139 protein-coding genes, 2 tRNA genes and 8 pseudogenes are annotated in these 167,500 nt (G+C 65.8%); 61 read left to right on the forward strand and 88 right to left on the reverse strand.

Features of this window, described 5'->3' with window-relative positions:
- Positions 1–168: 168 nt before the first annotated feature.
- Complete coding sequence (locus HJG44_RS17150; protein ID WP_171219584.1) at positions 169–1,146, reverse strand: Bug family tripartite tricarboxylate transporter substrate binding protein; 978 nt, start codon at positions 1,144–1,146, stop codon at positions 169–171.
- A gap of 241 nt (positions 1,147–1,387) precedes the next feature.
- On the opposite strand from HJG44_RS17150, the gene HJG44_RS17155 reads away from it, so the two are divergent.
- Positions 1,388–2,599 (forward strand): ABC transporter substrate-binding protein, encoded by a 1,212-nt coding sequence (locus HJG44_RS17155; RefSeq protein ID WP_346767192.1) that lies wholly within the window; start codon positions 1,388–1,390, stop codon positions 2,597–2,599.
- A gap of 51 nt (positions 2,600–2,650) precedes the next feature.
- On the opposite strand, the gene HJG44_RS17160 is transcribed toward HJG44_RS17155, so the two are convergent.
- From HJG44_RS17160 to HJG44_RS17210, 11 genes are all read right to left on the reverse strand, one after another.
- Positions 2,651–3,631, reverse strand: a complete 981-nt coding sequence (locus tag HJG44_RS17160; protein ID WP_171219585.1) for a Bug family tripartite tricarboxylate transporter substrate binding protein — start codon at positions 3,629–3,631, stop codon at positions 2,651–2,653.
- A 28-nt stretch (positions 3,632–3,659) separates the two neighbouring features.
- Positions 3,660–5,192 carry a class I adenylate-forming enzyme family protein gene (locus tag HJG44_RS17165; RefSeq protein ID WP_171219586.1) on the reverse strand — a complete coding sequence of 511 codons (1,533 nt, stop codon included), beginning with the start codon at positions 5,190–5,192 and terminating at the stop codon, positions 3,660–3,662.
- Complete coding sequence (locus HJG44_RS17170) at positions 5,192–6,370, reverse strand: thiolase family protein (protein WP_171219587.1); 1,179 nt, start codon at positions 6,368–6,370, stop codon at positions 5,192–5,194. Before HJG44_RS17170 ends, HJG44_RS17165 begins: the two co-directional genes overlap by 1 nt.
- Positions 6,367–6,777, reverse strand: a complete 411-nt coding sequence (locus tag HJG44_RS17175; RefSeq protein ID WP_171219588.1) for a Zn-ribbon domain-containing OB-fold protein — start codon at positions 6,775–6,777, stop codon at positions 6,367–6,369. The genes HJG44_RS17170 and HJG44_RS17175 overlap by 4 nt, the downstream gene beginning before the upstream one ends.
- Positions 6,774–7,952 (reverse strand): thiolase family protein, encoded by a 1,179-nt coding sequence (locus HJG44_RS17180; RefSeq protein WP_171219589.1) that lies wholly within the window; start codon positions 7,950–7,952, stop codon positions 6,774–6,776. The genes HJG44_RS17175 and HJG44_RS17180 overlap by 4 nt, the downstream gene beginning before the upstream one ends.
- A complete protein-coding gene (locus HJG44_RS17185) occupies positions 7,952–8,920 on the reverse strand; it encodes a Bug family tripartite tricarboxylate transporter substrate binding protein (protein ID WP_171219590.1) in 969 nt (322 codons plus the stop codon). The genes HJG44_RS17180 and HJG44_RS17185 overlap by 1 nt, the downstream gene beginning before the upstream one ends.
- A complete protein-coding gene (locus HJG44_RS17190; protein ID WP_210261200.1) occupies positions 8,917–10,188 on the reverse strand; it encodes a CaiB/BaiF CoA transferase family protein in 1,272 nt (423 codons plus the stop codon). Before HJG44_RS17190 ends, HJG44_RS17185 begins: the two co-directional genes overlap by 4 nt.
- Before the next feature lie 812 nt (positions 10,189–11,000).
- Positions 11,001–12,143 (reverse strand): acyl-CoA dehydrogenase family protein, encoded by a 1,143-nt coding sequence (locus HJG44_RS17195; protein ID WP_171219591.1) that lies wholly within the window; start codon positions 12,141–12,143, stop codon positions 11,001–11,003.
- Positions 12,144–12,165: 22 nt separating this feature from the next.
- Entirely contained in the window at positions 12,166–12,924 is a 759-nt protein-coding gene (locus tag HJG44_RS17200; protein WP_171219592.1) for an SDR family NAD(P)-dependent oxidoreductase, read from the reverse strand.
- Positions 12,925–12,936: 12 nt separating this feature from the next.
- On the reverse strand, positions 12,937–13,695 hold the full coding sequence (locus HJG44_RS17205) for an enoyl-CoA hydratase/isomerase family protein (protein ID WP_171219593.1): 759 nt from the start codon (positions 13,693–13,695) through the stop codon (positions 12,937–12,939).
- Positions 13,696–13,723: 28 nt separating this feature from the next.
- Positions 13,724–14,524: an enoyl-CoA hydratase-related protein gene (locus tag HJG44_RS17210; protein WP_171219594.1), complete on the reverse strand. Its 801-nt coding sequence runs from the start codon at positions 14,522–14,524 to the stop codon at positions 13,724–13,726.
- 369 nt (positions 14,525–14,893) lie between these two features.
- On the opposite strand from HJG44_RS17210, the gene HJG44_RS17215 reads away from it, so the two are divergent.
- From HJG44_RS17215 to HJG44_RS17235, 5 genes are read left to right on the forward strand one after another with little or no spacing between them, the layout of a single operon-like run.
- The gene (locus HJG44_RS17215; RefSeq protein WP_281411544.1) at positions 14,894–16,399 is read left to right on the forward strand and encodes a class I adenylate-forming enzyme family protein; all 1,506 of its coding nucleotides are present in this window, start codon (positions 14,894–14,896) and stop codon (positions 16,397–16,399) included.
- A gap of 30 nt (positions 16,400–16,429) precedes the next feature.
- Entirely contained in the window at positions 16,430–17,650 is a 1,221-nt protein-coding gene (locus tag HJG44_RS17220) for an ABC transporter substrate-binding protein (protein ID WP_171219596.1), read from the forward strand.
- 55 nt (positions 17,651–17,705) lie between these two features.
- Positions 17,706–19,289, forward strand: a complete 1,584-nt coding sequence (locus HJG44_RS17225; RefSeq protein ID WP_171219597.1) for a class I adenylate-forming enzyme family protein — start codon at positions 17,706–17,708, stop codon at positions 19,287–19,289.
- Positions 19,290–19,328: 39 nt separating this feature from the next.
- A complete protein-coding gene (locus HJG44_RS17230; protein ID WP_210261201.1) occupies positions 19,329–20,555 on the forward strand; it encodes an ABC transporter substrate-binding protein in 1,227 nt (408 codons plus the stop codon).
- A gap of 23 nt (positions 20,556–20,578) precedes the next feature.
- A complete protein-coding gene (locus tag HJG44_RS17235; protein WP_346767193.1) occupies positions 20,579–21,028 on the forward strand; it encodes a MaoC family dehydratase in 450 nt (149 codons plus the stop codon).
- Between the two features lie 8 nt (positions 21,029–21,036).
- Here HJG44_RS17235 and HJG44_RS17240 read toward each other — a convergent pair whose 3' ends face one another.
- From HJG44_RS17240 to HJG44_RS17250, 3 genes are read right to left on the reverse strand one after another with little or no spacing between them, the layout of a single operon-like run.
- Positions 21,037–22,170, reverse strand: coding sequence for a CaiB/BaiF CoA transferase family protein (locus HJG44_RS17240; RefSeq protein ID WP_171219599.1), 1,134 nt, complete (start codon positions 22,168–22,170; stop codon positions 21,037–21,039).
- The gene (locus tag HJG44_RS17245) at positions 22,167–22,826 is read right to left on the reverse strand and encodes a nitroreductase (RefSeq protein ID WP_346767210.1); all 660 of its coding nucleotides are present in this window, start codon (positions 22,824–22,826) and stop codon (positions 22,167–22,169) included. Before HJG44_RS17245 ends, HJG44_RS17240 begins: the two co-directional genes overlap by 4 nt.
- A gap of 55 nt (positions 22,827–22,881) precedes the next feature.
- On the reverse strand, positions 22,882–23,724 hold the full coding sequence (locus tag HJG44_RS17250; RefSeq protein WP_171219600.1) for a TetR/AcrR family transcriptional regulator: 843 nt from the start codon (positions 23,722–23,724) through the stop codon (positions 22,882–22,884).
- Positions 23,725–23,965: 241 nt separating this feature from the next.
- Here HJG44_RS17250 and HJG44_RS17255 point away from each other — a divergent pair, with 241 nt between their 5' ends.
- The 17 genes and pseudogenes from HJG44_RS17255 (at position 23,966) to HJG44_RS17330 (ending at position 36,034) form a co-directional block, all read left to right on the forward strand.
- A complete protein-coding gene (locus tag HJG44_RS17255) occupies positions 23,966–25,810 on the forward strand; it encodes an AAA family ATPase (protein ID WP_171219601.1) in 1,845 nt (614 codons plus the stop codon).
- 49 nt (positions 25,811–25,859) lie between these two features.
- Positions 25,860–26,159 (forward strand): annotated as a pseudogene (locus tag HJG44_RS17260) (IS481 family transposase); the annotation flags it as partial.
- Positions 26,160–26,595: 436 nt separating this feature from the next.
- Positions 26,596–26,745, forward strand: a complete 150-nt coding sequence (locus HJG44_RS17265) for a hypothetical protein (protein ID WP_171219602.1) — start codon at positions 26,596–26,598, stop codon at positions 26,743–26,745.
- A gap of 28 nt (positions 26,746–26,773) precedes the next feature.
- A pseudogene (locus tag HJG44_RS17270) lies at positions 26,774–26,956 on the forward strand (Bug family tripartite tricarboxylate transporter substrate binding protein); the annotation flags it as partial.
- An 86-nt stretch (positions 26,957–27,042) separates the two neighbouring features.
- Positions 27,043–27,174 carry a hypothetical protein gene (locus tag HJG44_RS24055; RefSeq protein WP_281411538.1) on the forward strand — a complete coding sequence of 44 codons (132 nt, stop codon included), beginning with the start codon at positions 27,043–27,045 and terminating at the stop codon, positions 27,172–27,174.
- A gap of 207 nt (positions 27,175–27,381) precedes the next feature.
- A complete protein-coding gene (locus HJG44_RS17275; RefSeq protein WP_171219603.1) occupies positions 27,382–28,497 on the forward strand; it encodes a thiolase C-terminal domain-containing protein in 1,116 nt (371 codons plus the stop codon).
- A 2-nt stretch (positions 28,498–28,499) separates the two neighbouring features.
- Positions 28,500–29,651: a thiolase C-terminal domain-containing protein gene (locus HJG44_RS17280; protein WP_171219604.1), complete on the forward strand. Its 1,152-nt coding sequence runs from the start codon at positions 28,500–28,502 to the stop codon at positions 29,649–29,651.
- A 17-nt stretch (positions 29,652–29,668) separates the two neighbouring features.
- Positions 29,669–30,619 carry a Zn-ribbon domain-containing OB-fold protein gene (locus HJG44_RS17285; protein ID WP_171219605.1) on the forward strand — a complete coding sequence of 317 codons (951 nt, stop codon included), beginning with the start codon at positions 29,669–29,671 and terminating at the stop codon, positions 30,617–30,619.
- Positions 30,620–30,643: 24 nt separating this feature from the next.
- Complete coding sequence (locus HJG44_RS17290; protein ID WP_210261202.1) at positions 30,644–31,438, forward strand: N-acyl homoserine lactonase family protein; 795 nt, start codon at positions 30,644–30,646, stop codon at positions 31,436–31,438.
- 6 nt (positions 31,439–31,444) lie between these two features.
- Entirely contained in the window at positions 31,445–31,825 is a 381-nt protein-coding gene (locus HJG44_RS24060) for a hypothetical protein (protein ID WP_346767194.1), read from the forward strand.
- Between the two features lie 12 nt (positions 31,826–31,837).
- On the forward strand, positions 31,838–32,629 hold the full coding sequence (locus HJG44_RS17300) for an enoyl-CoA hydratase/isomerase family protein (protein WP_210261203.1): 792 nt from the start codon (positions 31,838–31,840) through the stop codon (positions 32,627–32,629).
- A gap of 9 nt (positions 32,630–32,638) precedes the next feature.
- Positions 32,639–33,832 (forward strand): acyl-CoA dehydrogenase, encoded by a 1,194-nt coding sequence (locus HJG44_RS17305; RefSeq protein WP_171219607.1) that lies wholly within the window; start codon positions 32,639–32,641, stop codon positions 33,830–33,832.
- Positions 33,833–33,836: 4 nt separating this feature from the next.
- Positions 33,837–34,970: an acyl-CoA dehydrogenase family protein gene (locus tag HJG44_RS17310; RefSeq protein WP_171219608.1), complete on the forward strand. Its 1,134-nt coding sequence runs from the start codon at positions 33,837–33,839 to the stop codon at positions 34,968–34,970.
- A gap of 1 nt (position 34,971) precedes the next feature.
- Positions 34,972–35,259, forward strand: coding sequence for an alcohol dehydrogenase catalytic domain-containing protein (locus HJG44_RS24470; RefSeq protein WP_171219609.1), 288 nt, complete (start codon positions 34,972–34,974; stop codon positions 35,257–35,259).
- A 17-nt stretch (positions 35,260–35,276) separates the two neighbouring features.
- Complete coding sequence (locus tag HJG44_RS17320; protein WP_174873195.1) at positions 35,277–35,522, forward strand: CRISPR-associated endonuclease Cas1; 246 nt, start codon at positions 35,277–35,279, stop codon at positions 35,520–35,522.
- Positions 35,523–35,579: 57 nt separating this feature from the next.
- Positions 35,580–35,813: a type I-E CRISPR-associated endoribonuclease Cas2e gene (gene cas2e, locus HJG44_RS17325; RefSeq protein WP_171219610.1), complete on the forward strand. Its 234-nt coding sequence runs from the start codon at positions 35,580–35,582 to the stop codon at positions 35,811–35,813.
- 68 nt (positions 35,814–35,881) lie between these two features.
- Positions 35,882–36,034: a hypothetical protein gene (locus HJG44_RS17330; RefSeq protein WP_171219611.1), complete on the forward strand. Its 153-nt coding sequence runs from the start codon at positions 35,882–35,884 to the stop codon at positions 36,032–36,034.
- A gap of 19 nt (positions 36,035–36,053) precedes the next feature.
- Here HJG44_RS17330 and HJG44_RS17335 read toward each other — a convergent pair whose 3' ends face one another.
- The 9 genes from HJG44_RS17335 to HJG44_RS17375 all read right to left on the reverse strand — a co-directional run bounded on the left by HJG44_RS17335 (position 36,054) and on the right by HJG44_RS17375 (position 48,050).
- Positions 36,054–36,341 (reverse strand): DUF3325 domain-containing protein, encoded by a 288-nt coding sequence (locus tag HJG44_RS17335; RefSeq protein ID WP_171219612.1) that lies wholly within the window; start codon positions 36,339–36,341, stop codon positions 36,054–36,056.
- Positions 36,338–37,975 (reverse strand): PepSY-associated TM helix domain-containing protein, encoded by a 1,638-nt coding sequence (locus HJG44_RS17340; RefSeq protein ID WP_246736336.1) that lies wholly within the window; start codon positions 37,973–37,975, stop codon positions 36,338–36,340. The genes HJG44_RS17335 and HJG44_RS17340 overlap by 4 nt, the downstream gene beginning before the upstream one ends.
- Positions 37,972–38,259 carry a DUF3649 domain-containing protein gene (locus HJG44_RS17345; protein WP_171219613.1) on the reverse strand — a complete coding sequence of 96 codons (288 nt, stop codon included), beginning with the start codon at positions 38,257–38,259 and terminating at the stop codon, positions 37,972–37,974. The genes HJG44_RS17340 and HJG44_RS17345 overlap by 4 nt, the downstream gene beginning before the upstream one ends.
- Complete coding sequence (locus tag HJG44_RS17350) at positions 38,256–38,984, reverse strand: DUF4198 domain-containing protein (RefSeq protein ID WP_171219614.1); 729 nt, start codon at positions 38,982–38,984, stop codon at positions 38,256–38,258. Before HJG44_RS17350 ends, HJG44_RS17345 begins: the two co-directional genes overlap by 4 nt.
- Before the next feature lie 29 nt (positions 38,985–39,013).
- Entirely contained in the window at positions 39,014–41,179 is a 2,166-nt protein-coding gene (locus HJG44_RS17355; RefSeq protein WP_430395075.1) for a TonB-dependent receptor, read from the reverse strand.
- A 790-nt stretch (positions 41,180–41,969) separates the two neighbouring features.
- Positions 41,970–43,397, reverse strand: coding sequence for an NAD-dependent succinate-semialdehyde dehydrogenase (locus HJG44_RS17360; protein ID WP_171219616.1), 1,428 nt, complete (start codon positions 43,395–43,397; stop codon positions 41,970–41,972).
- A gap of 28 nt (positions 43,398–43,425) precedes the next feature.
- On the reverse strand, positions 43,426–44,841 hold the full coding sequence (locus HJG44_RS17365; RefSeq protein ID WP_346767212.1) for an MmgE/PrpD family protein: 1,416 nt from the start codon (positions 44,839–44,841) through the stop codon (positions 43,426–43,428).
- The gene (locus tag HJG44_RS17370; RefSeq protein WP_171219618.1) at positions 44,810–46,900 is read right to left on the reverse strand and encodes an acetate--CoA ligase family protein; all 2,091 of its coding nucleotides are present in this window, start codon (positions 46,898–46,900) and stop codon (positions 44,810–44,812) included. Before HJG44_RS17370 ends, HJG44_RS17365 begins: the two co-directional genes overlap by 32 nt.
- Positions 46,884–48,050, reverse strand: a complete 1,167-nt coding sequence (locus HJG44_RS17375; RefSeq protein ID WP_171219619.1) for an acyl-CoA dehydrogenase family protein — start codon at positions 48,048–48,050, stop codon at positions 46,884–46,886. The genes HJG44_RS17370 and HJG44_RS17375 overlap by 17 nt, the downstream gene beginning before the upstream one ends.
- Before the next feature lie 102 nt (positions 48,051–48,152).
- Between HJG44_RS17375 and HJG44_RS17380 the strand changes: the two genes are divergently transcribed.
- Positions 48,153–49,076: a LysR substrate-binding domain-containing protein gene (locus HJG44_RS17380; RefSeq protein WP_171219620.1), complete on the forward strand. Its 924-nt coding sequence runs from the start codon at positions 48,153–48,155 to the stop codon at positions 49,074–49,076.
- Here HJG44_RS17380 and HJG44_RS17385 read toward each other — a convergent pair.
- Genes HJG44_RS17385 through HJG44_RS17395 form a run of 3 tightly spaced genes read right to left on the reverse strand, consistent with a single transcriptional unit; the run spans position 49,066 to position 54,121 of the window.
- Positions 49,066–50,307 carry an aspartate aminotransferase family protein gene (locus tag HJG44_RS17385; protein WP_171219621.1) on the reverse strand — a complete coding sequence of 414 codons (1,242 nt, stop codon included), beginning with the start codon at positions 50,305–50,307 and terminating at the stop codon, positions 49,066–49,068. The genes HJG44_RS17380 and HJG44_RS17385 overlap by 11 nt on opposite strands.
- A 32-nt stretch (positions 50,308–50,339) precedes the next feature.
- Complete coding sequence (locus HJG44_RS17390) at positions 50,340–52,055, reverse strand: hydantoinase B/oxoprolinase family protein (protein WP_171219622.1); 1,716 nt, start codon at positions 52,053–52,055, stop codon at positions 50,340–50,342.
- The gene (locus HJG44_RS17395) at positions 52,052–54,121 is read right to left on the reverse strand and encodes a hydantoinase/oxoprolinase family protein (RefSeq protein ID WP_171219623.1); all 2,070 of its coding nucleotides are present in this window, start codon (positions 54,119–54,121) and stop codon (positions 52,052–52,054) included. The genes HJG44_RS17390 and HJG44_RS17395 overlap by 4 nt, the downstream gene beginning before the upstream one ends.
- 281 nt (positions 54,122–54,402) lie before the next feature.
- Between HJG44_RS17395 and HJG44_RS17400 the strand changes: the two genes are divergently transcribed.
- The 3 genes from HJG44_RS17400 to HJG44_RS17410 all read left to right on the forward strand — a co-directional run bounded on the left by HJG44_RS17400 (position 54,403) and on the right by HJG44_RS17410 (position 57,361).
- Positions 54,403–55,335: a LysR substrate-binding domain-containing protein gene (locus HJG44_RS17400; protein WP_281411539.1), complete on the forward strand. Its 933-nt coding sequence runs from the start codon at positions 54,403–54,405 to the stop codon at positions 55,333–55,335.
- A gap of 100 nt (positions 55,336–55,435) precedes the next feature.
- Positions 55,436–56,056: a flavin reductase family protein gene (locus tag HJG44_RS17405; protein ID WP_171219625.1), complete on the forward strand. Its 621-nt coding sequence runs from the start codon at positions 55,436–55,438 to the stop codon at positions 56,054–56,056.
- Between the two features lie 126 nt (positions 56,057–56,182).
- Positions 56,183–57,361, forward strand: a complete 1,179-nt coding sequence (locus HJG44_RS17410; RefSeq protein ID WP_246736338.1) for an ABC transporter substrate-binding protein — start codon at positions 56,183–56,185, stop codon at positions 57,359–57,361.
- A gap of 260 nt (positions 57,362–57,621) precedes the next feature.
- Here the strand turns inward: HJG44_RS17410 and HJG44_RS17415 are convergent, their stop codons facing one another.
- From HJG44_RS17415 to HJG44_RS17435, 5 genes are read right to left on the reverse strand one after another with little or no spacing between them, the layout of a single operon-like run.
- Entirely contained in the window at positions 57,622–58,110 is a 489-nt protein-coding gene (locus HJG44_RS17415; protein WP_171219627.1) for a (2Fe-2S)-binding protein, read from the reverse strand.
- A gap of 5 nt (positions 58,111–58,115) precedes the next feature.
- Positions 58,116–60,389 (reverse strand): xanthine dehydrogenase family protein molybdopterin-binding subunit, encoded by a 2,274-nt coding sequence (locus tag HJG44_RS17420; RefSeq protein ID WP_171219628.1) that lies wholly within the window; start codon positions 60,387–60,389, stop codon positions 58,116–58,118.
- Positions 60,386–61,255 (reverse strand): FAD binding domain-containing protein, encoded by an 870-nt coding sequence (locus tag HJG44_RS17425; RefSeq protein ID WP_171219629.1) that lies wholly within the window; start codon positions 61,253–61,255, stop codon positions 60,386–60,388. The genes HJG44_RS17420 and HJG44_RS17425 overlap by 4 nt, the downstream gene beginning before the upstream one ends.
- Complete coding sequence (locus HJG44_RS17430) at positions 61,252–61,719, reverse strand: SRPBCC family protein (protein WP_171219630.1); 468 nt, start codon at positions 61,717–61,719, stop codon at positions 61,252–61,254. The genes HJG44_RS17425 and HJG44_RS17430 overlap by 4 nt, the downstream gene beginning before the upstream one ends.
- Positions 61,716–62,477 (reverse strand): alpha/beta fold hydrolase, encoded by a 762-nt coding sequence (locus HJG44_RS17435; protein WP_246736339.1) that lies wholly within the window; start codon positions 62,475–62,477, stop codon positions 61,716–61,718. Before HJG44_RS17435 ends, HJG44_RS17430 begins: the two co-directional genes overlap by 4 nt.
- 214 nt (positions 62,478–62,691) lie before the next feature.
- Between HJG44_RS17435 and gcvA the strand changes: the two genes are divergently transcribed.
- Together gcvA and HJG44_RS17445 are read left to right on the forward strand one after the other, a co-directional pair.
- Complete coding sequence (gene gcvA, locus HJG44_RS17440) at positions 62,692–63,648, forward strand: transcriptional regulator GcvA (RefSeq protein WP_281411540.1); 957 nt, start codon at positions 62,692–62,694, stop codon at positions 63,646–63,648.
- Positions 63,645–64,013: a RidA family protein gene (locus HJG44_RS17445; RefSeq protein ID WP_171219632.1), complete on the forward strand. Its 369-nt coding sequence runs from the start codon at positions 63,645–63,647 to the stop codon at positions 64,011–64,013. The genes gcvA and HJG44_RS17445 overlap by 4 nt, the downstream gene beginning before the upstream one ends.
- Before the next feature lie 471 nt (positions 64,014–64,484).
- Here the strand turns inward: HJG44_RS17445 and HJG44_RS17455 are convergent.
- Positions 64,485–65,064 (reverse strand): annotated as a pseudogene (locus HJG44_RS17455) (transposase family protein); the annotation flags it as partial.
- A 157-nt stretch (positions 65,065–65,221) separates the two neighbouring features.
- Between HJG44_RS17455 and HJG44_RS17460 the strand changes: the two are divergent.
- Positions 65,222–65,650, forward strand: a complete 429-nt coding sequence (locus tag HJG44_RS17460) for a transposase (RefSeq protein WP_171219633.1) — start codon at positions 65,222–65,224, stop codon at positions 65,648–65,650.
- Between the two features lie 433 nt (positions 65,651–66,083).
- Here HJG44_RS17460 and HJG44_RS24275 read toward each other — a convergent pair whose 3' ends face one another.
- The 10 genes from HJG44_RS24275 to HJG44_RS17510 form a co-directional block, all read right to left on the reverse strand.
- Positions 66,084–66,263 (reverse strand): uroporphyrinogen decarboxylase family protein, encoded by a 180-nt coding sequence (locus HJG44_RS24275; protein WP_346767195.1) that lies wholly within the window; start codon positions 66,261–66,263, stop codon positions 66,084–66,086.
- A gap of 66 nt (positions 66,264–66,329) precedes the next feature.
- A complete protein-coding gene (locus tag HJG44_RS17470; protein ID WP_171219634.1) occupies positions 66,330–67,823 on the reverse strand; it encodes an AMP-binding protein in 1,494 nt (497 codons plus the stop codon).
- 37 nt (positions 67,824–67,860) lie between these two features.
- Positions 67,861–68,634, reverse strand: coding sequence for an enoyl-CoA hydratase/isomerase family protein (locus HJG44_RS17475; protein WP_171219635.1), 774 nt, complete (start codon positions 68,632–68,634; stop codon positions 67,861–67,863).
- A gap of 47 nt (positions 68,635–68,681) precedes the next feature.
- Complete coding sequence (locus HJG44_RS17480) at positions 68,682–69,308, reverse strand: nitrile hydratase subunit alpha (RefSeq protein ID WP_171219636.1); 627 nt, start codon at positions 69,306–69,308, stop codon at positions 68,682–68,684.
- Entirely contained in the window at positions 69,305–69,628 is a 324-nt protein-coding gene (locus HJG44_RS17485; RefSeq protein ID WP_210261204.1) for an SH3-like domain-containing protein, read from the reverse strand. Before HJG44_RS17485 ends, HJG44_RS17480 begins: the two co-directional genes overlap by 4 nt.
- Positions 69,625–69,921 carry an SH3-like domain-containing protein gene (locus tag HJG44_RS17490; protein ID WP_171219637.1) on the reverse strand — a complete coding sequence of 99 codons (297 nt, stop codon included), beginning with the start codon at positions 69,919–69,921 and terminating at the stop codon, positions 69,625–69,627. Before HJG44_RS17490 ends, HJG44_RS17485 begins: the two co-directional genes overlap by 4 nt.
- Before the next feature lie 22 nt (positions 69,922–69,943).
- Complete coding sequence (locus HJG44_RS17495; protein ID WP_171219638.1) at positions 69,944–71,326, reverse strand: amidase; 1,383 nt, start codon at positions 71,324–71,326, stop codon at positions 69,944–69,946.
- Positions 71,327–71,536, reverse strand: coding sequence for a hypothetical protein (locus tag HJG44_RS17500; RefSeq protein ID WP_171219639.1), 210 nt, complete (start codon positions 71,534–71,536; stop codon positions 71,327–71,329).
- A 22-nt stretch (positions 71,537–71,558) separates the two neighbouring features.
- A complete protein-coding gene (locus tag HJG44_RS17505; RefSeq protein WP_171219640.1) occupies positions 71,559–72,797 on the reverse strand; it encodes an ABC transporter substrate-binding protein in 1,239 nt (412 codons plus the stop codon).
- 139 nt (positions 72,798–72,936) lie between these two features.
- The gene (locus HJG44_RS17510; RefSeq protein WP_171219641.1) at positions 72,937–73,596 is read right to left on the reverse strand and encodes a GntR family transcriptional regulator; all 660 of its coding nucleotides are present in this window, start codon (positions 73,594–73,596) and stop codon (positions 72,937–72,939) included.
- A 214-nt stretch (positions 73,597–73,810) separates the two neighbouring features.
- Here HJG44_RS17510 and HJG44_RS17515 point away from each other — a divergent pair, with 214 nt between their 5' ends.
- From HJG44_RS17515 to HJG44_RS17525, 3 genes and pseudogenes are all read left to right on the forward strand, one after another.
- Entirely contained in the window at positions 73,811–73,975 is a 165-nt protein-coding gene (locus HJG44_RS17515) for a hypothetical protein (RefSeq protein ID WP_171219582.1), read from the forward strand.
- Positions 73,942–74,825: pseudogene (locus tag HJG44_RS17520) on the forward strand (IS256 family transposase); the annotation flags it as partial. The gene HJG44_RS17515 and the pseudogene HJG44_RS17520, both read left to right, overlap by 34 nt.
- Before the next feature lie 2 nt (positions 74,826–74,827).
- Positions 74,828–75,198: pseudogene (locus tag HJG44_RS17525) on the forward strand (transposase); the annotation flags it as partial.
- Positions 75,199–75,460: 262 nt separating this feature from the next.
- Here HJG44_RS17525 and HJG44_RS17530 read toward each other — a convergent pair.
- Genes HJG44_RS17530 through HJG44_RS17570 form a run of 9 tightly spaced genes read right to left on the reverse strand, consistent with a single transcriptional unit; the run spans position 75,461 to position 84,249 of the window.
- A complete protein-coding gene (locus tag HJG44_RS17530) occupies positions 75,461–76,237 on the reverse strand; it encodes an SDR family NAD(P)-dependent oxidoreductase (protein WP_210261205.1) in 777 nt (258 codons plus the stop codon).
- Between the two features lie 39 nt (positions 76,238–76,276).
- A complete protein-coding gene (locus HJG44_RS17535) occupies positions 76,277–77,266 on the reverse strand; it encodes an NAD-dependent epimerase/dehydratase family protein (protein WP_171219642.1) in 990 nt (329 codons plus the stop codon).
- On the reverse strand, positions 77,263–78,114 hold the full coding sequence (locus HJG44_RS17540; RefSeq protein ID WP_171219643.1) for a sugar phosphate isomerase/epimerase family protein: 852 nt from the start codon (positions 78,112–78,114) through the stop codon (positions 77,263–77,265). The genes HJG44_RS17535 and HJG44_RS17540 overlap by 4 nt, the downstream gene beginning before the upstream one ends.
- A 25-nt stretch (positions 78,115–78,139) precedes the next feature.
- Complete coding sequence (locus tag HJG44_RS17545; RefSeq protein ID WP_171219644.1) at positions 78,140–79,024, reverse strand: alpha/beta fold hydrolase; 885 nt, start codon at positions 79,022–79,024, stop codon at positions 78,140–78,142.
- Positions 79,025–79,073: 49 nt separating this feature from the next.
- Positions 79,074–80,237, reverse strand: coding sequence for an ABC transporter ATP-binding protein (locus tag HJG44_RS17550; RefSeq protein WP_171219645.1), 1,164 nt, complete (start codon positions 80,235–80,237; stop codon positions 79,074–79,076).
- Positions 80,238–80,244: 7 nt separating this feature from the next.
- On the reverse strand, positions 80,245–81,360 hold the full coding sequence (locus HJG44_RS17555) for an ABC transporter substrate-binding protein (RefSeq protein ID WP_171219646.1): 1,116 nt from the start codon (positions 81,358–81,360) through the stop codon (positions 80,245–80,247).
- Between the two features lie 20 nt (positions 81,361–81,380).
- Positions 81,381–82,217: an ABC transporter permease gene (locus HJG44_RS17560; RefSeq protein WP_171219647.1), complete on the reverse strand. Its 837-nt coding sequence runs from the start codon at positions 82,215–82,217 to the stop codon at positions 81,381–81,383.
- 2 nt (positions 82,218–82,219) lie between these two features.
- Positions 82,220–83,098, reverse strand: coding sequence for an ABC transporter permease (locus HJG44_RS17565; protein WP_171219648.1), 879 nt, complete (start codon positions 83,096–83,098; stop codon positions 82,220–82,222).
- Positions 83,099–83,100: 2 nt separating this feature from the next.
- Positions 83,101–84,249 carry a CaiB/BaiF CoA transferase family protein gene (locus HJG44_RS17570; RefSeq protein ID WP_210261206.1) on the reverse strand — a complete coding sequence of 383 codons (1,149 nt, stop codon included), beginning with the start codon at positions 84,247–84,249 and terminating at the stop codon, positions 83,101–83,103.
- A gap of 358 nt (positions 84,250–84,607) precedes the next feature.
- Between HJG44_RS17570 and HJG44_RS17575 the strand changes: the two genes are divergently transcribed.
- Complete coding sequence (locus HJG44_RS17575) at positions 84,608–85,417, forward strand: FCD domain-containing protein (RefSeq protein WP_171219650.1); 810 nt, start codon at positions 84,608–84,610, stop codon at positions 85,415–85,417.
- A gap of 671 nt (positions 85,418–86,088) precedes the next feature.
- On the opposite strand, the pseudogene HJG44_RS24285 reads toward HJG44_RS17575, so the two are convergent.
- Positions 86,089–86,352: pseudogene (locus HJG44_RS24285) on the reverse strand (helix-turn-helix domain-containing protein); the annotation flags it as partial.
- Between the two features lie 2 nt (positions 86,353–86,354).
- On the opposite strand from HJG44_RS24285, the gene HJG44_RS23430 reads away from it, so the two are divergent.
- Positions 86,355–86,585 (forward strand): hypothetical protein, encoded by a 231-nt coding sequence (locus HJG44_RS23430; protein WP_210261207.1) that lies wholly within the window; start codon positions 86,355–86,357, stop codon positions 86,583–86,585.
- A 161-nt stretch (positions 86,586–86,746) separates the two neighbouring features.
- On the opposite strand, the gene HJG44_RS17590 is transcribed toward HJG44_RS23430, so the two are convergent.
- Positions 86,747–86,821 (reverse strand) — tRNA-Gly (locus HJG44_RS17590).
- Positions 86,822–87,052: 231 nt separating this feature from the next.
- Here HJG44_RS17590 and HJG44_RS17595 point away from each other — a divergent pair.
- Genes HJG44_RS17595 through HJG44_RS17610 form a run of 4 tightly spaced genes read left to right on the forward strand, consistent with a single transcriptional unit; the run spans position 87,053 to position 90,234 of the window.
- The gene (locus HJG44_RS17595; protein WP_171219651.1) at positions 87,053–87,943 is read left to right on the forward strand and encodes a glycine betaine ABC transporter substrate-binding protein; all 891 of its coding nucleotides are present in this window, start codon (positions 87,053–87,055) and stop codon (positions 87,941–87,943) included.
- A 22-nt stretch (positions 87,944–87,965) separates the two neighbouring features.
- On the forward strand, positions 87,966–88,595 hold the full coding sequence (locus HJG44_RS17600) for an ABC transporter permease (protein WP_171219652.1): 630 nt from the start codon (positions 87,966–87,968) through the stop codon (positions 88,593–88,595).
- 2 nt (positions 88,596–88,597) lie between these two features.
- Positions 88,598–89,239 (forward strand): ABC transporter permease subunit, encoded by a 642-nt coding sequence (locus tag HJG44_RS17605; RefSeq protein WP_171219653.1) that lies wholly within the window; start codon positions 88,598–88,600, stop codon positions 89,237–89,239.
- Positions 89,236–90,234, forward strand: a complete 999-nt coding sequence (locus HJG44_RS17610) for an ABC transporter ATP-binding protein (RefSeq protein WP_171219654.1) — start codon at positions 89,236–89,238, stop codon at positions 90,232–90,234. The genes HJG44_RS17605 and HJG44_RS17610 overlap by 4 nt, the downstream gene beginning before the upstream one ends.
- Here the strand turns inward: HJG44_RS17610 and HJG44_RS17615 are convergent.
- Entirely contained in the window at positions 90,186–91,016 is an 831-nt protein-coding gene (locus HJG44_RS17615) for an enoyl-CoA hydratase family protein (RefSeq protein WP_171219655.1), read from the reverse strand. The genes HJG44_RS17610 and HJG44_RS17615 overlap by 49 nt on opposite strands.
- Positions 91,017–91,221: 205 nt before the next feature.
- Here HJG44_RS17615 and HJG44_RS17620 point away from each other — a divergent pair.
- Positions 91,222–91,311 (forward strand) — tRNA-Ser (locus tag HJG44_RS17620).
- Positions 91,312–91,658: 347 nt separating this feature from the next.
- Positions 91,659–91,964: a hypothetical protein gene (locus HJG44_RS17625; protein ID WP_171219656.1), complete on the forward strand. Its 306-nt coding sequence runs from the start codon at positions 91,659–91,661 to the stop codon at positions 91,962–91,964.
- A 368-nt stretch (positions 91,965–92,332) separates the two neighbouring features.
- Here the strand turns inward: HJG44_RS17625 and HJG44_RS17630 are convergent.
- A pseudogene (locus HJG44_RS17630) lies at positions 92,333–93,552 on the reverse strand (IS256 family transposase).
- 523 nt (positions 93,553–94,075) lie between these two features.
- Positions 94,076–94,543, reverse strand: coding sequence for a MerR family transcriptional regulator (locus HJG44_RS17635; protein WP_171219657.1), 468 nt, complete (start codon positions 94,541–94,543; stop codon positions 94,076–94,078).
- A gap of 117 nt (positions 94,544–94,660) precedes the next feature.
- Here HJG44_RS17635 and HJG44_RS17640 point away from each other — a divergent pair, with 117 nt between their 5' ends.
- From HJG44_RS17640 to HJG44_RS17650, 3 genes are all read left to right on the forward strand, one after another.
- Positions 94,661–95,080: a hypothetical protein gene (locus HJG44_RS17640; RefSeq protein ID WP_171219658.1), complete on the forward strand. Its 420-nt coding sequence runs from the start codon at positions 94,661–94,663 to the stop codon at positions 95,078–95,080.
- A 45-nt stretch (positions 95,081–95,125) separates the two neighbouring features.
- Positions 95,126–97,558, forward strand: coding sequence for an HD domain-containing protein (locus tag HJG44_RS17645; protein WP_171219659.1), 2,433 nt, complete (start codon positions 95,126–95,128; stop codon positions 97,556–97,558).
- Positions 97,559–97,721: 163 nt separating this feature from the next.
- Positions 97,722–99,215: a hypothetical protein gene (locus HJG44_RS17650; protein WP_171219660.1), complete on the forward strand. Its 1,494-nt coding sequence runs from the start codon at positions 97,722–97,724 to the stop codon at positions 99,213–99,215.
- A gap of 32 nt (positions 99,216–99,247) precedes the next feature.
- On the opposite strand, the gene HJG44_RS17655 is transcribed toward HJG44_RS17650, so the two are convergent.
- The 12 genes from HJG44_RS17655 to HJG44_RS17710 form a co-directional block, all read right to left on the reverse strand.
- Positions 99,248–100,069, reverse strand: coding sequence for a hypothetical protein (locus HJG44_RS17655; protein WP_171219661.1), 822 nt, complete (start codon positions 100,067–100,069; stop codon positions 99,248–99,250).
- Positions 100,066–103,134, reverse strand: coding sequence for an Eco57I restriction-modification methylase domain-containing protein (locus HJG44_RS17660; RefSeq protein WP_171219662.1), 3,069 nt, complete (start codon positions 103,132–103,134; stop codon positions 100,066–100,068). Before HJG44_RS17660 ends, HJG44_RS17655 begins: the two co-directional genes overlap by 4 nt.
- A gap of 269 nt (positions 103,135–103,403) precedes the next feature.
- On the reverse strand, positions 103,404–105,494 hold the full coding sequence (locus HJG44_RS17665) for a hypothetical protein (protein ID WP_171219663.1): 2,091 nt from the start codon (positions 105,492–105,494) through the stop codon (positions 103,404–103,406).
- On the reverse strand, positions 105,491–106,477 hold the full coding sequence (locus tag HJG44_RS17670; protein WP_171219664.1) for an AAA family ATPase: 987 nt from the start codon (positions 106,475–106,477) through the stop codon (positions 105,491–105,493). The genes HJG44_RS17665 and HJG44_RS17670 overlap by 4 nt, the downstream gene beginning before the upstream one ends.
- Positions 106,474–108,795: a DDE-type integrase/transposase/recombinase gene (locus HJG44_RS17675; RefSeq protein WP_171219665.1), complete on the reverse strand. Its 2,322-nt coding sequence runs from the start codon at positions 108,793–108,795 to the stop codon at positions 106,474–106,476. Before HJG44_RS17675 ends, HJG44_RS17670 begins: the two co-directional genes overlap by 4 nt.
- 2 nt (positions 108,796–108,797) lie before the next feature.
- On the reverse strand, positions 108,798–109,481 hold the full coding sequence (locus tag HJG44_RS17680) for a hypothetical protein (RefSeq protein ID WP_171219666.1): 684 nt from the start codon (positions 109,479–109,481) through the stop codon (positions 108,798–108,800).
- 68 nt (positions 109,482–109,549) lie between these two features.
- Entirely contained in the window at positions 109,550–110,092 is a 543-nt protein-coding gene (locus HJG44_RS17685; protein ID WP_171219667.1) for a hypothetical protein, read from the reverse strand.
- Positions 110,093–110,155: 63 nt separating this feature from the next.
- Positions 110,156–111,013, reverse strand: coding sequence for a hypothetical protein (locus HJG44_RS17690; RefSeq protein WP_171219668.1), 858 nt, complete (start codon positions 111,011–111,013; stop codon positions 110,156–110,158).
- Between the two features lie 178 nt (positions 111,014–111,191).
- The gene (locus HJG44_RS17695; RefSeq protein ID WP_171219669.1) at positions 111,192–111,338 is read right to left on the reverse strand and encodes a hypothetical protein; all 147 of its coding nucleotides are present in this window, start codon (positions 111,336–111,338) and stop codon (positions 111,192–111,194) included.
- Positions 111,339–111,754: 416 nt separating this feature from the next.
- Positions 111,755–112,195 carry a hypothetical protein gene (locus HJG44_RS17700; RefSeq protein WP_171219670.1) on the reverse strand — a complete coding sequence of 147 codons (441 nt, stop codon included), beginning with the start codon at positions 112,193–112,195 and terminating at the stop codon, positions 111,755–111,757.
- A 151-nt stretch (positions 112,196–112,346) separates the two neighbouring features.
- Positions 112,347–113,162, reverse strand: coding sequence for a 3'-5' exonuclease (locus HJG44_RS17705; RefSeq protein WP_171219671.1), 816 nt, complete (start codon positions 113,160–113,162; stop codon positions 112,347–112,349).
- Between the two features lie 2 nt (positions 113,163–113,164).
- A complete protein-coding gene (locus HJG44_RS17710; protein WP_171219672.1) occupies positions 113,165–113,920 on the reverse strand; it encodes a metallophosphoesterase family protein in 756 nt (251 codons plus the stop codon).
- Between the two features lie 40 nt (positions 113,921–113,960).
- Between HJG44_RS17710 and HJG44_RS17715 the strand changes: the two genes are divergently transcribed.
- Positions 113,961–114,191, forward strand: a complete 231-nt coding sequence (locus HJG44_RS17715) for a hypothetical protein (protein WP_171219673.1) — start codon at positions 113,961–113,963, stop codon at positions 114,189–114,191.
- Between the two features lie 179 nt (positions 114,192–114,370).
- Here the strand turns inward: HJG44_RS17715 and HJG44_RS17720 are convergent, their stop codons facing one another.
- The 3 genes from HJG44_RS17720 to HJG44_RS17730 form a co-directional block, all read right to left on the reverse strand.
- Positions 114,371–114,892, reverse strand: a complete 522-nt coding sequence (locus HJG44_RS17720; protein ID WP_171219674.1) for a HEPN domain-containing protein — start codon at positions 114,890–114,892, stop codon at positions 114,371–114,373.
- The gene (locus tag HJG44_RS17725; RefSeq protein WP_210261208.1) at positions 114,867–115,223 is read right to left on the reverse strand and encodes a nucleotidyltransferase domain-containing protein; all 357 of its coding nucleotides are present in this window, start codon (positions 115,221–115,223) and stop codon (positions 114,867–114,869) included. Before HJG44_RS17725 ends, HJG44_RS17720 begins: the two co-directional genes overlap by 26 nt.
- Positions 115,224–115,657: 434 nt before the next feature.
- Positions 115,658–117,169, reverse strand: coding sequence for a T6SS phospholipase effector Tle1-like catalytic domain-containing protein (locus HJG44_RS17730; protein ID WP_171219675.1), 1,512 nt, complete (start codon positions 117,167–117,169; stop codon positions 115,658–115,660).
- A 475-nt stretch (positions 117,170–117,644) separates the two neighbouring features.
- Between HJG44_RS17730 and HJG44_RS17735 the strand changes: the two genes are divergently transcribed.
- The 10 genes and pseudogenes from HJG44_RS17735 (at position 117,645) to HJG44_RS17780 (ending at position 131,652) form a co-directional block, all read left to right on the forward strand.
- Complete coding sequence (locus HJG44_RS17735) at positions 117,645–120,482, forward strand: PAS domain-containing hybrid sensor histidine kinase/response regulator (RefSeq protein ID WP_210261209.1); 2,838 nt, start codon at positions 117,645–117,647, stop codon at positions 120,480–120,482.
- Between the two features lie 182 nt (positions 120,483–120,664).
- Positions 120,665–122,557 carry an HWE histidine kinase domain-containing protein gene (locus HJG44_RS17740; protein WP_171219676.1) on the forward strand — a complete coding sequence of 631 codons (1,893 nt, stop codon included), beginning with the start codon at positions 120,665–120,667 and terminating at the stop codon, positions 122,555–122,557.
- A 14-nt stretch (positions 122,558–122,571) separates the two neighbouring features.
- Positions 122,572–122,937 carry a response regulator gene (locus tag HJG44_RS17745; RefSeq protein ID WP_281411541.1) on the forward strand — a complete coding sequence of 122 codons (366 nt, stop codon included), beginning with the start codon at positions 122,572–122,574 and terminating at the stop codon, positions 122,935–122,937.
- Between the two features lie 335 nt (positions 122,938–123,272).
- Positions 123,273–123,464 carry a hypothetical protein gene (locus HJG44_RS17750; protein WP_210261210.1) on the forward strand — a complete coding sequence of 64 codons (192 nt, stop codon included), beginning with the start codon at positions 123,273–123,275 and terminating at the stop codon, positions 123,462–123,464.
- A gap of 448 nt (positions 123,465–123,912) precedes the next feature.
- Positions 123,913–124,801: pseudogene (locus HJG44_RS17755) on the forward strand (M20/M25/M40 family metallo-hydrolase).
- An 11-nt stretch (positions 124,802–124,812) separates the two neighbouring features.
- Complete coding sequence (locus HJG44_RS17760) at positions 124,813–126,069, forward strand: NAD(P)/FAD-dependent oxidoreductase (RefSeq protein WP_346767196.1); 1,257 nt, start codon at positions 124,813–124,815, stop codon at positions 126,067–126,069.
- Positions 126,070–126,360: 291 nt separating this feature from the next.
- Complete coding sequence (locus HJG44_RS17765) at positions 126,361–126,834, forward strand: Hsp20 family protein (RefSeq protein ID WP_171219678.1); 474 nt, start codon at positions 126,361–126,363, stop codon at positions 126,832–126,834.
- 179 nt (positions 126,835–127,013) lie between these two features.
- Positions 127,014–127,469, forward strand: a complete 456-nt coding sequence (locus tag HJG44_RS17770) for a Ros/MucR family transcriptional regulator (RefSeq protein ID WP_171219679.1) — start codon at positions 127,014–127,016, stop codon at positions 127,467–127,469.
- Positions 127,470–128,955: 1,486 nt separating this feature from the next.
- A complete protein-coding gene (locus HJG44_RS17775; protein WP_171219680.1) occupies positions 128,956–129,600 on the forward strand; it encodes a helix-turn-helix domain-containing protein in 645 nt (214 codons plus the stop codon).
- Positions 129,601–129,963: 363 nt separating this feature from the next.
- Complete coding sequence (locus HJG44_RS17780) at positions 129,964–131,652, forward strand: porin (RefSeq protein WP_171219681.1); 1,689 nt, start codon at positions 129,964–129,966, stop codon at positions 131,650–131,652.
- A gap of 1,614 nt (positions 131,653–133,266) precedes the next feature.
- On the opposite strand, the gene HJG44_RS17790 is transcribed toward HJG44_RS17780, so the two are convergent.
- The 10 genes from HJG44_RS17790 to HJG44_RS17835 all read right to left on the reverse strand — a co-directional run bounded on the left by HJG44_RS17790 (position 133,267) and on the right by HJG44_RS17835 (position 146,158).
- The gene (locus HJG44_RS17790) at positions 133,267–134,178 is read right to left on the reverse strand and encodes a cation diffusion facilitator family transporter (protein ID WP_171219683.1); all 912 of its coding nucleotides are present in this window, start codon (positions 134,176–134,178) and stop codon (positions 133,267–133,269) included.
- On the reverse strand, positions 134,175–135,425 hold the full coding sequence (locus HJG44_RS17795) for an adenylate/guanylate cyclase domain-containing protein (protein ID WP_171219684.1): 1,251 nt from the start codon (positions 135,423–135,425) through the stop codon (positions 134,175–134,177). The genes HJG44_RS17790 and HJG44_RS17795 overlap by 4 nt, the downstream gene beginning before the upstream one ends.
- Positions 135,422–136,798, reverse strand: a complete 1,377-nt coding sequence (locus HJG44_RS17800) for a TolC family outer membrane protein (protein WP_171219685.1) — start codon at positions 136,796–136,798, stop codon at positions 135,422–135,424. Before HJG44_RS17800 ends, HJG44_RS17795 begins: the two co-directional genes overlap by 4 nt.
- A gap of 270 nt (positions 136,799–137,068) precedes the next feature.
- Positions 137,069–140,314 (reverse strand): CusA/CzcA family heavy metal efflux RND transporter, encoded by a 3,246-nt coding sequence (locus HJG44_RS17805; RefSeq protein WP_171219686.1) that lies wholly within the window; start codon positions 140,312–140,314, stop codon positions 137,069–137,071.
- 11 nt (positions 140,315–140,325) lie between these two features.
- Positions 140,326–141,624, reverse strand: coding sequence for an efflux RND transporter periplasmic adaptor subunit (locus tag HJG44_RS17810; RefSeq protein ID WP_171219687.1), 1,299 nt, complete (start codon positions 141,622–141,624; stop codon positions 140,326–140,328).
- Positions 141,625–142,099: 475 nt separating this feature from the next.
- Positions 142,100–142,510, reverse strand: a complete 411-nt coding sequence (locus tag HJG44_RS23435) for a hypothetical protein (protein WP_210261211.1) — start codon at positions 142,508–142,510, stop codon at positions 142,100–142,102.
- A 724-nt stretch (positions 142,511–143,234) separates the two neighbouring features.
- Positions 143,235–143,654 (reverse strand): MerR family transcriptional regulator, encoded by a 420-nt coding sequence (locus HJG44_RS17820; protein WP_171219689.1) that lies wholly within the window; start codon positions 143,652–143,654, stop codon positions 143,235–143,237.
- A 107-nt stretch (positions 143,655–143,761) separates the two neighbouring features.
- A complete protein-coding gene (locus tag HJG44_RS17825) occupies positions 143,762–144,904 on the reverse strand; it encodes a hypothetical protein (RefSeq protein WP_171219690.1) in 1,143 nt (380 codons plus the stop codon).
- A gap of 178 nt (positions 144,905–145,082) precedes the next feature.
- A complete protein-coding gene (locus HJG44_RS17830; protein ID WP_171219691.1) occupies positions 145,083–145,928 on the reverse strand; it encodes a hypothetical protein in 846 nt (281 codons plus the stop codon).
- Between the two features lie 23 nt (positions 145,929–145,951).
- Positions 145,952–146,158 carry a hypothetical protein gene (locus HJG44_RS17835; RefSeq protein ID WP_171219692.1) on the reverse strand — a complete coding sequence of 69 codons (207 nt, stop codon included), beginning with the start codon at positions 146,156–146,158 and terminating at the stop codon, positions 145,952–145,954.
- 272 nt (positions 146,159–146,430) lie between these two features.
- Between HJG44_RS17835 and HJG44_RS17840 the strand changes: the two genes are divergently transcribed.
- Positions 146,431–146,817 carry a hypothetical protein gene (locus HJG44_RS17840; protein WP_171219693.1) on the forward strand — a complete coding sequence of 129 codons (387 nt, stop codon included), beginning with the start codon at positions 146,431–146,433 and terminating at the stop codon, positions 146,815–146,817.
- Between the two features lie 354 nt (positions 146,818–147,171).
- Positions 147,172–148,322 (forward strand): IS3 family transposase gene (locus tag HJG44_RS17845; RefSeq protein WP_171219694.1). Its coding sequence is split into 2 segments (ribosomal slippage): positions 147,172–147,418 and positions 147,418–148,322, totalling 1,152 coding nucleotides; the frame shifts between segments, so codons are not numbered across the junction.
- 254 nt (positions 148,323–148,576) lie between these two features.
- Here HJG44_RS17845 and HJG44_RS17850 read toward each other — a convergent pair.
- The 6 genes from HJG44_RS17850 to HJG44_RS17875 all read right to left on the reverse strand — a co-directional run bounded on the left by HJG44_RS17850 (position 148,577) and on the right by HJG44_RS17875 (position 161,961).
- A complete protein-coding gene (locus HJG44_RS17850; protein ID WP_171219695.1) occupies positions 148,577–149,797 on the reverse strand; it encodes an IS256 family transposase in 1,221 nt (406 codons plus the stop codon).
- A gap of 97 nt (positions 149,798–149,894) precedes the next feature.
- On the reverse strand, positions 149,895–150,917 hold the full coding sequence (locus HJG44_RS17855; RefSeq protein WP_171219696.1) for a hypothetical protein: 1,023 nt from the start codon (positions 150,915–150,917) through the stop codon (positions 149,895–149,897).
- A 242-nt stretch (positions 150,918–151,159) separates the two neighbouring features.
- Entirely contained in the window at positions 151,160–151,753 is a 594-nt protein-coding gene (locus HJG44_RS17860; protein ID WP_246736340.1) for an SCO family protein, read from the reverse strand.
- Positions 151,754–153,566: 1,813 nt separating this feature from the next.
- Positions 153,567–160,781, reverse strand: a complete 7,215-nt coding sequence (locus tag HJG44_RS17865; RefSeq protein WP_171219698.1) for a cupredoxin domain-containing protein — start codon at positions 160,779–160,781, stop codon at positions 153,567–153,569.
- Between the two features lie 387 nt (positions 160,782–161,168).
- Positions 161,169–161,369, reverse strand: coding sequence for a hypothetical protein (locus HJG44_RS17870; RefSeq protein ID WP_171219699.1), 201 nt, complete (start codon positions 161,367–161,369; stop codon positions 161,169–161,171).
- A 127-nt stretch (positions 161,370–161,496) separates the two neighbouring features.
- Positions 161,497–161,961 (reverse strand): hypothetical protein, encoded by a 465-nt coding sequence (locus HJG44_RS17875; protein ID WP_171219700.1) that lies wholly within the window; start codon positions 161,959–161,961, stop codon positions 161,497–161,499.
- A 185-nt stretch (positions 161,962–162,146) separates the two neighbouring features.
- Here HJG44_RS17875 and HJG44_RS17880 point away from each other — a divergent pair, with 185 nt between their 5' ends.
- The 4 genes from HJG44_RS17880 to HJG44_RS17895 all read left to right on the forward strand — a co-directional run bounded on the left by HJG44_RS17880 (position 162,147) and on the right by HJG44_RS17895 (position 167,270).
- On the forward strand, positions 162,147–164,351 hold the full coding sequence (locus tag HJG44_RS17880; protein WP_346767197.1) for a heavy metal translocating P-type ATPase: 2,205 nt from the start codon (positions 162,147–162,149) through the stop codon (positions 164,349–164,351).
- Positions 164,352–164,355: 4 nt separating this feature from the next.
- Positions 164,356–164,709 carry a hypothetical protein gene (locus HJG44_RS17885; protein ID WP_171219701.1) on the forward strand — a complete coding sequence of 118 codons (354 nt, stop codon included), beginning with the start codon at positions 164,356–164,358 and terminating at the stop codon, positions 164,707–164,709.
- A gap of 340 nt (positions 164,710–165,049) precedes the next feature.
- Positions 165,050–166,702, forward strand: a complete 1,653-nt coding sequence (locus HJG44_RS17890; RefSeq protein WP_171219702.1) for an anti-phage dCTP deaminase — start codon at positions 165,050–165,052, stop codon at positions 166,700–166,702.
- The gene (locus HJG44_RS17895) at positions 166,695–167,270 is read left to right on the forward strand and encodes a hypothetical protein (protein ID WP_171219703.1); all 576 of its coding nucleotides are present in this window, start codon (positions 166,695–166,697) and stop codon (positions 167,268–167,270) included. Before HJG44_RS17890 ends, HJG44_RS17895 begins: the two co-directional genes overlap by 8 nt.
- Positions 167,271–167,500 lie beyond the last annotated feature (230 nt).

The following is a 167,500-nucleotide window of genomic DNA, read 5'->3' on the forward strand; positions in this document are numbered from 1 at the left end:
TTCGCGCTCTTCCTGACGCTGCCCTATTCCAAGTTCGTGCACGGCATCTACCGCTACCTCGCGCTCGTCCGCTACGCCCGCGAGCGCTTCCACCATTTCGGCGAGCCGGAAGCGAAGCTCGTCCCCGCCCCGGCCACAACCGGACAGGGCGGGCAGAGAAAGTAGCCGCTACTCCGCGAGCTTGATCCCGGCCTCCCTCAGGACCTTCGACCACTTCGCCAGATCCTGCGCCAGGTCCAACGCGTATTCCTCCGGGCTGCTCGGCAGCGGCTCGGCCCCCTCGAAGGCGAGCCGCTTCTGGACCTCGGGCGTGGAGATCGCGTCGCGCAGGGCCTTGTTGAGCTTCTCGACGATCGGCTTCGGCGTGCCCGCGGGCGCCAGGAGCCCGTAATGGAGCACCGCCTCGTAGCCGGGCAGCCCCGTCTCGGCGACGGTCGGGACCTCCGGCATGAGAGGCGATCGCTTGAGGCTCGTCACCGCGAGGGCCTTGAGGGTGCCGCTCTGCACATGTCCGTGCACCGCCGGAATGGGCGTGAACGACATCGGGATGTGGCCGCCGACGAGATCGTTCAGGACCGGCCCCGAGCCGCGATACGGCACATGGGTGAGCTTGATCCCGGCCATGGAGGTGAAGAGCTCGCCCGCGATATGCGTCGCCGTGCCCACTCCGGCCGACCCGTAATCGATGCTGCCCGGCTTCTCCTTCGCGCGCTGGATCAGCTCCGCGACCGAACCCACCTGGAAGCTCGGATGGACGGCCAGGACCGCGGGGGCCGAGCCGATCAGCCCGATCGGGGCGAAGTCCTTCAGCGGGTCGAAGCCCGCATTCGGGTACAGCGTCGGCCCGATCGCGATCGTGCCCGAATAGCCGAGGAAGAGCGTGTACCCGTCGGGCGCCGCGCGGGTGAAGGCCTTCGCGGCGATCGTACCCCCGGCGCCGGGGCGGTTGTCCACGATCACGTTCTGGCCGAGCAGCTCGCCCATCTTCTCGGCGACGATGCGCGCCATGACGCTCGTCGAGCCGCCGGGCGGGAACGGCACGATCAGCGTCAGCGGCCGGGTCGGGTAGTCCTGCGCGGATGCGGGGCCGAGGAGGGCCGCCGGAAGAAGGCCGAGCAGCAGCGCGGCAAGGTGTCCGAAGGTCATGGCGTGGTTCCTCCCAGCAGCGTCGCGACGTTTCCCTTGCCCGATCTGCGCAGGAACAGAGGCGCGCCGCAAGAGAGCGGCTCGCCCGTTCGGCAAGCTATAGCGCTCGCTTATACCGAGCAGCGAAAAACGGTATTTTGCCCCGTCCCGGCGGCCCCCTAAGCTGGCGGGCAATCGGCCGGAGGCGCGCTCGGTGCGCGACGGCCCAAGCTGGCCGCTCGGCCCGACACGGGAGGATACAGTGAAGCGCAGAACCCTGCTTGCCGCGGCCGTCGCTATGCCGGCGCTCTGGACGAGCCGCGGAGCCGCGGCGCAGGCCGTCTCCGACGGGGTCGTGAAGATCGGGGTGCTCGACGACATGTCGAGCGTCTTCGCCGATCAGCAGGGCATGGGCGACTACGTCGCCGCCCGGATGGCTGCGGAGGATTTCGGCCCCGTGCTCGGCGCCCCCGTCGAGGTGATCCAGGCGGACCTGCAGAACAAGACCGATATTGGCCTCTCCATCGCCCGGCGCTGGATCGATATCGAGAAGGTCGACATGATCCTCGGCCTCGGCAATTCCGCCGTGGCGCTCGCCGTGCAGGACCTCTGCCGCGAGAAGGGGCGAATCGACATGCCAGTCGGGGCCGGCACGACCGACCTCACCGGCAAGGGCTGCTCGCCCTACGGCGTGCACTGGACCTACGATACCTATTCGGGCGCGAAGGGGCCGGTGCAGACGCTGGTCGGCCAGGGCCTGAAGAAGTGGTTCTTCATCACGACCGACTACGCTTTCGGGCACTCGCTCGAGGCGAATGCGAGCGCGATCCTCAAGGCGAGCGGCGGCGAGATCGCCGGGGCAGTCCGGACGCCGCTCGGCGAGCCGGACTACTCGTCCCACCTCCTGCGTGCCTCGACCTCCGGCGCGCAGGTGCTCGGCATCTGCGCGGGCGGGAACGACCTCGTGAACATCGTCAAGCAGATGGGCGAGTTCGGGCTGCTCAAAGGCGGGATGCAGGCGGCGGCGCTGAACTGCTCCATGATGAACATCAAGAGCATCGGACTGGAGAATGCGCAGGGGCTGATCTACACCGAGGCCTATTACTGGGATCAGACGGATGAGACGCGCGCCTTCGCCGAGCGGTTCCGGAAGATCCACGGCCGCCCCCCTTCCGCCTATCAGGCGAGCTGCTGGGGCGCGGTGACCCACTATCTCAAGGCCGTGCAGGCCGCCGGTACGGACGCCGCCGCGCCCGTGATCGCGAAGATGCGCGAGATGCCCATCAACGACTTCATGACCAAGGGCGGCTACATCCGGAAGGACGGCCGAACCATCCGGGACATGTATCTCATGCGGGTCAAGACCCCGTCCGCGAGCAAGGGCGAGTGGGACCTCCTGGAAGTCGCGCAGCACATCAAGGGCGAAGACGCGTTCCGGCCGCTCGGGGAAGGCGGCTGCCCGCTGGCCGGGTAGTCGGGCCGGCTCCCCGCCGGAAAGCACGGCGGGGAACCTCGTTGGCGCCGGTCAGGGCTGGCGCAGACCGGTCTCCGCGACCGTCTCGGCCCAGATCGGAACCTCACGCACCACCCGCTCCCGCAGGGCCTCGGGCCCGGACGCGGTAATCACGACCCCGGTCTTCTCGATCGCGTCCCGCACGCTGGGCTTCTCAAGAGCCGCCAGGACCGCCTTCGACAGGCGCTCGACGATCTTCGTATCCGTCCCGGCAGGCGCGAACATGGCGATGAAGGTCTCGGACACGATATCGTATCCGAGTTCCTTCAAGGTCGGCACGTTCGGCAGGTCGGGTAGCCGAGCAGGGCCAGCGTGGAAGAGCGGCCGGATCAGGCCGGCATCGACCTGCCCTTTGACGGAGCTGTAGCTGCTCGTGCTCATGTCCGTCGTGTTCGCGAGCAGCGCCTGGATGTTGGGTCCCGCTCCCGAATAGGGAACATGGACCATTCTGATGCCGGCCGCCTTCTGGAGCCGCTCGACCATGAGGTGCGGCGAGGCCCCACGGGCGCCGCTGCCATAGGTGAACTTGCCGGGCTTCTCCTTCGATTCGCGAACGACCTGCGCCAGGTCCTTCAGCGGCGAGGCGGCCGGCACGACGATCAGGTCAGGGGTCGTCCCGAGCTCCGTGACGGGCGCGAGGTCCTTGATCGGATCGAACGGAGCCGGGTTGTACAGCGCGGGATTTGTCACGACGGCGTTCGAGGTGACCAGCAGCGTGTAGCCGTCGGGTTCGGACCGGGCGACCGCCGCGATTCCGACGTTTCCGCCGGCGCCGCCCCGGTTCTCGACGATGACGCTCTGGCCAAGCGCCGTCGTGAGCTCCTGGGCGACCGCCCGCGCGAGCGCATCGACGCCTCCGCCCGCCCCGAACGGCACGATGATCCTGACCAGCCTCTCCGGGTATTCGCCCGCTCGTCCTGTGCCGGCCCCGGCCAGAACGGCGGCGGCGGCGAGCAGGGCGACGGTGGTCTTGCGCAGTCCAAACGGTATCATTCTTCCTCCCGGGGATGAGGTCTCCGGCTCAGGTCGCCTGAAGCCGGGCCTCGAGTTCGTGCCTCTTGATCTTGCCTGTCGCGCTTCGCGGAATGTCCTCGGCCGCCACGAAGACGACGTCCTTGGGGACCTTGAAGGATGCGACCCGGCCGCGGCACAGCGAGATGACGTCCGCCGCCTGGAGCCCGGCCCGTCTCGCGACCACGAAGGCGACCGGAACCTCGCCCCAGCGCGCGTCCGGCCGGCGCACGACCACCGCCTCGGCGACGTCGGGAGACGAGGCGAGGAGCCGCTCGATCTCCGCCGGGTAGATGTTCTCCCCGCCCGACTTGATGAGGTACTTGCGGCGATCGACGAAATCGAGCGTTCCGTCGGGGTTGCGGCGGAGCACGTCGCCCATGCGATACCAGCCGCCCGCGAAGATCTCGGAATCGAGCTCCGGCATCCGCCAATAGCCGCTGAACATCGTCGGCGAGCGCACGAGCGCTTCCCCGGGTTCGCCATCCTCGACGTCCGCCCCTTCGGGATCGACGAGACGCAGTGCGCAAAACGAGCTTTGTGTCTTGGCGAAGCTCTCCGGAGCGACGCCGATCGGGATCCTGCCGCGGCTTGCCGGGGCGGGTCCCGTCTCGGTCGAGCCGAAGCTGTTGCGGTAGGGCGCGCCGACGCGCTCCGTGATCTCGGCCAGGAGCGCCGGCGGGACGAGATCGGCCATGCTGCCGACGAGCGACACGCCCTTCGGACGGGACGGTGTGCCCCGGTAGGCGTCGAGAAGCGGCTGCACGGTCGCGGGCATCAAGGACAGGAGCCCGACCGGCTCGCGCTCGAGCCGGTCGATGAGCCGGCCCGCATCGAACCCGTCCATCACGACCACCTTGCCGCCCGTCATCAGGGTCGCGAGCACGTTGTCCGCGCCGGCCATGTGGAAGAAGGGCGCCCAGCCCAGGAAGGTCGAGCCGGGAAACACGGTCGCGTCCACAATGGAGATCAGGCAGCGGGCCACCATCGCGCGATGGCTGATGGCGGCGCCCTTCGCAAAGCCGGTCGTGCCGCTCGTGTAGAGAATGACCAGGATGTCCTCGCTCTCGGCCGATTCCGGCGGAACGCGGTCGGTGGCCGACCGAAGCGCCGCCTCGTACGGCTCGCCGAAGACCACGGTCCGCCCGATCTCGTGCCGGGCCTGCCGAAACGCCTGCTCGAACCGCTCGGAGACGAACGCGACGCTCGCGGCCGAGAGGCGCAGAGCGTGCCCGAGCTCCTCGCTCGAGCCCCGGGTGTTCGGGCAGGCGAGCACCGCGCCGATCCAGGCACAGCCGAGCAGGAGCTCGACATATTCCCGGCGGTTCTCGGACAGGATCGCGACGGCGTCCCCGCGGCGGACACCGTACGTCTCGAGGAGGGAGGCGGCCCGCATCGCCCGCGCGTGCAGCTGCCCGTAGCCCACCGTCCCCCGCTCGTCGTCGAGCGCGATCCGTTCGGGTCCGCGCCGGACCTCTTCGGCGAAGAGGCGGCCGACCGTGCCGCCGGCGGCAAGCATGGGTTCTGGCGCGGTTCCGGGCATCAGGCCCGCTCCAGAACCATGGCGTTGCTGGAGCCCCAGTTGCGCCCGTAGGGAAGGACGCCGATGCCGGTGACGAGCGCGCGTCTCGGGTCTCGGACCTGTCGAGCTCGGGCGTCGCCGAAGAGCTGCTTGAGCGCTTCGACGAGGTTCACGCCGCCGCCGGCGAGCCCTGGCTGCCCCGCGGAGACTTGGCCGCCCCCCGTATTGATCGGCAGATCCCCGGAGAAGCGCAGGTCGCGCTCCTTCACGAAGCTCTGGGCCTGGCCCGGGCCGCAGAAGCCGCACTGCTCCAGTTGCAGCAGTACCGCGATCAGGAAGTCGTCGTAGGGTTGAAGGACGTCGATGTCGTCCGGCCGGAGTTCGGCGTCGCGCAGGGCTTCGGGCCCGACGACCGAGAACCCCGAGACGGTGATGTCGTCCACCGCGTCCTTGGGATCGAAATTGACGATCTCGCGGTAGGAGATCGGATGCACGACGCGGTCGAAGCCGAGAGCGCGCGCACGCGCGGTCGTCGTCACCAGGACGGCATAGCCGCCGTCGCAGCGCATCACGCAGTCCAGCAGCCGCAAAGGGTGCGAGACCATGCGGGAAGACAGGTAGTCCGCCTCGGTCAGCGGCTTGCGCAGGATGTCGCAGGCCACCTCGTTCAGGAGCGCCCCCTCGCGCTGTGCCACGGCGAGCTTCGCGAGCGCCTCGTCGGGCATTCCGTAGCGGGCTGCGTAGGCGGAACTGAGAAGGCCGAAGGCGACCAGCGGCCCGATATAGCCGACCGGCTGGCAGAACTCCGTGCGATGGCCGGTCTGATCGGTCGCGTCATGGGACGAGACGGCGTCCGCGCCTAGGCACAGCACCGTCGTGCAGAGCCCCGCCTCGATCGCCATGGCGGCGCGGGCGATGTTGCCGAGGTTCGAGGATCCCCCGATGTCGGTCGACTGGCACCAGCGGGGGCAAAGGCCGAGATGCTCGGCCAGGAGATTGCTCCAGAAGGGATTGCCCGCCTCCGACATGGCGAGGGTCGTCGCGAAGCCGTCGATCTCGTCGCGCTCGATCCCGGCCGTGTCGAGCAGGGACGCGACGACCTCGCCGGCTATGCCCGCCGCCGTCCGGCCGCTGTTGCGGACGAGCTTCGTGTCCGCGTAGCCGACGATCGCGACCGGCCGGTTCCGGAGAAACCTCATGGGTTCGCCCCGGCCGGCGCAAACAGGTACTCGCGCCCCTCGCCCCGCTCCTCGCCCCAGACGAGGCGCATCTCCTGGCCGACGCGGAGATCCTCGTACGCCGCTCCCGTGACGCGCGCGAAGACCCGCGGCCCCTCCCGCAGGCGCACGATCGACAGGATGTAGGGCGTCTCCGGCCCGAAGCCGGGACCCGGGGTATGACAGAGCGAGACGGCGACGAGCGTGCCGGCCCCGCTCGCCTCCCGCCACTCGAGATCTGTGCGTGGCGTGAACAGGCTGATCGGCCGCGGGTAGAACTGATAGCGGTCGGCAGCCGGGTCGTATTGCAGGAGGAAGCGCCGCTCCAGCGTCGCGTCCCAGAACGGCCGTGTCAGTTCGGTCGCCGTGAAAGGTGGCTTGTCGGTCATCCGCGCTCCAGGACAAGGACGTTGCTGCAACCCCAGTTGCGGGCGTATTGGATGATCCCGATCCCGGTCACGACCGCGTTCCGCGGCTCGGGTATCTGGCGCGGACCGGCCTCGCCGCGCAGCTGCCGGACGGCTTCGATCAGGTTCACGCCGCCATTCGCGAGACCCGGCTGACCGGCCGAGATCTGACCGCCGCTCGTGTTGATCGGCAGGGCGCCGCCCGGCCCGATATCCCGCTCCAGGATATAGCGCTCCGCCTCGCCGGGCTTGCAGAACCCGATCTGCTCGAGCTGCAAGATCACGGCGATGAAGAAGTCGTCGTAGGGATGGAAGCTCTGGACGTCGCCCGGGCTCAGCCCGGCGTCGCGGAGCGCCGCCGGGCCGACATCCGAGAACCCGGTCACGGTGATGTCCCCGACGTCCCCCCGGGGATCGAAGTTCACGCGCTCGCGATAGGCGATCGGGTGGACGATGGTCTCGCAGCCGATCTCCCGCGCCGTCTTCGTGCTCGTGACCAGGAACGCGTTGGCCCCGTCGCAGCGCATGACGCAGTCCAGCAGGCGGAGCGGGTGCGAGATCATGCGGGATGCCAGGTAGTCCTCCTCGGTCAGCGGCTTGCGCAGGACCTCGCAGGCCTGGTCGTTGAGGAGGGCGCCCCGCCTCTGCGCGACGGCGAGCTTGGCCATCCCGCGCTCCGGCAGCCCGTACTTTTCCGCGTAGGCCGAGGAGAGGAGCCCGAACGCGATCGGCAGGACGCTGAAACCGAGCGGGTCCATGAACTCGGTGCGATAGCCGGACTGCCTGGCCAGGAAACGTCCCGTCGGCGCGTCCGCCGCCAGGCAGAGAACGGTCTCGCACAGGCCCGCATGGATGGCTGCCGCCGCCCGGACGATGTTGGCGATGATGGAGCCGCCGCCGAGATCCGAAACCTGGGTCCAGACCGGCGAGAGCCCGAGCGCGTCCGCGAGCATGTTGGTCCAGAACGGGTTGCTCGCCTCCGCATTGGCGGGCGTGGCCGCGAGCCCGTCGATCCGGTCGCGCTCGATTCCCGTCTGCGCGAGCAAGCTTTCCAAAACGTCGCCGGCAAGCTCGAGGGCCGTTCGATCTCCCCCCTTGACGAGCTTGGTATCGGCGCAGCCTGCGATCGCGATGCCGCGTTCTGCAAGGAATCCCATCAGCCCGCCTTGATCCCGGCCGCTTCGATGACGGGCCGCCAGCGCTCGAGCTCCCTTCGGATCAGCGCGTCGAATTCGGCGGGCGGCCCGGCCACGATCCGTATCCCGAGATCGCGGACCTTCGGGCTGTCTCGCAGCTCGGCTCCGGCGGCCGCGATATCCGCGCCGAGCCGCGCCAGGATCTCCGGCCGCAATCCCGACGGCGCCACGACGCCCCACCAGTTCGTGACCTCGAAGCCCGGGACGCCGGCCTCGGCGATCGTGGGCACGTCGGGCAGATTGGGGAGACGCGCCGCCGAGGTCACGGCCAGCGCGCGCAGACCGCCCTGGCCGACCTGAGCGATCGCCGCGGGCGCCGAGTTGAAGCTGAGAGGAATGTGCCCTCCCATCGCGGCCGTCAGGGATTCGGAGTCGCCGCGGAAATGGACCGGCGAGATCCGGATGTCGGCCATCCTGGCCAGAAGCTCGCCCGAGAGATGGACCGACGAGCCGATCCCCGCGGTCCCGTACTGGAACTTGCCGGGATTGGCCTTCGCCTCGGCGAGGAACTGCGCGAAGCTCTTCAGCGGCGAGTTCTGGCCGACCACCACGACATTGCCCGCCTCCGCCAGGAGCGAGACCGGCATGAAGTCGGACAGCGTGTCGTAAGGGAGGCTCGCGTGCAGCAGCGGGTTGATCGCGTGCCCGCCCGCCACGAGCAGGAGCGAATGGCCGTCCGGCGGCGAGGACAGGAGCTCCTTCGACGCGATGATGCCGGCAGCGCCCGGACGGTTCTCGACGATGGCGCGCGGGCCCCATCGCTCCGACAGCTTCTCGCCCAGAAGGCGCGCCAGGATGTCGAGAGTCCCGCCGGCGGCGAAAGGCACGATCAGCCGGACGCGCCGGCTCCTGAACTCGTCGGCGGCCCAGGCACTGCGAGGCAGGCCGAGCGCAGCCGCCGCCCCTGCGAGAAAAGCTCTTCGCGTCATGAACCCACTCCCGATCGGGCGATGATCCCCCGCGCTTCGAGGGCATCGAGCTCGGCGGCCTGCATGCCGAGAAGCCCGGTCAGGACATCGTCGGTGTGCTGGCCGTGAGTCGGAGGCGCCGTGTAGGTGTCGAGCGGCGTCGCGGAGAAGCGCATGGGCGAGCGGACGAGCGGCACGTCGTCCGCCTGGGCGTGCCGGACGCGGACGACGGTGTCGCGCGCGGCCACGTGCGGATCGGCGAAGACGTCGGACAGGTCGTTGATCGGCCCGGCGACCAGGCCCGCCTCCTCCAGCGAAGCCAGCCACTCCGCCTTCGACCTCCCGAGAAAGACCCTCTCGAGCTCCGGGATGAGCGTGGCGCGGTTGCGGACGCGAGCGCCGTTCGTGGCGAAGCGAGCATCCTCTGCGAGATCGGGCCTGCCGAGGAGCTGGCACAGCCGCCGGAACTGGGCGTCGTTGCCGGCCACCAGGATGATGTGTCCGTCGCTGCACGCGAAGCGCTGCGACGGCACCACCGAGGGCGCCGCCGATCCGAATCGCTTCGGATTCTCGCCCGAGAGCAGATAGTGCATCGCCTGATGCGACAGCGCCGCCAGCTGGGCGTCGAACATCGAGATGTCGATGGCCTGGCCGCCGCCCCCCCTCGCATCGCGGCCGTACAGCGCGGCCACGATGGCGAGGGCGGCATACATACCGGACAGGAGGTCGGAGAGGACGAACCCGACCTTGGTGGGACCTCCGCCGGGCTCGCCGTCCGGATTGCCCGTGAGGCTCATCACGCCGCACATGGCCTGCAGCAGCGTGTCGTAGCCGGCCCGATGCCGATACGGGCCGGTCTGCCCGAAGGCCGTGATGGAGCAGTAGACGAGTCGAGGATTGTCCTGCCGGAGCGAGTCCGCGTCGAGCCCGTACTTGGCGAGATTGCCAACCTTGAAGTTCTCGACGCAGACGTCCGAAGCACGTGCGAGTCCCCGGACGATGTCCTGCCCTTCCGGGGTGGAGAGGTCGACCGCGATGGAGCGCTTGTTGCGGTTGGTGCTCAGGAAATACGCGGATTCGGCGGTCTCGCCGCCATCGCGGTCGCGCAGGAACGGAGGCCCGAGCCGACGCAGGTCGTCGCCGCGGCCGGGCTGCTCGACCTTGACGACCTCCGCGCCCAGATCCCCGATCAGCTGCGTCGCCCACGGCCCGGAGAACACGCGGCTAAGGTCGAGGACGCGGACGCCCTTGAGTGGCGCGTCCGAAACGCCGGGCATGCCACCGGACATGCGGGCAACCTCCCTGGTTGATCTCTATCGGTCAGTTGCCCTCACGATTAGCTGGGCCGCAGGCGCGGCCAAAATACGCTTTTGCGCTGTCGGCTATAAGAAGCACTTATGGCGGGTCTCCGGCATCACCGATCCTTTGGCGCCTGAGATGCGGACACGGACCGACGGCAAATCTGCAAGGACGGGGAGCTGAAGCGGCAAACCGCGATGAGGCAACCGACTTATACGAGCAAAGACCGGGAGCCAGCCCGAGCGCAATCTCCGCCCGGCCGCCCGGAAGCGGCCCATCCGCTACCGGCTACGAGATACCGGCTACGAGATACAGCCCATCAAACGTCGTCCGCGTCCAGACGAGAGCCACTCCCACCTCGCCGCGGGCCAGCAAAAGCCAATCACCTCAGGATCGCAACGACATACGCGTTCGAGATCTATTCTGACCGGCGCACCAGCTTTTCAACCAGTTAGTCCCTTTCGGGCTTACCGGCTGAGCACGTTGGTAAGCGCCTGGTAAGGGAAGCTTCGGGGCTGCTCGGGTAGCGGAGTCTCACTCCGTCTGCCGTTGGCCTCTCGTCCCAGTCTCCGCCTGCCGCAAGCGAAGGCGATCTGCTCGTTCGTGCACCGTTTGCGTGGCATGGCACCCACCCTCCTTCAGGGATCAGGATGCCGAAAAACTTGCGCTCGCAACGGACCAGTTTCCTGGGTCAGGACCAGCTGGTCACCGGGTCAGCATCCAGGCTGGCTTACAAGCTTGGGTCTGGCGGCCTCGAAGGCGTTTCGCCCGGCAAGGCCTCGACGCGCTCTCTCAGCGGAGTTCACGCCGAGATGCGCTTGATCGCCTCCCGCGCGATGATCAGCTTCATGATCTGGGCCGTGCCGTCTCCGATCTCGAGTCCCATGACGTCGCGCATGCGTTGCTGGTGCGGCAGGTCCAGCGACCAGCCGTAATGGCCATGCGTCAGGAGGCACTGCCGGATGGCGTCGAAGGCGGATTTTGGCGCGAGCCACTTCACCATGGCGGCTTCGACCGTGTGCGCGCGGTTCTGATCTCGCAGCCACAGCGTGTGATAGCAGAGCTGGCGGGAGGCCGCGATGAGTGCCTCGTGCTCGGCTATCGGGAAGGTCACGCCTTGATGCTGCGCCAGCTTGACGCCGAAGGTTTCGCGCTGCTGCGCGTATCGCCAGGTCTCGTCGATGGAGGCCTGTGCCGCCCCGCAGCACATCAGCCCGATTACGGCGCGGTTGAAGTCGAACCCCGACATGACCTCGTAGAAGCCCTTGCCCTCTCCGCCCACCCGGTGCTCGAGCGGCACCTCGACATCGTCGAAGAAGAGCGACCCACGGCCGACGATCTTGCTGCCGAGGTCGTTGAAGCGCGTGCGGGTCAGCCCCTTCGCATCTCCCGGCACGAAGAAGGCCGTCACTCCGCGCGCACCCTCCTCCACCGTGCCCGATCTTGCGAAGATCACGAAGCCGTCCGCCTGGTCGGCTGAGCTGATGGAGGTCTTCTCACCGGACAGCACATAATGGTCGCCTCGGCGCACGGCCTTCAGCTTGACCCGCGCGGCGTCCGAACCGGCCGAAGGCTCGGTTAACCCCACTCCGAGGATCACCTCCCCGCGCACGATCTTGGGAATCCACTCGGCCGCAAGCGCCTTCTCGGCGCTCCGCGCGAGCACCTGCCCGAGCAGGGAGGCCGAGGATTGTACGTAGGCCACGTTGAAGTCGCCATAGGCGATCGCCTCCGTGACGATTCCGCTCGCGACGTTCGTGAGTCCGAGTCCTCCATATTCCTCCGGCAGCTCGGGACCGATCAGCCCGAGCTCGCCCATCTCGCGCATCAAGGCACGGTCGTACCGTTCCTCGGCTTCGCGCGCCTGGTAGTGCGGGAGGAGCCTGTCCTTCGAGAAGCGTAGCGCCGTCTCGGCCAAGTCTCTGTATTCGTCAGCCACATACATCGGGGAGCCTGTGAAGAGAGGGCTAATCGACCATCGTCAGGCCGCCGCTGACGCTCAGCACCTGACCCGTGATGTAGGCCGCGCGATCCTCGAGAAAGAACATGATCGGGCCGGAGATGTCCTCGGGCTGAGCGAGCCGCCCGAGCGGGATGGCGCGGAGCATGCCTTGCACGATCTTGGCCGCGTTCTCCCCCACCTGAGCGAACATCAGCGGGGTCTCCGTCGGGCCAGGACAGACGCAATTCACCGTGATGTTGTGGCGCGCCATCTCGCGGGCGAGCGCCTTCGTAAACGCGATCTGACCACCCTTCGCCGACGAATAAACCACCTCGCCCATGCTGCCGACTCGCCCAGCGTCGCTGGCGATGTTCACGATCCGACCGCGTCGCGCCTCGATCATCGGATCGAGCACAAGCCGCGACATGCGGATCACACCCTTCAGATTGATGTCGAGGAGCTTGTCCCACAGGTCCGGGGTGTTCTGGAGAAAGGGCTCGACCTGATCCCAGCCCGCGACGTTCACCAGTGCGTCCGCGCGCCCGACCTGCTCGTGCACGCCGCCGACGAACCGCCGCGCGCTTTCCATGTCGGTGATGTCAAGAGCGCCGAACTGAATCGCGAGTCCCTCTGTCCGAGCCTCGGCGAGCAGCTCCGCGCCGGCCTCCTGGTTCCGGTCGCCGACGAAGACGCGGGCGCCGTTGCGCGCGAGGAGGAGCGCGGTCGCCCTCCCGATACCGGAGGCTCCGCCCGTGAGGATGATGTTCCGACCTTCGAGCGCCACGTCTACCCTCCCCTACTTCGCGGCCGAGCGCGCCAGGAACGCGCCGACGAGGTCCTTCGTCGCCTGATTCCCGAGCAGGCGCCGCACCTGCTCGACCTCGGTGTCCTGCCCGGCCTGACTCGGGGCGGCGGCCGCCGCGATGCACGCCTTCGCAGCCGCTGCTGCGTGACGCGGCAGCGCCGAAAAGCGCGCGACGATCTCGCCCGCGCTCATGGCCAGGTCGGCGCGATCCACGCACCATTGCGCGAGCCCGAGCCGCTGAGCTTCTTCTCCATCCACGAGTTCAGCCCCTAGGATTAGCCGCAGCGACTGAGGTCGCCCGCAGAGCAGCGTCAGCCGCTGCGTGCCCCCCGCGCCGGGGATGAGGCCGAGTCCGATCTCCGGCAGGCCCAGCTTCGCTTCGCGCGCGACGATCCGAAGGTCGCAGGCGAGCGCGAGCTCCAATCCGCCGCCCAAGGCGGCGCCGCCAATCTCGGCAATGGTCGTGGCTCCAAGCGACTCGATCCTCGTGAACAGCGCCTGGTAGCGCCGCCCCACCTCGGCCTGGACCTCCGGAGGCTCGCCGAAATTGGCCTCGAGCTGCTTCAGGTCGGCCCCGGCGGAGAAGACCTTCAGGCCCGACCGGATATGGAGGACCGCCCAATCAGAGCTCTCCTCGAGCCGGTCGAGGCATGCGTGAAAGGCCTCCATCCAGGCGTCGTTCATGGCGTTGACCGGCTCGCGCCGAAGCGTGAGCCGGGCGACGCTCCCGGCAATCTCGAGATCGATCATCAGGATCGAAGCGCCGCTGTGCTCGCCGTCACTCGCCGGCCTTCTGACGCCGGCGAGCGGCGCGGAAATCGGGTTTCCGCTTCTCCATGAAGGCTTTCACGCCCTCCTTGGATTCCTCACTTTGGTAGTAAAGCGCGAGGGCCTCGAGGCCGAGATTGCCAATTCCCGCGATACTGTTGGTATCGGCGTTGAAGGACCGCTTCGCGATCGCGATCGCGGTCGGGCTCCGCTCCAAGATCTCGCGGCACCAGCTCTCTATCTCGGTGTCGAGCTCCTCGTGCGGGACGACCTTGTTGACGAGGCCCATCCGCTCGGCCTCCACGGCCGTGTAACGCCGACACATGTACCAGATCTCGCGGGCCTTCTTCTCGCCCACGATGCGGGCCAGATAGGCCGTGCCCCAGCCAGGATCAACGGAGCCCACTTTCGGGCCGACCTGTCCGAAGATCGCCTTTTCGGACGCGATCGTCATGTCGCACATCGTGGCGATCACATTGCCGCCGCCGATCGCGTAGCCCTGCACCCGGGCGATCACCGGGATGCGAACGTCCCGAATGGCAGCATGGAATTCCTCGATCGGGATGCCCACCACACCGCGTCCGGCATAGGTGCCGGAATGGGTGGACTGATCGCCGCCTGTGCAGAACGCGCGGTCGCCGGCGCCAGCCAGCACGATGACCCCGATCGCGTCGTCGGCATCCGCGTCGCGCAGCGCCGCGGTCATCTCCTCAATGGTCTCGCCGCGGAAGGCGTTCATCACCTGAGGGCGGTCGATGGTGATCCGCGCGACGCCGTCCGCCTTCTCGTACTTGATGTCAGCGTAGATCATGCGCCGGCCCCTCCTCGTCCATGCGCTGAGTGGGCACGGACCGTACCGCTCGACCTATCGCGGGTGCCCGTCGCGCTCGGTGAATTCCGTGTGGAGTTTCCATGAAGGCGGGAGATGCCCTCCCGAGCAGGAAGATTGCCTCACGTCGATTTCACCACGCTTTCACGGTCCGATCCGGCGCTCGTGGCAGGAACGCTAGGCAGACTGGGCGACAGGCACCCGATGGCTGCGCACGGATCGAGGTCGGCGCGGATGGGTCCAGGTTCCGATTGGGGCGATGTGGGTCTGGAGCTCAGGCGCGAGGCGCATTTTGGCGATCGCGTGGTCACCTGCTTCGCGGACCGGCCCCGGACCTACCACGACATGTTCATGGAAGCCGTACGCCGCTATCCTGACCGCGAAGCCTTAGTCTGCGGCTCGACCCGGATGACGTGGCGAGATGTCGAGTACCGATCCGCCGCGCTCGCAAGGGGGCTCCTGGCCCGCGGACTTGGACATGGAACGCGCATCGCCCTCCTGCTCGGTAACTGCGTTGAGTTTCCGCTGGCACTGCTCGCCGCTGCCCGCATCGGTGCGATTGTGGTGCCGATCAACATTCGGGAGCAGAGCCCAGGTGTAGCGCGCGCGGTGAGGAGCAGCGGTGCATCTGTCATAGTGCACGAAGCTGGCCTTGCCGATCTGGTCCCAAACGACACGGACGCCCCATCCCTGAAGTGGCGCGTGTCTCGTGAACCGGTCGAAAGCTCAATCGCCTTTGCAGATTTCGTAGACGAGGGCGACGGACCGGACATCGTCGAGGTGAACGAGGAAGATACCCTTCTCATCCTCTACACGTCTGGCACCACGGGCACGCCTAAGGGCGTCGAGTTCCCACATCTGGGTGTCGTTCATTCGGCTATGCATTCCGCCATCTGCGCCGGTCTGACCTGCGAAGATCGAAGCGTGATCGCGATCCCGCTCAGCTTCACGGGCGGCGTGATCTCCGCCTTCTCGCCGCTTGTCCGTTGCGCCGGCACCGCGATCCTTCTCCCGGACTTCAAGGCTGCCGCTTTCCTCGCCACGGCGGCTGAGGAGAGGATGACCCACACCCTCATGGTCCCGACCATGTACGAGCTCTGCCTCAGGCAGCCGGATTCCGAGCGGTTGGACCTGTCGCAATGGCGGATGGGCGTGTTCGGCGCGGCTCCGATGCCACTCGCAACCATCAATCGGCTTGCGGAGAGATGGCCGACACTCCGGCTCGCCAACTCCTATGGTGCGACGGAAGCGGGCGGGCCGGCCGTCTTCATGCGGTCGGAGGAAACGGTCGCTCATTCCGACAGCGTCGGACGGGCTTTCACCTGCGTCTCGATCGCCGTCATGGACGAGAGCGGGCGCGAGCTGCCGCGCGGCGAGACGGGCGAGATCTGGATCGCGGGCCCGACCGTAGCATCGCGCTTCTGGAACGATCCGGAGGGGACGTCGCGCGAGTACAGGGGCGGATGGTGGCGTTCCGGTGACATGGCGACGATGGATCCGGACGGACGCATCAGGCTCGTCGATCGTAAGAAGGACATGATCAACCGGGGCGGATTGAAGATCTCGTCGACCCAGGTCGAGGACGCGATCCACGAGCACCCCGCCGTGATCGAATGCGCCGTAGTGGGCCGGCCGGACGAGGTGCTGGGCGAACGGGCGCACGCCTTTGTCCGCTCGAACGAACCGGGGTTCACGGCCGAGTCACTGAAGGAGTTCCTTCGGCCGAAGCTCGCCGACTACAAGCTGCCGGACGTCATCGAAGTCACGCGAGAGCCTCTGCCGCGCAACGTGAACGGCAAGATCCTGAAGCGGGAGCTTCGGGCGACACTGGCCTACAGCCAAGCAAAGACGATGTGAGATCACGTCGAACAGATGGGAGGAAGATCAATGGCACGACAGGTGAGGACAACCCGCCGAGCAGCCGTCATCGGAGGCGCACTCGCATTGGGGCTCGGCTTCCAGGCGGGCCATGCAGCCGAGAGAGGACCCGTGAAGATCGGGGTGCTGGGCGACCTGTCCTCCGCCTATTCCAACGTCGGCGGCCGGCACCTGGTGGAGGCTGTGAAGATGGCCGTAGAGGATTTCGGCGGCAGCGTGTTGGGCCAGCCGATCGAGATCCTCTCGGCCGATACCCAGCTGAAGCCCGATGTCGCCTCGACGACGGCGCGGCGCTGGTTCGACGAAGGCGTCGATGTGCTGGTGGATATCCCATCCACCAACATGACCTTCGCGGTTACTCCGCTCGCGGAGGATCGGAAACGAGTAGTGCTGGCAACGAGCGCCGCAAGCTCGGACATCACGGGCGCCAAATGCTCTCCCGTCGTCGCGCATTGGACCTACGATACCTACGCCAATGCCCGCTCGGCGGGCGCAGTCCTGCTTGAGCAAGGCGCCAAGAACTGGTTCATTCTCAATCAGGACACGGCGACGGGCGTCGGAGTCGAGCGGGACATCACGGAGCTGGTCACGCAAAAGGGGGGCAAGATCGTCGGGTCGGTTAAGGCACCGCTGGAGACGACCGACTTCTCCTCCTACCTCCTCCGGGCTCAGAGCGCCAAGCCGGACATCATCGCCTTCGCGCCGGCCGGCGCGGCCGGCGTGAACGCCATCAAGCAGGCGAACGAGTTCGGGCTGAAGCAGGGCGGGACGCGGTTCGTGTCCGTCTTCATGATGCCGGACGACGTGAAGTCGCTCGGGCTCGAGGCCGCCCAGGGCCTTATCTACGCGACCGCCTTCGACGCGAGCCTCAACGAACAGACCAAGGCCTTCGCCGAACGCTTCCGGCAGCGGGCCGGCAAGGTCCCGAACATGAACATGGTCGGGTCCTACAGCGCAGTTCTGCACTACCTGAAGGCGGTCCAGGCGGTCGGCACGACGAACAGCGACAAGGTGATGCCGAAGATGCGCGAGATGCCGGTTCGCGACGTTTTCACCCAGGACGGCGAGCTCCGGATCGACGGCCGCATGGCGCATTCCATGTTCGTCATGCAGGTAAAGTCACCGGCCGAGTCGAAGGACGAATGGGACCTGGCCAAGGTGATCGCGACCGTTCCGGCCTCCGTGGCCGTGCGCCCGCTGAATGCCGGCGGCTGCCCGCTGGTGAAGTGAGCGGATAGGCGTGCAAAGCGTGACGCAGTCCCGGTCCCAGCATCCGGGATTCTCCATGCCGAAGTCCGACAGCCTCTCTACGATGCGGCTCGAGAGCCATTACGGCGATCGGGTCGCGCCCTGCCTCGCGGACAGGCCAGCTTCCTTCTTCGCCTTCTTTCAGGACGCGGTGCGCCGTAATCCCGACGGCGAGGCCCTCGTCGCGGGACCCGACAGGCTGACCTGGCGCGATCTCGACCGCTTGTCCGGCCTGATCGCGGCCGGGCTCGCGGCTCGGGGCGTCCGTAAGGGCTGCCGGGTCACGATGCTGCTCAGCAACCGCAAAGAGTTCGTGCTCACCCTCCTCGCCGCGGTCCGGCTCGGCGCGATCACGGTGCCGCTGAACATCCGCGAGCAGAGGCCGGCGATCGCCTACCTGGCCGAGCGGATTGCGCCGACGGTGATCGTGCACGAGGCGTCGCTCGCCCACATCCTGCCCGAGCCCACGGGATCGGCACCGAACTTCGTGCGGGTCGCCGTCGGTCCGTGCGAAGGCTCGTTCCCGTTCGAGGCTCTGCTCGAAGCGGGGCCCGCCCCAGCACCTGCCGACGTCGGCGAGGAGGACACGCTCTTCATCGTCCCGACCTCCGGGACGACGGGCTTGCCAAAGGCCCCGATGCTCTCGCACATGAGCGTCATCCACTCGGGTATCGTGTTCGCGGATGCGCTGGGGCTCCGAGCGGGTGACCGCTCCGTTGTCGCCATCCCGATGAGCCACACGTCCGGGATTATCTCGACCTTCGCCAGCTTCGTGCGCGTGGCCGGGACGATCATTCTCCTGCCAGAGTTCAAGGCACCCTCGTTCCTGGCGACGGCATCTGCCGAGCGCATGACGCACACCCTCATGGTCCCGGCCATGTACGACCTGTGCCTCCGGAATCCGGATCTCGCCTCCTTCGATCTGTCGTCGTGGCGGATCGGCCTTTACGGCGCGGCCCTGATGCCGTCGTCGACGCTGGTCGCCCTTGCCCAGACATTCCCCAGCCTGAGCCTGATGAACGCCTACGGCACCACGGAGGCGGGCGGACCCGCGACGCTGATGCGGCCGGAAGAGACGGCCAGCTACCGGGAGAGCGTGGGGCGTGCCATCGCCGGGGTCGAACTCGCCGTCATGGACGACACGGGCCGCGAACTGCCGCCCGGCGAGACGGGCGAGCTCTGGATCAAAGGTCCGGCGGTAGGTCACGGCTTCTGGCGGGACGCGGAAGCCACGGCGCGGGAATATACTGGTGGCTGGTGCCATACGGGCGACATCGTCCGAATGGACGCAGAGGGGCGCGTATATCTGGTCGATCGCAAGAAGGACATGCTGAACCGGGGCGGGTTCAAAATCGCGTCCCTGGAAGTTGAAAACGCGTTGCACGAGCATTCGGCCGTCATCGAATGCGCGATCGTGGGCCGCCCCGTGGAGGTCCTAGGTGAGCGCGTCCACGCCTTCGTCCGTCTCGCTCAGCCCGTAGCGGAAGACGAGCTGAAGGCGTTCTGCAGAGCGCGACTTGCCGACTACAAGGTGCCGGAGAGTTTCACATTCACGACCGATCCCCTGCCGCGAAACGCCGGGGGCAAAGTGCTGAAGCGGCTTCTTCGGGAACGCATGTAACCAAACACAATTGGGAGGACCCGGGTCGTGACCCCAGACATGATCCTGAGCACCCGCCGCAGTTTCATCCACGGTGGAGCCGCTCTCGCGGGCGCCGCTACTCTCGGGATGCCAAGCATCCTTCGGGCGCAGTCTGGAAAGCCCGTGAAGGTCGGGGTGCTCGGCGATTTTTCGACGGCCTATGCGAGCGTCGGTGGCCCTGCCCTGCTCGAGGCCGTCCGTATGGCCGTAGAGGATGCGGGCGGGTCTGCCTTAGGAAAGCCGGTCGAAGTCGTCTCCGCGGACACTCAGCTGAAGCCCGACCTAGCGAGCACGATCGCGCGCAGCTGGTTCGACGTTGACGGGGTCGACGTCATCACCGACCTGCCGACATCCGCGATGACATTCGCGGTCATGGATCTCGCCAGAGAGCGTAAGAAGATCGTTCTCGCGACGAGTGCCTCAAGCTCCGACATCACTGGCCCGCGCTGCTCTCCCTACGTCGCGCATTGGGTCTACGACACCTATTCGATCGCCCACTCGACAGCATCGGCTCTCGTCAAGCAGGGCGCGAAGACCTGGTTCTTCATCACCCAGGACACGGTGGCCGGCACCATTTCCGAGAAGGATGTTACCGACGTCATCAAGTCCTCCGGCGGGCGAGTTCTCGGCTCTGTTCGTGTGCCGAATAATTCGAATGACTACTCCTCCTTTATTCTCCAGGCACAAGGCTCCAAGGCAGACGTTATCGTTTACAGCGTAGCCGGCGCGGATGCCGTCAGGGCCGTCAAGCAGGCTTCCGAGTTCGGCGTCATGAAGGGCGGCCAGAGAATGATCGGCACCTACACGATGCCGGACGACATCAAGGCCATGGGCCTCGATGTGGCGCAGGGGCTGATCTACGCGACGGCCTTCGACTGGAACCTGAACGATGAGACGCGCGCGTACTCCCACCGCTTCCTAGCCCGAACCGGCAAGATGCCGAACATGAACATGGCCGGCAGCTACAGCGCCGTGCTGAGCTACCTGAAAGCCGTCGAGGCGGCGGGCAATAGGGATGCCGATCAGGTCATGGCGAAGCTCCGCGGCATGACGCTCAACGACGTCTTCGTGAAGAACGGCAAGCTGCGCGAGGATGGCCGGATGGCCCACGGAATGTACGTCATGGAGGCGAAGGCGCCCTCCCAATCGACCGGAGAATGGGATTTGGCGAAGGTACTGGCCGAAGTTTCGACAGAAACGGCGGTGCGTCCCCTCGCTGCGGGCAATTGCCCGCTGGTCAAATGAGCGCGGCACCCGCGGAAGCTGTCGTGGCCCCGACCGACCTCCAGGTCGGCCACGAAGCAAGCTTCTCCCGAACCATCGCGGAATGCGACGTCTACGCCTTTGCCGGTCTGACGGGCGATTTCGCGCCCCAGCACATGGACGAGGCCGCCATGCGGGCTTCGGCCTTCGGTCGACGCATAGCGCATGGGGCCATGATGGTTGGCTTCATGTCCCGGGCATCCACGATGGTGACGGCGGGACTGAGCACCACGAACAAGGAGGAAACGCTCGTCAGCCTCGGCTACGATCGGGTTCGGTTTTTGGCGCCGGTATTTATGGGGGATACGATCACGGTGGCGTACCGGGTGACCGCCGTCGATCCCGTAAAGCGGCGGACGCGGGCCGAGGTGCGCATCACCAACGAGAGCGGCACGTTGGTGGCGGTCGCCGAGAACATCCTTCAGTGGGTGAGGAACGCCGCCCCTGCTTCGTAGTCACGTGCTCAGCCGATCGGCTCGGCTGAGCATGCGATCTCCGCCAAGATCGCCTCCTGGTGCTCGCCCCGGGCCGGGACACGACCGGGCATTCGTCGTGTGTGACCCGACAGCCGCGGGGCCGGGGCGGCCTGAAGCATGCCGTCCATCTCGACGAAGACACTCCTTGCGGCGTTGTGAGGATGGGCAGCCGCCTCATCGAGGTTCAGCACCGGGGCGAAGCAGCTGTCAGTGCCTTCGAGCAGGCGCCGCCACTCCTCGCGCGTCTTCGTTGCGAACGTCGCGGCAAACAGCTCTCGGCCCCGTTCCCACGTATTCTCGTTGTTCTGGTCTTCGGCCCGCAACTCTCCGGTCAAGCCCAGCCTGGACAGGAGCTCTCCGTAGAACTTCGGCTCGATGGACCCAACCGTGATGAACAGCCCGTCGGCGCAGCGATAGCTGCCCCACCAATGCGCGCCGTCGATCGCGCTCTGCCCCCGTTTCGAGGCGAGTTCCCCCATTGACCTCACGGCGAAGAGAAGGTTCAACATGTGGGCCGAACCGTCCACGATGGCGGCATCGACGACCTGTCCGGCCCCGCCGGCGCGCGCATGGAGCAGGCCGGCGAGGATGCCGACGGCTAGGTACAGCGCCCCGCCTCCCACGTCGCCGATCAGTGTCGCGGGCACGACCGGCGGCTCCCCCGGCGGGCTGGCGTACCAGAGTGCCCCGGACAGCCCGATATAGTTGATGTCATGGCCGGCGCTTTGCGCCAGCGGGCCGTCTTGTCCCCATCCCGTCACGCGGCCGTATACTAGAGCCGGGTTACGGGCGAGGCAGATGTCGGGACCGAGACCGAGCCGTTCCATGACGCCGGGTCGCATGCCTTCGATCAGCGCGTCGGACCGGGCGACAAGCCGAAGCGCGGTATGGACGTCCTCCGGTCGCTTCAGGTCTAGGATGATCGACCGCTTCCCGCGATGAAAAATGGCGGAGCGGCCGAACCTCGCGCTTTCCCCTCCGTCGCCCGCCCGCTCGATCAGAGTGACCTCCGCCCCCAGGTCGGCGAGCAGCATCCCGCAGAACGGGCCGGGACCTTGCGCGGCGAACTCGACCACGCGAATCCCGGCCAGAGGGCCCCCTGCTTCGGCGCCAGCCGTCATGCGTCGACGAACGTGACAACCTCGCGCAGATCGGCGCGAGTGGTGCGAAAGTTGTTGGCGGGGTGCTTTCGATCCGGGTAGCCGAAGGACACGCCGCAAACGACGAGCCGGTCGTCGCCGATCCCGAGAAACCGCCTCACGAATTTCGAATGCTCGCCCAGGGCGCCCTGGGGAACGGCCGCGACGCCAAGGCTTTCGGCCGCGAGGAGAAGCATTCCGACGAAAAGGCCGCAATCCACGAGCCCGTATGCCCCGAGCGCCTCGTCGGAGGTGATGATGGCGACGTGCGGGGCGCCGAAGAAGCTGAAGTTCTGCAGCATCTGCCGCGCCGAACCCTCCCGATCTCCGTACTCGACCCCGACGCTTCGGTAGAGGCTCCACGCCGTGTCGCGGCGCCGTTGCTTGTACACGCCCTGGTACTCGCGCGGGAACGGAAGGTCCGGATCAGGTTGCGGGTTAGACGCGGCGTAAGCCGAAAGGGCGGCCCGGAAGCGCTCCGTCCCTTCACCGCTCGTCACCACGACGTTCCAAGGCTGGGCGTTGCAGCCGGAGGGACTCCGTTGCGCGAGGCGGAATAAGGCCTCGATGGTGTCTCGATCAACCGCCTGCGGCAGAAAGGCTCGGCAGGAGGAACGTCGCTGGAGCAACTCCTCCAATGCGTCCCGATATTCGTTCGGCGCCGTCGGGAGTGCAGCACGGGGCCTCGTCATTTCATTTCTCCCGGTCGGAGCCACTCAGTCCTGCAGTTTCTCCTGTCGGGCCGACGGGCTGGTGAAGGCGCCGTGGAGCCCGGGTTGAAGGCAGAACGCTCCCGCGCGGCCGCTTCGCGGTTCCGGAACGGGACGACCCGGGAGGAGGCGTCGTGTCCCCGAGCGGAGGAAGGAGGGACGAAAGAAGGCGATCCACGAGGCTCTCCGCGCCGCGGCTAATGTTCCTGGGACGCCGGTACATGAGCCAGGTGATGATAAGCTGATTGATGCTGCCGACGAGGATGGTGGCGGTCTGGTAGGGGTCGGGTCCGGCTTCCCACTCCCCTGCGCGCTCGCCGGCCCGGATCAGGTCCACGATGAAGTTTGCGTACTCGTCCAAGCCTTTCCTCACCCGGGCCTCAAGAACGAGCACGCTTGGCCAGACCTCAAGATATAGCGTGCGCGCCCAATCCGGATTGCGGCGAGCGAAGTCGGCGGACAGCCACAGGTACAGCCGAAGCCGCTCCCGTTGCGTCGGGACGTCGCGGGCATGCTTGGCATATTCAAGAAAGAACTGGCCGAGTTGCGCCACCGGCACGGCGTAAGCGAGATCTTCCTTGCTCGCGTGGTATTCATAAATGGACGAGACCGGCATACCGGCCTCCGCGGCCACATCGGCGATGCGAGCCCGCGCGATTCCCTGCCGGGCGAAGACACGCAGCGCGGCTTGAAGGATCTCGGCTTCGCGGCGACGGCTCCTGTCCTGCTTGCGCTCGGCGCTTTCGACCTGCCAGCTTGCCGTGAGACCATCGAGGATCTCGTCCCAGGACCGCCTGTCTTCACGGCGGGCAACACGGCTCGGCATACTTGCGCTCGATAGCTGAAGTCCCCGTTTCAATACCAGCGGACGATCCGACCGGCTAGGGCTTGAACCGAACATCGCTCGGCAGCTTGCTTCCCGAGAGGTCACCGTCATATGCTGGCATAAATCCGAACGATAATCGGAAACACGCGTGCTTCGCGGCTCGTGACATGAGGAGGGAGGCAGTCCTATGGTGAATCTCTCGGGTAGATCCCGATCGAGACGGGGGCCCGGTGCATCCTTTGTGACCGACCGGCACAACCGGTGCCTGTGGCGGGGTGGCGAGCGACTCGACGTCACCCCGAAGGCCTTCGAGGTTCTCGACTTCCTGCGCCGTAACCCGGACCGGCTCGTCAGCCAGGACGAGATCCTCGACGCTGTTTGGCCCGACACCTTTGTACAGCCCGAGATCGTCAAGACCTATGTGCGAACGCTGCGCCGCCTCCTGGAGGACGACGTCCAGAAGCCCCGCTTCATCGAGACCCGACCCCGCTGCGGGTACCGGTTCGTCGGCGTGCTGCCGGAGCGGAGCGAGTGCCCCGTGCCGACAGATCGACCGTTTCTCGTGGGCCGGGACAGTGAACTTGTCGTTCTGAGGAGGAGTTACGAGGCAGCCTGCCGGGGCGAACGCAGCTGCGTGATCGTCACGGGCGAGGGCGGCATCGGCAAGAGCGCGCTGTCCTCGGCGTTCGCGCAAGGGCTGGACGGGCCGGCCCGCATTGCGGCGGCTTACGGCTCACCGGGGGCTGGCGAGGAACTTGGGCTCGCGCGCGATCTCATGGCCGATCTCGCGCGCACCTTTGATGCCGAGCCGCTGCACGCAAGCCTATCCCGGCACGGCACGGCCTGGCTGGGCCGCGTGCCGTTCGGGATGGTGGACGCGCCGCCCGTCATCTCAGCCCCGTCCGTTTCCGCAGGGCAACTCGCGCGCGAAGCGTGCGCGGTCTTGGAGGATCTGTCGCAGGTGAAGCCGCTCGTTCTTTTCCTGGAGGATCTGCAATGGGTCGACGAGGCCTCCCTGGACTTCTTGTCCTCCATGCTTCGCCGCCGTTACCCGGCGCAGATCTTTATCCTCGCCACCTTCCGGCGGATCCGGTTCGAGGGCCGTTGCGCCGTTCGGGAACGGCTTGACGACCTGTTGATCCATGAGCTTGCCCGGGAGTTGCCCCTTCCCCCCCTGAACATACCGGACATCGAAGCGCTTCTCCGACGACACGCGCCGGATAAGAACGGCACCACCGACATGCCGGAGGCAGATCCGCGCGCGAGCCACGACCGTCTCACCGAGATCCAGACGGACGGAGGCGGTAACCCGCTGATCCTTCAAGGCCTCGCGCAGGCTCTTCCCGTTCCGACGTCTCGCCGCCTGACCGGCGAGGTCGGCCCGGCGCCTCGACTGCCGGAGATGCTCCGTGCCAGCCTCGACCTGCAACTTAGGGATAGCGGCCCGTTCCTGCGGGGGGCATTGGAGGCGGGCAGCATCGCGGGCGAGCGCTTCTGTGCCTGGGCGGTCGCCGTCATTTTGGACACCGAGCAAGCCGCCATCGAAGACCTGTTCGCGGAATTGGCGGGGGCGCGGCAGTTCCTGGTTCACGAATCCTGGTACGCGCTTCCCGATGGCGTCAGTACTCCGATCTACGCTTTCAAGTATCGCGCCCAACGACGCTTCTTGCTGGAAAGCCAAGCGCCCTCTCGGCGGGCGCAGCGCTACCGCAAGTTCGGCGAAGCGATCGTGAACCTATGGGCCGGCGATGTCCGGGACGTGGCGGGCGACGTATCGGTCTGCTTCAAGGAAGCGGGAGACTGGAAGGAGGCAATCGGTTACGCCCGCCTCGCCGCGACCGCCGCCCTGCAACGCTCCGCCCCAAGTGAAGCGGAGCACTTCCTCAAGAAGGCGCTTGGCTTCGCGTCGAAGCTGCCGACCGGGGAACAGGCTGCCATTCAGCTGCCCCTCCGGCGCGACCTCGAAACGCTGACCCTTTCGAGCGACGCCTCCCGCATCCGGCTCGCCGAACCGGCGCACCGCCTGGGGTCGTGTGCGGGTTCGAAAGGCCGCCCCCGGCGCTCACCGGAGATGGTGAGTGTTTGATCCTGCGGTGTGGTGGTACGTCTGATCGCCATGCTGTGAGGGACGCGCTATGGGTCAGCTTCTTCGAAGCGCCCGCACGACGGAGGCGATCCGTCGAGCGGTACAGCTACGTCAAGAGCGTAAGGGCGCTGGCGAAGCGCTACGACGTCAGCCCGACCACGATCCAGAAGTGGCGTAAGCGGTCCACGGCGACCGACGCCAGAATGGGGCAGAAGGGAGCCGCGGTCGACCCTCCTGGCCTCCGAGGAGGAGGCGGTGATCGTCGCCTTCCGCCGGCACACGCTTCTGCCGCTGGATGACTGCCTTACGGCCTCCGGCCCACCTTCCGCACCTGACCCGATCGTCGCTGCTACCGTTCGAGGCAGCGGTGGCAGCGCGCTTCCGATCCGGCGATGGCTCCCGTGAGCTGGCCGAGTCCTGATAGACGGCAAGGGACGCCGGCGTTGACCGGCGCGCAACCGAACGCGCTGGCGACACCGTCGTCCCGAAGCTCCCAACGAAGAATTGCATGAAGCGCTCTCGCGGCACGAAGAATTGACACTGCCCAACGGCGTGCCGAATTCGAATAAAATTCGGAAGCTTTGGCTGCCCTCGGCCGACCCGGAGCCTGGGGAGGACGACCATCGTCGGCGCCAGGCAGTCGCGGCGGCTCCCAAGGGCGACCATACGCTGCCGATGACGACCACGACCCTGTGCACCAACCTCACCTTACAAGCGCCTCCCCTACAAGGCCGAGGATTTTTGCACCGGCCGGGATAGCCGTCCGGGCTCCCCTGGCGCTCGCCGTGCGCGCGTCCATGCTGGCTGCCGGCGTCTCCGAGTTCCGCCGCTTCGCGAGCGAAAAGAGGGGTAAACTGAAGTACGGATCGGCCAGCGCGGGCGCCAACTCGCCGCTCGTCGACGAGCTGATGAACGCCCGGCTCGAGACCCGATGACGCATGTTCCCTATCGGGCACCGCACCAGCCCTGAAGGATGTCGCCTCCGGTCACGTCAACGCGCTCGTGAACGCCTTGCCCCTTCTCCGGTTGCACCAGTCGGGGCAGATCCGGATCCTCGCCACCTTCGAGGCAGGGCGGACGCCTGTCGCGCCCGAGATCCCGACCTTTGTCGAGGCAGGCTATCCCGACCTCGTCGCAACCACCTGATTTGCCGTAGTGGCGCCCGCCGGAACACTCCAGCCGGTCGTAGCTTGCCTGAACGCGACGCTGTCGAAGGCCGTCCAGACCGAGTCGTGCAGCGCCGTCTCGGCGAGCTCAGCTTCGTTGACCAGACATCGACGCCCGCCGAACTCGCATCCTACGTCAGGTCCGAGAGCGAGCGCTGGGCACCGCTGATCCAGCACCTGGGGATCACGCTGGATTGAGTGAGGTATGAGCAATCAATATCCCGAATATTATTCGACTTTCGCTTGACGAACTGCGGGTGTTGCTCCAAGTTGGCTCGGCAAGGCGGCAGCAGAACCGGGACTTCGAACCCGAACGGCACCGCGATCGGAGGACATGCCTGATGACGGTTCGACGGGTGTTCGCGTCTACTCGCCCGGTATCCCGGCCCGCCGGGAGCTTCTGAGGTGGGCGCCCCTCGAAGCGTCGCGGTGGTCGCCACCGCGCAGACCGAATTGCGGAGCGCGTGGTCCAACGCGCAGCATGTCGACCTGATTTCCTCCACGGTTATGCGGCTCCTCCGCATCGCCGGAATCGGCCTGGCGGACGTCGACTTCGTGATCGATTCCGGCAGCGACGTGCTCGACGGCCGCTCGATCTCGAATTGCGGCTTCCTTGGGGCGATGGGCGCGCATCACAAGGAAGAATCCCGGGTCGAGGAGGACGGCCTCTGGGCGGCCACGTATGGAGCGACCAAGATCGCCGCGGGCGCGGCCGAGATCGGCCTCATCATCGCTTATTCGAAACCGTCCGAGTCGGACGTCTCGCTCTTCTACGCCTCGCAGGTCGAGCCGTTTTACCAGCGTCCCGTCGGGTTCGATCATCTGGCCGCTTCGGGCCTTCAGGCGCAGCAATACATCCGGATGGGCGGGAGCGAAGCAGATTTCGCGAAAGTCACGGCGCGGGCTTGGGAGCAGGCAGCGCAGAACCCCTTCGTGGATATCGAGGCCGCACCCTCCGAGCAGGAGATCGCCTCGGGCGAGATGGTTGCGGCGCCCCTTCGGCGCCACATGATGGCCCGCTCCGTGGACGGATGCGTCGCCGTTCTGCTGGCCGGAGCCGAAGTCGCGCGCGGTATGTCCTCCCAGCCTGTCTGGATCACCGGCATGGGCTCGGCCATGGACAACCACGCGTTTCCGGTGAGGAAGCCTGGTCGCCTGGAGGCCTGCGAAGCAGCCGCGAGGGCGGCGTATAACCGCGCCGGCTTGGATCCGCGGTCCGCCTCGATCGCCGAGGTGAGCGGGTCATCCGCGGCGGGCGAACTGATGGTGCTCGAAGCTCTCGGGCTGTCGAAACCCGGGCAGGGCTTCGACACCTATTCCGGCCCGACTGCCATTAACCTGTCCGGCGGTGCACTCCCGGCTGATCCAATCATGGCGACCGGGCTGCTGCGTTTGGCCGATGCGCATCGGCAACTCACCCAACCGAAGGTGTTCGGGCTCGCCTCGCCCGAAACCGCAATCGTCCACGCCGCTGGCGGGGTTGGCATGCAGACGCATTGCGTCGTTACGCTCGGGGTCTGACTATGGCGCGTCACGTTGGCATCGTCGGCATCGGCCAGACCCACCATTCCCGCCGTCGCACGGATGTGAGCCAGGCGGGACTCGTCCGCGAGGCTGTTGATCGGGCGCTCGCGGACGCGAAGCTCACGATTGAAGAGATCGACTCGGTCGTGGTCGCGACCGGCCCTGTTCTGTTCGGCGCCGTCAACATGCCCGAGAAGTGGGTCGTCGACGCGATAGGTGCTCGGCTGAAGCCGGTTGTCCGTATCACGAGCGGCGGCGGCACGGGGCTCGCCGGCGCACTTGCTGGTTACTACCAGATCGCCGGTGGGCAGCACGAGCGCGTTCTCGTCGTTGCTTACGACAAGCTCTCCGAAGGCGCGCTGCAATATTCCATCTCAACCCTCTACGACCCGTTCTGGGGCCGGGAGTTCGCGGTCGGCATCATGGGGTTCTCCGCAGCTTATTGGCGTGCCCGCATGGACGTTCTCGGCCACACCGAGGAAGCCGCCGCGATGGTCTCGGTGAAGAATCACAAGAACGCGCTGAAGAACCCTTACGCTCACGTGAAGAAAGAGGTCACGGTCGAGGACGTGATGAAGTCGCGCCCGCTGGCTTGGCCGATCAAGCTGCTGGACGTGCCGCCCATCTCCGACGGGGCAGCGGCGATCGTGCTATCGTCGGAGAAGCTGGCCGCCCATTCGACGGACAGGCCGGCCTGGATCCGCGGCATGGGCTATTTCTGCGAGGCGGACAACGCGGCCGCGCGTTCCATGCTTGTCTCGGAGCCGCTGGCGCTTGCCGCGCGCCGCGTCTACCGATCGGCCGGAATCACCAACCCGCGGCGACAATTCGACGTGGTCGAGGTGCAGGAGCCCTACACCTGCTTCGAGCTTTCCTATTATGAGAGCCTCGGTTTATGCGCTCCGGGAGAGGCCGCCGAGCTGATCGCGTCGGGAGCCACCGAGATCGACGGCGACATCCCGGTGAACCCATCGGGCGGCTGCATGGGAGCCAACCCGATCGGGGCAGCCGCGCTGGTCCGCCTCATCGAGGCCGCGGCCCAGGTCATGGGCAAGGCCGGCGACCATCAAGTTCCGAACGCGAAGCTGGCGTTGGCACAGGCGGGCGGCGGCTGGGCGAATCTGCGCGGCGTCGCGGTCGTCAGCGCCTAAGGCCAGGAGGAAACCCGATGCTCCTTGCTCCCGACACTCACCCGATCGACCGCCCGCCGCTGAAGTCGACCTTGTCTATGCCGTACACGTTGACGCCCGGGCGGGCGGCCGGCGTGTTTCTGGCCGAGGCGAAGAATCGCCGATTGGTCGGAGCGCGATGCGTCTCGTCCGGACTGGTATCCGTGCCGGCCCAGGACTTCTGCCCGGCAACGGGCGGCTCCGAGATGGAACTGGTCGAAGCGCCAGAGACCGGAACGATCACGGGCTTCACGCAGACGGCGGCCGGCATCATCGCCACCCTCCGGATCGACGGAGCCGATTTCGACTGTGTTCACCGTATTCTAGAGGCATCGTTCGACGAGCTTGAGATCGGCGCCCGAGTTGAAGCCGTTTGGGCCGAGGAAACGACACAATCCATCCTGGCGGTCGTGGGATTCCGACTCGCACCTGGCGCCCCTGTCGGCGAGGTCCGGCCTCTCCAGCATGCGGCCGAACCGCTGCCGATGGTGCCCTACCATCTCGACTTGCACTACGAGCACGCCTTCGGACCGTTTTACGGCCGCATGTTCGATGAGATTGGCACGAACCGGCGCCTCATCGGCGTGCGTTCGACGGCAATCGACGGAGCCTTGCTGCCGCCACGGGAAGTCGACGACATCTCCTACACTAAGACTGGGACCTGGATGACCGTTCCAGATACCGGAACGGTGCGGGCCATGTCCGTCATTCACCTCGAGTTTAAGGGGCAAAAGGAGAAGCCGCCCTACATCTACGCGGAGATCCAACTCGACGGAGCGGTGACGCGGCTCATCCACTCGGTGAAAGGCATCGACATGAGCCGCGCCTCCGAGCTCGTGAAACCCGGCACGCGAGTGCGGGCCGTCTGGTCCGATGCACGAACGGGCGCACTCTCCGACATCTCACATTTCGAGCCGGTCCCCGACGGGGACGAGGCGGCTTCCCTCTGAGCCCTGTCTCGCGAGAGGACGCCCGTGCCGTTCCGCATCCACACGCTGCACCTCGCCGACCTGATGGTTCCTTGGGCGCATGCCGTGATCAAGGAGCCGGTCCATGCCTGGCTCGTGACAGATGGCGCGACGAAGATCCTCGTCGATTCCGGCGGACCCGGGCCGGCCGAGATGAAGCGGCGGCTGAGCGTCGACGCGGTCGGCGGCGGGACAGAGACGCTCGTCGAGAGGCTCGCGGCCGTCGGGACGCGCCCGGACGAGATCGGGACGGTAATCCTTACCCACCTTCATTTCGACCATGCCTGGAACCTCGAGCTGTTTCCGGGCGCGCAGCTCGTCGTGCAGCGAGACGAGGTCTTTCATGCGGTCGACCCCACCCCGACCCAGCGCATCTACTACCTGCGCGAGACGCTCTCCGCCGTGCTCGGCCGCAAACGTCCGTCGGGGCTACGCCTGGTGGACGGAGATGTGGAGCTGATGCCCGGGATCGAGCTCGTGAAGGCTCCCGGACATACGCCCGGCATGCAGGCGGTCGTGGTCACGACCGAGCGCGGCCGGGTGGCCCTGGTCTCCGATTGCGGGGACAGCTACGCGAACTGGTATCCGGCGAACCCGAACGCGGCCGCTCGTCCCATGCGCTACATGGGGGAGGATTTCCTGCCCGGAACGATCCGCAGCGAGAGCGAGCGCGTCTATGCCGACAGCATGCGGCGCATCCTGCAGCGTGCCGACATCGTCGTCCCGGCGCATGACGAGCGGATCCCGAAGAGCATTCCCGAAGAATGGTTCGCGGTGCCCGCCGCGCCGCCACCCGGTTGAGGCGACGTGCCCAACCTCGCGGGCCATCTCTCGAGCGCCACGATCGGCAAGGCGAAGGGCGTGATGCTGTCCGTCGCCAACCTGCAGGTGAACTACGACGCGACGCCGGCTTCGCTCGGGTTGACGGACTACTACAAGGAACCGGAGCAGACCCGGCAGGTGCTCGTCGAGGGCTGGCTGCGGACGGGCGATCTCGGCACGATGGACGCGGAAGGCCACTTCTACGTCGTCGACCGGAAAAAGGATGTGATCACCCGGGGCGGCCAGAACGTCTACCCGGCTTACATCGAGGAGGTCCTGTACTCCGACCCGGCCGGCGCCGAGGCGGCGGCTATCGCCGAGCCGGAGGTCGAACTCGGCGACCCGCAGCGGCAGACGGCCGCCTGAACGAGCATGCTCATGAACCTCAGCACCCTCCTTTACGAGCTTACGGACGGCGTCGCGACCGTGACGTTCAATCGCCCGGATGTCCTCAACGCCACCAATGACGAGTTCTACCGGGAATTGTCGGGCCTGATCGGCACCATGGCCGACGATCCGGAAGTCCGCTGCGTGATCCTTACCGGCGCCGGGCGTGGCTTCTGCGCCGGCGCCGACGTACGCGGCATGGACCCGAACCGTCCCCCTCTCTCCAAGCGCAAGCGCCACCGCTGGATTCTGTCGACCGTGCTCCGCCCGCTGGTCCGCCTGGAAAAGCCGGTCATCGCGGCGGTCAACGGAGTTGCAGTCGGCGCCGGCATGAACATCGCGCTCGCCTGCGACATCCTCCTCGCCTCGGAGGTGGCGGTGTTCAGCCAGATCTTCGCCCGGATGGGCCTCGTGCCGGACCTCGGCGGGCTGCACCTCCTCACCCGTCTGGTCGGGCTGAACAAGGCAAAAGAGCTCTGCTTCACGGCGCGCAAGATCACGGCCGCGGAGGCGCTTCACCTCGGGATCGCAAACGAGGTCGTGCCGCCCGACCAGCTGATGACCCGCGCCCGCGCGCTCGCGACGGAAATCGCCGCCGGACCGCCCTTCGCGCTCTCCATGATGAAGACCCTCCTCAACATGTCCTCGACCTCGACCCTTGAGGAGATGCTGGAATTCGAGGGCTACGCGCAGAGCCTCGCCTATATCTCCGGGGAGAACGCCGAAGGCGCGCTCGCCTTCAAAGAGAAGCGGCCGCCGCGTTTCGCTGCCCCGCCATCCTAGGACGCGACCATGGATTTCAGCTACTCACCCGCGGAGGAAGCGTTTCGGGCGCAGGTGCGCTCCTGGATCAAGGCGAACCTGCCCGAGGGGTGGGGCAGCACCGTCCACGAGCCCGAGGACGAGCATGCCCGCTACATGTTCCGCCTCGACTGGGAGAAGAAGCTTTTCCAGGGCGGCTGGGCCGGCCTCGCCTGGCCGAAGAAATATGGCGGGCGCGGCGCGACGCTGGTCGAGCAGGCGATCCTCGCGGAGGAGCTGGCACGTGCCGAAGCTCCGGAGGGCCTCAACATCATCGGCAGGAACCTCACCGCGCCGACCCTCATCCACCACGGAACCGAGGAGCAGCGCCGGCGCTACCTTCCGAAGATCCTCTCGGGCGAGGAGGTCTGGTGCCAGGGCTTCTCGGAGCCGAATGCCGGCTCCGATCTCGCGTCCATCCGGACGAGCGCCGTCCGGGACGGAGACCACTTCGTCGTCAACGGCCAGAAGACCTGGACGAGCTTCGCGCAATATTCGCACTGGTGCTTCATGCTGGTGCGCACCGATCCCGAGGCGCCGAAGCACAAGGGCATCTCCTTCCTGCTGGTCGACATGTCGACGCCGGGCATCACTGTCCGGCCGTTGCGCCAGATCTCCGGTGAAAGCGAGTTCAACGAGACGTTCTTCGACGATGCCAGGGTACCGGTCGAGAACCTCGTCGGCGGCCTCAACGAGGGCTGGAAGATCGCCATGACGACGCTCACGTATGAGCGGGGGCCGGAGGACGCCCTTGCACGCCAGATCCGCTTCAAGCGCGATCTGATGCGCCTGATCGTGGCAGCGAAGACGATCCCGCGCGGGCCCAAGGCGACCGCCATCGACGACCCAGTCTTGCGACAGAAGCTCGCGAGGTCCGTCATCGAGGTTGAGCTGATGCGACTGAATTGCCTGCGCAGCTTCTCGAAGCAGCTTCAGGGAAAGCCGCTTGGACCGGAATCGTCGTTCCAGAAGCTCTACTGGAGCCACATGGCGCAAGGCATATACGAGACCGCCATGGAGACGCTCGGGCCGACGGCGCCCCTAGCCGCCGGAGATCCGCTCGCGCCCGGAGACGGCCTGTTTCAAACGGGCTTTCTCCAGTCCCGCGCCTTCACGATCTATTCGGGTACGTCCGAGATCCAGCGTAACATTATCTCCGAGCGGGTCCTCGGCATGCCGAGATAGGGCAATGAACTTCGATTTCAGCGAGGAGCAGTTCGCGTTCCGCGACAGCGTCCGCCAGTACCTTGACGACCGGTGGAGCGTCGCCCAGCTGCGTACGCATCTGACGGGCGACGGCTTCGACCGTGAGCTGTGGGAGGGCGTGTCCGCGCTGGGCATCCTCGCCATGATGGTGCCCGAGGAGCATGGCGGCCTCGGGCTCGGCTATGTCGATCTCGCGCTGATCCTCGAGGAATGCGGGCGCCACCTCGTGCCGGGTCCGGCCGTCGACACGATCATCGCGACGGACATCATCTCTCGCCATGGCACGCCGGAACAGCAGGCGGCACTTCTGCCCGCGATTGCAGAAGGCGGTCTGAAGATCGCCGCCGCGGTCGCGGAGATCGAAGGCGGCTTCCGGCCGGAGGACACGACCACGATCGCCCGCCCGTCCGGCAATGGTTGGGCGCTCAGCGGCCGCAAGATCCTCGTGCCCTACGCCGAGAGCGTCGACCAACTGCTCGTTGTCGCGCGTTTCGGCGATGACGGGCCGCTCGGCCTTGTGCTCGTCGACCCGGACTGGGCCGGCATCACGCGTCGCCACCACCAATTGCTCGATCCCGCGTCACGGGCCCATGAGGTGACCTTCTCCGAGGTGGAACTCGGTGGCGATCATGTGCTCGGCGGCCAGCCGCTCGAAACGGCCGTGGCCCGGCTGGTGGACGCCGGGGCAGCCTCGGCCTCCCTTCAGATGACTGGGGCCGCAGGCAAGGTGCTCGATCTCGCCGTCGAGTACACCGGTAACCGCGTCCAGTTCGGGAAGCCGATCGGCTCCTTCCAGGCCATCAAGCATCGCTGCGCCGACATGCTCGTTCTTCTCGAAACGAGCCGAACCGCCGCATATCACGCGGCCTGGGCCCTCGCGCACGACCCGGCGGCGCGGCGCAAACTCGTCTCTATGGCCAAAGCCTATTGCGGGGACGCGGCGCGTTCGATCTGCAACGAGGGCCTGCAGTTGCACGGTGGCATCGGTTTCACGTGGGAGCTCGACATCCACTTCTACCTGCGCCGGGCGAAGACGCTCGAATATTCCTACGGCGACGCTTCCGCCCACCGCGAATGCGTGATGGCGGCGACTCTCGCAGAGATGGAAGCCGCCTAGGATGCGTGCGACGATCCTCCCGGCATTCGGCGAACCGGAGGTGTTTCGCTGCGAGGATATCGAGCCGCCCCGACCGCGGCCGGACCAGTTGTTGATCCGGGTGGCGGCCTGCGGAGTCTGCGGGCACGATCTCCTGAACCGGTCGGGCGCCTTTCCGGAGACGCGCCTCCCCTGCGTGATGGGTTACGAAATCGCCGGCTCGCCGCCGCGCGCCACGGCATACGCTGGGATGGCCGCCGCTACGACCGCCAGAATCCCGGTGCGGCCGACATCCCCAACCAGGCGCTGAACCACGCCGCCTCGGCCGTGGAGGGCGCCGCCGCGATCGCAGTCGCGGCGACTGCCACCATCCCGCAGCTCGGCTTCGTGCACGAGGATTCGGGCCAGAGCTTCGTGCTCGACATCGCCGATCTCTTCCGCGACACGGTCACGGCCCCGTGCGCCTTCAAGGCCGCGAAGGCGCACGAGAAGCGGCCGTTCGATCCGGTCGAGCGCCTCGCCCGCCGCACCGTCGCCGAAAGGCTGCGCCGGGACGGCGTGATCCCGCCATGATCGACCGGATCAAGACGCTGTTCGACGAGGAGGCGCCGTGAGGAGGGAGGATGCGCGATGCCCATGACCGTGGTCGTGACGCGCGACGTCGCCGACCGGTACCGCGGCTTCCTCTCCTCCATCATGCCGGAAGCGGCGCCCGGGGTCTTCGTCGGCGCCGAGCTCTCCAAGGGCGTCCGCGAACGGCTCTGGACCGTGCTGAGCGATTGGTGGCCGCCTCGGCCTTCGCACCCTGGGCCTGCCGCCCGAACCCTTTCCGATCTTGACGGCGCGCTCCTGCTTCGCCGTTGACGCCGTTCTTTGACATCATGAATGATTCCAGCTACTTAGCTGGTAGAGGCTCCCCCGCCCACGCGGGGATGGACCCCCTGATCGTCCTCATCAACGAGGCTCCCTCGCTCGATCGGCTGCGGGAGCAGCGACCACCGGAGCAGTTCGGCTACGAACCGGTCGTCCGCGACCCGGCGAGGCATGCCGTCGCCGTCGATCTTGAGACCGGGAAGGCGGGCTGACGGCCGGCCTGCGCAAGGCTCATCTGGTACTGGAATGCAGCCTGGAATATCCGATCAGGGTGGCGTGGACGAGCCCGGACGCGAGGCTCGTGTGCCCGCTGAACATCACCAATCCCAAGCCCCAGCCTTGCCGGACGACGAGGCTGCCGAGCGCGAGCAGCAGGGCGGCAGCGCCCGCAATGCGCAGGCCGTATGTGACGCCTTCGGGCAGGGCGCGGCCGAACACTGCATGCTGCTGACGGTCAGTCGCGAGCGCCAGTCCGCCAAAGCCCGCAACGCACAGCACGAGCGCTACGAGATGGCTCATGCGCCCTCCTCGATCAGCTTGCCGCCGGCCACCGGGCCACCCCTGGCCCGTCCCGCTGCCCGGGGGCTCGGCCGATATCGCGCCGTGCGCAGGGCCAGCACCGCGTGCAGCGCCGCCAGCGCCAGGCACAGGAGGTCGGTGCCGGCGAAGATCCAGTCGCCCTGCGCCAGGCTGCGCCAGAGCGGCCGCTGGGTCGTAACGGCGTTCAGGAGCGGCACGAGAGCGAGCAGCGCGGCCGCGGTCCACAGCTGCTCGACCCATGCTCCCTTCGCAGGGCGTAGGATCGCGTGCGCCAGCGCCGATGCCCACACGATGAAGAAGACGTGGATCTCCCAGTCGGCGCGTCGGGGCAGTTCCAGCGGCAGCAGCCGGTTGGCCCAGAGGAACGCGGCCATGGCGATCGAGAGCCCCGCGATAGCCGCAATGTTCAGCCGCTCCACGAGACGGAAGCCGAGATAGGGACGGCTCGGGTCGGGCAGCTTCTGCCGCCGCTTCACCGTCCACATCACGAGGCCCGTTCCCACCATCGCCGTGCCGCCGAAGCTGACCAGGAAATACAGCCACCTCGTCACGGCGTCGCTGAAACGCCCGAGATGCAGCCCGTAGAGCACGCCGCGGACCTCCGCCGCGGGGCCGACACTTTCGCGCACGGCGAGCAGGCGGCCGGTCGTGCCCTCGAATTCCATGATCTGCGGGCTCATGGAAAGGCGGCCGGCCTCTCCGCGCGAGACCGCCACGCGGGCGGCGGCGTCTCCGGGATGGACGGCCGTGACGCGGCCGACATTGTCGCGGCCCCAGCGCGCCTGGGCCTGCCGCACCATGTCCTCGACGGAGGCGAGCGGCGCCGGCTGGCCGCTCGGCCGGCCGGGCTGGATGAAGACGCTCAGTTCCGCCGAGAGCTGCTGTCGTTCGGCGGGCGTCTTGATGGCGGCGCGCTCGCCCCAGGGCACGTACATCGCCATCAGCGTGACGAGGCCCGTATAGGTGATCATGAGGTGGAACGGCAGGCCGAACACCGAGAAGGCGTTGTGCGCATCGAGCCAGGACCGTTGCCCCTTGCCCCACCGGAACGTGAAGAAGTCGGTGAAGATCTTCTTGTGAGTGATCACGCCGCTGACGATGGCAACGAGCATGAACATCGCCGCGACCCCGGCGATCCACCGGCCCCACAGCGCGGACATGTAGTGGAACTGGAAATGGAACCGGAAGAAGAAGTCGCCGCCCAGCGTGTCGCGCGAGGCCACCTTCCTGCCCGTTGCAGGATCGAACTGGCCCTCGCCGAAGCCGCGCCCGTCCGCACTGCGCGCGGGCGAGCGCCAGAAGGCATAGACGCTGTTGTTGCGCGCATCCGGGAGCCGCAAGCTCCATTGCGGGCTTCCGGGTACGAGGGTGCCGAGCTCGTCCGCCACGCGCTGCGCCACCGCGGCCTGATCCGGCACCTGTGCCTGATAGGGCAGTTCCGGCCGCATCCACTGCGAGAGCTCGTCCTTGAAATAGGACACCGTCCCCGTGAGGAACATGGCGTAGAGGATCCAGCCGCAGAGCAGGCCGGCCCAGCTATGCAGGTCCGACATGCTCTGGCGGATGCCGCGGCCGGTCAGCCGCGGTTCTTCGTCCGGCGTCCGGCGGCTCATGCTCGCCAGACGGACCAGGCCGCGACGAGGAGCGGCGTTGCGACGACGGCGAGGCCCAGCCAGGCCCGCGTGGCGCTGCGCACCGAGAAGACCCAGATCACGGCCCCGGCATAGATGGGGAAGCTCGCCAGCATTCCGGTGATGACGGCCTGCGGCTTGCTGATCGGCAGGACGAGCACCGCCACGCTCGCGAGTGCGGCAAGCGCATAGCCGCCAGCCAGCGCCGCGACGATGCGCGACACGAGGGGGCCGACCCGCCAGGCCCGATCCGTGAGGGAGCTCACTTGTTCGGGGTTGCCGGTGGGCCCGCGGGGATCGGCGGAAGGCCGCTTGAGCTCACATAGGTGAGCGTCGTCACATAGCTCGTGCCGTCGAACCTCTCGGGGCCCTGCGGCCCGGTGCGCTCGCCGGGGCTACGGTCGTCGACGCTCACCTCGGCCACGTAGGTGCCCTGCCATGGCATGTCGAAGGAGACGAGGCCGCCGTCATCCGTCTGGGCCTCCTTGGACCAGCCGGACTGCGTGACCAGGGTGACCTTCGTCTTGGCGCGCGGCTGACCCTTGAAGACGAGCTTCAGCCGTCCAGGCTCGCCGGTCGGGACCAGATCCAGGGTCAGCTTCGGCTGCTGCTCGGTGAAGCCCGTGATCAGCCGTGCGGCGGGATAGTAGCGATTGATCGTGTCCTTGCCTTCGCGCTTCCACGTGTAGAGCGGGTACTGGGCCTCCTCGGCGACGATGCTGTCGCCCGGCTCGGCCCGGAACGGCAGGGTGAAGCCGTCGGAGGATTTCGCTGCCTTCGACATCGTCTCGCCCTTCGCGGAGAGGAGCGTTCCGGTCGGGTTCACGAACTTGTCGAGGAGCCCCGGAGACGCCTCGCGCAGGTTCTCGCCGAACTCGCCGAAGCGGATCACGGCGTTTCCGCCGTCCGGCTGTTCGATCCAGATCTGGTGAGCCTGCGCAGGAGCGGCGAGGCACATCAGTGCGGCGAGAGCGATGGATAGCCTGGTCATGCGATGCATCCCGACTGCTTGGATGACCGTCAGAAATCGAAGGCGGCCGACAGCACGAAGGTCCGCGGCGAGGCGACAGTCACGAATGTGCCCGTCGTGAGCCAGTAGCGGCTGTCGGCGACGTTTTCGACGTTGAACCGCAGCGTGACGGGCCGGCTGTCGACGGTCGTCGCGTAACGGACACCGAGATCGACCCGCGTCCAGTCGGGGAAGCGCAGCGTGTTGGCGGTCGTGAGATAGGCGCCCGACGTGTAGATGACGCGTCCGTTCAGGGCCAGCCCAGGCACCCAGGGCGTATCCCAGTCGAGCCCGGCCGAGACGGTCAGATCCGGCACGCCCTGGGCGTCGTTCCCACGCTCGAGCGGATTGGCCGGCCTGGTCAGCTCGGGACGCAGGAAGGTCGCGCTGGCAAGGGCGCGCAGGCCGGGCAGGATCTCTCCGAAGGCCGAGAGCTCTAGGCCCTGGTTGCGCTGCTCGCCGTCATAGGCGAGCGCATTGGCAGCCGTTCGGATCTGGGCGGGCCGCGAGATCTGGAACAGCGCGGCGGTTGTGGTGACCGTTCCCCAGTCGACCTTGATGCCGACTTCCTGCTGATCCGATTTGAACGGGGCGAGCACGGCGCCGGTGTTGCTGTAGCCGGGACCGACGACGGTGCCCTGGCTCAAACCCTCGGCATAGTTCGCGTAGATCGACACGTTCTGCCAGGGTTTGATGACGATGCCGCCGAGCGGCGACAGGGCTTCGCCTTCATAGGTGCCCGTCCTGACGCCCGTGGCGGTGCTGTAGGTCAGCTGCTTGACCCATTGCTGGCGGAATCCACCGGTCAGCAGCAGCCTGTCGTCGAAGAGCGACATCGTATCGGCAAGCGCGACGCTCCTGAACGAGATCTCGGTGGCTCGCCGCGGATCGATACGCGCGCCCGTCACGACCGGAAGAGGGGACGGATTGTAGATGTTCGATGGGACCGACTGCGCCGGCGTGTTCGCGACATAGGCGTTGCCGTTCTCCTGGGAGAAGCCGGTGAAGACGAGGTTCGCCGAATGCTTGATGAAGCCGGTGTCGAACGTGGCGCGCAGGCCGGCATTGCCGCTGACCGTGCTGCTGTAGGAATCGTAATAGGCGTTGATGAGCCTGAAATTGCCGAGCGCGTCGATGCCGCCCGGGAAGCCGGAGACGCGCGAATCCGGGAATGTCTGCTCGTTCATTCCCGCCCGGTAGCCGATGCCGCCATAGGCCGTCAGCCAGTCGGTCAGATCGTATTCGACGAACGAGGCGATCGTGTTGTCCCGCTGCTTGAGCTGAACTCCCGGATACCAGGTGCTCCGCGCATCCGGCGGACGAGGGATGAAGGGCACCGTCGACTGGATGGTCATCTGCGGACGGAAGTTCTTGGTGTCGTCGTTCTGAGAGATGGCGTCGAGGGCCCAGCGCAGGCGCTCCCCGCGGTAATCGATCGACAGCGCCCCCAGCCCGGTCTGCCAATTCCCGCGGTCGATCGTGGCCTCGCCGTTGCGGCCGACGCCGTTGAACCGGACGCCCCATTCGTTGTTCGCGCCGTACCGGCTGCTCGCATCGATATGCACGCCGTAATTGCCGGCGCTGATGAATTGCGGCGTTATCCGCGCGAATGGCACCTCGAGCGCACGCTTGGTGATGATGTTGATGCTTCCGCCGACGGAGCCGCCCGGGGGCATGCCGTACATGAAGGCGGCCGGCCCCTTGAGCAGTTGGATTCGCTCGATGTACTGCGCCGCCACGCGATTGGAGGAGATCAGCCCGTACAGCCCGTTGAAGCCCGTATCTCCGGCATTGACCTGGAAGCCGCGGATCTGGAACGTGTCGTCGAACCCGTTGGCGCCCGTCGTCAGGCGCACCGACGAATCGTTGACGAGCGTATCGGCCGCCGTCCGGGCCTGCTGATCCTCGATCAGCTTCTGCGTGAAGTTCACCGTGCTGAACGGCGTGTCGAGGATGTCCCGGGTTCCCAGCACGCCGAGCGAGCCGCCTCGCGCCACCTGGCCGCCGGCATAGGGTGGCGGCAGGTTGCCCGGGCGTCGCGCTGCCTCGCTGGATACCTCGATGCCGGGAAGGGTCTCGGCGTCCGAGGCCACGCCGGTCCGCGATCCTGCGGCTTGAGCAAACCGCTGGTTCCGCATCAAGGCATGAGCCTCGCCAGAGGCTGCGCCCTGGTGCATCCGAGCCACGCTTGCCGGGCCAACGGGATCCCGCGGCAGCGACCCGGCGGGCCAAACCGCCATATCATCCTGTATGTGCGCTGCCGCTGGCGACATCAGGAGGACACCTGCCAGCACGCCACCGGTCGTCGAGCGTGCAGCGGCCCTGACCTGGCCCAGACCGGAGATGACGGCGTCGAACCTTGCCTGCCATTGGCGCGGCGCACGGGCCCTGAAACGCGGTCCCATCTCGCCGTGAACGCGGTCCATACTCTGGTCTCCTCGAGCCGTTCGAAATGGCCGACCCCGCACGACATCTGCGTGAATTGGTGATCGAGCTGAAAATCGGCCGGAGCTCCCGTAGCATGTATCACCGAGGCTGCAAGTCATCGCGCTCCAATTCAAAATAGAATTGTTCTAATACAATTTAGTATGACGGTAGTCAACTTCAATCTCTGATTGAACAACTAGAAATATTATAATTCTTAGACTGGTATGTTCTATTTGACCGTGGCGGCACTGGCGGGGTTTTTTTTACCCGTCGTGGTTGAAGCAGAGCCGCGCGCCGGCGGCCGGATCGCCTGCTGAACCGGAGCTTCGTCGGCGTCTCGGCAAGGCGGGGCAGCCGACGTTCATGCGCACCTTGTCCGGCGCGAAGGTCTCGGCGAGCGGCCTGGTGAGGCTCACACCGGCGAATGTCGCAGCGGGTGGACCGGGCTCACATCGAGCCGACCGCGCGGGTCGAGATCCCGTGCATGTAGGCCTTCTGGGTCACGGCCGTCAGTGCCTTCTCGGCCGTGCGACGTGTTCCTTACGTTTGACTTACGAACTTCGTCAGCAGGTATCCTTCAACTGCCTCGGCACCGCCTTCGCTTCCGTAGCCGGAATCCTTGATCCCGCCGAAGGGGACCTCCGGCAGGCCCAGCCCATGGTGATTGATCGAGATCATTCCGCTTTCGAGCTCCGCCGAAATTCGAGCCGAGCGGGAGGAGGACGAGGTGTACGCGTAGGCCGCTAAGCCGAAGGGCAGCCGGTTCGCTTCGACAAAGGCCTCCTCGTCCTCTTCGAAAGACTGGATGAGCGCGACGGGTCCGAAGGGCTCTTCGTTCATCAAACGGCTCTGTACAGGCAAGTCGGTCAGCACGGTGGGCTGAAAGAAATAGCCTCGATTGCCGACGCGCCGCCCTCCGGTGCGCAGCTTCGCGCCTGCACCAACCGCCTCGCCCACGAGGTCCTCCATCGCGTGCAGACGCCGCTCATGCGCGAGCGGTCCCATTTCGACGCCCTGCTCGAGACCGTTCCCGACCTTGAGGGTACTGGCGTAGGTCACGAAGCCCTCGACGAAGGGCTCGAACAGCGTCCGATGCACCAGAAAGCGCGTCGGCGAGACGCAGACCTGACCGGCATTGCGGAACTTCTGGGTCGTGAGGACCGAGAGAGCCCTGGCGAGATCGGCATCGTCGAAGACGATCGCCGGAGCATGGCCGCCGAGCTCCAGCGTGGTGCGCTTCATGTGCTGGCCGGCGAGGGCGGCGATCTGTTTTCCGATCGCGGTCGATCCCGTGAAGGAGACTTTCCGAACGACCGGGTGAGGGATGAGATAGCCCGAGATCTCGGCTGGACGCCCGAATACGAGGCCGAGGGCGTTCCCGGGAACGCCCGCGTCGAGGAAAGCCCTGACGAGGGCGCTGCAACTCGCCGGTGTTTCTTCGGGGCCCTTGAGGATGACGGAGCAGCCGGTGCAAAGGGCCGCCGCGATCTTCCGCACGGACTGGCTGACGGGGAAGTTCCAGGGCGTGAACGCGACCACCGGGCCGACGGGCTCGCGCGTAACGAGTTGAGCAACGCCGCTCGCGCGCGCGGGGATCACGCTGCCATAGGTGCGGCGGCCCTCTTCTGCGAACCAATCCGTCAGGTCTGCCGAATTCATCACCTCGGTTCGTGCTTGAGCCAGCGGCTTGCCCTGCTCCCGCGTGAGCAGGACGGCGATCTCCTCCGAACGGGCTCTTAGCAGCGCCGCAGCCTTCCGCAGCACCTTGCCGCGCTCGAAGGCCGAGACGCGGCTCCACTCCTGGAACCCGCTCCGGGCCGCGGCGAGCGCCTCGTCGAGGTCGGCCTCCGTCGCGACCGGGAGACGTCCGAGTTCCGCCTCCGTCGCAGGATCTATGACGGGGAGCGTGTCGCCCGACGAGCTGGCCCGCCACGAGCCTGCGATGCAAAGGAAGAGTTCCGGATACATGCCGTTGTCCACCAGGAATGGGCGCGGCTCAGACGGCGAGGTCGGCGATGAGCCGACCGACCTCCGGTGCCTTGGGAAGCTGCCACAGGGCTTCGAGCACGCCCTCGGCCCTGCCGCGTCCGAGCAGCGGGGAGACGAGCCCGATGAACTTTCCGGCGAGCCGGTCGTCGGAGAGGGGAAGGTCCCGGGAGCCCAGCGCCTCGCCGAAGAAGCGGGTGTGACGTCCCTGGACAGTCTTCACCGTGACGCGCGCGGGCCGCTGTGCCGGATAGAGCGCATCCATCTCCTCGGTCGCGCGAACCCGGACCAGAGGCTTCAATGCGTGGAAGGTGTGATCCGCGAGATGCTCCGGAGCGAAATGCTTCAGCTCCACTGCGCCGAAGCGGAGGCCGAGGAGCAGCACGTAGGGAAAGCTCAGCTGCGCGGACGCGAAATCGTCCCAGCCGGTCTTCGCGTGCTCCGCCGCGATCGAATACGTCTCGACCTGGATCTCCGTCACGTCCTGCGGATCGAGCGCGTGGTCGCGACGGATCGCGAGGACGCCTTCCAGCGCCGGCTGAAGGTGCCGGCAGCATGGATACGGCTTGAAGTAGCAGTCGGATAGCCCGAACGGCTGGCCGGGAGGCTTCGAAAACGGGGCGGATCCGGGAAGACCGGCGAAGGACTGGCCGAAACCGTCGGAGACCTCGAGGACGTTGGGCGGACCGACGACGTCCGCTTGGGCCAGGGTCGCCGCCCAAAATCCCTCGCGCGCGGCATGCCCGGCATGGAGACGCTTCACGTCCGCACCCCCGCCGAGAAATGCGAATGTCCCGGCCGCGCTGCTTGAGGAAAGCCCCAGGGCAGCCTCAGTCCGACCGAGGGAGAAGCCGAGCAGCCGGGCGATCGCCGCCGCCGATCCGAAAGGGCCGACTGCGCTTGTCGGATGAAAGCCCCGTTGCCGCAGCTTCGGATGATAGGCGCGCGCGACGGTGGCGATCGTTTCATACCCGGCCACGAGCGCCGCCATGAACGTCTCGCCATCGACCGGCCGTTCCTGGGCCGCCGAAATCAGGGCAGGTACGACGGCCACACCCGGATGGACCGAACCATCCCGGAAGCCGTCGTCGAGCTCGAGCCCATGGCCGGAGATCCCCCCGAGATAGGCCGCGTCGAGCGCCGAGAACCGCTCCGGTCGGCCCGGCACGCAAACGCCCGATCGCGAAACCGGCAGGAGCGATGCGACGCGCTGCGACAGATCCGTGGATGCCCCGCCGGAGATGACGCCGAGCGTGTCGATGAGGTGGCGAAGTGCGGCCTGCTGCACGTCGTCCGGGAGATTGCTCCATCGGAGACGCGACACGAACGCAGCGAGATTCTTCGTCGGACCCGAATGGCTGCTTGGAGGCGCCTGCGTGCCCATCCCATCCCCCTCAGGGCAGCGATGCCGCAACGGCGAGCGCATCCACGGCGACAACACCGTCCCCCTCGGCCCGGACGATCAGGGGATTCACCTCGCACTCGATGATCTCCGGAGCGAGCACGGCCAGGCGGGACATCGCGACGATCGCTCTCGCGAGACCCTCCAGGTCTCCGCGCGGGCGGCCACGGTAGCCGGCCAACGCGTCGAAGCTCCTCACTTCCGCCACCATGGCGCGTGCCGTCGACAGATCGACCGGAGCGAGCCGGACACTGCGGTCGCGCGCGATCTCGGCGAGGACCCCACCAGCCGCGACCAGGACGATCGGGCCGACTTGCGGGTCGACCCGGTATCCGACCAGAGCTTCGCCCAGACCCTTGATCATCGGCTGCACGAGAATGCGGGGAGGCTCGGCGCCAGGACGGTGCGCCAGGACGTTCCGACGGATCGTCCGTGCCGCCTCTCGGACGGCCTGCTCGTCCTCGAGGTTCAGGACCACTCCGCCGACATCGGTCTTGTGCGGGATGTCGGCGGCAAGAACCTTCGCGACGGCCGGGTACGTCAGGCCTTTCGGTTCCGCATCGTCCTCCAGGACGATGGCGGGAGCGCATGTGAGGCCAGCTCTCGAAAGGACCGCATAGGCCTCGAGCTCGTCGAGATGGTTGCGCGGACCGGATCGAGGCGGAGAAACAGGCGGGCGGTCGGCGACGAAGCGGCGGTTCCAGACGGCGACGATGGCATCGGCGCAGGATTCCGGCGTCCTGAAAGCGGGGACCTGCCGCTCGCTGAGCCGGCCCAGCGCTTCCGGCGCCTCCGGCACGATAAAGGCGACGAGGCGCTTTCCCTCCCCGGCACTGTCGATGATGGGCTGGACTGCCAATTCGGGCTGGAATCGGGCCGACGAGCCGACGACAGCCACGACGAGATCGAATTCGGGAGCGGCCAGCATGACGTCGAGCGCTGCCTTCATGACCTCGTAGCGCGTCCCGGTCAGCGTGAGATCGACGATCCTGGCAGCGCCCGCCGAGACGCCTGCGGCGTTCAGCCGACGCAGCGTCTCGCGGGACGGAACGCAGGCGGAAACGCCGCGCAGCGCGAGCTGCTCGACGACCATGGCGGCGCCGCCGCCCGTCGTGGTCACCACCCCAACCGATATGGACCTACCTCGGGGGGCGGCCGATGGGAGCCGCTGCAGCAGGGGCAGTGCCTCGAGCAGTCCCTCGAAGGTCTCCACGCGAGCGATGCCGTGGGCGGCGAGGAACTCGACCGCGAGGTCGGTGTCTCCCGCGAGAGCCCCCGTATGCGATACGGCCAGCTCGCGCGCCTCGGCGGAGCGGCCGAGAAGATACGCTACGATGGGCTTGCCGCGCTCGGCCGCTCCCCGCGCGAACGCGGAAAGATCATGCCCGTGCCGGATGCCCTCGAGGAACAGGAGGTAGCTCCTCACGTCGGGGTCGTCGAGCGTCAGCGAGCAGATGGCGCCCATGCTCAGGTCGGTTTCGCTTCCGACGGAGACGAGACCGCTGAAGCCGATCCCCTTCGCCTTGCCGCGCGAGACGAGCGCGCCCATCAGGCTGCCGCTGTGGGACGCCGCGAATGTGGTGCCGAGCGGCAAGTCGGATTCCGCGAAGGCGGCATTCGCCGTCAGGGTCATACGGGAACGCCGATCGACGACGCCGAGGCTTCCCGGACCGACGATCCGGATGCCCGTCCGGGCGGCGATCTCCAGAACCCTGGCTTCGCGCGCGGCGCCGGCGGCTCCCGCCTCCGCGAACCCGTCGGCGAGGATGGTCGCCACAGGTATCCCCAGCCGGCCACATTCCTCCAATGATTCGAGGGCCGCCTCCGTGGGTGTAAGGATGAAGGCATGATCGGGACGCCGAGGCAGATCGGAGAGCCGCGCCCAGGCCTTCTCCCCGAGCACGGTCGCCCGGGCCGGATTCACCGGGAACACGGCACCGCCGAAGCCTGCCTGTCGAAGATAGGTGAGCGGGCGAGCTGCGGTCTTGGCCGGATCGTCCGATGCGCCGACGAGGGCGATCGCAGCTGGCCTGAACAGATGATCCGCCAGGCTGGCGGGTGCGGGATCAGGCGCGGACGGCATGTTTGTCCCGCTGGGAAAAGCTGCGCCCGAAGACGTGTTCGGCGATGCGGTTCTTCAGCATCTCGATAGAGCCGCCGGCGATCATCCATCCTCGCGTGCGTCTCAGGCAGTATTCAGCGAGGCTTTCCTGGCTGTATCCGGTCCCGCCCAAAACCTGGACGGCACCGTTCGCCACGTCGAAGCCGGATTGATTGCAGGCAAGCTTCGCGAGGGAGGTATCGGCTACGGAGGGAAGGCCGGAATCGGCCCGGGAGGCAGCCCGGTAGAGCAGAAGCTGAGCCGCTTCGAGCTTCAGGGTCATCTCCGCGAACGACCATTGCAGGCCCTGAAATTCGCAGAGCTCCCGTCCAAACTGCTTGCGCGTGGAGGCGTAGGTGCGGGCAAGCTCGTATGCGTGCCGCCCCAGCGCGAGCGAGCGGGCCGAGTTGCCGATGCGCTCGGCGTTGAAACCGCTCATCTGCCGCTTGAAGCCGCCCGGTCCCAGCAGGACGTTCTCAGCCGGGATCCGGCAATCTTCGAAGTAGAGCTGGCACCACTGCTCGCCGCCCATGAAGGTCGACGGCTGCCCGAAGGCGAGACCGGGAGTACCTCTCTCGACGATGACGGACCCGATCCCGCCGACGCCAGGACCGAAACGTACATAGACCAGGAAGATCGACGCGTCGGGACTATGAGTGGAGAAGATTTTCGTGCCGTTGATGACGTAGCCATCGCCATCAGCACGGGCCGATGTGGTCAGGTCGGTGGCTGCGGAACCTGCTTCGGGCTCGGTCATGGCCAGGCTGATGACGATCTCGCCGGCCAGGAGCCTGCCCAACCACCGTTCCTTCTGGTAAGCGCTCGCATAGGCCGCGAAGGTGCGCAGCGGCCCGAAGTTTCCCGCCTGCACGACATCGGCGCTGCGAGGGCAGACGGCCGCGACCTGCTCGATCGCGATCACGGCGTCCATCAGAGTGCCGCCCTGGCCTCCGTCCTCCACAGGGACCGTGATGCCCAGCAAGCCCTGCTTCGCCATCAAGGCGGCGACATCGAAGGGGAAGTGAGGATCGTGCGCCCGCCGCAGCGGCGCCGTCCCGCCGAGCTTGCTCTCGGCGAAGCGACGGACCGACTCGGCCAGGAGCCGCTGTTCATCGCTCAGATCGAAGTCCATCGGCTACCCGTCGCCTATCCGGAGCCGGTCTTCCGACCTTGCCGCCTCTGTCGCAACTGCCTATAGAGTATGCAGGCATAAACATAAGTAATGACACGTCCCATGTCTCACGACGTGACGCCCTTGAACCCGCTGCGTGTCTTCGAGGTGGCGGCCCGGCTCGGCAGTTTCACGCGCGCCGCCCAGGAGTTGTCGGTCACCCAGCCCGCAATCAGCCGGCAGATTGCCACCCTGGAGAATTACCTGCGCGTGCGCCTGTTCATGCGCGGACGGCAGCAGGTCGCACTCACCCCCGAGGGAGAGCGCTACTACGAACAGGTCGCCCCTGCGCTCGCCGCCATCGCAGCCGCGAGCTCCGACCTGCGCGCCCGGGAGCAGGAGCAACCGCTCCGGGTCCGGGTCTATCCGACATTCGCTGCCAAGTGGCTGATCCCGCGGATGGGCAGCCTCAGCGCCGCCCATCCCCGGCTCAAGATCAAGCTGATCAGCGCGGTGGCGCCCGTGAATTTCGGCCGTGACGACGTCGACGTCGCGATCCAACTAGGTCGTCACGAAGGCCCAGGCATCCGCTGTCAGCACCTGTTCACGGATGTGCTCCAGCCGGTTTGCAGCCCGGAGCTGCTCAAGCGCGGGCCTCCGCTTGATCGGGTGAGCGATCTGGCCGCCCATCGCCTGCTGCACTCCAAGTACCGCATGACCGATTGGGCGTATTGGCTGGAGGCCAACGGCTATTCGGGACCAGCGATGGCGGACGGGATGACCTTTCCGAGTTCGGTCCTGACCTATCAGGCCGCGATGGAAGGCCTTGGCGTCGCGATCGGTCAGGTTGCGCTTCTCGAGGCCGAATGCCGCTCCGGACGCTTGGTGCCGCTGTTCACGCCCGTCAAACGTGACCTGGCCTACCAGGCGCTGTGGCCGTCCAGCGAAGCCTCCAAGCGCGGATTGCGAACCTTCCTCAGTTGGCTCAAGTCGGAAGCCGCGAAGAGCCCTGCTCTCTCCGCTGCGGGCGGGGCAGCTACGCCCTGAGGAAATTCAGGATCACGGGCACCAGAAGATCCACGCCCTGCTCGGCCTCCTCCCGCGTGATCGTCAGCGGCGGTACGAGCCGGATGATGCGCTCAGCCGTCACACTGAGGAGAAGACCCGCGTCGAGACTCAGACGGACGATCTCGCTGCAGGGCCGGTCGAGTTCGATGCCGATCATCAGCCCCCGACCACGGATTTCGACCACTCCCGGCACCGACAGCCGCGACCGGAGAAGGGCCTGGACGTGATTCCCCACGTCCACAGCACGCGACGCGAGATCGTCCTCCTCGACGGCCTGCAGGACGGCGTTTGCCGCCGCGCAGACGAGCGGATTGCCGCCATAGGTCGAGCCGTGCGATCCAACGCCGAAGACATCCACGGCGGGCCCGGATACGAGGCATGCTCCGATCGGCAGACCTCCACCGAGCCCCTTGGCGAGCGTCATCACGTCCGGCACGATCGAACTGTGCTGGAATGCAAAGATCTTGCCCGTGCGCGCGATCCCGGTCTGGACCTCGTCGAGCATCAGGAGGACGTTGCGCGACCGCGCCAGCCGCGCGATCCGGTCGAGCACCGCAGGCTCGAGCGGGTGGAGACCGCCTTCACCTTGGATCGGCTCGAGGAGTATCGCGGCGACCGACGGGTTTGCGTCGAGCGCCTGCTCGATCGCCTCTACGTTCCCGAACGGCACCCGAACGAAGCCGTCGACGGGTGGACCGAAGCCGGCCTGAATCTTTGTGTTTCCGCCGGCCCAGAGCGTTGCCAGCGTGCGGCCGTGAAAGGCCTTTTCCATGACGACGATCTGCGGAACGACCTTTCCGTTCCTGTGGCCGTAGGCACGCGCGAGCTTGATCGCCGCCTCGTTGGCCTCCGCCCCGGAATTGGCGAAGAACGCCTTCTCCATGCCCGAGAGCCGGGCCAGGCGCTCGGCGAGCTGCTCCTGAACGGGAATGTGGAAGTTGTTGGAGACATGGATCACGCGACCCGCCTGCTCCGAAACCGCAGACACGAGTCGCGGATCGGCGTGGCCTAGCGTGTCGACCGCGATCCCGGCGAGCATATCCAGGTAGCGCCGTCCTCCTTCGTCGAACAGCCAAACGCCCTTGCCGTGCGTGAACGCAACCGGAAGCCGCTTGTGGGTAGGGATGAGGTTGGGATGGAAGAACGTCTCACCAGCTGCAATGGCGCGGGCCCGCTCGGCTTGCGTTTGGCTCACAACCTCGCTCGACATGCGGTAATCTCCGGGTGATTAGGGACGGCGTGTCAGGACGGGTTCGACTCGGGCTTGAACTGCGGATAGCAAGCCCTGCTAGCGTCGAGGGTCGTGTAGCCCTCCTCGAGGTCCCGCTCGATCGCGGCCGTCTCCCGCAAGGCTGGATCGCCGAAGCCGCCGCCCCCGGACAGGCGAAAGCTCAAGATGTCTCCGCGCCTGAGCATCACGGTCTCTTTCGATGAAAGGTTCCTGGCTTGCCCGTCCCGAAGCAGGACGGTCTCGCCGAGCTTGCCGGGTTTGCCACCCGCCAATCCGTAGGGGGCATGGACGTGACGGTCGCTCAGGAGCGAGGCCCTGGCGCTTGCGGTCAGGACTTCCACGTCCTTCCGGATGCCGCAGCCGCCACGAAACTGGCCCGCTCCTCCGGAGTCGGGGAGGAAGCCGAAATGCCGAATCCGTATCGGGTTCGCGCGTTCGTGCATCTCGATCGGGATGTTTGCGCAGTTCATCACCGCCGCGAGCGCTTCCGCACCGTCGCGAGACTGCATCGCGCCGTAGCCCCCCATGATCAGATCGTAGAAGATGAAGGGACGGCCCGTTTTCTCGTCCACACCGCCGATATTGGGATTGCTCCAGTGCGAGAACGCCGCGATCGCCTTGTTGGGCACCGCCTCGGCGAGGGCGCCGCTGATCGCCTCGAAGATGCGGACCTGGATTGTCGCGCGCCCACCGCTCGGGGCCGGAAAGGTCGGGTTGAAGAACGATCCTTCGCGCGACGTGACCGTGATCGGCCTGATCGCTCCATCGTTCTGCGGCAGGCGCGGATCGGTGAAGACCTTCACCGCGAAGAAACAATAGGCTCGTGTGTAGTTCAGATAGGAATTGATAGCCGCGCCGACCTGATCGCTGCTGTCCGAGAAGTCGAACGTTATGTTGCCGTCCTGCACCGTCACCTCGACGGAGACGCAGATCGGCTCCGTTCCCGGCCCTGCATCGTCGAAATAGTCGGAGAAGCGATAGCTCCCGGAGGGGATGCGCCGGATTTCTTCCCGGGTGGCGGCCTCCGCGACGTCGAGCAGGTGCTCGATCGCGCGGTCCATCGTGGCGGCCCCGTGCTTGGCGAACAATTCGAGAAAGCGGGCCGCGCCGATGTGGTTCGCGCTCTTCTGCGCCGTCAGATCGCCGCGCACGATGTCCGGCAGCCGCACGTTTCCCAGGAAGATGCGCAGGAATTCCTCATCGAACTCGTCGTTGCGAACAGCCCGCACGGGCAGGATCCGGATGCCCTCCTGGTAAGCCTCGGAGACGCCCTGAACGAGCTGCGAGCCCGGCGCCGCGCCTCCGACGTCGACATGATGCGCGATGCTGGCCACGTAGCCGACAACCCGATCCTGCAAGTGGATCGGAGAAACCAGATAGCAATCCGGAAAATGTCCCGAACCTAGCGCGGCATCGTTGAGGAAGATGCCGTCTCCCGGCCTAAGCGAACTCTCCGGATAGTATCGCAGTACGTGCTGCAGCACGAATGGCATTGAGCCGAGATGCCCTGGTGTGAAGTTCCCCTGGGCGACGAGCCGGCCATACCTGTCGAAGAGTGCCGTCGAGAAATCGTCTCCTTCCCGAACCGCCGCCGAGTAAGCGGAATTTCGGAGCGCCGTGCCCATCTCCTCCGCGATCGCGATCAGCGTGCTCGAGATCACGGATGCCGTAACGGCGTCGACCCGATCGGGGAGTCCGGCGTGGTTTGCGGCCGAGCACGACATCATGCAGCTCCGATCGTGATGAGGAGATTGCCTTGCCGGGTGACCTCGAGCCGATCTCCCGGCAGCACGACCGTCGTGGTCTCGGGTTCCGTCACGATGACGGGCCCGTCGAACACCGCTCCGGGAGCCAGCGCCGAGCGTGAGAAGATCCGACAGCTCACGAATCCGTCCGTTTCCGGGAAGTACACCTCGCGGGTGGTCGGATCGGCCGCGTCCATGGGATGTGTGGCGACGGATGCGCGCCTGCCCGGCGCGTCGGCCTGCCAGACGAGAAGCCAATCGATGGCCTCGATCTCGGAACCCGGAACCGCGGTCCCGTAGATCCGGCGATAGGCGGCCTGAAAAGCGTCCCGCGCGGCTGCGACGAAGGAGTGGTCGATCGGTCCGTCGGGAACCGAGACCTTCAACTCGAAGCCCTGCCCCTTGTAGCGCATGTAGATGGCGCGCTGGAAACTTCCCTGTGCGGTCAGATGGGCCTGCCGCAGGTCCGAACGCAGCTTCGCCTCCAGATCAGCGAATACCTCGCTCATTGAGACGGCGCTTTCCGGCACCAGAGGGAGAATCCGTGTGGTGAGCGCATCGAGCTTCGGCGCGGCGCGCAGAAGACCGAGAGCGGAGCCGACACCGGCCCCGAGAGGGACCAAGACCCTGCCGACGGACGCCTGCCGGGCAAGCCGGGCGGCGTGGAGTGGCCCGGCTCCGCCGAAGGCGATCAGCGTATAGTCGCGCGGATCGCGTCCTCTCTCTATGGAGATGATCCGGAGAGCGCGCTCCATGTTGTTGGTAGCCAGCGCGTGGATGCCCCAGGCCGCTTCGGTGACGGAGAGGCCAAGCGGCGAAGCCACATGGAGCTGCACCGCATTCCGAGACGCTTCTGCATCGAGCGTCATGGCGCCGTTGTTGAACCCGTCCGCCGCCAAGTATCCGAGCAGCAGGTTCGCATCGGTCACCGTTGGACGGACGCCGCCACGCCCGTAGCATGCAGGGCCCGGCCACGAAGACGCGCTTTGCGGACCGACCTGGAGCAGACCCATCAGCGGTTCGGCGATGCTGCCGCCCCCTGCCCCGATCTCCACCAGTTCGATGCTGGATATGTTCAGCGGCAGACCGCTGCCCTTCTTGTAATCGGCCGCGTCCACCTCGAATCCGGACACGATAGCGGGCTCACCATCGTCCACGGCCCCGAGTTTCGCAGTCGTGCCGCCCATGTCGAAGGTGAGGAGGTTCTTGAGCCCCTCATCCCTTCCGACTGCGGCGCAGAGCAGCACTCCGGCTGCCGGTCCGGACTCGACGATCCTGATCGGCATCCGGCACGCGAGTTCTGTCGAGATGAGCCCGCCGTTAGACTGCATGATGCTCAGGCTCGGGGTGATCCCGAGGTCGGCCAGCGACGCCTTGAGGGACGCGACATAGCGCTCCACGGCAGGCCCGACATAGGCGTCAGCGACCGTCGTGCTGGTCCGCTCGTATTCCCGGATTTTCGGGCTGACCACATGCGACAGCGAGATCCGAAGGTAGGGCGCGTGGCGCAAGAGCGCGTCCCGAACGCTCAATTCGTGGGTCGGATTGGCATAGGCGTGGAGCAAGCATACGGCCACCGCGTCGTAACCGCCTTCGGCAAGACGCCGTGCGAGCGCATCGAGCGCGGCCTCGTCCAGGGGCTCCACGATCTCCCCGTCGGCCCCGACGCGCTCCCTGATCTCGAAGATGTCCGACCGCGCCAGAAGCGGCTTTGTCCTGTTGACCGCGACCTCGTAGGTCCGATGCCGCTTCTGGCGCCCGATGATCAGGACGTCGCGGAATCCCATCGACGTGATGAGCGCCGTCCGCGCCCCCTTCCGTTCGAGAATGGCGTTCGTTGCGATCGTCGTTGCGTGCAGCACGAGATCGCATTCGTCCGGATCGAGCCAGCCCGCGTCGATGAGCTGGTGAAGGCCAGCGATCACCCCCTTGGCGGGATCGGGATAGGTCGTCGGGACCTTGAGGAAGGTTTGCTGAACGGCCCCAGCCTCGCTGAGCGCGAAATCGGTGAAGGTTCCTCCAACGTCGAAGGCGACTTGTCTGCTCATCTCGCCTCCATGATCATGCCGGATGCGCCGCCAGCCGACTGTGCCGGTCTGCCGTGATCTCGGCGACGCTCGACGCGCGGCCTCGACAGCAACGGGAAGCCGGCTGGCCCAGCGGACTTAGTCCCGCCCGGGGCGCCTCGGGCAACTGAGCAAAGATCATTGACGTATGCATTCCTGTTATGGGCGGCCGGTTTCGGCTGACTGGCCGTTCGTGTAGGAGAAGGAACTCGGAGCGCCGTGATGGGGCCAAGTGTTCGTCGAATCGTGAGTTAAGGGTCCGAATGCGCAAGAGGTTGCCGCCGCTTAACCCGTTGAAGGCGTTCGAGTCGGTTGCAAGATTGCGCAGCGTCACCCGGGCGAGCGAGGAACTCTCGGTCACGCAGGCCGCGGTCAGCCGCCAGGTCGTCGCGCTCGAGGAATATCTCGGCCTCGATCTGCTCACGCACCGGCGCGGACGCGTCGAGCTGACGCCCGCCGGGTTGAGATACTACAAGGAAATTCAACCGGCCGTGTCGCAGATCAGGGACGCGACAGACCGCGTCGCTTCCGGCAACGCCGAAAGCGTCGTGCGGATACTCACCTATCCGACTCTTGCGCAACATTGGCTCGTGCCGCGGCTTCCAACCTTCCTGGCGGCATTTCCGTCGCTTGACGTCCAGGTCATCACTCGGGTTCGGCCGGCCCACATGATCGAGGACGATTTCGATGTGGCAATTCTGTACGGGGCGGGCGTATGGGAAGGCTTGCGGAGCTTCAAGCTTATCGAGGATGAGATCAGCCCGGTCTGCTCGCCCGAGTTCGCCGAGCGGTTCGATCTCGTGGGCAATCCGGCCCGAGTGGCAGCCGCTGCCCGGATCGACGCGAACTACCGCCGCACGGATTGGACGGACTGGCTTCGGGGAATGCCCGAACGGGAGCTCGCCCCGTCGAGACGTCTGCGGGTGACCAGCTCGGAACTTGCGTATCAGGCGGCACGTACGGGGCTCGGCGTCGCGATGGGGCAGACTCGCCTGCTCGGGCGCGATTTCGAGCTCGGTCACCTGATGAGGCCGATCGAGCGGGTGGTCGTGCGCGAGGATGCCTACCATCTCGCGTATAGGTGTGGCGCTCAGCTGAGCGGGCCTGTCCTTGAATGCCTTGCATGGCTGAGGGCCGTCGCGCAGCCCGCGCGGGACTCGGCGGGCCCTACGCAACGCGACGCCTCGCCTGCCTGACGCGCCGAACCATACGCCAGGTCATTTGCGGAAGCAGGAATGTAATTTCCCCACTCCGCGACTCGGTTGCTACTCCTAGCGGGTCCTTCCGAGTGCCCCAATGTTCTACCGCCCCGGCTCCGACGACCACGGTCTCGCCCGCGACCCGTTCAAGGCTTGCATCACTCCGCGCCCCATCGGCTGGATCAGCACCGTATCTGCCGAAGGCGTCTGCAACCTGAGCCCCTACAGCTTCTTCAACGCCGTCTCCGAGGACCCCGCCATGGTGATGGTGTGCGTCAACGGATTCGAGCCGGGGCGCACGGACAAAGATACGGGCAGAAACATCGTCGAGACGGGAGAGTTCGTCGTCAACGTCTGCACCTGGGCTCTGCGGGAGGCCATGAACGCGACCTGCGCGCCGTTCGGGGACGGCGTGGACGAGTTCGCCGCGGTGGGTATCGAGACTGCGCCGTCCCGCCTTGTCGCGCCTCCCAGGGTCCGCATGTCCCCGATCGCTCTGGAATGCGTGCTCGACCAGACGGTGAAACTGCCGGACACGCGGAACGGGGGAACCAACACGATCTTCGTCGGCCGGGTGGTCGGGATCGAGATTGCGGACGATGTGATCTCGGACGGTCGTGTCGACATCGAGAGGGTGCAGCCGATCGGCCGGCTCGGCTACTCGCTCTACACCGTCGCTCGGGGCAGCGGCGTCTTCGAGATGCGCAGACCCAACTGATCCTTCGCGGAAGCCGGTGAGGGTTCTTCCTGCCAAGCCGTCATGCCCGCTCGAACCGTTCAAGACAGGAGCATCGTAATGAGAGCATGGAAATGCGGGGCGGCCGTTCTGGGAGCCTTCGCTGCGATGACGGTCGGAGCGGCCAGCGCAGCGTCGATCTCGGACGACGTCGTCAAGATCGGCGTGCTGACCGATGTCACCGGCCCGTACGGAGACGTGGTCGGCGAGGGAGCTGCCGCGGCGGCCCGTATCGCGGTCGATGATTGCCTGGCCAAGGAATGCGCGGGCATGAAGATCGAGGTCATGCTGGCCGACCATCAGAACAAGCCCGACCTCGGCCTGACGATCGCCCGTCGTTGGATCGACGTCGACAAGGTGGACGCCTTTCTCGACGTGACGAATTCCGCGATCGCGATCGGCGTCGCCAACCTGCTCAAGGGCAGCCCGCATGTCGCGGGATTGTTCTCCGGACCGGGCACGCCAAAACTGACGAACGAAGCGTGCGTGCCGAACGGGATCCATTGGATGTACGATACGTATTCGCTGGCCGCCTCATCGATTCGGGCTCTAGGGGCGACCGGCGCGAAATCCGTCTATTTCCTCGCAGCCGACTACGAATTCGGTCAGCAGCTGCAGAGGGACGCAGCGGACGCGGCGCAGACGAACGGCATCCGGGTCCTAGGCTCGTCGAGGCATCCCCTCAATACGCCCGACTTCAGCTCGTTCCTGCTCACGGCGCAGACCTCCGGGGCAGATGCCGTCGCATTCGCCAATGCCGGAAATGACACGATCAACGCCGTCAAGCAGGCGGCCGAGTTCGGTTTGACTCAGAACCAGAGGCTCGTCGCGCTGTTGATGATGCTGACCGACGTGCACTCCATTGGGCTGAGTCAGGCTCAAGGGCTGATGTATGTCACGGGCTTCTACTCTGACTTGAACGATCGTACCCGAAGCTTCACTCAGAAGTTCACGAAGGCTTTCGGTCGAGCGCCGACGATGACGCAGGCTGCAGCGTATTCCGCCGCCTATAGCTACTTGAAATCCGTGGCAGCTCTGAAGTCCGACGACGCCTCAAAGGTCATTCCCGACCTGCGCGCCAAGGGGATCGATGACGACGTCATACAGAGCGGGCGCATTCGCGCCGATGGGCGCCTCGTGCACGACATGTATCTCGTGCAGGTCAAGACGCCTACCGAGTCGAAAGCCGCCTGGGATTACGAGAAGCTGGTTCGTACGGTGCCCGGCGACGACGCCTTCGCGCCGCTCGAGAAGTCCACATGCCCGCTCGTAAAAGCAGGAAGGTAATTCACTCAGCTGGCAGGTGTGCTTCTTGATAGGCGTCAGCCGACGTCGTCGCTCATAACTGCGTCGAGCATCTACAAAGGTGGTCGACCTTGATCGCGAGAAGCTGACGTGAGCCCCTGTTCTCGTCCGCGAATGACTAGGATCCGGCGCACCATTGGGTCTGCCCCTGTGTGTGGTCCAGGGTCTATGCAAGTCGTTGGGCTTCGACAGCTTGGTTGGCGAAGGCGCTCGGGGTCGAGCCGCCGAGGGCCGGGTCCGGGTCAGGCCGCCTGGGCGGTCTTCATCCGGGTGGCGGCCGTCTGCACGGCCCGGATGATCTCGGGATAGGCGGCGCAGCGGCACAGATTGCCGGCGAGATAGTCGCGGATCGCCGCCTCGTCGGGGTCCGGGTTCTCCTTCAGCAATTCGTGCGTCATCATCACGAAGCCGGGCGTGCAGAAGCCGCACTGGAACGCGCCCTCGTCGATGAAGGCCTGCTGCACGGGGCTCAGCGCGCCGCCCTCGTCCAGGCTCTCGACCGTCGTGACCGACCTGCCGTCGACGAGCTGGGCGAGGGTCAGGCAGCCGGACACGGCGACGCCGTCGACCAGCACCGTGCAGCAGCCGCACAGTCCCTGCCCGCAGCTTTCGCGGGCCCCGAAGAGGTCGAACCGGCGCAGGAGATCCACGAGGTCCAGATGGCTCTCGACCCGAGCCGTGACGGGCCGGCCGTTGAGCGTGAAACGGATCTGGCGGGAGGTGTCGTCCATCTCGTTCAGCCCTTCTGCGCTCGGATGGCCCGGAACACGGCTTCCGGTGTGAGCGGCATCTCGGTCAGGCGGACGCCGACCGCGTCGTGGATGGCGTTGGCGATCGCCGGCGACACGCCGAAGGTCGCGCTCTCGCCGACGCCCTTGGCGCCGTAGGGGCCCGACTTCTGCTCCGCCTCGACGATGTCGTTCTCGATGCGAGCGGGCAGGTCGTGAATGCCCGGGATCTTGTAGTCCGCGAAGGACGCGTTCGTGACCTGGCCGTTGTCGTATTCCATGTTCTCGAACAGCGTGAAGCCGAGCTGCATGAGCGCCGCGCCCGATAGCTGGGTCTCGACGATCTTCGGGTTCAGAGGCCGGCCGCAATCCACGGCATTCACCATGCGCAGGATCCTCACGTGGCCGGTCTCTGTATCGACCTCGATCTCGACGCCCGTGCCGCCGATCATCCAGAACGGCGTGACGTTGTCCGACAGGCCTGTCGCCGGATCCGGGGACTTGTAGTCCGGGATGTAGCTCCCGACCCCCACGATATTGCCGGCCTGCATGCCGTATTTCTTCTTGAACAGGTCCTTCGGGCCGTAATTGGTGCCGGGCGGCAGGCCGAGGCTCCGGGCGAGAGCGTCAAGCTGGTCCCGCGCATGCTGGGCGGCGAGCTTCACCGCATTGCCCATGTGGAAGGTCGAGCGCGAGCCGAGCGTCGCCATGTCGTACGGCGTCACGTCGGTGTCGGGGTGGATGACCTTGACGTTCTCGGTCTCGATCCCGAGCGTCTCCCCGACGATCTGGGCCATCGCCGTGTCGGAACCCTGGCCCATGTCGACGGTCGACAGATAGAGGCTCGACGAGCCGTCGCCGTACACGTTCACAATCGCGACCGAGGTCGTGGGCGAGATCGACGCCTTGAACCCGATCGCGATGCCGCGCCCGCGCCTGAGCGGGCCGGTGCCGCGATCGAACGGCTTCGACCAGTCCATCCTGGCGACGATGTCCTCGAGCACGGCCTCGATCGCCGCGTCCTTCATGGCGGTGCCGGTCGCCTGCTCGCGGCCCTCGCGCAGGATGTTGTTGCGGCGGAACTCGACCGGATCGATCTCCAGCTCGCGCGCGATCAGGTCCGTGTGGCTCTCGTAGGCCCAGACGAGCTGCGGGATGCCGAAGCCGCGCAGCGCGCCTGCCGGCGGCCGGTTCGTATAGAGCGCGTAGGAATCGATCGAGACGTTGTCGATGTCGTAGGGGCCGGGTGCCGTGAAGCCCGACTTCTGCGTCACGCGCGGGCCGATATCGGCATAGGCGCCCCCGTTCCAGAACACCTCGCAGCGCCGGCCCGTGATCTTGCCGTCCTTGACCGAGCTCCTGATGCGGAACGTGCTTGCGTGCTTGGAGATCGTGTAGAACTGCTCCTCCATGGTGAGGGACAGCTTCACGGGCCGCCGCACCAGCAGCGCCAGGCACGCGACCAGCGCTTCCAGCTTGATGTAGAGCTTCGCGCCGAAGCCGCCGCCGAGATGTGGCACCACGACCCGTACGCGGTTCTCCGGCCAGCCGAGAAGGCGGGCGATCTCGATGCGCACGAAGGACGGGCTCTGCGAGGCCGTGTGGATCGTCAGCGATTCATGACCCGGGATCGCAAGCGACACCATGGGCTCCAGCGGCGTGTGCATCGTCTGCTGCGTGCGGAACTCGTGCTCGAACACGCGATCGGCGGCCGCGAATGCCGCGTCGACGTCGCCGCGGCGGAGCTGGTAGTCGAGGGCCACGTTAGTGTCGCGGCGCCCGACCAGGTGCTTCAGGTCCGGGAAGGTTCCGGCCGGCTTCAGGACCTCGTGCACGACCGCCCTGGAGGTGACCGCCTCCACCTCGTCGAAGACCGGCTCCAGCTCCTCGTACTCGGCGGTGATGAGCTGGACGGCCTCGGCCGCGACATACGGGTCCTCGGCCAGGACCACGGCCACCGGCTCGCCGACATGGCGCACCTTATCGAGCGCGAGAACCGGCTGATCGTGGAAGGCGGGCCCGTAATAGGGCTCCGGGACGACCTTCCTGATGTCCTCCCCGGTGACCACCCGGTAGACGCCCTCGACGGCCTCGGCCGCCGAGGTGTCGATCGACACGATCCGGCCGTGCGGGACGGTCGAGCGGAACACCTTGGTGTAGAGCATCCCGGGCACGACGAGATTGTGCACGTAGTCTGCCCGGCCCGTGACCTTCTCGCGCGCCTCCAGCCGCGGCACGGATCGGCCGACCTGGCCGGCCGGCATGGGTCGCATCACGTTCATTGGACTGCCCCGTTCCGGACGGCTTCCGCGAGGGCGCGCTTCACGTATACGCGCAGGAGCTCGGTCTTGTACTCGGCCGAGCCCCGGGCATCGTCGATCGTCTCGGCTTCCGTCGCGGCCGCGTCGGCGGCCCGTGCGAAAGCCGCCTCGCCTGGCTGCGCGCCCTCGAGGGCCGCCTCGGCGGCGGCGAGCCGCGTCAGCTTCTCGGTCGCGGCCGAGACCATGATGCGCGAATCCTGCACCGCGCCGTCGGTCAGCTTCAGCGAGACGGCGACGCCGAGGGCCGGCCAGTCGTCCGCCGAACGCGTCGTGCATTTCATGTAGGCGGAGGCCCAGCCGCGTTGCGGGGGAAGGATCACCTGCCTGATCAGCTCTCCTTGCGAGAGCACGGTCTCGTAATAGCCCGAGAACAGGCTCTCGATCGCGATGCGCCGCTCGCCGGCCGGTCCCGTGACCGCGACCTCGCCGCCCAGGGACGACAGGACCGGCGGCAGGTCCATGTGGGGATCGCCATGGGCGAGATTGCCGCCGATGCGTGCCACGTTGCGCACGCGGACATTGGCGAGCCGCTTCATCGCGCGCGGGATGACGGGCGCGACCCGCATCACGTCCGCCGAGCGCTCGACCTGGGCGAGCGTCGCCATCGCGCCCAGCTTCAGGCCGCCATCGCCCGTGGCTTCCACCGCCGCGTGCTCGGGCTCGATCCCGCCGAGATCGACCAGCCGGCTCGGCTGGAAGACGCCGGCCTTCATCATCAGCATCAGCGCCGTGCCGCCGGAGAACGGGCGGACGGTCGGGTCGTCCGTATCAAGAAGTTTTATGGCCTCGCCGAGCGAGGCCGGATGGACCAGCTCGAATCCCCTCACGCGTTCGCCTCCGAAGCGGCGCCCTGGGCGAACGCCGCATTGAGATTCTTCACGAAAGAGCGCTCCATCTCCTTCGCCTTGGACTTGAGGACGGGCTGGCCGATGCTGCCGAGCTTGCCCGCAAGCGCGACGTTCATCTCGTAGGAGACGACCGTCTGCGCGCCATCCTCTCGGAGCATCGCCGACGCGGTCGAGGTCAGGCGCCCGACTACCCCGAGAGGCGTGCCCTCGGCCTTGGCCACGATCTTCTCGGGCGCGACCTTCTCGACGAACTCGACCGCGACCGCGAACTTGAACTTGATGTAGGCGATGCGCGTCTCGAGCGTAGCGGTGTAGCGCGTCTCGTCGATCTGCGTGAGATCGCCCACCCCTTCGATGCAGGACGCGAAGAACGGCGCATCGTTCAGCCGCGCATAGACGATATCGCGGGGAGCCGGGACGGTGAATTCGCCGACGAACTTCATCGTGCAGCCTCGATGAGCTGGCGCAGCTCCGCTGCGATCACGTCGGGCACCTCCAGGGGCGTCAGATGCCGCCCGCCCTTCACGACGTTGAGGGTCGAACCCGCAATGGCGGCATGAATCGCCTCCGCCATCGCGGGCGGCGTCGCGTAATCCTCCTCGCCGACCACGATCCGGGTCGGGACCTTGATGCCTGGAAGCAGCGCGCGAAGATCGGCAGCGCCGAGCATGCGGCAGCTTTCGGCATAGGCCCGGACGTCGTTCTTCAGGAACACGTCCACGCTCTCCTGGACCAACCCGGGATTGGCCGCCCGGAACGCGTCGCCGAACCAGCGCGTCTGCTGGAAGCCGACCAGCGCGCCAAGACCTTCCGTTATGCCCTTCTCGGCGCGCTCGGCCCATTGCCGCGGCGCGTCCGGCCCGTACCAGGCGGTCGTGTCGAAGAGGCCGAGACCCGTCACCTTGTCGCCATGCCGGCCCGCGAAGGCCAGCGTCACGCAGCCGCCCATCGAAGCCCCGCCGACGACGGCCTGCTCCCAGCCGATCTCCGCGAAGACCGCCGCAAGATCGTCGGCGAAGAGCTCGACCGTATAGGGCCCGGCCGGCTTGTCCGAGGCGCCATGCCCGCGGCAATCCCAGGTCAGCACGGTCGCGGCGTCGGCTAGCCGCTCGGCGACCGGCCTCCAGAAGCTGCCGTCCATGGCGAGCGAATGGGTCAGGGCGACGCGGCCCGGGCCCGAGCCGATCAGCTCGTAGCTCAACCTCGTGCCGTCCGCCGCAATGGCCGTGCCTGTCCGTGGGGCCTGCAAATCCGTCTCCCTCTCGGCGCGTCTCGGGCTCGCGGCCGCATGCGCTCGGCGCGGCTGAAGCTGCGCGCCAATTTGAAGCCGTTCTGAGCAAGGCCTCTCGCCGGCACAAACGAAAGCTTTTCAGATCACGATTAGATTTTGTAATCCGACCGACGATCTCCGGGAGATGCGAGCCTTGCGACGACTGCCATCCATGTCCGGACTGCGGGCCTTCGAAGCGACGGCGCGGCATCTCAGCTTCACGCGCGCCGCGACGGAGCTGAACCTGACCCAGGGCGCGGTGAGCCATCAGATCAAGAATCTCGAGGATCTGCTCGGCCTCAAGCTCTTCTCGCGCGACGGGAACGCGATCCGCCTCACCGAGGCGGGATACGAGTACCTGGCCTCTGCCCGCGCCGCCCTGACGGAGGTGCTGGTTGCGACCGATCGGGCGATCGAGCGCCAGCGGGGGGATATCCTCACGATCGCCTGTCTCGGCACATTCTCGATCAAGTGCCTCATCCCCAATCTGGGCGACTTCTCACGCCGTCATCCCAGCATCGGATTGCGGGTCAGGACGCTGTCGCCGTCCATGCACATGGCGCCGCAGGATTACGACGTCTCGATCCAGTACGGATCCAGCGAGGACTGGCCCGACATGATCGCCCGCAAGATCATGCGGGAGGAGCTGTTCCCGGTATGCTCGCCCGCGCTTCTCGATCTGAATGGCGGCTTGAAGGCACCGTCCGATCTGGTCCGCCACACCGTCATCCGGACCGCGTCTCCCTTCATCCTGCGCGACGACTGGCCGCTCTGGCTGGAGAGGGCCGGCGTCCCCGGTATCGGCTTCGCCGGCGAGATCAGTTGCGACCTCCTCTATCCCTCCTACCAGGCCGCCATGGAGGGGCTGGGCGTCGCCATGGGCCGGAGCGCCGTGGTCGCGGCCGACATCCGGGCGGGCCGCCTGATCGAACCCTTCTCGATCCGCCTGCCTTCCTCTCTCGGCTACCACGTGGTGATCGGCGAGGAGCGGGCGAAGCTTGCGAAGGTGCAGCTCTTCTGCGAGTGGGCACTCGAGCGCCTCGGCGGCGCCGCGCCGCTCCCGGCCCCCTCCCGCCTCGCCATCCGGCCAGACGCTGCATGAACTTCATCACCACCGAAGACGCCCCTCCCGCCGGCGGCCATTACAGCCAGGCGGTCACTGCGAACGGCCTTCTCTTCGTGGCCGGCCAATTGCCGATCCGGCTCGGGGGCGGCATCCCCGACGGCATCGAAGCGCAGACCAGGCAGGCTCTCGCCAATGTCGAGGCCATCCTCAAGGCTGCCGGCTCCGGGCTCGACCGTGTCGTCAGCGCGACCGTCTATGTCAGCGACATCGAGCTCTGGCCCGAGGTGAACCGCGTCTATGCCGAGATCTTCGGGGTCCATCGTCCGGCGCGGACCGTAGCCGTGTCGCCGCAGCTTCATTACGGCGCTCTCGTCGAGGTTCAGGCCATCGCGCTGGCCTGACCGTCGATGTCGGGTGGCCTCCACCGCCTCTCCGGCTCCCGCGTCGCGGACGAGGCCGTGAACTCCCATCGACGTCGGCGGGCAGGGTAGCCAGGCAATGGCTGCTGAGGGCGGCGGCGACGGGCCGGAGCGGCAGCCGCGAATGCTTGCGGAGGGGACGACCTCACCCGCGATCGCGGCGCTCGTACCCGAAGGAGATGGTCACCAGTTCGTCGTCTATGGCGACGCCTGCTCGGGCGTGCCGGGAGCTCCTCACGAGCGGACGTTCTCCGCGGTAAACGCCGTGCTCCGCCGGCTCCGGCCGGAGCCCGACTTCATCCTGTTCACCGGTGACGAGATCGCAGGCCTGACCGCCGACGGCCCCCGCCTGCGCGAGCAATGGCGGGCATTTTCTCCAGGCGGAGATGGGCTGGCTCGACCGGGCGCAGGGGCGACCTGCTCCTGGTCGTGGTTCACACGCTCTGGTCGGGGCACCGTGTGGACTCGGTAGGGAACGGCGTCAAGGAGGCGACGGAGGAACTCACCCGAGACGTGGGTGGTGCCTTCTCGTGCAGCTCGACGAAGGCGAACTTCGACGTACGGCGATGGCGACGAACAGGTGGAGCTTGCCCCCGCTCCGTCCGGACCTCGGCGATATCGATGTGGAAGAAGCAGATCGGACAGCTCTTGAACTTGCGCTTGTCGGGCTTGTCGCCCTCGACTTCCGGTAGGCTGCTGATCCCATGGCGCTGAAAGCAGCGATGCAGGGACGAGCGCGTCAGGTGCGGGATCGTCGCCTGGAGAGCGAAGAGGCAGTCGTCCAGCGGCAGGAGCGTATGGCGCCGGAAGGCGACCACGACCGCCTCGTCCTCGACCGACAGCACGGTCGACCGCTGCTCCTTCGGGCCGGTCGGAACGTCGGCCACCGACGTCCGCCGCTTCCACTTCGCGACCGTCTTCTGATTGATCCAGTAGCGGGCCGCCAGCGTCCTCAGGCTCGCTTCACCATGCTGTATCGCTCGACGGACCGCCTCCGTCCTCGTGGCGCTCTCCCATGGAAAACCTGCCCCATAGCGCCTCCCTCCACTCGGACGTAGAGACTGCACCATCAAAGCCCGGGATCAAACGTCCTAGGCGGTGTGGACGGATTGCGGCACGTCGTTTGGCGAGGATTCCACTGACGCGCATTGTCTGATTCATGGGGGAGCCGATTGAGTTGGAGGTCGGCGATGTCCACGAAGATGGCGGATGCGAATTGGTCGGTGGCGCTGGAGGTGTTTCGGGCCTCGCTGCCGCGCCGGGGCGACAAAGGTCGCGACGACCGGCTGTTTTTCGAAGCGCCGCACTATTTCTCGGTTCACACCATCACCTGGCGGACGCTGTCGGAGCGGTTCGGCAAGTGGAACAGCGTCTGGAAGCGCTTCGACCGGCTGAGCAAGGCGGGCGTGTTCGAGACCTTCTTCGATCACCTCGCCTCGCTGTCGCCCTCGGCGCAGCTCGTGCAGATGTTCGACTCGACCATCGTGCGCGCCCATGTCTCTGCTGCCGGCGCCAAAGGGGGCAGGCAGGTCAGGCGCTCGGCCGTTCCCGCGGCGGCTTCTCGACCAAGATCCATCCGAAGACCGATTTCGACGGCCATCCCATCGCCTTCGATCTGACCGGAGGCGAAAAGGGAGACGCACCGCATTCCGGTCCTGCTCGGGCTCGGCCCCGATATCGATACGCGCGCCGCCGTCGCCGATAAGGGCTACGCCAGCAGGGCCAATCGGCAGGCCGCGCGCTCATGCGACATCATCCCGGTCATTCCGCACAAGGCCAACGAGAAGGACAAGCCCCGCCTCTTCGCAAAGGCCCTCTATCGCGGGCGCGCCCGCATCGAACAGGCCGTCGGAAAGCTCAAGTGCTTCAAGCGCGTCGCCCTGCGAGGCGAAAAACACGCAGTCTTGCTAGCAATCGATGAAAGGCCGATGTCGGGGGGCGCAGCGCCTCCGACCTACGCCCGACCTCACATGCTCGCGGACGTGTTTGCGCACCTCGCCCAGCGCGCGCTGCACCGCCGACCAGACGTGCTGGAGAGATCGGTCAGGGCTGTCATGAAGCCGGGGTCGCGCCGGCCAGCCTCGAGGGCTGGCCCCTGATCGGGCGGGCCCCGCGGCCGGCGACCATGTAGGCCACGACCGTCCAGGGCGCGCCGCAGAAGCCGAGCAGCGTCGTCCGTCGGCAGTGCCGCGCGCGGAACTCACGGCCGACACCGATCATAATCGCCTTCATTGACAACCATCGCGGTGCGTATACCTACCCGCACTGCCGAGGTCATAAACGCTGGCGAACCCGGAACTACGCGAAGGTTTTGCGGTAGGTATCCCGCAGCACGTTCTTTTGCACCTTTCCGAGAGCGTTTCGTGGAAGAGCGTCGGAAAATTGGATCTTTTTCGGCAGCTTGTATCGGGCCAGCTCCCTGCCAAGCCTTTCAACGATTTCGTCCTGGGACGGCGTGACGCCGTCCGGCTTTGGCTCGACTATCGCGACGACGCCCTCGCCAAAATCCGGATGCGGGCAACCGATGACGGCGCAGTTCTGAATGCCGGGAATTCGTCCAAGTGCTGTTTCTACCTCCTGCGCATATACATTATAGCCGCCGGAGATGATTAGATCTTTCGCGCGCCCGACTAGCGTGATCCTACCATCCGAATCTATCGTTGCGAGGTCGCCCGTGCGAAAATAGCCGTCCTCGGTCAAATCCTCCGCGGTCTTCGTCGGCATCCGCCAATACTCGGTGAACACATTTGGCCCACGGACGATTAGCTCGCCCACCTGACCGGATGGAACAGTTCCAGATTCCGCGTCTCGTAGGTCGACTTCGACCCCAGGTAGCGGAAAGCCGACCGTAGCCGGGATGCGATCCCCCTTGAGCGGGTTCGAGGCGATGATCGTCGTTTCGGTCATGCCGTACCTCTCGAGAATGGCATGGCCGGTGCGGTTCTCGAACTCGCTGAAATGATCTGCGGACAGCGGAGCCGACCCGCTGGTGAAAAGGCGCATTCCCGCGCACCTCGCGCGATCGAGCCTCGGATCGGCCAGGAGGCGGCTGTAGAAGGTTGGCACGCCCATGAAGACCGTGGCGTTCGGCAACTCGTTCAGCGCCGAATCGACGTCGAAGCGTGGCAGGAAGATGACCTGGGCGCGCGCATACAGCGCTGTATTGAGCGCGATGAACAGGCCGTGCGCGTGGAAGATGGGCAGCGCATGGAGGAGCACATCCTCCGAGCCAATCTCCCAGATCCCGGAGAGCGTGCGGGCCGTGAAGGCAAGAGCACGATGACTGATGACAGCCCCCTTAGGGCGACCGGTCGTTCCCGAGGTGTAGAGGATGGCGGCCGGATCCAGTTCACCGACCGGTTCGGTGGCCGACAGCGGTTCGATCGCCGCCGCCGAGTGCAGAAGGCCGTCCGGTCCGTGGAAGGTGATGGCGCCCGTTCGGCCATTCCCACCAACGAGCGCGGTCGCCTTGTCGGCTACGACGAGGACCGGCTCGGCGTCGGAGACGATATGGGCGACCTCCGGGGCCGTGTAGGCCGTGTTGATGGGAAGATAGATCGCGCCGATCTGCAGGCTGGCGAGGTAGAGGCAGACGGCCTCGGGTGTCTTCTCGAGCTGCACGGCGAGCCGATCGCCGCGCTGGACGCCGCGACGTCGAAGCACGGCAGCGATCTGCCGGCTGAGGCGATCGATGTCGCCCATGGTCCAAGTCGATCCGTCGTCCGATCGAAGGACCGGTCGCCCTGGCGAGTCCTGCGCCGCCAGCAGGAGTTCGTGTAGATTGTCGCTCATAGCTGCGTCCTTTGAGCTAGCCGGGCACACGCCTCAGCTAGCGATCCGCGAAACAGGGCTGGCGCCGTTCCTTCCAGGCGCGCAGCCCTTCCTGCAGGTCCTCGGACCCGATCGCGTGGACAAACCGGGCTTCGGTCTCGGCGGGATCCGCCGTGCCGCGGCGGATCCCGGTCAGCGATGCCTTGAGCCCCTGCACGGCGCTCGGCGCGCCGGCGGCTATCCCCATCGCCATCGCATCTGCGCGTTCCGTCAATTCCGCCGCATCGACCAACTGGTGGAGGAAGCCGACCCGAAGCATTGTATCGCCGTCGATCTCTTCGGCCGATAAAAGGAGGCGCTTCGCCGTCGACAGGCCCAATTGTTCGACATAGCGGCGTAGGCCGCCGTGAAAATACGGAATTCCGAGGCGCGTCGGGGGCATTCTCATGCGCGCTCCGCGCACCCCAATACGGTAGTCGCAGGCGAGCGCGAAATCGGTCGCTCCGCCATAGACGCTTCCATTCAGGGCACACACCGTCGGAATGCGGACGCCCTCGAGCTGGTCGCAGAGGCGGCCGAAGGCCATAACGTCCGCAGGCGCGTCGGCATCGCCGAGAGCGCCGATGTCGAAGCCCGCACTGAAGGTCGGGCCGGTAGCGCCGACGAGAAGGACGCGCACGGTCCGCTCATTTTCGACCTCAGCGACCATTCTCGCGAGAGCCGCGATGTCCACCGCCTCGAAACGATTGTGCTGGCGGGGCCGATTGAGCCTGATGCGGGCCACCGGGCCATTGATCTCGAGGGTCGGGATGCCGAGCGCAGCCGTGTTCATTTCAGCGATATAACAAAATAAAAATATCTTTCAATTTATAAAAAATATCACAATGCAGTACGAACGCCCGATCCCGACGTCTCCCCGCGATCGATGCGAGGGAGATCCGCGCCGACGAGCGAGTCCGGGGTGACGATGTCGATCAGTTGTTCCTCGCTCCAGTCGCGGGTCCAGTCGGGCCGCATCGGCAGGACCATCCAACGATAATCGGCCGTGCTGTCCACGACGCGAATCTGGACCTCCGGCGCCAGATCGATTCCCCATTCTCGGAGCAGTGCTCGAGGAGATCGAACGGCCCGCGCGCGATACGTCGACGACTTGTACCAGTCTCGCGGGTAGCCGAGGAGCCACCGCGGATAGCAGGAGCACAGGGTGCAGACGACGAGATTGTGAACTTCGGATGTATTCTCGAGAACCCCGACGGGCGGCCCGCCTGCCGGGAAGAAACCAAGCTGCTCGGCGGCCGCGGTTCCATCGCGCAGCAGCAGTTCCTTGAAATGCGGGTCTGTCCAGGCCTTGGCGACGAGTTGGGCTCCATGACGGGGGCTGGCGATGCTCGCCGCCCTGATCCGGGCCTCAAGTTCGGCTTCCGTGAGGAGGCCTCTCTTCTTCAGATGCTCGACTACCGTGTCGAGCAGGAGGACAGCCTCCGCGCTTGCGACTTCCGGTTTCATGATGGTGTTCCGTGCGGCTGAAGCCAGTGTTCGTAGAGTTCGACCAGCAGGCTTTCGTTGGGATGGTCCTCGCCGGGCCAGATTTCGGACAGCGGGATGCTGACATGGTAGAGCCGCCGAAGCTCGGCAGGGCGGGCGAAGGCGAGATCCTCGGGATTGGGGTGTCGTCCGAGGTGAGCGGCGATCCGACCTCGGCGCCCGCGGACATACGAGGGCGTCCGGAGATGGCAGGGGCCACGCTCCTCGGGCCAATCCGCGATCACAGAGACGGTCGTGCCGAGGGGAAGGCCCCCCGCATCGGTCAGGTCGGCTTCGCTCAAGGCAAGTCTCCCTGCGCGATGAGACCCTTTTCCCGCAGCACGACGACGATCGCTCTCAGCCAACGCTCGTAATAGGGCAGAGCGGCATAGTCCTCGGGCGGGAGCGATTCGACCGCGCGTCGGAGTTCATCGGTCGACATGATGCCCTTGGCTCCCAAAACGAGCCGGAGGGCGTCGCAGCGCTGGCCGAATGCGTCCGGCTGGCCGGGATGCTGCGTCCGGTCGACGGGCACGCACATGTATTTGGTGCGCCCTCCGAGATCGTGGGGTGCGGCTCGTTCGAGAGTTTCCATGAATTCCCTCTCTGGTGCTTGCTCAGACGGAGGCCCCAGCAGGCCGAAGCAAGTCCGGCCTCCGGTCTCGCCATGGCGTGCTCAACTCGTACTGGTGGGCCACCTTGAGGATCAGGCTTTCGTCGAAGGGACGTCCGACGATCTGCAGGGACAGCGGCAATCCGTCGTCGGTGAAACCCATCCGCGTCGCCAGCGCCGGATTGCCGGTGACGTTGAATGCCGCGTGGAAGCCCCGCCAGTCGAAGAGCCCCTCGGGGGCCTTCGGCTCGAGCCGCCCTGCCGGCTCTCCCGTCGGGGTCACCAGGACGTCGATGGTGTCGAACGCCAGCGCCATCGACTCGGCGAGTTCTCTGCGCCAGCGTTGAGCGTTGAGATACTCTTCCGCCGTCACGAAGGCGCCGGCCGAGATGCGGACCCGGAAGCTATGGCCGAGGAGTTCGGGGGCCCGGCGGAGGGCGGGGCCGTGCGTCGCAAACAGCTCCACGGCGGCAATGACCTTCTTGGTGTCCTCGAAGACCTGCAACGGCGGCAGTTCGACCCCGCGCAGCTCGGCGCCGAGGTCAATCAAGACCGACAGCGCATCCTCGAAAGCGGCACGGACCTTGGGCGAAGGAGGCGCCTCCTTGTCGATCCATGCCGTCGGCAGACCGACGCGCAGACCCTTGAGCGATCCGGAGAGACGAGCGCTATACGGATAGCCGCCATTCGGGCGGCCGGCCGTGACGACCTCCAGCAGGATGGCGACGTCCTCGGCCGTCCAAGCCATCGGCCCGACGCAGTCGAGGCTGAACGAGTTGGGAATGATCCCCTGAACGGAGACGAGGCCATTCGTGGGCTTTAGTCCCACGATCCCGCAGGCCGATGCCGGGCCGCGGATCGAGCCTCCCGTGTCGGATCCGATCGATCCGGCGCATAGGCCGGCCGCGACGCCAGCGGCAGATCCCGAGGACGATCCGGACGGATCGAACGCGACATTCCACGGATTGCGTGCCGGCTCCTGAAGAATGTCCCACGATGGCCCACCGTGAGCGAATTCCCAGGTGGCCGCTTTTCCGATCAGAAGACCGTCGGCGGCGCCGAGCCGGCGGGCGACATCGGCGTCTGCTGCAGGAACCTGGTCCGACCTCGATCTCGAATGCCCCGTCGTCCGGATGCCCCTGATCTCGATGACATCCTTGAGACTGTAGGGCACCCCGGTCAGGCTCCCCGTCCGGCCCCGCGACTGGGCGGCGTCCGCCTCGCGCGCCCTTTCCCGCGCGGCCTCGAGCGTCGGCGTGATCAGCGATAGCAGGATCGGCTCGAACCGCTCGATCCGTTCCGCGAAACCGGCAAGGACCTCGCTGGGACGGATCTCGCGGGCAGCGACGAGTGTCCTGATCTCCGCAATCGTGAGAGGATGGCTCATTCAAGCCTCTTTCTGGTCGCCAGCAGCGAGGGCGAACCGGAAGGCGGGCTCGGCGTCAGCCGTCCAATCCCGCGACAGGCGGCCCACCACCGACCGAGCCTTCCGGTAGGACGTCATCAACTCCGCATTGAAGGGCGGCTCGGTCGCCAGCCCGATGCGGCGGGCGAAGATGAGGACACCGTCCTCATCCGACTCGATATCGACAGGCATCACCGGATCCGCCCCTTCGCGTTCACTTCTTGACGAGCGGGCACTCGCTCTCCGAAAGCGGAAAATAGACGTCCTTCGCGGGCACCCGTGCCAAGACGTCGTAATAGCCCCAGGGCGTTTTCACGTCCGCCGGCTTCTTGACCTCGACCAGGAAGAAATCGTGCACGAGCTTGTTGTCTTCGCGGATCGTCGCGCCCTTGGCATAGAAGTCGTCGACCGGATTGGATTTCATCCATTTCAGGACCGCATCCGTCTGATCCGAACCGGATGCCGCGACGCCTCTCAGGTAATGGAGCACACCGGAATAGACCGCGGCCTGGGACGATGTCGGCATCGCCTTGTGAGCCTCGAAGAAGCGCCGCCCGAACGCACGGGTCGCATCGTCGACGTCCCAGTAGAACGCGGTCAATGCAGTGAGGCCCTGGCTGATATCCGGGCCCATGCTGTGCACGTCCGTGATGAACATCAGCTGCGCCACCGGCTTTTGAGTACCGGCATTCATTCCGAATTCGTTCCATTGCTTCATGCTGTTGACCAGCTGCGCGCCGGCATTGGCGAAAGCAACGACCTTCGCACCCGAGGATTGGGCCTGAAGAAGGAACGAGCTGTAGTCGCTCGCGCCGATGGGGTGAAAGATCCTGCCTGCCGTCTTGCCGCCGGCCTGCGCTAACACGCGCTCGGATTCGGCGACCATGTTATGGCCGAAGGCATAGTCGGCGGCGATGAAGAACCAGCTATTTTGGCCCTGCGGAACGAGAGTTCGGATCGGCCCGGAGACCAGATTGTAGGAATCGTGCTGCCAGGCGAGACCGGTGGGAGCGCATTGCTTCCCGTTGAGCTCCGTCGTGGCCACGGCGGAATAGATCGCGATCTTGTTCCTCTCGCGGATGATGTTCTGGACCGCCAGTCCGACCGCCGAGTTCCCGATGTCGACGACCATGTCGACACCGTCAACGTCGAACCACTTGCGGACGGTGGTCGCGCCGATGTCGGGCTTGTTCTGGTGATCAGCGGTGACGATCTCGACCTGAAGTTTCGGATTGGCCTTTCGGAAGTCCGCCACGGCCAATCTCGCCGCAATGACGGATCCGGGGCCCATCGGATCGGAGAGCGGGCCGGATTGGTCGTTGATGACGCCGATCCGCACCACGCCCCCGGAAATCTCGGCCGAGGCCGGAGCCGCCGCCAAGGCCGCAAAACTGAATAGCGCAACCGCTGAGCAGGTGCGCCGCAGTCGCCGGGTAACGCTGAAGGCTATCATGTCATCGACCTCGTGCTGCGAGACCGCTTGCGGAGAGCTTCGGTCTCAAATGGCGCGAGAAGCTAGGCAACCTTCGGGCCATTTGGGATGACATTAGTCAGAAAAAAAATATCATAAAGGAAAAAAATGCATTCTAGGCTTAGCCGACCGGCTCTTTGCGAGGGAGGCGAGCCACGAGATCGGCGAAGACCTGCCCGCCGACGGTGAGGTGCCTACGCATGGCACGGGCAGCGGCGGCGCCGTCTCCGCGTCCGATCGCGTTAATGATTGCCTCGTGATCCTCGTATGACTGAGTCATCCGGCCGGGCTGCTGAAACGGATAGCGCCGGTAGATGCGCAGGCGGGCGCGCGCATCCTTGATGCCGGCCTCGAGGAATTCGTTGTGAGCCGCCCGATAGATTGTTTCGTGGAGCGCAGTGTTGGCGCGGTCGTATTCCAGGACGTCGTCGACGAGTTCTGCACTTCGCAGGTGGATGTCGCGCAGTTGCGCCATGAGGTTGGTGCTGATGCGCTTGGCTGCCAGCCGGGCCGCCATGCTTTCCAGCTCTGTCATCATCTCAAATAACGCCACGATCTGCTCGGGTGCCAAGACGGTCACCGTTGCTCCGCGGCGCTGGCGCAGATCGACCAGGCCGCGGGAAGCCAGTTCGATCAGCGCTTCCCGCACCGGGGTCTTGGAAACATTGAAGCGCTCGCAGAGCGCGCGTTCTTCAATCCGGGCGCCTGGCGGAAAGGTCCCGGAGGTGATCTCTCCCCGGATCCAGCTCGCAATCTCGCTCGTCCTTCTGGCCTTGCTCAAGGCTCCTCCTGCCGCAAAATCCATGAATGTGGCTCGTCAAGCTAACCTTGTTATCATTTTCGTTGGGTCCGGGTATATTTTTCGGTCCATCGGGACCGTAGACGGAGAGCAGCGTTATGGATCTGGATTTGGCGGGTCGGTCCGCCCTCGTCACCGGCGGGCGAAAGGTATCGGATTCGCTACGGCGGAATTGCTCCTGCGTGAAGGATGCCACGTGACCATCGTCGGCCGCCGCGAGGGTGTGCTATCCGACGCCGCGAGCTTACTCTGGGAAAGCGTCGGTCACGCCCCCGCAACGCTCGCGCTCGACCTGTCGACAGCAGAAGGCGTCGCCGAACTCGGCCCGCATTCGACGCGAACGGCCTTCTGGAGGATCTGAAGAAGGCCCTGGCCGAGAGGGCGCTGAACGCGGAGATGGATCACCATCTGGCGTCGGGCGAAGTCGGCAACAGCCGCAACGGCTACGGCCGCAAGACCGTGACGACCGAGACCGGCCGGATGGAGCTCGAGATCCCGCGCGACCGGCAGGCGACCTTCGACCCGCAGCTCATCGCCAAGTACCAGCGCCGCTTCCCGGGCTTCGACGACAAGATCGTGTCGATGTACGCCCGCGGCATGAGCGCCCGGGAGATCGTGGGCCACCTGCGCGAGCTCTACGGGATCGACGTCTCGCCCGACCTCGTCAGCGCGGTCACGGACGCGGTTCTGGAGGAGATCGCGGCCTGGCAGGCGCGGCCCCTGGAGCCGTCTACCCGCTCGTCTTCTTCGACGCCCTCAGGGTCAAGGTGCGGGACGAGGGCATCGTCCGCAACAAGGCGGTCCACATCGCGCTCGGCGTCCGGGCCGACGGGGCCAAGGAGATCCTGGGCCTCTGGCTCGAACAGAGCGAAGGCGCCAAGTTCTGGCTCCGCGTCACGAACGAGCTCAGGAACCGCGGCGTCGAGGATATCCTGCTCGCCGTCGTCGACGGTCTGAAGGGCTTCCCGGATGCGATCACGGCCGTGTTCCCCGAGACGGCGGTGCAGACCTGCATCGTCCATCTCCTGCGCCACAGCCTGGACTTCGTCTCCTACAAGGACAGGAAGCCCGTCGCGGCCGCCCTGAAGGGCATCTACCGGGCGCTCGACGCCGAAGCCGGCCGGGCCGCGCTCGCAGCATTCGAGGAGGGCCTCTGGGGCCGGCGCTACCCGGCTATTGGGCAGAGCTGGCGGCGCGCCTGGAACGAGGTCGCTGCCCCGCCGGCCACACCCTGACCACGACCGGGCGCATCGTGAACGACGATGCGACCATCCTGTACCGGGCGAGCACCTACGATTGCGAGCCGTGCGCCCTCAAGCCGAAGTGCTGTCCGAACGCGCCGGCCCGCAAGATCCCGCGCCCAATCCACGAAGGCCCTCAGCAGATGGCGAGCGACATCTGCAACTCGAACGAGGGCCGGACCTCGCAGCGCGAACGCAAGAAGATCGAGATGCTCTTCTCCCTCTCAAGCGCATCCTGAAGCTTGATCGGCTCCGGCTCCGAGATCCGAACGGAGCCCGCGACGAGTTCCACCTCGCCGCTGCCGCCCAGAACCTCAGGAAGCCCGCCAAGCTTATCCCGATGCCACGCCAGCCCTGGCGTGAGGCTCAGAGCGCCAAGCCTCCCACACCAAACGGCAGTGCCATCAGTGGCTCACGCCCGAGTTCTTCAACGGAATAGGCCGATAACAGAACGACTGCTTTTGGGTGCACGCACGGCAGAGCAGCCGTCCTGCGCTGCGCGACGCGCGTCGGGTTCAAGACGAATGTTACCCGTCGGGCTGGTGCTTTCGATCCGGGACTGAGTGCCGCCACCTGGGGCAGGCGCTTCCCGAGAGCCGCGCTCGCTACGGGGTCGTGTAGCCGCCGTCGACGAGCAGGTCCGCGCCAGTCATGAAGCTCGAGGCGTCGCTGGCCAGGAACAGCGCGGCTCGGGCGATCTCGACCGGCTGGCCGATCCGCCCGAGAAGGTGCTTTGGCGCGTTGTAGGCGCGGGCCGATTCCATGTCGCCGTGGCGGAGGATCATCCGGCCGGTCTCGATCGCGCCGGGCGAGAGCGAGTTGACCCGGATCCCGGCCACGGCATGGTCGATTGCCATGGCCCGCGCGAGTTGCAGGAGCGCACCCTTGGCAGCGCAATAGCCGGGCCGTCCCGCTGCCCCGACATGGCCGAGCTGGGACGCGATGTGGATCACGCTCCCGCCGCCGCCCGCGATCATCAGCGGGAGGATTGCGCGGCTCATCAGGTAGGCGCCCGTGACCTGTACGGCGAAGAGCCGGTTCCAGTCGGCGAGACCGATCTCCAGGACGGTTCCGGTCGGATCGTCATTCGACGCTCCGTTGACCAGGACATGCGCGCCGCCCCACGCCGCCCCGATCTCGGCCGCAATCGCGAGGGTGTGGACCTCGTCCGTGACATCGCATGCGAATGCCAGCGCCTCACCGCCAGCCTCCCGGATCGCTGCCGCCACCGCTTCGGGAGCCCTCAGGTCGAGGCAAGCAACCTTCGCGCCGGCATCCGCGAAGGTACGGGCGATGGCTCCGCCGATCCCGCCGCCAGCCCCGGTGACGACCGCGACCTTGCCCCGGAGGGCGAAGGCGTCCGGGAGAGGAATCGTGGGCAAGGAGGCACCTGTCGTGGAGAGAGGGGGCAGCGAGTGGGTTCAGTCCTGCGCGGCGCGGGTCCGGTCGCGCCAGAGCAGGTAGTCGTCGAAGGCCTCGATAGGCCCGAAGGCGGCCGCGAAGTCGGCATCCCGGCGCAGCCACTCGACCGAGAAGGGCGGCCGCGCGGAGGGCTGCGTCGCGCCGATCGTGACCGGCTCGCCATCCTCGACCACCGCATAGCCGAAACCCGGGAAGCGCCGCTTCAGCCGCTCGCACCATTCCGGGATCGACCAGCGGGCGCCGGTGGCGATCTGATACACGGCGTTCGGGGCGGCCCGCAGGTCGAGGAGCGCGACAACCGCCCGGGCAACGTCCTTCACATAGACCCAGTCGTCCGGCAGCCCGCGTCTGAAGCGCACGACCTCGCCCGACTCCGCGGCGCGCAGGAGCTGAAAGGGGATGCTGAGCGTGTCGCGGACGCCGGTCTCGTATTCCCAAGGCCCGAACACCACGCCGAGCCGAGCCACCACAACGTCAAGCCCGCGCATCTCGCGGTAACGCAGCGCGGTGCGCTCGGCAGCGTATTTCGTGATGCCGTAGAGGCTGTCCGGCACCGGGACGGTCTCAGCCTCGTCGATGATCTCCGTCCCGGGCCGGATCGTCGTGCCGAAGACCGATCCCGTGCCGAGCTGCACGACCCGCGACACACCGGCTGCGACAGCCGCCTCGAGCGTCTCGATCGTCCCGCTGAGATTGACGTCCGCGATGAAGCGCGCCTGCCTCGTCTCGCGCTCCGGCCCGGCCGTCACCGCGGCGCCATGGACGAGCTTTCGAATCGCGTGACGCTCCATGACGCGCGCGGTGGCTGCGCCATCCCGGACGTCGCCCGTCTCGACCGCGAGAGCGCCCGGCAGCAAGCGCAGATGACGTTCGGCTGCCTGAGGCGGCGCGTTCACATCGAGAAGCACGACGGTCTCACCGCGCTGCAGGAGCGCGGCGGCGATGTTGATCCCGACGAAGCCTGCGCCGCCGGTGACCAGGATGCTCATGATGCAGGCTGCTCCTCGGCTTCTTCCCGCGACAGCCGCTCGAAATCCCGGATCGCGGCGCGCATCACGTCGGCAGGCGCACGGCCGTCCAGGTCCGGCGCGAAGAGCTCGAACTCGAAGCGGCCGCGATACCCGGCCCGGCTCAGCGTCGAGAGAATGGCTGGAAGGTCGACGACGCCCTCTCCCAGTAGACAACGTCGTGGCAGCGCGAGCTCGGTGCGGGGCTGCGTCACACCGCAGACCTGCACGAGCGTGATCCGTTCCGCGATCCGGCCGATCGCATCGTGGAGGTCCGGATCCCACCAGGAATGAAAAAGGTCCAGGACTACTCCGAGGCCGGGATGGCGCTGCAGGAGCGCCTCGGTCTGGGCGAGCGTGTTGAGGCAGGCCTTAGTGAAAATTCGGAGAGGATGCATCGGCTCGATGCCGAGGCGCACGCCGGCTCTCGTGGCCTCCTCCAGGATAGCCGGGATCGCGTCGTCGAGTCGGGCCCGGGCCGCGGCCAGATGGCCCGGGTACTCCCCGCCCAAGTCGTGCAGGCCGCCGCCGATGAGGACGAGCGTATCCGCGCCTAGTTCGGCGGCGCTCGCGATGAGGCGGCTATTGGTCTCCGATTGCTGGGCGGCCCGGTCGGCATCGGACCATAAGAAGAAGCCGGCGCTGTTTACGGAGGTGACGGCAAGGCTCCGGTCCCGCAACGCGCGCTTCAACTCGGGCAGCGCCGTCTCGGAGAGGGCGCGCTCGGTCAGGCCGACGCCCTCGGCGCCGGCTTCCGCCGCCTCGTCGAGGAAGCGGGCGAGCGGGTAGCCGTCGGGCGTGATGTAGTGGTTGAGGGAGAGGCGCTGCATCAGCCTCTCCGGTCCGCCTGCGCGCTCAATTCTTCATCCCCGTGATGGACGCGCTGAGCGCGCGCGGGTCGCGCATCGGCCAGCGGCCGCTATCGATCTGCGCCAGGAACTCGCCGACGATGCGATTGAATTCGTCCGGCTCCTCGATGTTGATCGTGTGACCCGAATTGGGCATCACGGCGAGCGCCGCGGACGGGATCGACTGCTTCATGAGTATCCCCGGAAGCAGGCAGGGCCAGTCCTCATCCCCGGTCAGGACGAGCGTCGGCACCGTGAGCTTCCTCATCTCGTCGACGAGGTCGTAGAGCGAAGGCCGTTCGCGCTGGACGCCGAGCTGGGTGTTGGCCGAACCCAGCGCCGAATGCTGGGCGAGCATCGCCTTGAACTCGGCGAAGCCGCGCGGGTCCTTGTTCTCGAACTGCACGCGCGTCGGGCCGTAGGCGTAGCGCTCGGCAAAAGCGGGCATGCCGTCCCGTTTGATTGTCTCGGCGATCGTGTCGGCCTCTGCCCGGAAGCGCTCGCGCGTGTCGGTCTCGGCGCCGTAGCCGCAGCCGCCGACCATGAGGGAATATGCCCTCGCCGGGTGACGGAAGCCGAAATGGAGGGTCGCGAAGCCGCCCATCGAGAGACCGACCACATGCGCCTTCTGCTCCCCGAGATGGTCGAGCACCGCCAGGATGTCGTCCGCCGCACGCGCCTGCGAATAGGCGCCGGGGTCCTCGGGCACGTCGGATGGCGGATAACCCCGGGCCGCGAAGCTGACGCAGCGATAGCGCCGGCCGAAATGGCGCATCTGCGGCTCCCAGCTCCGATAGCTGCCGGCGAATTCGTGCACGAAGATGACGAGCCGCCCGGCCCCGGTCTCCTCGTAGTAGAGCTTCACTCCGTCATCCGCGGTCGCATGCGGCATCGTCGTTCTCGGTCCCTGGTTCGTGGATGTCGGCAAGGTCGGCCAACGATCAGGCGGGCAGGACGGTCGCGCTGTCGAGCCCCCAGCGCACCCTGACGCGGTCGCCGGGCCGCATAGTCTCCTGACGCCCGGTATTGGCGGCATCGGAGACGATCGTACCCATCGGCCCGAGGTTCACACGCCGGCGGACGAAGGACCCCATGTAGCTCTCCTCCTCCACCGTGCCGTCGAGCGCGGCCCCGCCCTCCCCCGGCCGGCCCTCCGGGACGACGTCGACCTTTTCGTAGCGGAGCGCGACGAAGACCTTCGCGCCCAGCATCGCGTCGGGCGGCAGCCGTGTTGGGAAGGCCTGGCCGTTCACGGCAACCGCGCCGGTGCCATCCGCTTTCCGCCCTGCGACCGTCCCGTCATAGAAGTTCGAGTGGCCCATGAACTCGGCAACGAAGCGGTTCGCCGGCCGCTCATAGACCTCGCGCGGGGTGCCGACCTGCTGGATGCGCCCCGCATTCATCACGGCGATGCGGTCGGACATGGTGATCGCCTCGCCCTGGTCATGCGTGACGAAGATGAAGGTGCCACCGATGGCGCGATGAAGCCGGCGAAGCTCCTCCTGCATCTGTAGGCGGAGCTGCAGGTCGAGGGCGCCGAGCGGCTCGTCCAGGAGCAGTACTTCCGGGTCGTTCACGAGCGCGCGCGCCATAGCGATGCGCTGCCGCTGGCCGCCGGAGAGCTGGTCGATCTTGCGGTCGCCGTAGCCGGAAAGCCGGACAAGCGCGAGGGCTTCCTCCACCTTCCGGGCGATCTCGGGCCTTGGCACCCGCTTCATCTCGAGCCCGAAAGCGATGTTCTGGGCCACCGTGAGATGCGGGAAGAGCGCACCGTGCTGGAACACCATGTTGGTGCGCCGACGATACGGCAGGTCCCCGAGCGCGCTCCGCCCGGCGATGAGGAGGTCGCCGCTGGTCGGCGTCTCGAAGCCGCCGATGATGCGCAGCAGCGTCGTCTTCCCGCAGCCGGATGGTCCGAGGAGCGAGAAGAACTCGCCCCGGCGGATGTCGAGATTGGCCGCATCGAGCGCCCGCGTGCTGCCGAACGACTTGGTGATCCCGCGAATAGAAACCGAGATCTCCGCCTCGGCGAGGATGGAGGGCGCCGCGAGAGGCACCCCAGTCTCCTGAGTGCGCCCGGCAGGCAGGGGCACGGCGTCGGCCATGGCCATCTCAGGCGCTCTTCACCCGGCTCCAGGTCTCGATCCACATATTCATGTTGGTCGGGAACTTGAGCTGATAGTGCTTCACCGAGCCGTCGAAGATGCCGTAGCCGTATTCCTTCTTGTAGGCGTCCGTCAGGTTCTCCTGCGCGAACTTCGAGGCCGAGAGGTAGCCGCAGCCGTCGGACAGCGCCTTCGCGTAGCGCTCGCCGAGCATCGCGTTGATGACCGCATGGGCGGCCGAAACATTCTTGGAATCCTTCGGGATGTAGGAGGCGCTGATGAGCGAGAGCACACCCTCCTTCGGCCAGGCGCCCGTGATGTTGAAGCCACGCTTCTTTAGCTCCACCCGCATCGGGACGATGCCGTAGCCGACCGCGATCTCACCGCTGGCGAGAAGGTTCGAGCCCTGCGCGAAGGTCGTGTAGAAGGTGCGGACGTTCTTCTTCTTCGAGATCAGGAACTTAGCGACCTCGCCCAACTGGTTGCGGTCCATCTTCTCGGGCTCGGCATGGCCGAGATAGAGACCTGCCGCCATCAGCATCTGATGAGCAACGTCCCACCAGCCGATCTTCCCAGCATACTTGTCCTCGAACAGGAGCGACCAGGACTGGGTGTAGGGGTCGTTATCGGGGACGACGTCGCGGTTGTAGAGGATGGAATCGAAGCCCCAGCTATGGGGGATCATGTAGACCTTGCCGTCCCGCTCGCCGATGCCCTCCTTCGAGGGCTCGTTGATGTACTTCATGTTCGGGATCAGAGAGACGTCGATCGGCTGCACGCGCTCGGCGCCTGCCTTCGGTCCCATGACAACAGGATGCGAGAAGGCAAAGGACGAGTTCATCAGGTCGTAGCGGGCGCCGCCCGGCGCCGTGAGGCGGGATACCGTGTCTGTCCCGGAGAGGAATGCGCCCTCCTTGATGGTGACCTTCGCCTCTTCCTCTACGATCGGCTTCAGCGTCGGGCCGAGCATCGCGTTGACCATGAGGGCGGTCATCTCGGTGCTCTGGGCCACCGCGCCGGCGAAAGGCCCCAAGCCGCCGAGCGCCGCGGCGCCGGCGAGCGTCCCGCTCATGAAGCTCCGGCGGTCCATCTCCCGCCCGCGCCCCTCATCGAAGATCGTCATGTCCGTTCTCCCCTGCTGGTTCAATGCGCGCGACCGGCGCGTGCGGATGCGGCGAAGCCGACGAAGGAGACGAGCATCGAGATCACCGTGATCACGACGCCGACGGCCGGCAGGAAAGGCGCCATCTGGTCGGAGAGCAGCGTCCAGAGGTGGACGGGCACCGTGCGCTGGTTACCGATGACGAAGAGGGTCCGGATGAACTCGTCAAAGGAGAGGGTGAAGGCGAACATGGCCGTCGCGACCACGCCCGGCTTAATGATGGGGAAGACGACGCGCCGGAACACCGTGAGCGGACGCGCGCCTAGATCCGCCGCCGCCTCTTCAAGGCTCCGGTCGAGCCCATGGATGCGCGGGAACAGCGTCAGGAAGGCGAAGGGCAGGACCCAGGTGATGTGGACCGGCAGCGCCGTCGTCCAGACGCCGAATTGGACCTCACCGAAGCCGAAGAAGACGAGATAGATCACGCCGCCGACGATCCCGGGGATGAGGATCGGCAGCAGGATGATCTTCATGAGAAGCCCCTTGAGCGGGAACTCCTGGCGGAAGCCCAGCGCCAGGAGCAGCGCGAGCAGCGTCGCGACGGCGGCGCTCACCACCCCGAGCACCACGCTGTTCAGGATGGAGCGGAGCATTTCCGGCGAGCCCAACACCTCCTCGTACCAGCGCAGCGTCACGCCCTGGAACGGCAGCCCGATCGTCTGCGAGTCGTTGAAGGACAGCACGACCAGCAGCAGGATAGGCAGGTAGAGGAAGCAGTAGAAAAGGCCGGCATAGGCCCAGAGCAGCATCCGCCGGGCGCGCTCGCCGCGCTGGCGGGTGTCGAGCGGAGCCGAGGCCGTCACGGCGAGGGTCGCCATTCTCAGCCTCCGATGAAGATGTCGTTGAGGCGCACGCGCCGCCCGAAGATGACGAGGCACAGGAACACGACGATCACCAGGATGACGGAGAGCGCAGCGCCCAACGCCCAGTTGTTCGTAACCGTGTACTGAGGCGCGATGACGTTGCCGAACATCATGCCGGAAGTGCCGCCGAGGAGTTGCGGCGTCACATAGGCCCCGCAGGCGAGCAGGAAGACCATCACGCAGCCAGAGAGCACGCCCGGCATGCTGAGCGGGAAGACCACACGGAAGAAGGCCCGGAACGGCCCGGCCCCGAGATCGGCGGCGGCATCGATGAGATTGCGGTCGATCCTGTCCAGCGACAGGTAGAGCGGCAGGGTCATGAAGAGCGTGTAGACGTAGACGAGGCCAATATGCGTCGCGCCCTCGTTGTAGAGAAGCCAGTCAAGCGGTTCCGAGATGATCCCGAGCTGGAGGAGGACGGCGTTCACCAGGCCGTTGCGCCCGAGCATCGGTAGCCACACGAAGGTGCGGACCACGTAGCTCGACCAGAAGGGCAGGAAGAGCAGGACCAGGAAGACGCCGCGCTTCGGCCCGCGCAGCGAGGCTAGGAAATAGGCCATCGGGTAGCCGACGAGCAGCGACAGCGCCGTGACCGTCAGGGCGATACGCAAAGTCTGGAGCAGAACCTGGAAATAGATCGGGTCGTCCGCGATGACGCGGTAGTTATCGAGCGTCAGGTCGGTCGTCGTGCCGAAGATCGACGACGTCCAGAACGACATCGCGAACAGGATCGCGAGAGGGGCCACCGCGAAGGCGAGCAGCCAGAGCGCGCCCGGGATGACGAGAAGCGCTCTGAGGTCGCGCCTCCGCGGCGGTACGGACGATACCGCAGCCATGGTCAGGCGACCTCGCCTAGGCTGTCGAGCACGGCGTGCGTGTGCTCGCCGAGAGCCGGCGCGGCGCGTCGGACCGAACCTGGCGTCGCCGAGAGCTTTGCCGGGATGCCGAGCGTCCGCACCCGGCCGGCGGTCGCGTGCTCCGCCTCAACCACCATCTCGCGTGCCACCACCTGCGGGTGAGCGAGGGCTTCGGCGAAGTCGAGGACTTGGCCCGCCGGGATGCCGGCCAGGTCAAATGCGTCGAGCCAATGCTGCGATGGGTATTCGCGGAAACGCTCCTGCAGCAGCTCGACCAGCTCGGCGTTGTGCGCCACACGATCCCGGTTCGCGCGGAAGCGCGGATCATTCCGGAGTTCGGGCGCATCCAGGATCCGGCACAGGGCTTCCCAGAAATTCTGCTGCGCCGCCCCGACCGTGATCCAGCCATCGGCCGTGCCGAAGACCTGATAGGGCGAGCTGCCCCGATGCGCCTGCCCGATCCGTGGCGGCTTTTCGCCCGTGGCGAAGACATGCGCGGCCTCGTAGACTCCGAAGGAGATGGCCGCGTCCAAGAGCGATACCTCCACATATTGGCCTTGGCCGGTGCGGTGCCGCGCTTCGAGCGCGGCGAGGATGCCTACGGCAAGATGCATCCCGGCCGCCACGTCCGAGAGCGCGATGGGCAGCCGGTGCGGCGGCCCGTCGGCCGGGCCGCAGACGCTCATCAGCCCGGACATACCCTGGGTCACCAGATCGAAGCCGCCGCGGTCGCGCCAGGGTCCGCTCTGGCCGAAGCCGGAGATCGCGCCATAGATCAGCCGCGGATTGAGGGCCGAGAGGGCCGACCAGCCGAGGCCCAGGCGGTCGAGCGTTCCGGGCCGGAAGTTCTCGACCAGGATATCGGCCGAGCGGACGAGGCCGAGAAGCGCGCGGCGCCCGTCGTCGCTCTTGAGGTCGAGCGTAACGGAGCGCTTGTTCCGGTTCCACACCATGAAGGGCGCACTCTCGCCCTCCACGAAGGGCGGCATGGCGCGGGCTTCGTCGCCGCGTCCGGGGCGCTCGATCTTGATGACATCCGCCCCGTGGTCGGCGAGCAGCATGGCGCAATACGGGCCGGAAAGATGGCTCGACAAGTCGAGAACCGTCAGTCCTTCCAGGGCCCCAGCCACGCGCCGCCACGTCCTCGATTTGTATACTGTACACGATTGATGCTGACCCATATGAAAGCGGGAGGCAAGCGGCTCAGCGATGGATTTTGCGGCTTTGATGGGCAGCGGCAGCGGAGAAGTTGGGCTCGTGCGCGGGACGGCGTCGCGGCCGTGACCTCGCCCGATCCGGTCTCACCAAAAGGGCTGCAGCGCGAGCCAGTGCCGGCCGGCGAAGGAGCATGACGAGCGAGGATGATCGCGAGAGACGCGCGCCTTCCTGGCGACCGCAGGCCGGCATTTTCTCCGTCGATAGTGCGAAGGACTGCCTGACGTCCCGGGGCGGGTCGGCTATAGCCGGCGAAGGCGGGGAGAGATGGTCGTGACCTTGCGTGAAAGGCAGGCCGAGGCGGCCGAGGAGAACGGATCGCCTGCGGGTGCTGCGGTGCTGCGGTTCCGGGAGGCCTTCGACGCGGCGGTGATGCAGGGCACCAGCTTCGCCCTACCGACGGTCATCGGCGCCGAGCTGGCGCGCGCGCTGTCGGAGGAGATCATCACGCTCCGGCTCGAGCCCGCCTCCCGCCTCACGGAGGAGGAGGTCTGCGGCCGGTACGGCGTAAGCCGGTCGCCGGTCCGGGAAGCGTTCAAGGCGCTCGAGGCGGAAGGGCTGATCGTCCGCTCGGCGCGGCGAGGGGTGAGGGTCACCCCGATAAGCCGTCAGGATCTCGACGAGGTCTATACCTGCCGGGCGGCGCTTGAGGGGCTGGCTGCGGCGGGTGCGGCGAGGAGCGCCGACCGGCTCATCGATGCCGAATTGTCGCGTCTCATCGATGCGCTGGACGTCGCAATCAGGTCACGCAACGCGCCGGAATTCTTCAAGCACAGCGTAGGCTTCACCTCCGCGATCCACCGGCATTGCGGCAATAAGACCCTCAGGCGCATGCTGGAGGGGATCGATAAGCAGGCGCGGCGCTACCGCTATCTCGCCCATACCTGGACGCACGAAATGCTTGAGGTGTCACTCCAGAACTATCGGGAGGTGTCGGAAGCGATCGCGCTGCGCAATACGTCGATGGCGCAGCGCCGAGCCACCCGCATGATTCGGCGGGCCCACGCTGTCATCGCGCGTGCGCTCACGGAGGCCTATCCGGGGCTGGAGCAGGGTGAGAGCGGCTCGCCCGAGCCGCGATGAGGGACCACGATTCGAAGACGCTGCGCTCTTCGTGACGGCCTGCGAGCTGCGCAGCCTGAGCAAGCGGCGGAGAAGCTGCACCTCGCGCCCTCCGCCGCATCCAGATCCTGGAGAAGCAGGCCGGGAGCCTGCTCCTCGCTCGCCGCCCCCGTGGCGTGGATCCGACAGCGGCAGGCTCACGCCGTAGCGCTTCGCCAGAGCCCTCACGCTCTCTTGACGTAGCTGTGTCGCGCGACGGACCGCCTCCGTCGTCGCGCTCCCATGGAGAGCCTAGCCATAACGTCCTTCCACTCCGCCGTGAAAAGTGCACCATTAAAGCCCAGGATCAAACATCCCCCTAGCGAGGTCAGCAGCTGGAGAATCCTGGAACCGATATGAACGGCCGAGCGGGACCGACACTCACAACGGCCGACACCGCCGGGACTTCGGCCGGCGTACATCGGGACACTCACGCCCGTCGTGATCGGGGGCGCTTCCGGCCAGCGAGCGCCTCGGTCTGCACGATCACAAGTTCCAGGTCCTCGTCGGCCAGCGCCTGAGCTGCCGAGTTCAGGCGATCCCATGAGGCGCGAACGAGTCAAGGAAGGCTTCGGATCGGCGACCCTGAGCAGCACGTTCGGCGTGGTCTGGAGCGCCTCGGAGATGCGCAAGAGCGTCGCCAGATCGGGCTCCCTGATCCCGCTAACGTAGTGCGAGTAGCGGCGATCGCTCAAGCCGGCCCGGCGCGCCGCCTCGGCCTGCGCGATCCCAAGCTCGGCGGCTCTCTCCCGAAGTCGAGACGCAAACAGGTCCATCGGAACAAACTGTTCCGACAATCCTCTTCGCTCCAGGAACGTTCCGTGTTCCCGTATACCTACGAAATGTAGGGAAAAACGGGAACATGGATGCTCTGTGGCGAGCGCTCGCGTGAACCAACTACGTCGTCCCGTGGACATGGTTGATCTGGGTCGGGGCCGCGATCCTGATTGGCGGCACCGTGCTCGCCCTCGACGAATGGCGGCTGCATCGGACGAGGCCGAGACCGGAGGTACGCGCCTATGCCGACGACCTGGAGCATCGCCACGGTCGAGAGGCGTTCCGCATCAACGGCGAGGCCATGCACGAGGCCCGACTGGCTAAGGACTTCGACCGGTACCGATTCCTAAGGAGGTCTCGGGTGAGCTGGTGAGTCGCTTGGTCTCAGACAGGGCCTTATCGCTCTCGGCCGAGGATTGAGAACGAGCGGAGACCGTTTCGCGCTCGCGCGTGTTGACCCGGTATTGAACAACGTCAGAAACGAACGGCCGCCTCGCAGCGGCCATTCACAAACTGCTGAAGTTATTGGGAATTTGGAGCGGGCGAAGGGATTCGAACCCTCGACCCCAACCTTGGCAAGGTTGTGCTCTACCCCTGAGCTACACCCGCATCCGTGCGGGCCGAAACGCGGCACCGCGACGCCCATGTGCCCCAACCCGGCCGGCATTTCAAGGCCTTTCGCGCCGAAGCGCCTGGCTCCGGTGCGGCGAGCTCCTCCGTCGCGTGGGGCCGGGTGAAGCGCATCAAAGCGCCGCAGAGCCCGCGCGACAGGGGCCGGCAGGGCCGGTTGGCCCGCGGGAAGGTTGCCGATAGGCTCGGCTCAAGAGCCCGGAGCGTCCCATGCGCCTCATCATCGCGGCACTCGCCGCTCTCCTCGCATCCCTGCCGCCGCTCGTCCCCTCCCCGGCCGGCGCCCAGACGATCAGGGTCGGGTCGAAGAACTTCACCGAGCAGTTCATCGTGGCCGAACTCTATGCCGGCGCGCTGGAGGCGGCCGGCTACAGGGTCGAACGCAAGATCAATCTGGGCGCGACGCTCGTCGCGCACGAGGCGCTCAGGACCGGAGCGATCGACCTCTACCCCGAATACACGGGCACCGGCATCCTGGCCGTGATGAAGGCGACGGGAAAGCAGGATTCCGATCCGAAGCGCGTCTTCGAGCAGGTGAAGGACTTCTACGAGCGCGAGTTCAACCTGACCTGGCTTCCTCCTTCGCGGGTGAACAACGGCTACGCGATCGTGGTCCGGCCGGAAACCGCGCGGGAGCACGGCCTCAAGACGCTGACGGATCTCGGCCGCGTCGCCGGAAAGCTGAAGCTCGGGGCCGGCTCGGAGTTCTTCGACCGCTATGACGGCCTGCCCGGGCTGAACGAGGTCTACGGGATCACCTTCTCGGTGACGCGGCAATTCGCGGCGCTCCGCCTGCGCTACGAGGCGCTGGCCCAGAAGCAGGTGGACGTCGCGAACGGCTTCTCGACGGATTGGCAGATCGCGGCCGAGAAGTTCACCGCGCTCGACGACGACAAGAACCTCTTCCCGCCCTACGAGCTGGCGCCCGTCGTCCGCATGGAGATCGCGCGCGACGCGAAGCTCGTCGAGACGCTCGCCCGCGTGAACGCCCTGATCGACAACAGGACCATGCAGGAGCTCAACCGGCAGGTCGAGGTCGACAAGCGCGAGCCGCGGCGCGTCGCCGCCGACTTCCTGAAGCAGGCGGGGCTCGTCAACTAGTCGGGCTGCGAGGCCGCGGCCCATGGCATGGGCGATCGAGAACCCGGCCGCACTGGGGGAGGCGCTGCTGCGGCACATGGTGCTCGTCGGCCTTGCGCTTCTGATCTCCCTGGCGATCGCCCTGCCGCTCGGGATCTGGTCTGCGCGGCGCCCGCGCGCCTACACGGCCGTGCTGCTTGCCACGGGCCTCCTCTACACGGTCCCGGCACTCGCGCTCTTCGCTCTGCTCGTGCCCTTCATGGGGCTGGGAACGGCGCCGGCCGTCACGGCGATCGTCCTCTACTCGCTCCTCGTGCTGACCCGGAACGTGGCGGTCGGGCTGCAGACCCTGCCCGGCGAGGTGCTCGAGGCGGCGGACGGCATGGGGTACGGCCGCTGGCGGCGGCTTCTCGCCATCGAGCTGCCGCTCGCCGCCCCGGTGATCGTCGCGGGCGTGCGGCTGACCGTGGTGACCCAGGTCTCCGTCGCCACGGTCGGCGCCTTCATCGGCGCCGGCGGGCTCGGCGACCTCATCTTCCAGGGCATCACGCAGGACATCGGCGAGAAGGTCCTGGCCGGGGCCGTCGCCGCTTCGGCCCTCGCCGTCCTCGCCGACGAGGCCCTGCGGCGGCTCGAGCGGCGGCTCGCCGCCTCCCAGGGCGGCGAGCCCTGACCGTGCCGGACGTGATCGGCTGGATATGGAGCCACACCGCGCTGGTCGGGAGGACCGCACAGGAGCATGCGATCCTGTCGGCGGTCGCGCTCCTGCTCGTGCTCGCGACGAGCCTGCCCCTCGGATTCGGGCTCGCCCGGACGGGACGCCCCGCGACGCTGGTGGTCGCAGCCGCGAACACGCTGCGTACGGTGCCCAGCCTCGCGCTCCTGGTGATCATGCTGCCGATTCTCGGGACCGGCTTCCTCCCCTCGGTCGTGGCGCTGACGCTCTACGGATTGCCCGCCGTCCTGCTGAACACGATCGTCGGGCTGCGTGAGGTCGATGCCGACGTGGTCGAAGCGGCACGAGGCCAGGGGCTCTCGGAGGCCCAGATCCTGCGCGACGTGACGATACCGCTCGCGCTTCCGGTGATCCTCGCCGGCATCCGGACGGCGGCCGTCCAGATCGTCTCGGCGGCGACGCTCGCCGTGTTCATCGGCGGCGGCGGGCTCGGCGAGCTCATCTCCTCCGGGCTCGCGCTCATGGACATGGCTCAGCTCACCGCCGGCGCGCTGCTCGTAGCGCTCTTCGCGATCGCGACGGAGCTCACCCTCGGCACGCTCCAGCGCTCCTTCGCCCGCCGCTTCGGCGCCCCGGCATGATCCGGCTCGAGGACATCGAGAAGCGCTTTCCCGGCCAGGCGCGGCCCGCCGTGGACGGGATCGAGCTCGAGGTCCCGGCCGGCGAGACCTGCGTGCTGATCGGCCCCTCGGGCTGCGGCAAGACGACGACCCTGCGGATGGTGAACCGCCTCATCGAGCCGAGCGCAGGCCGGATCCTCGTGGAAGGCGAGGACATCGCGGGCGCCGATCCCGTCCGTCTGCGGCGCCGGATCGGCTATGTCATTCAGGGGGTCGGGCTCTTCCCCCACCTCACCGTGGGCGACAACGTCGCGACCGTGCCGCGGCTTCTGGCCTGGCCGGCGAGCCGCGTCGCAGCCCGGGTCGACGAGATGCTGTCCCTCGTCGGGCTGGAGCCCGGGGAGTTCCGAGACCGGCGGCCGGGCTCGCTCTCCGGCGGGCAGCGCCAGCGCGTCGGCGTGGCCCGGGCGCTCGCGGCCGATCCTCCCGTCATGCTCATGGACGAGCCCTTCGGCGCCGTCGACCCGGTGGTGAGGGCGCGTCTCCAGCGGGACGTGGCAGAGATCCTGCGCCGGCTGGGCAAGACCGTCCTGATGGTGACGCACGACATCGACGAGGCGGTCCGGATGGGTGACCGGGTCGCCATCATGCGCGACGGCCGCATCGTCCAATGCGACAGGCCGGAACGACTGCTCGCCGCGCCGGCCGAGCCCTTCGTGGCCGATTTCGTCGGAGCCGACCGCGGGCTCAAGCGTCTCGCGCTCATCCCGGTCGGGGAGGCCGCCTCGCCCCGCTCCGCTCCGGCCGGCTCCCCGACCGTTGACGGCGGGGCTTCGCTCCAGGCGGCGCTCGCCGCGATGCTGGCGGCCGGCGCGGAGGCGGCGGCGGTCGCCGGCCCGGACGGCAGCGCCATCGGCTCCGTGACGCTCGCCGCGATCCGCGAGCGCGCCAGGACGCCGCCCGCGGCTCAGTCGCCGGCGAAGACAGGCTGCTCCTTGGCCACGAAGGCGCGGTAGGCTCGCCCGTAATCCTTCGTCTGCATGCAGATCGCCTGCGCCTGCGCTTCCGCCTCGATCGCGGCGTCGATCCCCATGTCCCATTCCTGGTGCAGGCAGGTCTTCGTCATGGCATGCGCGAAGGTGGGTCCGTCGGCGAGCTGGCGCGCCAGCGCCTGTGCCTCCGCCAGAACCTGATCGGGCTCCACGAGCCGGTTGTGGAAGCCCCAGCGCTCGCCTTCCTCCGCCGTCATCACGCGGCCGGTATAGAGCAGCTCCGACGCCCTCCCCTGCCCGATGATGCGAGGCAGGATGGCGCAGGCCCCCATATCCGCGCCGGCGAGCCCGACCCGCACGAACAGGAAGGCCGTCCTCGTGCGCGGGGTCGCGAGGCGCAGATCGGAGGCCATGGCGAGGATCGCGCCGGCGCCCGCGCAGACGCCGTCGAGCGCCGCGACGATCGGCTGCGGGCAGTGCCGCATCGCCTTGACGAGATCGCCCGTCATGCGGGTGAATGCGAGCAGCCCGCTCATGTCGCCGGCTTCCTGCATGCGCACGAGCGGGCCGATGATCTCGTGCACGTCTCCGCCCGAGCAGAAATTCCCGCCCGCGCCCGTGACCACGACCGTCTTGATCTCGGGCGCGTAGACGAGGTCCCGGAACAGGTCGCGGAGCTCGCCGTAGGATTCGAAGGTGAGCGGGTTCTTCCGCTCGGGCCGGTTGAGCGTGATCGTCCCGACCTTGCCTTCCACGGACCACAGGAAATGGGCCGGGCGGAACTGCCCGGCATCGAAACGCTTCATCCCGAAATCCCCGCAAACCCCGTCCCATGCGCCAGGACCGGCGCCCATTGCGAGGCGGGCGAGTTCCCGTCAAGCGCCGCGGCGTCCGGGCGCGATCGGACGACGCGGAGGCAACGGTTGCGCCGACGCGCGGTCGCGTCTAGACGAAGCGCATCCTTCCCTGGCCGGCGGGTGCCGACCGGAGGACCGTCCGCGAGAGCGGGCCGGAGGGGTGGCCGAGTGGTTGAAGGCGCACGCCTGGAAAGTGTGTATACCGGAAACGGTATCGCGGGTTCGAATCCCGCTCCCTCCGCCAACCCGCCTCGCTAAGCGATTGAAACTGCTGATATTTCATCACTTGGCTACTGGCACAAACCTCGTTTCATCCCACATTCCGTATTGGATCGAGGCCGCCCCAATCGGCCCTCTCTGGACTACCTGTCGCAATTCGGTCGTAAGCCCGCCGCGGCTGCGTCATGCATTCGCGCCGAGTCGCACGAGACTTGTCGCCGCCCAGCAGGCATAAGAGACGACCTCGCCCCGCTCAACTTCACGGGCCAACTGCACACAGTGCCGCTCGGCAACCGTTCGTGGTCGTTCAATCCAGGCGGGAGATCCGGGAGGGCGGCTTTAAGGGCGGGGAGCGTCCGACATGAAGGCGGCGTGGCGGCCTTCGTCGCCGCGGATAGTGGAGGCGACAGGGCGGCAGCTCTCCCGAGGCATGCAAACCTTGGTGGAATGGATATCATCGAGCGAATGTTCCTTATGGAGCAGGAGATACCCACAATTATTGTGACTGATTTCGATTATTTTCCCGCTGGCGGGCAGGACGCATCGGAAACGGAGATTATCAGCCTAGGAGATCTAAATTCACGCGCCTCCTCTCTGCTCGGGGATTATCATCTAGGGACGGTACGGTACGGGTCATCAACATGGCGTGACGAGTTTGCTTTTATTATTAGCAGGTAGGACTTAGTATGAAAATTTTAGTCGTCCATGACAGGCCAGAGATTCTCTCTAAAAATTGTATCCCTGCTGAATGATCTAGCGATTGCCGAGCGGCAAATCGCTACCGCGCCGGACGGGGTGACGGCGCGTGCGCGTCTATCCGAAGAGGTTTTCGACCTGGCAGTCTTTGACTTGACGATTCCGCACCTCACCGGGCGGGAATCGCGGATTACTCTGCGGTCGAGAATCTCTTTTTCGAGCTCTTCAATACCCACACCCTGAATGTTCCTGGGGACATAATCGGGCTTACGAGGGAGGCGGAGGCTCTTCAACGCATCGGGGTCGAGAGGGACTGTCAGGATTTTCGTGTGCGAACGGCGGGTTGAACATCAGGCCGCCATGGCCCTTGTGAAGCGCTGGCCGAAGAGCACGGCAAACTGCGCCTTGGCCATGCACCACTCTCGCGGTGGCATTTTCCAGTCCTTCTCGGCTCGATTCAAGACCAGGAAGAGCAGCTTCATGGCTGCGTCGTCGGTTGGGAAGTGGCCCCTGGCCCGGACGGCGCGGCGCAGCTTGGCGTTCAGGGGCTCGATTGCGTTTGTGGTGTAGAGGATGCGGCGCACGTCCGCGTGGAAGGCATAGAACGGCACGACCTCGTTCCAGGCGCGCCGCCAGCTCTGCCCAATAGCCGGGTAGCGCCGGCCCCAGAGGCCCTCCTCGAATGCTGCGAGCGCGGCCCGGCCGGCTTCGGCGTCGAGCGCCCGGTAGATGCCCTTCAGGGCGGCCGCGACGGGCTTCCTGTCCTTGTAGGAGACGAAGTCCAGGCTGTGGCGCAGGAGATGGACGATGCAGGTCTGCACCGCCGTCTCGGGGAACACGGCCGTGATCGCATCCGGGAAGCCCTTCAGACCGTCGACGACGGCGAGCAGGATATCCTCGACGCCGCGGTTCCTGAGCTCGTTCATGACGCGGAGCCAGAACTTGGCGCCTTCGCTCTGTTCGAGCCAGAGGCCCAGGATCTCCTTGGCCCCGTCGGCCCGGACGCCGAGCGCGATGTGGACCGCCTTGTTGCGGACGATGCCCTCGTCCCGCACCTTGACCCTGAGGGCGTCGAAGAAGACGAGCGGGTAGACCGGCTCCAGGGGCCGCGCCTGCCAGGCCGCGATCTCCTCCAGAACCGCGTCCGTGACCGCGCTGACGAGGTCGGGCGAGACGTCGATCCCGTAGAGCTCGCGCAGGTGGCCGCGATCTCCCGGGCGCTCATGCCGCGGGCGTACATCGACACGATCTTGTCGTCGAAGCCCGGGAAGCGGCGCTGGTACTTGGCGATGAGCTGCGGATCGAAGGTCGCCTGCCGGTCGCGCGGGATCTCGAGCTCCATCCGGCCGGTCTCGGTCGTCACGGTCTTGCGGCCGTAGCCGTTGCGGCTGTTGCCGACTTCGTCCGACGCCAGATGGTGATCCATCTCGGCGTTCAGCGCCCTCTCGGCCAGGGCCTTCTTCAGATCCTCCAGAAGGCCGTTCGCGTCGAACGCCGTCTTCGGGTCGGCGCCGGCCAGAAGCTGATCCAGGAGCGCGTCAGGAATGCGGGGAGCTTTGCGTCGTGCCAGCGGAACCCTCCAGGTCCACTATGGCCGCCCGCACACGAAAATCCTGACAGTCCCCAGCCACCCGGCCCGACAGCGCCGCCGAGGGCGTCACTTAGTGCCGACGGGAGCGAATCGCTCTTGCTCGGTTTTTCGACTCGCTCTTGTTCTGGCCCACAGGGGAAATCGAATCGCTCTTACCCTGGTCCGTTAAGGTTGCTATCGGACCAGAGCTGGAGCGATTCGATCTCCGTTGGGGCCAGAACAAGAGCGAGTCGAAACACCGAGCAAGAGCGAGTCGATCCCTGCTGAAACCGAGTAAGAGCGATCCGATCTCGGACATTTCCCGACGCTTTGGACCGGTTCCCTGATGGTCAAACCGGCCTCGTCAGGTCGCGCGGTACCGCCGTTCGTTGTGCACACCTCGGACGATGGCGGACTTGGTCGATCATATCGGGCTGCGGCAGGCCTGAGACGCGGGCTTAAGAAGCGAGAGTGAACAAAACAAGAACTTTTGCTTGCTCCAAGGTTGCCGGCGGGCCTAGTGTCATGCGCGGCGGCGCGGCGAAGGTGTGAGGGCGACGACCTTCGCGTGTTCGAATGGAAGGTCGAGTTGCGCGATTTGTGGGCCGGGGTCGAGAACGGTAGCGCGGAGACGCTCCATGACGCGGTCGACGCGCACGACGGTTATCGTTTCGACCTCCGGCAGGTCACGGTCGTCCCCGAACTCCATTTCGCTACCGACGATGAGGAGAGCCATCGGAAGGTTCGCAGGCTTTGTGCGCGCTTCGATCTCCGCGAAGAGCCAGGTGGCAGTCTCGCCGAAGCGGGAAACCGGCAGCCCGAGTTTCTGGACCGCCTGGGAGATCACGCATAGGCTCACCAGTTCGGGGTACGTGTAACGGTGCGAGCGGCCGTCATGGTCGCTGATGGGGGCGAGGATGCCCTTCCAGTGACGGAGCGTTTCCTTGCTGATACCAGCCAGCTCCAGGACCTGCGCCGTTTCGAACCGCATCGACTTTTCCCGTTCGAAACAGGCGGGTGAAACAAAGTGGGGTTGACCCCACTTATAAACGCGATTTACCGCTGATCAAACTTCGGATTGTAGGATTCGGGAGTTCGGAGGGGTGCCATGACGAGCCGGTTCGATGGCGCGGAGATCCTGGCGGCGGTGTGGAGGCTTGGTGCCGGTGACGAGCGGCTGCCGACTTCTCACGGCATTTTGGACAAGGCGCTCAAGGATTGTTTTGACGATCTGCCGGACCAGCTGAAGGGTGGGTTGTCGTTCGGTGTCACGGGGGTCGGCCTGCGCTGCTACGAGCTCCCCGACATTCTCCTCGCTGCGCAGGAGGCGCTGCTCACGACCGAGCCCAATCCGACTTATCTTTCCACGATGGTCACGCTGGACGAGGGCAGCGCCCGCCAGCTGGTGCTTTCGCACGGCATCAGGCCTGAGAAGGCCCGAACGGTCGGGCGGCGGCTGAGGGAGGTGGTCAAAGCTACCGCCTCAGGTCATTCAGAGTCCGATGAAGCGCAGTACGCTGCGGCCTAGCGCGTGAGCGAGCTCCGGAGCCGTCTCAGGGGAGCGGCTCCCGAGATGTCCTCGCAGATCGAGGGCCTCGTCGCTACCTGGCTCGCCAGCCTGTCGGAGCGATTGAAAAGAAATGTCGAGTTCAGGCCGAAGCAGGTCAACGACCCCGTCTGGGGGACCATCGAACTGCTTCCGTGGGAAGTCGGAATCCTTGACACCCCGCTGCTGCAGCGGATGCGAGGCGTTAAACAACTCGGGCTCGCCCAGCTTGTCTTTCCCGGCGCGTGTCACGGTCGGCTCGAACACATCATCGGTGTGGTCGGTGCGGTCGAGGAGGCTTTACGAGCGCTCGGCCGCCAGATCGACCGCTGGAACAGGGATAATCCGTCCGGTCTTCTCGCGCCGGTCGAGGAGAAGGACCGATACGCGCTGCGCCTTGCCGCGCTGCTTCACGATATCGGGCACGGGCCGTTCAGCCATGCCCTGGAGCCGGTTCTGGAGGTCGAGGCTCCCCTCCTGATCGAGGGAGGCAGTCTGGACGCGGCATGGCGGCGGGAGATCCGCGCCGTCCAAGGCGAACTTAGGCGCAGCTACCAACTCAACGGTCTGCCAGCGGCCTCCGAAGTTCTGGCCGTCATGATGGTCCTGACGAATGCGATGGAGGCTGCCCTCGGAAACGATAAGCTGTTTCCGGCACGGTCGCGACCGGTAGGCGAGCTACTGGACATTATCGTGGCCGCGATCATCGGCGGCGTAGAAGGACCCGGCGTCCTGCCCTTTTCCGCTTTGATCAGCAGTCAAATCGACGCGGATAAGATGGACTATCTTGCTCGCGATGCTCACCACGCGGGGCTGGAGATCGGGTTCGACACGAGCAGGCTGCTGGCGCGGTTGGAAGTTCTGATCGTGCAGGAGAAGAGCCTGGACGCGTCCGAGAGCGCGCTTCGGGAGCGGGCGGCGAGGAGTCCAGAGGGACGCTTCTTACAATTGGGTATCGCCGCGTCCGGCTTTGGTTCCTTCGAGCAGATGCTGATTGGCCGGACCTTCCTCTACGACCGCCTCTACCATCACCACAAGGTTCGAGCCGCTGAAGCCATGGCTCAGCGCCTTATCCTTGTGGCCGAACGCGACCGAAAGAAGCGCTTCGGTTTGGACGAGATCTTCATCAGCGTTGATGACAACACGATCCTGCAGATCTTTGCAGACGAGGTGACCCACAAGGGCCTGAACCTCGGACCCTCGCCGAAATCGGCATCGCTGGCGCGGGGAATCCTCGACCGCAATCTGCTTCACCGGGCGTTTGCCTTTCGAGGGCGCTTCATCGCCTCGCCACCAGGCGTCAAGGACACCACCGCCGATGCAAACCGTCAGGCGCTCTGGGCGCGGATCGTCAAGAGTTTGGATACCGTCGCAGGCCGGTACGCGCTCGGGGAAGAGATCTACAACGTTGCGCTCACGTGCGCGAACGTCCTGCAGGCTGCAGGCATTCAGGGAGAGGGGATGGAGCGATATCGGAATGCTCTCGAAACGGGCGGCCCCGAGCACATCCTGGTGGATCTGCCGGCCCTGAAAGCGGACGCCATCCGCATCCTGGCTAGGTATCCGAACGGCGCCATCAAGGTCCCCGAATTTTCGTTCAACCCCGTAAAGTGGTCACACGCCTACGAGCTCCAGAAGCGGACGGGCTACGTGTTCTGCGCGCGAGAGGTTGTGCCGGTCGTCGCACTGGCGGCGAAGATCGTGTTCCTTAGCCGCTTCGGCGTGACGATGGCGCGGGAAGCGGACGGCTACATCAAGGTGTCGAGTCAGGTGGAGCCGTCGTGGCTGCAGGCATTGGTAAACGCCGACATCATCGACCAGGCCGTATCCGACCATCTCTCCGACGCGCGTCATTCGCTGATGACCATACGCGCCGAGGATCTGCAGGTCCCGGAAGGCTGGCTGCAAGACGATCAGGATTTCGCGGCCCAACTCGCGAATGAGATACAGCAGCGACTCTCCGGCGGGCTCACGGCGGAGCATCTCAAAGCCCTTGGCGCCACGCTCGCGGCGATGTTCGCGTTCGTCGACCAATGGTACGCTGGAGGGCGCGTATCAAGGCCGCTTGCCGACGAGGGAGAGCTGCAGGGGCACCTGGAACAATGCCTGCGTTACCGCGGTCTCCGCGTCGAGGAGGGTTCGGTCGTGGGCGGCGGCAAGCTCGATCTCTTTGTCGAGCGTTCCATGCTGATCGAGAACAAGTTCGAGGGTGCGGTGAAGAACCCCGCCGCAGCCGCACCTGCGGCGGGGATGCAGGGCCGTCGCTACGCGGTTGCGCTCGATTCTCAGGTGGTCATCGTCGTCGTCGGCTACGACGCTAAAAACGTCGGGCTGCCTTCGAAGCCGGCCTGCGTGACCGTGAGCGACATCAAGCGTGACGACCGGAACCGGGCGGAGATCCGCTTTAGCCTTCCTTACGGCGCTCCTGTCCCGTCGCGAGTTAAGCCCGACCAGGCTTGACCACGGGAGCGAACTCCCGCTCAGGCCCTCTGAGCCCTCAACCGAGCTCCCGAACCGAAAAGCCTTGGGCGGCCAATTTTTGCCCGACCTTGCTTTGCAAGGTCGATACGCCGTGGAGCGATAGGCACTGTTCCGCAGCTTCGGCGAAGGATAGCAAGGAGCTATGGACGTCACCCTGCACGTTCCCGGGTTGGGAAACATCACGGACGAAGACATCGGTACTCTGACACCGATGCGCGACGGCCGGTGGAGTGCGCAGACAAAAGCGCTGCTGGCCGAGTTCAAGACGAATCGGCTCGACCTGAACAGCGCGTGGGCGGCGACGTGGACCGGCTGGACGTGTCCTTGCTGCGGACGAGGCAAGCCGGAGATCGCTCGGGTGAGCGCCGGCGGCGTCCTCCTATGTCGGCTGGAGCGGCATCACGACCACTTGGCCGACCTGGCGCATTCCATCTTCGACCGCAGCAATCCGAAGACGAACGATCCGCGGTTCAACCTGGAGGCCGACCGTGCCCGCGACGCACTGACGATACTTGTCGAACGTTTCGAACCCGCGGTGCTCTGCCTGGACTGCAACCTTGCAGAAGGGATAGCCAAGCAGGCACTGCGCAACAAAGGGCTTCCGTCTTACTTCACCTTCAAACCTTCCGAGATTGCCGACTTCGTATCAGCATCTCCCAATCGCGTTCACGAGATTGATCTTGAAGCTGCCGAGCAAACTTGGTTGGCATCGAAGGATGATCTCGCCAGCCGCGATGCATTCCTGACGATGATGGTGAGCCGGGTCACGGCAGGCCTTCATCGGCGAGAGATAGCGCGCGGCCGCCAACCCGAGCCGCTGCTGGACCGCGACGTCGTTTTCCGGCTCTTCTCTCAAGCCGCACCGAAGGGTTTCCGCTTCGATCTCGCTTCCGCCGTCGAAGCTCGCTCAGTGTCACGAGACAGCAGCAGCAATTCTTCCCGGGTTCGGCGTCGACGCCCGAGCGCTGCACCGAGTGACGCCGAGTTCGCTGCGGTCGAGGCGGAGCAGCGTCCCGGGCGCACGTGGGTGAGCGCGGGTGAGGACTGGACGTGCCCGTGCTGCTCGCGCTCCAAACGTGCGATCTGCCGGCGCTCCAATTCCGGACGTTGGACAGCTCAAATCTTCGTCGTCCATGAATATCAGGCTGAGTGCGAGGCAGAGAATCTGGCCCACCGCCAGCTGGCGGCCACCGCTGCAGCCACCGTGGGATCGCACCGCGCCATTCTCATCTGCCAGGACTGTCGTAACATCACCACGCGGCTGCGGCAGCAAGCGCCGGACCTCGACGAGGCCTGCCTCACTCCGGGGAACATCAGAGACCTCGCTGGGTCTCCGACCGCGAATGCGGACCACGACGTAGACCTAACGCGAGCGATGACCCTCGCACGCGCCAACGCAGACCATTGCTTGGCTGTGGCTGACTATCATCGCCACCGCGTTGCAGCAGCTGCGGCGCTCGCTGACGTGGCGCTGCGCGTACGCCTCGGCTTGTCCTACGAAGCTGCCATCAGCGGCCTTGCGCGCGATGTCGATGAAGCCCGAGGACTGAATACGCAGCAGGCCGCTTATCACGCCGCGTGGTTGCTTGCTGAAGGACAGCGCTTCAAGGATCTCGATTTAGATGCGCCTGCTTAGGACAAGCTTCCCTTCCCGCCTTGGTCTGCTGATCAGGTGGGAGAGCCTGACGTGTCTGGCAGGCTATCTTGATGCTTCGGTTCGATCGCCTTAGTTCCACCTTTTGTAGCTGCTGCCTCGAACTGCATGACGAGATGCACGACGTTTAGCGGTTCGGCATTGTCGAGAAGCGGACGGTCGATGTGGCTCCAGAGCGCGACTTCGCCTTCACTGGCTCGTCGCATCCTGGTCTGGGATCGCGGCACCGGCACTGCCGCCGCCATCGCATCCTCGACCGCGGTGAGCCAATACTCTGTCGTCTCGCCGACCGTATACGCCAGCATGCCGGCGACACCCTTGGCCGGATAGGGCTCAGGCGGAAGCGTGAAGCAGCCAAGTCCCGCCTCGCCGAGGTAAGCTTCCGATAGGTCCTTCAGAGACACTATGAGCTTGGCTTCGAAGACGACGAAAGGCGCTTCGCGCCCGATCTGGGACTCTGCCTTTATGTCGATACGCCGCGAGTTCTTTCCGGTTCTCCGCCTGGAAGAGATGCGCGCCTCGCTCCGAAAAACAACTTCGAGAGAACGCAGGATGTGGTCGGGAGGAACTGTCTTCCTGTACTCGTCAAGTTGTTCCGCCAAGGCACAGGTCACGCCTTCTTCCGACGGAAGCCGGCGATGCTGCTCCGCCGGACCTGGGCGTGGTTTCAGAAGCGCACCATTTTTCGACGTGTGCTCCTGCCAGTAATCCGGATGCCGAACTCTCGTTACGGCTTCCTCTAAAGCGTCAAGGACGGCGTCCAGAAACCTGGCCCAGACGCTCGCCTGGAGGGGGCCGAATCCGCGTTCCGCAAGATGGACTTCAAGCGGCGTCACGCATCGGGTCCGCTGAACACGCGTTCAAGGAGGTGTCGGCTGTCGGTCACGGCCTGCTCCCGTGACCAGCGCGCCGCAACCAGCGGCTTCGTCACCGCCGCGAACTGTGCGGCAGCGTCGTAGACGAGTGACGTTCCTTCCAGTGCTTCCGAGCGGGCCTGCACGTCGCGAGAACGGGCGTTGTCGACTGCGTGCAACTGCGGCAGGTGACGGGAGAAGGTCACGTTGACGGTACCTGCGCCCTCTGCGCCGGATGCGAGCTCGACGCCGACATGCCAGCCCGAGGTGAGCGCGCGTTCTAACTCCAGCGACAACGTCTCGCGGTAGCCGTCGATCTCGACCGTTGTGGGCGTCCTCAGCGCCGTGAGTGGGAGAATGCCATTCTCGAAATTCAGTCGCGTAGTAACATATTCACGGGCGACGGAACCGAGTTCGGGCGAGAGCAGCATGAACTCGGGCAGGATTTCCTCCAATTCTGCATCGGACGCCGTCAACACTTCCGTGATGCGAGGGTCCTCCAAGCTCGTGAACGGGATGGGCAATCGTTCGAGATCGGCTGCTTCGAAGCGGCGGCGGTCAACCATCCACATCCGGCCGTAGAGCGCGGCGGCATAGCGGACGAAGTTGGAGTTGAGATAGCGCGCAAGCGCCTTGAGCAGTCTCAATCGATCCGGTGCCAGCGCCGTATTGGGTTCACGCTGGAAGTAAATGCCGATCAAACTTGAATTGAAGGCGAATGGCGTGGGGACGAAGTCAGCTCTATTCAGGTTCCGGGGAACGACCACGATGTCCCCCCGGAACAGGGAATCGTAGGGCGCATTCGCCCGCGCGAGGTCTTCCGGCGTTAGGCTGTAGCTCTTCGGTTGGACCGAGGCGCGCTTCTTCGTGAGCTCCGTTTCGAGGCGGCCAGGGCGAGGCTTCTCCGGCAGACCAAGGCGTCGAACGTAGTGTTTCTCGCCTTGGGTGCCGAGATGTAGGTCGTCCTGCAGTCCGGTCTGCTTCGGGGGGCCGCCACGGCGGATGGAGAAGTCGAGCTCTCGTGCGAGAGCGGCGAGTGTCAAGATCTCGCCCGACCGGCAGCGGTCGTCGAGATAGGTCGCCACCCGACGGTCAACCGGGCGCAGCATGAGCGCGCGGAACAGTCCTTCTGGGTCTGACATCTGCCTTCGGGGATGGACTTCGATGTCCATCAAGTCCTGCACGATGCACCACGGGCGCCCCGAGCGGTCGAGAGGAAGGGCCGAGAGGAGGGGATAGTGTACCCAGATAGCGTCGTCGGCGGAGGGCGTTGCGCGCCTGCCCACGACGGCGATGGCCGGATGTTCTGCGCCGGGGAACAGCTTGCGCCGGAGATGCGTCAGATTCACGAGGCCCGTCACGCCCACCTGTTTGATGAACTGCTTGGGAAAGCGGTTCGCACCTGGGCTCAGGAACGACTTGGCCGATAGGACCATGCCAAACACGCCGCCTTCCTTGAGGAGCGTGTCGTATCCGGTCCAGAAGAAGAGTTCAGCAGCGCGGTCACGGTCCATCTTTCGATGAAGTTCATGTTCCTCGGCCCAGGTTTCGGCGGTCTTGCCGATGACCCCGACCTTCTGCCAGGGTGGATTGCCGAGAAGGACGTCGAAACTGTTGGGAAATCCGGCGGGCCGGGGCGCTGTGTCGAAAAGATCCCGCGCCAAGAGCGATGTTCCGATCAGCGGGGGGAAGATGGTCTGCGCATTCGGGTCTCGTCCCGCGAGCGCCATCTCCGCGACGAGTGCATCGCCGCCGTATTCCAGCATGGTCAGGAACAGGCTGAACGCGGCGATCTGCACCGCATCCTCGTTGCGCTCGATGCCATAGATGCTGTCGACCAGGATCTGTCTCAAACGCTCAAGCGGCAGGTGCTCCCGGTCGTCCTCGTCAAGAACCGTTTCGAGCATCCGCCGATATGCGCCGACGAGGAACAGGCCCGACCCGGCCGAGCAGTCGACGACCTTCAAGCCCGGCTCAACCGGTTTTATATCGTCGACTTTGGACAGGACGTAGTCGACGAGAAAGGGCGGCGTGTAGAAGGCGCCGTCCTCGTCTTTGACGCCATCGCCCTCGCTTTCGAAGAACATTTCGTACACGGCGGAGAGCGTCTCCGTCCGCACAACCGACAGGTCGACCTCGAAGAGGTTCGGCTGGCTTACGCCGTCGAGCAGAAGCTCTCCGCCCTTGATAACGCGCCGAACCAGATCAGCCTGCTCTTTCGTGATGCGTTTGCGATGCGTGATTGGAAGGTGAAACACGCGACCGTTGAACACGCGGTCGAGGTCGTCGAGGAGATCCCACAGGCTTTGAAGCTCCCAAGCGTCTTTCGTCAGAATGCCTTGGTGTCCTCTGCCCGCGAGCCACTCGGGGGTGATGATTCCCCGATCCAGGAGACAGTAGAAGTAGAGCAGGCTTGCAATCAGCTTGTTGGCTGTCCGCCTTGGGAGCGCGCAGACATCGTTCGCTCCCGTCAATGCAGCGCCGAGCGCGCGCAATCCCCCGAGCAGATGCGCGTCCACACGAGTTCCCGCCGAACCTAAGTCGGACTGCGCGAACTGGACCGAGGCGCGGATGCTCCCGGCGCGGAGGTGACGGAACGGGAGGAAAGCCGGATTGTCGATGGGGCCGGGCGACGGAAGCTCGGATGGCCATGTTGCCTTCCAGGTACTTCCGGTCCACCCGGTCGAAGCATAGGTCGTCGCGTCGCACAACCAGATCTCATTCGGCGTCACCACGAGCAGGAACGGTACAACGCCCTGGCTCCAAACCCGGCGGTGGATCGTCCGTACCTCGTCCTCGGTGTTCGCTTGCGCGACATAGACCAGCGGGAGGAAGTCGGGGCAACCGCTCTGCCGTGTTGTCCTTCGCAGTCCGAACGCCCCGACGACCCCCATCGTTGCAACGGCTTGGGCCAGGAGGTGACGGCAGCCGCGGGCGCGGTTGAGCTCGTCACCCCGAACCCAATTCGGCCGGCCTTCGTAGTCGAGCCAGCTCAGCACCTGCTCGACCCGGCGATGAAGCTTCACCGAGTTGACCACTTTCCCCACCAGATCGGTACTTCACGATTCTAGCATCAAGGCCGCAAACATCAATTGGAACAAAGACTTCGAGGTATGGAGCAAATTGCTCAGCAGGCTCAGCGACTTAAGCCTGCCTAGCCGATCTCCGGGCTCTTAAATCGACCTTCAGCAAGCTGCGACACGCCGCAGCAGATGCGCCTCGGTTGGCTTCTTCGCACAGGTGTCACCTGCCGCCGCGTCGAGGCCGCCGGCCAGCGTCGTACCGACGGTTACGCCTTGCTGACGATTGCTCCTCGTCAGCGTCTGTCTGTTCTGGCCGCTGGGGGCCGCTTCGCCACGCCCGAGCAAGTCGCGGTTCGCCGCCCTGTCGGCTTCCGTGGCCGGGACGTCCGGAATGGCAACTCGGCCCTCCGCCAAACAAAGCCGCCGTGGGCAGTGACCGACGCGACCGGTTCAGATCCACTGGCCGTCAAGGTCCTACGCACGTCGCGGTGCCGTATTCCGAGGCAGCGGGCCAATTCGTTCACCAGGACGTATTCGGCGCGAAACGCTTCGACGTCCGCCCGCTGAAGCCGGCAGTACCCGTGATCCGACCGCGGTAGCAGCCCGGCCGCGACAAGCCCTGACATGAAGGGTTCGGTCGTGCCGATCAGGGCCGCCGCCTCCTTGTGGCTGATGCGAGCATCGCCGGGTGCGTTCGCGTTCGGAATAACCCCGGCTTCCCGGGCGACACGTGCCAAGCCCTGCATGCCGTGCACCGCGACGGCCGTCGCGAGGCAGCCGTTCTGTCCGGGGACCGTCAGGATGGGAATGGCGCCCTCTAGTATCCCCGTCAGCACCGCCCCCCAAGGTGGGGAGCCGCCGAGCCGCTTCATGGCTTTCGAGAGACGGATGGAGGTCCCGTCCGTGCTGCCCTCCTGCGCACGCTCCTTGATGCCCTGGATGAGCTTGAGCAGTTCGCTGCGAACGTAATGCTCCTGCCCCGCCATCGTAACAGTGACCGGACCTGCGACCAGGCGCAGCAAGCCGCGGGCGACGAGATCAGGAAGGCAGCTGCGGGGGATACCCAGAAGGTTGGCGGCTTCCTGTGAGGCGACGGCATCCTTCCGGAGCTTTGCCACCATCTCGACCGCCGATGCCCGAAAGAGCAGCGGCGAGCGCACGGCGGAGCTCGCGCGCCGAACCTCGATGTCAGGATGCCTGGCCAGGCGCCCCATCAATTTGCGAGTGATGCCGAATCGCCGGGCCGCATCCTGAGCCGTGATCCACTCGTCCTCACGGTGATTGTCTCGCCTCCGGATGAGGCCCGCGGCGGCGCTCACCGCCATGTTCGCGTCGATCTCCTTGCGCACGAGCTCCTTCGCCTCCGGTGCGAGATGCCCGTCGCGCGTGAGCATGAGCAGTGGCCCGAGTTCCTTCCGCACGCCGTAGTGCCCGGCGCGCAGGTCGGCCGCGGCGCGCGTCTCGTCCGCGAGTGCGTGGAACCCTCGCGGCCAGTCGATGAGTGTTCGTCCGGCCTTCGCGAGCGCGTCCGGCGTGATACGGGCAAAGTCGGCCAGCGTCTTCATGCGCCGCATGATGCCGCGAGGCGCGTCGGGCTCGGTCGTGACGGCGCAGGCCAGCGCCACCGCGAACTCGAAGATGTCCCCATCATCGAGGCGAGCGATGGCGTCCGGCAGCTTGCGGCGCTCCGTACGCCGTCGGTCGGGGTCAGGGTCGACGATGCCCGTCATCAGGCGGAAAGCATCCTCGTCGGCTATATGCGCAACCGGGCCGGCGTGATCACGCAAGTCGACGGTCGGATCGCCATCATCATCGACGCAGCTCTCGCAGAATGGAATGCCGAGCGTCCTGCGCCAGCGCAGCGGCTTCGTGCAGACGGGACAGGCGTCGATGAGGTGCTCCCTGCTTTCCGGGCAGATGGCAAACGGGAGGAGGGACCAGACCGAACGATGGTGAGGGGACCGGCGCAACGAGAGCGGCGAAACGCGCCGGCGTCCTCCCTCGCGGTAGGCCGCCCTGATCGCGACGCTGCCGAAATCGATGAACCCCGCGGAGCGCCCGGGCCGCGGCACCCCCGGATGCATGCGCGACGTGATCTCGCCCTCGTGCATCTTGAGCACGTAGGCGAGATGCGCGGCACGCTCGATCTGCGTCGTCGGGAAGGCTTCCGTGCGCAGGTTGTGAACGTCGGCCAGGCGGAACACGCGATGGAGGCTCTCGAACCCGTTGTGGTGCGCAGCACGCGCCGCGAGGCCGAGCAGGCTCTCACCGGCAATCGGTCCCGGAATGAGCCGGAACGGCAGCGGGACGATGCGCATCCCACGCCGGCCCGGAATCGTGAGACGGTAGTCCGCAAGCGGATGCGTGGAGAGCGCCTGCCTCATTTGGCGCTCCTGGTGCGAACACCGTTGCGGAACGGGTTGTGGTCCGTGATGCCGAGGGGGATGGCCCAGTTCTGCACAGCCTCATCGAGATCGTCCCGGGAGATCTTTCGGGCGCCGCGCCGGATGGCGCGCTCGCAGGCGACTTCGAAGACGTTGGAAGCGATCCCGATCACGCCGCCGCTCACGTCGTACATGCAGGACGGAATGTCTCCGGCGACCAGCCCCGAGCAAGACTTCATGATGCCGTGCTCGACGAGCTTGAGGTCGAAGCCGGCGCAATGGTCGAGGAACATCCCGAGTTCCTCCTTGAGCGAGACGTCGAGGGGGTTGAGGAAGATCGGCTCCAGGCAGCGGTTCTTGAACTGCGGGTTCTTGAGCAGCAGAGGCTTGGCCTCCTCCGTCCCGATCAGGATGAGCGGGCAGGTGCCGCGGATCAGCCAGCGCTTGATGGTTTCGGTCACGCTCCAGGCGGTTTTGCCCCCCTTGCCCCCGGTCTCGACGCCGGTCCCGTCCGTGTTGATGGTGTGGTGGATCTCGTCGAGTACGATGAGGTCGGTTTCGCCGACATCGCTGTGGTTGGCGGCGCGCCGCATCAGCTTGGCCGCGGTGCCCTCCTCGAAGTCGGGGTCGCCGTAGGCTTCCAGGATGTCGCTCGCGAGGGTCTTCACCCGTGCCTGCGCCGACAAGGTGACGTGCAGCATGGGCCGAAGGTCGTCGTTCCGGCGCGACACGGCGGGCGTCGTCTCGATGTAGTGCTCGATGCAGGTCGACTTGCCCGACCCGGACGGTCCGATGATGGGCAGGAACTTGTGTGGGGTCCGCTTTCCCTTTCGGCCCTTCTCGATCCATTCCTGCCGGTTGGCGCGCCCGACCTCGCGCATGATCTCGATCTCGCGCCGGATGCGCTCCAGGCGGGGATGGACGATGCGGAACTTGCGGAACTCCCGCCGGGCGTGAGCCAGCCGATCTTCCTGGTTGGTCATCGTGAGGCGTCTCCGTTTGTCGGGAAGCTCTGGGCCAACATCCGGGCCTTGAGCTTGGTGTAGTACGCGTCGGCATCCGGGACCTGCAGGCCGAGCCGTGCTGCCGCGAACGGGTCTTCGACGGCCGGCGGGATGGGCGGGGACGCCTTCGCCTGCGCGTGCTGAGCAGCGACACGGGCGAGCGCATCTTTCGCCTCTCTGGCTTTGGCGGCCCTTTTCTCCTTGCGCGTCGCCTTCGCCTTCGCCGCAGCCTTTGCGCCGCCCCGTCGCGGCCCGGGTTCGGGAATGCCGTCGTCCGCGCGATCCCGCGCGGCGACGTGCACGAGGATGTCGTTCGGCTTGAGCCCGCTCGCCGATGGAGCCTCGTGGCCGAACTGCACGACGTCGCCCCTGAGCACCGGCTGTGCCGGATTCATCAGACGGGCCTGCTTGCGCATGCTCGCGTCGCGGAGTGCGGGCGAGGCGGCCTCCAGCTCTTCGCGGAACCGGTCGCGCGCGAGGAGCCTGTCCGCCTCGGACTTGAAGGCGAGGTCTTCCGCGTCCGCGAAGCGCTTGATCTGGTCGTTGTGCCAGAAGCCGAGGCCTGGAGTTGCGGCGTAGAGCCTGTCCCAGTTCGGCAGGCGGTCGTAGCCGCGCGGCTTCCTGCCGGGATTCCACACGGAGATCGCCGATGCGTCCGCCGGGTTGTACTTGATCTTGACTGCGGCCGTTTCACTGGACGGACGCCGTCGCCGCTTCCGCATCGGGGTTGTTCCCGCCAGGTCATCGAGCAGCCGCGTCGTGATCTCGGGGTCGTGGAACACCATGTTCCGGAACTCGATACCCGACCGCGTAAGGGTCGCGTCCGCGACCGTGCCAAAGGCGGAGCCGAGAAAGCCGATGTCGTCGATGATGAAGCGGCGCTGGTTTCCGAGCGCCTTGCGCCAGGCGAGCAGCGGCGCCATCCCGATGCCGGAGTGCTTCTCCTGCGCATAGATCTCGTAGATCGCGAGATAGATGAACTCTTCCAGCTGCGAGAGGGTGAGCGCCCTCGTTTTTCTTGGGTCCAAACCGAGCTTACGCATCATGCCCGGGTCGAAGGGAACGCCGCCCGGCATCTTATCGAGGAGGATTTTCTTCAGCGTCAGGAAGAATCGCTCGACGATAGCCTTGTATTCGGGGGTCTTTACCGGCGCCCATTCGACCGAGATCGAGGCGTCCTCGCAGGCGTCCTGAAAGGAGACGCCGACCTGCGCCCATGCATTATCAACCACGATGCATTCGGGCTTGCCGTACAGATCGTCGAGGAGCTCGCGGAACTGTGGCAGCCGGTCGGCGATGAGATGCTTGCCCGACACGACCTGCTGCAGGCAGGCCATGATTGCGTAAAGGCTCTCACCCTCGAAGGTGATGACGACGCCGAGCACCACGCGCGTCCTCACGTCGATAGCAACGGTGAGCGTGGGGCGGCCTGCCGCGTACCCGGAGCCGTCGTCGAGCACGCACCAGCCGTCGACAACCGTCGAGTCGACGATGACATATTCAAGCGCGCGGTCGGCGACGAGCCCAGGGAAGATGCCCTTGCCCCGGCGTCGCCCTTCGTCCTCGCCGAACTTGGCAACGAGCTTCTCCAGCGATTGAGAGTTCTTGATGTAGGTCCGGACCGTTTCGTCGCTCGGCGTGGGCAATCTCTGCCACACGGAGCCGTGCAGGCGGGCACCCTGGACGTTTAGCTCCTTCACCAACTTGGTGATGTGAGCATGCGCGTCGAGCGGCGTGCGGGTGGCCTCGGCCCAGTACCAGGCGACGGTCTCGGCGAGCGCATGCGCGACGGGCTTCGGCCAAAACTGGCGCTTCCCCTTGCCGCGCATGTCGAACATGAGCCGGAGGGGGCGCTTGCCAGGTTCGCCGCGGCCGAGCGCCCGCTGAAGCGCGCCCGGGCTCGGGATCCACTTGATGTCCTTGCTGCGCGCTTCCTTCTTGTGGAGATCCAGCAGGCCTTTCAGGGCGACGTGGCCGTACCCACAGGGCGAGCGATCCCACACGCGGCAGAAGAACTGGCGCGCGCGAGCGTCGTCCGGTGCGCCTTCCGGCGGGACGTCGTCGATCTCCTCGTAGCTGAGCAGCTTCCCGGCGACCGGCTTGTCCGGCGGGAGCCGCCACGCCTTGCGCGCCGAATGCAACCTCAAGAGCTCATCCTCGGACTTCAAGATCGGGATCGCGCTCCCACCGTCCACGCGATGGAACATCAGCTGGTTGCCGACCTCGGCGACGTAGGCGTAGCGGCCCTCGGGGACGTGCCACTGCTCGCCAGGCTCGTAGTGGTTCTTGAGCGCCATGGTCAGCGAGCCCCCGATCTTGCAGGGGCGCGTGTCACCGGGGTGTCCGGGCGCAAGCGCTGCCGGATGTCGATGGCTGCGTTCCGACGCACCACGGCGGCGTGCACGAACACCGCTCCCATGATGCCGCCGCCCAGCTTTTCGCACAGGGCGCCGTAGGCAATGGCACCGCCGGCGGCTTCCAGGGCGTCAAGCACGGCGAAGCGCTGGGCAACCGTGAGTTCGGCGTCCTTGTCGGCCTGGATCGTCTTGGCCGTGTCGAAGACCGGCCGCGCGTAGATTTCGTCCGCCTCCACGACCGCGAACGACCATCCCAGGCTCGCGTAGACGTCGCGGGCAAGCTCGATCTTGAGCGCGTAGAAGGGGTCGGGCGCGTAGGTCTTTTTCACCTCCGTGATCGCAACTTGGCCGTCCGCCATATCGCGGCGCAGGTCCGGGAAGAGCACGAGGGGCTCGCGCATCCCGACAAACATTTCGAGCCGGTGCGGCTGGGCGAGGTAGGTCGCGACATTCGCATCCGCCTCGCAATGCATGAAGTAGTCGCGCTCGCGGCGATCCTCCCACGGCATTGCGCGGCGCGCCTTGGCGCTGCTGTAGCGGCCGGTAGGCTTGCGGTGGCGTCCGTTGATGATGCGGCGGATGGGACCACCGCGCGGGTCCGTGATTATGTTCGCGGTGACGCGCATCTGATGCGCCGCGACCTCGATATCGAACTTCATGGGGCGTCCTGCTGTTCGTGGGTGACGCGTGCGGCTCAGTGCTCCCAGTCCGCTTCCGGCACCCCGCCGGTCCACTCGATCTCGTGCGGCTCGATCGCGGCGATGCGCTCGGGGGTGGCGATCTCATAAGGTCCGTCGCCGGCGCGGATCTCGATGCTGGCAAAGCGCTCGACCGGAATGACGCCGCGATAGAAAAACCAGTCCTCGACGAAGCGAGGATTGCCCGCGTGGCGCTTCTCGAAATCGATGATCTGCTCCCCAACGCCGCCGCGCGCGAACGGCAGCCAGCGGCGGAGCCTGCGATCCGTGGACGGGATCACGACGGTGATGCGCACGGCACGCTTGTCGACCGTGCCCATGGTGGCCGGCATGCCCAGCGCGATCATCTCGGCGGTAGCGATGAGCGTAGCCGTCCCGTCCCCGAGGCCCTGATGGTCGGGATCGGGATCGAGGGAGAGCCAGGTGGCGGTGAGGGTCTTCTCGCCGCGCTGGCCGACGATGACGTCGCCCTTGCAGAGACCGCCGGAGGCGATGATGTGCGGCAGGTGCCCTTCGGAGGTGAAGTGGAAGAGGCGCATGTCGGGGGTCCTTGAAGTTCGGGATCTGGTCGGGGGCGGCCGTGCCGCCCGGAGGTGTGGGCCTCAGCTCTGCCCGAGCCGCGGACCGGCGCTGACGCGCGATCCGCCGTCGAAGGGACGGCTCATGTCGAGCGCGACCTCGCCCTTGAGCGCGAGGTTCGTGAGGCACGTCAGCAGGCGGTTGAGGCTGCTGCGGCTCCCGAGCCTGGCCCGGCGAGCGAGGGCACCGACGCTGCTGGGAAGGCCGTGCAGGTCGATGGCGGAGCGGACCTTCTGCAGGTCGACCTCGGTTGCAGCGCCGGCGCGTTCGAGCATGAACTCGCGATTGCGCCGCGGGATGCGGGCAAAGGGCATACGCTCCGTCCAGGCGAGGAAGGTCACCCCGTGCGACCGGTAGGCCGCCCGCAGATCCGCCGCCTTGCTGATCCAGGCGGGATCGTGCGGGTTGCGCTCCCAAGAGGGCAGGAGAGCAAGCGTGCAGACCTCGCCGCCGAACCGCCGGAACACGACGTCAGGAACGAAGACATGCTCGTGGCGCCCGCCGTTGCGCATGGCGGAGTAGGACAGGACGTGGCCGCGAGGGACGATCTTCTCCACGCTCGGGTCGCAGACGAGCATCTGCAGCGCCGCTGTTTCGAGGCTTGTCGCCGCGAGGGCCTGGCCGCCCGGCAGCTTCTCGGAACGGACGAAGTCGGGCACGGCGTTGCGCCCCAGCACGGTCGGTCCGAAGCTGAGCGCCTGGGGCCCGAGCCCGAGATCGGCCGGAACGATTGCCGAGCATGCCGCGACGTCGTCGTTGGCGGCCGTTCGGGCGGACGGGAGGTTGTGCGACGGGTTGAGAGCGGGCGTCGACGGAAGCGCGGGCCAGATGCCAGGAGGCGGCGCTTTTTTGACTGTGTGGGACTGGAGGTTGGCGAGCATGGTAGATCTTTCGTGAAGGACGGACAGGCCGCGGCTGCTGGCCGTAGTCCCGGGTGAGACGGACGAGCTTTCCCCTCCGGCGCGCGAGGGCGCGCCGGCTGCGACGGGAAAGGTCGGGTGGAGAGGTCCGGAACGGTGTGTCCCAACCTCGGGGGTGCAGGGCGGTTGGTGCTGCGAGCTACGACAGGAGCGGGCGGCCCGGGCTCCAGGGCAGCTCCCGCAGCGGCGTCAACGGGAAGACGTCGCCCCAGTCGTCGAAGTCGGGATCAAGCAGCTGGAGGTCCCCGATCCAGCAGGGCGCGTCATCGTAGGCGTGGTAAGACATCGTTTACCCTTTCGGAGGCAAACGTCCCGATTCGCGCCGAAACTGCCTGCGACAGCCCTTGCTTTGAAGGCGGGCTGCTGATACAAGACAGATTCCAAGGGCGGCTGCGCCACCTTTGGTCGGTTCGACCAAGACGTGTGAGTCACGATCCCGGGTGTTAGAGCTTGTTGAGGGATCGTGACGGTTCGGGCGGACGGCAAAAGCCGTCGCGTGACCTGGCGGAGCTGGCGGCTCTGTTCAGGATCGGCGATGGCCCGGAGGTAAAGGGCGGGGCTGGCAGGCCCTGCTGCTTCTCCAACGGGTAAGCTTCGCTTTCAGCGAAGCTGAGAACACGAGGGCGTGCGGCATAGCCGTGCGCCCTTTGTGTTAGGGGGGGGCCGCGAGCGGCCCATCGTCTGTGTCTCACGTCCGTTCTCCTAATCCTGTTCCGGCGTTCGCACTTGAAGGTGAGGCGGCACCGCATTGAGCGCGTACCAGCGCCGACCAGTCTCATCGTGAAAGACCTGTCCGGCACGCTTGATCTTAACCTTGGCCTTCTCCGCCGCATCCTTTGAGAGGCCGCCGTCGACGACGAGCTTGTTCAGTTCTCCTCCTGATAGGCCGCGGGGGCCCGCCTTCTCCAGGGCCTCGACCATGATCTGGGCGGCGAGGCTGCGCAGTCGCGGCACCGGGGCCGTGTTTGTGGCCGCGGCGGATGGGAGAACCGTGCCGCCCCCCCTGTCGAGCAGACGGAGAAGCTCGGCTTGCCTGATCCGCCCGTGAATGACGTTCTCGCGTGCGTCCCTTTCGGTGCGGGTCCAGAACTCCAGGTATCGACCGATTTCGGCAAGCTCTCGGTCGATGTCGTCCCGGTTCATGCGAAGTCTCTCGATTTTGCCATTATACACGACTAAGGCCCGGGATCCAGAAAAAAATTCTACCTCACCGGGCCAAAGCCCTGGTCTCTACCGGAAAGGGTTAACGAACCGTACTCCATAAACCCGGCTCAGAGGCCACGCCAGGCCAGGGTCAGTGGAATTTCCGCCAGGCATCCAGGAAGTCGCCTAGGTGCGGACGGGTTTCGCGTTCAGCCTCCAGGTACCGGGTCAAGGACGCCACGGAGGCCTCGTATCCGGCCCCATCCGTGCGGCCTGAGAGGAGTGCCCAGCGGGCGTAGAGGTAGAAGGTCTGAATCGTGTCCGTTTCGCAATATGCGCGGATACGGGGGAGCTCGCCGTTCTCGTAGAGGTCCGCGACCATTGCGCCGTTGTCTCCGACCTTGCCCGGCAATCCGATGGCCTTTGCCGCCTCGTCCAGGCGCATCCTTGCGGCGGCGCCGTGCGCGGACAGCAGATCCATCACGTCGGCATGATACTCGTCGCTATAGCGATGGCTGTAACCATCCCACCGGCCGCCGCGTTTGTTCCAGACCGCGGTCTGGATGCCGTGGACGAAGGCACGGCAACGGAGCACCGGCATATCGAAGGTTCGGCCGTTCCAGGTCGCGACCCGATAGTTCCCCCGTTCGAGGAGGCGCCAGAAGCCGGCGAGGATGCGAGCTTCGTCCCAGCCGATGTCGCCGCCGCTCGCGACCCGCTCGACGGTGTAGGATTCCGGCCCGTCTGCGACGGGACGCGCGATACGTGCCTCGACGAAAGAAACGCAGACGACGCGGTTCCAGAAGGGCTTGGGCAAGCCGTCCCCCCAGTCGGCCGGGACCAGCGCCTGATCGGGAACGGTCTCGATGTCGACGCAGAGCAGCTTGTCCGGCCGGCTGCTGACTGGGACCGGTCGCGGGGTCTGCCAGGTTCGGCCGGCGAGTTCGGTGATGGGGGCGTGATGCATGTTCAGACCTCCAGGACGAGCGCTGGATCGAAGCGCGGGTTTCCACGGGCAGGACCTCCGGGATTGGCGACGACACGGGTGTCGCCGAGCCGGTAGGAGACCGGGCGTGGCACGTGCCCGTGCAGCCAGAGGACCGGAGCGCCCCAGCGCGTCATCACGCTTTCCAGGTTCGAGGCGAGGAACGCGGCCCGCCAGGGTTCCCATCTGCGCGCGGCGATCTCCGGCGGAAGCGAGCAGACCGACGGGGCGAAATGGGTGACCACCACCGCCCGGTCGCCGCGCTGGACGTCCCGGACGAGCGTGCGCGGCGAGGCGCCGTGACCGCCGGCCTGGACGACGATGCTGGCGAGGCAGTCCTCGATAAAGGCGCGTGAGCGTGCATGGAGGCCTGAGACGTCGTGCGGCGCGAGCGGGCGTCCGCTCCCGAGGAGGGTCGGACGTTCCCCGGGCCACGCGTCGCGGGCATAGGCCCGGGCTTGGCTGGCCGTGCAGGGATAGCCGAGCGCCCAATCGGTCCACAGGCAGGCCCCGATCACGAACACCCCCCGTCCGTCTGGGCCGGGGAGCCGGACGAGGTCGTCGCACAGAAGGGTGATGCCGAGATCGCGGGCGAGTTTCCGCCGGCGCGCGATGGCGTCGCGGACCGGGGTGTCGCCGGCGAACTCCGCATCGCCGGGGACGAGGACGAGCGGGCGCCCGCGCAGGGCTGAACGGTGGGTGGCCGAGCGCGACGAGGCTGGGCAGGAAGGGGCCGGCACGGAGAGGCGGGCGACCCCGCGCCGATTCTGGGACGGGGTGATGCGCGAGGCGGCGGAGGTGATCCGTTCCTCGGAAAAGGGGGCTTTAGGCGAGGCGGAAATCCTCGCGCGCCTCAGCCCCGAGACGCTTCGCCGGGCGCGGGATTACGGGCCGCTCGACGCCGCTCTCCTGCGGAGAAAGATGATGATCCGGGTGAAGCACGAGCGCTACTTCGAGGTGCGCGCGGACGGGCGCTTCGCGTTGCTGCAGAAGGCTAAGCGCAAGCGTTGACCTGGGGATGAGAGCAGCGGTGCCGCAGGCGGGTGGCGACATGCCTATTCGGAGCGGACGACATTCGCGCTGCTGAACCGGCGCGACGACATATCGTTGGTTGAAGGCGCGCTGACGCAGACCCGCGATCCGCTGGCAAGCTGTCGCGTCCTGACCCGGCTTTCGGCGCTTCCAGCCGGTCACCGCCGCGGCCGGGTGTCGCCGTCACCGGCCCGGACCGGCGCGAGCTCCGTGCGAGTCGTTCGCATGCGCTCTACCTTGCCGGCCGGCACGTTGTCCTTGGCCTCCAGATCGACCTCGAAGTGCCGCGCTGCGCCGTCGATGAGCTTACGGAGCGCCTCGCTCGCGAGCGAGAACTTGTCCGCAGGCATGGGCGGCGGAAGGCGGCCGGCGGTCTTCACGTACCGGAACGCCGTTGCATAGGCCTGGAGAAACGCTAGCTTCCGCATCGGGTCGCGAAGTGGATGCTCCTCCGGCAGTCGGTCGGCGAGGATGTCGAGCCGGTGCGTTTCAGCGACGGCCACGTGGATGTCCTCGGAGGTGAGCAGCGCTAGCAGCAGCTTCTCGGCTGCCTGTTCCAGGTGGTATGATGCGTTCCTGCTGCCCTCCCTCAGCAGCAGCTCCGCATCCTTCAGGTCGCGGTCCGCCAGCCGGAGGCTGTTGGCAACGTGGAGGCTAGCGGGAGCCGATCCGGACGGCATGGTCCACGATCTCGCGGGTCCGCGAGTTGGCCACCGCGATGTCCTGGAGGAATTCCCGCTTGATCGAGCAAAGCACGTCCGCGTAGACGCCACTGCCTTGTTGCGTCTCGAAACCCACAAGCGGGTCGAGAAGCGCCTCTTCGGCATCGTCCGGCAGGACGACCAAGACGTCCCAGTCGCTGTCCTGCCGCGCCGTGCCTTTAGCCCGGCTTCCGAACAGGAGGACTTCTTCGGGCTTGTAGACGGCCTCGATCCGTTCGAGCAGCGTCCGGAGTTCCGGGAACGCTGCCTTCCTGGGTATGAGCTGTTCCATTGAGGATGGCGTTGGCATGGCTTTATCCTGACTTAAAGATAGTCCGGAGCCGGCCTTCGCGCTACCCCGCCAACAAGGCGAGCTCCGAGGTTTTGCACTGGAGTATCGCCCCGATTGCGTTCCGGCGTTTTTCCGTGGGCCTTCGCCGGAGGGTGACGGGCTTCGTGAAGTGCTGACTGGCGCTGGGTGACCCATGCCTCTTCGTCGTTGCTTAACGGCGCCGGTTGCTGGCGCGCGAAGGCCAAAAGGCGGGGCGCCCAGGTTTCCGAGAGGACGGACGAGGCCGGCTGCAACCGCGGCGCGCACATCGGCGAGACCGGGGGCGTACGGCGCTAGCGCAGCGCAGTCCGGGACCCGAACGGATCGCCCCGCGCACGGTCGTGTAAGCGTGGCGTCCGCGTTCCAGCTCCGGTCGGTCAGCCGCGCCGAGCTCTCCCGTAGGCCGGCGATGGTCAGTAGCTCTCCGCGAGCCCCGGATAGGTCTTCAGTCCGCTTGGCCTGTAGGGTCCGTGCCCGGCGCATTGAGGAACCTCGGGCAGCGAGAACCGCTGGGCGACACTCGGATGCAGTTCCGCTCCTTCCTTGATCTCCCGGACCTTCACCCTCCATCCTTTCACGCCGACCAATCGCCGCAGCCAGGATGGCACACGAGCATCGAGGGTGTCCTCCATGCCGGCTACTTCGCAGTGCTGCAGCCCGTTTTCGGCCGGATGAAGGAAGAGGGCCGGGCCTGCGTCTCCGCTGCCCTTCAACGGCACGCCGTTCACGATCACCGGACCGACCCGCAAGGGCTCGGGGACACTCAACGCCTCCGTGATCATCCATTCGAGAGCGATGTCCGAGAGGCGGGACTCCGTTTCCGGGTAGCTGCCACCCACGTCGGAGTGATTACCGGCGAACCAGACCTGCCGAAGGCGCCTGACCCCGTCGATGCTTTCCGGGGCTCCGACCGTGTTGGCCCACCCGACGCGCGCGAAGTCCGCCCTCGTCTCGTCGATGGCATTGGCGGAACGGGCATACGTGACGAAGCGGCTCAACAGCCTGTCGAAGTGCTCGCCCTTCCACTCGGCCACATGCGTTTTCACGTCCCCAGGGTTCGGGAAGTCGCGGATGGTCTTCACGATCTTCCCGCGCTGCGCCTTCCGCATGAGCGCGGCTCCGGCAACGGCACCGAAAAGGATGGTCGGAGCGAAGACCCAGAGGAACGACCATCCGAGACCCCAACTGAGGAGCCCGAGCAGTCCCCCGACCACGGCGCCTGCTGCCGCGCCGAGGAGCGCCGCTCCCCCGTACAGGACCGACTGGATGACCGTCCGTAAGGCGCCTTGCGCACCGAGCGCGGCTACGGTGTCAAACACGCCGATGAAGTACGGCGCGGCGTTGGAGCGGTGTTCCTCGCCCGGCTCGTGATGGGACCCGTAGGTCTCGCGAAAGCGGCGGGCGAGTTCGAGCCGCTCACTCTCGTACGTCCCGCGCGGGTGCCCTGCGCCATGTTCGAGCACGGTCGTGACCGCTTCCTCCGCGACCTGTCTCGTTCTGCGTCGGAACCTGGGAAGAGGCCGGTCCGCATCCTTGGTCGGTACGCCGCACAGCATGATGAGGTTGGCGACCGAACGTACGGTGTAGGCGCCGCGGCTGAAGCCGAAAAGGAAGATCCGGTCGCCCGGCCGATAGTGGTTGATGATGAATTCGTAGCAATCGGCGATGTTGATGGCGATGCCGCGCCCGTCGACGTTGGCAAGCAGCTTCCGGGCACGTCTCCCGAGGTTCGTCCAGCCAGTCGCGGAGGTCTCCGTTCCGAGGCCGGGATCGTAGAATACAACCTGGTCTCGCGGGTCAACAGTTGAGTCCGGCGCGACCCGTGAGGCCCGGTACATCTTGAAGATGTTGCTCCACCTTTGCTCTGGCCTGGTGCCGCCGTCCTGGCCAGTGCCATCAGAGAAAACCACGATGTTCTTCGGCAACCCATCCCTCCCCAGATCTCATTCAGCTTCGGCTTGTTCCCAGATATGCAGGGAGGCAGTCTGTTGCCCAGCATCGCGGTGGCTGGACCGATCCCGTCCCCCCCAAACACACCTTAGCCAGGTGGCGCCCGCAACGTCGTATAGAGGGTCTCGACCGCCTCGCTGAAATCGGAGTGGGTCGTCTCACAATTAACCTGAAGGGATCGCGCCTGCTTCCGGAGGGGCGAGGCCGGCGCGAGATCAGATGCCCGCCTTCCAATCATGGCCGGGTCTAAGGCCCCAGTTCTCGACGCCTATCCCATGTTTCCTCCCGAGGATCCTAAGAGGATCCTAACCTGACCGCGCGCGGTTTGCCGCTCTTCCGTCCCGGTCGTGAATTCTGATACCGGGAGGGGTAACTCCTCCCTCCTGAAGTGCGCCATCGGACTGCCTGGCGCCTGCGGCAAGTGAAGCGGTGAACGATACGCGCGACGAGATGGGCTTCCTCGCCGGAGGCGGCGAGATGGGCGGACGCATCCGCACGTACGATTGGGCATCAACGCCGCTCGGACCGCCGAAGGCGTGGCCGCAGGAGCTCCGGTCAGCGCTCGGCATCTGCCTTCACTCCAGCTTTCCGACGGCCATCTACTGGGGGCCGGAACTCCGCCTCCTATACAACGACGCCTGGGCCTTCATTCCTGGTGAGCGCCATCCCGGGGCTCTTGGCCAGCCCGCCCGCGATGTCTGGCGCGACATCTGGGAGGTGATCGAACCCCAGTTCAGCCAAGTGCTCGGCGGTGAGGGCGTCAGCGTCTATGACCAGCTTCTGCCCATGGTTCGCGGCGGCAAAGTCGCGGAGACATACTGGAATTACAGCATAACCCCGATCCGGGGCCTGGGAGGCGTGGTCGGGGGCATCTTCAACCAGGGCCACGAGACCACTGAGCGCATACTTCAGGAGCGCAACCGTGAGGAAGAGGCCGCGCGCCAGCGGCGACTGTTCCAGCAGGCGCCGGGCTTCATCACGGTGCTGGGCGGTCCCAATCACGTGTTCGAATTCGTGAATGACGCCTACGTCCGCCTGTTCGGGGATCGTGCATACGTCGGCAGGACGGTGCGGGAAGCCTTCCCTGAACTCGCGGGGCAGGGCTTTTACGAGTGGCTCGACCGAGTCTATGAAACTGGCGAGCGGTTCGTCGCCGAACGCATCCCGGTCGTGCTACAATACCCCGGTGCTCCCGCCGGGCAGCGCTTTCTCGACTTCATCTACGAACCGGTGGCGGACGATGCCGGGCGCGTCACAGGCATCTTCTGTGAGGGCTTCGACGTCACCGCGGCACACCAGGGCGCGCAGGCGCTCAAGGACAGTGAGGAACGGCTCCGCATCGCCCAGGCGGCCGGAGGGATCGGCACCTTCGAGCTGCTGCCAGAGACGGGTGAGATCGTCGTCTCCGAGCAGTTTTGCCGGCTATGGGGTGTCCCGCCGGTCACCCAGGTCCCGGTCGCTTATTTCCTCAACCTGATCCACCCTGGCGACCGCGACGCCGTCGTCACCGGCCGGAGCGATCTGCCCGCGCGCGCACTGGAATACGTCGAATACCGCATCGTCCGGCCCGACACGCGTGAGACCCGCTGGATCGCCCGGCGCGGCGAACCCGTTCCGGATCCGTCCGGCCGGGGCACACGGTACTTCGGGGTCACCTACGACATAACGGCTCGCAAGCAAGCCGAGGCCGACCTGCTGGCCCTTAACGAGACTCTAGAAGCCCGCGTCGCGGAAGTTTTGGCCGAGCGGCGGCTGTTCGCCGACATCGTCGAGGGAACCGACGCTTTCGTCCAGGTCGTCGACCCGGGGTACCGCTGGCTCGCGATCAACAAGGCGGCTGCCGACGAGTTCGAGCGCATCTTCGGCGTTCGGCCGGCCGTCGGCGAGTCGATACTGAACGTCTTGGCCCATCTGCCGGAGCACAAAGAGGCGGTCGAGGCCGTGTGGCGGCGGGCGCTCTCGGGCGAGGAGTTTACGGAGATCGCCGAGTTCGGCGATCCGGACCGAGACAGCCGCCAGTACGAGATGAAGTACCGCGTCCTGCGCGACGCCGACGGCGGCCTGCTTTGTGCCTATCAGTTCGTATACGACGTGACCGAGCGCATCCGCGAGCAGGAGCGCCTGCGGCTGGCCGAAGAGGCTCTCCGCCAGGCACAGAAGATGGAAGCGGTCGGCCAGCTGACGGGCGGCCTCGCGCACGACTTTAACAACTTGCTCGCCGGTATCTCGGGCTCGCTTGAGCTCATGCAGACCCGTATGACCCAGGGCCGCTACACCGAGCTCGACCGCTACATGGGCGCGGCTCAAGGCGCCGCGAAGCGCGCCGCCGCGCTCACTCACAGGCTCCTCGCCTTCTCGCGGCGGCAGACGCTCGATCCCAAGCCGACGAACGTGAACCGTCTCGTCGCGGGCATGGAGGAGCTGATCCGGCGCACGGTCGGACCGGCAATCATGGTCGAGGTGGTAGCGGCAGGCGGGCTCTGGGCGACCCTCGTCGATCCTCCGCAACTGGAGAATTCACTCCTCAATCTCTGCATCAACGCCCGCGACGCCATGCCCGACGGCGGTCGGCTTACGATTGAGACTGCCAACCGCTGGCTCGACCGGCGCGCCGCCTCGGAGCGCGACCTGCAACCCGGGCAGTACGTGTCCCTCTGCGTCTCAGACACCGGCACGGGTATGACGCCCGACGTGGTCGCTAAGGCCTTCGACCCGTTCTTCACGACCAAACCCATCGGCCAAGGCACCGGCCTCGGCCTGTCCATGATCTACGGTTTCGCCCGTCAGTCGGGTGGGCAGGTGCGGATCTATTCGGAGCCTGGTCAGGGAACGATGGTCTGCCTCTATCTGCCGCGGCTGGCCGGCCAACCTGAGGTTGCCGAGCCGACGCCGGAGCTCGCCGACGCACCGCGCGCCCGCGACGGCGAGACGGTGCTGGTCGTAGATGACGAGCCGACCGTCCGCATGCTCGTCACGGACGTGCTCGCAGAACTCGGCTACGCAGCGATTGAGGCGGCCGACGGGCCATCCGGACTCAAGGTGCTTCAATCGGATACCCGGATCGACCTTCTGGTTACGGATGTCGGCCTGCCGGGCGGCATGAACGGCCGTCAGATGGCCGACGCCGCCCGGGTGACCCGCCCAGGCCTGAAGGTGCTCTTCATCACCGGCTACGCGGAGAACGCCGCGGTCGGCAACGGCCTCCTCGAACCCGGCATGGAGGTGTTGACGAAGCCATTCGCCATGGAGACTTTGGCCTCCCGCATCCGCGAGATGACGGCCCGCTAGACGGTACGTCTAGGTAGGCGGTTGCGACAACACCTCCACGCCGAATGGTCTCTGCATGAGATGGAGCGGTCTGAAGAAATGGAGAGCGGGCGCCCGGGGTGACATCGTCAGCCACAGCTCCTAGGCTCTCCCTAGGCCGCCGAAACACCGCTTCGGAACACGGTCCGCCCCAGCTACGGACCATGGACGAGAACGCCCGCGTTGCGGCCCTTGCCGCCTACGACATACTCGACACCCCGCCCGAGCGGGACTTCGACGAGGTCGCAAGGCTTGCCTCCCAGATTTGCGATACGCCCATTGCGGTAGTGAATCTGATCAGCCGGGACCGGCAGTTCTTCAAGGCCGAGGTAGGGCTCGGGGTCCGCTCAACCCCGCTCGAAAGCTCCTTCTGCGCAAAGGCCATCTTAGAACAGGATTTCCTGCTCGTTCCCGACGCGACGAAGGACCCGCGGTTCGATTGCAACCCGCTCGTTACCGGGGAGCCGGGCCTGCGCTTCTACGCCGGCGCGCTGCTGAGGACCGAAGACGGCTACCCGATTGGAACGGTCTGCGTCCTGGACTTCAAGCCGCGGACGCTCGCTCCTGTCCAGGAACGGACGCTCAGAACGCTCGCACGCCAGGTCATGAAGCAGCTGGACCTGCGGAAGGCACTGGCTTCCCAGGCGGCGGCCTTGAGGCGGCTTGAAGAAAGCGAGGCCCGCTCGCGGCTGGCGCAGGAGGCTGGACGGATCGGCACGTTCGAGGTCGATGTCGCGACCGGCGTCGTCACCGTCTCCCCGGAGTTCTGCCGCCTATTCGGCCTCCCGGTTACAGATACCTTCCCCGCTGCCTCTCTCGAAGGTCTCGTGATCCCCGAGGACAGGGGCTTGCCGTCAACTGTCACGACGCGCCGGGACGGCAGCGCCGCCCGTGCGGTCGAATACCGCATCAGGCGTGCCGACGATGGGCGCCAGCGCTGGATCGAGCGCCGGGCACAGTTCACCCGGGACGAGGCCGGGCAGGTCGTACAGATGTTCGGCACTGTCCGGGACATCACACAGCGCAAGACGCTCCAGATCCAACAGGCGGCCTTGCTGGAGCTTGGCGACCGACTGCGGGAGGCTAAGACGGCCGGCGACGTGACCAGTGCCGCGGCCGAGATTCTGGGCCGAACCCTGAATACGGCGCGAGCCGCTTACCTCCGCAGCGACATCTGGGCTGAGCGCAGCGAGGTCGCCTTCGGCGACGATCAAAGCGAGCGAGCGGCGGAGGCCCGGCCGTGCGATTTCGCTGACCATCTCGCCCGGGGGGAGACGGTCGCGAGGGATGGCGTGGAGAGCGCGGTGGAAGCCCGCATCGATCTTCCCGTCTTGGCGAATGGGAAACTCGCTGGCGTCATCTCCGTCCAGGCGGACGGCCGTCGGCGCTGGACGGCCGACGAGGTCGACTTCGCCCGCGGGATCGCCGACCGGGTTCAGTCCGGCCTCGCGAAGGTGCAGGCCGAGGCCGATCAGGCCGTCCTGAACGCAGAGCTCGGCCATCGGCTCAAAAACACGCTTGCGTTGGTGCAAGCCATCGCGGCCCAGACGCTTCGCGGTGTGACGGAGCGGGAGGCGGTCGAGGCGTTCCTCAAGCGCATCCATGCGGTGGCGGCGGCCCACGATGTCCTTCTTCAGCAGAGTTGGGCATCCGCCCGCATGAAGACGGTAGCGGGCGCCGTTCTGAGCGCATTCGGGGTGGAAGAGAGGTTCGAGGTCTCAGGACCTGATATCGCCCTCAGCCCCCGTGTCACGTTGTCCTTCTCGATGCTGCTGCACGAGTTGGCGACCAATGCGCTCAAGTATGGCGCGCTTTCCTCCGAGACGGGCAGGGTTCGGCTGGCATGGCGAGTGACCGGCTGCGGCAACGACGCCGAGCTGGCGCTCGACTGGGCCGAAAGCGGCGGCCCTCCGGCCCAGGAACCGACCCGTAGGGGCTTTGGCTCTAGGCTGATCAGGATGGGCCTGATCGGAACTGGCGGCACACAGGTGCGTTACCTGCCTTCAGGGCTCGAAGCCGCCTTCCGGGCTCCTCTCGCCTATGTCCAGCATTCGTGAGGCCGGGTCGCGAGTTGAATACGCAGCGTAAGGTCGTTCTCGTCGTCGAGGACGAACCGATCCAGCGCATGATGGCAGTGGACATGGTCGAGGACGCCGGGTTCGAGGCGGTCGAGGCGACGGATGCAAATCAGGCAATCCAAATCCTCGAAACCCGGCCGGACATCCACATCGTTTTCACGGACATCGACATGCCGCGCGGCCTCGACGGCATGCGCCTTGCTGCTTGCATCCGAGATCGCTGGCCGCCCATCGAGATCATCCTCACCTCCGGGCACTTCCAGGCTAGGGACGTCGAGCTTCCGGCCCGCGGCGTCTTTTTCTCGAAGCCGTACCGGGTCGAGAAGATGGTCGAGACGATGCGAGGGATGGCGAGCTAAAGGTTCGCTGAGGGTGGTGCTTGACCACGGTACAGCGGAACGTTCGCCTAACCAGGGCGTCGGTTCGGCCGGGCGGGTGCGGATGTGGGCTGTCTTACGGCACGTGAACTCGGGGAAAGACGACGGACGCGATCTGCTCGACCCGATCCCCCAACCTGCCTTGGCCAGAGCCGGGGAGCGAAGACGTTGCGAACGCGAACAGCCCGGAAGCCGACGCGAAGCCGGTCAACTCGGCGTAGCCCTTGAGCACGGTCCGGAACGTACGGGAACGCGGTGGGCGACAACGGTCTTTTTTCAATGGAGGAAAGCCAATGCACCGCTCGGGAGCCCGCACCTTGAGAACGTACCTTGAGCGGCTTGAGACCATACGCGCCGACGCGGAGGCGGACGGTTTACGCTCGCTCGAATACCTGATCACCATGGCCAAGCTCGAAGCTGAGCGGCTGGTCGAAGAACGGCGTGACGAGCGCCACCGCTGGGATGCGCAAACACACCCCAAGCGGCAGATGACGCTGGAAGGTGCTTAGTGAGAGCAATCAGCCGACGTTGTGCGGAGTTCGGGAAAGTATAGAGATCCAGAGATGCACAACCGCAGCAGCCGCGCGGCAAACTGTATTTGTGCTTGTTGTTTTTTCATCCCCAAACTCTCCAGCCATGTTTGCCTGACCTCCGACGTTCGAACGTGAGGTGCGAGGGGAGTGTTCCTGGGCCAACAGGCTACGTTCGTTTGCTGACGGCAACTTGGCCTCAGGATGGCCGTTGCTTCTGGCCGCTGCGCAGGAGGAGAAAGGCACGATGCGTCCCGAGACGCTGGAATTCATGCAAATGCTCGCGAACTCGCCGTCCCCGAGCGGGTACGAGCAACCTGCCGCCCAGATCTACCGAGCCTACACCGAGAACTTTGCCAACCTGGTTCGTACCGACGTCACCGGCAACGTCATCGCGCTGCTGAACCCGGACGCTCCCGTCAAGATCATGCTGTCCGGGCACATCGACGAGATCGGATTCCTGGTGCACCACATCGGCGACGACGGCCTGCTGCACTTCAGCAGCATCGGAGGGCACGACGATGTTACGGCAGTCGGGCAACGGGTTTGGGTACACGGTCGGGATCGTGTTCCAGGTGTCGTCGGCAGCCGCGCTTTTCACCTCCTCAGCCCGGACGAGCAGACAAAGCGCCCCGCTCTGGATCGATATCGGGGCGACGTCTAGAGCCGAAGTCGAAAACTTGGTCAGGCTGGGCGACCCGATCACGTTTACCGAGAGGTTCACGCCATTGCTCGGTGACCGTGCCACTGCCCGCGGCTTCGACAATACGGCCGGCGCCGTGATCATCGCCGAAGCTCTTCGGCACTTGAAGGAGGACGGTGGCCTGCACCGCGATGTGGGAGTGCATGCGGTCGCCACGGTGCAGGAGGAGATCGGCTCACGCGGAGCACAGACCGCAACCTACGCGGTCAATCCCGCGACCGGCCTGGTTGTCGACATGGACCACGCAACCGACCTGCCGTCCCTGAGCGAAGCTCAACACGGATCGCTGCACGTCGGGAAGGGACCTACCATCGCACGAGGCCCGAACATCAACCCCGTCGTGTTCGGCCTGCTCACGGCCGCGGCCGAGGAGGAGGGGATGTCCTACCAGGTGCACACCTTCGCGGCGACGACGCCGACCGATGCCAGCGCCATGCAGGTCAGCCGAGCGGGCGTTGCGACAGGCCTCGTCGGCGTTCCCCTCCGGTATATGCACACGCCATCCGAGACGCTGAGCCTCACCGACGTCGAGAACTGCGCGCGGCTGGTCGCAGCGTACTGCCGACGCATCAGGCCCGAGACTGACTTCACCCCGCGCCTGCCGCGACGATAGCGAGCGAGGTCGTGAACCGCGACCACCATGTCGTGATCGTGGGTGGCGGCTTCGACGGGCTTGCTACGGCTCAGGGTCTTGGGAACGCGCCGGGCATTCGCGTCACCTTGGTCGACAGGCGCAACCACCACCTGTTTCAGCCGCTCTTGTACCAGGTCGCCACCGCAGTGCTTTCGCCCGGCGAGGTCGCGCAGCCGATCCGCAGTATCCTACGCAAGCACCGGAGAACGACCGTTCTCCTGGGCGAGGTGAGGGCGGTCGACCCGGCTGGGAGGACCGTCACACTGACCGGCGGAGGCGAACTTGCCTACGACACCCTCGTGATCGCGACCGGTGCGACGCACAGCTACTTCGGCCACCCCGAGTGGGCCAAGTTCGCGCCCGGGCTAAAAACCCTAGACGATGCGCGTCGGATCAGGCGTTCCGTGCTTCAGGCCTTCGAAGATGCCGAACGGGCTTTGAGCGAAGAGGAGCGACGACGCTGCCTGACCTTCGCCATCATCGGCGGAGGCCCAACCGGGGTCGAGATGGCGGGCGCCATCGCGGGACTTGCCCGCCAGGCCCTCGTCGGCGAGTTCCGGAATATACGTCCGGAAGAGGCGCGCGTGCTGCTGATCGAGGCTGGGCCGCGGATACTCGCGCCGTTTCCCGAGACGCTGTCGAGTTACGCGGAACGGGCGCTCGCTCGGTTGGGCGTGACAGTGATGACCGGCCGCCCGGTCGAGAACATCGATGCAGACGGGGTGACGGCAGCTGGCGAGGTCATTTCCGCCGCCACCGTGATCTGGGGCGCCGGGGTGCAAGCCTCGCCAGCTGGGCGCTGGCTGGGGGTTGAAACAGATCGCGCCGGGCGTGTCCGAGTCGAGCCTGACCTCGCCGTCGAAGGCCTGGCACACGTCTATGTTCTCGGGGACGCCTCGCTCCTCGCCGGCGAGGACCGGCGGCCTCTCCCCGGCTTGGCTCAGGTCGCCCAGCAGCAGGGCGAGTATCTAGGGCGAGCCCTGCGCGGTCAGATCTTGCGAGCGGAGACCCCACCGCCCTTCAAGTTCCGTAACCGGGGCAACCTCGCCGTCATCGGCCGGAAGGCCGCGGTGGTGCAGTGGGATAGCGTCCAGCTAAAGGGATTTCCAGCGTTTGCCTTTTGGGCCGTAGCGCACGTCTACTTGCTCGTCGGCTTTCAGAACCGGCTCATCGTCAGCCTGCGCTGGCTCTGGGCCTATTTAACTAAACGGCGCGGATCGAGAATCATTCCCGAGAGTTCGTCGTGAGAAAGAGCTCTAATTGTCACTTGGCGGTCGCGGTAACATCTCCGCATCACGCCAGCTTTGATGTACGGAGTCACGACTCGGGCGAACAAGCTTATGTGGCCGCGAGGTCTATTGTACTGAGCCTCCTGGTGAAGACAGGCGCACGCCTGAATTTCTCGGACTACGGTGGGCTCGACACTGCATGAACCAGAAGTAACTCGTGCTCCGCCAAGGCCCTAGAAGGCTTGGCACACGCGGGCGCCGGTCGTGTCGGCGCTCTCATATCCATGTTGCTCATTGGAGGATGTGGCTATGAGCTTTGATCTTACTCCGCTCTATCGCTCCACGGTCGGCTTCGACCGGCTGTTCGAGATGCTCGATGATGCCGCTCGCGCCGAGAGCTGGCCGCCCTACAATGTCGCGAAGGCGGGCGAGGACCATTATCGGGTCGCAATGGCTGTTGCCGGCTTCTCGGATTCCGAGATCCAGGTCGTGCAGCAGGGCAACACGCTGGTCGTCTCCGGGCAGAAGCATCCTGAACCCGAAGGTGCCGAAGTCCTGCATCGGGGCATTGCGACCCGCGCCTTCAAGCAGACCTTCAAGCTGGCAGACCATGTCACCGTGACGTCGGCCGTCCTGGGAAACGGGCTTCTCACCATCGAGCTCAAGCGCGAGGTGCCCGAAGCGCTGAAGCCACGCCGCATCGAGATCGCGGCGCCGGGCAGCAAGAGCCCGCTCCAGGACAACACTCAGCAGCCCCTGATTGCCATCGCGAAGGCGGCCTAAGCACCTTGCGAACCGTCCAAACCCGCGGGCTGAAAGCCCGCGGCGAGCGGAGAAACTCGGGCGGTCGTGTCGAACCGCACCCAAAGAACTTCTGAAACGAGGACGTAAACCCTGCCGCGAGCGCTTGACCGCCTGATCAGGACGAACATATCAGCCTACAAAACAGGAAGGAGGCTTTGTTGACCCAGCAAGATCAAGCTTTGCGCGTCGCGCTTCCAAGCATCACAGCCGAAATCGTGGCTTCGTATGTGGCGAACAACGCAGTTCACGTGAGGGATCTTCCGAACGTCATCTCGTCGGTTTACTCGGCCCTGACCAGGCTTGGCCAGCCAATGGCAGGCGGGCCCGAGAAACTGACGCGCCCGGTCTCGATCAAGAAGTCGATTTCGCCGGACTACCTGATCAGCATGGAGGACGGTCGGCGCTACAAGTCACTGAAGCGGCATCTTTCCGGCCGCGGACTCACTCCCGCGCAGTACCGGCTGAAATGGGGTCTGCCATCCGACTATCCGATGGTGGCGCCGTCGTACTCGGAGCACCGGTCGCAACTCGCGAAGGCCCTCGGGCTCGGGCGGAAAGCACAGGAACCGGCTCCCGCTCCGAGGGGAGGCGGACGAAAGAAGGCTGCGGCGTAATGGTGCGCGTGGCGGTGCTAGTGCGCCAGCCACGCGTCTGTTGTGGATGGGAGCGGCAGGATGGAGTGCGCCGACATCACCGGAGGCACAAAGCGCTCGTGACCTGCAAACTGAGGGTTCCCTCCGGAGTGAAGGGGGGCTCGCGACGCGAGCGCCAAGCGGGTGGAGGCCTTCCGCGTTCCTACTTCACCGGTTGCCGAGCCTTGCTTCTGCGGCGTCATCCGCGCCGCGTTCCGGCCCTCGTATCCTCGTCCTCGGTTTGTCTGTCTACAAACTCCTGTCCGGGCCGTCGGGAGCCGGACCCTGGCTCGGCGCCATCCTGGACGGCTTACTCGCGGCGGGCCTGCTCGGCTGGACCGGCCTCACGTTTGCTACGGGGGGAGAAATTCCGCGCTCGTCCACCTCAAGCGCGAGTCCCGCGTACGGTGCCTGCCTCGTCAGCCGCGGGCATGTGTCCGGCGGCTGCATGTGGCGCAGTCCTGCCGGCGCCCCGGAAGCGGCAACGACGTGCTGCATCCCTTGAGTAATCCGGTTCCCGCTACCTGCGCCATTCGAGTTCCTTGATCGAGAGCGCCGCAGCGCCTCTCGCGACTGGAGTTATGGTCCAATCGTTGGCGTCCGGGATCACGCTTCATGGTCGCGGCAACGCGAGTGCCTTTCACACCTTCCTCTCTCGTCTCGCGCCGCTGCTGCGGGCCGGTTCCGTGGTCCGACGGTTCAGGCACCGATAGTTGGCGCGGAGGGAGATGTAGACTGGTCACATAGGTTTAGTTGACACCTGTTGAACAAAAGAAACCAACAATTTCTGTTGCTCGATGTATGTCTTAGTTCCTGTCTCACATGGCACGATACAATACCGGCAGAGCGATTGCAAAAACGCTGAGGCCGGCAAATGAAGACTTGCATCGGTCGACTTTTTTGCTAGCCTCGTAGCGCTAGGTGAACGAAGCGCTCGGCTTCTCGCAAATGCGTCAATTGGGATGAAGCGTCTCCGTCAACGTCTGAATTTTTGTGCCGCCTTGGCCGGCCTGCTGGCGATGCTCGCGATTTTGACCACGTCGTTCGTTGCCGCTCGGGCAGGGATGGGCGTCCTGGAGCCCGGGATCGCGTCGGCATCTGCGCTCGACGATAGCTGCCTTCGCGAGAACGAGGCCCCTCCGAGCCATTGTCACGCACACTTCGAACAACCTCGCCCTTCGCCACAGGAGGGGGGGTGCCGCGACGGCGTACGCGTACTGCTCGCCCTCGTCTCCGACAGCCCGCCGCGGTCATTCGACTGTCGACCGATCCCGGAGCCTCCTCGCGAACGCGCCGTCTGATCACCCGGCCGTGTCCGGGTAGAGCCTGCCCAAACGGCAGCATCGATCACTCAAAGCAGTTCTGACGGTCAGCACGCCAGTCGAAAGGCGGTGCGCCAAAGAACGCGTGCTCACATCCGCCGTCACGCCCCACCGTGCGTGCGTGGACGGCTGCGTGGACGAGAGACATGCATCCAGATCAATGTCGCGCGGCAAGAGCGCTGCTCGATCTTACGCGTCCTGAGCTTGCGAAAATCGCAAGGGTGGGCCTGAACGTCATCGGCAAGTTCGAGAACGGGACGACCCAGCCGACATCGAAGACCCTGTCGAAGCTCCGGGCCGCCTTCTCGGCGTTGGGTATTCGCTTCATCAATGATGAGGACGGGGTTGGCGTTCGGCGCGCCGCCACGCCGGAGGAGGTCTCGGAATCGGCGGACTTTGTCGACCGGATTCGGCCTTTGAAGGTAACGCGGATCGATCCAGTCACTGGCCCCATCGCCCCCGAACAATCCCGGGCTGCGCGCGCCTTCCTTGGGTACTCACAATCTACGGCGGCACGAGAGGCCGGCATCGGCCTGTCGATGTTGGTCGCTTTCGAGACCGGGTTGCGCATTCCGAAGTCCGCCAACATCGAGCGCATCCGCGCGATGTACGAGCGCAAGGGCGTAGTCTTCACCGAGGTCGACGGCCGGCCAGCGGTGCAATTTCTCGGAACGTCTTCCTGCGCCAAGCTCGGGCCGGATCGCTCCGCAACCGAGGAAGGGGCGGACGAGGCTGAACCCGCTCGATGGCGGGAGGGCGACTCACGGCAGGCAAATTCCAATGCGCACTGATGTTCTTTCTTGTTTATTTATTGGGTAGGCCGCTAAACCGGACGACTTTGTTTCAGCATGTGACTGCAACAATAAAATACACTCTTGGTGTCGTATGAACATAAAGACACATTGTTGTGTGGCGTAACTGCAACTAAGTCGCCGGCTGAGGCGTCCAGGCCGCATGAATGCTTGTCGGTCTGGGATTGTGCTGGGCACCATTTGAGTGCGGCGGGGGTGTCTCGGCGCGATCTGGCGAATTTCCGAGCGAGGACAAGGTCTCGCGAGAAGATGGCGACAGATCTTCCATTGGGTGGGGGACGACGCCGCGACTGCCACGGCGTCGGAGGCCGACGCCCGCAATCATCGAAACTGGAGAGCGCAATGAAGCTCGTTAAGAGCCTTCTCCTCGGGTCTGCAGCAGGTTTCTGCGCGGTTGCCGGGGCACAAGCGGCCGACCTTCCCGTGCGGAAGGCGGCCCCGGTCGAGTACGTTCGGGTCTGCACGGCGCACGGTGCGGGCTTCTTCTTCATTCCGGGTACCGACACCTGCCTTCGGGTCGGTGGACGCGCCCGCTTCGAGTACCAGTACACCCAGCAGAACACGCGCAACGCGAGCGTGTCCGGGTTCCGGGGTCTCGGCCGCCTGAACATCGATGCCCGGACATCGACCCCATACGGGACTCTGCGGGCCTTCGTACGCTTCGAGATCGCCTCCCGGACCGGTGGGTATCTGAAATCGGGTACGCAGGAGCGGTTCGCAAACGCTTTCCCCGGCTTCGGTCAGGACACGGTCAGCCAGCTTCAGAAGTACGTCGACGTCGACAAGGCCTTCGTTCAGTTCGCCGGCATCACCGCCGGTCGGGCTCAGTCGTTCTACGATTTCTATGCCGGCGACCTCGAATTCTTCGGAGCTGGCATCTACTCGAACGCCAACACTAACCTCCTCGCCTACACGGCGACGTTCGGCGGCGGCTTCTCGGCCACGATCTCGATGGAAGACCCGGTTTATCGCCGCAATCCGGTCTTCACGCAGGCGAACACCGGGGTGATCGGCCTTGCTGCCGGTCTCGCGCCGAGCGCCCAGAACGGCGTCAACTTCGTGTCGGGTGCCGTGCCTCTCGCCTTCGTCGGCAACGTCTTCAACGCCGCGGGGGTGCCGACGTCAGGCTTAGCCCTGGACGTGGCTCAGCGCAGCAATCTGCCCGACTTCGTGGGAGCGCTGCGCTACGACGGTGCCTGGGGTTCGGCGCAGGTGGCGGCCGCGGTGCACGAGGTTCGCGTTGGCGGCTACGCCGGCCTCCCCACGATCCTTTCCGGCGCGGGAGCGTTCGTTGGGCCGTTCCCGACGGCCGTGGGTGGCGTTGCGGTTCCGGCCAGCGTTGCGGCCCAGCGGGTTCCCGACGCAGCGTACGGGTTCGCCGTCCAGGGCGGCTTGAAAGTCAATCTTCCGCAACTGGCCCCCGGGGACCAGATCTGGATCCAGGGCGCGTACGGGCAGGGCGCAGGAAGCTTCACGGGCGTATTCAACCCGCCCGGTTCGGAGACGAACTTCACGGGCATCACGAACCGCTTCGTGGTCAATCAAAATGACGCCGTCGTGGACGGACGAGGAAACCTGAACCTAACCGAGACTTGGTCCGTCATGGCCGCCCTGCTCCATTACTGGAGCCCCGAGTGGCGCCAGTCGGTCTTCGGGACCTATGGTCAGGCCAACTACGATCCGCGTCTCCGGAACGCCAACTTCGGTCCCGCCGGCATCACCTCGACCTTCACTGCGGGCGTACCGACGGCGACGGGTGCGACGGTGAACCCGTTCAACTCCACCCTGTCGAGCTACGACATATTCTACGGTGGCTCGAACCTCATTTGGTCCCCGGTCCGCGATCTCGATATCGGCGTTGAGGTCATCTACCAGCGGATCTGGCTCCCGCGCGCCGTCGCGGACGCAAATCGCGGCAGCACCGCTCCGGCAAGCGGCACGACTGTTGTGGGGGCGGCGGGGGTGGGTCCGCGCACCACGACGTTCGACGACAACATCATGGCGCGCATCCGCGTTCAGCGCGACTTCTAGCGGCTCAGTGCCCCGGCAGTCCTGCCGGGGCACCTCCTCGTCCGTTCGGAAGGCCGGGCGGTCGCCGAAGCTCTCGGGTGCGCACCGGCCCGATGGGTCTCAGTCGTTTCGGTGCAAGGAGATGCTGAATGCGCATACTTCTACTCGCAGGGGCCACCCTGCTCCTCCAGGTCGCTGCCGCGTCGGCGCAACCGGCTGCCTCGGAACAACGGCGCGCCGTTCGGAGCGGTACGAATGCCGGCGGTCCCTCGATCTGCGCGCCGGGAGAACTCGGTTGCGGCGGCCGCGGGACGACGCCCATGGTCACCCAGTCCCGGCCGCGACGATCCGTGCGGCCGGGCACCTATGCAGGCGGGCCTTCGCGGTGCCGTCCGGGTGAGCTCGCGTGCGGTCGGGCCGGGGCAGCCCCGTATCAAACCCGGTCAGCAACCAAGCCGCGTGCCGTTCGCTCCGGGACAAATGCTGGCGGACCGAGCCGCTGCCGCCCAGGTGAGCTGGACTGCAACCCACGCCGGTACTGATCTCACGAATTTGGCCGACCTGTTCGTAGCCAGGGTGTCGAACCCCGTACCGGCATGAAGCCGGAGACCGGTCGACGATCCAACCGTGACGGCTACCGCAGCCGGGATCTACGGCTTCGCCGGTGCGGTGGCCTGGAGCATGGCCTCGCAGGGTCGTTCGTGCCGGAGCTGGGCGGGGCTGTCCTGCCTGCAAGGTCAGCTCTCTTGGCTAGATCCAACGTCGAACGCGTTGCTTGTATCGCAGGTAGGAGGCCCCGTGCTCCTCTTCGAGCATGTCTTCTTCGACGTGAACTTGTATCCGCGTAGCAAGGACGAGAACGAAAGAAAGGACGAGCTGCACGACATTCGGCAACAGGGGCAGCAGGCCGACATAGGACGCGAAATGTCCAAGGAAGACGGGGTTGCGCGACCTTGCGAACAAGCCGCGTCCCAGCAGGGGGGCCAAGCTCGCCGGCAGCGGCTCCGATCCGCCATGACCGACCCATCTTCCAGTGCGCATAGGTCGCAAGTCCTGTACCGGCGGCCATGAGCGAAGTCCCCGCGACTTCCAGGCCGGGCAAGGTCGGGGCGGCCGCGTCTGGCACAATCGGAGGGCGTTCGAGCATCAGCGCGGTGAGGACGTGGACGGTCGTACCCGCGAAACCCACACCAAAGAGAAGAGCCGTGATGCGCTGCTCCTCCCGCGCACCGTGGAGCAACGAGGGTGACCGCCCCTCGCGCCGAGCGAGGATGATGGTGTGCGCAGCGAAGTTGGCGAGATAGGCGAGCCAGAGCGACAACCCAAGCACACCGACGACGGAGAACGGTGGCATCCTAGGGTTCTTCATCCTCGTCCGTGTGCCGGTCGTGCTCGTCGACAAGGCATCTTGTCGGCATGCAGACCAGCGTGACCACTCTTTCCCCGCGATCTCGACAGCTCGCCTGGTAAACGAGTGTGTCTCCCTGCTTTGACACCTGTCGAAGCTGCTCTGGGATGCAGCGGGCAAGCTGAAGCGCTCGCTTTACTTGATGATGGTCGGCTAGCGCCTCGCCGACCAGGAGCAGGGAAAGGACGGAAGCCGAAGCGGCCGCCAAAAGGTTTCGGATCATCATGTCAGACCGGCAAAGCCGCCTCTCTCTCCGAGGACCCCTCCTCCTCGATCTGTATCGTCACGTGGGCGATCTCGAACTCGACGGCCGCGACCTGCCGCGCCTCTGCCAGCACCCGCCCGCTATCCGACAGATCGGAGATCACCAGGTGCCCGCTCATCGCGTCCAGGCCGGACGTGATGGTCCAGACGTGAAGATGGTGGGTTCCGACAACGGCCGGGATCGAGCGGAGCCGCTCGTCGAGGAGCCGCAGATCGATGCGCGCCGGGGTAGCTTCGAGCAGCACGTGCGTCGCTTCCTTAAGGAGGTTCCACGTTCTCGGGACGATGAAGAGGCCGATGCCGGCCCCGACGATGGGGTCAGCGAGTCGCCAGCCAGTGAAGGTCACGATCACGGCCGCGACGATGACGCCCAGCGAGCCCAGCATATCGGACAGGACCTCGAAGTAGGCTCCCCGAACGTTCAGGCTGTCGCTCGATCCGCCGGCGAGGAGCCGCATGCTGACGAGGTTCACCCCGAGCCCGAGAGCGGCGACCACGAGCATGGGCGCGCCGAGCACCTCCGGTGGGTTCTTGAAGCGCTCGTAGGCCTCGTAGAGGATATACACCGTGAGCAGCAGGAGAATGACCGCGTTACCCAGCGCAGTCAGGATCTCAGCCCGAAGGAGACCGTAGCTGCGTTCCGGCGTCGCTGGGCGTTCCCCGAGGCGGATGGCCAGGAGCGCGAAGGCGAGACCGCCGGCATCCGTCAGCATGTGCGCGGCATCAGCGAGCAATGCCAGGCTTCCGGTCATCAAGCCTCCAACAACCTCGGCGACCATGAAGGACGAGGTGAGCAGAAGGGCCAACGTCATGGCGCGCTTGTTCTGCGAGGCAGCTGATCCCGTCAGCGCTCCATGTGAGTGGTTGCCGCTCATGCCGCCTGGGCTTTCTCGGGTGCTTTGGTGTTCACGGAACAGTCCCCAGCGGCGACCGGGGACAGGCAGACGAGATCCGGAACGCCGGCCTCGTCGCTTCGTCGGAGTAAGGGCTCTGCAACGAGGCCGTTCGTGCTGCTCGGCGCAAGAAGCGTGGCAAACCGGGCGGAGCTCACGATGTCGAGGTTCTCAAGCTTGGCCCGCCTCTCGATCCGTGCGAGCGCGTTCATCGCTGGTCCCAGGACCGTCATCTCGGCGCGAAATCCGTCGTCGAGAATGCCTGCGAGGACCGTCCCGGCGTGCAGGGCCGCGACGAGCCTGATCTCCGGCAAGCCTTGCTCGCGCCGGAACAGGTTCATCTCCGCGGCCCGCGCTCGGATCTCCCGGACGGACGCCATCGCAGCCTCGGCCTGCTCCGGCGGTGAACCGGCCGAGAAATGGGCGAGCACGCCATCCCCGACGTACTTGTCCACGCTTCCGCCCGCGGCGCCTACGGCCGCGTTCACCAGCGCGCGAACTTGTAGAAGCCACGTCATGACGTCGTGAGCGGGATGCTTCCTGCTCAGGTCCGAGAACCCGCGAATGTCGATGGCGAGGAGAGCCACGTGACGACGGGCGACATTTTCCCCAGGTCTGGTATCGGAAGGTACAAAACGGGAAAGGAAGGCCCGCTCGCGCTCGGCGCGAAGGGACGTGCGAACGGCGGCATTGAGACGGGCCGTTCCATGCAGGACGAAGCCGCTGGCAGCGACGAAGCTCAAGAGGCCGAACAGATGCTGGCCGATGACGGCGTAGGATGCGGCATGCAGCGCCCAAGCCAGGCCAAGCGAGCCGGTCCAGGCGACGACTACGAGGGCGGCGAATGTGGCCGTGCGCACTGGGGCGAGCGTCAGGCCGCTCGCGAGCAGCAGCAGGAACGCAGGTACCAAGGTGGCCGTATGTGCCGCCGAGCGGGTCGCGTCGGTCGCGACGAAGACGTGCTCTCCCAGAACGTAGCCGGCGAACAGACCGTCGAGCACGGTGACCGTCCACGCGCCGAGCGAGGTTCTCTGAAGGAAGACGAGCGCGGTTCCGAGCGCGTAAGCGCCGACGATGAGCCAATGCGAGATGCCATGTCGCAGTCCGCCATCGAGGGTGGCCGAAGCAAGTAGGATGACGAGTACGACGAGGCGGGGAACAAGGGTCGGCGTCGTCGAGATCGCGTCCGGTTCCCGGCCGTCGTCGGGCGTAGTTCTGGCGCCCATCATCGTCCGTCCGGCGTCGTCAGGCCCCAGGGAAGGTCCCTCACCGCCTCGTAGTGTGCACCCGGCCGATATGTCGGGACGCGGAGCGCCAGCGACGCAGCGTTCAAACGGCCGACCGCCTGAGCGACGGAGAACGCACCGACGACCCGATCCCGCTGCGCCACGATCAGGTTGACTCGCGCAATCAGCAGTTCCTGCTGCTGATTGAGGACGTCGAGGGTGGTGCGCTGGCCCGCGCGTGCTTCCTCTCTCACGCCCGTCAAGGCCACTTCGCTCGCTGCGACCTGTGCCTGCGCGGAGATGACGTTCGCCTTGGCCGATTCGAGCGCACCCCACGCCGAGAACAGGGCCGAGCGGACGGCGTCCCGGGTCGCCTCGGCCTCGATGCGGCGCTGACCTGCGACTTCCTTCGCCTGCCGCACCCGGGCGTAGGTCTCGCCGCCCTCGTAGAGCGGAACGGTGAGCTGCGCGCCGAACGCTGCCGTGACGCTACGGTCGCCTGGAACGCTCGTGTCATAACCGCCGCCGACGCTGCCAACGAGATTAAGGCTCGGGGCGAGCTCGCCCTCCACGACCTTGACCTGGAGCTCCGCCGCGTCGACCGCGTGCAATGCCGAGAGAATTGCCGGGTGCTCGGCGAGAGCGATGCGGACGGCTTGCGCGAGCGAGGACGGGATGAGCTGGTCAGGCGGTTTGCCGGCGGCGAGTTGTCGCGGCTCGACGCCGATGATCCTGCGGAAGGTCGCTATGGACGACTGGAGGTTTGCCTGCGCCAAGCTGACCTGGGAACGTGAGGCTTCGAGGCGAGCCTCGGCCTGCGCGATGTCGGTTCGGGTGACCTCGCCGGCAGTGTACCGCTCACGAGTCTGCCTCAACTGCTCTTCGAGCACCTCGACGTTGTTTCGGTGCAAATCGAGGGTCGCGGTGTCGCGCAGGACGTCCATGTAGGCCTGCGCGGCCGAGAAGAGGGTGTCGCCCTCCGTCTGCCGCAACGTCTCACGTGCCCCGAGAACCCCGCTTTCTGCCTCCCGAACGGAGTTGGCCGTGCGAAACCCGTTGAAGAGGTTCTGCGTCACCTGGAGCGCGGCCTGCCTCGGGAAGAGCGCGTCGCGCGTATTCGCGAGCACGCCCGAGCTTCCGGTGCGTCCCGTTTCGTATGTCGCCCCGGCGCTCGCAGTGGCTGCGACGCTGGGCCGGTAACCGGAGAGCGCGCGCGGCACGTTCTCGTCGATCGCGCGAAGAGAGGCGCGTCCAGCGTTCAGGTCTGGGTTGTTCATGTATGCCCGGGCGAGAGCCGAAGGCAGCGTCTCGGCCGTGGCTGTACCCGCAAGGACAACACTCAGGGCCGCGGTTCGCAAAACGTCGCCGATGGTCATCGTCCTTGCTCCGGGCGCGAGGTCGGACCGTCGACCGTTTCTGACGCGGGACCAGAGCAGTGCACGAACGCGTCCTCGTGCGCCTCGCGATGGCGGTCCGACATCGCCGGTGCACCCGGGAGTCTGGCGGTCCGTCCAGGCTCGTGTGGGCCAGGAATGCACGTTCCGCGTTCCGTCCGGACGGGCGGGCGCTCCGCGGCGGCCAGGGTGGACGAGAGCACAGGCAAGCACGCCAGAAGGAGAGCCCTTCGAGAGATCATCGGTCGCTCCTCACTCGGCTGCCATCCGGAGGGGGCGGAACTCGGGTTCAGCCTCGCTCGCCTTCTCCGCCTGGCCTGTCCCGAACAGGGCGTAGAGGGCAGGGAGCACGAGGAGCGTGAGCAAGGTTGCCGTAATCAGGCCGCCGATGACGACGGTCGCGAGCGGCTTCTGCACCTCGGCACCGGTGCCGGTCGCGAGAGCCATCGGGACGAAGCCGAGTGAGGCCACCAGCGCCGTCATGGCCACGGGCCGGAGCCGGGTCATCGCGCCTTCGAGGATCGCGTCGAGCTTGGGCCGGCCCTCATCGATCAGCTGCCGGACGAAGGTCAGCATGACGAGGCCGTTCAGGACCGCGACGCCGGACAACGCGATGAAGCCAACGGCGGCCGAGACCGAGAACGGCATGCCACGCAGCCACAGGGCAGCGATACCGCCTGTCAGCGCGAGTGGAACGGCGCTGAAGACGAGCAACGCGTCCTTGGGCGAGCCGAGCGCCTGGTAGAGCAGCAGGAAGATCAGGAAGAAGCAGCCCGGGACCACGATCATGAGGCGTTGGCGCGCCGCCGCGAGGTTCTCGAACTGCCCACCCCAGGTGATCCAGGCGCCTGGAGGCAGAGTCACGGAGGACGAGACCTTCCCTTGCGCCTCGGCGACCACGGACGCGATGTCCCGTCCGCGGACGTTCGCCGTCACGACGATGCGACGCTTGCCGTTCTCGCGGCTGATCTGGTTCGGGCCCTCGGAGAACGAGAAGCTCGCCACCTGCTTCAGCGGCACGGAGGCGGCCTTGCCGGACGCTCCGGCCGGCAGCGGCACGGGCAGGTTCTTCAGAGCCTCCAGGTCGTCGCGAACGGCATCGGGCAACCGGACGACGATCTCGAAGCGCCGGTCGCCCTCGAAGAGCACGCCCGCCTCACGCCCGCCGATGGCGGCCCCGACCACGTCCTGCACGGCGAAGTGGCTGAGCCCGAGCCGCGCGATCTCCGCCTTGTCGATGCCGATTTCCAGGAACGGCAGGCCGGTGACCTGCTCCACCCGGACATCCTGCGCGCCCTGAACGGACCGGAGGGCCGTCGCGACCTGGTTCGCGGCCGGCAGCATGGTCGAGAACTCCTCGCCGAAGACCTTGACGGCGAGGTCGCCGCGCGTCCCCGCGAGGAGCTCGTTGAAACGCATCTGGATCGGCTGCGTGAACTCGTAGTTGTTGCCCGCGAGCTTGCCGACCTTCGCCTGGATCTCGGCGATAAGCGCGTCCTTGGACAGCGACGGGTCTGGCCATTCTTCCTGCGGCTTGAGGATGATGAAGGTGTCCGACACGTTCACCGGCATCGGATCCGCCGCGACTTCGGCCGTGCCGGTCTTGGCGAACACGAACGCGACCTGCGGGAACGAGCTCACGGCCTTCTCGACCGCGAGCTGCATCTCCTGCGACTGCGTCAGGGACGTCGACGGAATGCGCATCGCGTGCATGGCGATGTTCTTCTCGTCGAGCTGCGGGATGAACTCCTGGCCGAGGCGCATGAACAGCAAACCGCTCGCGAGGAACAGCAGCACGGCGCCGGTGACGACTACGGTAGGGTGCCGCACGGCGCCATGAAGCGCCGGCCGGTAGGCGGCCTTGAGCCAGCGGACGAGGAAGACATCCTTCTCCTGCACCTTGCCCGTGATCACGATGGCGATCAGCGCGGGCACGAAGGTGAGGGAGAGGACGAAGGCAGCCGCGAGCGCGATGATCACGGTCAGCGCCATGGGGGCAAACATCTTGCCCTCGACGCCCGTGAAGGTGAGGAGCGGCACGTAGACGAGGATGATGATGGCCTGCCCGTAGACGGAGGGCTTCACCATTTCCTCTGCCGAGCGCCGCACAGTCGCGAGTCGCTCCTCCAGGCTCAGCTTGCGGCCGAGCTCGTGCTGCTTCTCGGCGAGATGGCGGAGCGAGTTCTCGGCGATGATCACCGCCCCGTCGACGATGAGCCCGAAATCGAGCGCGCCGAGCGACATCAGGTTCGCGCTGATCCGGCCCTGCACCATCCCGGTCATGGTCATGAGCATGGCGACCGGGATGACGAGGGCGGTGATCACGGCCGCCCGGATATTGCCGAGCAGCAGGAAGAGGACAGCGATGACGAGGAGCGCGCCCTCGGCCAGGTTCTTCGCCACCGTTCGCACCGTCGCCTCGACCAGCTGGGTGCGGTTCAGCACCGTCTTGGCCTCCACGCTCGGCGGTAGCGAGCGCGCGATCTCCTTCATCCGGGCGTCGACGGCCGCCGCGACTTCGCGGCTGTTGCCGCCGATCAGCATCAGGGCGGTCCCGACCACGGCTTCCTTGCCGTTCTCCGAGGCGGAGCCGGTGCGGAGCTCGCGCCCGATGGACACGCTCGCGACGTCCTTGACCCGGACCGGCACGCCCCCTCGCGTCGCGACGACGACGTTGCCGATCTCGTCGACGCTCTCCAGGCGTCCGGCCGAGCGCACGACATAGCCTTCGCCGTTCCGCTCCAGATATCCGGCGCCGCGGTTCTGGTTGTTGGTCTCGACCGCCTCGGCGACGTCCTTGAACGAGAGCCCGAGCCCAATGAGCTTCGCCGGATCGGGCTGGACGTGGTACTGCTTCTTATAGCCGCCGATCACGTCGACGCCGGCGATGCCCGGCACCGTCCGCAGCTGCGGGCCGATGATCCAGTCCTGCACGGTCCGAAGGTAGGCCGCTCGCTCGAAGTCCGAACGGAGCCATTGGCCTTCCGGCGTGAGATAGCTGCCGTCCGATTGCCAACCGGGTTGGCCGTCCTTCACGGGACGGCCGTCGCCGGGCTCTTTGAAGTGGACCGTCCACATGTAGATCTCGCCGAGCCCGGTCGAGATCGGCCCCATATGGACCTCAGCGCCGGGCGGGAGGCTCGCCTTGGCCTCGGACAGGCGCTCGTTAACCTGCTGGCGCGCGAAGTAGAGGTCCGTCTTCTCGGAGAAGACGGCGGTCACCTGAGCGAACCCGTTGCGGGAGAGCGAGCGGGTGTATTCGAGCCCCGGGATGCCGGCGAGCGCCGTCTCCATCGGATAGGTCACCTGCTTCTCGACGTCGTAGGGCGACAGCGAGGGCACGACGGCGTTGATCTGGACCTGGTTGTTCGTGATGTCCGGGACGGCGTCGATGGGGAGCTTCGTCAGCGACCATACGCCGACGGCGCAGGCGACGAGCGACACGAGGAGCACCAGCCAACGCTGGCGCACCGAGAAGTCGAGGATGCGGCTGATCACTGTCCCGCTCCTCAGTGCACGTGCTCGGCCTCGGCTTTGCCGAGTTCCGCCTTGAGGACGAAGGAGTTCGTGGCCGCGATCTTCTCGCCGGGATCCAGGCCGAAGACGACCTCGACGGAGGTGTCGTCCGCCTTGCCGAGCACGACCTCGCGCTTTTCGAATCCCTTCTCGTTGCGGACGAACACGACCTGCTCGCCGCCGATGGCCTGCAAGGCGGTCCGCGGCACCTTTATGTCGACCGGCTCTTCCGAGACGAGGACCTGCGCCGTCACGTAGGACCCAGGCCGCCAGGTCATGTCCTTGTTGTCGACCGCCGCGATTACGCGCGCCGAGCGGGTCTCCTGGTTCAGGATCGGGCTGACGAAGACGATTCGGCCCTTCGACGGCTCCGACCCGTTTCCGGCCGAGATCGAAACATCCTGCCCTTCCCGGATCGCGAGAAGGTCACCGCTCGGGACGGCGAGGTCGATCCAGACTGACGAGAGGTCGGCCACGACGTAGAGCTCCTTAGCCTCGCTCTCGCCGCCGACGGGCGATCCGAGATCGACCAGCCGCTCGATCACCCGGCCCGCGATTGGCGAGCGGATCTCATACTTCTGCAGGTTGGACATCGTCCGTGCGACTGGCGCGCCTGAGCCGGCCGCCGCCGTTCGAACGGGGGCGTAGCGGGTCGCAAGCTGCTCGATGTCAGCCTCTGAGAACCCGAGCGCCTGCAGCTTCTGCGAGGCGAGCTCGACCCGAAGCTGCGCCTCTGTGAAGGTCTGCCTGGCGCGCAGGAACTGCTGCTCGGCAGAGATGCGCTTGTCCCAAAGGGCCTGTTCGCGTTCGAACAGCGTCTGCTGCAGGTCGAGATTCGTCCGCGCGGCGAAGAACTCGCTCCGCGCCTCGGCCACCTCCCGGCTGTCGAGCACGGCGACGACCTCGCCCTTGGCGACCGTCTCCCCCAGACGCTTACGCATCTCGGCAACTGTGCCGACGACCTTGCCGGCGATCCGTGCCACGCGGTCCGCATCCGTCGTCACCGTTCCTGGTACGGTGAGCTTGCGGGCGAGCGCTCCACCAGCGGCCTCGGCGACGCCGATCTTTGCCGCCTCGATCTGCTCGGCCGTCATAACGACGTGGCCTTCGGGACCTTCCTTCTCACCCTCGGCGTGGCCACCGGCACCGTGGCCGTGTCCATCATCGCTTTTGGAGGGAGGCGGCAGGGCGAAGCCGGCGACCTGGCGGATGGAATTCGAGACGCTGGGCACGAATGTGCCCACGAGCAGCCCCAGCCCGATGAGGGCGAGGCACAACAATAGCTTCTTCATGGAACGTCCTGACCTGAATGCGCGGCAAAAGCCGGCGCAAGCCGCAAGGCGGCTTGCGTCGCGCAAGGGGCCGGCTCAGCCGGCCCGGGTCAGGTTCGAGGCGGACGTGGGGGTGGACTGGTCGGCCAGGACGGCCTGGCGGCCGCGACGACGACAATCGGGGCCGGGCTCACGACGGCGCTGGGACCGACGGCCGTAAAGGTCATGGTTGCCGGCTGATGATGGCAGGGGCAGCAATGACCGCGGGGCTCACCCGCGGACTCTCCGAACGGATCTGGCGGCGCGTCCGACAGGGCGGTGATGCCGGCGCGGTCCGCAGACGCGGGTGCGCTCGCGAATGCCGGATGGATGGCCGCGAGCAGGAACCCGGCGCACAGCAACAAGGCGAGCGCACGCCGCCAGGAGGCGGCTGCCTCCTGGAGCGACGTGCTCCACCAATGTTGTCCGAACCGGCTCATGCTCGCGGCTTATATGACTACTTTGTATCGAGATTGTAGCGGGCCTTGCCGATTTCGGCCGGACCCTTCTTCAGCGTGAGCGAGGCGCGGAACTTGCCGTCGACGGGAAAGTCGATCTTTGCGGCGAGCTTATTATCGCCGGCCGGCTTGAGCTCGACCGTCTTCTGCTGGTTGCCTTTCGCCAGCACGCTGGCGGTTGCGGCGTAGGGCGAAGCCTCGACCTTCTGCTCCTTCTCATCGACGAGGAAGAGCATCACGTCCGAGCCCTTCACCAAGAGCTCGCCTTCCAGAGAGCCGATCTGCTGAATCTGCCCTCCATTCGGGGCGGAATGAGCGTGACCGTCCTTTGCTGTGCCGGCGGCGGGCGCGCCGGCGAGGGCGAGACAGAGGAGGGCGCCGGCCAAGCCGGCCCGTGACGAGGACACCATGAAAGGACTTCTACGACCTCTAGCGGCTAGAGGTGCAAGCGGCTTTTTCGCAGTTGAGTTCGAGAGTGTCAGAATGGTGAACATAGTCGTACCTTGATGCTGGCGCGTGCGACTACGGCGACGCGCAAAGACACTGAGACGAAACGGGGGACGGGTCCGACGGCTCTCAGGCTTGCGGCGGCTTCAAGGGCGGTGATGAGGTCCGACCGACGAGGTCCGGGGCGTGGCTCAAGCGGTAGCTCACCTCCTCCGGAGACAGCGCTGGGACGGTAATTAGTGCCAGCATCTGTCGCTCGTGCGAGCAAGAGCAGTGCCCGTGCAACGCTTGCGGTTCTCCGCTGTGATCCCGGTCCGAGCTGGCGGAGGCAAACTGCAAGTCGCCCGCCGTAGCTGCGTGCCCGGCTGTGCCGGGTCCTAGCGACAGGCAGGCAACCAGAAGCAGGAGCAGGACGCGGATCGCCAAGAGGCGAGGCTGCCCGGCAGAGGACGGGGTGCGCACCGGAATCATGCGGTCCCGATGCTAAAGCTGATCGGAGAGCACGGCAATGGGTCAGCCCGCAAATGGTGCGAGGGTCAAGGTAAAGGCGTCAGGCCGAAGAAGATGATTCGAGCGGAGCGTCGCGCATGCGGGAGAACATCCCAGCGGGGATAGTGACGGATGCCTCTCCATCAAGGAAAGCATCGCCGGAGTGCCGAAACGCCTTCCTCTCCGTGTCAAACGGGCTCAATGTCGGTCGTGAGCACATTGATCGTGGTCGGCGAGGACTTGAATAACGCGGCACTCCGCCACACGCCCGTGCCCGCATTCCGAGATCATGCGGGTGAGCTCTCCCCGAAGAGCCTCCAACTTAGCGATCCTTCGATCCACCTCGTCGAGGTGCCGTCGCGCAATCCGGTCGGCTTCCTCGCACGATGTGTCCGGCTGGCCAGACATGTCCAACAGCTCACGGATGGCCTCAACTTCGAAGCCGAGTTCGCGTGCGTGCCTGATGAAGTTAAGGCGCGCCACATGTGTCGCGTCGTAACGACGCTGCTTTCCCTCGGTGCGCGAGGTCTCCGGCATCAGCCCGATGCCCTCATAGTAGCGAATGGTCGGAACCTTGACTCCGGCGCGGCGAGAAAGCTCGCCGATGGAGATGTCCATCAGGGTCGTGCCTCCAGCACCTGGAGGTTCTAGTCCGGGTTTGTAGTTAGCGAAAGTGCGTCGCTGGCCCCAAACGAGCTCATGAGCGGGCGCGCATGGGATCCAGCCTACGGCCGAACTCGCGGCCCGCTTCCTTCGATCCTCGCCCGCGCACGGTCGAGCCAATTCCGATCAAGCTTGAGAGAGCAGACCATACTCTTTGCAGGGGTGATCCTGTAGACCGTCAGCCTTGAGAAATGCTCTTCCTTGAACGAGAGGGCAGCTGTTCTACGCCCCGCTTCGCGCTTCTGTTGAAGGGCCAGCAACATCGCGTCGGGCAGGGTAAAGTACAACTTGCAACGCTCAATGCCAGGAGACGAAAGCGTAACCCGCCAGTTGGAAGCCGCATCCGCTTCGGCATCGAAGTGAAAGGCAGCTTGTGGGTCCTGGGGCGCGAGCATGTGTTGGTTCATCAGCTCGGGACTGTCAGCCTTTAGCAGCAGAACAAAACCCGTAGCCGAGACTCCTACAAACAGCTCACCGATGTCTTGCGCAGCGCTGATAGCAGGCCGAAGCAGCGGAACGAACTGTGGATCGTGATGCGGGAAGTGCCCTCCCCATAGCTCCTGCCGCAACGTGTCTCGAACTCTCGCTACCATCTTCCGTCGGGTACCCGGCTCGCGGTCATCGCGCCCGGCATGAAGCCCCTGCAGGTACCTTTGTACCTGATCCCCGGCCCCATCGACGCCGAGCCGAAGGTCCTCGTACTCACCGTGGGACAGATCGAAAAGAGCGATCTGGTGAGCAAGCGCGTAAGCCTGCGCACCAGCGCTGAACCCCGAAGTTGAACAAAGAGCGTAACGATAAGTGTAACAGAACCCGCGTCCAACTGCTCTTACGTCGTCGCCGTCGTCTTCTGGGGCTTCCTCCGTTCGCCGCGCTCGGACCGTGACCAGAGCATGGTTTATATCCTCTAGGATCCCGACCGCGTGCCTGACTTCGGGAATTCCGACCCGAGATCGGCTCTCTCCCCGCCACTTAGCCTCGATAAATAGCCGGATGGGGTTGCCGAACGCCGGGGCCCAGGAAAGTTCTCCGAGAACGTCGGCTTGGTGAAATCCTCCGCGCCCACGCACCTGCAGGCCATTGCCCATGCGATCCAAATCGACGGGATCGTCCTCTGGGTCTACGAGCAGGCGATATCCAGCCTTGCTGATCAGGAATGCGACGACTTCCTCAAGCAGGTAGCCCTTCAGGGCACCGGGGGCCACTATCGCTCGCTGTTGTCTAGCCATTCGAATTCATACCCGGTCGGGCGCCAGTAAGGATGTACGAACGGCTGGGGAGTGCCGGCGCATTCATCGTTGATGGCATGCAAGCGGTCGAACGCCCCCTCAAGCTTGTTTTCGAAAGCGGATGCGGCGTCCTGCCGACCCCGCTATTCGCGATCTAACGTGAGGTGTTGAAGCGGTCGAGCGCTGCCTTGAGCTGCGTCGTGAAGTGAGCCTGGACGGCGACGGCGTTAGGTCCGCGCAACGTCCCCGGATCGTGTGATGAGAATGTCAAAGTCAGCTCGTGGGTTCTTGTCCTGTTCGTCGAAAGGAATGGGGACCCATCACCGGAGATCGCTACCAGCTTCCAAGTGGGCGTCACATTTCCTGTGGTCTCTACGACGAACTTCGTATTGTACACGAAGTACCCCCTCTTGAATTCGCCCTTGGCGGGCGCTTCCGAAGAACGATAGAGGGTCGAGGAACGAGTCGCGCCGATCAGGAAGTCCCGTATCCCAAGCTCTGACTGAAGCAGCAGTGACGAGCCAGCATGTCGACCCTGTTCGTTGCAGATAGCCGCTGGGTCGTTCAACGCTATTCGATCCAAGTCATAATATTCGTAGACAGTACGTAGGGCCGTCGCGGCAGATCTGGCCTTTCCTCCGAGGGACATGGAAAATGACTGCCCGACGGGGTTATCGTAGACGAGCCCATGCAAAAAAGTTCGGGTATACGTCAGCCCGGGGTTAAGCTCGGTCGACTCGTCCGTAGTCAGATCAAGTTGAAACTGAACCCCATAGTTCCCAAGGATAGGGCCGGTCTTTTGCAGATTGAAAGTTCGACCGTTTACATACTGAACTGCAGTAACGAGCTCACAAAGAATATTCTTTTTGATAGCCGTGATAAGGTTGAGGCCGATCTCTCGGCTCTCCCAGGGCTCTTCGAGCTTTGGGACCTGCACACCACAGCCGGCAATCGTTAGGCACGAAGCGGAAAAGGCGGCAATTATTGCGCCTCGGAGCATGACGCTAAGTCCAACGCGGGCTGCTACTCGCCACTCTGTGATTTCGCTCTTTGCTCAAGGAGTTGCCGCACCGCTTCCTTGTCTTCGCCAGAGAGGCCATTGAGTATAAGAGCGCCATCAAGCGCCTTTTCGTCCCGGAACGACACGAACGGTACGCAAACTAGTTCGCCGTTCTCGTCGATATAGCAGTTGAGTGATTCTTTCTCGGAAAACTCGCCTAATCCCGCCATTTCCCGTCCCCTCCTCAGCCACCGCCCCTCTAAGCACGTACCGTGCGGCATCTCATGTCAACTCCCACCAGATCGTGCGCACCGCGAGCGGAACTCTTGTTGCGGAAATGCATCTGTGGATTACAAGTCGGATACTCCGATTGGGCTGCGCTTGACGGAAGATTCGGCCATGGCAGGTTGTCTAAATTGAGAATAGCGACAGCTTGAGCTGAATTGAGATTGAATGCCGAATTCGTAGTCGGACTGGTGCCGTCTGAACAGGAGGGTTCAGAATGATAAAATTCGTCGTCGCGGTCGTAGGTGTAATCGTGTACCTATTGTCTGCTTACTATCTCTTTGGCAAGGCCACCGATCCGACGACAACGGAGGTAATTTGGGGAAGGCTAGTGATCATCTTCAATGGACTTGCATCTGTCGGTCTCGCTTGTGTCGGCGCGCTCGTGGGGGTGACAGTGCAGCAGGCCAAGGTTACCGAAGCGAAGGCCGATGCGAGCAGGAAGTCTGATGCTGTAAAGAGTGCTCTTGACGTTCTCACGCTGCCTGCTCGCCCCCCGATCTCTCAAGACGATGCGCACGCGTTCGCTATCACGAAGCACTTCGACGAACACGCGTCCCGCGTGATCACCGCGCGAAAGATCCTTGAGCAGAGTTTGAACTAGAACGCTTCTCGAAGGCAAACTGTCGATGGCAATGGCGACAGGTCGTTAGCTCGGCGGCTGCGGCTGGGGTCCTCAGAGGAGAATCGCAGGGTGAAGCGGTCAGGAATGGTGGTCTAGCGCCATCGGAAGTTGGGGAGGGGCCGGCTCAATCCCGTCCGTGGATTCAGGTTGAGGTGGATTTTGTTGTTTGCTGGAGATCATTGAGGCCCTTCGTGGCTTCGGCGAGGGTGGGAGAGGCGAGCCGGAGTAGGATCCTCGATGCCGCCGGTCATCGCGTTCCAGTGATGAAAGTTGGCCTGCTGCCGGTTTCATGGACACCGGGTTTGGGTGTGATGATGGAACCGGAGGTGCAGGATGCAGCGTCGCAAGTTCGGACGTGAGTTCAAGATTGAGGCGGTTCGGCTGATCAAGGACCGAGGCGTCTCGGCTGCCCAGGCTGCCCGCGATCTGGATGTCTACGAGAATGTCCTGCGCAAATGGGTGAAGGAGTTCTCGTCCGATCCCGGCCAGGCGTTTCCTGGTCCTGGCCAGATGAAGCCGGAGCAGGCTGAGATTGACCGGCTTCGGAAGGAGGTCGTCCGGCTGCGGGCGGAGCGTGACATCTTAAAAAAGGCCACCGCCTTCTTCGCGCGGGACGCGCTGTGAGGTTCGCGTTCATTGCCAAGCATCGAACCGTCTGGCCGGTCGCCTGGATGTGCTCGGTCCTGAACGTTTCTCGCTCGGGCTTCCATGCTTGGCTCACTCGGTTGCCCAGCGGGCGCTCGCGTGATGATGACGCCATCCTGACGAAGGTGCGCACCAGCTTCGTCGGCAGCGACCGCACCTACGGTGCGCGGCGAGTCTGGCACGACGTGCTGGCCGAAGGCGTCATGTGCGGTCTGCATCGCATCGAGCGGATCATGCGCGAGAATGCCATGCGGGCGCGTCCGCGACGGCGACGTGGGCTACCGAAGGACGAGGGTGTGCGGGCGGCCGCTGCCGCCAACCTGCTGGAGCGGCAGTTCGAAGCTGACGGTCCGAACCGGAAGTGGATCGCCGACTTCACCTACATCTGGACGGCAGAAGGCTGGCTCTACGTGGCTGCCGTGATCGACCTGTTCTCGCGGCGCGTCGTGGGCTGGTCGATGCAGGCGAGCATGACGGCCCAGCTCGTGGCGGATGCGCTCGTCATGGCGGTCTGGCGCAGGGGCAAGCCCGATGCGTTGCTGCACCACTCCGACCAGGGCAGCCAATACACCAGCGAGCCGTTCCAACGGCTGATGGTCGAGCACGGCATCGTGTGCTCGATGAGCCGGTCGGGCAACGTGTGGGACAACGCGGCGATGGAGAGCTTCTTCTCGTCGCTGAAGACCGAGCGCACGGCCCGGCGAACCTATCGCACGCGGGACGAGGCGCGGGCGGATGTGTTCGACTACACCGAGCGCTTCTACAATGCTGCCAGACGGCACTCGACGCTCGGCTACCTCAGCCCTGTCGAGTTCGAGAACAGAGCCAAATTAGCTTAGGATGGTGCCCACCAAACCGGCAGCAGGCCAAGTCGATAGTCCCGATCTCCGCAGCCCGACTAACCATTGAGGCTCCCCACTCACCGCTTAGTGCCCTTCGCTGCCCTACGGATCGCAATCTTGAAGATGTTGAAGGCGGCCGGAACAGGAGGGAGCGGTCCTGGTGGCAGAAACGTCGTTTCCTTGACGTGCGAGACGAGCTTGAGCGCGGTCGGGATTGTCAGGATTTTCGTGTGCGAACGGCGGGTTGAACATCAGGCCGCCATGGCCCTTGTGAAGCGCTGGCCGAAGAGCACGGCAAACTGCGCCTTGGCCATGCACCATTCACGGGGCGGCATTTTCCAGTCCTTCTCGGCTCGATTCAAGACCAGGAAGAGCAGCTTCATGGCTGCGTCGTCGGTTGGGAAGTGGCCCCTGGCCCGGACGGCGCGGCGCAGCTTGGCGTTCAGGGCCTCGATTGCGTTTGTGGTGTAGAGGATGCGGCGCACGTCCGCGTGGAAGGCATAGAACGGCACGACCTCGTTCCAGGCGCGCCGCCAGCTCTGGCCGATGGCCGGGTAGCGCCGGCCCCAGAGGCCCTCCTCGAATGCTGCGAGCGCGGCCCGGCCGGCTTCGGCGTCGAGCGCCCGGTAGATGCCCTTCAGGGCGGCCGCGACGGGCTTCCTGTCCTTGTAGGAGACGAAGTCCAGGCTGTGGCGCAGGAGATGGACGATGCAGGTCTGCACCGCCGTCTCGGGGAACACGGCCGTGATCGCATCCGGGAAGCCCTTCAGACCGTCGACGACGGCGAGCAGGATATCCTCGACGCCGCGGTTCCTGAGCTCGTTCATGACGCGGAGCCAGAACTTGGCGCCTTCGCTCTGTTCGAGCCAGAGGCCCAGGATCTCTTTGGCCCCGTCGGCCCGGACGCCGAGCGCGATGTGGACCGCCTTGTTGCGGACGATGCCCTCGTCCCGCACCTTGACCCTGAGGGCGTCGAAGAAGACGAGCGGGTAGACCGGCTCCAGGGGCCGCGCCTGCCAGGCGGCGATCTCGTCGAGCACCGCATCCGTGACCGCGCTGACGAGATCGGGCGAGACGTCGATGCCGTAGAGCTCGCGCAGGTGCCCGACGATCTCGCGGGCGCTCATGCCGCGGGCGTACATCGACACGATCTTGTCGTCGAAGCCCGGGAAGCGGCGCTGGTACTTGGCGATGAGCTGCGGGTCGAACGTGGCCTGCCGGTCACGCGGGATCGCCAGGTCGATCCGGCCGGTCTCGGTCGTCACCGTCTTGCGACCATAGCCGTTGCGGCTGTTGCCGGTCTCGTCCTCCGCCAAGTGGTGGTCCATCTCGGCGTTCAGAGCTCGTTCGGCCAAGGCCTTCTTCAGATCGTCGAGAAGCCCGTTCGCATCGAAGGCCGTCTTCGGATCGGCGCCCGCCAGCAACTGGTCGAGAAGGGCGTCAGGGATGCGCGGAGCTTTGCGTCGAGCCATGGGGAACCTCCAGGTCCACTATGGCCGCCCGCACACGAAAATCCTGACAGTCCCCGCGCGGTCCGATCTTTCCGGAGGGGCAGCTCTCGAACGGGCGTCACTGATGGACCCACTCGACGGCCCGGGTCCCTGTCACTGGATAGCGCGTGTAGTCGAGTCTGGCCCAATGGTTGCCATCGTAGCGCGTGCTCGAAAACCCGCGCATCAGCGACCCGCGGGTCAGATCCCGACCCGCCTTGGCGAGGGCTGTTGTGAGGACCGAAGCGGCTACGGACATTCCCCGGTCACCCGCGCTTGAAGCATTGAGATCGCGGAGGCATGCGGCCCTGGTCACGCTGACGCTTGCGCCCTTGAGCGCGAGGTGGCTCTGAAATGGACAGGCCTCGTGCCCCAGTCCGTAGAAGCGGCTCTGAGCGCGGCCATGAAGCGCGGCCATGCGCCAAGCGTCCGATCCAAGGACGATGGCAACAGGCATCAACTCCACCAGCTGCTCGGGCCCGCGAAACTCCCGGCCACCGAGCAGCTGCGCGCTACCCAAGGTCGCCCGATCTGACGGTGCCGCTACGACAGGGGCCGAACGCGGGGCCTCGGCAGCAACCGCCCGGAGCTGATCTTCGAAAGGGGGCACGAGGGCGCGCACCTCGTCTGCTCGCTCCGTCCCCGCGACCGGAGACAATGGAAACAATGACGGCGGGCTCTCGGGCGAAATCCAGTCGTTGTCCCGGGAGAACAGCACGGCCACGATCCCGGGCCATGTGCTCTTATCGTGCGGGTCGACTCGTGCGAGCACGATCCGGCGACCGTGTACAGTCCCGCCACTTAGAGCGAGGGCTCGTTCGAGCTCATAGACGCGGTCTGCATCGAAGTTCTCGGCGACACCGACCGTCACCGTGTTAGACCGGACCCCGGAGCGCTCAACCAGTTCCAACCTGTCCAGGTATGTCCACATCTCCGCAGCGGTGGCCTCGTCGACTCCGTAGCGCGGCATCTGTCGCGCGAGCGGCCGCCCCGACGGTGAGACGCCTGATCGAAGTGCCGCCGCGAAGGTGGTCGCATCGTATGCGGGACGGTCGGCGAGCGGGAGCGCCAAGGTCTTTCGCGAGATGTCCGGCGCGACCATCCCTCCCTCACGGCCACCCTTGCCATCCCTCCCGTGACAATTTCGGCAAGGTACGACCGAGGCCGGAATATGAGTCCCCTGCGATCCCACGAAAGCGCTGACTGGGCTCCGAGCGTTACCGACGAAGAGTGCTGAAGCTGTCTCGCCACCCGGCGTGGCGGAGGAGGCAGCAAGGAGAACCATCGAGGTCAGCGCGGCCGCAATTGCTAACGGTTCCGTCGTGTTCACAGCGGGCGGTAAGCTTAGGGCCGGTCTGCCGCGAGAACGGCGTCAAGCAGCAACTCGGGTGACGCTGTGGCCTCGCTGATCCGGCGAACCATCCTGCCGCTCCGGTCGAATATGAGAAAGAAAAGGGGGTGGTCGTCCGTGGTTCCCGCCGGCATTCCGAGGCTGTCCAGAAGCGGCACGAGCTCCAGGATTTCACCCGTGAGAAAGACTCGGTTCGTGCCCGGGGCGAACTGGTCGACATGTCGCCTCAGCTCCTCCGAGCGATCATCGGGGTTGATGGTCAATGTGACCAGCCGTGCCTCTCGTCCGCTTGACCGGAGAAGGTCTTCAACGAGGTTCATGTAATGGTCGGAAACGGGGCATAGCTTCACGCAACCCACAAGGGTGAAGGAAACCAGGGTAGCGGTGCCGCCCAGGGCATTGCGCCTGAACTCCCACGTCCGCCCGTGGATGTCTCTCAACTTCGCGTCGACCGGAGCCGGTGCCGCACCAAATGTACGGCTGAACAACGGACCGGCTGCGACGGGCTGCGACGGCAGTCCGGAGAAGACCGCAGCGGTCACATGAAGCGCAGCCGCGAAAGCTCGGCTTACCCATGCTGATGTCATTTCGGTGTTCCCGCCCTGGATTCTCGCGCTGCGCTGAAATCGAGAACGGCCGGCCGGGGCGCGATAACGGCCCCCACCAAGCTGAAACTGTATGTCGTCGGCTGAGCTCGAATGGGAGGCGTTCGAAAGCTCCCATCTTCGGCTTCAGTCAGCTCAACGTCGAAGACGTCGCTTCCATCCAGCGCTGCTGCGCGCACCGCGATTGATCTTGGCCGCTCCCCCCAAGGCCAGTCGCGCAAGTGCAGCGAGACGACCGTTCCCGAGGGCAAGCGGTCTGCAATGGACCCCACCAGAGCCGGAGCGGGCGGGCGAACTAGGCTAGGCGCAACTGGCAGAGGTATGCACGCCGTCGTGCCTCCGATCCCGGTGGTCGCAACGAGCTCCCACCGCCCGCCTTGAGGAATGCGGGCGGTGCTTCCATAAGTGCCGGCCGAAGTTTCCACGAGGCTGCGCGGGTACGCAGCAATCATCGTTGGGATGCTGCCCTTCAACTGGATACCCGGAGCAGCCGTCACGCCCCCGCCGGCTACTACGGTGTGAAGCGTGCGCCCTCCCGGACGAACAACGGCCACGGCGGCCAACGGCGAGAGCGACACCAGGAGGGGACCAGACCTCTGTGCGAGGTCACGACTTATCTCGGCAAGCCTAACGTCCCGGACCGCTGCGTCCCCGCTCCGCAGGGACCGGAGATCCACCACGGTGACGACGGGCCTCGTGCGCCACGTGAGAAAGGCGGTATCACCGACGACGAGGGCTTCGTCAAATGGCTCGGGAGCCGAGGAACCGTAGACTCGGCGCCCGAAGGTGAGGTCAACGACGCTGAGTTCGTGCGCGCCAGAGGTCGCTCGGGAGGACACGACCGCCCAGCGTCCATTCCCATCGACTGACAGTGAGACAGGTGTCCCGGGCACATCGAGATCGGATGAGTTCAGCGGGTCGTCGTAATAGCGCCGGGCAAGTGAACCGTTGACAGTCGTCAACACTGCATCTGGAGTGGCCGCGGTGGGACCGGACAGACTTCCGGCGGAATATCGCGCCAGGTGTGCTCCGGTCGCGCGATCCAGGACCAACGCGCTACCGTCAGGGGCGGCCGCGACGATGCGGGTCGGACCTCCTTCCAGCAACGTCAGATCGCCTGCAGCAAGACTTGCTTCCGTGATGGTCACGCCAGCCCTGTCTAGTAGAACTGCGCGGTGGCTATTCCCGGCCACAATCCAAGTGCGGCCGTTCGGAGCGGTAACGACGGCCCCGACCCGCCCAAGTTGGCGAGCGCGCACTGTCGGCCGTCCCCAAGGAAGGGGAATGGCGAGAAGATCCCCGTGTGCCGCTCGCGAGATCAGGAGCTCTCCAAGCCCGGGGTGAACGGTCCATCCGGCGGGCGCCTCCCCCACCGAGACGATGTTGGACACGATGCGGGAGCTTGCGGGACGGTGAGGGTCGACCACGGCTACACGGTAGTCCGCGTCGAACGACACGACTGACAAACCCGAGAGCGGCACGTCATCGGGGGCAAATCGCCCGGTTACCCTAAGCGACCGCGCCGCGTTGGCGCATGAGGCGTCTTGATTGCGAACGGGCCTCAGCCATGCCACTGGGTTGAGCCCCTTCGGCAGGGCGCCGCCGTCGGTAGGCTCGAACCCAATCTCAACCCGAAACGGCAGGCCGACCGGCACTTGGTCCAGCTCCTTTCCGTCGAGATCTGAGAGCTTGGCGGTGACGGACAGTCCTGCGGTGTCGAAAGCAGCAACTTCGCTATCTTCAGCACCGCTTCCGCTACTCCACGCGATGCAGACACATGCGATGCAGGAGAGCGCTAGGGAGCGCATAGCGCCGCCTCGGCGGAACCGGCCCGAACGCGCATTTGTCCAACGACTCCGCCCGCAACGATGTGCTGGGGCCCATCCCGGTAAAGGAAGTCGGCGGGGAGCCTAGGGGCGCACAGGAAAGCTGTTATTGCCTTTCCCGGTGCAACGAGAGCCGCGTGGTTCGATCCGAACCCAGGCAGCATATCCGCATAGGAAGTCCCCAGCGTGACGAAGACTCTCTGGCGAGCCCTTCCCGACGGGTGAGCCACCCGTATGACCACCTCTTCGGCGGGGCGGGCTTCCAGTGTCGGCGTCGCGAACGGTTTGAACGCTGCAGAGAAGAAATTTCGTGGGAACTCGTAAGCGTTCAAGTTGGTCCGATCCTTTGCATAGTGTCCTAGCCCAAGACCCAGAGGAGCGCTGCGGTACCCGGCCAACCTGCGCGCCAGCGCGGCGGAACGGTAGCTGACGGCCTTCTCGCCCTGATCGTACGAGTCGTCGCAGGGCGCGGGACAATCCCCAAGAGGATGCCCCAGGAAGCCTTGTGGTCCGGGCGGCTTGGAGCGGTCCCAAGGCTTGTCCTTACCCTCGTCATAGCTCCACTCGACAGGTCTTCCCCTCTGGCCGTGCCGCCTCCAATACCTGCTCCAGAGATTCACCCCGTCTTGGTAAACGAGCGAGTGCTCGCGTAGGCGCGTCGCTCTGACCAGAGGAGCGCACGGACTCTCGCCAGGACAGGCCGCCGGGATGGCCGGTATGTCCACGATCTCACCGGACCGGCTCGCCGTCGTCGCCGAGACTTGGAACGGCCCCTCGCCATTGTTGCCCAAGCCTCGCACTGGACGGCCCGGGTAGGTCGCATGCTCCGCTTCGACAACGAGGCTCCCTAGGAGACCGTGAGCGGCATGACCGAGAATGTCCCCGGCAACCCGGATGGGGAGGTTGCCGGCGGCGTAGGGCTTAGCGATCAGGAATGATGGTTGCCGCGGTCTCAGATAATCCGCAAGGCGCCTCGCTACCTCATCGGCGTTCTGGGCGGCCTCGCCATCGGCATCGTCGGCGAAGTCGAGCGGGGTGGCTCCGTGAACGGCACAGAAAAGAACCGTCAGGATCGCGAACTCCCGGTCGGTGCCACAACCGCCAGCACCACGATTGCGCACGGAAACGCCGGAGAGCGGTGCCGGAAGTGGTTGAGCCTGCGGCCAGGACGGCTCGAACATCTTCTTCAGTTCGTCCGCATCCACCGAAAGCGCTCCCGCAAAGAACGTTTGCGTCACCCACGAGTGTCTGGGCAGACATCCGGCTGTGCCCGGACGCGAGCACCGGTCCCAATCTCCTCGCGGAGCGGTTGCCTCCGGAAACAAGGAGGGCGCTTGGTTGACGCCGAATGGAAACGGGACGCCGTTTCGCGGGGTGGTGAGAGAAGCCGGGAGGGTGAATGTCACTCTGCTGGACGACCAAGCGCCCCGGCCGGGCGAGCCTGTCTGCAGCGGGTCCGTATTAAGCGGCACGATGTTCGGCAGAAGCGCGTCCCCTGGGATGTTGCGGACGCCGTCCCCCCTCTCTCGCGAGGAGGGACGCAGCGCATTGATCATGAGGACGTTGACGCAGTCTCCGGCATTCACCTTGAGCACGTACGGCTCCGGCCGGGTCACGCCACGATACTTTTCGCGAAGAAGGTCGAGGATCGTCCTTCGGTCCGGGAGGCGCTGCTGATCTATGATGTCGAAGTAGGACGCTGCCGTAGGGAGGCCGACCGCCCTCCGCAGGCGGTCGAAGGGGAGCGACACGATCAGCAAGCCGTCCGGATCGTAGATCCCGGTCGAGCTGTCGTAAGGCATGCCCGGTGTCCGGATAACGCCGGGAACGCCGCCCCGGTCATGATCGAGGATCTCTCCCGCACGCGCGGCCACCATTATGGTTTCCACTTGCGGCGCAGAAGCGGGACAGACCAGCGGCTGAGAGGTAGCTGTGAGCGGGGCCGCGGCAAGCGGCACGGCGGTCACCGCGGCTGCGCCCGGCGCCGCCGAGTCGCCGCTGGAGCTCGCCCCGCCCACATTCTTCGCGAGTGGCCTCAGACGCTCCTGTACGCTTGAGAAACGGTTCTGCGCGCAGAGATCGATCCGGCTCGGATCCGCGAGGCACGACCCCAGATCTGCCGACGTCGGGCGGTCATAAATCCGGAGTAGGCCCCACGCTCCGTTCCATTTCGCGTCGTGTGAGCCGAAGCTCCAGAGGTAATCCAATGCCTGCCGGAGATCCGTCTCGTCGACCCGGCGCTGCTTGCGGATGGTGTCCCGTGTGAGCGAAGGTCCGGTGTTGGTCTGATTCCGTAAAACGTCCTGCACCCAGGGACGACCCTCTCGGCTACGCTGCGTCGTCGAGGGCTGCAGCACCCGCTCGGGGTTCACGAAGCGGCCGGAGCTCTCGACGAAGTTCGCGGTGCGATCCGTTCCGTAGTCGGACGAGCCCGGGCTGGAGGCGCTGAAGCGCCCACCGACTTCGAAGTGCTCGGAAATCCCGATCTCTTGGGCCGACGTGTAGCCCACCAGATTGTCGCACCGGCTCGCGAGCGCCTCGAAATTCGCCCAGAACGTAGCATTCGGACCGGCCGTCGTCCTGGCTCCAACGAGATCGCGCGGGCGGCCATCGCGAGCGTCTCTGTGCTCGTGACACCTTTCAAAATGTGAGCGTGGCGCCGTTGCGAGACGAGCCAGGTGATTCCGGGCTGTCGGAAAGGTTTGATCGATATTGCGCCGGAAGGAAACGCCCTCGATGTGGAAGGTGTGTTGGACCTCCTGCGCCCCTTGCACCATCCGGAGGAGGACGCGCTCGCGGGCGAATGCCTCGATCAGCGGCGTGCACGGGTCTCCATGCCCTTCGGATCGCGCGCCGGTCCAAAAGCTTCGGAAAGCATTGGACATCTCCCCGAACTCGTCTGAGCGCTGATGACGGACGTTCCCGTGATCGTCCTGAGAGGCTCGGCGAAGCTCGTCGTCCGGGAGCGCTCCGTCAGGAGATGATGTTCTCGAATAGGAGCAGGGATTGTTCGCATAGGGCAGAGGTGAGGTCCCGTTCGGATCTCTCGTTCCGATCCGCAAAGGCAGCGGCTCGTTCCGATAGTTCACGAGATACGGGTCGTGGTGCTTCTGGCTAAATGCTTCCGGGCGTGTCGGACGGGCGACCGGACGCCCGTGCCGTCGCCTCCATTCGAACGTGTGCTCACGAAGGTCTTCGACCTTGTCGGCGAGCTTCGGGTCGGGAGCTAGCTTCTGGAGGGCGGTCATCTTGGACGCGGCGGCCGCCGCGCCGCTCGGGCGATCACAAAGCTTTCCTTCGCGAGCGGGCACACGCTCGTTTGTCTCGCGGTCGGAGCCCGTTGGGGGCGGCGTGTCCCTGTCCGTCCAGCATTCCGCTTCCGAGAGGAGCCGAGCCAATCCCTTCGGGTCCGAACCGCTCCCTTCACGAGACGGAAGTTCCCTTCCTAACTCTTCCCGGCTCTGTCCCCGGCCGTCGTACAAGAGCGCGAAGTCGGCGATGGCGAGCGCGAACTCCCGACTGTTCGGGTGAACAGCTTCAGGTAGAGCACTTTCGCCCGGCTTCGGCCGGCTCAGCGCCTCCACGACGGCGCGCACGCCCACAAGCCTTCCATCACCTCGGACGAGGACTGGGCTGAGAGGCTCTCCGAGTTTCGGGGAAGCGGGAGGATCGACCTTGCCAGGCACCTCGGCGCTGGCCTGCTCCGGACCCGCGAAGCGCTGGACGGAATGGCCACTCGGCTCGATCAGGAGGGCTGCGTAGTAGCCGTGCTGCTGGATGTTGCTGGGGCCGAAGTGGTCGTGCGTGAAAACGGTCCGGAGCGTGCGGTCCGCGGAGCGGCCATCCCCCGTGTTCGACAAAATAGGATCGGCAAACCACCGCTGAACGGTCGTTTGGAAGTAGTTCGACCGGTCGGACCCTTTCCGCCACCAGAGCTGTGCCCCGCGAACACGCTTGCGCGCCGCGGCGATCTTAGACGAGTCGCCCGAGGTCAGAGCGGTTGCGAGTTCCTCCTTCGCCCGTTTGAACTCCCCGCATTCGGCGGAGCGCTCCGCCACCCGTGCCTCGGAACCGGCCGCGTCGATGCCACCGTCATCCGCGCGCGCCGCGCAGATCCTGGCGAGAATCTCGTCAGGCGCGAACGTTCCGTCCTCGTAGTTGAACCCATTGCCCGATCCGTCAGCAGAGGTGACGTCGAATTTAACCAGGTGAATGTGCTGTCCTATGGTATCGGTGGGGACGCGGAGCTGAAAGTCGTCGAGCTCAAGATCTTTCGGTAGCTCGTTCGTATGTCGAAGCTCGATACACTCGCCAGAAAAGCCGCGGAAGAAGAAGGGCTCGGCCCGCGCGCTTCGCCCGTCTTTCCACGCGTCTGCTTGCGACGTAAGCACCGCGATCCGAGCCTGCGGATCGTGCCAGCCGGCGCGGTTCACGGTCATGTCGAATTGCACGGCCGACACGTCGTATCGCCTGAAACCTATCAGGCCCGGGTCCGGCACGTATTCCATGTCCTTGCGGTAGTCGCCTCGCCCCGGATGATCGGTGAGCGCGGGATCGGGGACCTTGGTCAGGTTCGCTTCCTCAAAGGTGTCCCGCAGCTCGGACGTGTTCTCTGTGGCTGCTCGGTAGGTGACGAACCGACGAAAGGGAGTACCCGCTAGCGTACTCGGCGCGCCGCACGGGTCAGCGTACGGCGCTCCGGGCGCCGGAGGAGCGCCGTTCACGCCGAAGCGCGGCGCTTCCGGCTTTGGAGCTCCCGTCAGGGGTGGCATCCAGACCGATGGATACGAGCCGAAGGTTTGCGCCCCGACGTCGTGGCCGAGAGCCGTTTTCAAGGGAAGCGGGCCGAAGGTCCCTCCGGGTCTCAAGCCGTCGTGATGGAACCCCATGGCGTTGCGTTCGAGGCGCGTACCCGCGTGCGGCAACAGCCGTAGTTTCAGATGCTCGTATTCGGAGGTCATGTCGCCGAGCGCGAGCATGCGGGGCACGAGTACCGGCCTCAGAGCTTCCAATCCGGAAGGATCCGTCTTGATCGCCTCCTTCTCCGCCGCGGTCAGCACGCTCGGAAGCGACAGTCCGTCGGTCACTACGTGACGAGGCAGCCCCCCGTCCAGGACACCACCGTCGTCGGAACGCGCCATGTCCAGCGGCGGCTGTGGAGCGCGATGTCCGGCCAATCCTGCGACGTAGAACGGATAGCCGGGCATGCCATCCGCGTTTTCCGGGGTTACCGGCTCGGTCGAATAGGTTGGCAGAAGCGGGGCGGCTTCGCCCGGGACAGGGATCAACCCCGGAACGGGTGTCCCATGCGCCATCCCCGCTCCACTCCAGCGTCCGTCCGGGTCCACGGACCCGAGACGACGTTCTTTGGGCTTCGGGTTCGGCGAGATGGACTGAAGAGGCTCCTTCTGACCGTCCGGGAGCACCCGGGTTCCGTCCTCAAGCACATCGTGCACGCGCCAAAGCGCCCACATGCCTTGTGCGAAATGCGGGTAAAGATGACAGTGAAAGATGGCGTCGCCCGGCGTGCGATTGCGATTGCCGGAGCCCTTTCCATCTTCCCACCAGCTTCGCGCGCCCTGCGGAGCCGCTTCGGTGCCGTGCCTGTCGTGACCGCCATGGTAGATTCGATAGGTAAAGCCCTGTTGTGGAGCTATCGTCTGGCTGTCGAGGTAAGCGCCCCGGTTCTCGTCGTTGCCGGCAAACCATTGATGCGTATGCAGGTGGAAAACGTGGGTTTCCTTTCCTGCGTGAAGGTTCCGGAAAACGACCTTGTCGTTCAAGTAGCTGTGGTGAACGTTCGAGGGGTCGTCCGGATAATGCTCCAGCAGAGCGGGGTCGCCGTTTGCCCAGCTTTCCAAGAAGAACTCTTCATAGAGACATTCCGGACACCCTGCTGCCGGGCCGATCCCCTTGCGGTTCGCGAGCACAATCGCGCCGGCGCCGGACGATCCGTAGTTGATCGCGAAACCGTCCCTGCTTGCAGAAAGCTGGTCGTACTCGTCGAGTTCTTTGAAGGGGTCCGCGTAAAAGGTCTTCAGCTCGTCATGGAAGACAACCGTAAACTCCCTGAACGGGGATCGCGCCTCTTTGTCGAGCCTTGCCGCGGTCCTGAGGTCTTCCCCCTTCAGCGACGCGGGAATGGGGGGAAGCTCGCGGCCGGGATCGGGAACGATGATCGCGTTGAGGTCGCCGTGGACAAGTTCTGCGACCTCGTAGGTCGTCCCGCCTATGTTCTCGGTTCTCCCGCAGGGACGTGCCATCAGCAGGATCGGCATGGCTTTCGCCGCGCAGGGAAATGCACCGGCCCGGTGGTCGAACGCCGCGGGCGCCGTGCTCGCTATGTCATAGACGGCGTTCTCTCGCCGGGAATGGCGAACCGCGCCTTCATCGGTCCGACGCTTCCAGACAGCATCAAACGCGGTGCTGCTGACCTGGCTGCGAAGGGCAAGCGCTCCCTCTCCCTCGACGATGATCGAGCCGAACAGCCCGTGCATAAGCGAGCCGCCGTCGCCCTGGCCGCCCGCTGGCGCGGCCAGGCTGGAGAATAAATGCGTTCCTTCCTGGTCCAGCCGGAATCGGCAGGTTTGGCTGCCACCCGGCTCGATTGCGGAGAGTCCGATGCATGCGGGCGGAATCGAACCTCCTGCCGACGCGATGGGTTCTAAGCCAGGTATCGTCAGCGACACGCGCCTCGTGGCCGGCCAGTTTGCGTCTCCCTCCTTGCGCTCCTCCTGGCTAAGGCCAGCCTCGTCCTCCTGTGGTGCCCGACATTGCTCGGCGAAAGCAGCGCGCTCGTCAGCCCGGGTTGGGTGAGTTCCAGCATCCGGCTGCGGGGACGAACACCAGCTTCGTGTTAGATCCGGTTGGTTATCTCGAAGCAGGTTGGTTAGCGTGATTTCGAGAATATCGCCGACGTTTCCTCTCAGGACGAGCGGGCGAGCCCGCTTGCAATCCTTCAGCCGAACGTGCCCTGGCTTTAGGGCTCCGATGCCAGCCTCGGTTCCGGTCGTGCGGGCGCACTCGTCCGCATTCCTCGCCCCTTTTGTAGAGAGGTCCGACACGTCGCGCCTCAGCGCGAAAATCATGCCGTAGGGATTGAACGATCCGAACCGGTTATAGACCAGGAGTTGGTCGAGTGCGACCACGTGCGCATGCACGATGCGGCGGGACGGCGGCTGCATTGCCGCCGCGCTCGGGGATGACAGCGCGATGAGGGAGCATACTCCAGCGAAGCCGGCGACCACGTTCAGCGATGCAGCTGAAAACCGACACCCCGGGAACTTGAGCGGCCCTGTGCAGGACGACATGTTCCTTGAGCGCTCAGGCCAGAAACACCGCATCTCGTTCCCCCCGCACGAGCCAGAGATCGCCAGCTTCTAACGCCTTACTCCGCCTGACAAGTACGAAATTGCAGCCGAGTTGAATTGTTGAAGGGTCGGAGACCGCAGGGTTCGCAAATCTAAGCAAATTAGTGCTGCATCCTCCGATGCAGTTTACAAGAAGAACCGGCTCCCGTCATTGGCTGAAATTTACGAAACTGGCACGCCCAAGCAGACGAACTCGGTGGATTAAGAGATGATGACGGCACTCAGATTGGTCGCGGTAAGCTGCAGCGGAGCGATGTGGCAGAAGCGTTCGAGTGCTCGCATTCCGGCTACTGGAACGAGCTTTTTCTCTCTGGGCTCGATGAAGCTATCATCATCATCGTCCGGTTTGGCCTCGCAGATTTGAATCCGGTCACGCCGGCACCACAGCGCGAGGCCAGCCATAGATGGTCTGCGACCTAACCCTGCCACGACGCCGGTGGAGGGGCTGGTCGGCCGCCGTCCGTTAACGTCGAGCAGCGTCGTCCAACCCACGCTCGCATGGAGCGTCACCTGGTCGGAAACGACGTTGCTAAGCGAAGTTCGTGTTGAAGCCGTGCGAACCCTCGCCCAGGCCCTTGAACGAGTTGCCGGTTGGCGGGAGGAGGCTGAGCCGCGGTGCAATGGCGGGCAGAACGTCGGTCTCGTACTGCGCCTGATAGCGGTAGTTGACCTGAAGGTCGCCAAAGCCGCTCGGCCGCCGCCCGTTCGGGCGGAGGAACGAGTAGGGCAGCGTGTATGAGAACTGGCGTTCCTGACTTCCGAGGGGCACCTCCTGCGTGAACGACAGGAGCCAGTATCGGCCCTGCTTCTGTGCGTCTGTGATGTGCTGCACCACCCCTGGCTCCTGGTTGTAGGCCTCCTCCGGGAGAAAGGAATTGTCCTGGATGCCCTTCGCCAAGGGCTTGTCGTCGTTATCCTGCGCAGAGGCCGCGCCAAGACAGGCCAGAAGGAGCGCTGCCCCGAGCGCTGCCAATCTCGTCGCCGTGCATCCCATCCACCCGCTCCGGCACCGCCCGTGCGACTCGGCCGGGACGGTACGAAGGCTCGCGCACGATACCAGCATCGAGCAGCGTGCGGTCGTGAGATCGCCCGCCATGCCGGCCACGCAATTTTGGGGCTTGCCTCTCTAGCCGCTAGAGGTCGTAGGGCGAGCGTCACCTGAATTTCGAGGTGCCGCCAGTGACCGAACCCGAGTTGCCCCAGGCCGAGAGCTCACGTCGTTCCCGTTACCGTATCGCAGGCATGGATTGCGCCTCCTGCGCGACAAAAATCGAAAATGCGGTGCGGCGGATTTCCGGCGTAACGACGGTCTCGGTTTCCGCGACAGCGGGGACGCTGACAGTCACACAGGACGGCTCGGTCGCAGATGCAGAGATCGTCAGCGCCGTACAGGCGGCCGGCTACAAGGTGACCGGTCAAGAAGGGGCTGCTTCCACTCACGTTCAACGGCAGGATCACCGGGGCGGTGACCACGACGATGCCGGCGAAGCCGGGCTGCACGGCCATGACCACGACGACTTCGCCGGGCCGTGGTGGCGCAGCCCCAAGGTGCAGCTGACCGCCGCTTGCGGCTTCGCCTTCGCCATCGCCTACCTCCTGGGGCGTGCCTATCCGTCCGTCGACCGTTGGGCCTTCCTGGTCGCGCTCGGCATCGGCCTGGTTCCGGTGGCCCGGCGTGCATTTGTAGCGCTCCGGCTCGGCATCCCGTTCTCCATCGAGATGCTTATGACGGTCGCAGCGGTTGGTGCCGTCGTCATCGGCGCAACGGAAGAGGCGGCGGCCGTCGTGTTTCTGTTCCTCGTCGGCGAGCTTCTGGAGGGCGTTGCGGCTGGACGCGCTCGCGCCTCCATACAGGCCCTGACGAAACTGGTCCCAAAGACGGCACTCGTCGAACGCGGCGGGCGGACCGAGGAGATCCCGGCCGAGACGCTCGTTGTCAGCCAAACCGTGCTGGTTCGGCCAGGCGACCGCATCCCCGCGGACGGCATGGTCGTCGATGGGGAGAGCGGGGTCGACGAGGCACCGGTGACCGGCGAGAGCGTGCCGAAGCGCAAGGGCGTCGACGACCCGGTCTTCGCCGGCACAATCAACGGCGACGGCGCGCTTCGTGTCCGCGTCACGGCCGCCGCCAAGGACAACACCATCGCACGTGTCATCCGGCTCGTTGAGGAGGCTCAGGAAGCAAAGGCCCCGACCGAACGCTTCATCGACCGCTTCTCGCGCTACTACACGCCCGCGGTAGTGATCGTAGCAGCGCTGGTGGCCGTTCTGCCGCCCATGCTCGGTGGGGCGCCCTGGGGCGAGTGGATCTACAAGGGGCTTGCGATCCTGCTCATCGGTTGCCCCTGCGCGCTCGTCATCTCCACGCCGGCTGCCATCGCGGCCGGGTTGTCCGCGGGAGCCCGCCGGGGATTGCTGATGAAGGGTGGCGCGGTCCTGGAGAGCCTCAGCGGGATTACGGTGGCCGCATTAGACAAGACCGGGACGCTCACCGAGGGCCGGCCGAAGGTGACCGACGTCATCGCGTTCGGGAGCTCCGACCGCGAGGTGCTGTCCGTCGCGGCAGCCCTGGAGGCGGGCTCGTCCCATCCGCTCGCGAAGGCGATCCTCGACAAGGCGGCGGAGGCCGGGGTGCCAGTGCCGCCAGTGAGCGAGGCTTACGCATCGGGCGGCAAGGGAGTGGCTGCAAAGGTCGGCGGCGCGTCCGTGTTCCTCGGTTCGGTTGGCGCGGCGTCCGAACGGTCGAGCCTCGACGCTGGGCAGAAAATCCGCATCGAGGAGCTGCGGGGCGAAGGCAGGACGGTTTCCGTGCTGGTCATAGATGGTCGGATCGATGGACTGATCGCGATGCGGGACGAGCCGCGGCCGGATGCGAAAGCCGGTCTGGAGCGCCTGCGCGAACTCGGCATTCGTTCAATCATGGTCACGGGTGACAACGCGCGAACGGCGGCCGCGATTGCGGCGACCCTCGACATCGAGCCGCGTGCGGATCTCCTTCCGGAGGACAAGCAAAAGATTGTGCGCGCCCTGCAGCTCGCGGGAGAAAAGGTTGCGAAGGTTGGCGACGGCATCAACGACGCTCCCGCGCTCGCCGCCGCGAATGTCGGCATCGCGATGGGCGGTGGCACGGATGTCGCGCTGGAGACGGCTGGCGCCGCGGTGCTGCACGGCCGTGTCGCGGACATCGCCCGCATGATCGATCTGTCCCGCCGCACCATGGCGAACATCAGAACGAACATCGGCCTGTCGCTCGGTCTTAAGGCCGTGTTCCTGGTCACGACGATCCTCGGGGTGACCGGGCTCTGGCCGGCGATCCTCGCCGACACAGGCGCGACGGTGCTCGTCACCGCGAACGCGCTCCGGCTCTTGAGCGCGAGGATATGAACGGATGACCCGCTACGCTCTCCTGATCGCCGTAGGCCTCCTGACGCCTGCGTCCGTGTTCGCGCAATCCGTCAAGATCGTCGGCATCGGCGCGGCGCCGTGCACCACGTTCCTGCTACAGGCGTCGTCTGACCCGCGCGCCGGCCGCGAGTACATGGCCTGGGCGCAGGGCTACCTGAGCGGTCTGCTCATCAGGGCGCCCGAGGGAAAGGACGAGAACCTCGATCTCGCCCCGCGGTCATTCCCGGTTCGCAAACAGGCGGAGTTCCTCCGCGTGTACTGCGAAGGGAACCGCGCAGCCGACTTCAGCGACGCGGTCGAGACACTCTACAAGACGTTGCGGGCGCCTCCCGGCTGATCCGGGTTCTCACGGCGAACGCCGTGGAAGCGCCAACGATAATGGCGTGAGCGTGCATCTTGAACCGAATCCGAATGTACAGAGAACATACCTGCGGACCAGGTCAACGATGCCGGGTCGGGTTGGGGCGAGAGTGCTGCGCGCGCAACATGGGCCTCTCGCGAGGGAGCAGAAGCCGCTGAGACAGAGTGCGCGGGCGCATGACAGTCCAAGGTAGCATCGACGTCCGCGGTATCTCGCGGTAGCATGGATCATCTTCAGGAGATTCGGTGTCGCGCACTGCCCGGGGGAGCACGGGTGGGAGAGCGCGCCTTGCGTTGTCGGGTCGGGGGCGGTCCGCATGTCAGCTGGTTTGCGTGTCGTTGGTCAGGAACTCGGGGACGCTCCGCGCGAGGCCGAGGTCTCGCCCCTGTCGCTCGAACTCGTCATCGGTTTGGTCGGCTATGCCGGAGCGGGTTGCTCGACGGCGGCGGGTCGTCTGGAGATCCTGCTGGAAGAGGCAGGTTATCAGGTCGAACGTATCAAGCTGAGCGAGCTCATCGCGCGGCACTCGGGACGGACACCCGGGCCGGTGGTGGATCATGGCTTGAGGGCAGGGCCGGGACGTTTTCAGCGTGCCTGTGAACTTCAGGATCTCGGGGACGGGCTCAGGGAGACCCATGGTCACCGCGCCGTGGCGGCCCTGGCTGTCGCTGAGATCATGGGGCGCCGAGGCTCAGTGGCGCCGGGCGAGCGTAAGCTCGCCTTCATTCTCGACTCTCTTAAGCACTCGGCCGAGGTGGAGCTCCTGCGTAAGGTCTACGACCAATCGTTCCGGCTCGTAGCTGTTCATTGCGAGCGGCCTGCGCGGGAGCGTCGGTTGATCGGCGCTGGGAGGTCGGCTGCGAAGTATGCAGGGGTCAGCGAGCGAGAGGTGCTCGGCTATATGGAGAGGGATGAGAAGGACCAGGGCCGGAAGCATGGCCAGCAGGTTCGGGACGCCTTCTACCTGGCTGACTTCTTCATCGACAACAACGCAACCTCCCACAGCGGCGAGCACCTAAACGCCGACTTGGGGCGCTTCGTCGACCTGCTTCTCGGCTCTGGGTTGGTCCGCCCCACCAAGGGTGAGAGAGCGATGTACCATGCCCATGCCGCAGCCCTACAATCCTCCTGCCTGTCTAGGCAGGTCGGCGCCGCCCTGGTAGCTGCGGACGGAACGGTCGTTTCGACGGGAACGAACGACGTCCCGAAGTTCGGCGGCGGCGTCTACGACGAGGACAGTTCGCCGGATCATCGTTGCTTCGCTTGGGAGTGGACCGACGGCCAAATTCAGTTCACCGGCTGCCACAATCAGCGCCGGAAGCGCCGCCTCCGAGAAGACATCGGCAGTTGGCTCGCCGAGCGGCTTGCCAGCGGGCTCGCGCTCGCCGCTCACCCGATACCGGGCAGCGGATCCGATACCGCAGGTCGGGCTCGTGCCGAGGCTGAGGTGCGCATCCGTGCCTTCTTCGCCGACAACGCGGAGATCATGGAGGAACTGCCCGGCGTGAAGGACATCGTCGAATATTCGCGTTCCATCCACGCGGAGATGAACACGGTGTTCTCGGCGGCGCGGAACGGCATCTCGCCGCTTGGAACGACCCTCTATTGCACCACGTACCCCTGCCACAATTGCGCCCGACATCTCGTCACTGCCGGTGTCGAGCGCGTCTACTACATCGAGCCTTATGTAAAGAGTCTAGCGACGGAGCTCCATTCTGACGCGATCTCGACCGAGGTCAGTTCGGCTGGACTGGGGGCACGACCGACCCACATGGTGGTGGTCCCGTTCACGGGCGTCGGTCCTCGTATGTACGAGGACTTCTTCACCAAGCGTACGGAGGTGAAGAGGCAGGACGGAAGCTACGAAGCACCCTCGCGTGGCTTGCCTGCCCAGGCTGTAAGAATGCGGGAATTGAGAGCGGTCGAGGAACGGGCGGCGGCCTTGGTTCCGGAGGTGCAACATGCGTGACGGCAAGGTACTCGCCTTTCCGGCGGTGGCACGTTCGGTTGAGATCCCCCGCCCAGGCGTGAATAGCGGCTACGAACCGACGCTGTTCGCGTCAGCGCCGGAGGGCAAGGGCAAGATCGTTTTCGTCGACGTCGAATGGTTGGCGGAAGAGACGCTCCTTACGGCCATCGCTCGGAACGGTGTCACAGCGATCCTGGACGTGAGGCCGCGACCTATATTTCCGCGGCCGAAGTTCCGGCACAAGAACGTCGTCCTCTATTTCTTCCAGCGAAAGGTCAGGTACCTCGAATACGCCATGCTACCTCGGGCCACCCGGAGCGGGTTCGAACAGCGAGCGCTGCCATGTAAGGAAGCGGCGGATACGCTCATCGTCGAGGTCCTCAGCCGTGGCCTGACGATGTGCCTCTATGATGAGCAGGCGCGAAAGATGGGCTGGCTCGACGATATCCGGCATCTGGTTCGGAGAGCCGCCGGGTATACGGCCGAGTTGCATCCGCGGTCGTTGTCGGGGTTCCAATACTCCCATTCCTCGCCGAAGGCTGGGTTCGAGACGAGGGAGGAGGCATAGGGCATCGTCGGCGGGCTCCCTGGCTTGTCGATCTCACGACTGCGGTGAGAACACGTTCTTCGAGGTAAGGGGATCGGACCCACCGCGACGTTTGGCTGGCAAATGACGGAATCAGCGACTGGGAAACGGGGCGAGCACTGAGACAGATGTTGCCGACGGCGTCGAACCACGGCTGTTTCGGAGGATAGTAGTGAACAGCCACCCGGCCCGACAGCGCCGCCGAAGGCGCC

Source organism: Enterovirga aerilata (genome assembly GCF_013044135.1).
GTDB lineage: Bacteria > Pseudomonadota > Alphaproteobacteria > Rhizobiales > Beijerinckiaceae > Enterovirga > Enterovirga aerilata.

Bases quoted from the DNA above. Each gene is read 5' to 3' on its own strand.
- HJG44_RS17150 (WP_171219584.1), bottom strand. From the start codon at position 1,146: ATGACCTTCGGACACCTTGCCGCGCTGCTGCTCGGCCTTCTTCCGGCG.
- HJG44_RS17160 (WP_171219585.1), bottom strand. From the start codon at position 3,631: ATGATACCGTTTGGACTGCGCAAGACCACCGTCGCCCTGCTCGCCGCC.
- HJG44_RS17165 (WP_171219586.1), bottom strand. From the start codon at position 5,192: ATGCCCGGAACCGCGCCAGAACCCATGCTTGCCGCCGGCGGCACGGTC.
- HJG44_RS17170 (WP_171219587.1), bottom strand. From the start codon at position 6,370: ATGAGGTTTCTCCGGAACCGGCCGGTCGCGATCGTCGGCTACGCGGAC.
- HJG44_RS17175 (WP_171219588.1), bottom strand. From the start codon at position 6,777: ATGACCGACAAGCCACCTTTCACGGCGACCGAACTGACACGGCCGTTC.
- HJG44_RS17180 (WP_171219589.1), bottom strand. From the start codon at position 7,952: ATGGGATTCCTTGCAGAACGCGGCATCGCGATCGCAGGCTGCGCCGAT.
- HJG44_RS17185 (WP_171219590.1), bottom strand. From the start codon at position 8,920: ATGACGCGAAGAGCTTTTCTCGCAGGGGCGGCGGCTGCGCTCGGCCTG.
- HJG44_RS17190 (WP_210261200.1), bottom strand. From the start codon at position 10,188: ATGTCCGGTGGCATGCCCGGCGTTTCGGACGCGCCACTCAAGGGCGTC.
- HJG44_RS17195 (WP_171219591.1), bottom strand. From the start codon at position 12,143: ATGTATGTGGCTGACGAATACAGAGACTTGGCCGAGACGGCGCTACGC.
- HJG44_RS17205 (WP_171219593.1), bottom strand. From the start codon at position 13,695: ATGATCGATCTCGAGATTGCCGGGAGCGTCGCCCGGCTCACGCTTCGG.
- HJG44_RS17210 (WP_171219594.1), bottom strand. From the start codon at position 14,524: ATGATCTACGCTGACATCAAGTACGAGAAGGCGGACGGCGTCGCGCGG.
- HJG44_RS17215 (WP_281411544.1), top strand. From the start codon at position 14,894: ATGGAAGCCGTACGCCGCTATCCTGACCGCGAAGCCTTAGTCTGCGGC.
- HJG44_RS17220 (WP_171219596.1), top strand. From the start codon at position 16,430: ATGGCACGACAGGTGAGGACAACCCGCCGAGCAGCCGTCATCGGAGGC.
- HJG44_RS17225 (WP_171219597.1), top strand. From the start codon at position 17,706: ATGCCGAAGTCCGACAGCCTCTCTACGATGCGGCTCGAGAGCCATTAC.
- HJG44_RS17230 (WP_210261201.1), top strand. From the start codon at position 19,329: ATGATCCTGAGCACCCGCCGCAGTTTCATCCACGGTGGAGCCGCTCTC.
- HJG44_RS17240 (WP_171219599.1), bottom strand. From the start codon at position 22,170: ATGACGGCTGGCGCCGAAGCAGGGGGCCCTCTGGCCGGGATTCGCGTG.
- HJG44_RS17250 (WP_171219600.1), bottom strand. From the start codon at position 23,724: ATGCCGAGCCGTGTTGCCCGCCGTGAAGACAGGCGGTCCTGGGACGAG.
- HJG44_RS17280 (WP_171219604.1), top strand. From the start codon at position 28,500: ATGGCGCGTCACGTTGGCATCGTCGGCATCGGCCAGACCCACCATTCC.
- HJG44_RS17285 (WP_171219605.1), top strand. From the start codon at position 29,669: ATGCTCCTTGCTCCCGACACTCACCCGATCGACCGCCCGCCGCTGAAG.
- HJG44_RS17300 (WP_210261203.1), top strand. From the start codon at position 31,838: ATGAACCTCAGCACCCTCCTTTACGAGCTTACGGACGGCGTCGCGACC.
- HJG44_RS17305 (WP_171219607.1), top strand. From the start codon at position 32,639: ATGGATTTCAGCTACTCACCCGCGGAGGAAGCGTTTCGGGCGCAGGTG.
- HJG44_RS17310 (WP_171219608.1), top strand. From the start codon at position 33,837: ATGAACTTCGATTTCAGCGAGGAGCAGTTCGCGTTCCGCGACAGCGTC.
- HJG44_RS24470 (WP_171219609.1), top strand. From the start codon at position 34,972: ATGCGTGCGACGATCCTCCCGGCATTCGGCGAACCGGAGGTGTTTCGC.
- cas2e (WP_171219610.1), top strand. From the start codon at position 35,580: ATGCCCATGACCGTGGTCGTGACGCGCGACGTCGCCGACCGGTACCGC.
- HJG44_RS17330 (WP_171219611.1), top strand. From the start codon at position 35,882: ATGGACCCCCTGATCGTCCTCATCAACGAGGCTCCCTCGCTCGATCGG.
- HJG44_RS17335 (WP_171219612.1), bottom strand. From the start codon at position 36,341: ATGAGCCATCTCGTAGCGCTCGTGCTGTGCGTTGCGGGCTTTGGCGGA.
- HJG44_RS17340 (WP_246736336.1), bottom strand. From the start codon at position 37,975: ATGAGCCGCCGGACGCCGGACGAAGAACCGCGGCTGACCGGCCGCGGC.
- HJG44_RS17350 (WP_171219614.1), bottom strand. From the start codon at position 38,984: ATGACCAGGCTATCCATCGCTCTCGCCGCACTGATGTGCCTCGCCGCT.
- HJG44_RS17355 (WP_430395075.1), bottom strand. From the start codon at position 41,179: ATGCACCAGGGCGCAGCCTCTGGCGAGGCTCATGCCTTGATGCGGAAC.
- HJG44_RS17360 (WP_171219616.1), bottom strand. From the start codon at position 43,397: ATGTATCCGGAACTCTTCCTTTGCATCGCAGGCTCGTGGCGGGCCAGC.
- HJG44_RS17365 (WP_346767212.1), bottom strand. From the start codon at position 44,841: ATGCGCTCGCCGTTGCGGCATCGCTGCCCTGAGGGGGATGGGATGGGC.
- HJG44_RS17370 (WP_171219618.1), bottom strand. From the start codon at position 46,900: ATGCCGTCCGCGCCTGATCCCGCACCCGCCAGCCTGGCGGATCATCTG.
- HJG44_RS17375 (WP_171219619.1), bottom strand. From the start codon at position 48,050: ATGGACTTCGATCTGAGCGATGAACAGCGGCTCCTGGCCGAGTCGGTC.
- HJG44_RS17380 (WP_171219620.1), top strand. From the start codon at position 48,153: ATGTCTCACGACGTGACGCCCTTGAACCCGCTGCGTGTCTTCGAGGTG.
- HJG44_RS17385 (WP_171219621.1), bottom strand. From the start codon at position 50,307: ATGTCGAGCGAGGTTGTGAGCCAAACGCAAGCCGAGCGGGCCCGCGCC.
- HJG44_RS17390 (WP_171219622.1), bottom strand. From the start codon at position 52,055: ATGATGTCGTGCTCGGCCGCAAACCACGCCGGACTCCCCGATCGGGTC.
- HJG44_RS17395 (WP_171219623.1), bottom strand. From the start codon at position 54,121: ATGAGCAGACAAGTCGCCTTCGACGTTGGAGGAACCTTCACCGATTTC.
- HJG44_RS17400 (WP_281411539.1), top strand. From the start codon at position 54,403: ATGCGCAAGAGGTTGCCGCCGCTTAACCCGTTGAAGGCGTTCGAGTCG.
- HJG44_RS17405 (WP_171219625.1), top strand. From the start codon at position 55,436: ATGTTCTACCGCCCCGGCTCCGACGACCACGGTCTCGCCCGCGACCCG.
- HJG44_RS17410 (WP_246736338.1), top strand. From the start codon at position 56,183: ATGACGGTCGGAGCGGCCAGCGCAGCGTCGATCTCGGACGACGTCGTC.
- HJG44_RS17415 (WP_171219627.1), bottom strand. From the start codon at position 58,110: ATGGACGACACCTCCCGCCAGATCCGTTTCACGCTCAACGGCCGGCCC.
- HJG44_RS17420 (WP_171219628.1), bottom strand. From the start codon at position 60,389: ATGAACGTGATGCGACCCATGCCGGCCGGCCAGGTCGGCCGATCCGTG.
- HJG44_RS17430 (WP_171219630.1), bottom strand. From the start codon at position 61,719: ATGAAGTTCGTCGGCGAATTCACCGTCCCGGCTCCCCGCGATATCGTC.
- gcvA (WP_281411540.1), top strand. From the start codon at position 62,692: ATGCGAGCCTTGCGACGACTGCCATCCATGTCCGGACTGCGGGCCTTC.
- HJG44_RS17445 (WP_171219632.1), top strand. From the start codon at position 63,645: ATGAACTTCATCACCACCGAAGACGCCCCTCCCGCCGGCGGCCATTAC.
- HJG44_RS17460 (WP_171219633.1), top strand. From the start codon at position 65,222: ATGTCCACGAAGATGGCGGATGCGAATTGGTCGGTGGCGCTGGAGGTG.
- HJG44_RS24275 (WP_346767195.1), bottom strand. From the start codon at position 66,263: ATGAAGGCGATTATGATCGGTGTCGGCCGTGAGTTCCGCGCGCGGCAC.
- HJG44_RS17470 (WP_171219634.1), bottom strand. From the start codon at position 67,823: ATGAGCGACAATCTACACGAACTCCTGCTGGCGGCGCAGGACTCGCCA.
- HJG44_RS17475 (WP_171219635.1), bottom strand. From the start codon at position 68,634: ATGAACACGGCTGCGCTCGGCATCCCGACCCTCGAGATCAATGGCCCG.
- HJG44_RS17480 (WP_171219636.1), bottom strand. From the start codon at position 69,308: ATGAAACCGGAAGTCGCAAGCGCGGAGGCTGTCCTCCTGCTCGACACG.
- HJG44_RS17490 (WP_171219637.1), bottom strand. From the start codon at position 69,921: ATGGAAACTCTCGAACGAGCCGCACCCCACGATCTCGGAGGGCGCACC.
- HJG44_RS17495 (WP_171219638.1), bottom strand. From the start codon at position 71,326: ATGAGCCATCCTCTCACGATTGCGGAGATCAGGACACTCGTCGCTGCC.
- HJG44_RS17500 (WP_171219639.1), bottom strand. From the start codon at position 71,536: ATGCCTGTCGATATCGAGTCGGATGAGGACGGTGTCCTCATCTTCGCC.
- HJG44_RS17505 (WP_171219640.1), bottom strand. From the start codon at position 72,797: ATGATAGCCTTCAGCGTTACCCGGCGACTGCGGCGCACCTGCTCAGCG.
- HJG44_RS17535 (WP_171219642.1), bottom strand. From the start codon at position 77,266: ATGAGCATCCTGGTCACCGGCGGCGCAGGCTTCGTCGGGATCAACATC.
- HJG44_RS17540 (WP_171219643.1), bottom strand. From the start codon at position 78,114: ATGCAGCGCCTCTCCCTCAACCACTACATCACGCCCGACGGCTACCCG.
- HJG44_RS17545 (WP_171219644.1), bottom strand. From the start codon at position 79,024: ATGCCGCATGCGACCGCGGATGACGGAGTGAAGCTCTACTACGAGGAG.
- HJG44_RS17550 (WP_171219645.1), bottom strand. From the start codon at position 80,237: ATGGCCGACGCCGTGCCCCTGCCTGCCGGGCGCACTCAGGAGACTGGG.
- HJG44_RS17555 (WP_171219646.1), bottom strand. From the start codon at position 81,360: ATGACGATCTTCGATGAGGGGCGCGGGCGGGAGATGGACCGCCGGAGC.
- HJG44_RS17560 (WP_171219647.1), bottom strand. From the start codon at position 82,217: ATGGCGACCCTCGCCGTGACGGCCTCGGCTCCGCTCGACACCCGCCAG.
- HJG44_RS17565 (WP_171219648.1), bottom strand. From the start codon at position 83,098: ATGGCTGCGGTATCGTCCGTACCGCCGCGGAGGCGCGACCTCAGAGCG.
- HJG44_RS17595 (WP_171219651.1), top strand. From the start codon at position 87,053: ATGCGCCTCATCATCGCGGCACTCGCCGCTCTCCTCGCATCCCTGCCG.
- HJG44_RS17600 (WP_171219652.1), top strand. From the start codon at position 87,966: ATGGCATGGGCGATCGAGAACCCGGCCGCACTGGGGGAGGCGCTGCTG.
- HJG44_RS17610 (WP_171219654.1), top strand. From the start codon at position 89,236: ATGATCCGGCTCGAGGACATCGAGAAGCGCTTTCCCGGCCAGGCGCGG.
- HJG44_RS17615 (WP_171219655.1), bottom strand. From the start codon at position 91,016: ATGAAGCGTTTCGATGCCGGGCAGTTCCGCCCGGCCCATTTCCTGTGG.
- HJG44_RS17635 (WP_171219657.1), bottom strand. From the start codon at position 94,543: ATGCGGTTCGAAACGGCGCAGGTCCTGGAGCTGGCTGGTATCAGCAAG.
- HJG44_RS17640 (WP_171219658.1), top strand. From the start codon at position 94,661: ATGACGAGCCGGTTCGATGGCGCGGAGATCCTGGCGGCGGTGTGGAGG.
- HJG44_RS17645 (WP_171219659.1), top strand. From the start codon at position 95,126: ATGTCCTCGCAGATCGAGGGCCTCGTCGCTACCTGGCTCGCCAGCCTG.
- HJG44_RS17650 (WP_171219660.1), top strand. From the start codon at position 97,722: ATGGACGTCACCCTGCACGTTCCCGGGTTGGGAAACATCACGGACGAA.
- HJG44_RS17665 (WP_171219663.1), bottom strand. From the start codon at position 105,494: ATGAGGCAGGCGCTCTCCACGCATCCGCTTGCGGACTACCGTCTCACG.
- HJG44_RS17670 (WP_171219664.1), bottom strand. From the start codon at position 106,477: ATGACCAACCAGGAAGATCGGCTGGCTCACGCCCGGCGGGAGTTCCGC.
- HJG44_RS17675 (WP_171219665.1), bottom strand. From the start codon at position 108,795: ATGGCGCTCAAGAACCACTACGAGCCTGGCGAGCAGTGGCACGTCCCC.
- HJG44_RS17680 (WP_171219666.1), bottom strand. From the start codon at position 109,481: ATGCGCGTCACCGCGAACATAATCACGGACCCGCGCGGTGGTCCCATC.
- HJG44_RS17685 (WP_171219667.1), bottom strand. From the start codon at position 110,092: ATGCGCCTCTTCCACTTCACCTCCGAAGGGCACCTGCCGCACATCATC.
- HJG44_RS17690 (WP_171219668.1), bottom strand. From the start codon at position 111,013: ATGCTCGCCAACCTCCAGTCCCACACAGTCAAAAAAGCGCCGCCTCCT.
- HJG44_RS17695 (WP_171219669.1), bottom strand. From the start codon at position 111,338: ATGTCTTACCACGCCTACGATGACGCGCCCTGCTGGATCGGGGACCTC.
- HJG44_RS17700 (WP_171219670.1), bottom strand. From the start codon at position 112,195: ATGAACCGGGACGACATCGACCGAGAGCTTGCCGAAATCGGTCGATAC.
- HJG44_RS17705 (WP_171219671.1), bottom strand. From the start codon at position 113,162: ATGCATCACGCCCCCATCACCGAACTCGCCGGCCGAACCTGGCAGACC.
- HJG44_RS17715 (WP_171219673.1), top strand. From the start codon at position 113,961: ATGCGCGAGGCGGCGGAGGTGATCCGTTCCTCGGAAAAGGGGGCTTTA.
- HJG44_RS17720 (WP_171219674.1), bottom strand. From the start codon at position 114,892: ATGCCGTCCGGATCGGCTCCCGCTAGCCTCCACGTTGCCAACAGCCTC.
- HJG44_RS17725 (WP_210261208.1), bottom strand. From the start codon at position 115,223: ATGCCAACGCCATCCTCAATGGAACAGCTCATACCCAGGAAGGCAGCG.
- HJG44_RS17735 (WP_210261209.1), top strand. From the start codon at position 117,645: ATGGGCTTCCTCGCCGGAGGCGGCGAGATGGGCGGACGCATCCGCACG.
- HJG44_RS17740 (WP_171219676.1), top strand. From the start codon at position 120,665: ATGGACGAGAACGCCCGCGTTGCGGCCCTTGCCGCCTACGACATACTC.
- HJG44_RS17765 (WP_171219678.1), top strand. From the start codon at position 126,361: ATGAGCTTTGATCTTACTCCGCTCTATCGCTCCACGGTCGGCTTCGAC.
- HJG44_RS17775 (WP_171219680.1), top strand. From the start codon at position 128,956: ATGCATCCAGATCAATGTCGCGCGGCAAGAGCGCTGCTCGATCTTACG.
- HJG44_RS17780 (WP_171219681.1), top strand. From the start codon at position 129,964: ATGAAGCTCGTTAAGAGCCTTCTCCTCGGGTCTGCAGCAGGTTTCTGC.
- HJG44_RS17790 (WP_171219683.1), bottom strand. From the start codon at position 134,178: ATGAGCGGCAACCACTCACATGGAGCGCTGACGGGATCAGCTGCCTCG.
- HJG44_RS17795 (WP_171219684.1), bottom strand. From the start codon at position 135,425: ATGATGGGCGCCAGAACTACGCCCGACGACGGCCGGGAACCGGACGCG.
- HJG44_RS17800 (WP_171219685.1), bottom strand. From the start codon at position 136,798: ATGACCATCGGCGACGTTTTGCGAACCGCGGCCCTGAGTGTTGTCCTT.
- HJG44_RS17810 (WP_171219687.1), bottom strand. From the start codon at position 141,624: ATGAAGAAGCTATTGTTGTGCCTCGCCCTCATCGGGCTGGGGCTGCTC.
- HJG44_RS23435 (WP_210261211.1), bottom strand. From the start codon at position 142,510: ATGGTGTCCTCGTCACGGGCCGGCTTGGCCGGCGCCCTCCTCTGTCTC.
- HJG44_RS17820 (WP_171219689.1), bottom strand. From the start codon at position 143,654: ATGGACATCTCCATCGGCGAGCTTTCTCGCCGCGCCGGAGTCAAGGTT.
- HJG44_RS17830 (WP_171219691.1), bottom strand. From the start codon at position 145,928: ATGCTCCGAGGCGCAATAATTGCCGCCTTTTCCGCTTCGTGCCTAACG.
- HJG44_RS17835 (WP_171219692.1), bottom strand. From the start codon at position 146,158: ATGGCGGGATTAGGCGAGTTTTCCGAGAAAGAATCACTCAACTGCTAT.
- HJG44_RS17840 (WP_171219693.1), top strand. From the start codon at position 146,431: ATGATAAAATTCGTCGTCGCGGTCGTAGGTGTAATCGTGTACCTATTG.
- HJG44_RS17850 (WP_171219695.1), bottom strand. From the start codon at position 149,797: ATGGCTCGACGCAAAGCTCCGCGCATCCCTGACGCCCTTCTCGACCAG.
- HJG44_RS17855 (WP_171219696.1), bottom strand. From the start codon at position 150,917: ATGGTCGCGCCGGACATCTCGCGAAAGACCTTGGCGCTCCCGCTCGCC.
- HJG44_RS17860 (WP_246736340.1), bottom strand. From the start codon at position 151,753: ATGACATCAGCATGGGTAAGCCGAGCTTTCGCGGCTGCGCTTCATGTG.
- HJG44_RS17865 (WP_171219698.1), bottom strand. From the start codon at position 160,781: ATGCAGCCGCCGTCCCGCCGCATCGTGCATGCGCACGTGGTCGCACTC.
- HJG44_RS17870 (WP_171219699.1), bottom strand. From the start codon at position 161,369: ATGGCTGGCCTCGCGCTGTGGTGCCGGCGTGACCGGATTCAAATCTGC.
- HJG44_RS17875 (WP_171219700.1), bottom strand. From the start codon at position 161,961: ATGGGATGCACGGCGACGAGATTGGCAGCGCTCGGGGCAGCGCTCCTT.
- HJG44_RS17885 (WP_171219701.1), top strand. From the start codon at position 164,356: ATGACCCGCTACGCTCTCCTGATCGCCGTAGGCCTCCTGACGCCTGCG.
- HJG44_RS17890 (WP_171219702.1), top strand. From the start codon at position 165,050: ATGTCAGCTGGTTTGCGTGTCGTTGGTCAGGAACTCGGGGACGCTCCG.
- HJG44_RS17895 (WP_171219703.1), top strand. From the start codon at position 166,695: ATGCGTGACGGCAAGGTACTCGCCTTTCCGGCGGTGGCACGTTCGGTT.